This window comes from Oceanobacillus picturae (genome assembly GCF_000612865.1).
GTDB classification, from domain to species: Bacteria; Bacillota; Bacilli; order Bacillales; family Amphibacillaceae; genus Oceanobacillus_B; species Oceanobacillus_B jordanicus.
On the sequence record NZ_CCAX010000003.1, the window covers coordinates 288,193 to 480,759 of the forward strand.

Annotated in this window: 191 protein-coding genes, 3 tRNA genes, 1 rRNA gene, 1 other RNA gene, 1 pseudogene, 2 riboswitches and 1 other annotated feature (1 of these 200 only partly in view); of the genes and pseudogenes, 124 read left to right on the forward strand and 73 right to left on the reverse strand. The window is 39.9% G+C overall.

Translation table 11 applies throughout. The features are described 5' to 3' along the window. The 4 genes from BN988_RS15880 to BN988_RS15900 all read right to left on the reverse strand — a co-directional run. Positions 1-362, reverse strand: partial view of an LURP-one-related/scramblase family protein gene (locus tag BN988_RS15880; protein WP_036577994.1) — the 5' portion only. It extends 133 nt beyond the left edge of the window; the window shows 362 of its 495 coding nt (coding positions 1-362); its start codon is at positions 360-362; its stop codon lies beyond the left edge, outside the window. Positions 363-530: 168 nt separating this feature from the next. Continuing rightward, positions 531-1,010, reverse strand: coding sequence for a 23S rRNA (pseudouridine(1915)-N(3))-methyltransferase RlmH (gene rlmH, locus BN988_RS15885; protein ID WP_036577996.1), 480 nt, complete (start codon positions 1,008-1,010; stop codon positions 531-533). Between the two features lie 610 nt (positions 1,011-1,620). Beyond that, positions 1,621-1,788, reverse strand: coding sequence for a hypothetical protein (locus BN988_RS18975; protein WP_155988319.1), 168 nt, complete (start codon positions 1,786-1,788; stop codon positions 1,621-1,623). Between the two features lie 496 nt (positions 1,789-2,284). After that, complete coding sequence (locus BN988_RS15900) at positions 2,285-2,719, reverse strand: MarR family winged helix-turn-helix transcriptional regulator (RefSeq protein WP_036578004.1); 435 nt, start codon at positions 2,717-2,719, stop codon at positions 2,285-2,287. Positions 2,720-2,840: 121 nt separating this feature from the next. On the opposite strand from BN988_RS15900, the gene BN988_RS15905 reads away from it, so the two are divergent. After that, positions 2,841-3,263, forward strand: coding sequence for an organic hydroperoxide resistance protein (locus tag BN988_RS15905; protein ID WP_036578005.1), 423 nt, complete (start codon positions 2,841-2,843; stop codon positions 3,261-3,263). A gap of 208 nt (positions 3,264-3,471) precedes the next feature. Beyond that, complete coding sequence (locus tag BN988_RS15910) at positions 3,472-3,675, forward strand: hypothetical protein (protein WP_036578006.1); 204 nt, start codon at positions 3,472-3,474, stop codon at positions 3,673-3,675. An 87-nt stretch (positions 3,676-3,762) separates the two neighbouring features. Here BN988_RS15910 and BN988_RS15915 read toward each other — a convergent pair whose 3' ends face one another. Together BN988_RS15915 and BN988_RS15920 are read right to left on the reverse strand one after the other, a co-directional pair. Beyond that, positions 3,763-4,557 carry a hypothetical protein gene (locus tag BN988_RS15915; RefSeq protein ID WP_036578008.1) on the reverse strand — a complete coding sequence of 265 codons (795 nt, stop codon included), beginning with the start codon at positions 4,555-4,557 and terminating at the stop codon, positions 3,763-3,765. Between the two features lie 124 nt (positions 4,558-4,681). After that, positions 4,682-4,861, reverse strand: coding sequence for a helix-turn-helix domain-containing protein (locus BN988_RS15920; RefSeq protein ID WP_036578010.1), 180 nt, complete (start codon positions 4,859-4,861; stop codon positions 4,682-4,684). A 194-nt stretch (positions 4,862-5,055) separates the two neighbouring features. Here BN988_RS15920 and BN988_RS15925 point away from each other — a divergent pair, with 194 nt between their 5' ends. Then, positions 5,056-5,688, forward strand: coding sequence for a pentapeptide repeat-containing protein (locus BN988_RS15925; protein ID WP_036578011.1), 633 nt, complete (start codon positions 5,056-5,058; stop codon positions 5,686-5,688). 368 nt (positions 5,689-6,056) lie between these two features. On the opposite strand, the gene BN988_RS18980 is transcribed toward BN988_RS15925, so the two are convergent. Continuing rightward, a complete protein-coding gene (locus BN988_RS18980) occupies positions 6,057-6,254 on the reverse strand; it encodes a hypothetical protein (protein WP_147629735.1) in 198 nt (65 codons plus the stop codon). 244 nt (positions 6,255-6,498) lie between these two features. Here BN988_RS18980 and BN988_RS15935 point away from each other — a divergent pair, with 244 nt between their 5' ends. The 3 genes from BN988_RS15935 to BN988_RS15945 all read left to right on the forward strand — a co-directional run bounded on the left by BN988_RS15935 (position 6,499) and on the right by BN988_RS15945 (position 10,215). Further along, complete coding sequence (locus BN988_RS15935; protein WP_036578012.1) at positions 6,499-7,107, forward strand: TetR/AcrR family transcriptional regulator; 609 nt, start codon at positions 6,499-6,501, stop codon at positions 7,105-7,107. Positions 7,108-7,132: 25 nt separating this feature from the next. Continuing rightward, positions 7,133-9,430 (forward strand): MMPL family transporter, encoded by a 2,298-nt coding sequence (locus BN988_RS15940; RefSeq protein WP_036578013.1) that lies wholly within the window; start codon positions 7,133-7,135, stop codon positions 9,428-9,430. 224 nt (positions 9,431-9,654) lie between these two features. Beyond that, the gene (locus BN988_RS15945) at positions 9,655-10,215 is read left to right on the forward strand and encodes a hypothetical protein (protein ID WP_036578015.1); all 561 of its coding nucleotides are present in this window, start codon (positions 9,655-9,657) and stop codon (positions 10,213-10,215) included. 84 nt (positions 10,216-10,299) lie between these two features. Here the strand turns inward: BN988_RS15945 and BN988_RS15950 are convergent, their stop codons facing one another. From BN988_RS15950 to BN988_RS15955, 3 genes are all read right to left on the reverse strand, one after another. Further along, positions 10,300-11,712, reverse strand: a complete 1,413-nt coding sequence (locus BN988_RS15950; RefSeq protein ID WP_036578017.1) for an NAD(P)H-binding protein — start codon at positions 11,710-11,712, stop codon at positions 10,300-10,302. 92 nt (positions 11,713-11,804) lie between these two features. Further along, positions 11,805-11,945, reverse strand: coding sequence for a hypothetical protein (locus BN988_RS18985; RefSeq protein WP_155988321.1), 141 nt, complete (start codon positions 11,943-11,945; stop codon positions 11,805-11,807). 709 nt (positions 11,946-12,654) lie between these two features. Continuing rightward, entirely contained in the window at positions 12,655-13,575 is a 921-nt protein-coding gene (locus tag BN988_RS15955; RefSeq protein WP_036578019.1) for a retropepsin-like aspartic protease, read from the reverse strand. A 135-nt stretch (positions 13,576-13,710) separates the two neighbouring features. Between BN988_RS15955 and BN988_RS15960 the strand changes: the two genes are divergently transcribed. The 4 genes from BN988_RS15960 (at position 13,711) to BN988_RS15975 (ending at position 16,973) form a co-directional block, all read left to right on the forward strand. Continuing rightward, complete coding sequence (locus BN988_RS15960) at positions 13,711-14,586, forward strand: hypothetical protein (protein ID WP_036578021.1); 876 nt, start codon at positions 13,711-13,713, stop codon at positions 14,584-14,586. Positions 14,587-14,593: 7 nt separating this feature from the next. After that, positions 14,594-15,493 carry an ABC transporter ATP-binding protein gene (locus BN988_RS15965; protein WP_051558045.1) on the forward strand — a complete coding sequence of 300 codons (900 nt, stop codon included), beginning with the start codon at positions 14,594-14,596 and terminating at the stop codon, positions 15,491-15,493. A 17-nt stretch (positions 15,494-15,510) separates the two neighbouring features. Next, positions 15,511-16,281, forward strand: a complete 771-nt coding sequence (locus BN988_RS15970) for an ABC transporter permease (protein WP_036578024.1) — start codon at positions 15,511-15,513, stop codon at positions 16,279-16,281. A 344-nt stretch (positions 16,282-16,625) separates the two neighbouring features. Next, positions 16,626-16,973, forward strand: a complete 348-nt coding sequence (locus tag BN988_RS15975; protein WP_081779484.1) for a DUF4188 domain-containing protein — start codon at positions 16,626-16,628, stop codon at positions 16,971-16,973. Positions 16,974-16,995: 22 nt separating this feature from the next. Here the strand turns inward: BN988_RS15975 and BN988_RS18990 are convergent, their stop codons facing one another. Continuing rightward, positions 16,996-17,142 carry a hypothetical protein gene (locus tag BN988_RS18990; protein ID WP_155988323.1) on the reverse strand — a complete coding sequence of 49 codons (147 nt, stop codon included), beginning with the start codon at positions 17,140-17,142 and terminating at the stop codon, positions 16,996-16,998. Between the two features lie 288 nt (positions 17,143-17,430). Here BN988_RS18990 and BN988_RS15980 point away from each other — a divergent pair, with 288 nt between their 5' ends. Genes BN988_RS15980 through BN988_RS15990 form a run of 3 tightly spaced genes read left to right on the forward strand, consistent with a single transcriptional unit; the run spans position 17,431 to position 19,440 of the window. Next, complete coding sequence (locus tag BN988_RS15980; RefSeq protein ID WP_036578026.1) at positions 17,431-17,814, forward strand: GntR family transcriptional regulator; 384 nt, start codon at positions 17,431-17,433, stop codon at positions 17,812-17,814. Further along, complete coding sequence (locus BN988_RS15985) at positions 17,804-18,673, forward strand: ATP-binding cassette domain-containing protein (protein ID WP_187120260.1); 870 nt, start codon at positions 17,804-17,806, stop codon at positions 18,671-18,673. The genes BN988_RS15980 and BN988_RS15985 overlap by 11 nt, the downstream gene beginning before the upstream one ends. Next, a complete protein-coding gene (locus BN988_RS15990; protein ID WP_036578027.1) occupies positions 18,670-19,440 on the forward strand; it encodes a hypothetical protein in 771 nt (256 codons plus the stop codon). The genes BN988_RS15985 and BN988_RS15990 overlap by 4 nt, the downstream gene beginning before the upstream one ends. Positions 19,441-19,528: 88 nt before the next feature. On the opposite strand, the gene BN988_RS15995 is transcribed toward BN988_RS15990, so the two are convergent. Beyond that, complete coding sequence (locus tag BN988_RS15995) at positions 19,529-19,813, reverse strand: hypothetical protein (RefSeq protein ID WP_036578028.1); 285 nt, start codon at positions 19,811-19,813, stop codon at positions 19,529-19,531. 93 nt (positions 19,814-19,906) lie between these two features. Beyond that, a complete protein-coding gene (locus BN988_RS16000; protein WP_036578030.1) occupies positions 19,907-20,260 on the reverse strand; it encodes a DUF2200 domain-containing protein in 354 nt (117 codons plus the stop codon). Between the two features lie 173 nt (positions 20,261-20,433). Here BN988_RS16000 and BN988_RS16005 point away from each other — a divergent pair, with 173 nt between their 5' ends. Next, positions 20,434-20,871 (forward strand): GNAT family N-acetyltransferase, encoded by a 438-nt coding sequence (locus BN988_RS16005; RefSeq protein WP_036578032.1) that lies wholly within the window; start codon positions 20,434-20,436, stop codon positions 20,869-20,871. 47 nt (positions 20,872-20,918) lie between these two features. Here BN988_RS16005 and BN988_RS18995 read toward each other — a convergent pair whose 3' ends face one another. Then, complete coding sequence (locus BN988_RS18995; RefSeq protein WP_155988325.1) at positions 20,919-21,074, reverse strand: hypothetical protein; 156 nt, start codon at positions 21,072-21,074, stop codon at positions 20,919-20,921. A 130-nt stretch (positions 21,075-21,204) separates the two neighbouring features. Here BN988_RS18995 and BN988_RS16010 point away from each other — a divergent pair, with 130 nt between their 5' ends. Together BN988_RS16010 and BN988_RS16015 are read left to right on the forward strand one after the other, a co-directional pair. Then, positions 21,205-21,918 carry a DUF421 domain-containing protein gene (locus BN988_RS16010; protein ID WP_231495262.1) on the forward strand — a complete coding sequence of 238 codons (714 nt, stop codon included), beginning with the start codon at positions 21,205-21,207 and terminating at the stop codon, positions 21,916-21,918. Between the two features lie 312 nt (positions 21,919-22,230). After that, positions 22,231-23,433 carry a S8 family peptidase gene (locus BN988_RS16015; RefSeq protein ID WP_036578033.1) on the forward strand — a complete coding sequence of 401 codons (1,203 nt, stop codon included), beginning with the start codon at positions 22,231-22,233 and terminating at the stop codon, positions 23,431-23,433. Between the two features lie 351 nt (positions 23,434-23,784). On the opposite strand, the gene BN988_RS19250 is transcribed toward BN988_RS16015, so the two are convergent. Next, a complete protein-coding gene (locus BN988_RS19250) occupies positions 23,785-24,087 on the reverse strand; it encodes a hypothetical protein (protein ID WP_231495263.1) in 303 nt (100 codons plus the stop codon). A 302-nt stretch (positions 24,088-24,389) separates the two neighbouring features. Between BN988_RS19250 and BN988_RS16025 the strand changes: the two genes are divergently transcribed. Then, the gene (locus BN988_RS16025) at positions 24,390-25,292 is read left to right on the forward strand and encodes a LysM peptidoglycan-binding domain-containing protein (protein ID WP_081779485.1); all 903 of its coding nucleotides are present in this window, start codon (positions 24,390-24,392) and stop codon (positions 25,290-25,292) included. Between the two features lie 67 nt (positions 25,293-25,359). On the opposite strand, the gene BN988_RS16030 is transcribed toward BN988_RS16025, so the two are convergent. Together BN988_RS16030 and BN988_RS16035 are read right to left on the reverse strand one after the other, a co-directional pair. Beyond that, positions 25,360-26,046 carry a hypothetical protein gene (locus BN988_RS16030; protein ID WP_036578034.1) on the reverse strand — a complete coding sequence of 229 codons (687 nt, stop codon included), beginning with the start codon at positions 26,044-26,046 and terminating at the stop codon, positions 25,360-25,362. Positions 26,047-26,311: 265 nt separating this feature from the next. Then, positions 26,312-26,758: a hypothetical protein gene (locus BN988_RS16035; protein ID WP_036578035.1), complete on the reverse strand. Its 447-nt coding sequence runs from the start codon at positions 26,756-26,758 to the stop codon at positions 26,312-26,314. A 230-nt stretch (positions 26,759-26,988) separates the two neighbouring features. Here BN988_RS16035 and BN988_RS16040 point away from each other — a divergent pair, with 230 nt between their 5' ends. Then, positions 26,989-27,399 carry a hypothetical protein gene (locus tag BN988_RS16040; protein WP_036578037.1) on the forward strand — a complete coding sequence of 137 codons (411 nt, stop codon included), beginning with the start codon at positions 26,989-26,991 and terminating at the stop codon, positions 27,397-27,399. 343 nt (positions 27,400-27,742) lie between these two features. Here BN988_RS16040 and BN988_RS16045 read toward each other — a convergent pair whose 3' ends face one another. From BN988_RS16045 to dacB, 5 genes are all read right to left on the reverse strand, one after another. Further along, positions 27,743-29,596, reverse strand: a complete 1,854-nt coding sequence (locus tag BN988_RS16045; RefSeq protein ID WP_231495264.1) for an LTA synthase family protein — start codon at positions 29,594-29,596, stop codon at positions 27,743-27,745. Beyond that, complete coding sequence (locus tag BN988_RS16050; protein WP_036578038.1) at positions 29,596-31,197, reverse strand: aminotransferase class V-fold PLP-dependent enzyme; 1,602 nt, start codon at positions 31,195-31,197, stop codon at positions 29,596-29,598. The genes BN988_RS16045 and BN988_RS16050 overlap by 1 nt, the downstream gene beginning before the upstream one ends. A gap of 28 nt (positions 31,198-31,225) precedes the next feature. Beyond that, a complete protein-coding gene (locus tag BN988_RS16055; protein WP_036578039.1) occupies positions 31,226-31,777 on the reverse strand; it encodes a glycerol-3-phosphate acyltransferase in 552 nt (183 codons plus the stop codon). A gap of 125 nt (positions 31,778-31,902) precedes the next feature. Beyond that, positions 31,903-32,658, reverse strand: coding sequence for an AAA family ATPase (locus BN988_RS16060; RefSeq protein WP_036578040.1), 756 nt, complete (start codon positions 32,656-32,658; stop codon positions 31,903-31,905). A gap of 286 nt (positions 32,659-32,944) precedes the next feature. After that, the gene (dacB, locus tag BN988_RS16065; protein ID WP_036578041.1) at positions 32,945-34,474 is read right to left on the reverse strand and encodes a D-alanyl-D-alanine carboxypeptidase/D-alanyl-D-alanine endopeptidase; all 1,530 of its coding nucleotides are present in this window, start codon (positions 34,472-34,474) and stop codon (positions 32,945-32,947) included. Between the two features lie 279 nt (positions 34,475-34,753). Between dacB and BN988_RS16070 the strand changes: the two genes are divergently transcribed. Continuing rightward, complete coding sequence (locus BN988_RS16070; protein WP_036578042.1) at positions 34,754-35,113, forward strand: Lin0512 family protein; 360 nt, start codon at positions 34,754-34,756, stop codon at positions 35,111-35,113. 262 nt (positions 35,114-35,375) lie between these two features. Here BN988_RS16070 and BN988_RS16075 read toward each other — a convergent pair whose 3' ends face one another. Both BN988_RS16075 and BN988_RS16080 read right to left on the reverse strand, forming a co-directional pair. Next, positions 35,376-35,942 carry an NADPH-dependent FMN reductase gene (locus tag BN988_RS16075; protein WP_036578044.1) on the reverse strand — a complete coding sequence of 189 codons (567 nt, stop codon included), beginning with the start codon at positions 35,940-35,942 and terminating at the stop codon, positions 35,376-35,378. Between the two features lie 12 nt (positions 35,943-35,954). Beyond that, positions 35,955-37,013 carry an LLM class flavin-dependent oxidoreductase gene (locus BN988_RS16080; RefSeq protein WP_036578046.1) on the reverse strand — a complete coding sequence of 353 codons (1,059 nt, stop codon included), beginning with the start codon at positions 37,011-37,013 and terminating at the stop codon, positions 35,955-35,957. Positions 37,014-37,163: 150 nt separating this feature from the next. On the opposite strand from BN988_RS16080, the gene BN988_RS16085 reads away from it, so the two are divergent. Further along, positions 37,164-37,511, forward strand: a complete 348-nt coding sequence (locus BN988_RS16085) for a winged helix-turn-helix transcriptional regulator (RefSeq protein ID WP_036578047.1) — start codon at positions 37,164-37,166, stop codon at positions 37,509-37,511. A gap of 48 nt (positions 37,512-37,559) precedes the next feature. Here BN988_RS16085 and BN988_RS16090 read toward each other — a convergent pair whose 3' ends face one another. Further along, positions 37,560-39,029, reverse strand: a complete 1,470-nt coding sequence (locus BN988_RS16090; protein WP_036578048.1) for an MDR family MFS transporter — start codon at positions 39,027-39,029, stop codon at positions 37,560-37,562. A gap of 357 nt (positions 39,030-39,386) precedes the next feature. Here BN988_RS16090 and BN988_RS16095 point away from each other — a divergent pair, with 357 nt between their 5' ends. Next, complete coding sequence (locus BN988_RS16095) at positions 39,387-39,755, forward strand: hypothetical protein (RefSeq protein ID WP_036578050.1); 369 nt, start codon at positions 39,387-39,389, stop codon at positions 39,753-39,755. Positions 39,756-40,282: 527 nt separating this feature from the next. Further along, positions 40,283-41,149 (forward strand): SDR family oxidoreductase, encoded by an 867-nt coding sequence (locus tag BN988_RS16100; RefSeq protein WP_036578051.1) that lies wholly within the window; start codon positions 40,283-40,285, stop codon positions 41,147-41,149. A 61-nt stretch (positions 41,150-41,210) separates the two neighbouring features. On the opposite strand, the gene BN988_RS16105 is transcribed toward BN988_RS16100, so the two are convergent. After that, the gene (locus BN988_RS16105; RefSeq protein ID WP_036578053.1) at positions 41,211-41,624 is read right to left on the reverse strand and encodes a GNAT family N-acetyltransferase; all 414 of its coding nucleotides are present in this window, start codon (positions 41,622-41,624) and stop codon (positions 41,211-41,213) included. Positions 41,625-41,870: 246 nt separating this feature from the next. Between BN988_RS16105 and BN988_RS16110 the strand changes: the two genes are divergently transcribed. Further along, a complete protein-coding gene (locus tag BN988_RS16110; protein WP_051558047.1) occupies positions 41,871-44,051 on the forward strand; it encodes a Xaa-Pro dipeptidyl-peptidase in 2,181 nt (726 codons plus the stop codon). 178 nt (positions 44,052-44,229) lie between these two features. On the opposite strand, the gene BN988_RS16115 is transcribed toward BN988_RS16110, so the two are convergent. The 4 genes from BN988_RS16115 to BN988_RS16130 all read right to left on the reverse strand — a co-directional run bounded on the left by BN988_RS16115 (position 44,230) and on the right by BN988_RS16130 (position 49,698). Beyond that, complete coding sequence (locus tag BN988_RS16115) at positions 44,230-46,452, reverse strand: M6 family metalloprotease domain-containing protein (protein WP_036578055.1); 2,223 nt, start codon at positions 46,450-46,452, stop codon at positions 44,230-44,232. Positions 46,453-46,531: 79 nt separating this feature from the next. Next, positions 46,532-48,127, reverse strand: a complete 1,596-nt coding sequence (locus BN988_RS16120; protein WP_036578056.1) for a M4 family metallopeptidase — start codon at positions 48,125-48,127, stop codon at positions 46,532-46,534. 30 nt (positions 48,128-48,157) lie between these two features. Further along, positions 48,158-48,748: a CalY family protein gene (locus BN988_RS16125; RefSeq protein ID WP_036578058.1), complete on the reverse strand. Its 591-nt coding sequence runs from the start codon at positions 48,746-48,748 to the stop codon at positions 48,158-48,160. Between the two features lie 611 nt (positions 48,749-49,359). After that, positions 49,360-49,698, reverse strand: a complete 339-nt coding sequence (locus BN988_RS16130) for a DUF3889 domain-containing protein (RefSeq protein WP_036578060.1) — start codon at positions 49,696-49,698, stop codon at positions 49,360-49,362. Between the two features lie 130 nt (positions 49,699-49,828). On the opposite strand from BN988_RS16130, the gene BN988_RS16135 reads away from it, so the two are divergent. Together BN988_RS16135 and BN988_RS16140 are read left to right on the forward strand one after the other, a co-directional pair. Next, positions 49,829-50,407 (forward strand): histidine phosphatase family protein, encoded by a 579-nt coding sequence (locus tag BN988_RS16135; RefSeq protein WP_036578062.1) that lies wholly within the window; start codon positions 49,829-49,831, stop codon positions 50,405-50,407. 57 nt (positions 50,408-50,464) lie between these two features. Further along, complete coding sequence (locus BN988_RS16140; protein ID WP_036578063.1) at positions 50,465-50,959, forward strand: GNAT family N-acetyltransferase; 495 nt, start codon at positions 50,465-50,467, stop codon at positions 50,957-50,959. 123 nt (positions 50,960-51,082) lie between these two features. On the opposite strand, the gene BN988_RS16145 is transcribed toward BN988_RS16140, so the two are convergent. Further along, positions 51,083-51,487: a MerR family transcriptional regulator gene (locus BN988_RS16145; protein ID WP_051558050.1), complete on the reverse strand. Its 405-nt coding sequence runs from the start codon at positions 51,485-51,487 to the stop codon at positions 51,083-51,085. An 88-nt stretch (positions 51,488-51,575) separates the two neighbouring features. On the opposite strand from BN988_RS16145, the gene BN988_RS16150 reads away from it, so the two are divergent. The 3 genes from BN988_RS16150 to BN988_RS16160 are packed head-to-tail and all read left to right on the forward strand — an operon-like array spanning position 51,576 to position 53,586. Then, positions 51,576-51,902 (forward strand): hypothetical protein, encoded by a 327-nt coding sequence (locus BN988_RS16150; protein ID WP_036578064.1) that lies wholly within the window; start codon positions 51,576-51,578, stop codon positions 51,900-51,902. A 54-nt stretch (positions 51,903-51,956) separates the two neighbouring features. Continuing rightward, positions 51,957-52,721, forward strand: a complete 765-nt coding sequence (locus BN988_RS16155; RefSeq protein ID WP_187120261.1) for a class I SAM-dependent methyltransferase — start codon at positions 51,957-51,959, stop codon at positions 52,719-52,721. Between the two features lie 25 nt (positions 52,722-52,746). Beyond that, entirely contained in the window at positions 52,747-53,586 is an 840-nt protein-coding gene (locus BN988_RS16160) for an alpha/beta fold hydrolase (protein WP_036578066.1), read from the forward strand. 137 nt (positions 53,587-53,723) lie between these two features. Here the strand turns inward: BN988_RS16160 and BN988_RS16165 are convergent, their stop codons facing one another. Continuing rightward, a complete protein-coding gene (locus tag BN988_RS16165; protein WP_036578067.1) occupies positions 53,724-55,439 on the reverse strand; it encodes an ABC transporter ATP-binding protein in 1,716 nt (571 codons plus the stop codon). Positions 55,440-55,773: 334 nt separating this feature from the next. Here BN988_RS16165 and BN988_RS16170 point away from each other — a divergent pair, with 334 nt between their 5' ends. After that, entirely contained in the window at positions 55,774-56,160 is a 387-nt protein-coding gene (locus BN988_RS16170) for a DoxX family protein (RefSeq protein WP_231495265.1), read from the forward strand. A 261-nt stretch (positions 56,161-56,421) separates the two neighbouring features. On the opposite strand, the gene BN988_RS16175 is transcribed toward BN988_RS16170, so the two are convergent. The 11 genes from BN988_RS16175 to BN988_RS16225 form a co-directional block, all read right to left on the reverse strand. After that, positions 56,422-57,639, reverse strand: a complete 1,218-nt coding sequence (locus tag BN988_RS16175; protein WP_036578068.1) for a S1C family serine protease — start codon at positions 57,637-57,639, stop codon at positions 56,422-56,424. Between the two features lie 86 nt (positions 57,640-57,725). After that, the gene (locus tag BN988_RS16180) at positions 57,726-58,511 is read right to left on the reverse strand and encodes an MBL fold metallo-hydrolase (protein ID WP_036578069.1); all 786 of its coding nucleotides are present in this window, start codon (positions 58,509-58,511) and stop codon (positions 57,726-57,728) included. A 2-nt stretch (positions 58,512-58,513) separates the two neighbouring features. Next, positions 58,514-59,458, reverse strand: coding sequence for a two-component system regulatory protein YycI (locus BN988_RS16185; protein ID WP_036578070.1), 945 nt, complete (start codon positions 59,456-59,458; stop codon positions 58,514-58,516). Beyond that, a complete protein-coding gene (locus BN988_RS16190; RefSeq protein ID WP_036578071.1) occupies positions 59,439-60,755 on the reverse strand; it encodes a YycH family regulatory protein in 1,317 nt (438 codons plus the stop codon). Before BN988_RS16190 ends, BN988_RS16185 begins: the two co-directional genes overlap by 20 nt. Further along, on the reverse strand, positions 60,752-62,593 hold the full coding sequence (gene walK / locus BN988_RS16195) for a cell wall metabolism sensor histidine kinase WalK (protein ID WP_036578072.1): 1,842 nt from the start codon (positions 62,591-62,593) through the stop codon (positions 60,752-60,754). The genes BN988_RS16190 and walK overlap by 4 nt, the downstream gene beginning before the upstream one ends. 6 nt (positions 62,594-62,599) lie before the next feature. Then, complete coding sequence (gene yycF / locus BN988_RS16200; RefSeq protein ID WP_036578073.1) at positions 62,600-63,304, reverse strand: response regulator YycF; 705 nt, start codon at positions 63,302-63,304, stop codon at positions 62,600-62,602. Positions 63,305-63,624: 320 nt separating this feature from the next. Next, complete coding sequence (locus tag BN988_RS16205; RefSeq protein WP_036578075.1) at positions 63,625-64,911, reverse strand: adenylosuccinate synthase; 1,287 nt, start codon at positions 64,909-64,911, stop codon at positions 63,625-63,627. A 407-nt stretch (positions 64,912-65,318) separates the two neighbouring features. After that, a complete protein-coding gene (gene dnaB / locus BN988_RS16210) occupies positions 65,319-66,686 on the reverse strand; it encodes a replicative DNA helicase (protein ID WP_036578076.1) in 1,368 nt (455 codons plus the stop codon). A 189-nt stretch (positions 66,687-66,875) separates the two neighbouring features. Further along, the gene (gene rplI, locus BN988_RS16215; RefSeq protein WP_036578077.1) at positions 66,876-67,322 is read right to left on the reverse strand and encodes a 50S ribosomal protein L9; all 447 of its coding nucleotides are present in this window, start codon (positions 67,320-67,322) and stop codon (positions 66,876-66,878) included. Then, positions 67,319-69,289: a DHH family phosphoesterase gene (locus tag BN988_RS16220; RefSeq protein ID WP_036578078.1), complete on the reverse strand. Its 1,971-nt coding sequence runs from the start codon at positions 69,287-69,289 to the stop codon at positions 67,319-67,321. Before BN988_RS16220 ends, rplI begins: the two co-directional genes overlap by 4 nt. A gap of 39 nt (positions 69,290-69,328) precedes the next feature. Then, positions 69,329-70,273 (reverse strand): YybS family protein, encoded by a 945-nt coding sequence (locus tag BN988_RS16225; protein ID WP_036578079.1) that lies wholly within the window; start codon positions 70,271-70,273, stop codon positions 69,329-69,331. 352 nt (positions 70,274-70,625) lie between these two features. Here BN988_RS16225 and BN988_RS16230 point away from each other — a divergent pair, with 352 nt between their 5' ends. Both BN988_RS16230 and modA read left to right on the forward strand, forming a co-directional pair. Next, entirely contained in the window at positions 70,626-71,108 is a 483-nt protein-coding gene (locus tag BN988_RS16230) for a DUF1189 family protein (protein WP_036578081.1), read from the forward strand. Between the two features lie 42 nt (positions 71,109-71,150). Then, a complete protein-coding gene (modA, locus tag BN988_RS16235) occupies positions 71,151-71,921 on the forward strand; it encodes a molybdate ABC transporter substrate-binding protein (protein ID WP_036578082.1) in 771 nt (256 codons plus the stop codon). Positions 71,922-72,197: 276 nt separating this feature from the next. Here modA and rpsR read toward each other — a convergent pair whose 3' ends face one another. The 7 genes from rpsR to BN988_RS16270 all read right to left on the reverse strand — a co-directional run bounded on the left by rpsR (position 72,198) and on the right by BN988_RS16270 (position 76,946). Continuing rightward, positions 72,198-72,428 (reverse strand): 30S ribosomal protein S18, encoded by a 231-nt coding sequence (rpsR, locus tag BN988_RS16240; RefSeq protein WP_036578084.1) that lies wholly within the window; start codon positions 72,426-72,428, stop codon positions 72,198-72,200. A 20-nt stretch (positions 72,429-72,448) separates the two neighbouring features. Further along, complete coding sequence (gene ssb, locus BN988_RS16245; RefSeq protein ID WP_036578086.1) at positions 72,449-72,937, reverse strand: single-stranded DNA-binding protein; 489 nt, start codon at positions 72,935-72,937, stop codon at positions 72,449-72,451. Positions 72,938-72,952: 15 nt separating this feature from the next. Beyond that, complete coding sequence (gene rpsF, locus BN988_RS16250) at positions 72,953-73,243, reverse strand: 30S ribosomal protein S6 (RefSeq protein WP_036578087.1); 291 nt, start codon at positions 73,241-73,243, stop codon at positions 72,953-72,955. Positions 73,244-73,414: 171 nt separating this feature from the next. After that, positions 73,415-74,515 carry a redox-regulated ATPase YchF gene (ychF, locus tag BN988_RS16255; RefSeq protein ID WP_036578089.1) on the reverse strand — a complete coding sequence of 367 codons (1,101 nt, stop codon included), beginning with the start codon at positions 74,513-74,515 and terminating at the stop codon, positions 73,415-73,417. A 250-nt stretch (positions 74,516-74,765) separates the two neighbouring features. Then, positions 74,766-74,963 (reverse strand): DUF951 domain-containing protein, encoded by a 198-nt coding sequence (locus BN988_RS16260; RefSeq protein ID WP_036578096.1) that lies wholly within the window; start codon positions 74,961-74,963, stop codon positions 74,766-74,768. A gap of 48 nt (positions 74,964-75,011) precedes the next feature. After that, positions 75,012-75,902, reverse strand: a complete 891-nt coding sequence (locus BN988_RS16265) for a mechanosensitive ion channel family protein (protein ID WP_036578097.1) — start codon at positions 75,900-75,902, stop codon at positions 75,012-75,014. A gap of 33 nt (positions 75,903-75,935) precedes the next feature. Continuing rightward, positions 75,936-76,946 (reverse strand): YkvI family membrane protein, encoded by a 1,011-nt coding sequence (locus tag BN988_RS16270; protein WP_036578098.1) that lies wholly within the window; start codon positions 76,944-76,946, stop codon positions 75,936-75,938. An 86-nt stretch (positions 76,947-77,032) separates the two neighbouring features. On the opposite strand from BN988_RS16270, the gene yyaC reads away from it, so the two are divergent. After that, positions 77,033-77,635, forward strand: coding sequence for a spore protease YyaC (gene yyaC / locus BN988_RS16275; RefSeq protein ID WP_036578100.1), 603 nt, complete (start codon positions 77,033-77,035; stop codon positions 77,633-77,635). Positions 77,636-77,729: 94 nt separating this feature from the next. Here the strand turns inward: yyaC and BN988_RS16280 are convergent, their stop codons facing one another. The 11 genes from BN988_RS16280 to rpmH form a co-directional block, all read right to left on the reverse strand. Further along, positions 77,730-78,434, reverse strand: coding sequence for a DUF554 domain-containing protein (locus tag BN988_RS16280; protein WP_036578101.1), 705 nt, complete (start codon positions 78,432-78,434; stop codon positions 77,730-77,732). 142 nt (positions 78,435-78,576) lie between these two features. After that, positions 78,577-79,416 (reverse strand): ParB/RepB/Spo0J family partition protein, encoded by an 840-nt coding sequence (locus tag BN988_RS16285; protein WP_036578102.1) that lies wholly within the window; start codon positions 79,414-79,416, stop codon positions 78,577-78,579. Next, on the reverse strand, positions 79,397-80,170 hold the full coding sequence (locus tag BN988_RS16290; protein WP_036578103.1) for a ParA family protein: 774 nt from the start codon (positions 80,168-80,170) through the stop codon (positions 79,397-79,399). The genes BN988_RS16285 and BN988_RS16290 overlap by 20 nt, the downstream gene beginning before the upstream one ends. A gap of 352 nt (positions 80,171-80,522) precedes the next feature. Continuing rightward, positions 80,523-81,404 (reverse strand): nucleoid occlusion protein, encoded by an 882-nt coding sequence (gene noc, locus BN988_RS16295; protein ID WP_036578321.1) that lies wholly within the window; start codon positions 81,402-81,404, stop codon positions 80,523-80,525. Positions 81,405-81,845: 441 nt separating this feature from the next. After that, positions 81,846-82,562, reverse strand: a complete 717-nt coding sequence (gene rsmG / locus BN988_RS16300; RefSeq protein ID WP_036578105.1) for a 16S rRNA (guanine(527)-N(7))-methyltransferase RsmG — start codon at positions 82,560-82,562, stop codon at positions 81,846-81,848. Between the two features lie 111 nt (positions 82,563-82,673). Further along, a complete protein-coding gene (mnmG, locus tag BN988_RS16305; protein ID WP_036578107.1) occupies positions 82,674-84,560 on the reverse strand; it encodes a tRNA uridine-5-carboxymethylaminomethyl(34) synthesis enzyme MnmG in 1,887 nt (628 codons plus the stop codon). A gap of 53 nt (positions 84,561-84,613) precedes the next feature. Further along, a complete protein-coding gene (mnmE, locus tag BN988_RS16310; RefSeq protein ID WP_036578108.1) occupies positions 84,614-85,990 on the reverse strand; it encodes a tRNA uridine-5-carboxymethylaminomethyl(34) synthesis GTPase MnmE in 1,377 nt (458 codons plus the stop codon). Positions 85,991-86,406: 416 nt separating this feature from the next. Next, complete coding sequence (gene jag / locus BN988_RS16315) at positions 86,407-87,021, reverse strand: RNA-binding cell elongation regulator Jag/EloR (RefSeq protein ID WP_036578109.1); 615 nt, start codon at positions 87,019-87,021, stop codon at positions 86,407-86,409. Beyond that, entirely contained in the window at positions 87,018-87,785 is a 768-nt protein-coding gene (gene spoIIIJ / locus BN988_RS16320; protein WP_036578111.1) for a YidC family membrane integrase SpoIIIJ, read from the reverse strand. The genes jag and spoIIIJ overlap by 4 nt, the downstream gene beginning before the upstream one ends. 109 nt (positions 87,786-87,894) lie before the next feature. Beyond that, on the reverse strand, positions 87,895-88,236 hold the full coding sequence (gene rnpA, locus BN988_RS16325) for a ribonuclease P protein component (RefSeq protein ID WP_036578112.1): 342 nt from the start codon (positions 88,234-88,236) through the stop codon (positions 87,895-87,897). Between the two features lie 222 nt (positions 88,237-88,458). Further along, the gene (rpmH, locus tag BN988_RS16330; RefSeq protein ID WP_019377820.1) at positions 88,459-88,593 is read right to left on the reverse strand and encodes a 50S ribosomal protein L34; all 135 of its coding nucleotides are present in this window, start codon (positions 88,591-88,593) and stop codon (positions 88,459-88,461) included. An 883-nt stretch (positions 88,594-89,476) separates the two neighbouring features. On the opposite strand from rpmH, the gene dnaA reads away from it, so the two are divergent. The 8 genes from dnaA (at position 89,477) to BN988_RS16375 (ending at position 100,241) form a co-directional block, all read left to right on the forward strand. Continuing rightward, positions 89,477-90,823: a chromosomal replication initiator protein DnaA gene (dnaA, locus tag BN988_RS16340; RefSeq protein ID WP_036578117.1), complete on the forward strand. Its 1,347-nt coding sequence runs from the start codon at positions 89,477-89,479 to the stop codon at positions 90,821-90,823. 241 nt (positions 90,824-91,064) lie between these two features. After that, positions 91,065-92,201: a DNA polymerase III subunit beta gene (gene dnaN, locus BN988_RS16345; protein ID WP_036578119.1), complete on the forward strand. Its 1,137-nt coding sequence runs from the start codon at positions 91,065-91,067 to the stop codon at positions 92,199-92,201. 337 nt (positions 92,202-92,538) lie between these two features. Continuing rightward, the gene (gene yaaA / locus BN988_RS16350; RefSeq protein WP_036578120.1) at positions 92,539-92,757 is read left to right on the forward strand and encodes a S4 domain-containing protein YaaA; all 219 of its coding nucleotides are present in this window, start codon (positions 92,539-92,541) and stop codon (positions 92,755-92,757) included. A gap of 61 nt (positions 92,758-92,818) precedes the next feature. Next, positions 92,819-93,931, forward strand: coding sequence for a DNA replication/repair protein RecF (recF, locus tag BN988_RS16355; protein ID WP_036578121.1), 1,113 nt, complete (start codon positions 92,819-92,821; stop codon positions 93,929-93,931). Between the two features lie 17 nt (positions 93,932-93,948). After that, a complete protein-coding gene (gene remB, locus BN988_RS16360) occupies positions 93,949-94,254 on the forward strand; it encodes an extracellular matrix regulator RemB (protein ID WP_036578123.1) in 306 nt (101 codons plus the stop codon). 53 nt (positions 94,255-94,307) lie between these two features. Further along, on the forward strand, positions 94,308-96,233 hold the full coding sequence (gene gyrB, locus BN988_RS16365) for a DNA topoisomerase (ATP-hydrolyzing) subunit B (protein WP_036578124.1): 1,926 nt from the start codon (positions 94,308-94,310) through the stop codon (positions 96,231-96,233). Positions 96,234-96,304: 71 nt separating this feature from the next. Further along, complete coding sequence (gyrA, locus tag BN988_RS16370) at positions 96,305-98,812, forward strand: DNA gyrase subunit A (protein WP_036578125.1); 2,508 nt, start codon at positions 96,305-96,307, stop codon at positions 98,810-98,812. Positions 98,813-99,140: 328 nt separating this feature from the next. Then, positions 99,141-100,241: an HD-GYP domain-containing protein gene (locus BN988_RS16375; RefSeq protein WP_036578126.1), complete on the forward strand. Its 1,101-nt coding sequence runs from the start codon at positions 99,141-99,143 to the stop codon at positions 100,239-100,241. A 123-nt stretch (positions 100,242-100,364) separates the two neighbouring features. Here the strand turns inward: BN988_RS16375 and BN988_RS16380 are convergent, their stop codons facing one another. After that, a complete protein-coding gene (locus BN988_RS16380) occupies positions 100,365-101,312 on the reverse strand; it encodes a YaaC family protein (RefSeq protein ID WP_051558052.1) in 948 nt (315 codons plus the stop codon). A gap of 177 nt (positions 101,313-101,489) precedes the next feature. Between BN988_RS16380 and guaB the strand changes: the two genes are divergently transcribed. From guaB to proC, 13 genes are all read left to right on the forward strand, one after another. Further along, positions 101,490-102,962, forward strand: a complete 1,473-nt coding sequence (gene guaB / locus BN988_RS16385; protein ID WP_036578127.1) for an IMP dehydrogenase — start codon at positions 101,490-101,492, stop codon at positions 102,960-102,962. 136 nt (positions 102,963-103,098) lie between these two features. Further along, the gene (locus BN988_RS16390; protein WP_036578128.1) at positions 103,099-104,436 is read left to right on the forward strand and encodes a serine hydrolase; all 1,338 of its coding nucleotides are present in this window, start codon (positions 103,099-103,101) and stop codon (positions 104,434-104,436) included. An 81-nt stretch (positions 104,437-104,517) separates the two neighbouring features. Beyond that, the gene (gene pdxS / locus BN988_RS16395) at positions 104,518-105,402 is read left to right on the forward strand and encodes a pyridoxal 5'-phosphate synthase lyase subunit PdxS (RefSeq protein ID WP_036578130.1); all 885 of its coding nucleotides are present in this window, start codon (positions 104,518-104,520) and stop codon (positions 105,400-105,402) included. A 17-nt stretch (positions 105,403-105,419) separates the two neighbouring features. Then, on the forward strand, positions 105,420-106,007 hold the full coding sequence (pdxT, locus tag BN988_RS16400; protein WP_036578132.1) for a pyridoxal 5'-phosphate synthase glutaminase subunit PdxT: 588 nt from the start codon (positions 105,420-105,422) through the stop codon (positions 106,005-106,007). 270 nt (positions 106,008-106,277) lie between these two features. After that, positions 106,278-106,503: a binding site (T-box leader), on the forward strand. 183 nt (positions 106,504-106,686) lie between these two features. Continuing rightward, positions 106,687-107,961, forward strand: a complete 1,275-nt coding sequence (gene serS / locus BN988_RS16405) for a serine--tRNA ligase (protein WP_036578134.1) — start codon at positions 106,687-106,689, stop codon at positions 107,959-107,961. A 386-nt stretch (positions 107,962-108,347) separates the two neighbouring features. Beyond that, a complete protein-coding gene (locus tag BN988_RS16410) occupies positions 108,348-109,250 on the forward strand; it encodes a glycine betaine ABC transporter substrate-binding protein (protein WP_051558055.1) in 903 nt (300 codons plus the stop codon). Between the two features lie 186 nt (positions 109,251-109,436). Continuing rightward, positions 109,437-109,544, forward strand: a riboswitch (SAM riboswitch). Between the two features lie 104 nt (positions 109,545-109,648). Further along, a riboswitch (SAM riboswitch) is annotated at positions 109,649-109,751 on the forward strand. Between the two features lie 81 nt (positions 109,752-109,832). Then, a complete protein-coding gene (locus BN988_RS16415; RefSeq protein ID WP_036578135.1) occupies positions 109,833-110,864 on the forward strand; it encodes a methionine ABC transporter ATP-binding protein in 1,032 nt (343 codons plus the stop codon). Beyond that, a complete protein-coding gene (locus BN988_RS16420) occupies positions 110,854-111,504 on the forward strand; it encodes a methionine ABC transporter permease (RefSeq protein WP_036578136.1) in 651 nt (216 codons plus the stop codon). Before BN988_RS16415 ends, BN988_RS16420 begins: the two co-directional genes overlap by 11 nt. A 27-nt stretch (positions 111,505-111,531) precedes the next feature. After that, positions 111,532-112,350, forward strand: a complete 819-nt coding sequence (locus BN988_RS16425; protein ID WP_036578138.1) for a MetQ/NlpA family ABC transporter substrate-binding protein — start codon at positions 111,532-111,534, stop codon at positions 112,348-112,350. A gap of 50 nt (positions 112,351-112,400) precedes the next feature. After that, positions 112,401-113,606, forward strand: coding sequence for a M20 family metallopeptidase (locus BN988_RS16430; protein ID WP_036578139.1), 1,206 nt, complete (start codon positions 112,401-112,403; stop codon positions 113,604-113,606). A gap of 143 nt (positions 113,607-113,749) precedes the next feature. Beyond that, positions 113,750-114,349: a GNAT family N-acetyltransferase gene (locus tag BN988_RS16435; RefSeq protein WP_036578141.1), complete on the forward strand. Its 600-nt coding sequence runs from the start codon at positions 113,750-113,752 to the stop codon at positions 114,347-114,349. 460 nt (positions 114,350-114,809) lie between these two features. Next, positions 114,810-114,902 (forward strand) — tRNA-Ser (locus BN988_RS16440). Between the two features lie 513 nt (positions 114,903-115,415). After that, positions 115,416-116,231, forward strand: coding sequence for a pyrroline-5-carboxylate reductase (gene proC / locus BN988_RS16445; RefSeq protein WP_036578142.1), 816 nt, complete (start codon positions 115,416-115,418; stop codon positions 116,229-116,231). 194 nt (positions 116,232-116,425) lie between these two features. On the opposite strand, the gene BN988_RS16450 is transcribed toward proC, so the two are convergent. Both BN988_RS16450 and BN988_RS16455 read right to left on the reverse strand, forming a co-directional pair. After that, positions 116,426-117,109, reverse strand: a complete 684-nt coding sequence (locus BN988_RS16450) for a deoxynucleoside kinase (protein WP_036578143.1) — start codon at positions 117,107-117,109, stop codon at positions 116,426-116,428. A 36-nt stretch (positions 117,110-117,145) separates the two neighbouring features. Beyond that, positions 117,146-117,790, reverse strand: a complete 645-nt coding sequence (locus BN988_RS16455; protein ID WP_036578145.1) for a deoxynucleoside kinase — start codon at positions 117,788-117,790, stop codon at positions 117,146-117,148. A 215-nt stretch (positions 117,791-118,005) separates the two neighbouring features. Between BN988_RS16455 and BN988_RS16460 the strand changes: the two genes are divergently transcribed. Together BN988_RS16460 and BN988_RS16465 are read left to right on the forward strand one after the other, a co-directional pair. Next, positions 118,006-118,078, forward strand: a tRNA-Arg gene (locus tag BN988_RS16460). A gap of 244 nt (positions 118,079-118,322) precedes the next feature. Beyond that, positions 118,323-119,090, forward strand: a complete 768-nt coding sequence (locus BN988_RS16465; protein WP_036578147.1) for a PAS domain S-box protein — start codon at positions 118,323-118,325, stop codon at positions 119,088-119,090. Positions 119,091-119,282: 192 nt separating this feature from the next. Here the strand turns inward: BN988_RS16465 and BN988_RS16470 are convergent, their stop codons facing one another. Continuing rightward, positions 119,283-119,474 (reverse strand): DUF6366 family protein, encoded by a 192-nt coding sequence (locus tag BN988_RS16470; RefSeq protein ID WP_036578327.1) that lies wholly within the window; start codon positions 119,472-119,474, stop codon positions 119,283-119,285. Between the two features lie 311 nt (positions 119,475-119,785). Between BN988_RS16470 and BN988_RS16475 the strand changes: the two genes are divergently transcribed. The 3 genes from BN988_RS16475 to BN988_RS16485 all read left to right on the forward strand — a co-directional run bounded on the left by BN988_RS16475 (position 119,786) and on the right by BN988_RS16485 (position 123,640). Continuing rightward, positions 119,786-121,015 (forward strand): dicarboxylate/amino acid:cation symporter, encoded by a 1,230-nt coding sequence (locus BN988_RS16475; protein WP_036578149.1) that lies wholly within the window; start codon positions 119,786-119,788, stop codon positions 121,013-121,015. A gap of 236 nt (positions 121,016-121,251) precedes the next feature. Continuing rightward, positions 121,252-122,967 carry an acetate--CoA ligase gene (gene acsA / locus BN988_RS16480; protein ID WP_036578151.1) on the forward strand — a complete coding sequence of 572 codons (1,716 nt, stop codon included), beginning with the start codon at positions 121,252-121,254 and terminating at the stop codon, positions 122,965-122,967. 157 nt (positions 122,968-123,124) lie between these two features. After that, positions 123,125-123,640: a type 1 glutamine amidotransferase domain-containing protein gene (locus BN988_RS16485; RefSeq protein WP_036578153.1), complete on the forward strand. Its 516-nt coding sequence runs from the start codon at positions 123,125-123,127 to the stop codon at positions 123,638-123,640. A gap of 188 nt (positions 123,641-123,828) precedes the next feature. Here BN988_RS16485 and BN988_RS16490 read toward each other — a convergent pair whose 3' ends face one another. After that, on the reverse strand, positions 123,829-125,118 hold the full coding sequence (locus tag BN988_RS16490; RefSeq protein WP_036578154.1) for a glycosyl hydrolase family 18 protein: 1,290 nt from the start codon (positions 125,116-125,118) through the stop codon (positions 123,829-123,831). Between the two features lie 64 nt (positions 125,119-125,182). Beyond that, a complete protein-coding gene (locus BN988_RS16495) occupies positions 125,183-125,716 on the reverse strand; it encodes an isochorismatase family cysteine hydrolase (RefSeq protein ID WP_036578155.1) in 534 nt (177 codons plus the stop codon). 76 nt (positions 125,717-125,792) lie between these two features. Between BN988_RS16495 and tadA the strand changes: the two genes are divergently transcribed. Both tadA and ffs read left to right on the forward strand, forming a co-directional pair. Continuing rightward, positions 125,793-126,278 carry a tRNA adenosine(34) deaminase TadA gene (gene tadA / locus BN988_RS16500; protein ID WP_036578156.1) on the forward strand — a complete coding sequence of 162 codons (486 nt, stop codon included), beginning with the start codon at positions 125,793-125,795 and terminating at the stop codon, positions 126,276-126,278. Positions 126,279-126,360: 82 nt separating this feature from the next. Beyond that, positions 126,361-126,626, forward strand: an RNA gene (gene ffs, locus BN988_RS18750) — signal recognition particle sRNA large type. A 51-nt stretch (positions 126,627-126,677) separates the two neighbouring features. On the opposite strand, the gene BN988_RS16505 is transcribed toward ffs, so the two are convergent. Further along, positions 126,678-127,244 carry a beta-class carbonic anhydrase gene (locus BN988_RS16505; protein WP_036578157.1) on the reverse strand — a complete coding sequence of 189 codons (567 nt, stop codon included), beginning with the start codon at positions 127,242-127,244 and terminating at the stop codon, positions 126,678-126,680. A 288-nt stretch (positions 127,245-127,532) separates the two neighbouring features. Here BN988_RS16505 and dnaX point away from each other — a divergent pair, with 288 nt between their 5' ends. The 23 genes and pseudogenes from dnaX (at position 127,533) to rsmI (ending at position 144,446) form a co-directional block, all read left to right on the forward strand. Continuing rightward, positions 127,533-129,230, forward strand: a complete 1,698-nt coding sequence (gene dnaX, locus BN988_RS16510) for a DNA polymerase III subunit gamma/tau (RefSeq protein ID WP_036578158.1) — start codon at positions 127,533-127,535, stop codon at positions 129,228-129,230. A gap of 55 nt (positions 129,231-129,285) precedes the next feature. Then, positions 129,286-129,606 carry a YbaB/EbfC family nucleoid-associated protein gene (locus BN988_RS16515; RefSeq protein ID WP_036578159.1) on the forward strand — a complete coding sequence of 107 codons (321 nt, stop codon included), beginning with the start codon at positions 129,286-129,288 and terminating at the stop codon, positions 129,604-129,606. A gap of 118 nt (positions 129,607-129,724) precedes the next feature. Further along, on the forward strand, positions 129,725-130,321 hold the full coding sequence (recR, locus tag BN988_RS16520) for a recombination mediator RecR (protein ID WP_036578160.1): 597 nt from the start codon (positions 129,725-129,727) through the stop codon (positions 130,319-130,321). 16 nt (positions 130,322-130,337) lie between these two features. Next, a complete protein-coding gene (locus BN988_RS16525; protein WP_036578162.1) occupies positions 130,338-130,553 on the forward strand; it encodes a YaaL family protein in 216 nt (71 codons plus the stop codon). A gap of 211 nt (positions 130,554-130,764) precedes the next feature. Beyond that, positions 130,765-130,926 (forward strand): hypothetical protein, encoded by a 162-nt coding sequence (locus tag BN988_RS19000; RefSeq protein ID WP_155988327.1) that lies wholly within the window; start codon positions 130,765-130,767, stop codon positions 130,924-130,926. A gap of 449 nt (positions 130,927-131,375) precedes the next feature. After that, positions 131,376-132,740, forward strand: a complete 1,365-nt coding sequence (gene glpT / locus BN988_RS16530; protein WP_036578163.1) for a glycerol-3-phosphate transporter — start codon at positions 131,376-131,378, stop codon at positions 132,738-132,740. 139 nt (positions 132,741-132,879) lie between these two features. Further along, positions 132,880-133,032 (forward strand): annotated as a pseudogene (locus tag BN988_RS16535) (transposase); the annotation flags it as partial. Positions 133,033-133,354: 322 nt separating this feature from the next. Continuing rightward, the gene (locus BN988_RS16540) at positions 133,355-133,621 is read left to right on the forward strand and encodes a pro-sigmaK processing inhibitor BofA family protein (protein WP_036578164.1); all 267 of its coding nucleotides are present in this window, start codon (positions 133,355-133,357) and stop codon (positions 133,619-133,621) included. Between the two features lie 225 nt (positions 133,622-133,846). Beyond that, positions 133,847-134,452 carry a TetR/AcrR family transcriptional regulator gene (locus BN988_RS16545; RefSeq protein ID WP_036578165.1) on the forward strand — a complete coding sequence of 202 codons (606 nt, stop codon included), beginning with the start codon at positions 133,847-133,849 and terminating at the stop codon, positions 134,450-134,452. Further along, positions 134,453-135,310 carry an ABC transporter ATP-binding protein gene (locus tag BN988_RS16550; protein WP_036578167.1) on the forward strand — a complete coding sequence of 286 codons (858 nt, stop codon included), beginning with the start codon at positions 134,453-134,455 and terminating at the stop codon, positions 135,308-135,310. It begins immediately after the preceding gene. Next, positions 135,307-135,990 carry a hypothetical protein gene (locus tag BN988_RS16555; RefSeq protein WP_051558060.1) on the forward strand — a complete coding sequence of 228 codons (684 nt, stop codon included), beginning with the start codon at positions 135,307-135,309 and terminating at the stop codon, positions 135,988-135,990. Before BN988_RS16550 ends, BN988_RS16555 begins: the two co-directional genes overlap by 4 nt. A 21-nt stretch (positions 135,991-136,011) precedes the next feature. After that, complete coding sequence (locus BN988_RS16560; RefSeq protein WP_036578169.1) at positions 136,012-136,719, forward strand: hypothetical protein; 708 nt, start codon at positions 136,012-136,014, stop codon at positions 136,717-136,719. Between the two features lie 79 nt (positions 136,720-136,798). Then, entirely contained in the window at positions 136,799-136,990 is a 192-nt protein-coding gene (locus BN988_RS16565) for a sigma factor G inhibitor Gin (protein ID WP_036578170.1), read from the forward strand. A gap of 174 nt (positions 136,991-137,164) precedes the next feature. Continuing rightward, positions 137,165-138,595, forward strand: coding sequence for an aminotransferase class I/II-fold pyridoxal phosphate-dependent enzyme (locus BN988_RS16570; RefSeq protein WP_036578172.1), 1,431 nt, complete (start codon positions 137,165-137,167; stop codon positions 138,593-138,595). A gap of 1 nt (position 138,596) precedes the next feature. Further along, positions 138,597-139,232 carry a dTMP kinase gene (gene tmk, locus BN988_RS16575; protein ID WP_036578174.1) on the forward strand — a complete coding sequence of 212 codons (636 nt, stop codon included), beginning with the start codon at positions 138,597-138,599 and terminating at the stop codon, positions 139,230-139,232. Positions 139,233-139,247: 15 nt separating this feature from the next. Then, positions 139,248-139,577, forward strand: coding sequence for a cyclic-di-AMP receptor (locus tag BN988_RS16580; protein ID WP_036578175.1), 330 nt, complete (start codon positions 139,248-139,250; stop codon positions 139,575-139,577). 129 nt (positions 139,578-139,706) lie between these two features. Beyond that, on the forward strand, positions 139,707-140,141 hold the full coding sequence (locus BN988_RS16585) for a YaaR family protein (protein ID WP_036578176.1): 435 nt from the start codon (positions 139,707-139,709) through the stop codon (positions 140,139-140,141). Positions 140,142-140,173: 32 nt separating this feature from the next. Then, positions 140,174-141,163: a DNA polymerase III subunit delta' gene (gene holB / locus BN988_RS16590; protein ID WP_036578177.1), complete on the forward strand. Its 990-nt coding sequence runs from the start codon at positions 140,174-140,176 to the stop codon at positions 141,161-141,163. Positions 141,164-141,167: 4 nt separating this feature from the next. Beyond that, entirely contained in the window at positions 141,168-141,992 is an 825-nt protein-coding gene (locus BN988_RS16595; RefSeq protein WP_036578178.1) for a PSP1 domain-containing protein, read from the forward strand. 15 nt (positions 141,993-142,007) lie between these two features. Then, a complete protein-coding gene (gene yabA / locus BN988_RS16600; protein WP_036578179.1) occupies positions 142,008-142,355 on the forward strand; it encodes a DNA replication initiation control protein YabA in 348 nt (115 codons plus the stop codon). Positions 142,356-142,569: 214 nt separating this feature from the next. Next, on the forward strand, positions 142,570-143,310 hold the full coding sequence (locus BN988_RS16605) for a tRNA1(Val) (adenine(37)-N6)-methyltransferase (protein WP_036578180.1): 741 nt from the start codon (positions 142,570-142,572) through the stop codon (positions 143,308-143,310). Then, positions 143,303-143,596 carry a GIY-YIG nuclease family protein gene (locus BN988_RS16610; protein WP_036578182.1) on the forward strand — a complete coding sequence of 98 codons (294 nt, stop codon included), beginning with the start codon at positions 143,303-143,305 and terminating at the stop codon, positions 143,594-143,596. Before BN988_RS16605 ends, BN988_RS16610 begins: the two co-directional genes overlap by 8 nt. Further along, on the forward strand, positions 143,574-144,446 hold the full coding sequence (rsmI, locus tag BN988_RS16615) for a 16S rRNA (cytidine(1402)-2'-O)-methyltransferase (protein WP_036578183.1): 873 nt from the start codon (positions 143,574-143,576) through the stop codon (positions 144,444-144,446). Before BN988_RS16610 ends, rsmI begins: the two co-directional genes overlap by 23 nt. A gap of 110 nt (positions 144,447-144,556) precedes the next feature. Here the strand turns inward: rsmI and BN988_RS16620 are convergent, their stop codons facing one another. Next, positions 144,557-144,835, reverse strand: coding sequence for an AbrB/MazE/SpoVT family DNA-binding domain-containing protein (locus tag BN988_RS16620; protein ID WP_036578185.1), 279 nt, complete (start codon positions 144,833-144,835; stop codon positions 144,557-144,559). A 552-nt stretch (positions 144,836-145,387) separates the two neighbouring features. On the opposite strand from BN988_RS16620, the gene metG reads away from it, so the two are divergent. From metG to rsmA, 5 genes are all read left to right on the forward strand, one after another. Further along, complete coding sequence (metG, locus tag BN988_RS16625; RefSeq protein ID WP_036578187.1) at positions 145,388-147,349, forward strand: methionine--tRNA ligase; 1,962 nt, start codon at positions 145,388-145,390, stop codon at positions 147,347-147,349. A 119-nt stretch (positions 147,350-147,468) separates the two neighbouring features. Further along, positions 147,469-148,239 (forward strand): TatD family hydrolase, encoded by a 771-nt coding sequence (locus BN988_RS16630; protein ID WP_036578331.1) that lies wholly within the window; start codon positions 147,469-147,471, stop codon positions 148,237-148,239. Between the two features lie 270 nt (positions 148,240-148,509). Continuing rightward, a complete protein-coding gene (locus tag BN988_RS16635; protein ID WP_036578189.1) occupies positions 148,510-149,766 on the forward strand; it encodes a G5 and 3D domain-containing protein in 1,257 nt (418 codons plus the stop codon). 361 nt (positions 149,767-150,127) lie between these two features. Further along, positions 150,128-150,697, forward strand: a complete 570-nt coding sequence (rnmV, locus tag BN988_RS16640) for a ribonuclease M5 (protein ID WP_036578191.1) — start codon at positions 150,128-150,130, stop codon at positions 150,695-150,697. Then, positions 150,687-151,565 carry a 16S rRNA (adenine(1518)-N(6)/adenine(1519)-N(6))-dimethyltransferase RsmA gene (gene rsmA, locus BN988_RS16645; RefSeq protein WP_036578192.1) on the forward strand — a complete coding sequence of 293 codons (879 nt, stop codon included), beginning with the start codon at positions 150,687-150,689 and terminating at the stop codon, positions 151,563-151,565. The genes rnmV and rsmA overlap by 11 nt, the downstream gene beginning before the upstream one ends. 435 nt (positions 151,566-152,000) lie before the next feature. Here the strand turns inward: rsmA and BN988_RS16650 are convergent, their stop codons facing one another. Continuing rightward, positions 152,001-152,228 carry a DUF3953 domain-containing protein gene (locus BN988_RS16650; protein WP_036578193.1) on the reverse strand — a complete coding sequence of 76 codons (228 nt, stop codon included), beginning with the start codon at positions 152,226-152,228 and terminating at the stop codon, positions 152,001-152,003. Positions 152,229-152,461: 233 nt separating this feature from the next. Here BN988_RS16650 and yabG point away from each other — a divergent pair, with 233 nt between their 5' ends. From yabG to BN988_RS16750, 20 genes are all read left to right on the forward strand, one after another. After that, positions 152,462-153,328: a sporulation peptidase YabG gene (yabG, locus tag BN988_RS16655; protein WP_036578195.1), complete on the forward strand. Its 867-nt coding sequence runs from the start codon at positions 152,462-152,464 to the stop codon at positions 153,326-153,328. 228 nt (positions 153,329-153,556) lie between these two features. After that, the gene (gene veg, locus BN988_RS16660; protein WP_036578197.1) at positions 153,557-153,826 is read left to right on the forward strand and encodes a biofilm formation stimulator Veg; all 270 of its coding nucleotides are present in this window, start codon (positions 153,557-153,559) and stop codon (positions 153,824-153,826) included. A gap of 164 nt (positions 153,827-153,990) precedes the next feature. Next, the gene (locus tag BN988_RS16665) at positions 153,991-154,173 is read left to right on the forward strand and encodes a small, acid-soluble spore protein, alpha/beta type (RefSeq protein WP_036578199.1); all 183 of its coding nucleotides are present in this window, start codon (positions 153,991-153,993) and stop codon (positions 154,171-154,173) included. 162 nt (positions 154,174-154,335) lie between these two features. Next, the gene (gene ispE / locus BN988_RS16670) at positions 154,336-155,187 is read left to right on the forward strand and encodes a 4-(cytidine 5'-diphospho)-2-C-methyl-D-erythritol kinase (RefSeq protein ID WP_036578201.1); all 852 of its coding nucleotides are present in this window, start codon (positions 154,336-154,338) and stop codon (positions 155,185-155,187) included. A gap of 63 nt (positions 155,188-155,250) precedes the next feature. Then, positions 155,251-156,075, forward strand: coding sequence for a pur operon repressor (gene purR, locus BN988_RS16675; protein WP_036578203.1), 825 nt, complete (start codon positions 155,251-155,253; stop codon positions 156,073-156,075). 137 nt (positions 156,076-156,212) lie between these two features. Further along, entirely contained in the window at positions 156,213-156,503 is a 291-nt protein-coding gene (gene spoVG, locus BN988_RS16680) for a septation regulator SpoVG (protein WP_036578205.1), read from the forward strand. A gap of 281 nt (positions 156,504-156,784) precedes the next feature. Beyond that, entirely contained in the window at positions 156,785-158,164 is a 1,380-nt protein-coding gene (gene glmU / locus BN988_RS16685; RefSeq protein ID WP_036578206.1) for a bifunctional UDP-N-acetylglucosamine diphosphorylase/glucosamine-1-phosphate N-acetyltransferase GlmU, read from the forward strand. A gap of 16 nt (positions 158,165-158,180) precedes the next feature. Next, positions 158,181-159,134, forward strand: coding sequence for a ribose-phosphate diphosphokinase (locus BN988_RS16690; RefSeq protein ID WP_036578208.1), 954 nt, complete (start codon positions 158,181-158,183; stop codon positions 159,132-159,134). 177 nt (positions 159,135-159,311) lie between these two features. Continuing rightward, positions 159,312-159,953: a 50S ribosomal protein L25/general stress protein Ctc gene (locus BN988_RS16695; RefSeq protein ID WP_036578210.1), complete on the forward strand. Its 642-nt coding sequence runs from the start codon at positions 159,312-159,314 to the stop codon at positions 159,951-159,953. 567 nt (positions 159,954-160,520) lie between these two features. Next, a complete protein-coding gene (gene pth / locus BN988_RS16700; RefSeq protein ID WP_036578213.1) occupies positions 160,521-161,081 on the forward strand; it encodes an aminoacyl-tRNA hydrolase in 561 nt (186 codons plus the stop codon). 171 nt (positions 161,082-161,252) lie between these two features. Then, on the forward strand, positions 161,253-161,483 hold the full coding sequence (locus BN988_RS16705; RefSeq protein WP_036578214.1) for an anti-sigma-F factor Fin family protein: 231 nt from the start codon (positions 161,253-161,255) through the stop codon (positions 161,481-161,483). Positions 161,484-161,550: 67 nt separating this feature from the next. Next, entirely contained in the window at positions 161,551-165,072 is a 3,522-nt protein-coding gene (gene mfd, locus BN988_RS16710) for a transcription-repair coupling factor (protein ID WP_036578215.1), read from the forward strand. 246 nt (positions 165,073-165,318) lie between these two features. After that, positions 165,319-165,852: a stage V sporulation protein T gene (gene spoVT, locus BN988_RS16715; protein WP_036578217.1), complete on the forward strand. Its 534-nt coding sequence runs from the start codon at positions 165,319-165,321 to the stop codon at positions 165,850-165,852. Positions 165,853-166,057: 205 nt separating this feature from the next. Further along, positions 166,058-167,662 (forward strand): putative polysaccharide biosynthesis protein, encoded by a 1,605-nt coding sequence (locus BN988_RS16720; RefSeq protein ID WP_036578219.1) that lies wholly within the window; start codon positions 166,058-166,060, stop codon positions 167,660-167,662. Next, complete coding sequence (yabN, locus tag BN988_RS16725) at positions 167,649-169,103, forward strand: bifunctional methyltransferase/pyrophosphohydrolase YabN (protein WP_036578220.1); 1,455 nt, start codon at positions 167,649-167,651, stop codon at positions 169,101-169,103. The genes BN988_RS16720 and yabN overlap by 14 nt, the downstream gene beginning before the upstream one ends. Further along, complete coding sequence (locus BN988_RS16730) at positions 169,100-169,360, forward strand: RNA-binding S4 domain-containing protein (protein WP_036578221.1); 261 nt, start codon at positions 169,100-169,102, stop codon at positions 169,358-169,360. The genes yabN and BN988_RS16730 overlap by 4 nt, the downstream gene beginning before the upstream one ends. Positions 169,361-169,413: 53 nt before the next feature. After that, the gene (yabP, locus tag BN988_RS16735; RefSeq protein ID WP_036578223.1) at positions 169,414-169,716 is read left to right on the forward strand and encodes a sporulation protein YabP; all 303 of its coding nucleotides are present in this window, start codon (positions 169,414-169,416) and stop codon (positions 169,714-169,716) included. Then, positions 169,713-170,306, forward strand: coding sequence for a spore cortex biosynthesis protein YabQ (gene yabQ / locus BN988_RS16740; RefSeq protein WP_036578224.1), 594 nt, complete (start codon positions 169,713-169,715; stop codon positions 170,304-170,306). The genes yabP and yabQ overlap by 4 nt, the downstream gene beginning before the upstream one ends. Before the next feature lie 5 nt (positions 170,307-170,311). Next, the gene (locus BN988_RS16745; RefSeq protein WP_036578225.1) at positions 170,312-170,692 is read left to right on the forward strand and encodes an FtsB family cell division protein; all 381 of its coding nucleotides are present in this window, start codon (positions 170,312-170,314) and stop codon (positions 170,690-170,692) included. Between the two features lie 119 nt (positions 170,693-170,811). Then, a complete protein-coding gene (locus BN988_RS16750) occupies positions 170,812-171,198 on the forward strand; it encodes a S1 domain-containing RNA-binding protein (RefSeq protein ID WP_036578227.1) in 387 nt (128 codons plus the stop codon). A gap of 136 nt (positions 171,199-171,334) precedes the next feature. Here the strand turns inward: BN988_RS16750 and BN988_RS16755 are convergent. The 3 genes from BN988_RS16755 to BN988_RS16765 all read right to left on the reverse strand — a co-directional run bounded on the left by BN988_RS16755 (position 171,335) and on the right by BN988_RS16765 (position 173,923). Beyond that, positions 171,335-171,408 (reverse strand) — tRNA-Met (locus tag BN988_RS16755). A gap of 536 nt (positions 171,409-171,944) precedes the next feature. After that, a complete protein-coding gene (locus tag BN988_RS16760) occupies positions 171,945-173,480 on the reverse strand; it encodes a DHA2 family efflux MFS transporter permease subunit (RefSeq protein WP_051558062.1) in 1,536 nt (511 codons plus the stop codon). Then, positions 173,477-173,923 (reverse strand): MarR family winged helix-turn-helix transcriptional regulator, encoded by a 447-nt coding sequence (locus BN988_RS16765; protein ID WP_036578228.1) that lies wholly within the window; start codon positions 173,921-173,923, stop codon positions 173,477-173,479. The genes BN988_RS16760 and BN988_RS16765 overlap by 4 nt, the downstream gene beginning before the upstream one ends. A 425-nt stretch (positions 173,924-174,348) precedes the next feature. Between BN988_RS16765 and spoIIE the strand changes: the two genes are divergently transcribed. The 16 genes from spoIIE to BN988_RS16845 all read left to right on the forward strand — a co-directional run bounded on the left by spoIIE (position 174,349) and on the right by BN988_RS16845 (position 192,344). Further along, the gene (gene spoIIE / locus BN988_RS16770; RefSeq protein ID WP_036578229.1) at positions 174,349-176,799 is read left to right on the forward strand and encodes a stage II sporulation protein E; all 2,451 of its coding nucleotides are present in this window, start codon (positions 174,349-174,351) and stop codon (positions 176,797-176,799) included. Between the two features lie 83 nt (positions 176,800-176,882). After that, positions 176,883-177,614 carry a VWA domain-containing protein gene (locus BN988_RS16775; protein WP_036578230.1) on the forward strand — a complete coding sequence of 244 codons (732 nt, stop codon included), beginning with the start codon at positions 176,883-176,885 and terminating at the stop codon, positions 177,612-177,614. Further along, the gene (locus BN988_RS16780) at positions 177,589-178,527 is read left to right on the forward strand and encodes a protein kinase domain-containing protein (protein WP_036578334.1); all 939 of its coding nucleotides are present in this window, start codon (positions 177,589-177,591) and stop codon (positions 178,525-178,527) included. The genes BN988_RS16775 and BN988_RS16780 overlap by 26 nt, the downstream gene beginning before the upstream one ends. Positions 178,528-178,610: 83 nt before the next feature. Continuing rightward, positions 178,611-180,005 carry a tRNA lysidine(34) synthetase TilS gene (gene tilS, locus BN988_RS16785; RefSeq protein WP_036578232.1) on the forward strand — a complete coding sequence of 465 codons (1,395 nt, stop codon included), beginning with the start codon at positions 178,611-178,613 and terminating at the stop codon, positions 180,003-180,005. 11 nt (positions 180,006-180,016) lie between these two features. Continuing rightward, complete coding sequence (gene hpt / locus BN988_RS16790) at positions 180,017-180,562, forward strand: hypoxanthine phosphoribosyltransferase (RefSeq protein WP_036578234.1); 546 nt, start codon at positions 180,017-180,019, stop codon at positions 180,560-180,562. A 142-nt stretch (positions 180,563-180,704) separates the two neighbouring features. Beyond that, positions 180,705-182,726, forward strand: coding sequence for an ATP-dependent zinc metalloprotease FtsH (gene ftsH, locus BN988_RS16795; RefSeq protein ID WP_036578235.1), 2,022 nt, complete (start codon positions 180,705-180,707; stop codon positions 182,724-182,726). 295 nt (positions 182,727-183,021) lie between these two features. Beyond that, positions 183,022-183,795 (forward strand): type III pantothenate kinase, encoded by a 774-nt coding sequence (locus BN988_RS16800; RefSeq protein ID WP_036578236.1) that lies wholly within the window; start codon positions 183,022-183,024, stop codon positions 183,793-183,795. A 22-nt stretch (positions 183,796-183,817) separates the two neighbouring features. Further along, positions 183,818-184,687, forward strand: coding sequence for an Hsp33 family molecular chaperone HslO (hslO, locus tag BN988_RS16805; protein ID WP_036578238.1), 870 nt, complete (start codon positions 183,818-183,820; stop codon positions 184,685-184,687). 31 nt (positions 184,688-184,718) lie between these two features. After that, positions 184,719-185,627 carry a peptidylprolyl isomerase gene (locus BN988_RS16810; RefSeq protein WP_036578240.1) on the forward strand — a complete coding sequence of 303 codons (909 nt, stop codon included), beginning with the start codon at positions 184,719-184,721 and terminating at the stop codon, positions 185,625-185,627. A gap of 84 nt (positions 185,628-185,711) precedes the next feature. Continuing rightward, positions 185,712-186,644, forward strand: coding sequence for a cysteine synthase A (cysK, locus tag BN988_RS16815; RefSeq protein WP_036578241.1), 933 nt, complete (start codon positions 185,712-185,714; stop codon positions 186,642-186,644). Between the two features lie 235 nt (positions 186,645-186,879). Next, positions 186,880-187,656, forward strand: coding sequence for a dihydropteroate synthase (gene folP / locus BN988_RS16820; RefSeq protein WP_081779489.1), 777 nt, complete (start codon positions 186,880-186,882; stop codon positions 187,654-187,656). Then, on the forward strand, positions 187,649-188,008 hold the full coding sequence (folB, locus tag BN988_RS16825; protein WP_036578244.1) for a dihydroneopterin aldolase: 360 nt from the start codon (positions 187,649-187,651) through the stop codon (positions 188,006-188,008). Before folP ends, folB begins: the two co-directional genes overlap by 8 nt. A gap of 1 nt (position 188,009) precedes the next feature. Beyond that, positions 188,010-188,522, forward strand: a complete 513-nt coding sequence (folK, locus tag BN988_RS16830; RefSeq protein WP_036578247.1) for a 2-amino-4-hydroxy-6-hydroxymethyldihydropteridine diphosphokinase — start codon at positions 188,010-188,012, stop codon at positions 188,520-188,522. Further along, on the forward strand, positions 188,492-188,719 hold the full coding sequence (locus BN988_RS16835) for a helix-turn-helix domain-containing protein (protein ID WP_036578250.1): 228 nt from the start codon (positions 188,492-188,494) through the stop codon (positions 188,717-188,719). Before folK ends, BN988_RS16835 begins: the two co-directional genes overlap by 31 nt. Before the next feature lie 70 nt (positions 188,720-188,789). After that, complete coding sequence (gene lysS / locus BN988_RS16840) at positions 188,790-190,289, forward strand: lysine--tRNA ligase (protein WP_147629736.1); 1,500 nt, start codon at positions 188,790-188,792, stop codon at positions 190,287-190,289. 491 nt (positions 190,290-190,780) lie between these two features. Then, a 16S ribosomal RNA gene (locus BN988_RS16845) occupies positions 190,781-192,344 on the forward strand. Positions 192,345-192,567 lie beyond the last annotated feature (223 nt).

Below are 192,567 nucleotides of genomic sequence, written 5' to 3' on the forward strand. Positions count from 1 at the left end.
TCTTTATTCACTTTCCCTACGGCTTCCCCATACTGAAATACTTCAAAGTTCATATCCCACCAGTTACCATGCACTTCTATCCCCGCAGCATCAATAGAATAACGTGCTTTAAGGAGAGAAAACGCTTTATTAATCGTTAATACCTCTTGGCCGTTTACCTCAACATAAAATTTCGGTAAGAAGCTCATCACCTTTTTCGTTATAAGTGCTACCTCTGTTCCAGCTGTATTTAATATGGAGAACGTTTTTGGGATTTTCATAAAACTTCCTTCCACATAATAAGCATCATTCTCCTGCTGGTCCTTTATCGTGAATTTGTCTTTAAAACTCATCACTTTTTGTTTTATATACAATTGTTTCAATATAAGAACACCCTTCCATTTATGGGTTACTTATCTATAAAGTTACTGAAGTATTTCCTATTGTACGATATTAGCCGCTAGGAGGTTTCGTATTATCGATACGATAAGGATACGAATTAAATGAAATTTATTTCGATAGATAAAGGATTTTCATTAAAAATACGGCACCTATTTATGGTACGGTTCCCCCCGATTTATCCGAAAAGCCCGATAAACCTGCTCCAACAAAATTAACCTCATAACCTGATGCGGGAACGTCATCTTAGAAAAAGACAATGCCAAATTACTCCGCTTCTGAACCTCTTCACTAATCCCCAAAGATCCACCAATCACAAAAGCAATCTTACTCTTGCCATAAGTCGCAAGCTCGTCCATTTTTGCTGCAAGCTGTTCAGAGCTTAGCATCTTTCCATTGATCTCAAGGGTGATGACATATGTATCCTGGTTAATATGGGAAAGGATGCGCTCGCCTTCTTTGCGTTTTACTTCAAGCATTTCTGCGTCACTCATATTCTCTGGGGCTTTTTCATCAGCGACTTCCACAATATCTACCTTGGCATATGCACTCAGTCGCTTCATATACTCTTGTATGCCTTGCTTGAGGTACTTTTCTTTTAATTTACCAACTGATACGAGGGTTATTTTCATTGTCGTTACATCCTTTTCCATCTTTTATCCCTATAGTTTATCACAGTTATTCCATAGCTAACGCCGAATCGTGTTCACGAATAGCCTAGCTAATATAGAAGCCAAAGGAACCAGGAGAAACAAAATCAACAGTAAATTCCATAGATCCGATACAAGGGGCCACGGCATAAGGCTCTCCCAGTAAGTTACAAAGATTTTTAATATAATCCAAAACAAGATAAAAAAAGCAATAACTGAAATAAGTTTATCTTTCATAACGCTTCCTCCCATTCTAAGGAAATGGACCTATTTCTAGTTTAGAATACTTTCCATAATTTTCCTATTAAAAATTCCATGATTCTGAATTTACTATGGTATAAAACAAAACATTGCTGTCCTTATACTCCACCCCTCATCGTAACTTGTATTACGTTTCATAACTTATTCGTACACAAAAAACTCCATTTAGTGAGAATTGTTGATCCCTCCAACCAAATAGAGTCTTTTTACGATTTATTTAAACATCAGTCACTAGAGTAACAGTTTTTTCATTGTAAGATGTGAACCATAATAAGCGCTACATCCCCGTCGATCACTGCTTCAAAGTGAAATAAAAATCTCTCGAGTCCATTTATTGTTCTTGATTTGTCACATCCTTTAGGTTCTCAAACAGCCTCTTAAGGATTTGTTTATCAACACTTTCTGGGTCGACAGTAGAGATTTTATTCAACACATACGCTATAACATCTTGAACAATAAAGCCATTTGAATTATCTACCACAATATTCGCCTGTGACATCAACCAGTTCACATCACATTCAACCATAGAGAAATATAAAAAACTATCTGTAATCAGAAAGGCATCGTCACCTTTTTGAACCTCTTTTTCTAATTGCAAAGGTGTATAACTATTCTTAGCATGTAATCTAGTCGATTTATTGGCATGAGCTTTGCGGGGCTGACCTTTATTTTTTTCGCTTAAAATAGGGCTTCACCTTCTTTCGATTAATTTAAAAGCTGTATGGAATTGTTGTTAAGAATGGAACTATTGGAAGTAAATTGTAGAACGATTGCTGAAATAATGAGTATGATGACGGATAGAGGGACAAGGAGCGTTACAATCAGTAATAAACACCACGAGAAAGTCGGTATCAAAAATGACTTTTCCTTCGCTCCATTCGCTCCTTCCAGTGTATATGACTTAGCAGGCTATTCATAGGTGAAATTACAAATCGTTTTGTTTTATGTTACATAAAGAGCCGAGACATCCGATATTGATGCCTGGGCTCCATTTTCTACGTCTCATCCAACTGAGCAAGCATTTTAGACAGGGTTTGTTTTAGCTGGATCACTTCTTCTTCGTTTAGATTGGTCTGTTCAATAAATTGTAGTGGGATCTGTTCTGCTTGTTTCTCTGCTTGCTTCCCTTGTTCTGTTAAGACGACTTCCACGACTCGTTCATCTTCTTTGGAACGCGTCCGCTGTATGAGGCCATGTTCTTCCATCCGCTTCAACATTGGTGTCAGTGTTCCAGAATCTAAGAAGAGTCGTTTACCTAATGCTTTTACCGAGATGCGATCTGTTTCCCAGAGGACAAGTAACACTAGGTATTGTGGATAGGTGACGTTCAATTCCTCTAATAATGGACGATACCGCTTCGTCATTTCGCGTGTTGTTGCATATAGTTGAAAACAGATTTGATTATCTAACTTTAATATCTCATTTGCCATTGTTGATCACTCCTGGGCTTATTATAGCAAGTTCAGAAATAAAATTATAATAATTGACGTTACGCTATTTAATTGTGTACAATCTAATTGTGCACAATATAAAAAAGAGGAGTGTTTAATTATGGGATTAGCATTATACACAGCGTCTTCAACTGCAGCGGGTGGCCGTCAAGGAACGGTTAAATCATCTGATGGCACTTTGGATCTAGCTTTATCTTTACCAAAAGGATTGGGTGGAAATGAAAAAGAAGGCACCACAAACCCAGAACAGCTCTTCTCAGCTGGCTATGCTGCCTGCTTTGACAGTGCATTGCAAATGGTTGCCGGGAATGCGAAGAAAAAAATCACCTCAGAAGTAACAGCAGAAGTAAGCATTGAAAAACAACTGAAAGGCTTTGGCTTGAGTGTAAAGCTAAAAGCTGAGATGGAAGGCGTCACACAAGAAGAAGCAGAGGAACTAATGGATAAAGCACATGAAGCTTGCCCATACTCTCGCGCCATTGAAGGAAATGTGAAAGTGAAGAAAACAGCAATCGCAAAATAAAGAAGAGGAAGTTAAAGCGTTTCAGTTTGTATCTCCCTTATTACCGCAATGGCCCCTTTTATGGGGCTTTTTGCGTTAAATTTTTATTGAGTAGTCTAATGGAAACAACTATTTCCCACTACCATAATATTTTTCTCCTTTATAAATTGGCAAAATATTCGTTTCCTTGTACTATAAATATATACTTGTGTGAAGGAGGTCGAAAACCATGCAAAGAGTAAGAAAACATAATGTAGTGAAAGCATTAGTCATTTCTTTCGTTATTACGATAGCTGCTTTTTTCTCCGTCGATATGCCATTGATAAATAAGGCATTATATTTACCTCTTGTAGCAGCTGTATCATTTGCAAGCCTTCTCTATATTTCAACCATCACGTCAAGAGCGTATGAGAGATTTACAAAACAGACGTAATGCAAATTGAAAAATAGTAAAGAGGAATATGCGGCAACCTTTCTTCTTGCTAGGTGTACTAATCTTTAGCATTCGACACCTAATGATTTAAACACCATGATCCACAAACATTTCTTTCACAACCCGTTTATACTCCGCATATTCCTCGGAATTTTTGTAGTCATGATGTTCGGCTATTTTCTTCAATGACCCGTATACGTATGCCTTTAGCTTACTATCAGGAACGTTTCGATCATTGTCCACGAACTCCCTTGCGTATTTTTCAATAATTTGATGCCACTTTTCCTTTGCCCAACGTCCAGCAGCGAAGTCTGCATAAAATTCATTGGCAATCTCAATAATTTCTTCCATTTTGTTGGTTGGCTTGTTAACAGTTGCTAATGAATGTTTTTTTGTATGTATTTCTTTTGTCTTTGTTTCATTTGTAGTAGCACTTTTTGCACTGTCCGCTTTGCATTGTACATTTTGCAAATCAGAAAAAAAATCAGGTACAACAAGGGGCGAGTCCTTAATCGCTTTCATATTAAACACGGCTAGACCTTTTTCTTCAAGCTCTTTTTTTTGTTCCCCAATAAATGTTTCAAAATCGCTTTGTGAAAAAGGATGATCAGCTGCCTTATAGAAATACTCATGGTGTCCATCCACATGACAGAAAAAACCCATGATGTAGCGATGCTCAAGCAACACCTTCCAAGAACTATCCACCTTTCGGCGAGTGAATTGTTTATGTAGCTCTGATTTACGTATTCTCCAAGTTGGAGAATGACTTAGAATGTGTGTGAGTAATCCAATTGCCGCCAAGTCATTTAAGTCTTTTTGAACTGTTTGGTTATCAATCTTAACAAATCCAGATTCTTTACGGTTTTTTTCAATATAATTCATACTTGTCCATCCCTTTTATTCGCAGGCGAAAAGGCTATCCTCCCAATAACGCTGAGACAGTCACCTTGCGTGCGGTATTTTATTTTCGAATTTTAGTTATATACTTTAGGTTATAGTTGGACGCTCATGCACCATTACATCCGCTATCCCCAGCCCAAACGTCCAGCGATTCCTTAGTGAATATGATTGTATTAAGAATGACCAAATGTGGTATTTTGTTTCGCTTCACCAATAAGTACACCATGTCTCTATGTATGCCAAGATACGCAGCAACTTCTCTTACACATAATGTCGTTCGGTTCATCATGCTCCCTCCTCCCTATGCTATAATCCTTCTATTTTTCCTACTCACTTCTATAATCGAAAAAAGAGACGCTTTGGGGGCATCTCTTTGAAAAAAACTTTTTATAGGCAGTGTTTTTTATTGAAATGGTATAATATCGGTAGAAATGACATGCACCGTTTTTTACTACTACTTTAAAATTGAAGGTGGAACATATGAAATTAACTAAACCGAACATATTAGAAGCACTGCCGAAGGGGAATTTTCAAGATATTTTATTTGAGGAAGATCCGCATCTAAGTAATATGGAAATTGAAGGCTCTTTTTTTGATAACGAGGTACTGGATCGTGTCCATTTAAATGGCATGGTGATTAAGCATTCGACGTTTCACAATACATCTTTTGAGAATATCGATATGACGGACGTGCACTTTGAGAATTGTGACTTTTCCAATGCAAATTTAAGCACAGCAAGCATTCATCGCGTTACGTTCAAGAACTGTAAGCTTTTAGGTGTGCAGTTTGTCGAGGGACGATTTGGCAATGTGACTTTTGACAATTGCTTGCTATCCATGTGCAATTTCGGTGATTCCAAATTTGAAAAAACCCAGTTTACCGAATCAAACCTGCAGAGTGCTGACTTCTTCAATTGCAAACTGAAACAAACGTTATATTCTTATTGTGATTTAAATGGAGTTAGCTTTGACAGCACCAAGTTAAAAGGAATTGATATTAGTACATCTCACTTCGAATCCCTCGTGGTTAAGGTGGAGGATTTGAAAGATTGCATCGTTTCCCAGCATCAGGCAATTTACTTTGCGTCTATGTTGGGGTTGGATATTAGATAGTCTACCTTTGAGAACAGCGACACCTCTGGAGGGCCGCTGTTCTTTAGATGTCTGAGATTCGTGTTGGTCATAAGTACTTGAGGGTTTATAAAAAAAGTTTGAAACTATCTTATTTAGACTTATGGAGGCTGACTATAAATGTTTGATTTTATTATAGATCTGTTCGTGGAGTTTGTTGTACCAAACAAGAAAAAGAAAAAAAGTAGAAGAGCTAAAGGAAACAAATGATTCATTAAAAAAATAAAACTCCTAAAACGGAAATAGCTTGAAGATTTGAGACTAGGAAATGAAAATTATAAAACATAAAGAGCTACACCACAAGCTGTATGGTGCTTAAGGTGATAGCTTCTTTTTATTTTCATCACAAGTCAGAATGGATTTTCACCTTTCACAAAAGGGATAAACACAACATAATTGGCTGCTACAAAAGCAAGCCAAAATAAGATCGACTTAAGCCGTTGTTTAAACAAAATACTATTTTTAAATAAGAATAGAGCAACAACCAACGTGTACAAGACAAATAGCATATAAGACACACCAAACCAATTCACCCATACATTTCCCATAAACTTAATTCCAAAGCTCTCGTAAATGGGTTCTCAAAAGGACTATCTTAATGCTTTATATGTTAGATATAGATGTTTTCTCATTACATAATATAAAATAAATTTAATTGCACAAAGGGAAATATTGCCCTTTGTGCAATTTTTGTGTTATAACTAAATGTGGACTACATAAAGTGAAACTTCAATCAGTGTGGGTTTTCTTCCTTCCCCACTGATTTTTAGTTGAACGAATCGGGGTGAAAAAATGTCTGAAGAGAGTCTCAGGATAAAAAAGAAGAACGCCACCAAAAGGGCCCTTGCTGAAGCAGCTTTTGAACTAGCGATGGAACGTGGCTTGGAAACTTTTGTGGTAGAGGATATTGTGACAAAAGCAGGCTATTCAAGGAGAACTTTCGCGAATCATTTTTCCTGTAAGGAAGAAGCCATCGCGAGTGCTCTCACCATGAATGATTTTCGTGAACATGATGAGGCCCATTCCTTAGAAGGACTTACACCATTAAGCACTATCGAAATGTACATTAAGCGTAGTTTTACGATTGATAAGTTAAAAAGATTGCATGAGTTGATTTCTTTATCTAGAGATCATCCAACTTTAAAGTTGTATGTGACGGGTGTCTTAAAGGAAACGCAGGACTTTGCTCGACTTGGCATTAAGGAAGGATTTGGTGATGCTTATTCTGAAGAGTATTACCATCTATTAATTGGTGCAGTATTTGGCGCTCTAATGCCTGTCCTTGATGGAAGCATGAATGTTCATTTACCAGTTGGTGACACAGCACAAGACCAACCTAATAATGAGTTTCAGGAATACATGGAAATCGTCTTCTCAAAATTAAGAGAAGGCTTTAAATAAATATAAACGAGTAGGAGTTTAAAGAATGTCGAAGTTATTTTACAGAATTGGTAAGACAGCATATAACAAGCCGTGGGCATTTATTGCCAGCTGGGTAATCATTTTAGGAATTATTATCGCAGCAATTGTATCAAATGGCGTGAGCATGACCAGTGAGACAAGAATCGATGGGACAGAAGCACAGGAGGTTCTTGACCAGCTAGCAGAAGACTTCCCAGTCGCCTCAGGTGGGCAAGGAAGCTTTATATTTGAATCCCCTGAAGGAGAACAAGTTGATGCTCAAGCGAATGTAGCGTCACTTGCAAGCGTGATTAACAGTATTTATGAGTTAGACTTTGTCGTCAATCCACTTGATATAGTAGGAGATAGTGAAGACATGGCTCAGCTGCAAGAGCTACAAAGTCAGCTTGGGCAAATGCAAGAGAGTGAAACCTCTTATAGACCATTCGTCGTGAATGAGACGCCTATACCAGGAGTGAAGATCTCGGAAGAAGGGAACATCGCGCTTTTCTCATTCCAAATGACAGAAAAAGCGGAGGACCTTTCTGCTGATCAATTAGATCAATTAAAGGATCTAGCAAATAACGTAGAAGAGGATACATCGATTAATGCCCTTTCAACTGGTACGCTTCAAAGCACGGATATTCCAATTGGAGGTACGCATGAAATTATTGGTCTGATTGTTGCTGGGATTGTCCTTGTGGTGACATTAGGTTCCCTTATAGCAGCAGGATTGCCATTAATCGTTGCCTTTGTTGGAGTAGGGGTTGGAGTCGGCGGTACTTTTGCCATGTCTAGTCTGTTTGAAATGAACAGTCTTACACCAGTACTTGCTTTAATGGTTGGGTTAGCAGTAGGAATTGATTATGCGTTATTTATTGTGAATAGACAAAGGAAGATAATGTTTGAAGAAAACCTGCCAGCTAAGGAAGCTGCCCCACGTGCGGTAGGAACAGCAGGAAGTGCCGTATTCTTTGCAGGCTTAACTGTAATCATCGCGCTATGCGGATTATTAGTTATTGGGATTTCCTTTTTAAGCAGTATGGCCCTTGTCGCTTCACTGACAGTATTTATCGATGTGCTTGTAGCACTCACATTATTGCCAGCCATTTTAGGATTAGTTGGAGAGAGAATTGTTTCCGCTAAAGCGAGAAAGAAACATAATGCGAAAGACAAGGACAAGCCGACCTTTGCGAACAAATGGATTAATGGAATTATCAAGCTTAGATGGCCTATCGTTGCACTTATCATTGTGATTTTAGGAACGCTAACAATTCCAGTTGCTGATATGAACCTAGGAATGCCTTCAGGTGCAAGTGCGAATAAAGATACAGCCGAACGACAAAGCTATGACATTGTTTCAGAAAGCTTTGGAGAGGGCTATAATGGCACCTTGTTACTTGTAGCAGAAGATAAGGATGGCAATGCAATTGATACACAAGAGTATCTACAGTTGCTTTCCAATATTAATGAACTTGATAGTACAGTAGAGGTATCACCAGGTGGGTTTAATGACGACGGAACGATAGGGATTGTGAGCATTACCCCAACTGCTGGCCCTACAGATGAAGAAACCCATGATTTAGTAGAGTATTTAAGAAATAACGATTCTGTGGCCGAAAATACAAATCTGGAAATTGGCGTAACGGGACTCACAGCGATCAATATTGATATTTCACAGAACCTATCTGATGTATTTCCAATTTATATTGGTATTATCGTTCTGTTATCCTTAGTTATCTTGCTCGTTGTATTCAGATCGGTTATTGTACCAATCAAAGCAACAGCTGGTTTCTTATTAAGTATTATGGCTACATTCGGTGTTACAACAGCCGTCTTCCAATGGAACTGGTTCGGGGTAGGTTCTTTATTCGGAATTGATACAGGCGGACCGCTCCTAAGTTTTATCCCGATTATGGTAACAGGTATCTTATATGGTCTAGCGATGGATTATCAAGTATTCCTTGTATCTTCCATGCGGGAAGCTTATATCCACGGAAATAAAGGTAATAAAGCTGTAGTGAACGGCTATACCATTGCAAGTAGAGTTGTCGTTGCGGCAGCGTTAATCATGGTTTCTGTATTCTCAGGCTTTATTTTCACAGATGATATTATGATTAAACAAATAGGGTTCGCCCTCGCCTTTGGTATTTTAATTGATGCATTCTTAATCAGAATGATCTTCGTACCGGCAGTTATGTCTATATTTGGTGACAAAGTTTGGTGGTTACCAAAATGGTTAGATAAAATCTTACCTAATTTGGATATTGAGGGAGAAAAATTGACGAAAGAACTAGAGAAAGAAAAAGCGAAGAATAAATAGTCGTGTAATGAAAACGGAGGCTGTCCTAAGTGACAAGCCTTCGTTTTCAATTCTTCATGATGGGTATCTATAAGACTGCTTAACGCATTTATATTTAATCCAAGGAGTTTTCTGTATTGCAAACTGCCCATTTAAATTATCCTTTTTACTTCTCACTATAGAAAGTATAATAAAATTACAGCTTACATAATTCACAGGATTTATTTGGGGAGACGGTGGGTTAAATGAAACGTTCAAATGAAAGTAGAATTTTTAGGGGATCTCTGATCTCACTATGTTTGAGTTTAGTTCTTCTGCCTCTTATGATTTATTTAAGGGAAATTGGGATTTATATTCAATTTGGAACACCACCGCCCTTTATAGGTCATAAACTTATTGAGTATATATTAATTGTCAATGTGGTTATATCACTCTGTTTCATAATAAAAAGCCGCTCCTTGAAAAGTATTATGGTTTTGGCTGGAGTGTTTGTTTTATTAGCAAGATCCATTTTTTATTCTTTCCCTAATCCTTTATGGGAGACTGAAGTCACGACACTTGTTTCTCCTGATAATTCATTTAAATATATAGTCGTCGAAACAGGGGTTGGCCACCTTTACAAATTATCTGAATCAGGATTATATATGACCTTTATTACAACTCTCCGAACGGATGACGGATATCAACCCTTTGCTAATGACGCTTATAAAATAGATTGGTTGTCATCTGAACAATTTGTAATACTCTATGCCTTTGATGTTAGTAGTGAAGAAATGGATAAAGAAGTAACTATTTCAATAGAGTAGAAAAAGCACATAAATTAGCTAACCCTTTATAGATTAGCAATTTATGTGCTTTATTTGGTTTGTATATGTTCTATACCCTAAATACTATATTGCCAGTTGCTCTTTCATTTGCTGTTCATTGAGCCGCTTCATATGGTGACGGAAGCAAGTCATGATAAATAGATGAGCGTGAGCCTGGGTGTATTGATAGACAAACCATGGCAGGGACGGTAGGTAATCGTGGATAGCTATAATCGCTTCGTTCGATTCTGGTATTTTTCTAAATTCCATGCGGCCTCGTTCATTACGGCTGGAATCTGACAGAAAGCCGCCACTTATATAATAAAGTGCGCGATCCTCTGTACTTCGTTCAGGTGCATACGCAAGCTCCAGCAGAGGCTTCTTGTTACCAATCCATCCGATCTGGCAATTTAGATCCTCATCAACCGTTGTACGAACCCATGGATTTAGGAATCGTTCCAGCCATTGCACGTAATACCTTGCCACCTCATCGGCACGATAGCCTTCTGGTAGTGGAATCCGCTGTACGGAGCGCACATCTCTTTTCAGTGGTCCGATTTCAGGTTTTGGAAATAGCTTGCGCTTATTTTCCTCCTCCCTTAGTGAATATGCTGCCGCTTCTTTAAAGGAAATCGTTCCATGGCTGACTCCAGCTTTATCTTTTTTGGCAGTTAAGGGATGCTTTAGACTCGCCAATAGCGGATACACCGTTTCCTTTGGCGTTTGCGTGATTAGTCGTAGCCATAAACGGGACAGGTACAAGGAGAAGAAGGGAACATTATACAGGACCCGCTTTTTCCCCATTACTTCAGCCGTTTGCTCCATCATCTGGCGGTATGTCATAACCTCAGGACCACCAAGATCATAGGAATCATTCACTGCCTTCTCTTCCGAAACCGTTGTGTCCAAGGAGTTCAGCACATCCGGTAGCGCAATGGGCTGTGTCTTGGTGCGCGTCCATTTCGGTAGAATCATAATCGGCAGACGCTTAACCAACTTAGCTAGAATTGGAAAGGAAGATCCCTTTGGCCCAACAATCAGCCCTGCACGTAAAGCAGTCACCGGCGTACCATATGCCCGGAGAATGCGCTCCACTTCCAATCTACTTTTCAGATGGGCGGAAAGCTTTTCTACCCCTTCAGGTACAATGCCACCAAGATAGATAATTTTCTTAACGCCTTGCTTCTTTGCAGCCTGAGCGAAGTTGTCAGCAAGGATCACATCCATATCCGCAAAATGACCCTGTGTAAGCTTAGCTGATGGCATCATGGAATGCACGAGGTATACTGCAATGTCTGCTCCCTCTAGTCCTTTTTCCGCATCCTTTAAGGAGAACAAGTCACAGGAACGCCACGTGATATCTTCTGTATCTTCACGCTTATCTCCGTTTCGAGAAAGCCCAATAATATTCATGCGTCCACGTAGCTTGGCAAGTAAGTTCTGTCCAATATAACCACTCGCTCCGGCTACAGCGACGACGGGTTTGTTTTCTGACATAGGTACACATCCTTTTAATCTCTTCTACTAGGTTGTACCCTCTAAAGGGCGGCTGTAACCAATGGGGCAATAACTTTCATTTAAAAGGAATGCTACTTAAAATAATTAATTACTATACTGCCTATAATCACCAATAAAGTAAGGATAATCATAAAACCAGGCTTTCCTACAAATGCTCTGTCAAACGTGTCTTGTTTATCTTCTCTTTCTCGATCGTTTCTATTTCGACTCATAAAAGCCCCTCCTTCGTATTAAAAATACATATAAGCACGCTCGTAATTGGAAATTTATAATAAAAGAAATTAGCAATTGCAATTAAAAGGTAAAAATAAACGACAGAAATTTAAAAAGTTTTATGTAGCTTCTTGCATTAGTTTATTTATTTAAATAAAACAAAGTTCGAAATGACACATAACACCAATACCCAAAAGATATCTTGGCGTTCAGGATTAATTAAAAAGTAGCTAGAGAAAAAATGTTGAAGTGGTCTTACTTTTGACAGTTTTGGGGGTATTACCAAAGCTATAAAAGTTAGTTGCTTGGCATTGGGATATTTTTCTAAAGTGGAGAGCCCAATGTCATCAGATAAAACTTACTATTTATATTCCTTAGAATTATATGTTTCTCATTTTTTAGTAGGTAGTAAGAGCATTTATTTCTAAAAACTATAACTTCCTTTCATATAAAAACTTCCTTAATCCAAATTTTTTTAATAGGAATTAGAAAAAGGACTGAGTACCAGTCCTTTTTCTTAAGTATTATAAGCCAAAAATAATTATAAGCCTATGTTACCAAGAGATTGTAATACGCGGATTAGAGGAAAGTTCCACATTGGACTCTTCAACAACTTCTACAAGCTTTGCATCATTTTTCATCTTATTTCACCCCCTTTCAAGCTAATATAACAGAACATTAGCACTTATCCCATAATTTGTAAATACATTATTTTGAATAAATGACAAATTTATTTCTACTATTAAAAAAGACTATTTCTTTTCCTTTACATATCTCTGTACCAACCATTAAATCTATATTCGTATTTGGTACAAACTCTGTACTTGAGATCGATAGTTTTTTAAAGTTTTGTTTTATATTTGGTAATTTAAGCTCATATTCCTTTAGAAGTCCCTTTTTATCCACATTAATACCATTTACACCAATAGAGTATACTTTTTTTTCTGTTAAAAACGGATTTCCAACTAAGATAGGAGATTTTTCGGATATCCATGTTTTGTTTGCGCCCAAATCAATCCCTACAATTCTCTTTTTATTAGAATCAAAGATAATAGGAATCATTGAGGGAAACAAGTAACTGCTTGGTATTTTTTGAAACTTTTTTGCCATCTCTTCGTCAAAAATTGTAAACTTATTTCCTGCCTCTTGAATCGAAAAATCTATTTTACTTAATAGATCCCAGCCCAATATTCCATCAATTTGTAACAAGTTGAACAGCATATTATTTTCCTCTTTTATGAATAGAAGAACATTTTTAGCTTGGTTTGTTCCAAAACTAAAGTCATCAACGAGCACTGCTTTTGATAAGTTCGTTACTTTCCCAAACCCATTCAATTTTACTCTTTTATCCAACTGTAACTCCTGAAGGTTTACATTTTTTTTCATCTTGATCAAGGAAAGTTGAGACGCTGTATCTACTAGAAATCTATGTTTTACGTTATTAATCTTAATTGTCATTATGTAAAGATTCCAAAAATTCCTTTTGAGTCTGATTGTTTCTGGCTTAATATGGCTTAGATCGACGTTTTCCAAGCCCATCATTTGGTATATTTTTTTATGCAAGTCAACCTCATAGACGCTTTTCTTTTCTTGTGGAGTTAAAATTTGTTTTATAGGACTATTTGTCACGTACTATTTTACCCCCTTTTTTATACATTATTAGGTAATATCGTTCAAAAATCAACCAATTTGACACAATTCTAATAAATTTATACAATTAGAATATAACTATTTTTCAAAATATATTTGGAGGTTTGTTATGTTATGGAACAAGAAAAAATTCAATCTTATCTAGGAATGACAACACCTGCTTTTAAAATGTATACAGATATCCTAATGTCAGAAAATGAGAGGTTTGCAAGTAGTCGTTTTAGACGTTTTTATAAAGATGGTGAACATTTCTTAGGTTTGAGTATGTATTCTTACTACCCTTTATTTTTTAGAGAAGTTATTCAGTTGGAAGAAGCACACATAAAAAATCTACTTAAATTCTCCCACTTTCATTTTCTGAGCCTTTTTTTGTTAGATCAAATTTACGACTCTAACAAGATTCGTAACCCATATGAAATGGTTGTATTGGTTCGCTTGTATCAGGAAGCAGCATATTCTTTGAAAGACTTAATTGGTAAGAATGAAGACATAATGGACATTGTAGAAATTAATCAAATACATAATGATGTGAGCATGCTCAACGAAAAGTATGTACTTAATTATAGCCAGTCTTATAAGGAGTCTATTATTAAGGAGTACTGTATTAACAAATACATTTATGCGAAATCCGCTCTTCAGGTGTATAGTTTATTCGATCAAACAGTAAAAGAAGAAACCCTTGATAAATTAAATCTTTCGCATGATTACTTTGCTATCGGCAGACAGTATCTAGATGATTTACTGGATTATGAAGAAGACTTTAATGAGGGTGGATTTAATATATATTCATACCATTTTTATCAAAAACATCCAACTGAATCTCAATTAGAAGAGGATGATGAGGTGGTTACTTATATGATAAGTGAAGCAGAAAAACATTTAAAAAATGCAGTTGACGCACTTGACAACTTGCCAGTAACAGGTTGGAAAAGATATCTGGAGTCTTACGCTAAGCGTATATCTAGTTATAAAGTTAAACAGATAGGATGAAGATAAAATGGAGCAGATTGTAAAGTTTAACCATGTCACAAAAAAATATAAAAACATTACAGCAATAAATGACTTGAGCTTTAGTATAGATTCAAATGATATTGTTGGTTTGCTTGGGCCTAATGGTGCTGGTAAAACTACTATCATTAAATTAATAGCGACTTTAACTTATCCAACCAATGGAGAAATTTACATAAATGGAAAAGTTAATAAGAAAAAGAACCCAATTATCTCCTGTATTATGGAAGGGAATAGAAGTCTTTATTGGAAACTAACAGTTAAAGAAAATATTGAATTTCTCTTGACATTAAAAGGAACTGACTACAAAGCAAAAAGAGAAAAAATTGAAGAATTATTACAAGAATTTAATTTAATCTCTAAGGTAAATGAGTTAGTTCAAAACCTCTCTAGAGGTATGCAACAGAAATTATCTATTCTAATAGCTCTACTTGAGGATTCCCAAATTATTCTTTTAGACGAGCCGACATTAGGATTAGATGTTTCCACTTTGAGAGATTTAGAAGTTTTACTTCCAAAAATACCTAGCAAAATGAACAAATCCTTGCTCATCACCTCCCACGACATGAGATTTGTGGAGAAGGTTTGTAATAAAATCATGGTGATTCAGAAGGGACAATTAATTACAGAGAAGGACACGGATGAATTTAAGAATATAATTGATACAAAATCAGGAACGATTAAGGTGAAAGATTTTGGTGGACTCGATAAGGAACTAAATGAACACAAACTTTCTTACGAATATGAGAAAGAAACAATTAATATTTCCTTCGAAAGTCTTTCCCAGTTTATGGATGTATTGAATATATGCAAGGATCGAGGAGAAATAATAGAATTTAATTATGGGCAACTTAAATTTGAAGACTTGTTTTTAGAAATGATTAAATAACAGGGGATGGTTTAACGATGTTAATGTTGTTAAAAGCATACATAAAGAAAGAAGCTATTATAGCTAAAAGGTATTTGGCTAATACAATTGGCGGGGGAATAACTATTTTTCTCGTATTTCTACTTATATTTTATGGATATTCTGGCGTGGTTGGCTTTAATTTGGGTGATGACTCAAAGGAAAGCCTCATTCTTAGTTTTACTATCTGGATTTTAGCCTTATCTATATATCAAAACATTACAGATTCAATTGAAGAAGAAACTCGAATTGGTACAATCGAACAACTCTACTTATCACGATACTCTTTTCTCTCAGTAATCACATTTAAATCGTTTGCTATGCTTCTGATTGATTTAATTCAAATTATTTTATTATTATTATTGATGATGTTGGTAACTCAAACATTTCTTGATTTCCAAAGTCTCTTTTCCATTCTCTTTCTAACTATATTTATATCTTTAAATTTTTGGGGATTAGGATACGCTTTAGCTGGAGGAGTATTACTTTACAAAAAGATGGGGACCTATTTACAAATATTTCAATTTATACTTCTTGGTTTGATGTTCGTCCCGGCTGAAGCCAATCCTTTATTTAAACTCATACCGCCTGTATGGGGATTAAACCTTTTACAGGATGTTATGGTAAATAAATCAAGTATAGCGGCATTCTCTTTAAGCGACTATCTTTACTTAATCATTCCTGGCCTAATTTCTCTGCTTTTAGGTGTAATCATTTTCAAACGTTCGTTGTCTAAAGCAACTGAAAAGTCTATCTTAGGATTCCATTAGTCACCTTATTTTTAAAAGCACTAAAAAAGAAGATATTGGTCTACAGACTAATATCTTCTCATTATATTGGTTTAATTATCGTCAGCATTAATGCTCATACCTTTGTCATACCTTTGAACAAGTAAAACAATTTGCATTAGTTTTTTTATAGTACTACCTATTCTGGGTATAATGGCCAGCCGTAAACGTAAATAATTAAAATCGAATTACAAATCCTCTATTGAACTAACCGTTTTAATTTGTTAAAAACAACTGATTTTAAACTAATATCTATGACTGAATGCTCATAAACCAACAACAGGCCTTTCACAATTTCCCTCCTAATTTTTAACGTTATTCCACCTATGGTTAGAGAACTATACTCGAACAGGGAAGAGCTTGGTTTCATGTCCATGGAAAGTTTCTTCGGTCTTCGCACAACCGTCATGATCCAATACTGGCGCTCAACGGAAGACTTGCTTGCCTATGCGAAGGGGAGTAACCATTTAAAGGCTTGGAAGAACTTTAACCAAAAGGTTGGCGACAATCCCGCAGTAGGTATTTACCATGAAACCTATGTAGTGAAGCAAGGGAACTATGAATCTGTTTATGGCAACATGCCAGAGTATGGGTTGGCACAGGCCATGCCTCGTATTCCAATTAATCCGGAGAAAAGATCAGCTAGGAAACGCCTAACATCGTCGACTAAATAATGCCCCACACTCGTTGCTTGCTTTATGCTTTCGGTCCCTTTCTATAATCCGTTTGCCCGCTATTAAATTTCTTCACTTCTTTTTCCAAATGGTCAAGCCGTTTATGAATTCGATAGAACATAGGAAGGTATGCCACGATAATAATAATGATAATCCATGCTATTTCCAAAACCTTCACCTCCATTGATATATTTATCTTCTTTATTGTAACAACATATGGGTAAGCAAACTAGGATTCTCTAGTAAACCTTTACAATTAAGGATCCTTGCAGTCTACATCCTAAGCCACACGTCGCGCTTAATAGGCTATGTGTGGTTTTTGGCATGCCTATAAAATCTCCAACGCACCCAATTTTCACAGTTAATATTGACTTCAAAAAAGTTATCTGTTATGGTTATACACATAAGTATATAACCATATAAGTGTATAACACAAAAAAGGATTGTGGGAGATAACATGAGAGGTGCATTTACGCAAGACAAACCAATATATGTCCAGGTGCGTGAAAGATTGGAAGATCAGATATTAAATAATCAATTAAAAGAAGAGGAAAAGGCACCTTCCACCAATCAGTTGGTTGATTTTTATAAGATTAACCATGCCACGGTGACCAAGGGGATTAATCCGCTAGTGGAGGAAGGAATCCTTTATAAGAAGAGAGGGATTGGAATGTTCGTTGCCGTTGGGGGAAAGGAAAAGCTGAAGGAAAAGCGTAAGCTCTCCTTCATGGAGGACTATGTTGTCAAATTAGTTCAGGAAGCTGACAAGCTGGAAATTGAAGAGAATGAGATCATTCAATTAATAAAAAAAGTAAAAGGCCGTGATCAAAATGACCATTAAAGTGAAGAACTTGAGTCTGCATTATAGGAATCATACTGCCCTGCATGATATAAACTTTGCGTTAACAGAAAAGAAAATCTATGGTCTGCTTGGCAGAAATGGTGCTGGGAAAACAAGTCTGCTATCCATCCTCGCATCCTTTAATGAGCAGTCTAGTGGCTCGCTTACCATTAACGAGAAAGCCCCCTTTGAAAATGCAGAGGTTATGCAGCAGGTCGCCTTTTTATATGATAAAGACTATAAGGACGAATCAGATAAAATAGTGTCCTTACTTCAAGATGTTCAGCACTATCGTCCTAATTTTGATATGGATTATGCAGAAGAGCTTGTAGCAAAATTTAAACTGCCCAAAGATAAAGCAGTTAAACACTTTTCAAAAGGAATGCAGTCCGCTCTCAATGTAATCATTGGTCTCGCGGGCAGAACACCTATCACAATTTTTGATGAGGTATACCTTGGAATGGATGCCCCATCACGGGATATCTTTTATAAAGAAGTTTTAGCAGATCAGCAAGAGCATCCAAGAATGATTATTCTTTCCACACATCTCGTTTCCGAAATGGATTATCTATTCGATGACGTGTTGTTATTAAACAACGGAAAGCTTTTGCTTCACGAGGAATACGATACACTTCTTGCAAAGGGTGCATCTATTACAGGGAGCAAGGAGATCGTGGAGGAGTTCGTTAAAGACATGGAACAGATACATGAAACGCAATTAGGTGGGACCAAATCGGTCATGGTTTATGGCACATTACGCGAAGAGGAAAAACAGGCTGCACTCGCTAAAGGGTTGGAAATCGCACCACTATCGCTCCATGAACTATTTGTCCACTTAACCGAGGAGGAAGCCGAATGAAACAAACAAATAACTATCTTAAAGTAATGAAAGATATGTTCACTGTACAAATGATGTGGGCATTTGGCGTAATGGGCGTCATGCTAATCATCGGCATTGTAAGACTCGTCCTTCAATTTCAGGAAAATGGGCAGGATAATTTCTATAATTCTTTCTTTGTCGTAGCTACTTTCTTCTTTTTTGTTATTGGAATCATGGCCACGTACTTTCTGCCACACTATGTAGGGCATGGTGTAACGAGAAAGGATTACTATAAGGGGGCCTCTCTTGCCTTGATTGGTATGGCAATTACGCTTCCGTTTATCGTGTGGGGCATTTCCGTTTTAACAGAGTTTATTGTTGAAAATGTTACGAGCTTTTCATTTAAAGAACCCAATATGGATGTATCTACAGAAGATAGTAATTTCATAGGGGATATTGTTGAGTTTCTTATTGTAACGCCCTTTGTGGAGCCTGAGAGTAATTGGGTTTTGGCGATTGGTATCTTTAGTTTAAAGATTTTGACCTATTATTTGGCTGGTTGGTTAATTAGCGCCGCCTTCTATAAATTTTCGGTTATTGCCGGCTTAGGATTTATTGCCATGTCAATCGTTCTTCTAACAGTGGAAAATGTACTCCTTAGATCAATATTAAGCCTGCCAATCCCTAATCGATTTGCATTCCTTGAAATGCCAGAAGGAATCGCTATTGCAGCCCTACTCCTTATTCCTCTTGGCATGTTTTGCTTAATCCGTGTCATGACAAAACGTGTTTCGGTTAAGATGTAGAAGTTCACATTTAGAATATATTTGATCAGAAGTTGGATAATGAAAACAGCCACCTCCGAAATGGAAGTGGCTGTTTCCATTGCTTGTTTTATGGTTGTTGGAAACCATAAACAGCTACAAAAGTAGCAACTAGACTTACTAGAAGCATACTAATACTAATAATAAACAATATTACTCTGTACTTGTTTTTCTCAGCAACGCAAGCAAACAATAAGCCTAGAAAATTATAAAGGTTTAGCATAACTATAGACCATGCACCTTTTGTTCCGAATGTTAGGGTTTCAAAAAGTTTTCCATCCTGTGTCAGGGAAACAATGATAGTAAACCCTAATAGTGTAGAAATTAGTGATAGAACTGAAAAAGTCTTCCTCATTTTTCTCCCCCTTTTTATATGGAGAAAACATCTCATTCCCTAATCTTATTCTGTAAATTGGTAAATAACCCTTTTTAAAATTTCATTATTTCACTATTGTTTCCACAAAATCTTCTCCATCTTTTTTCCTTTTGCTAATTCATCGACCAATTTATCCAAATAACGAATTTCCTTCATCGTTGGTTCTTCGATATCTTCCACTCTAACACCGCAGATCACACCTTTAATAAGCTCACGTGAAGGATTCATTTTAGGTGCTTCCGCAAAGAAGGTCTCAAAGTCTGTCTTTTTTTCCAATTGATCTTCTAATTCTTTCTGGCTATAACCTGTCAACCAACGGATAATTTCATCGACTTCTGATTTTGTACGTTCTTTTTTCTCCGCTTTGGTAACATAATGTGGATAGACACTTGCGACACTCGTTGTAAAGATCCTGTGTTTCGTCATGCTACATCCTCCTTAGCGTATATATACTATCCTAACTCGCGATCATAGATATCGGCGTTAACTTATGTAATATTCTAACACAATAGCCTCCATTACCTTAATGAAATAAGGTAAAATGAATATATAGAAACCTATACCTGGCTAGGGAAGGTTATGAAGAAAAGGAGCTTAATATGGACTCTTTAGAAATCAAAGAACTGCAATCTCTACATGAAATTATGGACGCATTTCCGGTCATGAATCAATTACGAACTCACCTCGACGCAGAAACATACCTTGAATTAGTTTTAGAAGCAAAAGAGAAAGATAGCTACAAACTAGTTGCATTAATGGATCAAGAAGAAATAGTAGCAGTTATCGGATTCAAACCGATGATTACCCTCTATTACGGGCGGTTTGTTTGGATTTGCGATCTTGTTACACATACAAATAAGCGTTCAAAGGGATATGGAGAAAAGCTGCTAACATACGTTCATAAATGGGCAAAGGACAACAACTATGAGAGTGTAGCCTTATCTTCTGGACTACAGCGAACCGACGCACATCGTTTTTATGAAGAAAAAATGGATTATGACAAAGTTAGTTTTGTATTTAAATCATCGTTAATATAAGTGAAGGCCACACTTTCAATTTGTGGCCTTTTTTAGATTACAGCTATTTATAGTTCTCTCCCTGAAGCACCTGGGTGTTGGTTTGAGGTTTTACTATTATTGGTTTTCGGATCCGTATTCTTTGCACGTTCCCCGTGACCTGGGTAGATGGATCTGTCTTTCCCTTGCGCTTTAATAAACTTTCCAAAGTCTGTATTAACCATTATGAAACGCCTCCTTTCCCCATTACAATGCCCCACTGTTTTTAGTTTAATCAACTGTTTTGGCTAGCTAAACATCCCTCAATGGTTGGTTACTCTTTAAACTTTTGCACATAATAAGTGGGAAAACGAGATGGGTGGTGCATTACATATGGATATTAATGAGCTAATTTTAAGAGTCGTGATCGGCTTTTTTGTGCTATTTGCGATGACGAGATGGCTTGGAAGGAAAGAAATTAGTCAAATGACCTTTTTAAATTTTACTTCGGCCATCGCCATTGGATCCATTACAGCAAACCTTGTCGTCAACCAGAATTTAAGCATTCTAAATGGCGTGTTGGCAATTGTCGGTTGGGCAATTATTACGTACATTTTAGGGGTCGTAGAATTAAAATCAAAAAAGGCACGAAAAGTTATTTCCGGAACCCCTGTGGTAGTCATCAAGGAAGGGAAGCTCGTCAACAGAACGCTTCAATCAACCAGGTTAGACTTGGATTCATTAAATGCTTTGCTTAGACAAAAGAATATCTTTTCCATAGCTGACGTCGACTATGCTATTTTAGAAACCAATGGGAAATTAACCGTTCTCCCTTTAGATCCTAAAAAACCTGTAACTAAGTTGGATATGAATGTACCGATCACACCAAAAACATTCCCTATTCCTACAGAGGTGATATCGGATGGCAGAATTCTAACAAAGAACTTGAAAAAGTTAAAGCTAGATACGAATTGGGTTCAACAACAATTACAACAGCACAATATAACCTCCGCATCAGACGTATTATTCGGGCAAGTCCAGACAGATGGGACATTGTTCGTGCATGTAAGAGGAGAAAACTCCGAATAAACCTTTTCATTATTATGGTCTTTAACCTAATTGCTTGTTTCCATTAAAGCAAGAGGGCTTAAAGGCCTTTTTTTTGTACTTCTTTTTCACTTCTCCTTCCACGATATTTCCTCCATGTATAGCGGTAAACTCTGTCCTTTCATTACTTTTGGCTGAAATATTCCATTTTTAGGAAAAAATAGGTCTAAAGGGAAAGCAATTTATTTGTCCCTCTCTTCGATTTTTCCCAACATGGCAACAGCTTGGATATACACATGAAGGTAGCCTCCTAGCCATATAGTTTTTTGTAGTCAAAAAAAGGGAGGAAAGTAGATGAAAATGAAGGGCTTTAGTTTTTTGGTGTTTTTGCTTTTGGTGGTGGCTTTTCCTTTAGTGGGTTTTGCCGAGGAGAATCAGCCATTAGATGGGGAGAAGGTTTCTGTTAATGTAGGTGTTGAAAAGAATGCTTATATTAAAGGAGAAGTTATCGTTAAATTTAAGGATAGCGTTTCATTAAACAGTCAAGAACAGATTTTAAACGAATTGAATGCAAAGGTTCAACCAAGTCCCACTGTCGTGAAGTCCCCGTTTGTCGTGTTAGAAGTGGGGGATGTGGAGAGTGTTGTAAAAACATTAAGTAAGAATTCGAATGTGGAATACGCCGAACCGAATTATGTATTAAAAGCAACCTGGAATCCCAATGATACGTACTTCAGCACATCGTATCAATATGGGTTATTTAATACATCTGCAAATCAAGGCTGGGATTATGCAAGAGGAAGTTCCTCCCAAGAAGTTGCTGTTCTTGATACTGGGGTAGATTATAACCATCCCGATTTAGACGGAAAGACAAACTTGGGATATGACTTTGTGGACCGTGACTATACTCCTTTTGATGCGAATGGTCATGGCACCCATGTTGCAGGAATTGCCGCAGCAGAAACAAATAATGGTACCGGAATTGCTGGCATGGCACCGAATACCAAAATATTAGCCGTTCGTGTCTTAGATGCAAGCGGGAATGGCTCACTTGCCAACATAGCCAATGGTATACGTTATGCAGCAGACAATGGTGCCGAGGTAATAAACCTCTCTTTAGGCTGTGCGTGTAACACGCAAACGTTAGAATCCGCTGTTAACTATGCATGGAATAATGGCTCTGTTGTGGTAGCAGCTGCAGGAAATGACGGTACATCCCAACAATTCCAGCCAGCATCCTACGCAAATGCAATTGCTGTTGGTGCTGTTGATCGGAATAATAATAAAGCAAGCTTCTCTAACTATGGAACTTGGGTAGATGTGTCTGCTCCAGGAGTTGATATTGCTTCCACCTATCCAGGGAATAGCTATACCTATATGTCAGGAACTTCCATGGCCTCTCCTTATGTTGCTGGTCAAGCGGCCTTATTAACTGGTCAAGGTAAGAGCAATGCACAGGTGCGCGCTGCTATACAAAATACGGCTGATAGTGTAAGTGGAACAGGGTATTATGTACGTTATGGAATGATTAATGTGTTAGATTCCGTACGATACTAAGAAGTCTTTGTAAGTAGCATCCACCTCGGGTGCTACTTTTTTCCTTGAGTTACCTAACCCTTCAGTAAAAAAAGGAAGTCTTACACTTTAGACCCTTTTTCAAAGTATACAAACAGATTTGTAATCCATTTTGACAAACACATAATAACTAAATAACCTATTAGAATATGGAAATAGTTAGCCCCATTATCTAAAATAAACAAATCAAGCATGCTCATTAAAGGCTTAAAAATAAATGAAATAAACAAGCCCAAGCCTGTAAAATACAAATAATAATTATTGTCATGGTTTATTACCCACTGATAAAGGAGCTTAAAAATCACAGGGATAAAGGATACATCTAACCCCAAACTAATTGTGATTGTTGGCATAAGTTTGAAAAGGGTAACTCCAAAAACCTAACTTTGCACCGAAGGTATCTATGTAAGTAAACCATACATGAACATTAAAACCGTAAAAGCCAAGCAGTAGGGCTTTTTTTCTATCTATTTTAAAGTAAAGTATTACGAGTGGTACCAATAAAAACATAACATGTAACCAAAATTGCCACGTATCAAACGAAGAATGATTATGCCAATAGTCTGTAAATCCTTTTGTAATATTTGTCTGTTTATTTTCCAGGTCTGTTAATAACTGTTGTTGTTCGTCATTCATTATCCTTCATCTCCACTAAATAGAAATATTGTTTTTATTACCTCTAGTATTGGTGAATATATAGCTTTTATCCATTAATTTACAAATTAGTGGTAGATCCTCCTTTTACGAGCCGTTTACCCCTCTTCGGTAAAAGTCTTCTTATTTATCCTATAGTTTTACAATACATTTACCTTACTTAATGGGCAGTTTTAAAACGCTATTCAGATTTATGATAAGTACATAGTCTTCATGAAGGTTAGAACAATCCTCTACGTGCACGTAGACAAGGAAGATAAAAATAAGAAAAAGGAGTTAGTAGAATGACAACAACTATTGCAAGTACTACGGTTTACATTGTCCAACCAGGAGACGTATTGGGAAGGATTGCAGAACAATTTGGAATGACGTTATCTGAGATCATGTCGCTTAACAACATTAGTAATCCTGATCTCATTCAAGTGGGACAAGAGTTACTTGTTTATAGTGATGGGAATGACGATGGTGGTTCTTCTCCTGACACGATCATTTATATCGTCCAGCCAGGCGATGTGTTGGGAAGGATTGCAGAGCGCTTTGGGATGACGTTGGATGAAATCATGGCATTAAACAACATTAGTAACCCGGACCTTATTCAGGTGGGACAAGAGCTGCTCGTTTATGATAACGGGGATAGTGGTTTGCCACCAGGTGATGGTGATCTCTATGTAACGGAAAGCCAACTAAATCAAATTGGGTGGTCTAGCACCTATCTTTCAAACGCCATTTTAGAAGACTTAAATAGATGCTTAGAAAGATATAATATTACAACAACATCGCGACTATGCCATTTTATTAGCCAATGTAGCCACGAGTCGGGAGCTGGTCGATGGACAAAAGAACTAGCATCCGGTTGGGATTACGAAGGACGAACAGATTTAGGGAACACCCAACCTGGTGATGGCCCTAAATTCAAAGGTGGAGGTTATATTCAATTGACAGGTCGCTATAATTACACACGATTTTCCAATGACATTGGTGATCCAGAAATTGTAAACCAAGGTGTTGATTACGTTGCTGCTAATTATCCATGGACAAGTGCCGGCTTCTGGTGGGACTTAAACAATATGAATGCACTTTGTGATACGAATCCATCAGTCGAGGCTGTCACGTTAAGAGTTAATGGTGGTTACAATGGATTAGAGGATCGAAGAATGTATTATAACCGATGCCTTCAAGTCTTCTAATCGAAAAGAAACAGATCCGAAATAACAGCAAGGGGCGGCTCACAAATTAGTGACCCGCCCCTTACTGCTAGTGAATTTTCATGATGTCTATGAGCTTTATAATTTCTTCGTCATTGCCCGGATCAATTTTCACTAGCTCTGTTTCTTTGATTAAACGCTCTGTGTACTCTTTCATGAAGTCTTCATCTACCTCCGCATCACTGCTATCCCAACGTAAAGGAACATTGTAAACATTAATGGTGCCATCTCCATTTCCACTATATGTAACGGAACCATCAACCAAGCGTGAACCCGCTAGCTGGATGACATCTTCTGGATAATTCGCACTGGTTTCATCGTTAGGATTAATTGGCTCTCCCGCAGCAATATGCCGAACATTTAATTCATCAATCTCCTGGTTAGGACCAAGCTCTAGCCAAACTCGCGCATATTCAATTTCCTCTGAAGAATAATCCTCAAGTGACTTATCCTTATCTTCTTTGTCTTCAGAATTACTTTCTTCGTCCTGGTTTCCTGTTTCCTCTGAAGAAGTGTTATTAGAATCATCGTCCGCTTCAGTAGTAGCCGTTTCTGTCTCTTCCTCAACGTCAGATTCATTTTCATCTGACTCGTTCGTTTGCTCTTCAGATTGTGAAGCATTGTCACTTTCTGTTGTATTCGCTTCTTCATCTGAACCTTCGCCACATCCAGCAAGCAATAGAACAAGCAAAAGTAATAGGAAACTACCATAAAGTTTCTTTGTATGCCTTTTCATCACAACATCCCTTTCTTCAATCAAAAGATACCACACTACACGTTAGAGTCAAGTTAACTTTGGCAAGTAGATGTGGCAATGAGAAAAACGCAAATCGCATTGAATCTACCTGCATGATTAGTCGCCCCATAACAGATAAAGTTACATTTTTTGTTAAAATTTGCATTGATCAATATAGATAGTTCACGGCAAAACAGTAAAAAGCCTTCATCATAAATTGAGATCTAATATGACCAAGGCTTTTATAGTGGCTTTCTTTAATTCTCTATAAATAAATAAGACACCTAAGGGAGATTAGTAATTTTTTTAGCGTTATTTTTCTAATGTTAAAAACATATTTTTCACTATACCCCAAGTCAAAAGAGGTCTGCACGATTGTCTTCCCTTTTAGATAGCGAGATGTTACAAATTGAGATTCTGTTTCGTCCAATTCAGCGATCGCTTCATCAATAGATGTAACGATTATATGGTAATGTAACCATTCTTCGTATAGCTTAAGAACTTTTACACTTGATAATCTATCCAATTCTTCACCTAAAGATTCTATCGTAACCCTACCATCCACTTCATAGCGTGAAACAAAGCCCGGGACCAGGTGATTTAATTGCTTTTTTATAATGCTTATTGCCACTTTATACGTCGTATAATTTTTCAAATGGGTTTCTAGCTTCTTTATCTCATCCTTTTCTGCCTTTCTTAAACTCCCATTCATTAGCAAACCTCCCTGTAGTTCTTCTTATTCCTTTTAATGCTAAGGGATTATATGCAGTAAGAAGTCTTAATCTAATTAAAAGTTGCTACAAGAAAGCTCAACCTATTCTACGGATAAAGTATAGTATTTTTCTAAATCATCCAAATTGGAAATATTATCCTTTTAATTAACGAAAGGCAGTGGTACAATAAAAACAGAATGTATGTTCTATTTTTTAGGAGGGGTACAGTTTGCAGATGGAACTCACCAAGAAAGAAAAAAAGGATAAAATAAAATTAATAGAGTACTATTTAAAGCATTACACAACATTTAAAGTTGCGAATGATAATCTCCAAAGACAGCTTCAGTACCTTACACCAGATGAAAACCAAAGCCACCTCTCTATGAACTCAGATGAAAAAGAAAAGATCATCATCATTCGCAAAAAATTAAACGAAACGCTCCTAATAGAAAATTCCATTGAAAATGCCATTTCAAACTTAGACTTGATTGAACAAAAATTTATTAACTTAAGATACTTTCGGAACTATTCCATTGAAAAGACAGCTCAAACTATCGGCTATAGCAAAGCCTCCCTATATGTACTCAGAAGTCGTATCATGGATAAACTACTCATCAGTTTCGGAGTTATGATAAAGTGAAGTATTTAATGAAGCAAAAAACAGACAATCCTCGTAACATAATAAATAAGTTTCGAATTCGTCCCGGAATTTTTATAGTACTATAAATGCAAAACATAATACTTAGCGGAGAAAAATGCGTAGACTCCAGTGGGAATAGCACGGGTCCGAAGACCCCATCAGAAGCGTTCTTTGCTTCTGAGGAGGCTGAGGCCGTGCCCACGGAAAGCGTAGTATTTTCCGTAGCGATAAGTTAGCAGTACTCTACACTCTTTCATTAAGTTATGTCCCATCGTCAGTATTTTAATTGTCAATCTCCCCAATATCATCACTCTACTTCAGCTTCACCTAACTGCCATAAATATTACTCAACAAGGAACCTTAATAAATCACCAAAAATGATGTTATCTGATAACTCCAACTCTTGTCTCACTATTTCTGAATCTGGTTCACAATACTGATTGTCTACTTCCTGTCCGTTTTCTTTCCCATAACAAACATTATCCTTATAAATGTAATCCTCTGATATAAAACTACCATCTCGGAAAATGACAGGATGATCATTATCTCTTGTGAAGAGATTACGCCCGAAAGAATAGAGGCCATCTGTTTCTATGCCTAGAAGGTGAAGAAGCGTTGGCCGAATATCAATTTGTCCACCTTGTGTCTCAATTGTTTGCCCCTCTTGCCCTGGGACATGAATGATTAATGGAACTTGTTGATAGTTCATATGGTTAACAATATTAGGCTGTTCCTCTAATAATTCACTCAAACCTTGTTCATATTTTTTAGAAATACCATAATGATCCCCAACTAGGATGAAGACGGTATCCTCGTACATACCTTTCTCCTTTAGCTTTTCAAAAAATGTTTCAATAGATTTATCTAAATAACGCACTGTCGTAACATAACGATTTACGACACCCACTTCGGTATCCGCTTCATCAATCAATGTATCCTCTTCCTCTAACAAGAAAGGGAAGTGATTCGTTAACGTAAGGAATTTAGCATAATAAGGCTCTGATAGCTCCTCTAAATGATCAACGGATTGATTAAAAAACGGAATATCTTTAATCCCATAATTAATGGAGTTTTCCTCTGTTACGTTATAATCTTTTTTTGAAAAATACGTATCATAACCGAGTGCTTCATACATTTGATCCCGATTCCAAAATGTCCGATCATTCCCGTGAAATGTGGCAGCATAATAGTCATTGTTCTGTTTTAATATATGCTGGAGACTCAAATACGTATTTTCTGGCCTTCTTACAAATGCAGAGCCACTTGCTAAGGGATAGAGGCCCGTATCCACGATAAATTCAGCATCAGATGTTTTTCCTTGTGCTGTTTGATCATAGATTTGGTTAAAATAGAAACTATCTTTAATTAAATCATTTAGAAATGGGGTCACTTCTTCTCCGTTTACTTTTTGATTTATAACAAAGCCTTGGGTCGATTCCAATGTGATGAAGACAACATTTTTTCCTTCTGCTATGCCGAATAGATCCGTTGGTTTGGAATCAATTTGCTGTAAATACTTTTGTGATGTAACTGCATCTGTCTCATTAGCAACTACCCGCTGTAGAGGAGCTTTTACCCCTAAAGCTATATCGTATACATGATAGTTCAGTGGTCCCAATGTCTTCACCATCTGCTCCCTGTCATACGATTCGGAGAAGAGATGGACTGATTTAATCAATCCTAAACAAATTGTCATCACGACAAGTGTTGAGCCAACTAGAATATAGCGTCTTTTCCTTTGTTTTGACACAGTAAGGTTCAACTTGGTTTTAAAAAGAAGCCATCCTACTATAAATAGATCGATAAACATAAAAATATCCCATGGACTCATTAATTCAACTGTACTGGCACTCAAGCCACCAACATTATCAAACTGAAAAAGAATTGGTATCGTAACAAAATCTGTATAAAAACGATAGTATAGCAGATCCCCATAGAGGATACCTGTCCCGATTACGAGGAGGCCAAACAATATAAATCTATTTACCGTTTTACCAAAATAGAAACTAAAACCCATAATGAGTAAGAGGGAACCTATCGAACTGGTTAAGGTTAAGATAATATCAAAAAAAGAATGCATACTTAGATTAAAGCCGACAAAGCATGTGACAACTGTCTTTAACCAAAGAATGCCTGTTACCAATAAGGTAAATTGTGTTCCTGACGTGGTTGCTAACCTTTTATATCGTGACATCATTAAACGAACGCAACCTTACTGTTTATAATTTGCTTTAAAATAGCAAGTGCTTCCGCAAACTCCGCCAACGAATGATCTCCCATTAAGGCAAATTGGATCCAATTCCGTTTCAACAAGTAATCACTTTCATAGCTGACGATAACCCCATTTTCCTTCAACCGATCTCCTATGGTTCTAGATGAAACAACACTTGGAAGCGGAAGGGTTATAATGCCAGGTGAGTAATCCTCCATACCTAAATAGTCAAAGCCTCCTTCTGTTAGCATGCTCCTTACATCCTTTGCTAACGTTTGCTTTCCCTCTAAACTTACCCTTTTTACGGCTTCACTTAATGCCAAAATGAGGTTTGATGAATGCGTATATGGAACACTATCCGTTTTTGTGTACTGCCCTAAATCCAAATATCTTGGTATATCATTACTAGGTACAATTGGCTCTTGGTGAAAAACAATTCCTAAACCTGGATAAGCACCCAGCCCTTTGCCACTTACCGTACTAGCTAAATAAACATTTTGTAAATTCACTGGGACAACTCCAACAGAACTGCATGCATCCACACATAATTTCACATCGTAATCTATTGCGAATCGAGAAATTTTATCCAGATCATAAAGATAGCCTGTTGATGTCTCACAATGTACTGTCCAGATCCAACTTATTTCACGATCTGTTTTTAGGTAACACTCTAACTCTTTTATTGTTACTTTCTCGTTCCACTGTTTTTCCAATTTAACGTAATGTAAACCGAGCCTTTCTGCATGGTCGATTAACCGATACCCAAACTCTCCATTGGCAATGATTAGGCCTTTTCCAGGTAGTTTCTTCATTTGCGCAGCCACTAAATCATTAGCAAGTGTACCTGTCCCAACAACGATTTGAGTATTTTGGGCATTAACCAGTTCGCAAAGCTTTGATTGAACGGTCTTCATCTCATCAATAAACGCTTTTGAACGATGAGAAATAGCTGTATTCTTGAATGCTCGTTCCACCTCTTTATTTATTGCTACGGGACCAGGCAGAAAGTTGATTTGCTTGGTTGGTTTCTTCTTTTTCAGCATCATTTTAGTAAAGGCTCTTGAAGTGGTGGCAAATTTCTCTTTGGTTAAGTACATAGGTTGGTACATTGCACCTTCCGTTCCTACCATTGGACCGAACGATTCAAAGCCGATTCTTTTATACAGTTTGATTTGTCGATCAGTACCCGAAATAAGCGCCATATTATAATTCTTTTCCAAGCAATAACTAACAAGCAAGTCTACCAATTGATAAAACACCATGCTTTTTCGATATGCTTTTTTTACAGAAAGCAGTCGCACTTCACACGGTGTTGCGTGTTTCGGGAGATAATCATCTAGATTTTCTAACTTATGATCTAAGGAAAATGGACGATTAGCACAAACAGCAATCATCCCAACTACTTCCTCTTCATCCTTTGCAATAATATATGTATTTTCCCTATCAAATTTGTCGATTAAGCGACGCCTTTGATTCTGTTGATGTTGCGGAATTTCTTCTACAAAGGTCTCATAGTTTAGCTGATAGATTTGCTCCATTTCTTCTAGTTCTGATGCTATTTTATATGTTAAGGTATGGTGTTCCATGTCCAACCCCCTCAATTCATGTAGGATATTATTTCTTTATAATATGTGGGATGATAACCACAATTAATAATAGTAATAGACCAATAGCTAAATCAGTTTCTTCCAATATCCAAGCTGTAATAGGAATGGAAGTCATCGAGACCAATCCAATGATTTGAAAGTTGCGGATAAGGAGATAACCTATGCCTACACATATTCCTAACACGGCAATTGCAAGTGGCAGGCAATACAATGTGGCGGCCAAAAATACAACGACTCCTTTTCCACCTTTAAAGCCAAGCTGTACCGGCCAAATGTGCCCAATCAACAAGAAGAAAGTGCTAACCATTAACATGATGTCATCTTCCGGGAATAGATCCGTTGTTATAGAAAGGGCGATCATCACCTTTACAACATCAATAAGAAGGGTATACATAAATCCTTTCTTCCCGAGCTGCCTTCCTGCATTTCTTGCGCCAACATTCCCGCTCCCAAGCTTGCGAATATCTTTTCCGATCATCCATTTCGCTATATAAAAAGCGCCCGTTAAGCTTCCAAGGCTATAAGACAGCAGAACGGTTAACATAACCTTCCAATCCATATGCTCCCCCCAAACGAGTCACTCTTTCTTTAGAAAAAGGGTTCTTGTACTTTATCCAGAAAATGGCACACGTTTAACTCCATTATATCGCTATACATTGTAAGAAATAAGGGTATTCTTTATTGTTATTCAAACAAATGATGCAGCAACCTATCCTTATTCTCAAAAAACTGCTTCATCGTGCGGTAGTGGCCCGTGTCCTCTAATGCTGTTTCTTGCATGCCATCCTCTGTCAGTTCAATTAGTTTTGCACCCGGATAAGCCATCAGAATGGGGGAATGGGTCGAAATAATAAATTGTGAGCCTTCATTAACAAGTTCATGAATTCGTGCAAGCATGGACATTTGCCTTAATGGTGAGAGTGCAGCTTCAGGCTCGTCCAATATGTAAATCCCTTCGCCAGAGAATCGGTGGAGGAAAGCCGCAAAGAAGGACTCACCGTGTGATTGCTCATGGAGCGACTGGCCACCAAAGGAATCAATTATACGTCTGCCACCACCTATCTCCTTGTCCATTTCCTCAATATTTGTGGCAACATTGTAAAACGACTCCGCTCGAAAAAAGAAGCCATCCCTTGGACGTAATGGACCCTTTGCCACTCGCAAATAATTGTCGAGCTCAGAATGGGAATCATAGCTGGAAAAATTGAAATTACGTGTGCCACCCTCTGGATTAAAGCCCGATGCAACAGCAATCCCCTCTAACAGGGTTGACTTGCCCATCCCATTCTCTCCTACAATATAGGTCACATTTGGGTGGAAAGCTAGCTTATCCAAATGTCGAATAACTGGAAGATCAAAGGGAAATCGATTATAGCTTGGGATATGATCTCTTTTTAATTCCATGCTTTTTATAAAAGCCGTTGATTCATCAAGTCGCATCGTTCCACCTCTTTTTTCTTTATTTTAACAGAATTGTTTGCCTTTTGGGAGAGTTTGCGTGGGTGGGCTTAAGTGTTAGCTCGATTCATTTTTGAGGGGCTGATGATTCACTTTTGGGGGCTCTCGATTCACTTCTCGGTGATGACGATTCACTTTCATCTGATGGCGATTCTCCTTGACCAATTTCGATTCATTTTCCCTGCTTTGGTGCAGCTCGCTCTTATTTGCAAGCCTAAATACTAAAAAGCTACCCTTCATACGGAAGGGCAGCTTTCGATACCTTTACTTATTCGGAAAATTGATGCTCTGCTAGGGTAGTTGCAATGTCATCCTCTATGGCGCGAGCGCCGGAGCTTGATCCGAGATAGTTGTTAATTAGAATGGAGAAAATGAGTTCCTCTCCGTCTGCTGACGTTACATAGCCAGAAAGTGTGGATACGCCGGTTAGCGATCCTGTTTTGGCCGTGACATTCCCTTTTGCAGGCTCTTCTGTCATCCGGTTACGCAACGTTCCACCGACAAACCGATCTGATTCACCAGCAATAGGGAGCGCATATTGAAATTCTGAGAACCAATCCGTTGCTTGAATTTCATATAAAAACTGGGCAAGATCACTTGGTGGTATCATCGTCTTATGCGACATGCCAGATCCATCGCGTAATTGTATCGTATCTTTATCCATTCCAAACTGGGCTGCCACGTCTTCGATTACGTCTAGACCTTCATCCCAGCTTCCTTCATCAGCGACGACTTTCCCCATTTCTTTGGTAAGCACCTCACCATGGCCGTTATTGCTTAGTTTCATAAATGGAATTAACAGCTCATGAAGTGGCATTGACTGCTTGGATGTAAGCAGCTGAGCATCTGCAGGTGTGGCACCAGTCTTTTCTTCAGATCTACCTATAAATTGAATGTTCTCTTCTTCCAATGCTTTCTTAAACACATCTAGAGCATAACCTGTGGGTTCCCAGACAGATGCCCACGAACGAGAATTGGATCCATCCACCGGCATCGTTCCCTCTACGACAATCGTATTGGTACCGTGCTCGCGTTCGATGGAGATATCCTTACTCTCACCTGCAGGAACCATCTTGGTTTTGTTTTCTATTGTGACATAATCTGTTTCAGGGCTTAGGGTTATCTCCGCCTTTCCATCGGTCTCATCGGCAGGGCTTACTTGGACAATAACTGTACCTGCATCATAATCTTCATTTGGAGAGAGCGTTAGTGCAGAGACTTGGGCTCCTGTATAGAAAGGCTCGTCCGACCAATTTAAGTCCTGGGAAAGCCGCACATCGTCATACCATGTGTCATCACCAATTAGATCTCCTTTTACCTTTTGAATGCCTTGTGTTTTCAGTTCTTTAGCAAATTGATCAAGATCCTCTTTTAAGAGCGTAGGATCTCCCTTCCCTTTAAGATAGAGGTCTCCATGTAGAACTTTTCCACGTTTTTCTCCGTTTGTCAGTACTTCAGTCGAAAACTGATAATCTTTTCCCAATGTTTCCAGAGCAGCTGCAGCTGTAAGAATTTTCATATTGGAGGCTGGATGTAAACGAATATCTCCATCCTGTGAAAAGAGTTGTTCTCCTGTCTCAGCTTGCATGATGTTTACACCTGTTATTGCTCCGTCCAACTGTTCATTATCTAAGATGTGGCGCAACTTTTCTTCCAAGTTCGCTTCGGCAAATTCTATGTCGGTTATCTCATCGGTTGCTTGAACTGATTGTCCACCTTGATCAAGAAATGGAAAAACGGCGAGGACAGCAATGATCAATAAAAATAGCACTTGTTTCAAACGCATCTTTGACATCATACCCTTGTACACCCCTTTAATTTTTGAATATTTAAATTATACAGTAAAGGATCTGTGCTTAGTAGAGTTCTAGTAGAAAAGGGTTACATGGGCCTAGGTATCATGCAAAGATCCAACCATTGAAGGGCTTCCTCTATCCTAGTTATTTCTTCTATGAAATGCGGCTAGATGAGCTGTCGACTCTATTTGATTTGTCTTCAAGATCCCGTGTTTGATTCCGCTCCACCTCGGGAACCGATTTATATGAACGATACATCCTTCAAAGAGAGGAGTTTTATAATGAATCAAGTTCTTTTTATTCAAACAGGAACTGGTATCGACGTTCATGGACAGAATATAACGAAGGCAGCTGTCCGTGCAGTAGAAAATGCGATCTGGTTTAACTCCATGCCAGGCATTGAGAAAAGCCTTCCTGAACAGCAATTAGAAAATATGAAAGTACAGGTGAAGTTGGCTGTACCGCTTGATCGAGAGCAGCTGGATACGGAAAGCGTTAAAAAGGCAATCCCGTACGGCACCGTTTCAGTAGATGTTACAGATGGGGGAATGGCCACATCCAGTGGGATCACCCTGAAAGACAAAGGCGATGAGAATGACTTAATGTATATTGTGAATGCAGCAGTTGAAGTAGGCTATTAAGGGGATTTTGATCTTAAATTTTTTCTGGTTTTCTCCCACCCAAAGCAGGACAAGGCTGGCATACGCCCCTTGTCCTGCTTTTCTGGTGTATTTAAATTGGTTTCGCTTTTAAGTGGTCACACGGGACTTCTACTCTTCCCGCGCCACTTTCTGCTCTTCTCGCGCGACTTTCTACTCTTCCCGCGCTACTTTCTGCTCTTCTCGCGCGACTTTCTACTCTTCCCGCGCCACTTTCTACTCTTCCCGCGCGACTTTCTATAACTTAAAAATCATACTCCGCTTCTTTAGCTTCACGAATTTTCGTATAGGTCTCGGTTAATACGACGGTGTCTTCGACGAGTCTTTCAATGCGAAAATGGACATCATCATTGGTAATTTCTTTGCGATAAAAGTCACTTTCTTCGATGAATACATAGGTTTGCACGATTTGGGCTTTCATGTAACCAAGAATTGGCTTTAATTGCTGTTCTACAATTAAGAAATGCTTTGCAGATCCAGCCGTCACAAGCATACTGACTACCTTATCTTGAAAAGCGTTTATTGGCAGTAGATCAAAGATATTTTTTAAAGTAGCCGGGATGGAAGCCTGGAATATTGGGGTTCCTATAATCACAGCATCTGCTTCCATGATCGTTTTCGTCACATAGCCGGTATCTCCCTCATAATCAAGGTAGTTGCGCCCATCACTAAATTGGATATCATAATCGGCTAGGTCGATTAGTTCTGTCTCCATTTCTGGATACTTTTCTTGTAATTTCGTTATCGTATAATTCATAGCGGTTCTTGTTTTGGAGCCAACTTTTGAGCCGGATAGTCCCACAACCTTCATCTGTATTCACCTCTATTTTTTTGCTGTATGTTTTTTGATTGCCGGAAGAATTTCTGTTCCGATGATTTCGATGTTTTTACGTAGCTTATCGAACGGCATACCACCAAAATCTATTTGGGCAATATAGCGCTGATGGCCAAACATTTCATGCTGGTAAAGCATTTTTTCGATGATTTGCTCTGGGCTCCCTATATTCATAATACTATGCGGGTCTGCACCTTGTGCAAAAGCTTGTTTTGGAAAACCTTGTCCATTTGTACGCTTCATACCTTCGTTAATATGTGGATACATATCCCTAAGCGCCGTTTGCATGTCTTCCGCCGCGTAAAAGAATCCAGCAGTTGCAACAGGTAGCTGGTCCGTATCAAACCCACGACTTTGAGCTGCTTGGCGATACGCATCAATTGATCGTTTAAAGCTACTTGCTGGCCCGCCTAAATGGGCAAGGAACATTGGCACACCTGCATAGCCTGCTTTAATTGCACTGCCAGGTGAACCACCGACAGCACGCCAGATTGGCAATGAGCCGTTAAGTGGTCGTGGAAGTACTTTCGCGTTGTTTAACGGAGCGCGGAACTCGCCTTCCCAGTTTACAACCTCTTCTTCATTAATTTGTCTTAATAAATCAAATTTCTCTTCAAATAACTCCTCATAATTGCGAACATTATAGCCAAGTAAATCAAACAAGCCAATTCTTGATGCTCGCCCGGCAACAATCTCCGCACGTCCACCAGAAATTAGATCAATTGTAGCAAAATTCTCATAAACACGCACGGGATCTGATGTGCTAATAATAGTCGAGGAACTGGCAATTTTTATATTCTTTGTAGCCTGGGCGATTGCTGACAAAACAACGGCATGTGCCTGGGTAGCGAAGAAGTCCTGATGACTCTCGCCAACACTAAAGAAATCAATTCCCGCCTGATCGGCCAGTTTTGCTAATTCAATAATTTCCTGTATGCGTTGCTGTGCAGGAATTCGTTTTCCTGTATGTGGGTCAGGCAAATGATCGCCAAGTGTGTAAAGTCCGAATTCCATTCCTTTGCTGGGATCTATACGATATTTTTTCATTCATTCTCAACCTTTCTATCTTACATAATCTATATCTTCATTCTTTCTATTTTTCCATTATAATGCTATTGTAAGGTATAATGAATTTTTTATGAAGTACGCACTATAAAGTGGTATAGTATACAAAAGGATACTAAAGGAGCGAAAAGCATGGATAAGGTACCAGAGTTATGTCGCGTTGAGGATGCACTTAGTATTTTGGTCGGAAAATGGAAGCCCATCATTCTTCTTCATTTACTGCAAAAGGGGACACAACGATTCAGTGAGCTTAAACGCAGTATGCCCGGAATAACACAGAAAATGTTAACAAAACAATTACGTGAGCTGGAGGAAGAGGACATTATTGAGCGGGTTGTTTACCCACAGGTCCCTCCAAAAGTAGAATATTCTATGACGGAATATGGGAGAAGTCTAGAGCCGATCCTAGAAGCAATGCATGAATGGGGAACAAAGCATACCATCCATAAACAAGCGAAGCTCGACCAGCAAACTTCCTAATTATATATAGACGAAAAAGCTCTCCCTTTATGGAAGAGCTTTTTTCGCTTACTCTGACATGCTTTTTTCATTAATCTTACGTGTCATTTCTTTTTCTTCCTTTGGTGAGCTTAGGAAAAATGCGAGTACTAGACCAACGAATGCTAGTACGGTGCTTCCCATAAACGCCCATTCAAATCCTTGAATTTGGGCAAGCTGACCAATCGCATCTGCTGATTCATTTTCTTCTGGTGTAAACTGCTTCGCCCCAACTGTCGTCAAGGTGACAAGAATAGCTGTACCGATTGAGGCTGAGATTTGCTGCAATGTATTAGCCATTGCCGATCCATGTGCATACCATTTTGGTGGTAACTGATTTAATGCCGATGTCATAACTGGCATTAAAGCGAAAGATAAACCAAACATCCGAATGGCATATATTGTGGACAGGTAAGCAAATGACGTTTCCATTGATAAGTTTGTGAAGAAGAAGGTCGTTACGGTAACTATGGTAAGACCCGTGATTGCTAGATACTTACCACCAAACCGATCAAACAGAATTCCTGTGATCGGAGACATAATTCCAATTACGATGGCTCCTGGTAATAGCATCAGCCCTGATTCAAGTGGGCTAAATCCAAGTGTGTTTTGCATAAATAGTGGTAGTAGTGTCTCTGCACCAATGAGAGAAATCATCACTGCCATTGTGATTACAATCGCCAGGCTAAAGATACGAAATTTAAAGATACGGAACTCGAGAATCGGTTGTCGAAGCTTCAATTGTCTCAGTATGAACAACGTAATTAAAATTGCTCCGCCGATAATCGCAATGAGGACAGTAGCGCTTCCCCAGCCATGCTCTGAGCCAATACTAAATCCGTAAAGAAATCCTCCAAACCCTAGTGAAGAAAGAATAACCGATAGGACATCTAACTTTGGTTTGCCAAGATCCGTCACATTTTTTAGGAAAAGTGCTGCCAAGATTATGGTAACCACCACTATTGGTAGTACAGTGAGGAAAAGCGCCCGCCACTCGAAGTGTTCAAGTAGCCAACCCGATAAGGTAGGTCCGATTGCAGGTCCGAACGCAATGACAATACCAATCAATCCCATTGTTGTTCCACGTTTCTCTACTGGAATAATCGCCAGCAATACTGTCATTAAGAGTGGTAGCATTATCCCAGAGCCAGATGCTTGAATAACCCTTCCTAACAGTAGTACAGGGAAAACAGGAGCAAGCGCTGCAGTCAATGTTCCTATTCCGAATAGACTGATTGCTGTTAAGAACAGCCCGCGGGTCGTAAATCGTTCAATAAAGTAAGCTGAAATCGGGATCATAATCCCATTCACCATAAGAAATGCTGTTGTCAGCCATTGAACTTGAGCTTGTGATATTTGAAACGCATGCTGGATCGTTGGAAGTGCTGTCGCTAAAAGCGTTTCATTAATAATCCCCATAAATGCGCCAACTAGCAATGCTATAATCATTGCAATTTTTTGGCCTTTAGGCAGATTAAATGAATTCGCAGATGTAGCCATATATATCCTCTCCTTCTTTCTATCTTTGTTAATCGTGGGTTTTTTATGTAAAAACCTAAGACATCTCTTTACTATATCGGATACTTTCGCTTTCAAACAATTAATGTGCCTGTGATTTTTATTAATTTTTGTTTATAATTGAATATTTTGACATAGTGGTATAATAAAGGTGCTTACCATTAAGTGAAACTTCAATCAGTGGGCGTTTCCGTTCTTCCCCCACTGATTGTTAGTTGAACGAATCGGGGTGTTAGCGTCCGTTTACTCCCACTAAAAACTTTTTGGCTTCACTTCATGTTTTGAGGTGGGAGTCTTACGGACGGTTTCTCCGGGGTAAAAAGAAGAAGGAGATACAGGATGAAATATTATATTGCATCAAGCTTTCAAAACAAAGAAAATGTCCAAGCTGTCAGTCAGTATCTTTTCTCTAAAGGACATGTGAATACATACGATTGGACTTTAAATGAACGTGCAAACACTGTTGACCAACTCGAAAGGATTGGCACATTAGAAAAACAGGCAGTGGCAGACTGTGACCTATTTATTCTGTATTTACCGGGTGGGAAGGGTAGCCATGTTGAACTTGGCTTGGCATTAGCCTATGGTAAAAAAGTTTTGATCTACAGGGAAAAGGCGTTTTCACCAGAAGAAGCATCGAGTTTTTATTACGTTGAGGGTGTGAACCATGTTTTTGGGGACTTGGAGAAGCTATTTAAGTTATTTTGACTTTCTAAGAAACTATATTAAGCAGGCATTGGAAGAAAATTGCCACCTGCTAGTCGGAGAGGCAGCCTACCTGAGCACAAGCCAGCGGAATATGGAAAGGGCTGGGATGAGACTTGCCTACACAAAGGCGATTTGGCGGAAAAGGTAAGATAGAAAAGGTCATAAAAAATAACCACCCCAGCCTAGCAAGCTAATTAAGTGGTGGTTATTTTATCATCTTATTAGTGAGCTGCCCCCTTGAAGGGCTACTGCACTTAACCGTTTGGTGTTACAGCACCAAGCGGTATTTTTTTATATTAAGTATATCCTACTTTACCACTTTTACAAGACTATCATTATAACTTGAAATAATCTCATTCTTTTCGGGGATTACGCAAATTCAATTTGGCAGTAGATAAAGGTGTTTTTAAGGGAATCTTTTTAATATTAATCGTAAGCGCTATCTCATGTTTTCTTCTCACCATAGGGTGGAATAGACTATTGTGACGCAAAAAGTAACGTATTTAATCAAGGAGGTAATGTCACTTATGGATCCGAAAGAGATGCAAAAGGGTAGTACCCCTAGACAAAAACAAGAGAGACAACCAGGTATTGAGTCAAAAATGAACCCATTACCGGCACAGCCAACAGAATATAAAGGTTCAGAAAAACTGAAAGGAAAAAGCGCCTTAATTACAGGTGGCGACAGCGGGATCGGACGTGCTGTAGCAATGCTTTACGCGAAAGAAGGGGCAAATGTTGCCATTTCTTATCTTGATGAGCATGAGGATGCAGAAGTAACGAAAAAAGCAGTTGAAGCAGAAGGTGTAAAATGCCTGCTACTTCCTGGCGATATTAAAAATGCCGCGCATTGTAGAGATCTCGTACAAAAGACAGTCGATGAGTTTGGCAAATTGAACATTCTTGTAAATAATGCAGCCATCCAATTTGTTCGGGAAGATCTTGAGGATATCTCAGATGAACAGTTTGAAGAGACATTCCAAGTCAATTTCTTCTCCCAATTCTATTTAACAAAAGCGGCAGTACCTCATATGCAGGAAGGTGATTCTATTATCAGTACTTCTTCCATTAACGCATATCGTGGGAACCCAATCTTTATGGACTATTCCGCAACTAAAGGTGCTATCACGGCATTTACTCGAAGCATTGCCCAAAGCCTTGCGAAGAGAGGAATCCGTGCCAATGCAGTAGCACCAGGCCCTGTATGGACACCACTTATTCCATCTTCCTTTGATGAAGATGGCGTAGAAGGATTCGGACAAGATACGTTAATGGGCCGACCTGGACAACCATCTGAACACGCAATGCCATATGTACTACTGGCTTCAGATGAAGGTTCTTATATCACAGGACAGGCCATCCATGTAAATGGTGGCGCTTGGACCTCTTCTTAAGACACAGTTTTAAAAAATGAAGAAAAGTGCAGGGATCCTTTAAGGCGCCCTGCACTTTTTATTATCCTTCTAGTTTTGCAAAAGCCACCAATGAACCCTTGTCACAGGACGCGAAGCCATTTTTCTCATAAAAATGCCTCACATCTGATGCCTCTTCTGTTAACAAGACCTTCTGCCGCACATGCTCATACTTCTGCATCACTTGCTCCATTAATTGTGTAGCAACCCCTTGATTTTGATAAGCATTCAATACCAAAATATCTTGGATATAGAGGATCGTTAACCCATCGCCTACGACACGAATTAGGCCGACTAACTCCTCACCATCCCATGCAGAGATTACATCAAGCGATGCCCGCAGTGCATTGTTCAATGTGCTTGCATCCTTCGTATACGCATACCATCCCACATCATTATATAATTTCATTACCTGTTCTTTGTCTATGTCTTTACTATCTTGAAATGCTATGTTCATTTCTTCTCCTCCTCAAAATTTATTTATTTTGAAGAGTTACGTCGCAATTTATCCACTGTCTAATCTCTCCTTCCTTTATAATTATTCCACAAATATACTTGAAAACCTTCTCTAAAGACGTTCCTTTTTATCAGAACCAATTATCTATTTTAAAATCTAAATTATCTGAAAAATAGTGCTTCTCCCTCTTCTAGCTTACCTTCTTACATGCTATTTTTATACTAGATTAATAGAGGAGGGAATGTATTGTTTAGCAAAACGAATAAAAAAGTAGTACATGCTGTCCTGTCACTTGCTGTTTTGTCTGCACTAGCCACTCCTGAAATCGTACATGGCGCGGCTGATACCGCGCAGGAAAAGGAAGGATACGAGCTGGAAAATGGGGTGACAGAACCGATTTATTCTTATCAAGATGCAATTACGGAAACGATCTATGTAGAATCCACCATGGATAGTGATCGAGATGGGGAACTTGATAAAATCGCTGTAGACATTATTCGTCCGTTGGAAACAGAAGATGACTTAAGCGTCCCTATCATTATGGATGCGAGTCCATATTATGAAGGCCTTGGGCGTGGAAATGAATCGGAAATCAAGGACCCAGATAACGATGGAGTAAATGAAATGTTTCCACTATTCTACGACAACTACTTTGTACCACGAGGTTATGCGGTTGTACAAGTAGATATGGTAGGAACCAATAACTCTGATGGCTGTCCGCCAACTGGAGGGGAAGAAGAGACCGAAAGTGTGAATGTCGTGATAAACTGGCTAAACGGTAAAGGAAAAGCGTGGAATGAAGCTGGTGAAGAAATTGAAGCTGATTGGTCAACAGGGAAAGTAGGTATGATTGGGAAGTCCTATGACGGAACCTTAGCAAACGCTGCTGCTGCATCTGGTGTGGAAGGTTTAGAGACAATTGTGCCAATCGGTGCTATCAGCAGCTGGTATGACTATTACCGCTATGGAGGTACACCTTTTTATACAAATGGTCCGGGTAATCTATCACGCCTTGTAACAAGCAGCGAGCGTGTAGAAGATTGTGCTGTTGTCCGAGAAGAGATGCGCTTGGCAGCCGATGACGAAACCGGTGATTATAATGCGTTTTGGGACGAGCGTAACTTTGTGAAAAATGCCGATCAGGTGGAGGCAAGTGTGTTTGCCATTCATGGCATAAATGATTATAACGTTAAAGCGAATCATTTTTCTAATTGGTGGGAAGCTCTAGCAGAGAACGATGTACCGAGAAAGCTTTGGCTAACACAGACTGGCCATGTTGATCCGTTTGATTTTCGTAGAGCGGAATGGGTAGACACCCTCCATCAATGGTTTGATTATTGGTTACTTGATATTGATAATGGCATCATGGATGATCCAGCAGTGGACATCGAGCGGGCAGCTGACGAGTGGGAAACTCAATCTGCTTGGCCTAACGAAAAGGCTTCTGCCGTCAATGTGCGCTTTGCACCAGCTTCGGAAACCCTCCCAGGCACATGGCTAACAAGCCCATTATTAGATGCTAGCACCCAGTCCTTTACAGATGATCCTTATCAAACCGAACAGCAAATGGTTGAGGATGCCTTTCAATCAAAGGAAAACAGGCTCCTATTTGTCTCTCCGGAATTAGGGGATGAGGTGCACTTAAGTGGGGTCCCCGAGCTAAAACTCGACGCTATTGTAGATAAAGAAAATACACACTTAACTGCACTAGTCGTCGATTATGGTGTGGATGAGAGGGTGGATCATCGTGACCGTGGAGAGGGGATTCGTACACTAGAATCTGAATCCTGCTGGGGAGAGAGCTCTGAATCCGATGATGCCTGCTACAAGGAAACAGAAAAGACGACTGTGGAAGCCCCATACGAGATCGTAACACACGGTTGGATGGATGCCCAAAATTGGGAGTCGTTATCAACGTCTAATCCGCTAATTCCCGGCGATTCATATTCATTCGAATGGGAGGCATTGCCAGAGGATTATATTTTTAAAGAAGGGCATCGAATTGGTATTGTGATTGCAGCGAGTGATGACAGATGGTTAATCCCTGACAACAACCGGGCAACATTTGACGTGTCCCTTGGCGAAAGTACCATTTCCTTTCCTGTTGTTGGTGGTAAAAAGGCGCTAGATAGCGCACTAGGTTACGAAGGGGGGACATCCCCTGAAAATGCTGGGGACATGAAAGAGATTGTGGACTATTACTTGGATAATGGGGCATTCTCAAATCCAGGTGTATCCCGAGCAGTACAAGCTCACATCCGATCAGTCGAACAGTTTGAGAAAAAAGAGCGCGGCGATAAAGTAATCAAGCATCTGGAAAATCTTAAAAAACTACTCGATAATCAAAAGAACAACAACTTTCTTACAGACGAGGCGTACCTTGTTCTAACTGCTGATGCCAATACAATCATAGACAAATGGAAATAAAGTAGATAGATAGTCTTTTAAATAAGTTGCGAAAAAATAACCATGCTTATTTGCCATCTGATATAGGTGGTTATTTTTTTGAGGAAGAGAGAAAGACGGGTTCTATCTCTACACGACTTTCAGTATTATAAAAAAAGATCTGGGACAGTCTACCTCTACCCCAGATCAATCATTGTTTTTACTTCCACTCCTCGATCACGTAATCACTATAATCCAGTAGTGCACCTGCAGATATCTCGGTGATATTTCCCTGATCACGCTGATGGGTGACAAGCTGCATAAAGCCTTCCATATGTTTGATGACTTTTTCAGATTCCTTCTTTTTCTCAAATCGCTCTACAACAGTTAAATGGGTTTGTAATGCTCGCAAAGTCTCCTCATTGGAGATATCCTCTAACACTTCATAGCGGTTAAGAAGTTCTTTTAACCCTGTAGCGCTGAGATTACTCAATAGAAGCGTCACATCCTGTTCGACCTGACTCGCGTCCGTTTCCGATGTTGCTGTAAAGCTCAGTGCTACAGCCTCCTTCTTATTTTCCGGTACTTCAACATATACTGGCACCTTTACCGTTTCTCCTGATTCTACTTCAATTACTTCTTGTTCCAGCATTGTTTCCCAGCCGCCATCTATATCTGCTCGCAAACGGAAAAGGTCGGTTGCTTCGCCTGTATTGGTAACCTGGAAATAATGTTTGGCTACTTTTCCCGGGATCGCTTGTTCTTGCTCGCCACTTTCCGTTTTGACTCCGCGAGCAAAGTCGCCCCCACCATCCAGATGTCTTACCGCGACCCTATACGATAATGGGTCTTCTGTATCCCGATTATGATTAAGAATATAGAAGTGTAGTCTGTTATATTCATCTACATATTCACTAACGACATCATTTCCTGTTCCTGCTTTAAACAAGGCATCCGATAGTTGACGATAATCACCCTTCGAATACATTGCATCTGTCCCATCAGGTCTGGTAAAATCCTTTTGATTAATGTCTTCCTCATGGGAATCAATCACCCAAATATTTGGTGCAGATTCACTATCCTTCGTCTTCGCCAGCAGTACACCAGAATCTGGTGTAAATGAATCCATTCCAACACGGTCGACTACTTCCACAGTGTAATTGTCATACCATTTCTCTCCGCGTTGCATATCAGCCCGCCAATCATCTTCCAGGGAATTGGCCGGTGTAAGGTCCTCCATCATAATATTAATGCCATGTATTGCGGACTCGTCACTTGTACTGTCTTCTGGTACAGCACGTGCGAGAATATCAGCGAATACCGGCCCAGTCTCTGCCAATGCATCTCGATCGACATTTAGATAATCCTCTTCTGATAGAAATCCTTGTTTGATCTTATTTCGAAGCATATGATGAGACGGTGCAGAACCGCCTAGTGTTGGCATGACCATCCAACGTGTATGCGGCCCTCCTGGCCCGTTGAAACTCCCTCTGCTCATTAATTCCCATGGACCAGAATACGTACGAGAAACCGGATTGGCATACGGATTGTTATAATTATCCAGCAGATTCATAATATGACCGAATTCATGAGCGAACGTACCCATGCCGTCATTTTCCCCTTGAACAGATATGCCATTCCGAATATCGGCACTAGACCAAATACTTTTTCCCGCGACCCACGAAGTCCAGTCCACATACCTTGTCAGTGCCCAATTTGGCATATCGTAGTCTAAAGGTGGGCCGAATTCGTCTGTCACTGCCTCTTCATTTAAAAACATCATTTCACCAAATTCTTGCCATACGCCTGATTCATCGTACCCTGCGTGCAAAATAAAAGTGAAATCAAATTCCTCCCCAAATGCTTCCATATCTGCCTCTGCTTTGCTCATCGCCTCTGGACGGAGACTTTTTGCTTCATAACCCGGTGGCATATTTTCCTGCTGTCCGAATTCGTTCAACCCATACTGGAACTCATTTCCATCCATTCGGTAAGGGCCAAAAGCCTCCAGCTCTACTGCCCACTTTCCATAAGAATTTTCCCTCCAGTATTCATTGATCGTTCGATAGTTATTCAGTGTCTGCGGTTTATTGAGAAAGTCCACCCAATATTCCCCAACATCCTCTCTAGGAATATTTCCATTTCCAACCGGATTCCCAGCTTCCATAGAGCCCTCCTCTTGACTTATGATAAAATCGCGGTCTTGAAAGTCAACAACGATGAGGGCTCCCTTCAGCACTCTTTCCGGCTCCACCTCCGAATTCCGCCAATCTACCCCAGGAACCGGTTCATAGTCTTCCCACGTCATATCTTCTGGCAGCGTCCAATTCTGAGAATCTATCGGACTAGGAAAGGCTGGTAACCCTTCCGATGCAGCTTGTGCCGTGGTTGATAAAAGCATCATGATAAGAACGGCCAGTACGAGCGACTTTGCCACCTTCATGCATAACCCCTCCCTATTTAATGGACCAACCAACAACAATTCCAGCTATATTCTCTATATAGCTGGAATTGCCATTTTATTAGTAAACGCCTACTGCACTATACGCCTGCTCAACTGCTGCCACTGCATCCGAGTCGCTACCATAAAGGTCGCCAGCTGCCTGTATTGCCGCTTCTCGCATCATGCTGAAATCAGAGCTGCGAGTTAAATAGAGTGATAGTGCCCGGTAGTAGATTTGCTCGGTTTTATCTCTACCAATGCCATTCACTGCTACATCAAAGTGTTCTCCACCTTCAGAAATTAGGTAGGCTGCCTTGTTATTAATACTCGAATTAATATGAACCCCACCATTATCAAGTGTGCCTGTATATCTTTTGCTCCAGTGATCTGGATACGGTGCTTCCGTTCTCCGTTCAATTAGGTCCGTCGGGTCCTCCATCGATCTTAGTGCAAGCGTGCCATCTGCCATAATATTTTCTCCAATAAGCCAGTCATCTCGGTCCACCATTGCGCCAAAAATATCAGCAAAGGACTCATTCAGTGCTCCTGATTCACCTCGATAAATTAAATTGGCAGTATGTTGGACAACGCCGTGGCTCATCTCGTGTGCTGCTACATCAAGCCCTGCAGCAAGTGGGTGAAATCTAAGGCCATCCCCATCGCCATATGACATTTGTCTACCATTCCAGGAGGCGTTATTCCAATTATTACCCACATGGACTGCTGAAATGAGAATTTGCCCATTATCATCAACGGAATCTCTACCAAATGTGTCCTGGTAATAGTCATATGTTTTTTGGGCATTGGCATGGGCATCTACTGCCGACCCATCTTTAAACATTTTATTTATGCTAAACACATCAAGGTTTGTTCCTGTTGTATTGTCATATGTCACCACACCATCTCCTCTGGTCACATCAAACAGACGAAACTTCCCTTCATAGGCTTGTGCCTCAAACATTTTCCTATCTCCAAAAACCCCTGTACCAAAGGCTGTTACATCATGTGCAGTATTATAGGAGTCAACAACATTTCCATTCGTTGCGTCGATAAAATAATGCCAAAATCCTACTGCGGGCTCGGTGGTCGATGCTGTTACGAGATACGTATAATAATAGGCATCGTCATATTCATAAATATAAGGATCTACCTCTAGCGGACCGTCATAGTCTTTCACTTTGCCAATCTTTTTCTCAATTTCCTTTTTTGCAAGCTTAATCGCATCAGATTTTGATAGGTTTGCTTGCATGTTTATCTTTTTCTTATCAAGCTCCGGAATCACCTCTCCAAAGTATGCGGTTACATTATTATTTTCATCTAACTTTATAGTTTGATCTGCTCCATAAACAGGAATCCCTTTGTACGTTTGCTGGACTTTAAAATGGGAGTTATCTGTTTGGTCATCCTTCAATTCCTCTACAATATCAAAGTCTACATCTTTATTATTTTGTAGTTGGAAGTCTCCTTTATTCTGGGAAAAGTAAGCTCGGACAATCTCCTGCTTGGTCATTCCTCCTGGCGCATCCCACTTTTCCACAATATAAGATGGTGTATTGTAGGTGTCGTTTAATTTTATGTTGTCCTCCTCTGCAGAAACGGTTGTTCCATGTGTAACAATCCCTATTGATAGCGACAGTACTATGGTAGAAAAGCCAATTTTTTGGCGTAATTTCATTCCCCTCATTCCTTCCTTTGGATTTATTCGTTATTTTTCCTCTCCATCTCCCTGTGTCGCGTTAAAGGTCCATTCCAATGAGAGTGCGTCTCCCTGGTACATGTTCTGGTCTGCGTCATTATCAACAAATTCAAATTCAACCCAGAAATCATGCGATTCCTCTGAATCCAACCCACCTTTTTGCTCCCACAATGGATCCCATATATCCCGCTTCACGACATCTGGGTCCATTTGCTGTAAATCATATAAGGTTGTTTCAAACACAGGCTCACTTTCCTGATCCCAATTCCAAAGGAAATTAACTTTTATATGCTTGCCATAATCCTCTGTATTGTTGTTCTCTATGTCATTTACAGAGTAGGCGGTTTCTAAAAAGACATTTTCAATCTTTAAGCTTCCGTCATTTTCTAAGTTGAATTCTCGCATCATCGTATCACCAGGCTTAAGATTCTCCAATTCTATTAACGCCGTTTCATTCATGGATAAATCCAATGTGCCTGCAGCAAACGAATTACTCGACACCTCCTGATCACTAAAATAGGCATAGGTGCCTCCACTAATCAGTGCCACCCCTAATACACTTGATGCTAGTGCCAAACTCAACTGCTTTTTCAGTTTCATACCCGTTCCTCCCCTTCGTTTTTTGTCTACCGCATCCCTGCATGACCGCTTACAGTGATCCTTCACCTCCATTATCTCTTGGAATCACCTTGATGCCTGCCTGCTATTCTTGTAACTCTATTATAGGTACGCCCATCTACTAGATGTGTCGAAGCTTGTTGACGATTTTATGCTTTTACAAAAATGAACAGGAAGTACTAGTGACCATTTAAAAGCTTATAGGTATTCAGCATGGATAAATTTTACAACCAGCATTGGAAAAACCCTTTTACTCATACATAGGATTCATTTAGATGAAATTGCTAGTTTAATAGAATTGAAAAATAAATAGAAATGCCCAATAACAAATTTTGCAAAGCAGCTGATTCAATGAAAAAGGGGAGATGAGCATACAATACAAGCGGAATTTCCTAGAAATGGGAGCAAGGCAAAGAGCGGATTGTGGCTTTTGGCTTATGTATATATGGAGCTAATTTATTCCTCATCTACCAACGGGGCAATTATTGTCGATTAAGAAAAAAGGAAGAGGGCGAATGTGGCTCTTCCTTTGTGTGGCGCTCTAGGGTGGAGTTTGCACGCGACCTTGAGCATCTTCCACGCGATACCTGTTGCTATCGATCTGTTTCTTTAAATGTAACGGAGATAACTTCTTCCGTTTCTGGATGAAATTCAATATTTACATAGACACCAAATTCTTTTTGATCTTGCTTTAACCATAATTTAAAAATTTCAACCTCAGAGTTGGCGTTTTCTTTGCTGCCTTCATGTAGATAATCGATAATGTCTGCTTGAGGGTATTTGGCCTTCGTTTCTTTCATGGCAAGCTTTCCCCACTTAGCATAGGAAGGGACTTGCTCTCGTTCTTGTTGAGGTTCCGTATCCGCTGTTGGTAAAGCTTGTCCGATAAAGGTGGATAAACCTAGGCTTATTGCTATAAGTAAATTTTGCATAACGCACACTCCTTTTAGCTCTAGGTTGTGACATTGGGACAGATTTATTCAGCTGACCGCCCGCAGATAGAGCGAAATCTGTTATTATTTTATTAATATACATAATGCAAACAAACAGGGGGTTATGGGAATGACGACAATTTGCCTTATACGACACGGTGAAACAGACTGGAATTTAAAAGGAAAGCTACAAGGGAGTACAGATATCCCGCTAAACGAAACAGGGATTCGTCAGGCTGAAAAAAGCGCAGCCTATCTTAATGCAGAGGATTATGATGTTATGGTAGCAAGCCCTATGAAACGGGCCAAACGCACAGCTGAAATTATTAATGCTTCTCTACAGCTCCCATACGAGGAAATGAGCAATTTTGCAGAATGCTCTTTTGGTGACGCGGAAGGACTGACAATGGAGGAAAGAACGACTCAATATCCTGATAAAGCCTATCCAAATCGTGAAGAACCAGAAGACTTCATCAAACGTGTGATGAGCGGAGTGGATGATGTTCTGAAGAAATATCCCGATAAGCGCGTTCTTATTGTTGCCCACGGTGCGGTAATAAATGCTATTTTAGCAACTGTCTCTGGTGGAGAAATCGGTGCTGGGAAAACAAGGCTAATGAACGCTTGTATTAATAACATCCACTATAAACAAGAGAAGTGGGAAGTGCTGAACTACAATCAGGTCGAGCATTTAAGTGAAGACCTTTAAGGTAACGCAGCAGATTTTGTACTGTTAGTTTTAAATCAAATTTTAAAGGGGGATGACATGCTAACATTTGAGGCGATTGATGTAATGAAGCACCAAGCCAAAGTCATTGCATTTCGTAAAGACTCCTTTAGAGTTAGTTTTGGTGATACTTCAGGCTTTGGTGATGAAGAGGATTACTTGCGTTGGTTAGAAGAAAAGAAGCATGCATTCCCCGCTGGGTTTATGTTGGTTCGTGAAAATGATGCGTATATTGGACAACTTGAATTATCCATTAAAGAATACAACGGGGAGTCCATTGGGTATATCCATTTACTTTACCTTGTGCCTGAAAAACGCGGTCAAGGGAAGGGCTTGGAATTGTACCAATATGCAAAACAGTTTTTTCTTCAATACAATGTGGCTAGCTATGAACTAAGAGTTTCTCCCTCGAATACTGCTGCCATAAACTTTTACCGCAAAAGTGGTATGGAGGCTATAAAAATAGAATTTGATGGAAAAATAATTCGGATGAGAGGTATGCTTTCCCATGATAGAGATACCGACCTCGTGTAAAGGCGTAAACTTAAGTTTATTTATCGCAGTGCAACCGTCCGTAAGACTCGCACTTCAAAACATAAATTAAAACGGTAAGTTTTTAGTGGGAGTAAACGGACGCTAACAACCCGATTCGTTCAACTAACAATCAGTGGGGGAAGAATGGAAAACCCCCACTGATTGAAGTTTCACTTTATCAAAAGATAACCCTTTATATAATGCGGTTATCTTTTCTCTTTTAATGCGGAGTTTCTTCTCTTCCTCCAATAGAATTTTCTCTTTATCCTGCAACGATTTTAGAACTTCAGTAACTAATTCAGGGGATCCGCACCCCATGTTCTTTTTCACTTGAAAGATAGCTTGTATTTCCTTCAAAGATAAACCCAATTCCTGCAATTCTTTGATTGCCATAAAATCTTCTAGCTCTTTTTTTCCGTAATCTCTCCGGCTATTCATAATGCTTGGTTTTAATAAGTGGAGATCTTCATAGTGTCTTACCGTATGCTTGGTCGTGCTTGCCTCTTTTATAAATTGGCCAATTCTCATCCTTCTCTTCCTTTCTCTTTAAATCCCTCTTTACATGGGGTCGACCCCACCTTGTATGCTTTATCAAACAGTTCAAGGGGGAATCAACATGTTACACGGAATCATAATGACGCTATTTGGTCTTATTAGCTTAATTGGAGTAGTAGGCTACCTGCTTAAAAATCAGTCTCTGATAAGAGGTAAAAAGCTTTCTCTATTTTTCTTCACCTTTAGCCATGTTTGCTTCCTTATTACAGGGATTATGTCATGGCTTACGTCCGTTTCACCTATAGTTTTTATTTCAACTGTTGTACTTGTTTTCATCTCACGGATTATTAATGGTTTGATTCTCTATGGGAAAAACAATCCTAGGCATTATCTCGTGACTGGTGCCATCTTAATGTTGGCATTTCTATTATACTTGTACTGCTTATAATGATAAACTTTAACTATCTCATTAAACAGAAAATTTAAAACTAGGGGAACACCGATGACCATAGAAAATTTAGAAGAATATCAGGATCCCATTCAATATGATAAGGAACACGTTGCCTATGATGAGGATATTTCCTATTTAACAAAATCGGCAGACAAGGCTACAGGTCCAATTGTAGATTTAGCCTGTGGTACAGGAAGGGCGACCATACCCTTAGCAAAAGCAGGAAACAGCATAGTAGGAGTGGATTTACATCGTGGTATGCTAAGACGAGCAAGAGAAAAGGCAGTGGCTGAAAAGCTTGATATAGGCTTTATTGAACAGGATTGCACAAAATTGGAGCTTGGTTTAAAAAGCGACTTTATTTTCATGGTTGGAAATTCCTTTCAACATTTCCTTACCAATGAAGCGCAGGATAAACTATTAGAATCAATCCAACGCCATCTTGTTAAGGGAGGTCGCTTTCTTTTTAACACTCGTTTTCCAGGTGAAGAGGAACTAGTCTCCACGAATGATGAAGAGCCAGGGTTTTCTTATAAAGATGGAAAGCTTTCTGTCCACGTCTCCTACATCAGTGAATACGATGCACTCAATCAGGTCCAACATAATATCACCATAAGAAGATTTTTTGATGCGAATGGGAAACTACAAGATGAGAAACGCTCTGTAATTGATCTACGCTTCGTCTTTCCGTTAGAGATGGAACGACTACTTGAAAAGCACGGCTTTACCATTGAAGGGGTATACCAGGACTGGAATGAATCACCTTTGACATCTAATGCTTCGAAAATGGTTTATCTCTGTAAGAAAATAAATTAATGAGTTAAAGAAGTGGGGGATATTAATGTGGAAAAAAGAACTACTTCATACAAAGCGCGGCACCTTTGAATACTTTGTTAAGGGAAAGGGGGAACCGATCTGTATTACCCATCTGTACAGCCAATTTAATGAAAAAGGCTATTATTTTGCTGACCCATTCACTGAACACTTTCAAGTATATTTGGTAAATCTAAAAAATGCAGGTAATTCTAGCACAGTAAGCAGTGACGAAGAATTAAGCATGTTGGAGAGCGTAAAAGATTTAGAGGCCATCCGCGAAGAGCTGGGATTTCAGAGATGGGCTTTTGGAGGTCACTCTACAGGCGGAATGCTGGCTTTAAAGTATGCGATTCATTTTCCTAATTCCTTAACCAAGGTAATAGCAGGAGGCGCTACAGCATCTTATGAATATATGAACCACGAAGGAAGTATTTACTCTAGGAAAAACCCCCATAACAAAAGATTAAAAGAGATCTTTTCTGTATTAAACACTTCTAATAATATACAAGAGCGAAGGGCTGTAGCCAGAGAATGGTTAGAAATGTCCTTATACCGACCGCAGAATTATGATAGTTACTTTTCGAAACCAAGTAGTGGGAGTGTGGTACAAAAACGGCTTGATTATTACTCTTATGAAGAATTACCAGATTATGATATCAGAGAAGAATTGAAAAACGTAAAGGTCCCTGCCATAATCTATTGCGGAAAGCATGACGCACAATGTCCTTTTGTCTTTTCAGAAGAAATCCACAAGCAATTACAACATTCTTCTTTTTATTGTTTTCATGAAAGCAATCATAATCCCTTTCTTGAGGAAGCAGAAGCCTTTGAAGAAATGGTGCAGGCATTTAAAAAACTCTCCTAAAAAATATAAAGTGCAGTTTTATTATAAAAGATGTTTCATGTGAAACGTTGCGCGTATGCTAGTTCACTTATCGCCATTTTTTACAAACTACATACCAAAAAAGGCGTCTAAACTCTTTAGCTTAAACGCCTTTCTTTTTACCTCATCTGCACTTTATGCAAATGGGCGAAAATACCATCTCGTTTTAATAGTTCTTCATGGCTTCCTTCTTCTTCAATTCCTTCTTTTGTTACAACCATAATTCGGTCGGCATTTTTGATCGTTGCCAGTCTATGCGCAATGATCAACGTGGTGCGATCCTTCGCAAGCTCTGTTAATGCCTTTTGAATAATGGTTTCGGTTTCTGTATCCAATGCAGAGGTTGCTTCATCAAGAATTAGGATTGGCGGATTTTTCAGGAACATTCTGGCGATGGCAATCCGTTGCTTTTGACCACCTGATAATTTCAATCCACGCTCGCCTACCTGTGTTTCATAACCATCAGGTAATTCCTTAATAAATTCCTCCATATGTGCTTGGCGGGCAGCTTTTTCTATTTCTTCATTTGTAGCATCAAGTTTTCCGTAAGCGATGTTTTCTCTTAACGTTCCTGTGAAGAGGAAGACATCCTGCTGCACAATACCAATCTGTGCACGTAGCGACTCCTTCGTCATGTCACGAAGGTCTAACCCATCAATGGTAATACCACCTTGGTCCACATCGTAGAAACGCGGAATAAGCGAACAAATTGTTGTCTTACCAGCACCAGATGGCCCGACAAAAGCAATGGTTTCCCCTGCGTTAATGGAAAAACTCAATTCATTTAAAACAGGACGCTGTGTCTTTTCATAAGCGAACGTAACGTCATGAAAAGCGATATTCCCTTTTAGGTCTTCTACTTTTTTCGCATCTGGCTTGTTATCCACATCCGGCTCAACATCCATCAGGTCCATAAACCGTTTAAAGCCGGCCATTCCTTTTGGATATAGTTCCAGTAATGCCGTGATTTTTTGGATTGGATTAAACAGCACATTTACAAACAATACAAAGCTGACAAGTTCCCCGTACTGCAGTTCATTTTGATAAGTTAACCAAGCACCGACCACAAGAACAAGCAAAGTAATCAGGCGCATCATCATATAAATATTGGAATGCACAAATGCCATTACTTTATAGGCACCAATTTTGGCAATACGGAAGTTGTTATTATCCTTAGAGAAACGCTCCATTTCAAACTTTTCATTTGTAAATGATTGTACGACACGCACACCTGATACGGCATCTTCTACGCGTGCATTTACTCCAGCGATTTCCTCGTACATTCGCTTCCATGCCTTATTCATTTTAATATTGCTTAACGTAATCAAGAAAATAAGAATAGGCACAGCGATTAGAATGATGAGTGCTAGCTTCACATTAATTGTAAACATGATGAGAAACGCACCAATAAAGGTCATGATGGAAATAAAGAAATCCTCTGGTCCATGATGGGCAAGTTCCCCGATATCAAAGAGGTCATTGGTTATTCTACTCATAATATGCCCTGTTTTCGTATTATCAAAAAAGCGGAATGATTGCCTTTGCACGTGGTGGAATAGGTCACGACGCATATCTGTTTCAATATTAATACCGAGCTTATGCCCCAAATAAACCACTACAAATTGCATGAGGGTACTAATGATGTATACCAATAAGAGCAAGATACTCACGGTTACAATTACATTCCAATCTCCCTTTGGTAATAATACATCTATAAATCGTTGCACCGCAACCGGAAACGCTAACTCCAGAATGGCAACGAAAAAAGCAGAGGCAAAATCAATTATAAATAACCGTCGATGCGGTTTATAGTAAGAGAAAAATCGCTTTAGCATTGCTTCACTTCCTTTTTTACAGTCTAAAAGAAATTATAAGGTTAATTACAAGGCTTGGCAAGGGAAGGAGCTAAGGCATGACCGTTTTTAAAGGGACTCTCCCAACTTTTCTTATTTATCCTCCGTAAGACTCCCACTTCAAAACATGAAAAGAAACAGTGAGTTTTTAGTGATAGTAAACGGACGCTAACACCCCGATTCGTTCAACTAACAATTAGTCGAAGAGCGAAAACTCCCACTGATTGAAGTTTCACTTTATTAATTGCTTGGCAAGGTTGTCCAGTTACTTGCATATAGTTACATATGGGATGTAGAAATATTGGGGGTGAATTAAATGAAGTTGAAATTATCTATGCCAACGTATACGTGGATCTGTTATGCAATTGGCTTTGTCTTTATTATTTCAGGAATGATGAAGCTTGTGGATAGTGATTTTAGAGGGATGTTTGCCAGCATGGGTTTACCTTTTCCTGAGGCAACACTATTTTTAGTAGCAGTCGTTGAGCTTGGTTGTGGCATTCTTATTGCAGGGAGGCTCTATATTCATCTTGCTGTCCCACCATTACTGCTCATCATGCTTGGTGCACTATATTTCTCAAAGCTACCCACCCTTTTTAATGAAGGGGTACTCTCCTTTGCCTTTGCGGCGAGACTCGATATTGTCATGCTTATTCTTTTACTCCTAGTTTGGCAACATGTTAGAGGGAAAATAGTACTCTGATAATAGTTATAAACAAGCGTATGAACCTTTTCTGTTGAAAAGTGGTGGATAACCTGTCTAATCTATGTGGAAAAACTAACTTTATCCACAAAGTTATGCACATATGCACAAATGTTCGTAGTTATTTTGTTGCCGAACATTCTTTCTATACCATATATTGATTTTGGCAAAATAATTATCCACTAACTGTGTATAACCCACTTATTTCTGTGGATAAATTGGAAAAGCTATCCTCTTTTTGGTGCAGGATAGCTTTTCTCATTACTGTTGGGTTCCTAATACTAAGGTAGTTTCCTTTTTTTCGCCTTCACGGTAATAGGTGACAGTGATTTCATCTCCTATTTCTTTTTCCTGATAAAGAATTTTACGAAGGTCGATCATATTCATCACAGGATTGCCATCCAATTCTGTAATGACATCTAACCGTTTTAAGCCTGCTTGGTCAGCCGGAGATAACGGCTCTACACTCCAAACATACACCCCACCCTCGACTTCATTAGGCAGATTAAGGGTACCTTTCCATTCAGCCTGTGGTACCTCATCCAAAGAGTAGATTTCTACACCTAAAAATGGTCTGGTAACTTCGCCCGTTGTTTCCAGCTCTTCCACAATTGGTAGGGCTGAATCAATTGGAATGGCAAAGCCTATTCCTTCTACGGCAGTCTGGTTAATTTTCATGGAGTTAATTCCAATCAATTGCCCATTAATATTGATTAACGCTCCACCACTATTTCCAGGATTGATGGCCGCATCTGTTTGAATTACTTCAGCTTGCCAGTCTGCACGACCGTCCTGATTGAAATCTTGAGGAATCGTACGCTCTGTCCCGCTAATAACACCTTGGGTTACAGAGCTTGAAAACATGAGGCCGAGCGGGTTTCCGATTGCAATGGCAGGCTCGCCTACTTTTACATTTGCAGAAGAACCTAGTTCAATTGTCTGCTCAACCTGTTCTCCATCCATTCTTAAAACAGCTAAATCAGAGAACACATCACTGCCTATAATCTCAGCTTCTAAATGTGTCTCATCATATAGTACCACTTCAACGCTATCTGCACCTTCGATAACGTGATGGTTTGTCACGACATAGGCGGTACCATCTTCGTTTTTGTAAATAACACCTGATCCTTCTCCAGCTTCATTTGACTCCTGTTGTTGCCAAAAGTCACCCTGCTGTTGAATATTAATTACGCCTACTACTGCAGGGGTTACTTGTTCTACTACATCTGTAACCTGGGTAGAGACATCTACGTTTACTGCGTTACTTGACCCTTGGGAGCCCTCATTCATACTGGAGCTTTCTAGTTGGTTCTGTTCTGATGTATTACCTGGGAGCACATTATTCTCTTGCAATGCCGGCAATGCGACAACTACTAATAAAATACCAATTATGACACCAAGTAATGCCGGAACAAGCCAACCTCTATTTTTCCGGCGGCGATGAGGGTTTGGTGGGTAGTTCTGATCGTAATATCCCATAACTAACTTTATCCCCTTCTATCCGAAATAAGTCTAAACACTCTAGTATAGTATTCCTTAACCGCTAATATTATAAACAAAAAATGTTATACAACTTCGTATAAAGGTGTCGGTGCTTTAGGGTCTGTATCATGCAGATCAAGCGTAATGCCTCTTTCCTGTAAAACACTGTCTACTGACATGCGAGCAAGGTCTTTCATATTATTATCAAGACTTAGATGGGCAAGATATATTCGCTTCGTTCGGTTACTTATAATATCGGTAAGGGCCAATCCACAATCCTCATTGGAGACGTGGCCTGAGTCCCCGAGTATTCTCCTTTTTACATTCCAAGGGTAGCGCCCCATTCGTAGCATCCCTACATCATGATTTGCTTCAAAAATATAGGCATCTGCATCCTCTACTGTCTTTTTAATCCGTTCAGATACATAGCCCAGGTCTGTGACTAGTGCCACCTTTTTCCCCTCATGATGGAAGGTATAAAACATTGGTTCCGCCGCATCGTGTGAGACGCCAAAGGATTCTACATCCAAATCCTGAAACGTCTTCACTTGCTCCATATTAAAGTAAAACTTCTGATCTAATCCAATCTTGCCAATACTGCGCTCCATCGCATTCCACGTTTTTTCATTAGCAAAAATAGGTAGGTTGTACTTTCTGGCCATGATGCCGAGCCCTTTAATATGGTCACTATGCTCATGTGTGACAAGAATGCCTGTAAGTGTGGAAGGATCGATGTTAATCTCACTAAAAAGATGATCCATCTGTTTTCCGCTCAATCCTGCATCCACAAGTAGTCTTTCCTTGTCGGATTCTATATAAAACGCATTTCCTGTGCTTCCGGATGCAAGCACACTAAAACGTAATGTCATGGTTATTCACTCCGATTTGTTTCTGTTTCCGTTTCTGTTTGTGTCAAAGTTCTAAGTTTGTTAATCATATCCTCTTTCCAGTCAACATCCTGTGGGATAAGCTGAATATCACCTAAATTCTCCCTTACCATATCCCGCGTAAAGCTTTCATCAGAGTTGGAAAATACTTGTCCCTCAATGGCGTTTACAAAGTAATCCCGCTCATCGTTCACAGATACCTTATAAGTCGGCGCGAAAACCTGCTTTCCATTCTCAAGAGACGAAATCCATGTATGGTAGCCATAATCAACATCTACCGTGTCTTTAGAAACTAATTCGTTATTATTATACAACGTGCCAATTGCTTGAATTGGCTGGATGAGCGTTCGCTTACTATCGTCGTTTTTACTTTCTGCCACTCCAAGCATGGATTGGGTATAATACTCCATCTCATTGTCTTCATTTAAATAGACAAGTAAAAGGGCGCTCTGGTTGTAATAGATGGGCTGGTTTTCTTTCTCCTGGAAGAAAATGAGAACATTCAAGTCTTTATCCCATTTCCAAAACTGATAACTATCGAATTGGTATATAAAATTACTAATTATATTACTAATTTCCTCACCGCCTGCGTCCTCGGCTATGGGTACTGGCTCATCCATATGGCCAACGATAAGATCTTCTGTGTTTAATACTGCTTCCTGGTTTTCCAAGCTTTCGATTTCTCCTACTTGCTTATCGGTATATTCCATTGGTAAAACAGAGATAGAAGAATCTTTCTCTACACCTACATCAATATCTCCGAGAGTGATCTCCTCTCTCTCCAATTCTTCTTGAAGTGTGAGGTCTTCTCCTCCTGGATACTGCTCTTGAGCTGCTCTGTCCTGCTTATCGATAAATTGTACAAGTAAATAAATATCCAACACGAGAAAACAGAGGATAAATAGGGTTTTAATTTGACTCCATTGCATCCTTGTTCTCCTCCCTTACCGGCTTCCAGGAACCTTTATAGTTCATGTACCATTTAGCTTCTAGACTTAGGAAGTTAGCATTATCGTCATCATTGTAAGTAAGTTGATAACCAAGGCGAATAGCTTCAATATTTTCTAAAGAAATTTCTTTGTCGTTCCGTAAATAGGTCAATATTTCCTCTCCTGTGTCGAGGTTTGCAGGCTCTGGATCTGGAGCAATTTCAGAAGTTACTCGAAACAGTGGGCGCTGATAACCGACAAGGGTTCCATTTTTGAATTCCTGTTCGATCCTTGTAAGTTGCGTAGTTACCGATGGCTTATCAAAGACAGGATAATCTGCATAGAACATTTGATAACGAACGATTCCAGCACGTCTATCTATCGAAAGCAGCTTGTAGTCATCTGTCCAACCACCATGGTCGGAAATGCTACCCATACTACTTTGAAGCAGTTCATGCCTTTGGGCTGGTATCCCTTCCGCCGAGTTTGGGTTAATAAAACTGACAGCCCGTCCATTATCTACAACTTTTAATTCTCGTACAGCATCACTGAAATAGGGTTGTCCTAATGGAGTCAGGGAACGACTCACCATGGTTGGATCCCGGAATAAAGAGTTAACTAGCATTTGTTCATTAAGAGGTACAACGGAAAGCGAATAGTTGGTCATATCTTCCGCTTGACTAGGCAAATAAACGTTACCTGCTCCTTCTGATAAATGGATATATTGTATTAAATCCTCTTTATCAATAAGCTTAGATTGAAATAATTCAAAACTGCTTGCATCATTAATAACCGCACTTGCTTGGCGTTGTTGATCTACCGAAACAAAGGTCACCTCTAATAATGAACTATTCTCTTCGTAATCGATCAGAACACGATTAAATGACCAGTTCGGCAGGCTTTCCGCAGGTTGATCTAAATTAAATAGAATGTTTGCAAGCGTCATAGGCAAGGCATCGGAGAACTCCATTTCCATTTCAGGTTCCAACCCACTTATATTTTGTTTCTCCCGAAAATTACTCATCTTCCACCTTTGGACCTCTTCATAGAATTCTCGCTCCAACTGAGGGGAGGGAAATCCGTAGTGTTCCCCTTGTGAATGAAAAACGAGGGACTGCGGCTCAACAATGGTTTTAATTGTTTCCTCTGTTCCCCCAAGGTCACCGGTAACGGTATCTTCATCGCCCAAAGAAGCATCGCCTTCTGAGGGCTGGTAGGTCCATAGGCCAAAGGTCAGCAATAAGCTCACACCAATTAGTATAATTAATAAAAACGATTTAGTCGTCTCCATTCTCATCGCTCACCCCTCCACTTCTTGTTCATAAGTGGTAGTGTAAAGAAAATAGTCGTTCCTTTCCCTTCTACACTTTTCGCCCAAATTTTCCCGTGGTGTACTTCAACTAGCTCCTTGGCTATAGCTAATCCTAAGCCTGTTCCACCAAGTTTTCGTGTGCGCGCCTTATCCGCTCTGTAAAAACGTTCGAAGATTTTTTCTAGCTTATCATACGCGATTCCCATCCCCTGATCTTGAATGCTAACCAGGATGTGATGACGGTTGTTTTCAACCTTAAGCTGAATGGTTCCACCTTCAGGAGAATACTTAATGGCATTAGAAATGATATTATCAAGTACCTGCGTCATTTTATCCTTATCAAGCCAAACAAGATACTTACCTCGAGGCAAGTCACGATGTAACGTAATATGTTCTGGCGTATTCATCTCAAAGCGGTCAATAATGTGATGGAAATAGCTGACAAATTCCGTCCGTTCCTTTTGAAGTGGATACTCTTTTGCATCCATTTTAGATAACTGCAGTAGATCATTAACCATACGGATCATACGGTCTGTTTCATTTTGCGCTACATCAAGGAACTTAGGCGCAATCTCCTTATCCTTCCAAGCTCCATCCGTTAATGCTTCTAAATAGCTCCGCATTGTCGTTAATGGGGTTCTAAGCTCATGTGATACATTGGAAACAAAATCCCTACGTTCTTGTTCTACCTTCTCCTGTTCGGTGACATCGCTTATAACGGTGATAAAACCAGTTATCTCCTCTTCGTCATCCGCAACAGTGGAGAAATTCGCCTTAACAAGAAACTCTTCTTCTTCACTACTAAAATCAATGATCATCGAGCCACTTTCCTGTAACTCCGTTATATCGACGATCTTATCTTCAAGCTGTAATACATCAATGAGTAGCTCCCCGATAATATCGTCTGGATCATGACCGATTAACCTGCCAGCTGCCTCATTCATCAACGTAACTGCTCCAGCATTATCTGTTGCAATGACACCATCGGACATGTTCGAGAGTACCGAACTAAGCTTTCTTCGTTCCTCTTCAATGGTGGCGTAGGAATGTTTTAACCTACTGTTCAAATCATTAAAGGTATCGGCAAGATGCCCAATTTCATCTCTTCCATATACATTTACCTTTTGGGTAAAATCTCCCCGTGCCATTAACTGTGCTTGACGACGCATTTCTTTAATCGGTTTAGTAATAGTCCGAGCTACTAAAATACCAATAAAAGCCGATACCGCGATAGCAAGAAGGGAACCCTTAAGGAAAATATCGTTAATGTTATCGAGCTGGTCATAAACCCTTTGTATATTCGCTACAACATAGAGCCATCCGACCGTCACGTTTTCCTCCCCTTCTTTATAAAGAGGTTTTACAATCACGTATAACTGGTCTTTCGTCTCTCTATCCTGCATCTCCTTTATTTCCGTGGTTCCGCCTTGCGTAAGTACACTCTGAACGAGTTCGTTTGATATTTTCTTTCCTACATCGCTTTGACTCTGATAATCGTTCGTTGCCATAATTCTGCTTTGGTTGGTAATAACCTGAAGCTTTATATTATCCTCTGAGGCTACTTCGGAAATAATACCGCGAACTTCCTCCTCAGGTGTTACCTCATCCTCAGCTCCGGACGGCACCCTGTTTAATGCCTGTTCAAGATTATGAGAGATCAGATTAACACGGTCATTAATGGAGTCTTTATACGTTTTAACCAGCTGATTCTCCAACTCCGTTGTAAAAAAAGAGCCAATCACCTGGATCGCTATTAAAAGCAACAGAATATAGATGATAATGAACTTTATCTGTATCGAACGAAAGAAACCAACTTTATTCATTCCACATTACTCCTGCTCAGGACTGCGTAAATAATATCCAACACCTCTTCGGGTTACAATCCAGATCGGATTGCTTGGATTCTCCTCAATTTTTTCACGAAGTCGACGCACCGTAACATCTACTGTTCGCACGTCACCAAAATAATCATATCCCCATACCGTCTCCAGTAAATGCTCTCTTGTCATCACCTGCCCGATATGGCGGGCCAGATAATGAAGCAGCTCAAATTCACGATGGGTAAGCTCAATTTGTTCCCCATCTCTTGATACAACATAGGCATCTGGATGTATCACCAGTTTACCGATCACAATATCCTTCGTTGCTTTCACTGTATCGTCAGGTGCCGCTTGTTGTCTACGCAGATTTGCCTTTACTCGGGCAATTACTTCCCTGTTACTAAATGGCTTCGTAACATAATCATCTGCTCCTAGTTCCAATCCAAGGACTTTATCGATCTCGGAGTCTTTTGCTGTTAGCATAATGATTGGCATCATCTGTGTTTTTCGGATTTCTCGGCACACTTCATTCCCATCTTTATTTGGTAGCATAATATCCAATAATATTAAATCAGGCTTTTCCGCTTCTGCTACTTGTATGGCTTCATCGCCATCATGTGCAAGTACGACATCATAGCCTTCTTTTTCAAGGTTGAACTTTAATATATCTGCAATTGGCTGTTCATCATCAACTACTAAAATCTTTTGACTCATCTTTGCCACATCCTTTTTTTTCACATACTTACTTGAGGTTGTTCAAAAAGTTCGGTTTTAAACCAGCGCCATATTAATGCAATGGCGGCTGGTGGCGACATCACGAAATTACACTTTCCGCTCGCCATCTTTATTAAAACACTTACTTCTATTCTACCGTACTTTGGGGCAAATGTCTTTACCCGCCTATTAGTGAACTGGTTGATTTCCTTCTTCTAAACACAAAGTGCTTATTATAAAAATGAAATGCAAAAAGACAGCCATAAAGGAAGGACCTATTAAGGTACTTCTTCCTTCATGGCTGACTCTCCATTCCTTACTTAGCTATATACACTCCGTACCACATTTGTCTGACTGCGGTCAGGCCCAACAGAGAACACAGAAAGCGGAATTTCTGTTAGTTGGGAGATACGCTCTAGATAATGACGTGCATTTTCTGGTAGTTCATGTAAGCTTTTAACGCCCGTAATATCTTCAGACCAGCCTGGCATTTCTTCATAGACTGGTTCACATTCGGCAAGTGCCACAAGACTTGCAGGGAATTCGTTAATAACTTCCCCTTTATAGCGGTATGCTACACAAATCTTCAATGTTTCGATTCCTGTCAGGACATCAAGTGAATTTAGCGATAAATCTGTGATACCACTGACACGACGCGCATGGCGAACAACGACACTATCAAACCAGCCAACACGACGTGGTCTGCCTGTTGTTGTACCATATTCACGACCAACTTCCCTGATTTGGTTACCAACTTCGTCATGTAGCTCTGTAGGGAATGGGCCATCACCAACACGCGTTGTATAGGCTTTGGATACGCCGACAACATGGTTAATTTTAGTTGGACCAACACCAGAACCAATTGTTACTCCACCAGCAATTGGATTGGAGGAAGTTACAAATGGATAGGTTCCTTGGTCAATATCCAGCATGACACCTTGTGCACCTTCAAATAATACTCTGCGACCTTCATCAAGTGCGTCATTAAGTACTACGGATGTATCACAAACGTACTTAGCCATTTGCTGTCCATACTCGTAATATTCTTCAAGAATTTCTTCCACTTGGATTGGATCTACTTCATATACTTTTTCAAATAAACGGTTCTTCTCTTTAAGGTTTTGTTCTAGCTTTTCACGGAAGGCATCCTTGTCCATCAAGTCGGCAATTCGAATTCCCATACGTGCCGCTTTATCCATGTAAGCAGGACCAATTCCTTTCTTCGTTGTCCCGATTTTGTTTATTCCTTTTTCTTCTTCTTGTAAAATATCTAGTTTTAAATGATATGGTAGGATAACGTGTGCACGGTTACTGATACGCAGGTTATCTGTTGATACATTGCGTTCATGTAAATATGCAACCTCTTCTACGAATGCTTTTGGATCAATTACCATTCCATTACCAAGCACGCAAATTTTATCATCGAAAAAAATTCCGGATGGAATCAAATGTAATTTATACGTAACGTCATCAAACTTAATTGTATGTCCAGCGTTGTTACCACCTTGATATCTGGCAACTACCTCTGCATTTTGCGATAGAAAGTCAGTAATTTTTCCTTTCCCTTCATCGCCCCATTGTGTTCCAACTACTACTACTGAGGACATAGTGCACCTCCACAAATATTTATATTATATGTTTTCTTTAATCACCATTGTAAGTTTACCAATTTTACTCATGCCAGTCAATGCAAAATACGAACAATGTTATATGAATAAATTTTATTGTTCGTGATAGAGGACTTTTGTTTGATATATACATAACCCTTAAAGAGCATGATTGAAAAATTTCTAAATCGGCGCTGTGGGAAATATTCCCCTTTGCTGGGGGCGCTGTACTCTGCAAGCCGGGGATCTTACCTATGCCACTACCTAGATTTTTACTCATTTGATATATTGTCCTAATTTATTAGAAAAACTCGTATTCGCCCTTCTTTTCCTATACTTGGGACGTTAAATTATACCCCTTAACGAATAAAAAACAGTCTCTCCTACAGGAAAGACTGCTCAAATTATTACACTGGGACTGGTGGAACATCACTTTCTGAGTAGCGATGATCTAAGTCCACAAATTTATTGTATTCTTTAACGAAGGCCAATTCTACGTTACCAACTGGACCGTTACGTTGTTTGGAAATTATGATTTCGATAATGTTTTGTTTCTCTGATTCTGTATCATAGTAATCATCACGATATAGGAAGCCAACAATATCAGCATCCTGCTCAATACTACCTGATTCACGAAGGTCGGACATCATTGGGCGTTTATCTTGTCTTTGTTCCACACCACGAGAAAGCTGAGATAGCGCGATAAGCGGTACGTTCAGTTCACGGGCAAGTCCTTTTAATGAACGGGATATTTCTGAAACTTCCTGCTGTCGGTTTTCTTTAGAATTAACACTACCTTGGATCAACTGCAGGTAATCAATTAGAATCATCCCAAGCCCATGCTCTTGTTTTAATCGACGGCATTTGGAGCGGATATCAGCAACCCGAATACCAGGTGTGTCATCAATATAAATACCGGCATTGGAGAGGCTTCCCATTGCCATCGTTAGCTTACTCCAGTCATCTGCTTGCAACTGTCCATTCCGCATGCGCTGGGCATCAATATTCCCCTCAGCACAGAGCATACGCTGTACAAGCTGATCTGCTCCCATCTCCAGACTAAATATCGCTACATTTTCATCTGTATTAACGGCCACGTTTTGCGCTACGTTTAAGGCAAAGGCCGTTTTACCAACAGATGGACGGGCAGCTACAATAATCAAATCATTTCGTTGGAAGCCTGAGGTGATACGATCTAAATCACGAAAGCCTGTCGGTATCCCAGTAACATCCGCGCTTTGGTGATGAAGTTGCTCAATATTATCATAGACATCGATTAATACATCTTTTATTGCTTTAAAAGCACCAGAGTTTTTTCGTCCGGAAACCTCTAGAATTGTTTTCTCAGCCTCGTTTAATACATCTTCTACTTCATCTTCCCGTTCAAATCCAGCTGTAACAATGTCTGTAGCGGATCGAATCAGACGGCGTAACAACGCTTTTTCATCAACTATTTTACAATAGTATGCTATATTCGCAGAGGTTGGGACACTTTCAGCCACCTCGGAAAGATACGTTACACCTCCAGCTTCCTCAAGCTGCTTTGCATTATGCAAATACGTGGTAACCGTAACGACATCAATCGGCTCACCTCTGTCAGCAAGCTTCATCATCGCACCAAAGATACGTTGATGTGCTGCCCGGTAAAAATCCTCTGCTACGAGCAGTTCTGATGCTGTCGAAAACGCCTCTGGATCTAGAAATATAGCACCGATAATGGATTGCTCTGCCTCTATATTATGTGGTGGTCTACGATCGCTCCATGTGTCGCTCATGTACCCCGCCCCCTTTCTTTTGTGATTTCATGATAGAAGGCTCACCTTTTAAAAGTGAGCCCTCCTTCAAAATTTTAACTACGTCGGCATTACTCCCCAGCTAAAATTTGATACTTGCCTAACGTGTAAAGATAACATGTTCCCATCAGCGTGCCATCGTTCATAAAAAAACATGGTACGGTGGAATGCTTATTTTTCTGCTACATGTACTTTGATCGAGCCAGATACCTCTTGGTGGAGTTTAACTGGTACTGTTGTATACCCAAGTGCACGGATTGGCTCATCTAGCTCAATTTTACGTTTATCTATTTTATAGCCATGCTCTTTTTGCAAGGCTTCTGCAATTTGCTTGCTTGTAATAGAACCAAAAAGTCGACCACTATCACCGGATTTTGCTTTTAGTTCAACTGTAAGCTCCGCAAGTGTGTCTTTTAAGTCCATTGCTTCTTCTTTTTCTTGTTGCTCTAGTTGTTCACTCTTTTTCTTTTGTGCCTCTAAAGCTTTCATATTAGCATTGGTTGCTTCCTCTGCCAAGTTATTTTTTAAAAGGTAATTACGTGCATAACCATCAGAAACATTTTTCACATCACCTTTTTTGCCTTTTCCTTTAACGTCTTGTAATAAAATTACTTTCATTCAGCTTCTCTCCCCTCATAGTACTCTTCTAAAATATCTTTGAGCAGTTTCTCTGCATCATCGATTGTAGTATCTTCTATTTGAGTTGCGGCATTGGTTAAATGGCCGCCACCATTCATTTTTTCCATGATTACCTGAACATTTACTTCACCCAATGAACGGGCGCTTATTCCTATTCTACCATCTTTTCGCTCGGAAATGACAAATGATGCGCTAATTCCACTCATTGTCAATAATGTGTCAGCCGCCTGGGCAATTAATACCGGCCCATAGGCAGTGCCTTCATCCGCTTTTGATATGGCAATATGGTCGCGGTACACGTCTGCCCGCTCAATAAGCTTACTTCTTTCAATATATAAATCGAGATCTTCTTTTAAAAACTGCTGAACAAGTACGGTATCTGCACCTTTAGCTCTTAAGTAAGAGGCTGCATCAAAGGTTCTCGATCCTGTACGTAATGTAAAGCTTTTTGTATCGACAATAATCCCTGCAAGTAGTGCAGTAGCTTCCAGCATCTTCAGCTTCAGTTTTTTCGGCTGGTATTCTAAAAGCTCTGTCACCAGTTCAGCAGTGGAAGACGCATATGGTTCCATATAAACAAGGGTTGGGTTATCGATGAACTCTTCCCCTCTACGATGGTGGTCAATAACAACCTTGTATTCTGTTTGGTGTAGCAGACTCTCACTCGCTACCATGGACGGTTTATGCGTATCAACAACAACGACCAGGCTTCTGTTGCCTGTAATAGACTCTGCTTCACCTGGTTCAATAAAGTGCTGCCACACACTCTCTTCTTCTTTAATGGCATCCACTAATCGATAGACACCTGTATCGACATCATCTGGATCAAACACAATATAGCCTTCAACATCGTTGGCTTTCGCGATATTTAAAATTCCGATCGCCGCACCAAGTGAATCCATATCAGGGGATTTATGCCCCATAATGATAACATTGTCGCTTGCACGTACCAATTCTTTTAAAGCATGGGAGATGACGCGCGCTCTAACTCTTGTTCTTTTTTCCATCGGGTTTGTTTTACCGCCATAAAATCTTACTTTCCCTGATTCATCTTTAATTGCTACCTGATCGCCTCCGCGTCCAAGCGCTAAATCGAGACTCGACTGCGCAAGCTCGCCTAAAGTTGGTAAATCAACATCTCCCTGACCAACACCGATACTTAGTGTTACAGGGTTATTCTGCTCTCCACTTAACTCACGAACCTCATCAAGAATATCAAACTTCACTTTTTCAAGCTTTTGTAAAATATCTTTTGTACCAACAGCCAAGAACCTTTCCTGGGAAGTACGCTTTAAGTAAAGCCCATAGGAGGTAGACCATTTATTTAGAACTTCCGTTACCCTGGAATTGAGTTGACTCTTACTAGTGTCATCCATGTTCTGGGTAATCTCTTCATAGTTATCTAAGAAAATAAAGGCTAATACTGTCTGGTCATCATGATACAGTTGTTGTAACTCAGCCTGCTTTGTCCGATCAAAAAGATAAAGCAATCGCTCTTGCTTCTTCACCGTTGTCTGAAATTCATAGCCTTCTAAGTGAAACCATATGCTATCTTTATTCTCTTTAATCATTGGAATAAGATCTTCGGATAATTGCTGGAGTGAGCTCCCAACCAAACTATCGTCTGCAAACTGATTCATATAAGGATTTGCCCACTCAATGGTGTAATCCTCATTATATAAGATAATTCCAAACGGCATTTCAAGCAGGGCCTCTTCACCGACCCGCTTTATTCTATAAGATAATGTTGAAATATATTGTTCTGCTTCATCCTGCAAAGTTCTTTCCGTACGAATGCTGTAAAAAAAGGATGCCCCAAGTAACAATGTCATGATAAGACCAAGCACCCACTGGAAATACCATATTACAACGAGCAATACGATAGATAGTAAATAAATGATCCATAAGTGACTACTTAGCATAGGGTTCTTCTTTCCATCTGGCATTTTCATCAGCTCCTACTGCGTAAAACCAATTTTTGAGGACTATTCATCTTTTTTATCAAGACGGTCTCTCATCCCAAATCCCAAATCTATAATTCCGATGAATCGTACAAGAAACAGTAAGAGTGTTGGGAATAGAAGGGTGAGTACCACACTGAATATAGGAATTGCTTTTGACATTTTCTTATGGTGTGCATAAAAGAAAATAAATGAAAATCCCTGTAGGGTCATCAGTAGCCCTGTTAAAGCAAGTATGTTTTGTGCTCCAGTATAAAAGAAGCTTGTCGTGTCACTTACCAAAAATGATACGATTAAAGCAAAGAAATATACCCAAATTAATGATGCCGGAAACCGAAGTGTTCGGAACGGCGGAAACCGCAATTCTTTTTTATCTAGTCTATTTAGCACCTTATAGCTAAGCCATTGACTGATAAATGCCATTACAATGGCGCCTCCAACAAGGAAAACTGGCAATAGGTTTACAAGGAGATCGATTGTTTGGCTAACCATTTCCTCTCCCTGTTCTTGTTCTGAAAATCCGAATTCACCAAGTGTCTCAAAGGTCAAGTCCATTGACGTATTCATTTGCTGTTCTATTTCTTCTGTCCAATTTACTTGAAAGACAACCTGTGTAAAAACAAATACAAAGAGAAGTCCAACAATAAATCCAAACGTTCCTCTGGCCCATGTTTCATGAGCTGAGAGCTTACGATATATCGCGCCCCCGATCATTATCCCTCCAGCACCCATTAAAACGGCAATAGGTAAGGAGAAAGTAGTAACGATAAGCACCGAGATAATTGTTGCTGCTAGCCACATCAACAAAGCAGGCTTCCCACCGTGCCTTGATGTATAAATCACGAACGGTATTGGTAATAGTACCACCGCTAGAATTGATATTACAGGAACAAATACACTGACAAGCAGAAGAACTGCATATACTGCAGTCAGGATAGCTCCGTCTACTAATTTTTTAGATTGATTCATTTCGCACCTCATCTAACTTTCAACAAATATTATTCCACTTTAACATTTATCCCCCCACTTTATTGCTCGGCAAGATGTAAGCAGTAAAGTAGGGGGAAGCTTCATTCGCCTAATACTAATTTAAAGCGGACAAAAAGATTACCTTCTATTATGATAACATGTTTTTTATTGAAAGGCTTGTCGAAAACAGTAGAAAATATTATTTCCCGGGGAATATCCTGTTATAACTTGTAACGGTTTTTTCTTACAAAAAGGCTACATGTCCCGTTAATAAAAATGTCATGTTTTTTCCATCATGTGAGTTGGTTTTCCTTTATAATAGAAGGTAGACTATTAAATAAGGATGAATAATATGAAATTTCGTCAAGTATTTCTACAAAGCCTTAAACTCCCAAGTAAGAAAGCTACCTTCTCGCTAAACCGTGTTAGCATGGATATTGCGATTATCTATATGTTTATTCTACTTATACTTGTCTCCATTCCAGCTTTTATTGATCGCATTGTAGAAAATAGCGGCGTGTCAGCAGAACTTAACATAGCCTTCCTAATTATATATTTCTTTATCTTTTACTATTTGCCAATGGCTATTTTTGTTTGTATCGGTATCTCCCTCATCGCTTACATTGGTCTCGGTTTAGCAAAACTGATGGAACGCAAGCTACAGTTCCCACTACTTTGGAAAATGAGCGTATTTATTGCAACGATTCCGTTTATTATATATACGATCATTGCATTACTTTTTCCTGTAGATGATATGTTGTTAGGCGCCTTTTTTGTTTATATTTTAATTATGCTGTTCTTTATTATCTCTATCTATCCAAAGCGAAGAAAGTAAAAAATAACCGAATCCATATAGTTAGGAGCAGGATTATTTCCTATGAAGTATCTAGTATTCGTATTAATTGGTTTAGTAAGCCTTACCGGTTGTTCAAATGAACCATTTGTAAAATCTACTGAGGAAACCCATTTACTATTGGCTACAACATCCAGTATGTCCGGCGTTTTGCCCGATTTAGTGGAAGCATTTGAAGAGGAGAATCCGTATATTAACATTAACGTAGATTACGGTCCCTCCGGAGAGCTCGCCCAACAAATACAGCAAGGAGCTCCTGTTGATCTATTTATCTCTGGAAATCAGGAGTGGATGGACATGCTTGCAGATCAATCCATGATTACACAAGACTCTAGAACAAACTTTGCAACAAATCAACTAGTGCTTGCCGAAACAGCTGGAGAAGATTCTGATGTGTCGTCATTTGAGGAATTAAGGCAGAGTTCGTTTGATAAAATTATATTGGGGCAACCTGAGACTTCACCAGTTGGCACCTATGCAAAGCAAGCACTGCAAGCCGCAGATGCCTGGGATGGCTTATCCCATTCTTTCTTCTATGCAAAGGATGTTTCCCAAGTGGTAACTTTTATTGAATCAGGAAAAGTGGACGCTGGGTTTGTTTATTATTCCGATATTATTGAATCAGATCGACTGGAAATGCTCTTTCCTGTTGATTCAGAACTCCATGATCCCATAGAGTTTCCAGTAGCAGTTACTACCTATAGCACCAACCATGCCGACTCAGAGAAATTTATTGATTTTCTACAAAGCGAGACAGCAAAAGAAATTTTTGATGAGCATGGGTTTAACAGATAAAGTGAAACTTTAGTAAGTCGGGTTCTTTCTTCCCCCACTTATTGTTAGTTGAACGAATCGGGGTGTTAGCGCCCGTTTACTCCCACTAAAAACTTAACGGTTTCACTTCATGGTTTGAATTGGGGTCTTACGAACGGTTGCTCCAGGATAAACAGATCGAAGGCATGCCTCGTCGCTGAGTAGTTTTTCTGCTATGTTTTTAAATAAGTTCATCAATTTCCCAACCAATTAAAAAACCTCCAGATCCATATAAGGATCTGGAGGTTTTATTTACAATTACTCTGCTACGAATGGTAACAATGCCATTGTACGAGCACGTTTAATTGCTACAGTCAATTTACGTTGGTATTTTGCAGAAGTTCCAGTTACACGACGAGGAAGAATTTTTCCGCGTTCAGAAATGAAACGTCTTAGCAAATCTACATCTTTGTAATCGATGTGTGTAATTCCGTTTGCTGTGAAATAACACACTTTACGACGCTTTGCGCGTCCGCGACGAGCTGCCATTGATAACCCTCCTTTTTATATTAGAATGGTAAATCATCGTCTGATATATCAATAGGCTCCCCATTATTTCGGAATGGGTCGTCCTGATTTTGGTTCTGGTTTTGGTTCTGATTCTGATTAGGCTGATACTGATTTTGGTTTCTATCTTGTTGGAAACCTCCTGAGTTGTCCTGTCCTCTACCCTGGGCTCCTTTAGATTCAAGGAATTGGACGCTGTCTGCAACAATTTCTGTTACAAATACCGTTTTTCCATCCTGGCCTTCGAACGTACGTGTTTGAACACGACCATCCACACCAATCAGGCTTCCTTTTTTCATAAAGTTTGCAAGGTTTTCAGCAGGTCTTCTCCAGACCACACAGTTAATGAAATCAGCTTCACGGTTTCCCTGCTGATTAGAAAAAGGACGATTAACTGCAATAGTAAAATTAGCTACGGCCACTCCGTTGGGTGTATAACGTAAATCGGGATCCTTCGTTAACCTGCCAACTAGTACGACACGATTTAACATCAGAACCACTCCCTATTATTTATCTTCTTCTCGAATTGCAATATGACGAATAATGTCATCAGAGAATTTAGCAAGGCGATCAAATTCATTTACTGCATTTTCATCACCGCTGAAATTAATGATTACATAATATCCATCACGATAGTCTTTGATTTCATAAGCAAGACGTTTCTTGCCTTTTTCATCAACTTTTTCAATCTCCGCGCCATTATCAGTTAGAATACCATTAAAGCGCTCAATTAGAGCTGTTTGAGCATCCTCTTCAATATCTGGGCGGATGATGTACATGATTTCGTATTTTCTCATCCGTTACACCTCCTTTTGGTCTTAGCGGCCCTTATTTTTTGTCAGGCAAGATGCCTTTCTCACCAAGGGCAAGGAGTAATCGTAATAATAATTACTCACAATAGTGTATTATACCAAATCTTTATTGAAATAACAAGGTTTCGAGAGATCCTTTTTTCGTTATACTTTTAATTACACATTGAAACGGAAATGAATGACATCGCCGTCCTTAACGATGTATTCCTTACCTTCCAAACGCACTTTACCATTTTCTCTTGCTTGTCCCATCGTTCCTGCAGCTACCAAATCCTCGTAAGACACCGTTTCTGCACGAATAAAGCCTCTTTCAAAGTCTGTATGAATGATACCTGCTGCCTGTGGTGCTTTCATGCCTTCACGGAATGTCCAAGCTCGAACTTCCTGCTCTCCAGCAGTAAAATACGTAGCTAGTCCTAATAGATGGTAGGATGCTTTAATAAGCTTATCCAATCCAGACTCCGTAATGTTGAGATCTTCGAGAAACATTTCCTTCTCTTCCTGATCAAGCTCCGAAATTTCTTCTTCTATCTTCGCACAAATGACAATAACCTCTGCATTTTCTGCAGCTGCAAATTCTCTTACCTTTTGTACGTTTTCATTGCCATCAGGATCTGCAACCTCTTCTTCACTAACATTTGCCACATATAATGTCGGCTTTGCTGTTAGTAAGTGAAGGCCTTTTACTATTTTCCATTGATCTTCCGAGAAGTCTAATGCTCGAGCAGGCTTTTCTTCTTCTAGTCCAGCCTTTAGCTTCACAAGTATTTCCTGCTCGGCCACCGCTTCTTTATCCTTTTGTCTTGCCAGTTTTTCTACACGTTGAGACCGCTTGTTGACGGTTTCTAAGTCAGCCAAAATTAGCTCCAAATTAATGATTTCGATATCATCAAGTGGATCTATTTTTCCGGAAACATGTGTAATATTTTCGTCTTGGAAACAGCGGACGACCTGACAAATCGCATCCACCTGGCGGATATGGGATAAGAATTGGTTTCCTAGCCCCTCTCCTTTACTTGCACCTTTTACAATTCCTGCGATATCAGTGAATTCAAATGCAGTGGGTACGGTTTTCTTCGGTTTTACTAATTCTGTTAATTTATCTAAGCGCTCGTCGGGTACTTCCACAATACCTACATTGGGATCAATCGTTGCAAACGGATAGTTCGCAGCTTCTGCTCCCGCTTGCGTTATTGCATTAAATAATGTTGATTTTCCGACATTCGGAAGACCGACGATTCCTGCTGTTAAAGCCATACAACCTTCACTCCTTAAGGATTTCCATTCACATGAACGTGGTAGTCCTCCTAATTATAGATAGTAGACAATCAATTGACAAGCTAGCAAAAAACAAAAATAGGCATTTTAAAATGCCTATTTTCGTATTTAACCTTATTTTTTTATCTAACACTATCTTTTTCTACTCTCATGATACCATTTTTCCAGGAGAATCGTCCATTTTACACGTATTAAAACTTTTCGTTTCCTCCGCAAGCATCGCTTGAGACTACGCTTCTGCTTTTTCCAAAACCTTTTTCATTTTCTTTGAAAAATCTCTTCGTGGAATCATCACACTATGATCACATCCAAGGCACTTAATTCGAATGTCCATTCCCATCCGAATTATTTTCCAGCGATTCTCTCCACACGGATGAGGCTTCTTCATTTGCACAACATCATGTAAGTTAAAATCTTTCTCCGCCATTCCCTTTTCTCCTTTATTTAAAGTTAATAGCTCTATTATATAGGGAAATTACTCGCCGCGCTCGCGATTTTTATCTAGTAATTTTTCTTTATCATTTCCAGAGTACATTACAATACGTGGTGCAGGGATTTCGATTCCTGCATTGTACAATTGGTTTTGAATTTCTTTTCGAATATTTCGTTCACCGGCCCATTGGAAACCAGGAAGTGTATCAGCAATGATGCGGATCGTAAAGTGTGATACATCTAAATTTTGTACGCCAATGATTTCTGGAACCCCAACAATAAAGTCGTACTTATCTGGTAGTGTAGCGACAATATTGTTGATTGCATTTTCAGCATCATTTACATTGCTTTCATAAGGGATATTAACGTCTACTATAGAAAGACCATTATGAACAGAATAGTTAATAACTTGTGTTACATTGCCGTTTGGCAGCACGTTTAACTCGCCAGTCCAGCTCAGTACTTTCGTAGTACGAAGTCCTATTTCTTCTACCGTTCCTTCAATTCCCGCGACTCCAACATAGTCGCCTACGGAGAATTGATCCTCAAAAATAATAAAGAACCCGGATATGATATCACGCACAAGGTTTTGCGCACCAAACCCGATAGCCAGTCCAGCTACACCAGCTCCTGCTAGTAGCGCTCCGACTTGAAAGCCAAAAACATTATCCAAAATCATAATGATAGCAACAAAATAGACAATGTAGGCTACTACATTTTTAATTAATTTCTTTAGCGTGTTCTCTCTTCTTTCTGTTATACGAATTGGCCCTTTTTCTCTTTTCTTAAAGAGACGGTCTACTACTTTCCTTGTAACCCGGACAACTATTAATGCCAATACTATAATTAAAATGACTTTAAAAACTCTCTCCCCGATTAACAACCATAAATCTGGGCCTTTTAGATAATCCCAAGTATCTTCAAAATTTAACACTACTTCTCCTCCTCGTCATGTTGCTATTTTTTTCTACGTTTGTTTATACCATAAAGGAAATAGCAGCAGTCTAGTTAACACATATAAATTCAATATCCCATAGATCGGATACAAATAACTAACCAGTGTACTAAATCCTAATGCCGTTAATGGAATCATTGTAACCAAGGTAACCACGACAATCAACCATAATGGTTTGTTTACATAACTTTGAATTCTAGTCACAATGCCAAGAATACCAGAAGCTGCAGTTGTAAAAATCGCAAACCATAATAAGATACTTATGAAAATAATCATTTGCACGGGGTAATGCTGTAGAATGGCAAATAACGGAATCTCGTAAAGGAGTAGCTCGTCTGCAATTTGGATAAGACTATTATTATAGATATAGGAAATGATTCCTAACAGTACACCACTCCCAATACAGGCTACCCATATTTCTTTTTTTGATTTCACTTTATTCCCAACTGCTCCAAGTACGGCGATTAACGGTAAAATGTTTAATGCTGTGAATGGAAAAGCTGCTGTCCAATTACGTTGTTCACGCCAATGGGAGAATAGCTCGAGTTCTTGATCAATCGTAAATAATAGTAAAACGTACACCAAACCACCTAACAGGGGTGGGAGAATGAATTGATTTATAGAAAGCAGTCCATTTATATCCTTCATAAACAGTGCTATCAACGCCATTAACATAATACCTATACCCCACCAATAGGGGAAATTAAACGCTTGTCCTGTAGCACCGCTTCCAGCAATCATAACGACCGTTGTAGTAAATAGATATAGAAATATCATGACATCGTAAATCCCCGTCATCCTCTTGCCAACGATAATACGTAACACTGGCAAATAATGAACCGATTGCTTTTTAAAACTCAGACTCATGATCACCCCACATGAAAGGGAAAAAAACATAGCAAACAATAGAATAGCAAGTCCACTTTCATGGCCAAAAAATTGCCATAGCTCTCTCCCTGAGGCATATCCTGCCCCAATTGTCGTCCCAATAATTAAAAACATCCACTTTATCCCTGCTCGCATCTTTTGTCCCCCATATATCCATATTGTATGTATAGATTTCTGAAATTTTCCGTATACTATACCAATATGTATTTGGAGGATAAGCTATGAATCTAAAAAGTCGTATCACCCCTACTAAAGAAAACTTTCGTATGCACCACACAGACCCCGAGCTATTTCATGTCATGAGCGAAAAGATAATTTCATGGCTGCCGGCTATACCAAGAGATTATGTCCTCGTATGTATTGGTACCGACCGCTCAACAGGTGATTCCCTAGGTCCATTAATTGGTACCCTCTTTACTGAAACTAAACCAAAGCATATGTCTGTATATGGAACCCTTCATGAACCAGTACATGCTACAAATCTCCACGATTATATTGAACTTATAAACAAGCGACATATTAACCCTTTTATTATTGCCATAGATGCCTGTCTCGGGAAAAACTCTTCCATAGGTCACATTATATCTGGGACTGGTCCTATTAAGCCAGGAGCGGCCTTAAACAAACCCTTACCAGATATCGGGGATGTGCATCTTACTGGAGTGGTAAATATAAGTGGATTCATGGAGCATTCCGTCCTTCAAAACACGAGACTGTCGATTGTAATGGATATGGCAACCAAAATCGCGGGTGTATTGGACCAAATTGATCAACGCATGACATATAATCAGCCTAAGCCCTCTGTCGTACTGCGATTTAGTTGAAGAAATGAAAACATCAGCACCGCCATCCTAGGTGTTGAATAAAATTTAAGATCAAATAGAAAAACAACGAGTATGCACCCGTTGTTTTTCATATTTATATAAGATAATAAATAGAGTAGATGATACCCACTGTTAGAATGGAAGGAAGTAAGTTCCCGATTCTGATTTGAGTTAACTTCAATAGATTTAAACCAATTGCTACGATTAGTAGTCCACCGACTGCCGTTAATTCAACAATAAGTCCATTAAGGAAGGCTTCTGGAAGCCAGTTTTCTATTTGTGTTGCGAGTAAGGCGATTGCACCTTGATAAATAACTACAGGGATTGCAGATAGGATCACACCAAATCCCAGTGTTGTCGTGAGCACCAGTGCAACAAACCCATCCAGTATACCCTTTGTTATAAGCACTTCATGATCTCCACGTATGCCGCTATCTAATGCACCGAGTATGGACATAGCACCAATCACAAAAATCAAAGAAGCCGTAACAAAGCCTTGTGCCACACTAAAATTGTCGTTCTTTGTCGTAAATTTGCTTCCTATCCAATTACCTAGGCGGTTGAGGCCTTCTTCTAACCTTAGAAGTTCACCAATAATTGCCCCGGTTAACAGGCTTAATAACACGATAATAATGACTTCTGTTGTGAATGCCATTTGTAAACCAATGAGCAAAACTGCCAATCCAATCCCATGCATGACTGTCTCTTTATAACGCTCTGGGATTTTGGTAAAGAATAAACCTAATATGCTTCCAATAATAATAAGTCCGCCATTTACTAGTGTCCCGTATAATACCATTGTTACCTCTCCAGTATGTAAAATGTCTCTCTTTTAGAATTGTTCCACGTGAAACAATATGTTCAAGAAAAGCTAAGAAATGCTTGTGACTAGTGGACTTAATAGCAAAAGACTGACGATATACACCGCCAGTCTTTTCCGATCAATCTTCTAACACTTCAATGATTCGCTGTAAGTCATCGTCTGTATAAAACTCAATTTCGATTTTACCTTTTTTCTTCCCGCGCTGGATTGTTACTGCTGTACCAAACCGATCACGTAAAAAGGATTCTCTCTCCTGGAGAAATACGTCCTTTTTAGGTTTTTCCACATCTTTTTTAACTGGGTTTTCGTTCAGCTGTATAATTAGCTGTTCGACTTGCCTCACGTTTAATTTTTCTTTACGAACTTTATTCACGAGTGGGATTACCTTTGTTTTATCCTTTAAACCTAATAACGCTCTCCCATGACCCATGGAAACTTCCCCATTATTAATATAAGCGATGATTTGCTCTGGTAAGGAAAGAAGTCGAACAATGTTTGCAATATGAGATCTACTCTTCCCAAGTCTTTTTGCCAACTCTTCCTGGGTGATTTTTAGCTCAGTCATCAAATTTGTGTAGGCGTGCGCTTCCTCTATCGGTGTTAGATCTTCCCTTTGGAGATTTTCCAAAAGAGCTAGTTCCATCATCCTATCATCAGATAGTTCTTTGATGACAACAGGAACAGTTTCCAGACCAGCCTCTTTTGCAGCACGGAATCTTCTCTCTCCTACTACAATTTCATATCCTTTAATACTTTTTCGAACTATGAGCGGCTGGATAATGCCATATTCTAAAATTGACTCTTTAAGTTCTTCAATTGCATCAGCATGAAATGTCTTTCTTGGCTGATAAGGATTTGGCCTACATTCTGAAATAGAAACTTCCTCTATTTTTTCATCTGGCTTTTCCTCAATTTCAGGAAAAAAAGCATTTATACCTTTACCTAACCCTCTCGCCATTGGCCACCACTTCCTTCGCTAATTCAAGATATACTTCTGCACCTCGAGACTTAGGATCATACGTTATAATGGGTTGTCCATGACTTGGCGCCTCTCCCAACCTTACATTTCTCGGTATGATAGATTGATAGACTTTGTCCTGGAAGTATTTTTTCACTTCGTCGATTACTTGGATTCCTAGATTTGTACGAGCATCCAGCATAGTCAGAAGAACCCCTTCAATCATAAGATGTTTATTCAAATGCTTCTGAACAAGACGAATTGTATTTAATAGTTGGCTTAGGCCTTCCAAAGCGTAATATTCACATTGTACTGGGATTAACACGGAATCAGATGATGTTAGTGCATTTAGTGTTAATAGACCTAATGAAGGCGGACAGTCGATAAGAATGTAATCATACTCTTCTTTAAGACTCTCCAAGGATTTTTTCAACCTAATTTCCCGCGAAATAGTCGGAACAAGCTCAATTTCTGCTCCGGCAAGCTGGATGGTTGCAGGTATTATATCTAAGTTGTTTACGTTTGTGGGAATGCAAACTTCTTCAGCCGGCATATCTTCTACTAGCACATTATAAATACAATGCTTAACATCTGCCTTATTCACACCTACCCCACTAGTTGCGTTCCCTTGTGGATCTGTATCGACAAGTAACACTTTATTACCTAAATGGGCGAGGCAAGCACTCAAATTAACGGATGAAGTTGTTTTCCCTACGCCACCTTTTTGATTTGCGATGGAGATTATTTTTCCCATGTTGACACCTACCTAACGATATACATTTTATTTTATCACTAATTGCAATAAAAGGACGAGATTATTTTCACTTTTGTTAAGAATTTGTAATTAGAAGGAGAATTAAAGGGGAGAAATGTCGATGAAATAGCCTAATAGTAGGCCATTTAGCAAAGGGATGGAATGTGTTATTAGAAAAATGCGCTCTAGCTTGTCTATTAGCGAATGTATACCTTTTTCTTGTATTCGGAACATAAAATTTCATTGCAACGTAATTGCTTCCTAGCTAAAACTTTTTACTTTCCTAATGTGTGAGAAAAATACCCATCTCCTTTTAAGATGGGTATGGATTATTTTAAAAAAGATAGGAGAATTATTTCTGTTTCGGTATTTTAATTGTTATTTGATAATAGTCATCCATTTCCTGCTCGTCCGACTCCACTTCGACCCCAGTATCTGAAACCATGCTTAAGGACTGCCGAATAGTATTCATTGCAATTCGAATATCTTTGCTGAAGCCTTTTAAGGTTGCCTTCTTTTTAGGCGGTGCTTCTTTAGGTTCATTAATCTTTGTAATCCGCTCTTCTGTCTGTTTTACATTTAATTCATTCTCAAGTATATTCTTAAGAATTTCAAGCTGCTTTACTGGATCTTTTAATTTAATTAAAGCACGTGCATGACGTTCTGTAATCATTTTGTTCAGCAACGCCTCTTGAACCTCTTCTGGGAGCTTTAATAATCGCAATTTATTAGCAATGGTTGATTGGTTTTTCCCCAACCGTTGGGCCAATGCTTCCTGCGTTAAAGAATGGAGCTCCAATAATTGAGCATATGCTTTTGCTTCCTCAATGACTGTTAATTCCTCACGCTGCAGGTTCTCTATTAATGCAACAGAAGCCGTTTCTGTATTCGTCATTTCTCGAACAATCGCAGAGACTTTCTCCCAGCCTAAAAACTGTACAGCACGCCAGCGTCTCTCTCCTGCGATCAGTTCATACTTACCTTCTACATCTTCCATTTTACGCACAACAATCGGCTGGATCATACCATGTGTATTAATGGTTTGTGCGAGTTCTTTTATTTTCTCTTCCTTAAAAATAGTTCTTGGTTGATAACGATTGGGCTCAATATCACTTACTAGAAGCTGAATCACTTCATCCGGATGATAGGCTTCTACTTCTACCTCTACTTCTGTTTCAGAATCGGAAGCAGGTTTCTCTCCCAAACCAAAAATTTTATTAAAAGGCTTTACCATCATCAGACACCACCTTTTGATTTACTAGTTTTAAAGAAACGTATTAGCCCTGGTAAGCGACTGCGTTCCTTAAATAATGATGATCTATGTATAAATGTTTCACGTGAAACATTATTATTTTCATGGCATATATTTCTACTAAAACTAAATGCTAGCAAAAGAAAACACTTTATTCGACATGCCAAAATAAAGGATCTCTAGTACAATAAAGCGAAACTTCAATCAGTGGCGGTTTTTGTTCCTCCCCCACTAATGTTAGTTGAACGAATCGAGGTGTTAGTGTCCGTTACTCCCACTTTAACATGACGCTTGCACCAGGATAAATTTTAAATACATAAAAATTAACGTCATGCAGGCTCTACTTCTATTTTACCATAATAAAGCCTGAGAAAGTAATTAATTGTAACTATATCACCCATATTAAATAGAATTTTTTAAAACTTATTCGATAGGTTCCTTATTTGGTGTACCAGGCTTTCTCGGATATTTTTTTGGTGTCTTTCGTACTTTATCTATTACAACTATTGAGCGCTCACTGTCTTCTTTGGGTAATGTAAATGAGAAAGTGTCAGCTGTCTTTCCACCCATCAACTCTACCGCAGCTTTGCCTATAGAGAGTTCTTCCTTAACCTGGGATCCTTTCATCGCAATGAAGACGCCCCCTTTTTTAACTAACGGCAAGCATAATTCACTGAGAACAGACATCCTTGCCACCGCTCTAGCCGTTACAACATCAAAACTCTCCCTGAATTTGATATTTTTACCAAAAGTTTCCGCTCTGTCATGATAGAAGGCTACATCGTTAAGCCCGAGTTGTGCTGCTAAATGGTTTAGAAAACCTATTCGCTTTTGCAATGAATCTACGATTGTTACCTTTAACTCTGGGAAGCAAATTTTCAACGGAATACTAGGAAATCCCGCGCCTGCTCCTATATCACATATATGCAAAGGACCACTGAAGTCAAAATGAAACGCAGCGGAAATAGAATCATAAAAATGCTTCAAATAAACGTCCTCTTCAGCTGTCAACGCTGTCAAATTTATTTTTTCATTCCATTCTGTTAAGGTTTGAAAGTAAGTGGCGAACTGCTCAAGCTGATATGCTGTAAGCTCTATCCCCTTTTCTTTCAAAGCAGCAGCAAATTCTTCTGGATTCATAGTATGGAATCTCCTTTACGTTTTACACTTTTAATATGTATTATGATGCGGGGTAAAATTGCTTCTCTCCCGCATCATATAACCATTACTACATTATTTTTCCACTTTAAACTAGTTTGCCATCCTCGCAATATTACCTTGTTCGATATAAACAAGCAGGATTGAAACATCTGCCGGATTAACACCAGAGATCCGTGACGCTTGGCCAACAGATAATGGACGAACCTTTTTAAGCTTCTCTTTCGCTTCTGTGGCAATTCCGCCTATTTCATCATAATCGATATCGTCGGGGATTTTTTTATCTTCCATTTTAAGCATTCTGGCAACTTGCTCATAGGCTTTTTTAATATAACCTTCATATTTAATTTGAATTCCAACCTGTTCCTTCATTTCCTCTGAAAGTTCCGGATTAGGTTCTATCATTTGTTCAATAATGTCATAAGAAAGCTCAGGTCGCTTTAATAAATCGTACGCCTTTACTGCTTCTTTTAATGGGGTTGCTCCTGCTTCCTCCATCACCTGATTAATGGCTTCACTTGGTTTAATAATAAGCTTATTCAACCGTTTCTTGTCTTCCTCTACCAGTCGTTTCTTCTCCACGAATTTTTGGTAACGAGCTTCTGTAATCAAGCCAAGATCATTTGCTGTTTCTGACAAACGTAGATCAGCATTATCATGACGAAGCAGCAGACGATATTCCGCACGTGAGGTAAGCAGTCGATATGGCTCATTGGTCCCTTTTGTAACAAGGTCATCAATGAGAACACCAATATAGGCTTGTGAACGATCTAAAATAACCGGATCTTTTCCAAGCACTTTTGCTGCTGCATTAATCCCTGCCATAATCCCTTGGGCAGCTGCTTCTTCATAACCAGAGGTACCATTAATTTGACCAGCTGTATAAAGTCCAGCAATTTTTTTCGTTTCTAATGTTGGCCATAACTGTGTTGGAACAACTGCATCATACTCAATGGCATAACCAGCACGCATAATTTCTGCGTTCTCCAACCCTTCTACACTTCGCACCATGTCATGCTGAATCGATTCAGGAAGGGATGTTGATAATCCTTGAACATAAACCTCTTCTGTATCTCTTCCTTCTGGTTCCAAAAAGATTTGGTGCCGTGGTTTATCATTAAAACGCACAATTTTATCTTCAATAGATGGGCAATATCTCGGCCCTGTACCACGTTTCATTCCTGAATACATGGCAGATAAGGAAAGATTCTCATTAATAATTTCATGTGTGAATTCATTTGTATAGGTCAACCAGCATGGAATTTGATCTGTAATATATTCAGTCGTTTCGTATGAAAAGCTTTGCGGCTTCTCATCCCCTGGTTGAATTTCCGTCTTCGAATAGTCAATGGTATGACTGTTCACCCGTGGTGGAGTTCCAGTCTTAAAACGAGTAAGCTCAAAGCCTAGCTCCTCAAGATGCTCTGAAAGTTTTACAGATACTCTTTGGTTGTTTGGACCACTTTCGTATTCTAAATCTCCCATTAGCACTTTCCCACGCATAAACGTACCTGTCGTAATAATAACTGTCTCGGCGCTATATGCAGCCTTTGATTCTGTTATTACTCCTTTACATACCCCATTCTCAACAATTAACTCATTTACCATACCTTGTCTGATTGTTAGGTTTTCCTCGTTTTCAATAATATTTTTCATTTCTTTTATATATAAAGGCTTATCAGCTTGTGCTCTTAACGCTTGAACAGCTGGACCTTTCCCTGTGTTCAGCATACGCATTTGGATATGCGTCTTATCAATTACCTTTGCCATTGCGCCACCAAGCGCATCTATTTCTCGGACAACAATTCCCTTAGCCGGCCCGCCGATGGAGGGGTTACATGGCATAAAGGCAATCATATCCAAATTGAGTGTCAGCATTAAGGTTTTTGCACCCATCCGTGCTGAAGCTAATCCTGCTTCTACACCAGCATGCCCTGCACCAATCACGATTACATCATAATGCCCAGCATCATATGTCATTGTTTTTCATCCTTCCTATTATTTAAAGTACATGTTTTTCTAACATGCAACGATTATTTTCCTAAACAAAATTGGGAGAACAATTGATCAATCAAGCTGTCACTAGCAGTATCGCCAATAATCTCACCTAAAAATTCCCACGTTCGCGTTACATCAATTTGTACGATATCTAGTGGCATTTCCATTTCCAAGCCTTGCATCGCATCTTCCAATGCTTCTTTCGCCTGTTTCAATAACTGGATATGACGAATGTTTGATACATAGGTTAAATCACCAGTATCAATCTCACCAGAGAAGAATGTATCAGCAATGGCTTGTTCTAGCTTATCGATCCCTGCTTCTACCAGTAAAGAGGTTGTCACAATCGGGTTTCCTTCGGCTAGCTCTTTTACTCTATTTAGATCTAAGTTTTGTTCTAAATCTGTTTTATTAATAATTACGATATATTCAAGTCCTTGAATTGCTTCAAAGAGCTTTTCATCTTCTTCGGAAAGTTCTTCGTTATGGTTTAAAACAAATAAGATAAGGTCAGATTCCTTTAAAACCTTGCGTGAACGCTCTACCCCTATCTTCTCTACTATATCTTCGGTTTCTCTTATCCCTGCAGTATCTACAAGACGCAAGGGAACGCCACGAACATTAACATACTCTTCAATGATATCTCTAGTCGTGCCAGGTATTTCGGTTACAATGGCTTTATTTTCTTGAACTAGTGCGTTCATCAAGGAAGACTTGCCGACATTTGGCCGGCCAATAATCGCTGTAGCAAGCCCTTCACGTAATATCTTTCCTTGTTTGGCAACCTGCAAAAGATTATCAATTTCACGATGCACTTCTTTTGTTTTGTCACGCATCACTTCATTGGACATTTCCTCTACATCATCGTACTCCGGGTAGTCAATGTTTACCTCAACATGCGCTACTGTTTCGAGTAGATCCTGCCGTAGTGTTTGAATCAGCCCGGATAATCTTCCATCCATCTGCTTTAAGGCAACGGACATCGCTTTGTCTGTCTTTGCTCTGATTAAGTCCATTACTGCCTCTGCCTGCGATAGGTCAATCCTTCCATGCAAAAAGGCGCGCTTTGTAAACTCTCCTGGTTCTGCCAGTCTTGCACCCTTACTCAAAATAATTTCCAACACACGGTTTACAGCGACCATCCCACCATGGCAGTTGATTTCAACGACATCTTCCCGTGTAAATGTCTTTGGCCCACGCATTAAGGTAACCATAACTTCCTCGGCAACCTCCTGCGTTTGTGGATCAAGGATTTTTCCATAGTGAATCGTATGAGAATCAGCTTCGCTTAAGCTTTTCCCTTTAAAAAGTTGTTCGGTAATGGAGATTGCCTCAGGACCGCTTAGCCTGACGATGGCAATCGCTCCTTCGCCAATAGGTGTGGATATTGCTGTAATTGTATCTGTCTCCACTACATTTCACCTCCAGAAACGTGTTCTTTATCTATATTAATAACGAATTATATTTTTATCGCCACTAACTTAATAGAATACCACACCTTTACCCAAAAATAAAGTTATCCACAACAGTTTTTCACTTCTCTTTATTGTGCTTTTATCCACATGTGGATAGTGGTTGTATTATTAATACGCTTACCAGAGATTGAATTTGCTAGACTGGTACAGTTTTATACTTTTATAACGCAAAAAATCCGTTTGGTTTCACTTGAAAACCAAACGGATTTTAGTTTCATTCCACGTTATAGTTATGTCGTTCTGAGAAAACATTTCGCTTTCCCGCTGGAGTCTCGATGTATCTCTAAACCTAGATTAAAAACATAGAAATTTAAATTTAAATAGCATCATTAAGTTGCAAATTGTTTTTCAATTTATGGCTTGATGACGATGTGTCGGTGTGGTTCGACTCCGTCTGAATAGGTGTTGATGTTTTTATTGGATTGCAGAGCACTATGAATAATTTTGCGTTCGAATGAAGGCATTGGTTCAAGTGCAACTTTTTTGTTTAACCGCACAGCTTTATCAGCCATTTTTCCAGCAAGAGACTCTAGCGTGTCTTTCCTGCGTTGGCGATACCCTTCTGCGTCAAGGGATACGGTGTAAAACTGCTTTCCATCTTTATTTATTGCAAGGTGTAGCAAATATTGTAGCGCATTTAGTGTTTGACCACGTTTGCCGATCAATACAGCAATATTATCACCGCTCAGCTCAAAATTAACATGGTTCCCCACCACGTCCATCTTGATTTCTGCTTCTACATTCATATTTGCAATCACTTGGCTAAGATACACTTGTGTTTCTTCCACTTTGTTCTTTGCTAACGTCACTTTAACAAAAGCACGTTTGGAACCAAATAGACCGAGCAAACCCTTCTTACCCTCGTCTATTATATCAATTTCGACCTGATCCTTTGTGGTGTTCAACTGCTCTAATGCTGACTGGACCGCTTCCTCAACTGTTTGTCCACTCGCAGTTATTTCTCTCACTTTTTGTCTCCTCCAACTACGTCTTTCATCATAGGTTTACGGATAAAAATAGTTTGTATAACCATAAAGATATTCCCTACAACCCAGTATAGTGCTAGTGCTGCTGGGAAGAAAATAGCAAATACAGCAATCATGATCGGCATAACATATAGCATAACTGCCATTTGCGGATTGTTTGCTGCCGGACTACCAGCCATCATAAGCTTTTGTTGAATAAAGGTTGCGCCACCTGCAATTAACGGTAATAAGAAAATTGGATCTGGTGAACCTAGTTCAAACCATAAAAAGCTATGTGTACTAATCTCTTCAGTTCGCATGATAGCATGATACATCGCAATTAAAATTGGCATTTGAATAAAAATAGGTAAACAACCAGCTAGCGGGTTTACGCCATGCTTTTGGAACAACGCCATTGTTTCCTGTTGCAGTTTTTGCTGCGTATTTGCATCCTTAGAACTGTACTTTTTCTGGATTTCTTTTAATTCCGGTTGAACATCCTGCATCGCTTTCGAACTTTTTAATTGCTTAACGTTTAACGGCACGAGGATTAACCGGGCTAAAATGGTCACAATTACAATGGAAAGACCATAGTTTTCGTTGAATAACTCGGCAAAATAAATAATAACCTTGGATAATGGATACACGAAGTAACTATTCCAAAATCCTTCACTTTCTGGTGTGATTGGTTCGTTAACCTGAGTACAACCAGAAAGGATTGCCAGCAACAAAATCAGTGTTACAAGCAGAAAATACTTTTTACGCAAATTGTTTCCTCCTAACTATATGAAAAGCGCAAACGCTTAACATAAGCCTTATACAGATTGTCCTATATAAATTTTACCTTAAAACCATATAGCTTTCTATATAATAACGTTATTTTTTTAGTAGTCGCTCTTTATAAAGTAAATGATTGAGACTTTTTTTTATTTCTTCATACGACATTTTTTTCGTTTGTTGTCTTGCAATGATCACAATATCATGGGGATATTTTATCCGGTCATCCATCTCCTGGAAGGCCTGTCTTAAATAGCGTTTAATGCGATTTCTAGTAACCGCATTTCCAATTTTCTTTCCTACTGAAAGACCTACACGATAATGCTCTTGGCCCTTTTTCTCTATATAATAGATGACAAGCTGTCTATTTGCAAAAGACTTTCCATGCTTAAATGTTTGTTGAAATTCTTCGTTCTTTTTGATGCGATACTCTTTTTTCATCATGATCACCTTTACTACTCTACATATACAGCTTGTCCTTCGTGTTCTATGTAATGGTACCGGGAAAAACCCGAGGTACCAGATTGTTGCTATCGCCTAAAGTCAGTTAGAAATACTCAAATTCGCCATCATCTAGCGAATTTGTACGTACCCCCTCTACTAGGAATTTAAACAATTCATAAATTCCTAAGTGTGAAAAAAGACCACTGACTTTTCAGTGGCCTATGCAGACAATACTTTTCTTCCTTTACGACGACGACGAGCTAAAACTTTACGTCCGTTTTTAGTACTCATACGCGTACGAAAGCCATGTACTTTTTTGCGTTTACGGTTATTTGGTTGAAACGTTCTTTTCATTTATCATGCACCTCCCCAAGGGATGAAATATCCTGTTTAAAAGTCATATTCATAGACAGTCTTTGTAATTATAAATAATAACCAGCCCTTCTGTCAACTTCCTTTTTGTTATTGGCTGTTTTTTACAGAATTATACCCCTGGTCTACTCACGTGTGGATAGATTATCACCTTTTTCTCTACCTACTTAGGTGGCTAGCAGCCAACCATACCTCTACTACTAAAAAAATTCCCTTCTACGAAAAACTATCACATTCTAAAATTCGGTTGATCAACTCCAAGTCGACCTTCCTCTACTTCAACAAGACAATTCCAACTAAATGATCCCTTATGCTCAAGTAATAAATAAGTGAACACCTTCTAGCGCGGCTCATTAAAAAAAGAGTTTACCTTATATTCGACTATCCACAGTCTATTGTTCACTCTTTTATTACAAAAAAATACTATCCACAACACATATCGACAGGAAAATCACAAAATATAGTGGTGTGGATATTTATTATCTACAAGCAATGGACCTTGTGGATAATTGTCGAAAGAACATTGCACACCGCGCCTTTTTTTGGTATTATAATTGTGTTTAACTTGTGTAAATCGATTTGAGGGTTTTTAGTTATTCACAGATTGTGGATAACATGTGGATATTTATTAACACCATCGTTTACAACGTTATCCACAGAAATGTTAATAACGTTTATAAGCATTCCAGATGCATTATTGCACTGTACGCAACTATCCACAAGACCTATTTTGATATCGTTCATTACAGCATGCCTACTCAAGGCCAAATAAACCGCCTTTTTATGAATGAATGCCTGTCCATCGTTATGATTGAGAGAGGCTTTTTCTGTCATGATATAAACCCAGGAAGGAGTGAATAACCGCTTGGAAAACATTGAAGAACTTTGGGTCGCAACCCTTGAAAAAATTGAAGAAAAAATTAGTAAGCCTAGTTTCGATACCTGGTTGAAAAACACAAAAGCTGAATTTCTTGAAGAAAATACACTCGTCATTTCAGCACCCAACGAATTTGCCAGAGACTGGCTTGAGAACCAATATACCGCACTCATATCTGATATTTTGCTAGACATCACCGGTTCTCGTTTGGCTACTAAATTCATTATTCCAGATTCTACTCCACCAATAGAAGAGTCAGAGGTAGCACCCAAGCAAACAGCAGGAAACGAAGCAAATCACGAATCGCCAAGATCGATGCTAAATTCGAAATATACCTTTGATACATTTGTCATTGGTGCAGGTAACAGATTCGCTCATGCTGCATCACTTGCTGTAGCAGAAGCTCCTGCAAAGGCCTATAACCCACTATTCATTTATGGTGGCGTAGGATTGGGTAAAACCCATTTAATGCATGCGATCGGCCATTATGTTCGTGAACACGATCCAAATGCAAAGGTTGTTTACTTATCTTCAGAGAAGTTTACGAATGAATTTATTAACGCGATTATGGATAATAAAACCGTGAACTTTCGCAATAAATATCGAAATGTCGATGTCCTATTAATAGATGATATTCAGTTTATTGCTGGAAAAGAATCAACACAGGAAGAATTTTTCCATACTTTTAATACGTTACATGAAGAAAGTAAGCAAATTATCATTTCTAGTGATCGGCCACCTAAAGAAATTCCAACACTGGAAGACCGTTTACGTTCCCGTTTTGAGTGGGGCTTAATTACCGATATTACGCCACCAGATCTGGAAACTCGTATTGCAATATTAACGAAAAAGGCAAAGGCTGAGGGACTTGATATTCCGAATGAGGTGATGCTATACATTGCAAACCAAATCGACACCAACATTCGAGAATTAGAAGGCGCCTTAATTCGCGTTGTCGCCTATTCTTCATTAGTGAACAAGGATATAGACGCTTCGCTAGCTGCTGACGCATTAAAGGATATTATCCCAAGCAGTAAACCGAAAATCATTAGTATACCGAGGATTCAAGAAGCAGTTGGCGAGAAATACAATATTCGCCTGGAGGATTTTATTGCAAAAAAGCGGACCAAGTCTATTGCATTCCCGCGACAAATTGCCATGTATCTATCTAGAGAAATGACGGACTCCTCTCTACCAAAAATCGGCGAGGAATTTGGGGGACGTGATCACACAACTGTTATTCATGCTCATGAAAAAATAGCACGTCTTATGGAAAACGATACGCAATTAACACGTGAAATAGAAGAAATAAAAGAGAACTTAAAATCATTCTAAAGCCATCTTTTTTTAGAATGTTGGACGCGATTTTGTCTTTTTTAAGACGTTTGTCTAAATATGACCTGTGCACAGTGTGAATAGTCGTGCAAACTTGCAAACAGTTTATCCACATGTGAATAACTTTTGTAAATCTGGCTTTTCTTCGCTTATCCACATACTCACAGGCCTTATTACTATTAATACTGTATTTTTATAAAAAAAATAAATATAAAAGAACTTCCCTTAGGAGGATTTATTTATGAAATTTGTTATTCAACGGGATCAATTAATATCCAGTGTGCAGGATGTCATGAAGGCTATCTCATCCCGAACCGTTATTCCGATATTGACTGGAATGAAAATTGAAGCAAAAGAAAGTGGTATTACCTTGACTGGTAGTGATTCAGATATTTCGATTGAATCCTTTATCCCAGCTGAGGAGAATGGCAATGTAAATGTAGAACAAATTGAAGCAGGAAGTATTGTACTACAAGCTAAATATTTCCCTGATATTGTCCGTAAGCTCCCTGAAAAAACAGTGGAAATTGAATCAGATGAAAACTTAAAAGTAACGATTCGTTCTGGAAAAGCCGAATTTAATTTAAATGGTCAGGATGCAGAAGAATATCCACAGCTACCTAAATTACAAACGGATGACAGCTTTGAGTTGCCAATCGATCTCTTAAAAAGCTTAATAAAACAAACAGTATTTGCTGTTTCAACAATGGAAACCCGACCAATTTTAACTGGGGTAAATATTAAACTGGAGAATGGCAATTTGACTTTTACAGCAACAGACAGCCATCGCTTAGCTTCTAGAGAAATTCCTGTCACTGAGGCACCAGGTCAACTGCCAACTGTGGTGGTTCCTGGTAAGAGTCTGAACGAGTTAAATAAAATATTAGATGATACAGAAGAAACAGTAGAAATAAGTGTGACAAATAATCAGATTCTGTTCCGTACAAAAAATCTTAACTTCCTTTCAAGATTGCTTGATGGAAATTATCCGGAGACCTCCCGATTAATTCCAGAACAAAGCAAAACCGTTCTTCATGTGAAAACGAAGGAACTCTTAAGCACAATTGACCGAGCTTCACTTCTAGCAAAAGAAGAACGGAATAATGTTGTTAGATTGAGCACGAAAGGGAATGGATTGATCGAAATCACAAGTAATTCTCCTGAAGTAGGAACAGTAGCAGAGGAAATTACGGTTCCTTCTATAAGCGGAGAAGAATTGAAGATTTCTTTCAGCTCCAAGTATATGATTGATGCATTAAAGGCAATTGAATACGAAGAAGTGAAAGTAGAATTCACTGGGGCAATGCGACCATTTATTATCCGTCCTGCCAACGATGACCCGATCTTACAATTAATTCTACCTGTTAGAACGTATTAATAAGCAGAATGTGATCTTAGGTCCTTATCTTAAAAAAGATAGGGACCTTTATTTTGTTTTGGACAGCACCTATATAACAGGTTAACGGCTTTTTAAAAGCAATTTTAAGCCTATACAGGCATTTATTATGCAAATATGGGGTCATACCTTTCCATAATGACAAATCTTTAGTAAAATAGGTATACATGACGTTTACAGGTTTAAACTAATGATATCCACACGAAGAAACTGCATTTGCTCATTTTTAGTGAATGTATGTGTTTCTATGTTTTATACTGTCCTGAAATCTTTTGGCAGTCTTAACGTTTTTCTAAAAAGTAGGAAACTTGGTGATAACATGCATGAAGAAATTGAAATAAGTACGGAATATATTGCACTAGGCCAATTTATTAAGCTTGCCAATATATTGGAATCTGGTGGGATGGTAAAGGCTTTTCTGCAAGACGAGGGCGTATTAGTAAATAACGAACGGGAGCATCGTCGTGGTCGCAAGCTATATGCAGGGGATATTGTTGAATTAGAAGGCATTGGATCCTACAAAGTGATAAAAGCTTGAGATACATGAACTGCCTCCTAGCAAACGCTCCTGATCTGAATCGAAAAAAAGAGGATTGGTCATGCACATAGAACAGCTAAAATTACGTAATTTCCGCAATTATGATGGACTGGAAATGGAGTTTAATAATAAAATAAATGTCATCATCGGGGAAAATGCACAGGGTAAAACCAACCTGATGGAGGCAATCTATTTACTTGCCTTTACTAAATCACACCGAACTCCCAGAGAGAAAGAATTGATTCAATGGGAAAAAGAGTATGCTAAAATAGAAGGCAGGATAACAAAAAGAAATCAAACCTTTCCGTTGGAAATCGTTCTTTCGGCAAAAGGTAAAAAAGCGAAGCTGAACCGGCTGGAACAAAAACGGCTAAGTGACTATATCGGGGCGCTTAATGTTGTGATGTTTGCACCAGAGGATCTCACGTTGGTTAAAGGTGCACCACAAATACGCAGGCGTTTTATTGATATGGAGCTTGGACAGATCCAGCCACGTTATATCTATCATCTAGGGCAATATCAAAAAATATTAAAACAACGAAATCATCTGTTGAAACAATTGCAGCGTGGCAAAAGCCAAGATCATACCATGTTGCAAGTTATCACAGATCAGCTCGTAGAACATGCCGCGACCTTATTGGAAAGACGGTTTGTTTTTTTGGAATTATTAAGGAAATGGGCTAGTCCGATCCATCATGGTATCAGCCGTGAGCTGGAAAGGCTTGAAATAAAGTATTCTCCCACTATTGAGGTATCAGAAGATGATAATAAGGAGAAAATAGAGAGTATCTACTTAAATAAATTTCAACAAATACAAGAAAAAGAGATTGAACGTGGCACAAGTTTAATTGGTCCGCATCGTGATGATCTCCTCTTTTATGTGAACGGTAAGGACGTCCAGACCTATGGATCACAAGGGCAGCAACGTACAACTGCCCTGTCGGTGAAACTGGCAGAAATTGAACTCATTTACAATGAAGTTGGGGAATATCCAATTCTTCTGCTTGATGATGTGTTGAGTGAACTGGATGATTACCGACAATCACATCTACTTCATACCATCCAAGGAAAGGTGCAAACCTTTGTATCTACTACGAGTGTTGATGGAATAAATCATGAGACCCTGAATAAAGCGGAATTATTCCGTGTCCGTAATGGTGAAGTGGAAAAATAGAATGAGGGGGAGATAGCATGTTTATTCATATCGGAAATGATAATGTCATCCGTTCTCAGGATGTGGTTGCAATCATTGACTATAATTTAATCTCATCATCTACCATCATGGAGGAAATGATGGAGAACGCTGGCAAAGAAAAGAAAGTAGTAGGTCCAACGGTTGATGCAAAATCAGTCATGATCACAAAGGAAATCATCTACTACAGCACGCTTTCTGTCTCAACATTGAAGAAACGCGCTAGTATGATCTCCACCATCAGTAAGCTAGATGATTTCTCAGATGAGATTAAGGAAGAAGAAACAGAAGCAGAAGAAGCATAGCATACTGTTTTTAATTCGAAACATTTTAAGTAACAGGAAATGGAAGTGAGAGCATGACAATGGAAGACAATATGACGAATACCCAGCCCGAATATGGTGCAGATCAGATTCAAGTACTAGAAGGACTTGAAGCAGTAAGAAAAAGACCTGGTATGTATATTGGATCAACGAGTGAGAAAGGCTTACACCATCTTGTATGGGAAATTGTCGATAACAGTATCGATGAAGCATTAGCTGGGTACTGTGACAGAATCGATGTAACAATTGAAAAAGATAACAGTATTACCGTAAGCGATAATGGCCGTGGTATTCCAGTAGGCATACAAAAGAAAACAGGTCGTCCAGCATTAGAAGTCATCATGACCGTACTCCACGCTGGAGGAAAATTTGGCGGTGGCGGCTACAAGGTTTCTGGTGGACTGCATGGTGTAGGTGCTTCTGTAGTTAACGCCCTGTCAACAAACTTGGAAGTCCATGTTCACTTGGATAATAAAATTCATTATTTAGGCTTTAAAAAAGGAGTTCCACAGGGAGATATTGAGGTCGTTGGCGAAACGGACGTAACAGGAACGACTACCCATTTTGTTCCAGATCCTGAAATCTTTGATACAACCGAATACGATTATGATACGTTAACACAGCGCTTGCGTGAGTTGGCATTCTTAAATAAAGGGATTACCATCACCGTAGAAGATAAACGTACGGACGAAGAACCTGTCAGCTATTTCTACGAGGGTGGGATAAAGTCCTATGTGGAATTTATCAACCGCACGAAAGAAGTCTTGCATGAGCCATTCTATGCAGAGGGAGAAGATCAAGGAATCTCTGTAGAAGTTGCAATTCAGTATAACGAAGGATTTGCAAGCAGCTTATACTCGTTTGCCAACAACATTCACACCTATGAAGGTGGTAGTCACGAATCTGGTTTCCGAACAGGTCTTACTAGAGTGATTAATGATTATGCTAGAAAAAACAATTTATACCGAGAAAACGATCCTAACCTATCTGGTGATGATGTACGGGAAGGAATGACCGCCATCGTCTCCGTTAAACACCCTGATCCACAGTTTGAGGGACAGACAAAAACAAAGCTTGGTAACAGTGAAGCACGTACCATTACAGACTCAGTTTTCAGTGAAATGTTCTCCAAGTTTCTATATGAAAACCCGTCTGTCGCGAAAATTATTGTTGATAAAGGGCTAATGGCTTCGCGTGCCCGTTTAGCTGCGAAAAAGGCTAGAGAGCTGACTAGAAGAAAAAGTGCGCTCGAGATTTCGAATCTACCAGGTAAGCTTGCCGATTGTTCCTCTAAGGATGCAAAAATAAGTGAGCTTTATATCGTAGAGGGTGACTCTGCTGGTGGTTCAGCCAAGTCTGGTCGTGACCGTCATTTTCAGGCGATCTTGCCACTACGTGGTAAGATTCTCAATGTTGAGAAAGCCCGACTTGATAAAATTTTGTCCAATAATGAAGTTCGTGCCATGATTACTGCCCTTGGTACAGGTATCGGAGAAGATTTCGATATTACGAAGGCCCGCTATCATAAAGTCGTTATCATGACAGATGCCGATGTCGATGGTGCACATATACGTACATTACTATTAACCTTTTTCTATCGTTATATGCGTCCATTAATCGAATATGGCTATATTTATATCGCACAGCCGCCTTTGTATCAGATCAAGCAAGGGAAAGCTGTTCATTATGTTTATAACGAAAAAGCATTAGATAAATTGCTTCAAGAACTTCCACAATTACCTAAGCCAGGGATTCAGCGTTATAAAGGGCTAGGAGAAATGAATGCTACCCAGCTTTGGGATACGACGATGGATCCAGATACACGTACACTTCTTCAGGTTGATCTAGCAGATGCCATCGAGGCAGACCAAGTATTTGATATGCTGATGGGAGACAAAGTGGAACCAAGAAGGAACTTTATTGAAGAGAATGCACAATATGTAAAAAATCTTGATATTTAAATCATATCAATACATGTAATATTTGAGGCAAATCACTATTTCGTTGAAAAATAGTGATAGGAGGTATAAGAATGGCAGAGGAAAAACGTCCAAACGTTCAGGAAATAAATATTAGTAATGAGATGCGCACATCCTTCCTTGATTACGCAATGAGTGTTATCGTATCACGTGCATTGCCAGATGTACGGGATGGCATGAAACCAGTGCACAGAAGAATTTTATATGCGATGAATGACTTGGGGATGCACTCCGATAAAGCATACAAAAAATCAGCCCGTATTGTTGGGGAAGTTATTGGTAAGTACCATCCACATGGTGACTCAGCGGTTTATGAAACAATGGTCCGGATGGCACAAGACTTCAGCTATCGCTATATGCTAGTGGATGGCCACGGGAACTTCGGTTCAGTTGATGGTGATTCAGCGGCAGCAATGCGTTATACAGAGGCAAGAATGTCCAAAATATCAATGGAGCTCCTCCGTGATATAAACAAAGACACAATTGATTACACAGATAACTATGATGGCTCTGAGCGAGAACCAGTCGTTTTCCCAGCTCGATTCCCTAATTTACTTGTGAATGGCACATCGGGGATTGCAGTAGGAATGGCCACAAATATCCCTCCACATAATCTAGGAGAAACGATTGACGCCGTGCTTGCGATTAGTAAAAATCCAGATATCACGATTAATGAATTGATGGAAGATTATATCCATGGCCCTGATTTCCCAACAGCTGGTCAGATTCTAGGAAAAAGTGGGATACGAAAAGCCTACGAAACAGGAAAAGGGTCAATTACCGTCAGGGCAAAAGCAAACATTGAAGAGCATGCTAACGGTAAGGCAACGATCATCGTCACAGAGCTTCCGTATCAAGTCAATAAAGCAAAATTAATAGAGCGGATTGCAGAGCATGTGCGTGATAAGCGAATTGAAGGAATTACCGATTTGCGTGATGAATCAGATCGTAACGGAATGCGCATTGTGATGGAGCTACGTCGTGATGTTAATGCAAATGTCGTGTTAAACAACTTGTACAAACATACGGCTCTGCAAACAACATTTGGTATTAATACATTGGCTCTTGTTGATGGTCAGCCTAAAGTGTTGACGATTAAACAATGCCTTGAGTATTACCTTGAGCACCAGAAGGTAATTATTAAACGCCGGACTGCATTTGAATTACGTAAAGCAGAAGCTAGAGCACATATTTTAGAAGGATTGAGAATTGCGTTAGATCACTTGGATGAAGTGATCGCGCTTATCCGTAATTCCAAAACAGCCGATATTGCTAGAGACGGTTTGATGGAACGCTTTAAACTTTCGGAAAAGCAATCACAGGCAATACTAGATATGCGTTTGCAGCGGTTAACTGGTCTGGAACGTGAAAAAATAGAAAATGAATACAAAGAACTTCTAGACTTAATTGAAGAATTAAAAGCTATTTTAGCAGACGAGGAAAAAGTTCTTGAGATTATTCGCGAAGAGCTAACAGAGGTAAAGGAACGCTTTAATGACGAACGCCGGACAGAGCTTGTTCTAGGTGGCGTTGACTTCTTTGAGGATGAGGACTTAATTCCAGAAGAAAATATCGTCATTACCTTAACCCATCAAGGTTATATTAAACGTTTGCCATCCTCTACTTACCGAACTCAAAAACGTGGAGGCCGTGGTATTCAGGGTATGGGTACGAATGAAGATGACTTTGTAGAACATCTTGTTTCAACCTCTACGCATGATACCGTGCTATTCTTTACGAATAAAGGGAAGGTCTATAAGGCTAAAGGCTATGAGATACCTGAGTTCAGCAGAACAGCGAAGGGTATCCCAATCATTAATCTCTTACAGATAGAAAAAGGCGAGTGGGTTAACGCTGTTATTTCTGTAAACGAATTTACTGACACAGATTACTTGTTCTTTACAACCAAGTACGGGATCTCCAAGCGCACAACGCTTTCGCAATTTGCTAACATCCGTAAAGGTGGATTAATTGCTGTAGGGCTTCGGGATGAAGATGAATTGATTTCAGTGCGTCTAACCGATGGTGCGAAAGATATGATGATCGCTACGAAAAACGGTTATCTCATTCGTTTCCCTGAAGATCAGATCCGATCTATGGGTAGAACAGCTGCCGGTGTGAAGGGTATTTCACTACGGGAAGATGATGAGGTTGTATCCATGGAAATCCTTCAGGAGGATTCTAAAATCTTGCATGTTACAAGCAAAGGTTATGGAAAACAGACTCCTGAGATGGAGTATCGCGTAACAAACCGAGGCGGAAAAGGGATCTTTACATGTAACTTAACAGATAAAACGGGACATGTAGTAGCTGTAAAAGCTGTTTCTGGAGAAGAAGACCTCATGCTTATTACCGTAGCCGGCGTACTTATTCGAATTCCAGTCCAGGATATTTCAGAAACTGGCCGGAATACAATGGGCGTGCGTTTAATTAGGCTACAAGAAGAAGAGGAAGTAGCAACGGTAGCACGTGTTGACCAGGATGAAGATGAAGAAGAAATCGAGGATGAAACAGAAGTTTCTGAAACAGAAGAGTCAACAGAAGAGAATACAGAGGAATAAAAAAATACAGAGGACGGGGCATAACAAAAAGTTTTAGTCAAAAGACGGGTGATAGCTAGAATAAGCGTAAGAAATATACGGAGACTCCTTGAAAATCAAAAAACGATTTTCTGCGTGCGATGCAATGCTGTCGAAGTCTTCCTTGTCCTATGGGAGGAAGGCCTAGGCGAGACCCCGGAATGCGGAGCATCCGGAGGCTCACCAGCCGCCCATGGAAAGCGAAGTATATTTCTGAAGCGGTTTTCAAACATCATTCTTTCAGATTTATCTTTTGCGTAAATAATTTTGTCCCGTCCTCTAATTAATATGGCAAAGGGGGAAGAATGATATGAGGGTAAAAGCCTCGCAGCTTGTCCCAGGATGTGTGTTGCTTCGAGAAATAAAAGGGAAAACAAATAGAGACATTATCCCCAAAAACACGGTGTTAACAGAGGAACATATTATGGTCATAAAAAAGTTTCTTGTTGATAGTGTAGAAGTTTCTTCTAAGCTGGTTGAAGGGGATTCCTATACTCCAGAAAAGGTAGAGGAAGTGGAACAGGTTCAACAAAAGGCTGAAAAGAAAGTTACGGAAGAGCTCCCACCTTTCCAAGAACATTATGAACAAACAGTACAAGCATACAAAAAAATGTTTGAAAACTGGAAAAACGGTGCGCCGTTAGATATGCCATACGTTCGCAAACTCATCATTCCTTTATTAAAAAGAATGGACGATATTTCCTCTGCTGTTTACACCATGCACCATTATGCAAACAAGCGGGATTATATTTTCTATCATAGCGTCGCAGTCAGCATCCTATCCGCATTCCTTGCAAAAAAAATGGGCTATCCCTCTGGTGATTGGCTACAAATTGGTCTCGCCGGGTTTCTAAGTGATGCAGGAATGGCAAAGGTCGACCATAACCTTCTTCATAAAGCAGGTACCCTAAACACAGCACAAATGAACGATTTAAAAAAACATCCAACTTATTCTTATCGCATGGTTGAACAAATCCCAACCATTAAACAATCCGTGAAGCTGGCGATTTTGCAACACCATGAAAGAATGGATGGCAGTGGGTATCCACTTGGCCTTTCTAGTGGAAAAATACATAAAGTTGCAAGAATAATAGCGGTTTGTGATATGTACCATGCTATGACATGTGAAAGGGCATATAAGGAAAAGCAATCTCCATTTTTGGTTATAGAGGAATTGCAAAAGGAGCAGTTTTCCACCCTTGATCCAGATGTTGTTGCTAGCTTTGTTGAAAGTATGACGCATTTTTCTATTGGAACGAAAATTCGTCTTTCCAATAACCAGCTTGGTGAAATTGTGTTTATTGATGCAAAGCATCCAACAAGACCTATGGTACGAATGGAAGGTAAAAAAGATATCATATCCTTACAGCAAACAGAAGTGTTCATTGAAGAAATAGTCGGTATCCAGTAACGAGGATTACCGGCTATTTTTATGGATTGAAAGTTAGTACGTTACCCCTTTGATGACGATCAAAACCACCCAAACATCTCCCCCAAAATGCCCATCACATCTTGCCTGACGATATAAACGTCATCAAACCTTTCTTTTATAAAGCTCTAATCCCAATAAGATCGGTACTTTTTCGGCTGATTCTTTGAGAAACTGTGTAATAAAGGGATAGTCTGCATCTAACTTTGATGTAAATAGATCCCCCCACCAATCGGTTTCATAGCGACAAAGCATACTAAGATTATATAAGAGTAAGTAATGGACCATAATCTCGGAAAGTGGCAAGAACAGTTCTCTTTTTGCAGGAAAAAAAATGGGGCTTTGCGTTTTATCTGAATAGAACGGACCTTTGAGCTCATTCAAAGGCTTGGCAAGCTCTACTTGTATATGATGGGAATCTGATTCCATATGTCTTATTTCTGGGAGAAAGGGGGAAATTTTATTAAGAAATCCATCCTTTGTTGTATGGTAATCATCCAGTATTTTAAGTGGAAATTCTAGCCATGTCCCCTGCATTTTTCCTACCTGATAGAGTCCTTTCTCCTGGTGGAAACCAAGCATCATCCCCATTTCTGGAATGAGGGCAAGGAGCTGTTGCATATTAATTTTTTCAAATGGTAGTCTATTTATATGAAATAAGTGCTCAGAGAAGTAAGGGAATAAGCCATTGTGCTGGATCTTTACTTCATCCCGCAGAAAGGAGTAGTCCTTTTTCTTTCGTTTTCTTGCGGTAACTCCGTGGGCAAGTTGGCTTGTCGATTCTGGATAATCTGGTCTTACTGTCATCAAGCAGGCTTTAATTAGATGTGCCATGCCGTAAAAGTAGAGGACTGGCTGCAGAATGGGAGAGGAGTTACGCCCACTTTGGTAAAACATTTGCCCATGTTGTATATACGAGGTAAAAACAGTGCAGTTTTCATAGCTTTTTCGATCCGCATCTATTTCCCCTATTGCTTTATAACAGTTGTATAGATAATGCTGCGCCGTTTGCTGTGACGTCAAATAAGTATAAAACATCTCTATATCCTGCATATAACATCATCTCCCAACTGTTTAAAAATTTCGAATCTACTTTCTTTAATTTTGTTTCATTATCTAGTTGAAAAAGCAAATAGGTTGGCGTATTGTATATAAAAATAGCATTACTTGCATAGCTTGTGCAGGGATTGCACGTTGCATACATATTACGAATCAGGAGGAGGAAGTATCATGCGTGAAGACAAGTTCGCTAAAGAAGGATTAACGTTTGATGATGTGTTGTTAATGCCAGCAAAATCCGAGGTATTACCTAAGGATGTGCAGGTTAAAACAAAACTGACAGATAACCTGCAGTTGAACAATCCATTTATTAGTGCCGGAATGGATACCGTAACAGAGGCTGAGATGGCCATCGCCATGGCTCGCCAAGGTGGCTTAGGAATCATTCATAAGAATATGTCAATTGAGGATCAGGCTGAACAAGTGGATCGTGTGAAGCGTTCGGAAAGTGGCGTCATAACCAACCCATTTTTCCTTACTCCTGAGCATCAGGTGTACGATGCTGAGCATCTAATGGGTAAATTCCGTATTTCAGGTGTACCAATTGTTAACTCTATCGAGGAACAAAAGCTTGTTGGTATTTTAACGAACCGTGATTTGCGTTTTATCCAGGATTACTCCATTTCCATTTCTGAAGTTATGACAAGCGAAGACCTTGTTACAGCTCCAGTAGGAACAACATTAGAAGAAGCAGAGCAACTTCTCCAACGCTATAAAATTGAAAAGCTACCTTTAGTAGATGATCAAGGCATGCTTAAAGGATTAATTACGATTAAAGATATTGAAAAAGTAATCGAATTTCCAAATGCCGCCAAAGATAGCCAAGGAAGATTACTTGCAGGAGCGGCTGTTGGTGTTACTGGCGATGCGATGAAGCGAATTGAAAAACTCGTTGAAGCAGGTGTTGATGTTATCGTAATTGACACAGCACATGGCCACTCTAAAGGGGTACTTGACCAAGTGAAGGTTGTACGTGATACGTACCCTGAATTGGATATTATTGCAGGAAATGTGGCGACAGCTGAAGCAACTAAAGAACTGATTGAAGCAGGTGCTTCCATTGTCAAAGTTGGGATTGGTCCTGGCTCTATTTGTACAACGAGAGTAGTAGCAGGAGTTGGGGTTCCACAAATTACTGCTGTTCATGACTGTGCCCTTGCAGCAGCAGAATACAATGTCCCAGTTATCGCTGATGGCGGGATTAAATACTCTGGTGATATTGTTAAAGCATTGGCAGCAGGAGCGCATGCAGTAATGCTTGGGAGCATGTTTGCAGGTGTGAATGAAAGTCCCGGCGAAACGGAAATTTATCAAGGAAGACAATATAAGGTTTACCGTGGTATGGGTTCTGTTGGAGCAATGAAGGCTGGTTCTAAGGATCGTTACTTCCAGGAATCAAGCGAAGCTAAAAAGTTGGTGCCTGAAGGAATTGAAGGAAGAGTTGCCTATAAAGGTGCTCTCGCTGACACGGTACATCAATTAATAGGTGGCCTGCGCTCCGGTATGGGTTATTGTGGTACAGGTTCTATTGATGAATTACGTCATGATGCCCGTTTTATTAAAATAACGAATGCGGGGCTTCGCGAAAGCCATCCACACGATGTTCAAATCACGAAAGAATCACCAAATTACTCTCTACAATAGAAAAGATAATCATATTAGGAAATTTAGTAGACGGGGTTAATTCCCCGTCTATTTTTTCAGCGTTTTCTATGGTAAAATAACAAAGTGCGCATGTACATCACAAGAAGGTTAAACTACAAGTTGGAGGTAAAGGAAGTTGAAACACATAATGAAAAAGCGTTTATCAATGCTACTGGCTTTTCTGGTAGTGATAACATCAGTATTTGTCCAGCCATTTGCGGCGCAAGCCCAAGACACATTAGATATTGAAGCTGACTCGGCTATTTTAGTTGATGCAGCAACAGGGAAGATTATCTTTGCGAAAAATGCAGATGAAGCCCTGCCTCCAGCAAGTATGACAAAAATGATGACGGAATACCTTGTATGGGAAGCCATAGAGGAAGGTCAAATCAGCTGGGATACAACAACAAAGATTAGCGACTATCCATATAGCATATCTGCCAATAACTCTTTTTCAGGAGTTGGATTAAGGCAAAATCAGGATTATACTGTCGAATCTTTATACGAAGCAATGGCAATTAACTCCGATAATGCTACAACTATTGCACTTGCTGAACTGATCGCAGGTTCAGAAGGTGAATTTGTAAAAATGATGAACGAAAAGGGAGAAGAAATGGGGCTCCCTGATTATAAATTTGTAAACTCTACAGGATTGGATAATGCCTCACTCGGTGAAAACTATCCAGAAGGTACGGAACCAGATGCTACGAACATGTTATCTGCTGAGTCCTCTGCCTTACTAGCTTATCATCTCATAAAGGATTACCCTGAAGCTTTGGAAATATCCAGTATTCCAGCTACAGAATTTGATGGGCAACAAATCCGGAACTGGAACCACATGCTTGATCATGATACGACGTTTTTAAAGCAGTTTTATTATGAAGGGGTAGATGGATTAAAAACAGGTCATACCGATAGCGCTGGATATACCTTTACTGGAACAGCAAAACGCGGTGATCAACGTTTCATCTCGGTTGTAATGAAAACCGACAGTGAGGAAGAACGTTTTGCTGAAACAGCGAAACTATTTGATTATGGGTTTGATAACTTTGAAACAACAGAGTTATTCCCGGCAGGTTATCAACTTGAAGACCAAGCTACTATTCCAGTAGCTAAGGGAAAAGAAGATGCAGTGTCCGTATCTACTGGACAAGCAGTTTCCTTCCCGATCAAAAAAGATGAAGCGGATGCTTATAGCATTAAATATACAATAGACGAGGACAAGCTAAATGCTGAAGGAGAGTTGGCTGCACCTGTTAAAAAAGGGGATGTAGTAGGAACTGCCGAACTCGTTTATGAAGGCGAAAATGATTTTGGATATATTATGACTAGCTCTGATGGTCCAATTGACTTGGTTGCAGACGAGACAGTAGAGAAATCCAATTGGTTTATGCTGACACTTGGCGCAATTGGCGACTTCTTTGCAGATCTTTATACAACTGTTGTAGATTGGGTTAAAGGTTTATTTAGTTAATAAGAGCGAGATAATACCAAGAAAATTGTAACGTTTTTTTGAAACACCAATTATTCAATTTAAAAATAGGGGGAATTATTCATGTCAAATACAGGTACAGAACGTGTAAAACGTGGTATGGCGGAAATGCAAAAAGGCGGCGTCATTATGGATGTAGTGAACGCTGAACAGGCAAAAATAGCGGAAGCTGCAGGAGCAGTTGCCGTAATGGCACTTGAACGCGTACCATCAGATATTCGTGCAGCAGGTGGAGTAGCACGTATGGCAGATCCAACTATTACAGAAGAAGTTCTTAATGCAGTTTCCATTCCAGTAATGGCAAAAGCGCGTATTGGCCATATTGTGGAGGCTCGTGTACTTGAAGCAATGGGTGTAGACTACATTGATGAAAGTGAAGTACTAACACCAGCTGATGATATTTATCACTTAAATAAGTCAGATTACACTGTACCATTTGTATGTGGCTGTCGTAATCTTGGCGAAGCAGCTCGTCGTATTGGTGAAGGTGCTTCCATGTTACGTACGAAAGGCGAGCCAGGAACTGGGAACATCGTGGAGGCAGTTCGCCATATGCGTGAAGTGCAATCAGAAATTCGTAAACTTTCTGCTATGTCCAAAGATGAAGTCATGACATTTGCGAAACAAATTGGTGCACCATTTGAGTTATTGTTACAAATCCGTGAAGAAGGCCGCCTACCTGTCGTTAACTTTGCTGCAGGTGGAATTGCAACACCTTCTGATGCTGCACTTATGATGGAGCTAGGAGCAGACGGTGTATTTGTTGGATCAGGTATTTTCAAATCAGATAATCCGGAAAAATTTGCGAAGGCTATTGTGGAAGCAACAACACATTACCAAGATTATGCATTAATTAGTGAGCTATCTAAAGGACTTGGTACAGCTATGAAAGGTCTTGAAATGAGTACAATTGCTGCTCATGACCGTATGCAGGATCGCAGCGAATAGAAAGAAGGAATGATTTTATGATAACGATTGGTGTTCTTGCTCTTCAAGGGGCAGTACGTGAGCATATTCGTTCAATAGAAGCATGTGGAGCAAAAGCTGTGGAAGTAAAGCGTGTGGAACAGCTTGAGGAAATTAACGGCATTATTCTTCCTGGTGGGGAGAGTACCACCATGCGTCGTTTAATTGATAGCTATGGTTTCTTCCCTGCTCTTAAGGAATTTGGCCGCCAAGGTAAACCTGTTTTTGGCACATGTGCAGGGTTAATTTTAATGGCAAGTGAAATTGATGGCCAAGACAACGCCCATCTCGGTTTAATGAACATGAAAGTAGCGCGAAATGCATTTGGCCGTCAGGTGGCAAGCTTTGAAGCAGATCTTGAAGTAAGCCATATTGGTGATGCGTTTAATGCTGTATTCATTCGTGCACCGTATGTATTAGAAGCTGGCCCAGAAGTAGAAGTATTAGCTACGTATCAAGACAGAATAGTTGCAGCAAAGCAGGGGCATTATTTATGCACAGCATTCCATCCAGAATTAACGGATGATAACCGTGTCATCGCCCACTTTGTAACAATGGTCGAAGCATCCATGAAAGCAACTGCTTAATTGTTTTATGGTTGTCGAATTATATCATTTTAGATTCATTCGATCTTATTAGACGTACTAACAGAGGCCATTCAGCGAAGGGAAATACGAAGACTCCAGTGGGAACAGCACGAGTCCGAAGACCCCGGAAGAAGCGTTCTTTGCTTCTGAGGAGGCTGAGGCCGTGCCCACGGAAAGCGCAGTATTTCCTGAAGCGACGATTGTCAATTCGTCCCAGGGTTGCAATCGATGTATAAATTGTATATGATATGCTATAATTAGTAGTAGAATATAAAAGTTATGACAGGAATTAGTAACAGTATATCTTTCTGAAGAGAGTCGATGGTTGGTGTAAATCGATGTGAGCGTACTGTGAATCCATCCTTGAACTGGTTCATTGAAACCGGATTTTCCGGAAGTAAATAAACCCGGTAGTTACCGTTAAAAACTGTGAGCCGGAAGAGGTTATACTCTTCAACAAGGGTGGCAACGCGGGAATTATACTCTCGTCCCTATTTATTTAGGGACGGGAGTTTTTTGTACGTTAGGAAAGTATTAAATTTTAGCTAGGAGACAAGACGACGTAGTTAAAATTTTGAAGTCCTAAGTATAAGAAAAACTTACACATTCGCTAAAAAGACGAGCGAATGCGAGTTTTTCTAACGTTATGAACCCTGTCATAAAGAAGGAGGAAAAGAACATGTTGGATATGAAGTTTTTACGTAATAACTTTCCGAAAGTGAAGGAAAAATTAGCACACCGCGGTGAAGATCTGTCCGAGTTAGACAGATTTGGGGAATTAGATGAAAGACGAAGAGAACTCATTGCTGAAACAGAAACGTTGAAGGCGAAACGTAATGAAGCGTCTAAGCAGATCTCTGTGCTAAAAAAAGAAAAGAAAGATGCTGACCAAGCAATTAAAGAAATGCGTGAGGTTGGAGAACGCATCTCTGAACTGGATAAAGAATTAAAAGAAATTGAAGAAACGCTTAACATGATTATGCTTTCTATCCCAAACATCCCTCATGAAAGTGTACCTGTGGGAGAAGATGAAGAGGATAATCAAGAAGTGCGCAACTGGGGAGAACGCAAAGACTTTAGCTTTGAAGCACAACCTCATTGGGATATTGCGACAAACCTTGATATCCTTGACTTCGAACGTGCAGCAAAAGTAACAGGAAGCCGTTTTGTCTTTTATAAAGGGCTTGGAGCCAGACTAGAGCGTGCTTTATTAAACTTTATGATGGATTTACATGCAGATGAGCATGGCTATGAGGAAATGCTTCCACCATATATCGTCAACCGCACCAGCATGACAGGAACAGGTCAGCTACCTAAATTTGAAGAGGATGCCTTTAAGCTAGAAGAGTGGGATTATTTCATGGCTCCTACAGCAGAAGTACCTGTTACGAATTATCACCGTGATGAAATCTTAAATGTAGATGATCTTCCTAAAAAATACGTAGCTTTCAGTGGTTGTTTCCGTTCTGAAGCGGGTTCTGCTGGTAGGGATACACGAGGCCTTATTCGTCAGCATCAATTTAATAAAGTGGAGCTCGTTCACTTTGCTAAGCCAGAGGATTCTTATGAGACATTGGAGAACCTGACAGGTCATGCTGAAAAGGTATTGCAACTATTACAGTTACCATATCGTGTCATGAGCATGTGTACAGGGGATCTTGGATTTACAGCAGCGAAGAAATACGATATTGAAGTATGGATTCCAAGCCAAAACACGTACCGGGAAATTTCTTCTTGCTCTAACTTTGAAGACTTTCAAGCAAGACGTGCCGGCATCCGTTTCCGCAGAGAAGCAAATGCGAAGCCAGAGTTTGTCCACACATTAAATGGTAGTGGATTGGCACTTGGTCGTACTGTAGCAGCTATTCTGGAAAATTATCAGCAAGAGGATGGCTCTGTCATCGTCCCTCCTGTACTACGTGCATATATGGGTGGAAAAGAATCCATTAAATAATTGGATAAGATAAAGAGTAAGGCTGTTTTTCGGTTATCGAAAACAGCCTTTTCTAGTTGTTTCGGAAAGTAAGTCAAGCTCATCGCGAAGTTAGTAGATAGATTTTTTCCCTCGTATCTCTATGATCAATACTCCTTTTATAGCAAAATTGTACAAAAAAGACGTAAGTCGGAGTAAATCGACGTAATAGAAGCATGTATCAAAGAAATCTCTGTTAAATTAAAATTTTACAAACTTTTTATACAGAAATAACTGAATATGGACTTTGAATCAAGCCTCCAATAGGTATAACATTAAACTTGCATGCTTGCGATCTAACATGCTGGGGATCGTACCATCAAATATATTGAAATTATAGTAGATAAAATGGAGGTTATTTTTACAACATGATGAATTTCAAACGTAAAATACTAGGAATATTTATTGTTTTAATCTTATCTCTTATGATAGCAGGTTGTGGATCAAGTAATGAGGATGCACAAGCAGAAGGAAGTGTTAGTGAAGAATTAGATTATACTATTACTGGTACAGAGCCTGGTGCTGGACAAACTAAGAAGAATGAAGAAGTTTTAGAATCGTACGATAATCTTGCCGGTTGGGAACAGGAATTATCTTCGGCAGGAGCAATGTTATCCCAATTAAGTAAGGCTATTGATAATAAAGAACCAATTATTTTTAGTGCATGGTCTCCACATTATAAATTTGCCAAGTGGGATTTAAAATATTTAAAGGATCCCAAAGGTATTCATGGTGATGAAGAAAAGATAACAACGATTGCAAGAAAAGGCCTAAAGGATGAAATGCCTGAAGCTTACACAATTATTGATCGCATACAATTGGAGCTTCCAGATGTAGAAGAAGCATTATTAGAGGCTCAGGAAAAGGAATATGCTGAAGTAGTAAAGGATTGGGCTAAGGAAAATCAAGAAACAGTTGCAGAATGGACGGAAGGTGTAGACTCTGTGGATGGGACTTCTATTGAAATCGCTCTTTTACCTTGGGATGATGCAATTTTTACAGCAAATGTTGCTAAATTCGCGTTAGAGCAAAAAGGTTATGATGTGACACTTACACAAGTTGATCCAGCTATTATGTTTGAAGCCATAGCAACTGGGAGTGCTGATGCATCATTAGCAGTATGGATGCCAGTAACACATGCCGAATTATATAAACAATATGAAGATGATTTTGATGACTTGGGGCCAAACTTAGAGGGTGCTAAAACTGGGTTAGCAGTACCAGCTTATATGGATATTGACTCTCTAGAAGATCTAGAACCAAAGGAATAACGCTTGCATTGAAAGAACCCTATCTGTTTGCGGTAATTCAAAGGATAGGGTTCTTTATCTTTTAGTAATCCTTTACTTATGCTAAAAATTAAAAGAATGAATTGAATAATTTATTAGAAAAAACTGTTGACAGATTGAAAGGCGGGTAGTAATGTAAGTAGCAACAACAAATTAAATATGCATTACTTCTTATTCAGAGAGATGGAGGGACTTGGCCCATTGATATCTCGGCAGCGGACTTTTAATAGTACTGTGCTAAATCCAACAGGCGAATGCGAGCCTGAAAAATAAGAAGAGGATGATCGTACATAGCTGATCCCTTCTTATTTTTATAAGAAGGGATTTTTTAGTTTTACACGAAACAACTCTTCTTCACGACAAAATTAAATATGCATTACTTCTTATCCAGAGAGGTGGAGGGACTGGCCCATTGATACCTCGGCAACGTGCTTTTAAAGCAACGTGCCAATTCCAACAGACGAAGGTCTGTAAAGATAAGAGGAGGATACTAGTTCATTGCCTCTTCTTATCTTATAAGAAGAGGCTTTTTAATTTGAAACTACAACGAGCAGGAGGAAGTAGATGATTACATTTGATCAAGTTTCAAAAGTATACGGCGAAAAGGCAGAAGGTGTAAAAGCACTGGATAATGTGGATCTCCACATAGAAGAGGGAGAGATATATGGTGTGATTGGGTTTAGTGGTGCTGGAAAAAGCTCGCTCATTCGATGTGTTAATTTACTCGAACAGCCAACATCCGGAACAGTAACCGTGAATGGGCAAAACTTACAAGCACTTTCACCTAAGGAACTACGGGAGGCAAAGCGAAACATAGGGATGATTTTTCAGCATTTTAATTTACTTAATTCGAAAACCGTGTTTACCAATGTCGCAATGCCCTTACTGTTAAGCAAAACTCCAAAAAAGGAAATAACCAAGCGTGTTTATGAACTACTTGATTTTGTCGGCTTGCGTGACAAGGCTGACAGTTATCCAGATCAACTTTCTGGGGGACAGAAACAGCGAGTTGGGATTGCCCGTTCTCTTGCAACCCAGCCATCCATTCTTTTATGTGATGAGGCAACATCAGCCCTTGACCCAGATACAACAAATGCTATTTTAAAACTTTTAAAGAAAATTAATCAGGAATACAATATCACCATTTTAATTATCACGCACGAAATGGGCGTAATTAGAGAAATTTGCGATAAAGTTGCTGTGCTTGAAGATGGAAAAGTAGTTGAATCTGGTTCTGTATTTGATGTCTTTTCTCAGCCGCAAACGACCACAGCTCATAACTTTGTCAGTACGGTGATGCATGATCAAATCCCAGATTCCGTATATGAGTTAGTAAGAAAACAAGACGCACATAACCAAATTTATCGGATTGTCTTTGTTGGTGAGTCTACTGGAACACCGTTGTTGTCGCAAATCGCAAAGCAATACGAGGTAGAGGTAAATGTTCTGTTTGGTAGTATCACAGAATTACAGGGCGTACCATTTGGAAATCTTATCGTGCAATTTGAAGGGGAAGAAAAAGAGATTAACCGTGTCATTATGCATATTCATCAGCAAAAAGTAAGTGTAAAGGAAGTGTTAGCAGATGTTGGTTGATTGGCAACAAATTACAGAGGCATTATGGCAAACCATTGTAATGGTAGCAGTCGCCCTATTTTTCTCTATGATTATAGGGTTGGTATTAGGAATTGTCCTTGTTGTAACACGTAAAGGGCACTTATGGGAAAACAAGTATATTTTTACGGTCTTAAATGCAATAGTAAACATATTTCGTTCTATTCCGTTTATCATCCTAATGGTCGCAGTCATTCCATTCACGAGATTAGTTGTTGGAACCTCAATAGGCACGGCCGCAGCTATTGTACCAATGGTGTTATTTGCAGGACCATACATTGCAAGATTAATAGAGAATTCTCTTTTAGAAGTAGATCCAGGTGTGATGGAAGCTGCCCAGTCAATGGGAGCAACACCTTGGCAAATAATCATTCGCTTTCTTATACCAGAAGCTCTTAGCTCCCTCGTGTTAGGGGCAACCATTGCCACAATTGGATTGGTTGGAGCCTCAGCCATGGCAGGAGCTGTTGGTGGTGGCGGATTAGGAGACCTGGCCATTACCTTTGGTTATCAGCGGTTCGACACAATGGTGATGCTAATAACAGTAGGAATACTCGTCGTCATGGTTCAGGGATTACAATCCACCGGAAATATTTTATCCAAAAAAATAAGAAGAAGATAAAATCAAAACAAAAGGAGAAGATACAGCATGAAAAAGTTAAGTCTATTATTGTTATTAGTTAGTTTAAGTTTGGTGATTAGTGCTTGTTCTAATGGGGAGGCTGCAACGAAGGTCAAAGTAGGAATTAGTGGCTCTGACACAACGATTTGGGATTATGTAGCAGAAAAGGCCAAAGAAGAAGGAATAGAGGTTGAGATTGTTCGCTTTTCTGACTATGTGCAGCCGAATCTAGCATTAGCTGAGGGAGAAATCGATGTGAATGCTTTCCAGACTGTTTCATATTTTGACGCCTTTATCGAGGAGCATGACCTTGACCTGACTCCAATTGCAACAACAGTTATCGCGCCAATGGGTCTTTATTCTGAAAAGCATGATTCTGTAGAAGATATCCCTGAAGGTGGAACAATTGCCTTAGCTAAAGAAGCAACGAACATGGGCCGGGGACTTTTACTTCTTGAAGAAGCAGGACTAATTAAATTGGAAGAAGGCTTTGACGGAAATGGCTCTGTCGATAAAATCGTAGAAAACCCGAAGAACCTTAAATTTGAACAGCTTGTAGCGGGTCAGACTCCAAGGGTGTTGCCAGATGTAGACGCCTCACTCATCAATAACGGTATTGCAGTGGATGCAGGATTCAGCCCATTGGATGATTCCATTTACCATGAGGATGAAACAGCTACCCCGTATATTAATATTATCGCCGTACAAGAGAAAGACAAAGATGATGAAACCTTAAATAAACTAGCAGAAATTTACCAGTCTGATGACGTAGCAGACTTTATTATTGAAGAACGCGATGGAAACTCCATCCCAACATTTGTACCGTTAAGTGAAATTGGCCATTAAAAGAGAGAGTAAGACGTACAGCATAAAAATAAAAAAACGAGGTGGAGTAAATGAGTGTTGTAGCTAAAAGTTTAGAAGAAGTGAAGAAGATCATTGTTGATAATATAGAAGAAAATAAACAGAAATACATTCAAGCAAGTCATGATATTCATGATAACCCGGAAATTGGAAACCAAGAGTTTTATGCATCTGGTCGCTTAATTGAATTGCTTGTAGAGGAAGGGTTTTTAATAGAAAAAGGGGTAGCAGGACATGAAACAGCATTCATTGCGAAAAAGAAAAGTGAAAAAGAGGGCTTAAGAATTGGCTTTTTGGCAGAATATGATGCCTTACCAGAAATCGGCCATGCGTGTGGGCATAACTTAATTGGTACCACAAGTGCTGCAGCTGCTATTGCACTTAGTAAAGTATTGGATGAAGTAGGAGGAGAGCTTGTCGTATTAGGTACCCCAGCAGAAGAAGGGGGTCCAAACGGAAGTGCAAAAGGGAGCTTTGTAAAAGCTGGATTGCTCGAAGATATTGATGCAGCGATTATGATACACCCAGGTGCTGAGACAAATTTAACTGGTCCGAGTCTCGCGGTAGATCCACTTGATTTCGCTTTTCATGGAAAACCAGCACATGCTTCCGCTCATCCAGATAAAGGAATTAATGCTCTAGATGGCGTCATTCAACTATTTAATGGCATTAATGCATTACGACAGCATCTTCCGTCAGATGTTCGCATTCATGGAATCATTACAGATGGGGGAGATGCACCGAATGTAGTACCAGATTACGCTAAAGCAAGATTTTATATCCGAGCTAGTTCTCGAGAGCTTTTAAACGAAGTAACGAAGAAAGTGAAGGGTATTGCACAAGGGGCTGCATTAGCTACAGGCGCTGATGTGAAAGTGATTGCTTTCCAAAATGAAGTAGATAACTTTGTCGTCAACAAACGATTTGACCAAGTATTTAAAGAAATAGCTGAGGAATTGGGAGAGGTAGTAAATACGGAGGAAAGAAAGGCTTTAGGCTCAACAGACGCAGGAAATGTCAGTCAGGTGGTACCAACCATCCATCCGCACATCAAAATTGGCTCGAGCGATCTAATTGGTCATACAGTAGCATTTCGAGAAGCTGCGCGCTCTGAAAAGGGCGATGAAGCACTTATTAAAGGAGCGAAGGCGTCAGCATTCACTGCGCTACAGCTTCTGACAAATAGTACGTTGTTTGAGGAGATCAAACAAGAGTTTACAGAGCGGACAGGAAAATAAATATTTGAAAAGGTTCGTCAGCCTTTTAAACATTCAATAAAATAAAAAGTAGCATTCTTTTTCAGAAGGAATGCTACTTTTTATTTACTTTCCAAATATTTCATATATAATGAGTTTAATTTTAAAAAATAGAGGTGGTTTTAGTGGAGGTTGAAGATATATTCGGGAACCTACCAACATTAGAAACAGAACGTTTACTATTAAGAAAAGTGACGTTACATGATTTGGAAGATATTTATCATTATGGTTCAAATGAAGAAGTTTCTAGATACGTAACATGGGACACACATCATACACTATCAGATACGAAAGAATATGTTGATTTTGTACTGAATCGATACGAGAATAAACGTGTTGCACCTTGGGGTATTGAGTATAAAGGAAATGGTAAATTAATAGGGACAATCGATTTTGTTTCGTGGCAAACCGGACATCGTACAGCGGAGATAGGTTATGTGATCTCCTCCGATTATTGGGGAAAAGGGATTGCTACAGAAGTGGCGAATGAAGTGATTAAATTTGGGTTTCAACAGATGGATTTAGTTCGTATTCAGGCAAAGTGTTTTGAGAAAAACATAGGTTCAGCACGAGTTATGGAAAAAGTAGGGATGTCTTATGAAGGTACGATTAGAAAGGGAATGGTAGTAAAAGGAGAACATCAAGATTTAAAGCTACACTCTATATTAAAAGAAGAGTTCTTTTCTAATCAACATCTAAAACTAGAAAGTGGAATTAAATTATAAGCAGCTTGTAGTTAGCAAGGTACAGGTAGTAATAAGAATTGAGGTAAACATGCATAACCGTTTAAGGTTTTCTTTGTATCAATTAGTCTGTCTGTTATTTTAATTGTGAATATCATGAGGTTACGAACTAAGATTTTTTTGTCCATTCTACCTGCAATTATTTCTGTATTAGTTCTGGGATTTCTGGGAAGCCTGTTATATATATAATTAGGATTATATTTCGAACCAATAGAATGTAACTTCATTTAATGGGGGACGCCTACATTCCCTAGTTAAAACGTACTGGAAGTGGATTCTCTACGTAGAATGCTTCATCACACACACTTTCTTGAAGTAGGAGTCCCCCTGCCAGTTAGGCTAATAAATTCCAAACTTCTCGGTCATTCTTCAATCTTAAATTTTTTGTAGAAAAATAATTGACATCTTTTTTTGAGCATGATATATTATATTCTGTTGCCACGGAGGTATACCCAAGTCTGGCTGAAGGGATCGGTCTTGAAAACCGACAGGCGGGTCAAACCGCGCGGGGGTTCGAATCCCTCTACCTCCTCCATTAATATAATTAGCGCATAAAATTTGGAGATAAAAAAAACCGTTACCTAGTAGCGGTTTTTTTCTTTACACGTTAGGAAAGTATAAAATTTCAGCAAGGAAGTAAAGTCGACGCAATTGAAATTCTGAGGTTCCAAGTATAAGAAAAACGTACGTATTCGCTAAAGGGCGAGCAATTGCGAGTTTTCTAATATTATATCTTGACTTTTTTGCTTTGAAGACATATAGTAATAAAAATTAATAATAAGACATTGATCAGACTAGTAGTATATAAGCGCCTGAAAGAGATTGGAATTCACCGGCTGAAAAATTCCATTGGGGACAGCGTATATGAACCTGCCTGAGAGTAGTTAGTAAAAAGCTAACCGCAGTGGAACTGTGTTGACAACAAAAGCTGGGCATAAATATGCCAATTTAGGTGGTACCGCGGAAACTCATTCCGTCCTGAGATGATTCAGGATGGCGTGAGTTTTTTTAGTTAATTTTTGCTTAATATATAAAGGAGGAATAGAAAATGAAGAAGATTGCCTTTATCGGAGCAGGTTCTATGGCAGAATCCATTATTTCTGGCATTGTACAGGCAAATGTATTGGAAAACGATGATATTATCGTAACGAATAAGAGTAATAAAGAACGAGTAGAACGTCTTGAGGAAAAGTATCTCATTACAAGCATGCAAGATAAAGCGGATGTTGTGAGGGATGCTGATGTTGTAGTTCTAGCAACAAAGCCTTACGATCTAGAGGCAGCAGTAAACTCTATTAAGGAACATATCAAGCAAGATCAGTTGCTTGTTTCTGTGATTGCCGGAATCTCCACAGACTATATTGCCTCCCTTACTGGTCAAGACATCCCAGTCATTCGCGCCATGCCAAATACCTCTGCTTCAATTGGATACTCTGCAACAGCCATTTCGGCGGGTGCATTTGCGAAAGAAGCACATATTGTAACGGCAAAGGAGCTGTTTGACACAATTGGTACGACCATTATTGTGGAAGAAGAGGATATGCATATTGTGACAGGCATTTCTGGAAGCGGCCCTGCCTATATTTACTATTTGGTAGAAGCAATGGAAAAGGCCGCTATCGACTCTGGGCTTGATCAGGAAATAGCAAAGGCTTTAATTACTCAAACTGTACGTGGAGCAGGTGAAATGTTGAAGCAGTCAGGTGATTCTGCAGAAGTATTACGAGAGAAAATCACTAGTCCAGCAGGAACAACACAGGCAGGGATCGAAGCATTAAAAGAGAATGATTTTGACCGGATTGTAAGGAGCTGTGTCGAGAGTGCAAGAGATCGTTCGATAGAGCTTGGTAAAAAGAATGGCTAATGAGCAATAAACGATTAGGGGGGAAGGCTGAATGGGGAAAAAGAGTAAAGGATTTAACAAGCAATTTTTCTTTTGGGCTATACTCGCTATTGTTTTGGTTTCCATCTGGATTTTTATTTAACTGTATAAAACACCCTACTGTGAAGAAGCCAGGATGGCACTTTTTACAGTAGGGTGTTTTTAATATTTTGGTTTTATTTCATCAGTTCTCTGGACTTCCAGCGTCTGGATTGCTGGATAAAATGACCAACTTTTTCAAGGATAGGCTCAATGGAATCTTCTTTTTTCATTAGATCATAATCTGAGATATTAATGCGTAAAATTGGGCAGGCATTAAAGTTATCAATCCAATTGGTGTAACGGTTGTACATCTCTTCCCAATAAGAATTAGGTGTGCTTTTTTCCATTTCTCTACCACGTTCTTGGATTCGACCAACCACCTCATCAAATGAGCCCTCAAGGTAAATAAGTAAATCAGGGTGTGGGAAATAAGGTGTCATGACCATTGCTTCAAAGAGATTTGTATACGTTTCATAGTCCGTTTTTGACATCGTTCCATTTTCGTAATGCATTTTAGCAAATATACCAGTATCCTCATAGATAGAACGATCCTGAATAAAGCCACCACCGTATTCAAATATTTTCTTCTGCTCTTTGAAGCGCTCAGCTAGGAAATAGACTTGTAAATGGAAACTCCAACGCTCAAAGTCTGCATAGAAATTTTCCAAATATGGATTTGTGTCCACTTTTTCAAAGGATGTTTTAAACTGTAATGTATTCGCCAAGGCCTTTGTCATCGTCGATTTCCCGACACCAACTGTACCGGCAATCGTTATAATGCTGTCATTTGGTATAAGGTATTTTTCTCTTAAATTCATCGGTAGTTCCCCTTTTTTCTTATTTACGCTGTTCACCTATCGTCTCATTGCACGGAAGCTTTGCAGTTGTTTATCGACCTGCTCTATAATCCCATCCAAATCATGCTGATGCTTTACAAAATCAATTTTGTCTCCATCAATCCGAATCACAGGGATATCTGGATGGAGTATTTCAAATTCATTCATATAGTCTTCATAGTCCTGTGCAAGCTGTGCAAGATAGGATGCTTTGATGTTCTGTTCAATATCCCGTCCACGCATCTGGATACGTTCGAGAATGGTATCCAAACTCGCATGCAAATATATCATCATGTTAGGGACAGGCATATCGCGAGTTAAAATATGATATATTTGTTCATATTTCTCAAACTTATCTGGCTGTAAAGTACGCTTTGCAAAGATCATGTTTTTCGATATATGATAATCCGCTACAGCGGCTTTGTCCTGGTTTAAAAACTTTTTCTCGATATCCTCGAGCTGTTTAAATCGATTGCATAAAAAAAACATCTCTGTTTGAAAGCTCCACTCGTCAATATCATCATAGAATTTACCGAGAAAAGGGTTTTCCTCAACAATTTCCTTTAATAAGTGAAAGTCATAGTGAACAGAAAGTTTTTTAGCTAGGGATGTCTTTCCAATCCCGATTGGTCCTTCTATTGCGATAAAAGGAACTCCTGACATGGCTATTCCTCCAATCCATATTCCATTGAACAAGATGTATTATATTTTACCACACAACGGTTGACCACACCATGTGAAAAAAATGTTATGCTTTTCAAATTGCCCTCCATTTTGTATAATGATTTGTACCGTGTAAAACTTAGTGCCCGTTTTAAGGAACGCCGACTAAGAACGCCCCGTCATGGGGAAACATCGGCATGACCTGGGTCTACCGGGCCCTCGTAGCTCAGGGGATAGAGCATCGGTTTCCTAAACCGTGTGTCGCAGGTTCGAATCCTGCCGGGGGCATTACTAGTTTAATGGATATCTAGCACCCTCTTTCCGTATTTAATGGAAAGGGGGTTTTTTTGTGTTTTCTAAACCGAATTAAGCAATTTAAGCATAGAGAGCCTCGTGCTTAGGAATTTAATATGATTCTATTAATTCAGCTGCTCTCTAATAATGTCATTAGTAAATATACTCTGATATAATGGACAGATTCGTTATAGTAACTTGGCTAAATTTAAAAGCAGTTGTTTTGGGAGGGAATATCATGCATAACAAAATATCAAAAATCGACTATCTTGAGGTGATAGAGTACTCTTTGGATCCTCTTATCATCCATACTGATTATCAAATTATGTACATAAATCGAGCGGCAGAAGAACTTTTCGGTGCCACTAAAAATGAGATTATCGGGTCTAGTCCGTTAGACATATTCAAAGAGACTTCAAAGGACTCGATTAGAAATAGAATACAATCTGCCTATGGGCGCCCGGCAGATGTTATTGAGGAAACTGTTTATAGAATTGACGGAACGACAGTAGAGGTTGAACTATATTGTCACCCTATAGTAGTCGAGGGTAAAAGGGCTATACAAACTTATGTAAGAGACATAACAGAGCGAAAAAAAGCTGATCAGAGGCAAATAGAAATGACGGCACAAGTAAATGAATTATCTGCAACCCTTGTTCCATTACTCAATGGATTAGCAATTCTCCCATTAGCAGGCAGTTTTGATGACCAAAGAGCAAGACAGCTTGTAGATATTGTGCCATCAAAAGTTCAAGCTCAAAATATAAGTTCTTTAATTATTGATTTCTCTGGTATCTATAATCTTGATAATGTGGTGGCAGATCAACTTTTTAAAATAAACAAGGTACTATCCCTGCTTGGCGTGCAAACCATTATCACAGGGCTACGACCTGAGTTAGCCATGGTAGCAACAAATCTTAATCTAAATTTGGCCTCTATTCCAGTAATGACCACAGTAAAGGATGCACTTTCATACTTGGGTATAGAGTTTAAGAATAATAATTAATTCTCTTTGAAGAGAAATTAATTCATAAAGATATTCCTACTTAGAACACTAATTTGGTTGGATCTCCATTCCTTGCTCTCTATGAGTATTTAAAAATGGAGATTTCATTTTGTTTTGGACAGGTATGTTTATCTTCTTTTCTTTTAAAAGCACGTAATAGAACATCTCTTTTAACATAAGATAATGAAGGTATTAAATAACAAATATCGATACGACGAAAAAGCCAATTATCATCAGGATGATGAGGAGTAAAGTCCCCTTCCAGCCTAGAGCACCAACTAAATCTGAAAGAACACTTCCATGAATACTGCTAGAAGGTCTCTTTAACTCTTCCTGTCTCATTCTTTCTCTTCTTCTTTCAGGAGTTTCCTTATCATCACTCATTCCCATCACCCCCCCTTTATTATCTAATAATTCTAACATATATAGGTGCCTTCTTTGCATAAAGTTATTCCGAGTATTTTAATTCTCCAATTCGTTACATTTACGTTACGAAATATGGGGTTATATTACCATTTTCGATTGAATAAAATTATGGTAAAATAACATATACTGGTAGTCTATGCTTTATACAATAGGTTCAATCCGCACATGTATTCCAAATCTATTTTTATCATTTCTAGCAATCTCCCACACAGACCTAAACATTCCAAGTTATACAACAAAAGAATAAAACATAGAAAGGAATTAAGGCTATGAGTCTAACAAAAAAAATTATTATTGCGCTTATTCTCGGGGTTATTACGGGAATTGGTCTAAGCTTTGCACCATCATCTCTATATGGTCCACTAGATACTTACTTATTAGGCCCTGTAGGTCAAATATTTTTAAACTTAATTATGATGATTGTCGTTCCCATTGTATTTGTGTCCATTGTACTAGGTACTGCTGGTCTTGGTGATCCGGCAAAGTTAGGAAAAATTGGTGTACAGACAATTCTTTTCTATATGGTTACAACAGCTATCGCCTTAATTATTGGACTTGGTATCGCCTATATTCTGGAGCCGGGAAAAGCTGGGACGTTCGATACGAGTAATGTAGAGTACGAGTCTCAGGAAGCACCGCCAATTATGGATACATTAGTTAACATTATCCCTCAGAACCCAATAGAAGCGATGACCTCAGGGAATATGCTGCAGATTATCGCATTTGCTATCTTCATCGGGGTGGCACTTGCAGTATTGGGTGAGAAAACAATTGGAATTTATCGTCTGTTTGAACAGGCTAACGATCTATTAATCTTTCTGGTTAATGCGATTATGAAACTAGCTCCATATGGGGCGTTTGCTCTTATCGCTTCTGCCATAGGAGATGCAGGACTGAATGCTCTTGGGCCAATGGTCATGTATATGGTCGCTGTTATTCTCGCGCTCATTCTGCATGGCGCAATTACCTACAGTCTTGCTATTTGGGGAATTGGAAAGGGGAGTCCGTTGAAATTTTATAAAGGATTTTTCCCTGCGATGTCTCTCGGTTTTAGTACATCCAGCTCCAGTGCAACCCTACCTGTTGCCATGAAGACTGCTCAGGAAAACTTAGGTGTTAGAAAATCTGTCAGTAGCTTTGTCCAGCCATTAGGCGCAACGATAAACATGGATGGTACGGCGATTATGCAGGCAGTAGCTACAGTGTTTATCGCACAGGTTTACGCAACATCGCTTGGTGTAAGTGATATTGTAATGATCATCTTAACAGCAACACTGGCAAGCATCGGTACAGCTGGTGTTCCGGGCGTTGGGCTTGTCATGTTAGCGATGGTTTTAAACCAAGTCAACCTTCCTGTAGAAGGGATTGCTCTCATAATTGGAGTTGATCGTCTACTTGATATGTTACGGACATCGCTTAATATTACAGGTGACGCAGCGTGTGCCTACATTATTTCCGAGAATGAACGAAGAAAAGAAGAAAAGGCTAATCTTACCTGACGAAAGAGTATCTATCGCATTCGCGATAGGTGCTTTTTTTACAGGCAGTGCTGCTATATTAACTTGCTTATACACAAGTTTCTCCTTCTTCTGGACTAATTCTCGTATTCTTATATCTAATCACTTTAAAATTTTTTCCATATAGTCTAAAATAGGATTAGTTACCTAAATCTTTAAATAATTCGGATCGTTAAAATGCAATCGTTTACAAAAAAACAGAATGCTGAGGTGATTGGATGGATATGCAGAAAGTACCGTCAAGAGAAGGGGATCACAATTTAAAAGATTACAAGCAGGTGAAAGAAAATTTTTCTTGGGATAAGGTAAAAGAGAACTTTTCTTGGAATGAAACGGGTAAGATCAATGCAGCTTATGAAGCCATTGATCGCCATGCGGAGAACCCAGAAAAGAAAAACAAGACAGCCCTTTTATATTCTGCTCCGGGCAGGGAGGAGAAGTTAACCTTTCAAGATTTACGTAATCAAAGTAACCGTTTTGCTAATGTCCTGAAAAAACATGATATTAATAAAGGAGACCGCGTCTTTCTCTTTATGCCGCGTAGTCCTGAATTTTATGCCGCTTTCTTCGGTATTTTGAAAGTTGGTGCAATAGCAGGGCCTTTATTCGAAGCATTTATGGAGCAAGCTGTTCGGGATAGACTACAAGATAGTGAAGCGAGGGTATTGATTACAACGCCTGATTTATTGGAACGTGTTCCACAGGATGATTTACCGAGCTTGGAAAAAATTGTGCTTGTAGGCAATGGTCTAGAAAGCTCTTCTGTATTTGTTGATTACGAAGCAGAAATGAAGCAAGCATCTGACGAATTTTCAATTGAGTGGGTAGATTTAGAGGATGGCATGCTATTGCATTACACCTCCGGATCAACTGGTAAGCCAAAAGGGGTCTACCATGTGCATAATGCCATGATTCAACATTACGCTACGGCAGAATGGGTGCTTGATCTGAAGCAGGATGATATATACTGGTGTACGGCTGACCCTGGTTGGGTTACAGGCACAAGCTATGGCATCTTTGCACCATGGCTACATGGCGTTACCAATGTTATTAGGGGAGGGAGATTTTCCCCAGAGGATTGGTATGGAACAATTCAAAATCATGAAGTGAGTGTCTGGTATACTGCCCCAACAGCTCTGCGCATGCTTGTGAGTGCAGGAGCAGAGGTAGCCAATAAGTTTGCTTTATCCTCGCTGCGTCATATTTTAAGTGTGGGTGAACCGCTAAACCCTGAAGTTGTTACATGGGGGCTCAAGGCATTTGACCTGCGGATTCACGACACATGGTGGATGACAGAGACGGGTGCCATGTTGATTGCCAATATTCCATCAGAGGAAATCCGACCAGGGTCGATGGGGAAACCTGTACCAGGAATTGAAGCTTCCATTGTCGATAACGAAGGGAATGAGCTCCCACCAAAACAAATGGGCAACCTTGCGATTAAACAAGGATGGCCATCTATGATGCGGGCAATTTGGAATAACCAAAGCAAGTATGAAAGCTATTTTATAAATGGGTGGTATGTTTCCGGGGATAGTGCGTATAAGGATGAGGACGGCTATTTCTGGTTCCAAGGTCGCTTGGATGATGTTATTAATACCTCGGGTGAACGCGTTGGACCATTCGAAGTAGAAAGCAAGCTCATTGAACATGAGGCGATTGCGGAAGCAGGCGTAATAGGGAAACCAGATCCTGAACGTGGAGAGATAATTAAAGCCTTTATCACGTTGAACAATGGCTATACGGAGTCGGAAGAATTGCTTGAAGACATTCGTAAATTTGTAAAAAATGGGCTAAGTGCCCATGCTGCACCAAGAGAAATAGAAGTGAAGGATGCTATCCCTAAAACAAGAAGCGGTAAAATTATGCGTAGACTTCTGAAGTCTTGGGAGCTGGGACTTCCAACAGGGGACACATCAACCCTAGAAGAATAATACATTAGATCGCTTTTAATAGATATCTTCACAGAATAGGCCACGGAGCAACAATGTTTCGTGGTTTTTCGAATTTTTTAGTAGGACTAGAATGTTTTATTTTCTCCAGAGTGGGAACAACTATTTATGTAATACTACTAAAAGGAGCGGATAATTCATGGGTAAAAAAATCGCAACAGTGCTTACAAACATGTTTGAGGATGTAGAATATACAGATCCAGCTAAAGCATTTAAAGATGCTGGACATGAAGTGGTTACCATCGAAAAAGAAAAAGGCGCAAAAGTAACAGGAAAGAATAATAAAGAAAGCTTAAGCGTTGATTATGGTATTGATGATGTAAACCCAAGTGATTTCGATGCGTTATTCATTCCAGGTGGTTTTTCACCAGACCAATTACGTGCAGATGATCGCTTTGTGAAGTTTGCGAAGCATTTTATGGATGAAAAGAAACCAGTATTTGCAATCTGCCATGGTCCGCAGTTGCTTATTACAGCGAAGACTTTAGAGGGACGTAAAGCGACAGGCTTTAAATCCATTCAAGTTGATATGGAATATGCTGGCGCAACAGTAGTTGATGAAGAAGTAGTAGTTTGCCAAAATCAGCTTGTAACAAGCCGTCAGCCTGATGATATCCCGGCATTTAACCGTGAATCCCTAAATCTTTTAAAATAAGGTAATGGGATATTAGAAGCGACGTACTAATTTAGCGTTACAGAAAAGACGCTGAATTGGGTTTAAAAACTTCTAAATATAAGGAAAAGCCGAATGAGGCATTCGATATCTATCCAAAATTCGAATGACCATTCGGCTTTTTAATGTAAAAAAGTCTTTGCTTAGTTGGCACATTTTCATTACTATACCTAAACGAGCTTTTCTACTTCGAATTGGTCGTTTAGTAACAACCAATTTTGCGGGAATGCTAGCCCTAGTTTCCAATATGCGATTCCTCGTAGGTTTAGTTCTTTAATTAAGTTGAATTTTGCTTGAATGGATCGAGCGTCCTCAAACCACACCTCATGCTGATTCCCCTCGCCGTCGGTGTATATGAAAAATGGAGCCTGGGAACCCGGATCAAATTGAATCTCAGCATTATTTTCCCGTGCGATGGTTATAGCTTGTTGCGGGCTTACTGCGCGAGCTGCTTCTCCCCCTTCTTCATAAGGAAGTGTCCAGTCATATCCATATAAATTTTGACCAAGCATAATTTTTTCAGAGGGCATTTCAGTTAGGGCATATTCTACCACACGTCTTACTTCGTTGAGTGGTGAAACTGCTAGTGGAGGGCCGTAGCTGTATCCCCATTCATAAGTCATGAGCACAACAAAATCAGCAATTTCTCCATGGGCAGCGTAATCATGGGCTTCATACCATTGCCCTGACTGAGTTCCACTAGTTTTGGGAGCAAGAGCCGTAGATAGCATTAAGCCAGCCTGGGAAAAGCGCTCCTTTGCCTTTCTTAAAAAGGCGTTATATGCCTCCCTGTCATCTGCTCGGAGAAATTCAAAATCAAAATGAATATCCGTATAGCCGCCTTCTTCAGCAACATTCAAAACACTATCTAGTAGGGTGTTTTGCACTGCTTGCACAGTTAAAATAATATGACCAAGCTCCGCGCTGAATGATCCCTCTTCTAGGTTGGTTAAAACAAGCATGAGTGCGGTATTATTTTCCTCCGCAATCGCTGCTAACCCATTAACTGGTGGGGGTGTTAGCGTCCCATCTCGATTCACGTTATAACTAAAAATAGAAAGGTATGTTAGATATGGAGAATTTCTAGTTGCGGCATTTATTAATGTCTGTGAAACCGTGTCACCCATTGGCTCAATGTATGCAGCGGATTGAATGGATCTTCGAGGTTGCTGGGGGATGTACAGTCGATACCCCACAGGGAGAATGTTTCCAATTGGGAATTGGTTAATTCGTGCTAGCTCCTCTGGTGACATATTGAATTGCTGTGCGATCGAGTACAAGCTGTCACCTTGCTGTACAAAATAAAATCGACCTATAATAGGAATGACTAATGCCTGACCTACTACAAGGCTATCTGGGGCGTGTAATTCATTCGCTTGTGAAATTGCAGTTACAGAAGTACTATATGTATTTGCTATTTCATATAAAGTCTGCCCTTGTTCGACCACGTGAATTTGCATAAAAAATCCCTCCTTCATAGATGTCCTACTTACAAATTATGAAGGAAGGGTTCGTTTTATGTCATTAGAAAGTATCAATATCTGCTTTCATAACAGACTCCATGAGGTACAGAGCATAGTCGTTTGTTTGTTTACTCTCTGAGGCCATGCAATTTTTGGGTATTTTTAACTCGAATTTATACATATAGGCATCTTTAGCTGTAAACAAAATACAAATGTCACCAGCAATACCGGAAATAATTAACTTGGTTTTCCCGAGCTCTGTTAAAAGCGATTGAAGAGGGGTTTGGAAAAAGGCCGAATGCTGTGGTTTAATAAGAAAATAGTCGTCATCATCTGGACCAATCGCATCAATCACCTCTTGGCTTTTCTCATTCTTACAGTAGTCTGTTACTTTTTTAAAGTCAGCCTGCCATAAGCCATAGTGATCATTTATATAAATAAGAGGCAATTCATGATCTTTCGCATATTGACGAAGCCTTTTCATGTTCGGTAGAATTTCTTTAGTATTGGCGAGTAAGTCATCTCCACCATCAAAATCAAAATGATTTATAATATCTACAAACAATACAGCAGTATCGTTTTGTGGCGTTTCCATGCTAGCAGCTCCTTTTTAACGTCATATTCTATTTATTACCTATTTGAACTAATTCAAACTTAAGAAGGTGTCATGTATGAAGATGGACGATCATTTTATGGAACAGGCAATTATACAAGCGAAAAAAGCAGGTGCGAAAAAAGAAGTTCCGATCGGCGCTGTGATTGTTTTTCGAGATGAAGTCATTGGCACTGGTTATAATGAACGGGAGGCTTCCCAAACTACGCTATCGCATGCAGAATTATTTGCGATTGAGGAAGCGAATAAAAAGATAGGGAGCTGGCGCCTGGAGGACTGCACACTCTATGTCACATTAGAACCATGTCCGATGTGTGCTGGGGCAATTGTGCAATCAAGAATAAAGCGAGTGGTATATGGGGCGCCAGATCCAAAGGCTGGATGTGCTGGAACCCTTATGAATTTATTAGATGAAAAACGATTTAACCACCAAGTCGAGGTGACAGGTGGTATTTTGGAAGAGGAATGTGGCTCCCTTTTACGTGATTTCTTTCGTGATTTACGGAGGCAAAGGAAAACTGGGGATGGGTTGTTGCCCGATTAAAACCGCCTCCAGCTTTTATTCCCATATTTTTGTATGGGACAATCATTGCATTCTACTAAAAAAGTCGTTATAATAGTTAATGTCGTGCTAAGCGGGGAGGTAGCGGTGCCCTGTACTCGCAATCCGCTATAGCGAGGCCGAATTCCCACCCAAGGTTTGGCGACTTTATGGCCTGCCCTAAGGGAGTGGTGTTGACGTCCAGGTCCTGCGCAACAGAGACCCATGAATTCTGTCAGGTCCGGAAGGAAGCAGCAGTAAGTGGTTATCTCCGTGTGCCGCGGGGAAGCCTGGACCGAGCCATGAACTTAGGTAACGCATAGGGCCGTCAAATCGACGGTGGGTGCACGGCATACATATAAAGAAAGCCTTCAGTCCATTAAGGGCTGAAGGCTTTTCTTTTTATTTAGTTGCATATCCATCGACGACAAGATCAAGCTTTCCTGTATCTGGATTGATCACAAGTCCGTGTACGGGTACATCAGTTGGTAGCAGTGGATGGTTATGTACAGTGGAAACACTGTGTTTAACACTGTCCTCTACATTATCAAACCCTTGTAGGAATTGTTCAAAGTCAATACCGGAAAACGCAAGTGTGTCCAGTTTCTCTTCTGTCACACCACGCTCTTTCATTTTCTTTAGTGTATCGTCTACTTTAATCCCGGACATCCCGCAATCATGGTGTCCTACTACACATATTTCGTCAATGCCAAGTTCATAAACGCCAACTAAAATACTCCGCATAATACTGCCGAAAGGGTGGGAGACAAGCGCGCCTGCTGTTTTTAAGATTTTCACATCCCCATTCCCAACATTCATTGCCTTTGGTAAGAGTTCGACTAATCGTGTATCCATACATGACAAGATTAGTAAGCGTTTATTGGGAACCTTGCCTTTCTGGTATGCTTCATATTCCTTTTTTTCTACAAATTCTTCATTATAGGATAAGATATCATTTAATAGACTCATATCAATTCTCCTTCATACTTGTTTCTTATTTATTATAAAGGAAAATAGCAAGCAGGCAAAACAGAATAGATTTTATAGAAAGAATTTACGTATGCACTAATCTTTTTTTTCCTAATATTTGGTTGCAGAAGACCTTCAATCATGCAGATACCGGAAGGCTTGAGGCTAGAGAGTATAAACTTTTGTCTTGCACACATTATTTTTGTTAAAACTGTAACAAGCTACGGTTCACATTCACCCTGTAAATAGAGTATAATTAGAAAGAGATCATAGAGGGGATTTTGTATTATGAGCTATCAGGCATTATATCGCGTTTGGCGTCCTAGAAAATTTCAGGACGTAGTCGGACAAACACATATTACACGTACATTGCAAAATGCGATTGTCCAGGAGAAGTTTTCGCATGCTTATGTATTCTCGGGCCCACGTGGAACGGGGAAAACGAGTGCTGCAAAAATTTTCGCCAAAACGATAAACTGTGAACAGGCGCCCGCAAAGGAACCTTGTAATGAATGTGCGGCATGCCGCGGAATTCAGGATGGGTCGATTTCGGATGTAATTGAAATTGACGCGGCCTCCAACACAAGTGTGGAGGATATTCGTGACATACGGGATAAGGTGAAGTACGCTTCCAGCTCTGTTCCCTATAAAGTATATATTATTGATGAAGTGCATATGATCTCTACGAATGCTTTTAATGCCTTATTGAAAACATTGGAAGAACCACCAAAGCACGTTGTCTTTATTCTTGCGACAACAGAGCCACATAAGATTCCATTAACGATTCTCTCAAGGTGCCAACGGTTCGACTTTAAGCCAATTTCCAATGCAGCGATTGTAGAGCGTATGCAGTCGATTATCGATGCAGAAGGTATTTCGGTTTCTCAGGAAGCAATGGAAACAGTGGCACTTGCAGCAGAAGGCGGAATGCGTGATGCGCTAAGTATACTAGATCAGGCAATATCCTATAGTGAAGAAAAGGTTGAACTGGAGGATGTCCTCGCAGTTACTGGCGGTGTTTCGCAACAGATTTTAACGGATATGGTACAATCCATGCACGAAAAAAACGTCCAACATGCATTAAAACAATTGGATGAATTGATAAGTCGTGGAAAAGATCCAGGTCGTTTTGTCTATGACATGATTTACTTCTTGCGTGATCTCCTGTTATTTAAGAGTGCTCCATCGCTTGAGGGGTTACTGGAGAGGGCAAGAACAGATGAAAGCTTCACTTCTTTGGCAGAAGCTGTGTCGATCCAATGGGTACAACAGGCAATCATGGAACTAAATCAATGCCAGCAAGAGATGAAGTGGACGAACAGCCCCAAGGTGTTTATTGAAATAGCCGTCTTGTCTCTTACAAACGGACAACAGCAAACTGATGCAGCACCGGTAGCGGAAAGAAACGAGGATTCCGATGCCGTCATGAAACTGACCAGTAAGCTATCAGCGCTAGAAAAAGAAGTAGCTGCATTAAAACAAAACCCACAAGCAGCTGTGCAAACTGCCGCTCCAAGAGAGCAGCGCAGACCACAGACAAGGGCAACGAAAAACAGCTATAAAATTCCGAATGAGCGCATTCGTGACGTGTTAAAGCAGGCAGAAAAAGCCGCATTGAAAAATGTGCACGGCCAGTGGGCAAACTTTCTATCAAAGCTTAAGTCATCAAATGCTCCTGCACATGCTACTATACAGGATAGTAAGCCTGTAGCAGCATCAGATCAGGCGATAATTGTGGCATTTAAGTATGAAATTCACTGTTCCTTATTTCTTGATAACCGGGAGACGGTCGAATCAGTTCTTGCAAGTGTACTGAACAAGCAGCTGACTATTATCCCTATTCCCGAATTGAATTGGTCGGAAATTAGAACAGATTATATAAATAACCAGGAAAAAAGCAACGAATCTGAGGAACAACAGGTTGATCCACTGGTGGAAGAGGCACGAAAGCTTGTTGGTGATGATCTGATTGAAATACATGATTAGCTTTACTAAAGTTTGGTAAAATAATGCTAAGTTTAATTTAAAGGAGGCGTTTTCCATGAAAGGTATGGGAAATATGGGCGGAATGATGAAACAAATGCAAAAAATGCAGAAAAAAATGATGCAGGCACAGGATGAACTCCATGAAATGACGTTTGAAGCATCAGCAGGTGGGGGAATGGTTACTGTTACTGCAAACGGTAAAAAAGAAATTACGGATGTACAGATTAAGGAAGAAGTTGTAGATCCAGATGATATTGATATGCTACAAGATCTCATCCTTGCAGCAACAAACGATGTAATTAAGCAAATTGAAGATAAAACGAATGACACGATGGGGCAATTCACCAAAGGGTTGAATATGCCAGGAATGTTCTAGTTTCACATCAGCGCTGCCACCTGTGAAGCGGGGAGGCAGCATGCTGGGTTTAATAGCAAGTGGGTGGATAGCAATGTTAGTCTAGGCCCTTGCTTGTGTCGCTTCTAGGAGGAAAATGATGTACTATCCAGAACCAATATCTAAACTTATTGACAGTTTTACAAAATTGCCGGGGATTGGACCTAAGACTGCTGTCCGACTGGCATTTTTTGTTTTGAATATGAAAGAGGACGACGTAATGGACTTTGCCAAGGCTCTCGTAAATGCCAAGCGTGAACTAACGCATTGTTCTGTGTGTGGGCATATTACGGATCAAGATCCGTGCTCCATCTGTCAGGATACATCAAGGGACGCGTCCATCATCTGTGTAGTTCAAGATCCTAAAGATGTGATAGCAATGGAAAAGATGAAGGAGTTCCACGGTAAATACCATGTCCTTCATGGAGCTATTTCTCCAATGGACGGAATTGGCCCAGAGGATATTAACGTACCAGATTTAATTAATCGCCTTAAAGACGAAGAAGTAAAAGAACTGATTCTCGCCACTAACCCAAATATCGAGGGAGAGGCAACGGCGATGTATATCTCCCGTCTAGTAAAGCCATCAGGGGTACGAACAACTCGTATCGCGCACGGTCTTCCAGTCGGTGGGGATTTGGAATATGCAGATGAAGTAACACTATCAAAAGCGTTGGAAGGTAGAAGAGATTTGTAGGGATTAGGTGGGACACATGGCCAAAAAAATTAAAAAAAGCGATATGGATGAGCAATTATTAGATTCAATATTCAAATTGGAAAACGAATGGAAGCACATCTCTTCTTTGCTAGAACAAAGCATCGAACGACCGGTACACGCGGTAAGTAGAGAAGCACTTGCTCAAGCGAATTATTTATTTTTACTCCGTGAGGCAAGGCATCGTAAAGTAAGTGCCATGAGTTTCCGCTAACCACAGAGAATTTCTGAGAGCAAAATTTTCTTTACATTTCTATTCCGAAAAGGCAAGGGAACCTATTGTGTTCCCTTGTCTTTTTTTGGTTCTAAAATATTTGTTGGAGTGAGGATAATCTTCTGAATATAAATAAAAAGCACGCAAGCTCCTTATTTGTTACACTGGGTGCAGCAGTTCAAACAACCAAACAAAAAGGAGAAACATGTAATTGAATTCTACCGTTAAATTACCAGGATTTGAAGGGTTTACGGTTCAGCATACAGAAGAAATAGATGGAGTTTATCGCTTATTTGTGGTGAAAGAAATAGTTCGAGCAGCCTGTATAGCTCTTTCCCCCATTTGTTCCTCTACTTCCTTAGACTCAAGATAGCTATTTATGGCTGTATCTTTGTTTGTAAAGAGATTTTTCTCATTCTACAAAACCTTTCTATAACCTAGTTGATTTATTGCTCTATATACATTAAAGTGCATGCTTTTATAGATTTATAGACTGATTTTTTAGTGTAGACAATGAATCTATGTCTATCAAGAAGAAATTCTATTTCTATTTATAATATTTCAATGTATGCGTTGACAATTTTAAAAAAATCATTTACTCTTAATTCTACAAGTTAAGAGGTAGCGGAGACGAGGAGACCATTCTATTTATATACCTCCCTTTTGGGATGTATATGTTTTAGTATGGCTTTTTTGTGTGAAATCCAATCTACTTACCTAGCGACTTCAGCTTTACTAACGAAGGAGGGGCAGCTAACCATTATATTAATGGGTTTTTGGGAGTTTGTTTTCTATTTTTATATACAACAAGGAGGAGCTTTTATGTTGAAATTTTTTAAACCTGCTCCAGCCAAAGAAAGATTACCAGAAGATAAGATAGATGCTGAGTATAAAAAACTTAGATTTCAAGTCTTTATGGGAATATTTATTGGTTATGCAGCTTATTATTTAATTCGGAAGAACTTTTCACTTGCTATGCCTTATCTTACAGAAGAAGGTTTCTCAAAGGGTGAATTAGGTCTAGCTTTATCTGCTATTTCCATCGCCTATGGAATAAGTAAATTTGTTATGGCAACGATCTCAGATCGAAGTAATGCTAGAGTTTTTCTAGTCACTGGTTTAATTTTGTCGGCAATTATAAATTTATTAATGGGATTTATTCCTTTTTTCACATCAACCATCACCATTATGTTTATTATGTTATTCCTTAACGGTTGGGTTCAAGGGATGGGCTGGCCGCCTTCTGGACGTGTTCTTGTACATTGGTTTAGTGTGAGTGAACGTGGTGGTAAGACCGCTATTTGGAATGTGGCACACAATGTGGGTGGAGGACTTATGGCTCCATTGGCTATTGGTGGTGTATCGCTTGCCACAACCTATTTTGGTGCAACCTTTATAGGCTATGAAGGGGTATTTATTTTACCAGCGTTAGTCGCTGTCGTAGTTGCAATTATTGCTTTTGCATTGATTCGAGATACTCCACAATCAGAAGGTTTGCCTCCAATTGAAGAACATCGAGATGATTATCCAAGTAAATCCAAAAAAATATTTGAAACAGAACTAACTACAAAAGAAATTCTATTCAAATATGTACTAAATAATAAATGGGTTTGGGCTATTGCTATTGCTAATATTTTTGTTTATTTTGTACGTTATGGCGTGTTGGATTGGGCTCCAACCTATTTAAGTGAAGAAAAAGGTTTTAATATGAGTGAGTCTGGAATTGCTTACTTCCTATATGAGTGGGCAGGAATTCCTGGTACGCTGTTATGTGGTTATATTTCCGATAAAGTCTTTAAAGGCCGTCGCGGACCGGCTGGTGTTGTGTTTATGCTCGGCGTGCTAGTCGCAGTTCTTGTGTACTGGTTCAATCCTGCTGGTAACCCACTTGTAGACAATATTGCATTAATCGCCATTGGTTTCTTGATTTATGGTCCTGTTATGCTAATTGGCTTACAAGCTCTTGATTTTGTACCTAAAAAAGCTGCTGGTACTGCTGCTGGATTAACAGGCTTCTTTGGTTATATCGGTGGTGCTGTATCAGCAAATGCAATTATGGGCTTTGTAGTTCAGCACTTCAGCTGGGATGCTGGTTTCATGTTATTAACAGTTTCTTGTGTGCTTGCAGTAATATTGTTTGCAATCACTTGGAATGTCCGAGGTCATGAAGTTGTAAAAAATCATTAATTCATGCTAGGAAACCTTTGAAATTATTTAAAGACGAAATACCTGCCATTCCACAATGGCAGGTATTTTTATTGTGGTCTATGAAAACCCCTGGCTATGCCGGGGGTTTCATAGAGCTTCTAGCGTAGAGGCATGTCCAATGCAGGATAAGAATAATCTAGCAAATACACAGTGGAGATGTAAGTTCCCCATAGTTTTTGCACCAAAATATAGAAGACAAATTATTTACGGGAAATATAAAAAAAGCATCGGAGAAATAGTAAGAGAGCTTTGTGAAAGAAAAGGGGTTGAATCCCGAAGTATAGAAAAACATACATATTCGTTAGAAGACAAGCAATCATGAGTTTTTCTAACTAATGTTCTTTTTCCCCTCTTTTCTTCATAAAAATAAGATAAGCGCAGAGTCCAAGTGAGAGGAAAAGAAGTGATGGTGACTTTCGCCTTCCAGACAAGGCATAAGGGCGACGGAGACTCTGGCGAATGCCAGTCGGTAAATCTTCTTTATCGTAGGCAATTAGGCGGCGCCGAGTATTTGGTGTTCGTAGCGAGCTAGACAACGGCGCTTATTTTATACTTTCTTGCATTTCAAGAAAGGGGACAAGGAGGGGATTTGGATGAGTTCTACAGTGGTCATAACAGTAATGGTTGCACTTATCATTGTTTTGTTACTGGTAGGGGCCCCCATTAAGCCAATGCGTTTTTTGGCGCAGGGGACAGTAAAATTAGGAATTGGGATTTTATTTTTGTTTTTTTTCAATGTGTTTGGTGGAGCAATGGGATTACACATTCCAATTAACGTATTCACAGTAGTTGTATCCGGATTTTTAGGATTGTTTGGAATGGCCTCCCTAGCAGCTATTCACTTATTTATTCTTCCATAATGTCTACCATATAAAAAAACTGCCACTGGGACGAGTTCCCCGCCAGTGGCAGTTTTTAATTTAGAAAAGAGTCCCAAGTATAAGAAGGACGTACCCATTCCATTCTCTAAAAGACAAGCAATGTGAGTCTAATGCTTTAAACAGCTTGACCAACGTAACGGTTTTGATTAATATATGAATATAAAATAAATTTATTCATATATTCAAAAACAAGGAGATGTTGGGATGCCAAAGTTTGGGCAAAGGGAAAAGGAATGGATTCAACAAGAGCTTCTTACAAAAGGAAGGGACTTGTTTGTGAAACGAGGACTGAAGAAAACGAGTATTTCGGATATCACGAAATCAGTCGGGATAGCGCAAGGTTCTTTCTACAATTTTTATGAAAGCAAAGAAGTGCTTTATTTAGAGATCTTGGAGCAGGAAGAAGAAAAGATTAGAGAACAACTTGTGCTACCATTTTTCAAGTCGGGTAACGTCACGAGAGAAAGCTTTAAATCCTTTTTAATGGAGGCTTTTTCTGTAATGGAGACTAATGCTTTTATTCGCCAGTTATTTGACGAGGGAATCATGGAATCGCTATTTAGAAAATTACCAGAGGAGAAAGTAGCCCACCTTGCTAATAGTGATGTGGATTTCTTCACACCACTAGTTGAAAAATTGCAAAGGGAAAATGTCATAGTAGAGGAAAAATCTGAGCTTGTTATCCAACTACTGCGCATGGTTTTCTTATTATTTCTCCAAAAGCAACAGATTGGTGAGAAGCATTTTACAGAATCCATGGACTTACTCCTTACCTTTATATCTAATGGCTTAATTAAGAAGGTGGATTAGATGATAAAAGTAGATAAGTTGTTTTTTACTTATCCTGGTCGTAAAGAGCCTACCCTAAAAGGGATGGATTTTACAATAAAGAAAGGGGAGATTTTTGGGTTTCTTGGTCCATCTGGTGCGGGAAAAAGTACGGCCCAAAAAATCCTAATTGGAATGCTGAAAAACTATCAGGGCGGGGTTCGCATTTTTGACCAGGAAGTAAGCCAGGTAAGGCGTTCCTATTATGAAAGCATTGGGGTAGCTTTTGAATTTCCTAATTTCTATCAGCGGCTTACGGCAATAGAAAACCTCTCCTTATTCCGCAATCTCTATGCAGGGGATACTGCTGAAGCAGCGCAGTTGCTTACAGAAATGGGATTAATGGAGTCCGCTCATATGAAAGTGGCCGCTTACTCTAAAGGAATGAAAATGAGGTTGAATTTATGTCGCGCATTATTAAATAATCCGGATATCCTCTTCCTAGATGAGCCGACTTCAGGATTGGATCCACTTAACGCTAAGAAAGTAAAAGATAAAATTATAAGCTTAAAAGAAGAAGGAAAAACGATTTTAATTACCACACACAATATGAGTACTGCTGATGAGATTTGTGATCGGGTTGCTTTTATAGTAGATGGAAAGATCGAATTGATTGATTCCCCCAGAAATTTACGGGTGCTTCATAATAAAAGAAAAGTCCGCTTGGAGTATCGTAAAAAGGATCATCAGTTAGTAACAAGTGAATTTGACTTGCAAGGAATCGGGACAAATCATGATTTTTTAGGTATTCTCCAAACACGTAATGTGGAAACGATCCATACTCAGGAGGCAACACTCGAAGACATCTTTATTAATGTTACAGGGAGAGGGTTGAAATGAGATTTCCTGCAGCCTTTCTCTATGATATAAAAATTCAATTTCGTCACGGACTGTATGCAGTCTATACGTTAGTCAGTCTGTTTTACATTATTGCGCTCCATCAGATCCCGGAACAGTATAGAGAAATTGCTGGGATCTTCATTACATTTTCTGATCCTGGTGTATTAGGATTTTTCTTTATCGGTGGGCTCGTCCTTTTAGAACGGAACCAGAATATTTTAGACAATCTATTCATTACGCCGTACAAAGTGGAAGAATACATCTTCTCCAAAGCACTTTCACTAACGGTGTTATCTATTCTAACAAGTTATATCATTCAATATCAGTGTTTTTGGTATGTCTCATTATCTGGTGCTGTTTCTGGTCGGTGTGTTTTTAACATCCATGTTTTTTACCATTTTTGGTTTAGGGGTAGCGGTGCGCTGCCATACGCTAAATGGATTCTTTCTCCTGTCCTCTATCTACAGCCTGATCTTTTTACTTCCGTTACTAGAAATAACAGGGATGGACCATTTTCTTTTTATGCTTTTGCCAACAAAAGGTGCTCTTCTTTTGATCAGCTCAGGATTTCATTCAATTACTACGTGGGAGGCAATATATTCTGTGGTAATGCTATTAATTTGGGGTGTCATCGCATTTATTTGGGCAAGGAAATCTTTTTATACCATGATTATACGTAAAGCAAGTGAGGGGAAAACATTATGAAGTCCGTCTTCCATTTAATAAAAGGGGACATGAAGCAAATATACAGGGATCCAATGCTTTTGATTTCTTTGATTGGCCCACTCTTGCTCATCTTGCTTGTTCGCTTTATATTGCCGTTTGCTACTGCACAGTTTGCGTTAGGAGCCTATAATGGACTCTTGGCAAGCTTCTTTATTCTATTAATACCATTATTACTAGGCATCATGGCAGGCTTTATTATGCTTGATGAACGAGATGACAAAATGATAGACTACTTTGCTGTGACGCCGTTGAGTAAACAGGGCTACCTGTTGTATCGCTTGTTATTACCAGGAGTGTTAACCGTGTTGTATGGATATATTTATCTGGAGTGGGCGAGTCCTGTTTCCTTACCCATTTTAGATAAACTGTTGGTAACAGTAATGCTAGCAATGGAGGCTCCGATTATCTGTTTGTTTCTTGTTACCATTGCAGCCAATAAGATAGAAGGGTTAGCTCTTTCTAAAGGTGTCGGTCTTGTTGTATTTGTCCCATTCATCGTTTACTTTGTTTCAGAGTCATGGAACTGGGCTGGTGGTATCTTGCCAACCTTTTGGCCGGCAAAGCTATTTCTTATAGAGGGCGTCCATTTGATGAATAGCCTCTTTATTGGGGTTTTGGGAGCAGGTATTCACATCTTCTATATCATTCAATTGTCCAAACGGTTCCTTAGAAAAACAGATTAATAGCTTCGCATTTTTTCAAAGATTTTTCGTATATATTTCGTTAGATTGGGAGATACTAGTTTCTAACGGAGGTGGGGAGATGGAACAAACAACATATTCGCAACGATGTGGGATCTGTGAGGAAGAAAAGGCTAGAGGGATCCATTTGTACACGACATTCATTTGTACAGAGTGCGAGCATAATATGATTCATACAGAGCCACGAGAAGAAAAGTACAATTATTATGTGAGAAAATTAAAGAATGCAACCAAACCAAAACTATATTCATAGATACCTAAGTCTTTGCTTTTTGCAGAGACTTTTTTTATTTCCTACTGGTTTAACTAGAGGGGTAATCGTCGTTCCATAAAAACAGGCGCTTGCCATTTTGTTATAGTAAAATAGCATGAACAAATAGAAATCATTACCGGCCTACATAAACAATAAAAGAAGGAGCGTCTCATCATGGATCAGCAATTGACCCCTTTATTCCAAGCATTAAAACAATTCACTAAGAACAGCCCTGTCTCCTTTCATGTGCCAGGGCATAAAAATGGAACCATTTTTCCCGAGAAGGCAAGTGACTTTTATAATGAAATATTAAAATTGGATATGACAGAACTGACTGGACTAGATGACTTGCATGCCCCGGAAGGTCCTATCGCAGAAGCAGAACGTCTTGCTGCCGACTATTTTCAGGCGGAACATACCTACTTCCTTGTTGGAGGGAGTACAGCGGGGAATTTGGCCATGATTATGGCAGCTTGTTCACGTGGGGATAAGGTTATTGTTCAGCGAAACAGCCATAAATCCATTATGAATGGTTTAGAGTTAAGGGGAGCTAATCCGATTTTTATTTCTCCCGCATATGAGGAAAGTGTCGGTCGCTTCACCAACCCCGAGCAAGATTCATTACTAGAAGCTTTGAAAAGACATCCAGATGCGAAGGCAGTGGTGCTGACATACCCGGATTATTTCGGAGGAACGTACCCCTTAAAAGAGATGATTGAACTTGCACATGATTATCAAATCCCTGTACTCGTAGATGAGGCGCATGGCGTGCATTTTTCTCTAGGCAACCCTTTTCCTGCTTCTGCTATTAGCTTAGGAGCAGATGTTGTTGTTCAATCGGCACACAAAATGGCACCAGCCATGACGATGGCATCCTTCCTGCATCACAACTCTTCTTTGGTGTCGCGAAGGAGATTATCTCATTACTTGCAACTCTTGCAATCAAGCAGCCCATCCTACCCGTTGATGGCATCACTAGATATTGCAAGGGCTTTTCTAGCAACTATGCCCAGACAAGATGTGGATGCTGTTATGAAAAGTGTCGAAGAAGTAAAGAGACTATTTGAGGATTCGGAAAACTGGTCCATTGTCCCTGCAGAGGATCCATTAAAAATAACGTTACACGTGAAACATTCTGCCAATGAAGTAGCAAAACTGTTTGAAGAACAAAATATTTATCCAGAGCTTCAAACAGACAATCAAATTTTATTTATTCACGGGCTGTCTCCTTTTAGTCAAACAGGAACATTGAAAAAAGCAGTAAAAACAGTGAATGAGCAATTAAAAAATAGTCGAATGCATGATACAATAGATATAGTACCGTTTTTAACGGGGCTTGAATCCATAACAGAGCTGGCAATTCCTTATGCAAAAATGGATCAGTTGGAAACAAGGCATGTGCCTATCACCGAGGCAGCGGGACATATAGCGGCAGAAGCCGTTATCCCATATCCGCCGGGAATACCGCTTATACTTAAGGGAGAGCGTATTAAAGAGAAACAGCTTGAACATATAACGCAACTCCAAGGTAATGGAGTGCGGTTGCAGCAAAGGGACCCTGAAAGAGTAGCTGTCTTTATAGGGTCAACAGAAGGAGAAGAATGACGTGGACGGAATCTTTATAACATTTGAAGGCGGTGAGGGTGCTGGTAAAACCTCTCTTCTTCATCGTATAAGCAAGCATTTACGTGACCAGGGTTATGATGTTCTAGCAACAAGAGAGCCCGGAGGCATTGAGATTGCGGAACAGATCAGGAAAGTAATACTCGATCCTGCCAATACGGAAATGGAAGAGCGCACCGAGGCTTTATTATATGCAGCCTCTAGACGGCAACATTTAATTGAAAAAGTATTACCTGCTCTCAAAGCGGGGAAAGTAGTACTATGTGATCGTTTTATTGACAGCAGCCTCGCATACCAGGGACATGCTAGAGGACTGGGCATCGATGAAGTGTTCTCTATCAATCAATTTGCCATTGGTGACTGTATGCCTGATTTAACTTTATTTTTTGATATAGAGCCAAACAAGGGATTGGCAAGGATCGCGGCGAATAAAGATAGAGAACGAAATCGTCTGGATTTGGAAAATCTCCATTTTCATGAACAGGTTTATGATGCCTATCATATTCTAGTGAAAAGATTTCCTCGCCGAATCCAGGCGATCAATGCGGACCAGCCTATGGAAGCTGTTGAGAATGAGGCGATGGATCGCATTGTCACGTTACTAAAAAATAAAGCGTAAAGGGGGTTACGTATAATGAAATTGCTTATCGCTGTCGTTCAGGATAAAGATTCCAATCGTCTAGTAGATGCATTGGGAGAAGAGAACTTTAAAACAACCAAGCTCGCTACTACAGGTGGGTTCCTTAAAGAAGGGAATACGACGCTTATGATTGGTTGTCAGGACGAGTATATAGACGAAGCATTACAAATTATTAAAGACAATTGCTCTCACCGTGAGCAAATGGTAGCACCCATTTCCCCAATGGGAGGGAATGCTGATTCGTATATTCCGAAGCCAGTTAAAGTTGAAGTTGGTGGCGCAACCGTCTTTATTCTGCCAATCGAGTCGTTTTATCAATTTTAGAAAGCTCTCGGCTTAGATATACAATGAGGAAAGGCGGCCAGCAGATATGAAATGTTGATGCTGGTCGTCCCTATTCTTAAGAGATTGTTCAAACACGCATTCCAAGGAAAATATTAAGGGACTGATTTTATGAAAATTGGCCAGGAAATACGGACACAAACAGAGCCGAATTATACTAGGACGAATGTGGTCGAATCTAATTCGTTTCAACAAAGCCTGCGGTCCCAAACCCAAAGCTTGAAACAGCAGGAATTACAGCAATTAATGAAAAATATAACGCTACAGGGAAATAAGCTAGCGCGGTTTCGGTCCTTTCGTGATCTTGCAAAGTTTAAGCGAATGGTGAAAAGCTTTTTGCAAGAGACCGTGTCAAACGGACTTGACCTTGAACATTCTCACAGCTTCAGTCTAGATGGTCAAAGCCGTAAATTGGCTATTGTGAAGCAAGTAGATGAGAAATTATTAGAGCTAACAGAAGAAATAATGAATCGAGAAAAAAAGACAGTAGATATCCTTGGCTTAATCGGAGAAATTAAAGGACTATTGATTAATATATATACGTAACAAGGTATGCCGTAAATGAGGGAGTGAATACAATGATGAACTGGTCTGAAATTGCTGAAGTACAGCCATTGGCTAGCAGAATTATTACCAACAGCATAAAAAAAGACCGTATTTCTCATGCGTATTTGCTTCACGGGGCACGTGGGACAGGTAAAGAAGCAATTGCACAATTGATTGCCAAAAATTTATTTTGTGAAAAGCTGGCAGGGGTAGAACCTTGTAATCAGTGTAATGCATGTAGAAGAATTGCCTCTGGGAACCATCCTGATGTTCATTGGGTAGAACCAGAAGGGAAGTCCATTAAAATAGAGCAGATCCGTAATTTACAGAAGGAATTCAGTTATTCTGGTATGGAATCAACTCGTAAAGTATATGTCATAAAGGGTGCTGAGACGCTTACCGTTAATGCAGCCAACCGTATTTTAAAGTTTTTAGAGGAACCAAGTAAACAAACAACGGCCATCATGCTGACAGAGAATAGCCATGCTATTTTGCCAACCATTCGTTCTAGGTGCCAAATTATTGACTTACAGCCCCTGAATATTGTTCAATTTGAGCGGAAATTAGTGGAGAATGGCTTGAGTAAAAGTACGGCCAAATTGATGGGGGCCCTAACGAATAATTTGGACGATGCGATCGCTCGTAGCAATGATGAGTGGTTTGCCACTGCTAGAAAGATAGTGGTACAATTGATAGAAATGTTTGCCGATAACCCACAGGACGTTTACTTATTTATTCATAACCATTGGGTGGTACATTTTAAAGAACGAACCGAGCAAGAAGAAGGACTTGATTTACTGCTATTAGCGTTTAAAGATGTACTTTATTACCATATTGGAAACGAGTCTGAAATGGTCTTTTTTACGAATCAGGAGCAGTTGCTCGAAAAAGCAGCCCTTTCCTTTTCGCAGGAAGAACTACTAACAAATTTAAATGCGATTATGCAGGCAAAAAGAAAATTGAAGCAAAATGTTAATCCCACATTAGTGATGGAACAACTTACACTTCATATTCAGAGGTGATTATGTGATAGATGTTATTGGAGTCCGTTTTAAAAAAGCGGGTAAAATATATTATTTTGATCCTGGAGAACATACCGTTTCCTTGGACAGTTATGTCATTGTCGAGACAGTGAGAGGAATAGAGTTCGGGAAAGTGGTTATTGCCAAGAAACAAGTGGATGAGGAAGATGTTGTGCTTCCACTGAAACAGGTAATTCGTGTGGCGAACGAAAAGGACAAATTAACTGTAGTGGAAAATCAGGATCATGCTGAAAAAGCATTTCAAACCTGTTCAGATAAAATAATTCAACATAAGCTTGATATGAATCTAGTAGAGGTAGAATATACATTTGATCGAAATAAAATTATTTTTTATTTTACAGCAGATGGCAGGGTTGATTTCCGTAATCTTGTAAAAGATTTAGCAGCTATGTTTAAAACACGTATTGAACTTAGACAAATAGGTGTACGTGATGAGGCAAAAATGCTTGGTGGAATTGGTCCATGTGGCAGAATGCTCTGCTGCTCTACTTTTTTAGGTGACTTTGAACCAGTTTCCATTAAGATGGCGAAGGATCAGAACTTATCCCTTAACCCGGCAAAGATCTCTGGGCTATGCGGAAGGCTTATGTGCTGTTTGAAATATGAGAACGACGATTATGAAACGGCCAAGCGTGAACTTCCTGATATTGGGCAATCTATAAAGACACCACATGGCAAAGGGAAAGTAGTTGGGTTAAACATTCTGGAACGACTTATCCAGATCGAAATTCCAGAAAAAGAACGTGTCATTGAATATACTCTAGACGAACTAATTGATGAAGGTATATTAGCGCAAGCCACAGAATAATGGGGTGAGTTAGGCGTGAAGAAGAGACAGATTTTTGATCAGGTATCGGATATGGAACAGCAGATTGGGGAATTATATGAGCAGCTTGGCGATTTAAAGGGTCGCTTACGTGATTTGCTAGAAGAGAATCACAGGCTTGCTGCAGAGAACCATAATTTACGCAATCATTTGGAACAAACGGATAAGCAGAAGGATACAGAATCAGGTGAGGACAAGCCTTCCAAGAGTTTTCCTGGAGAAGGTTATGATAACCTGGCGAGGCTGTATGAAGAAGGATTTCATATATGTAACCTCGAATTTGGTAGTCCGCGGCAAAATGAAGACTGCATCTTTTGCCTCGACTTCCTAAATAAGAAAAAATAACACACAAGAGCGGCTGTCCCAATCACGGGGCAGCCTTTCTTACACGTTAGGGAAGGATAAAATTTGAGCAAGGAAGCAAAGTTGACGCTGTGAAATTTTAAAGTTCCAAGTATAAGAAAAACGTAACATTCCCTGCTTTTTAGTAATAATTTAACTTAGCGTAGAAAATACACGAAGACTCCTGCGGGATTTTTTACATAGAAAGGGTAAGACAATGGTAGCGTTATTTGATGATGAACGAATCGATTATTTACTGGCAGATGAGAGTATGAAAATTATCCAGAGCCCAACAGCATTTTCCTTCTCCCTTGATGCCGTACTACTTGCACAATTTGCCTATGTTCCCATTAAACGAGGAGCGATCTTGGATTTGTGCACAGGAAATGGGGTAATTCCTCTACTTTTATCGAGGAGGTCACAGGCAAAAATTACAGGGGTGGAGATACAAGAACGTATTTTCCAAATGGCACAACGAAATATTGAGCTGAACGAACTGGGTGAAAAGTTAGAGATGCTTCATGCTGATTTAAAGAATGTAGGACCAACTTTGCAACAGAGCAGTTTTGATGTTGTGACATGTAATCCACCTTATTTTAAAACCCCCTCTAAAAACGAACATAATCATAATGAATACCTCACAATTGCTAGACATGAGGTCTATTGTACGTTAGAGGATGTTGTCAAAGCATGTAAGCTATATGTTCGTCCTGGCGGTAAAGTGGCGATGGTTCACCGTCCTGATAGGCTTGTCGACATTATTGAATTATTCCGGAAGTATAGGCTGGAGCCGAAACGGATACAACTGGTTTATCCTAAAAAAGGTAAGGAAGCGAACATGCTGCTAATAGAAGGAACGCGGGATGGGAAGCCAGGCTTAAAATTTCTACCACCTTTATATATATATAATGAAGACGGTATGTATACGGAAGAAGCGGCGGAGATTATTTATGGATGATGCCAAGCACACGGTTTATATACTAAAATGCAAAGATGGTTCCTTGTATACGGGATATACCAACAATCTAACAAAACGTCTTCAAATGCATCGAGAAGGCAAAGGTGCTAAATACACACGTGGCAGAGGGCCGCTTGAAGTCGTTTATGTGGAACACTTTCCGTCAAAGGAACAGGCAATGCAACGAGAGTATCGGATAAAACAACTACCCCGTAAGGAAAAGGATATCTTAATACGGGACAGAATGGAAGAAGGGATGCAAGGTGAAAGTACAAAAGAGCTATGAGGAAGGGTCGGGCGGAACGCTTTACGTGGTACCTACCCCAATCGGTAATCTGGAAGATATCACATTTCGCGCTCTTAGAACATTAAAAGAGGTTGCTGTGATAGCAGCAGAAGATACGAGAAACACGAAAAAGCTAATGAACCATTTTGAAATAAACACACCATTGATTAGTTATCATGAACATAATAAGCTGGGACGGGAGGAGCAACTCCTTCCAAGAATGATTGATGGGGAATCCATTGCAGTAGTCAGTGATGCTGGAATGCCGGCCATTTCCGATCCTGGCTATGAGCTCGTACAGGCTGCCATTGAAAATGACCTACCAGTTGTCGTCCTTCCTGGTGCCAATGCAGCGCTTTGTGCGCTAGTAGGTTCGGGCCTATCTGCCAAAACGTTTCATTTTTACGGCTTTCTGCCAAGGAAAAAGAAGGATAAGGAAGCAGAGCTTGAGCGGTTAAAGGGTCTACAAGACACCCTGCTGTTTTACGAATCTCCTCATAGACTAAAGGACACCTTAAAAGCATTGCGAGACCAGTTGGGGAAAAGACAAGCTGTGATTGCCAGAGAACTGACAAAGCGTTTCGAAGAATATAGTCGTGGTACAACAGAAGAATTGCTGACATATGTATCCGAAAATCAGCTAAAGGGAGAATGCTGTATTGTGGTGGAAGGTAGTAGTAGTGATATAGAAGAAAACACTGTACTATGGTGGAGCCATCTTCCAGTAAGAGAGCATGTCACCTATTATATAGAAGAAGAAAATTTACCGAGTAAAGAGGCGATAAAAAAGGTAGCTTCGGAAAGGCAGATGCCAAAGCGCGACGTTTATCAGACCTATCACATTGATTAAGAGAAAAACGGAAAGCAACACAAGGAAAAAGGGCTGACGTGCATATGCAAGCGTCAGCCCTTTTTAAAACGTATAATTACCAAGCTTTATAACACTTCGTAAAGAAGCGATTACTTATTAAAACGTGATTGTATTTCGTTCACAAGTTCTTTAGCGCCTTCTTGGCTTAGAACTAGTTTTCCGTTAGCTAAAGAAAGGTTGTCATCCGATACTTCCCCAGTTAGGTGACAAGTCATGTTTGGTTTATACTTTTTAAGGACAATTTTATCGTTGTCCACGTAGATCTCCATTGCATCTTTTTCATGAATATCAAGTGTGCGACGGAGTTCAATAGGGATTACAACACGACCAAGCTCATCGACTTTACGTACAATTCCAGTAGACTTCATTTTTCTCCCCCTCATAGGTTGGAAAGTATCTTCAATCATAATGGGATGTATTGTATTGAACAAACTTTCCGTAAAATAAATCGCCATATTTCGACATGTTTCTAAGCAATAGAATACCAACGATTCTCACGCCTGTCAATATATATTTACCTAAAAATAAAATTAGTGGGAAAATTTGATAAACCGCCTATAAACTAGCCACTAGGCAAAGTCGTCAACTACTTTACCTTAACCTAATAAGCAAGTGACTCCATGTATCGAAGGAAAATCAACTTAAAATTATTCGACATAATTCGACAAAATAAACTTTTTTACACGTTCGGGATGTAAAATTTTAGCCAGGGAGCATTTACGACACATTTAAATTTTTGAAGTACCAAGTATAAGAAATACTTACACATTTGGTAAAAGACGAGCGAATGCTAGTATTTCTAATGAAGAATTGAGAACATGGCTATACTGAATCTTGCAAGGGGTTTGGCAAAATACGTAAGAAAAGCTACAATAGGAATAGTTTAATAATAGATGTTAGCAATTGAAGGAGGTAACATAATGCCATCAAATAAAAAGACTTTTTATATAACAACGCCAATCTATTATCCAAGTGGTAATTTGCATATTGGGCATGCATATTCGACAGTAGCTGGGGATGCAATTGCCCGTTATAAAAGAATGCGCGGTTATGATGTAATGTATCTAACAGGTGCGGATGAGCACGGGCAAAAAATCCAAAAAAAGGCTGAGGAAAATGGACAGACTCCTCAGGAATATGTCGATGAAATTGTTGGAGGAATTCAAGAACTTTGGAAAAAGTTGAAGATCTCAAATGATGACTTTATTCGAACTACAGAGGAACGACATAAAAAAGTACTAGCTAAGCTATTTGATCAGCTTGTAAAGCAGGGAGATATCTATCTTGATCAATATGAAGGCTGGTATTGTACATCGTGTGAATCCTTTTTCACAGAAAGACAGCTAGACCATGGACATTGTCCTGATTGTGGCGGTTCTGTAGAAAAAGTTAAGGAAGAATCTTATTTCTTTAAAATGAGTAAATACGTTGATCGACTTGTCCAATTCTATGATGAGAATCCGGAGTTTATTCAGCCTGAGAGTCGTAAGAATGAAATGCTGAATAACTTCATTAAACCGGGCCTTGAAGATCTTGCTGTATCAAGAACAACATTTGATTGGGGAGTTAAGGTTCCAGGAGACCCTAAACATGTTATCTACGTATGGGTTGATGCATTGTTTAATTACATTACAGCACTCGGTTATGGTACAGATGATGAAGGGAAGTACCAAAAATACTGGCCCGCAGATGTACATCTAATGAGTAAAGAGATTGTCAGATTCCATACGATATACTGGCCAATTCTACTGATGGCACTTGATTTGCCATTACCGAAAAAAGTTTTTGCACATGGATGGATCCTGATGAAGGACGGCAAGATGTCAAAATCTAAAGGGAATGTAGTAGACCCAGTAAGTTTGACAGATCGCTATGGTCTTGATGCGTTACGTTATTACTTGCTTCGTGAAGTTCCGTTTGGTTCAGATGGTGTCTTTACACCAGAAGGGTTTGTAGAAAGAACAAACTATGACTTAGCAAACGATTTAGGGAATTTATTAAACCGTACAATTGCTATGATTACCAAATACTTTGATGGTGAAATTCCTGCATACAAGGCAAGCGAGACGGAAGTAGATGCATCGCTGGAAGCATTCGGAAAAGAAACGATTAAAAAAGTGGAGAATGCACTAGAAGACATGCAGTTCTCTGTGGCATTATCTTCCTTGTGGCAGATGATTAGCCGCACAAACAAATATATTGATGAAACAGCGCCATGGGTGTTGGCGAAGGATGAGTCTCAAAAAGAACGGCTGGGCAATGTGATGGCACATCTAGCAGAGTATCTACGTAAGGCTGCTGTTATGCTTCAACCATTCTTAACAGAAGCGCCGACTGAAATTTTCCGTCAGTTGAATGTAACGAACGATTCCTTGCATGAATGGGAAAGTGTCTATGAAGAAGGCAATATCCCTGCAGGAACCAAGGTACAAAAAGGGGAGCCTATCTTCCCTAGACTTGACGTAGAAAAAGAAGTAGCTTCTATTAAAGCGATGATGCAAGGTCCAGCACAGGAAGAAGAGAAAAAGCCTGCCAAACAAGAAGAAGAAGCAAAAGAGCAAATTGCTTTTGATGATTTTATGAAGCTAGATATGCGTGTAGCAGAAGTAGTGAAGGCAGAGCCAGTTAAAAAAGCAGACAAGCTGTTGAAATTGCAACTGGATCTAGGATCAGAAAAGCGCCAAGTCGTTTCTGGTATTGCGCAGCATTATAGCCCAGAGGGATTACAAGGTAAAAAAGTAATTTGTGTCACTAATTTAAAACCGGTAAAACTTCGGGGGGAAATGTCTGAAGGTATGATTCTATGTGGGGAAGACGAAGAAGGAAAACTAGTCCTTGCTTCTGTAGAACAAGATTTACCGAATGGCTCCGTTGTAAAATAATAAACAAAAGAGGAAAGGTCAGGTCCCGTTATTGGGAGGTGGCCTTTTCTGTTATCGTAGCATAGCTAATACGATAGCAATGCCAGAAAACTGTAACGTTGTTAAGGAGGATGAAAGAATTGTTATTTGATACACATGTCCATTTAAATGCCCGACAATTTATGGAGGACCGTGAAGAAACGATCCAACGAGCTTTTGATGCCGGAGTAAAATACATGGTTGTAGTCGGGTTTGACAGTGAAACAATCCCGCTTGCAATCGAAATCGCTGAACAATATGACACGATTTATGCAGCGGTAGGCTGGCACCCTGTTGACGCCATTGACATGACGGAGGACCATTTAAAATGGATTGAGGAATTATCTGCACATCCCAAAGTTGTCGCTATTGGCGAAATGGGCTTGGACTATCACTGGGACAAGTCTCCTAAGGACATTCAGAAAGAAGTATTCCGTAAACAAATCCAACTCGCGAAAAGAGTACAGCTGCCCATTATCATTCATAACAGGGAAGCCACGGAGGATATTATTGAGATATTACAGGAAGAAGATGCTCAATCCGTTGGCGGTATTATGCACTGCTACAACGATTCAGTGGAATATGTCCAAGCATGCTTAGATATGAATTTTTATATCTCGCTTGGAGGTCCTGTAACATTCAAAAATGCGCCCCTTCCCAAGGAAGTGGCAGTACAGGTGCCAGGGGATAGATTACTTGTAGAAACAGATGCCCCATTTCTTGCTCCACACCCGAACCGAGGAAAGCGAAATGAGCCTGCCTATGTAAAATTGGTTGCAGAGGAAATTGCAGATTTAAGAGGAGTAAGTTTAGAGGAACTTAGCAAACTTACGACACAAAACGCCTTTTCTCTCTTCAAACTCGAATTATGAGGGTTGTAAAACAAATAACATAATATGTTAAAATATAGGAAAAGTATGGAATTATTATGAGAGCCTGGCCACAAGAGCCAGGCTTTTTTTTATGAAAAGGATAAACAGGATAAGCCTTTATATACCAAGGTTTGTGGCTGCTTGTAAGCTTCGTACATCCCATGCCAGATATAGTTGTAATCTAATTGTAACTTAACCGTAATCGGATTTACTTTGACTTTGCATATAACTGTATCTATAATCAAAAATGCATTGAGAGGGGGCAGAAGCATGCGAATTATTTCAAAGCTAATGCCGGCATCGAAAATGAAGCTGGTTATTTCAAGCATTGGTGTTTTAGCACTTGTAGTATTTTCAGGTTTAGTGCTATTTGATGCCACAAAGGCAGAAGTTGTACTAAATGATAATGGGGAAAAACAGAAAGTGAGAACACATGCAACAACGATTGACCAACTGTTAGAAGAGGCAGGGATTACCGTTGGGGAACATGATCTGTTGTCACATAAAACAGATACGGCTATTGAAAACGGTATGGAAATCAACTACAAAACAGCTAAACAGATAATCGTTACAATAGATGGAGCAGAGCAGGAGTATTATACAACTGCGGACACAATAGATGAATTTCTAGAGGAGAACGATCTCTCCTTTGCCGATCGTGATGATGTATCACATGATTTGCAGACAGCATTAGAAGATGGACTACATATTGATGTAACGCAAGCATACCAAGTTACTATTCATGACGGCGAGAAAGAAGTAAAAGCATGGACTACTGGCGGAAATGTAAAAGATTTGCTTAATGAAGCTGGCATTGCATTCGATCCAGAAAGCGATGATCGAATTGAACCAAAGCTAGACGAAGCGCTTTCTGCAGAAACGTCCATATCCATCGTTCGTGTTGAAAAAGATAAAGAAGAAGTAAACGAGACCGTTGCCTTTGATACGGAGAAACAAGAGGATAGCAGCCTTCCAAAAGGGGAGGAGCGTGTTGTTTCTGAAGGTGAAGAAGGAACGATTAAAAAGGTATACGAGATTGTCAAAGAGAACGGAAAAGAAGCAAGTCGCGAGTTGCTCAGTGAAGAAGTAACGAAAGAATCAAAAAATCGTGTTGTTGCGATCGGTACAAAAGAGCAACAGCCACAAGTAGCGAAAAAGCAGGAATCAAAGAGCGAAGGCAACCTAGTTACCTTAGCGAAAGAAGAGCCAAAAGAGAGCAAGAAACCAAGCTCTAATGGCAAAGTGTTCACAATGACTGCAAGTGCGTATACAGCAGGGTGTAGCGGTTGTTCTGGCCATACATCTACTGGAATTGACCTAAATGCAAATCCGAACATGAAAGTAATTGCTGTAGATCCAAGCGTTATTCCATTAGGCACGAGGGTTTGGGTTGAAGGATATGGAGAAGCCATAGCAGGTGACACAGGTGGCCACATCGTCGGAAATCGGATTGATGTCCACGTTCCAAGCAAAAGCGCAGCATATAGCTGGGGAAGAAAAACAGTAACAGTAAAAGTTCTTGATTAATATTTATGCTCTTACCATGGTATAGTGGTAAGAGCATTATTTATATAGAGCGATAATTAAAAGCATATCCTGCCTGAACTTGCAGTAAACCCTACTAAATGAAGCAAAATAGCAAAATGGAATGGGTATGGCAGAATAGAAAGAAGTAAATCCTTTGTAGGATTGCGTCATTCTAGCCTGATATTACATTAATCGAAGTGGAGGGCCGTCGACTCCTGCGGGAGAAAAGGCATAGGTGAGACCCCGGAGTGCGGAGCACACGGTGGCTCACCAGCCGCCCGCGGAAAGCGACTGTCCGGAGCGGAGATGACGCTGTACCTCCATTCCGTAAAGAGATACTGTTAGAAGAAAGAGGAATATAATGAAAATAAAAGAAGTCATTGTTGTGGAAGGTAGAGATGATACAGCCAAGATTTCGCAGGCTGTCAATGCCGATACAATTGAAACAAATGGATCTGCCATTAATAGTGCGACCATTGAGCAGATCAGACATGCACAAGAAAAACGTGGCATCATCATTTTTACAGACCCGGATTATCCCGGTGAACGAATCCGCCACATCGTTAACCAGGCTGTACCTGGCTGTAAGCATGCTTTCTTAACTCCTGATCAAGCTAGAGCCAATTCTATTCGGAGACGCAGTTTAGGGATTGAACATGCTTCCCTAGACGCAATTCAAAAAGCATTAGCAGATGTGTATGAATTAAAGGAAGTAGAACAAAGTGACATAACGAAGGAAGATCTTGTGCAAGAAGGACTTATCGGAGGCGCGGGTGCAAGTAATAGGCGAAAGCGACTTGGTGAGCTTTTACAAATAGGGCATACTAATGGAAAACAACTCTTAAAACGCCTGACCATGTTTCAAATCACAAAAGCACAGTTTGAGGAAGCTATGAAGCAACTGCAACAGGAGGATCGTCATGACAAATAATAAATATATCGCAACACCCACCCGCACAAAAGAGATTCTAAATAAATATAAATTTACGTTTAAAAAAAGCCTTGGACAGAACTTTCTTATTGATAGCAATGTCCTTGAAAATATTATTGCCCATGCTGGAATTGATAAACAAGCAGGAGCGATTGAAATTGGGCCGGGAATTGGCGCCTTAACGGAACAACTAGCAATCCATGCAGACAAAGTCGTTGCCTTTGAAATTGATCAAAGGTTGATACCAGTTCTTCAAGACACACTTGGTGACTATGACAATGTACAAATTGTAAATGAAGACATATTAGAGGCGGATGTGGCAGAAACCATTGCCGCTAACTTCCCGAAAACGCAACCCGTCCATGTTGTAGCTAATTTACCATATTATATTACGACTCCTATATTGTTAAAGCTGCTTCATGAAGATCTTCCTGTAACAAGTCTAACCGTAATGATCCAAAAAGAGGTTGCAGAGAGAATGGCAGCAGGACCGAATAATAAAAGCTACGGATCTCTAACGATCGCTGTTCAATATTACACAGAAGCTGCTGTCGTGATGGATGTTCCAAAGCAGGTCTTTATGCCACAGCCGAATGTTGACTCAAGCATCCTGCGATTAGTAAAAAGGGACAAGCCCCCAGTAGAAGTGGATAATGAGAAATACTTCTTTGCATTAATTAAGGCAAGTTTTGCTCAACGTCGTAAAACGCTACGTAATAACCTAACGAGCTATTTCAAAGGTACAATAGATAAAGACGCAATTAATCAGACATTAGAAAGCGTCGGCATAGATGGAACAAGACGTGGTGAATCTCTAGATATGCAGGAATTCGCTACATTAGCTAATGCCTTCTATAGATTAGGATAGAGAAGACACACCCTGAAGTTAGGTGAGGTAAATTCTAAACATAGGGTGAGAGAAAAGAAAATTAAACAAAAAGTCGGATGCTCAAACGAATTATTGTAAAAAATCCAAATAAATCCGGATAGTCCCTAATCTCTTTGTATCTAATTACAATTTAGCGAAGGAAAATGCGGAAACTCCAGCGGGAACAGCACGAGTCCGAAGGCCCCGCAAGAAGCGATTTTTGCTTCTGAGGAGACTAAGGCCGTGCCCACGGAAAGTGGAGTATTTTCAGTAGCGGTAATTGAGCAGTCTTTTTTCATATTTATTTTTGCTTGTCTTAAAGAGGGCTGAGACGTTATGTCTCAGCCCTTTGTTATATTTAATGCATTAAAACAAGGGGCAATTTTTAGTAAAAAGCTACATACTTCTTATCCCCTCTAATTCGAAAATCTTAAATTAATAATGCCCTTTTACTGAAACAAATAGTAATAATAAAAAAACAATAACGAGTAACACACCATATGATTTTCGTTCATTCTTGAATTCTTCTAATCCCATTACCATCATCATTAAACCTAGAAAGAACACCATATAAGGCTGAAACATAAAATCCCCTGTTGTTAATCCATAAACTGCAAAGAACATAGCCACTGCAGCAAATATAAAACGTAGTATTTTTAGCAAAGAAAGCCCCCTCATATATGATCATCGCTCAATAATAAAACTAAGTCAGCACCTGGATAAAGGTGCAAGAATTAAAAACCATGGCAACCCTTTTAAAACGGGTATTTGCCAACTTTCTTTTTTGTTCCAGTGTAACACATTGTCCGTCAGTCCACTTTGCCTCCGCACGGTTCTCGGTATTGCTTCATAGTCTATAGAAGCAATGCTTTGGATAATGGAAGGCTGTGAAGGAAATGGATGTAAGGAAAGGCGGACTAGTAACAAGGAAGTCATATAACCATGATCTTCTCTTTCGGGTCGACAAGGTGGAAAAAGGGGTGGCGGCTTTGTTCGGCGAAGATATCCGACTCGAGGCAGACGCCCCAGTCAATGATCTTACTATTGTGGCAGAGAGAGAACTGGAAAAGCACCGAAAAAAGGGTAAAGAGCAAGAGGAGTTTTCCTATCGTTTGTTTCGCCAGGACTATCAACTTTTGAAAGAAAAACGAGAATATCAATCAACGGATGGCTACCAATATGAAGCGAAAATCTTCCAACTGCCCGCAAAAGTACTTCATTTAGATGGGGATCAAATGTATTTACAAAAATGTATAGAGCTTTATCAACGAATGGGGCTTCAAGTGCATGGCATTCATTTAAATGAAAAAGACATGCCACATGAAATCGGGCAGCTCATTGATAAAATACAGCCTGATATCCTCGTGATCACGGGACACGATTCATTCTCGAAAAATAAAGGGATAAAAAATGACCTACGAGCCTACAGACATTCAAAGTATTTTGTGGAGACAGTAAGAGAGGCGAGGAGAAGTAACCCTAATTTAGACCAACTCGTTATCTTTGCTGGCGCATGTCAGTCACACTTTGAATCCTTAATAAGAGCTGGAGCCAACTTTGCGAGCTCTCCACGGAGAGTTAACATTCATGCCTTAGATCCTGTCTATATCGCTGCAAGAATCGCTTACACGCCCTTTATGGATAAGGTAAGCGTATGGGAAGCTTTGCGGAACACGTTAAGTGGAGAAAAAGGGATGGGCGGTGTGGAAACAAGAGGTTTGCTCAGAACAGGGATGCCATATATGGAGGATGATGAAATATAAGGAGCTCCTTACCTAAGGGTAAGTCTGCTCCTCTTGGTAGTAGGACATGCACCTATAAAAGTAATATATTTCAAAAAAACAGTACATAAATTGTTAAGTTTTACAAATAATATTGAAAATCGACAAAATAAATTGTTGACATTAAAAATGATATCTTGTTATAATAAAAAGTTTTATTTGACTATTAAACAAGCTTATGTTATGATGTTAACAGTGAGGTGGAGTATAGTGGCTAAAACATTAATCGAAATTAAGCAAGGTCTTGAAGGTCACGTTGGAAAGCGATTAAAGCTTAAAGCCAACGGTGGTAGAAGGAAAACGATTGAACGGTCCGGAGTACTAGCAGAGACGTATCCTTCAGTTTTTATTGTGGAGCTGGACCAAGAAGAAAATGCATTCGAACGTGTTTCATACAGCTATGCGGACGTGTTAACAGAGACAGTAGAATTAAGTTTTGCAGAAGAACGAGCAGCGATAGCATCAATCATGGAGCAGTAGACATTCGTTTACTGCTTTTATTTTTTTACAAGCAACCCTAGTAATGGAAGGAAAACCCAGCGTATTATTTTCCTTTTTTACATACTTCTGCTTGGTGTTGAGTTGACCTTTTGGCATAAACTATAGATGTCGTAAAAACTCATGCAGAAGGGGGTTGTTCTTTCATGGCTAGACGTAGAGGAATGATGTCAGACCAATTGAAAGAAGAAATTGCAAAAGAGTTAGGATTTTACGACACAGTTAAGCAAGAGGGCTGGGGCGGTATCAAGGCAAGGGATGCCGGTAATATGGTGAAACGTGCAATTGAAATGGCCGAACAGAATATGCAAACCAAAGGCAGACCCTAATAGGGTTTGCCTTTTGGCTTTTTTGCACAATATATAATATTACATTCGTTGCCGAATCAATTTGCTGGTTTCTTTTCACTTAATAGGTGCTTGGCCCATAGGTCGCCACTGGTTTTTGAATATGTTACAATTTGTTTATCTATGTACAAGAAGGTGACGGTGTTGGTACTTTTTGAGAAAGCTCCCGCCAAAATAAACTTATCACTAGATGTGTTAAGTAAACGAGATGATGGCTACCATAATGTTGAAATGATTATGACCACCATCGACCTTTCTGATCGGATTGAGTTTCATGAATTGAAAAAGGATCGGATAACCATTTCCCTTGAAAGCAGGTTTGTCCCAAGTGACGAAAGGAACTTGGCATATAAAGCCGCGGCTTTGTTTAAGGAACGTTATGGCATTAAAGCTGGGGTGCATATAAAAATTGAAAAGAATATACCAGTTTCTGCAGGACTTGGTGGTGGCAGTTCAGATGCTGCTGCAGTATTGCGGGGATTGAATAGGCTTTGGTCAATGAATTTATCCTTAAAGGAATTAGCTTGTCTTGGAGCTGAACTTGGTACGGATGTCCCTTTTTGTGTGTACGGAGGTACTGGGATTGCAACAGGACGTGGAGAAAATGTGGAACTGCTTAAATCAGCCCCGGCTTGTTGGGTTGTGCTTGCTAAGCCAAATATTGGCGTCTCTTCAGGTGGGGTATTCCAACAAATCAAGTTGCATGAAATTGAACATCCAAATACCGAGAAGCTAATGAAAGCATTGGGTGAAAATGACTTTTCCATGATTTGTACCCATTTGGGGAACGCATTAGAAAGTATAACGATGGCGTTACATCCAGAAGTTCGTCATATTAAAGAGACGATGATGCAAGCAGGCGCTACCGGGACCTTGATGAGCGGAAGTGGGCCGACTGTTTATGGACTTGCGATGCAAGAAAGTAAAGCGCAACGTATATATAACGGGATGCGTGGATTTTGTGAAGAGGTCTTTTTAGTACGACTTTTAGGATGATCTTTCTAAATGCATATATTAATGTTATAATATGTATCAAATATTCGGTTTTGAGGTGTGGAAATGAAAAGAAGCAATCGCTTGGTTACATTGACTAACTTTTTTTTGGAAAACCCTAGAGAGCATGTACAATTGCCATACTTTGTCCGGCTTCTGCAAACAACGAAGGCCTCTGTCAGTGAGGATATGGATATCATTGACGCAGTATTTCAGCAAGAAGGGTTGGGCTATTTAAATCGTACTACTGGTGCTTCTGGCGGAGTAAAGTTTATACCTGAATTTTCCCAAAAGAAAAGCTTTCAGTTTATTGAGAAGCTAAGACAAAAACTTGAGGACCCAAGTAGAATTCTCCCTGGTGGATATTTATATATGAGCGACCTATTAGGAAACCCTAAAACAGTAAAGGAAATTGGACGTGTCTTTGCTTCGGTATTTTCCAAATCTGACATTGATGTGGTCGTAACGGTAGCGACAAAAGGGATACCTCTAGCATATGCGGTAGCGTCGTTTCTTGATGTCCCTGTTGTTATTGTAAGAAGAGACCCAAAAGTAACAGAAGGATCTTCTGTAAGTATTAATTATGTTTCTGGATCCTCACGGAAGATCCAAACGATGGTTCTACCAAAAAGAAGTCTTCAAGAAGGTGCCAATGTTTGTATTATTGATGATTTCATGAAAGCTGGCGGAACAATTACCGGTATGGTAAGCCTGCTTGAAGAGTTTAATGCCAATGTAAAAGCTATTGGAGTACTAGCAGAAGCGGATGATGACGAAGAAGAACGGGTTGTAGACAACTACACTTCCTTAATTAAAATTTCCCATGTAGATATTAAGGGTAAAAAGATCGAAGTGCAGTCTGGAAACATAGGAGAAAAGTCCTCTGAGTAAAGATTTTTGTAGCAATCAAAGCCTCTTTTCCCACTTTTTTTGAAAATAATAAATTTTTTTCTAAGAAAAAGAAGGATTTTCCTTTTATTTGTTGAACTTGTTAATTAAGTTCTAATGGGAAAAGGTGGTGAAACATCATGGAAGTAACAGACGTTAGATTACGCCGCGTTAATACAGAAGGAAGAATGCGTGCTATTGCGTCGATTACACTGGATCAAGAATTTGTCGTTCATGATATCCGTGTCATCGATGGAAACAACGGTTTATTTGTAGCAATGCCTTCCAAGCGGACTCCGGATGGAGAGTTCAGAGATATTGCACACCCAATTAACTCCGGGACGCGTGGAAAGATTCAGGATGCTGTATTAGAAGAATATCGTCGTGCAGGGGAAGAAGATGTAGAGTATGAAGAAGCGGGCGCTTCCTAAATCGTTAATCCTGCGTGATCACAACTAGAGGTCTAATCTTACAACAGGTTAGCCTTCTTTTTTTTGCAAAAAAGGCGTTAAAATTAGGAGTTCTATATAAATGTTTACCACCCCTCCACCCTCCAGTATCAATTCCCCCTTTATATGCAGGTAGAAGAGCAATTAGTGTTGAAATCCATGGCTATTTAGGATATATTCATTATGGATTAAATTATAAACGTACAATATTTATTCTTAATATAGTGATAATAGAGCTTAATACAAACATGGAGGTCTCCTTAATGACAAATCGGTATGCGGTAATCCTAGCAGCGGGTCAGGGAACTAGAATGAAATCAAAGTTATATAAAGTACTTCATCCTGTAATGGGTCGCCCTATGGTTCAGCATGTATTAGAACAAGTGAAGGCGGTCAACCTAGAAAGTGTCGTTACTGTCGTTGGCTTTGGGGCAGACAAAGTTGCGGAATACATAGGACATGAAAGTGAATTAGTTGTACAGGAAGAACAATTAGGAACGGGACATGCCGTTATTCAGGCAAAGGAACGCCTAAGGGATAAAGAGGGGACTACTATTGTTGTGTGTGGTGACACACCTTTAATTAAAGGTGAAACGTACATGGAGTTATTTGCACACCATGAGCGCACAGGAGCAAAGGCAACGATTCTCACAGCCAAGGCACCAAACCCGTCTGGATATGGAAGGGTCATTCGAAATGAAGATAACGAAGTAGAAAGAATTGTTGAGCATAAAGATGCAAGTGAACAGGAGCTTATGGTCGATGAAATAAATACAGGTACTTATTGCTTTGATAATCAGGCCTTGTTTGCAGCGCTTGAGCATGTTTCAAACGATAACGCACAAGGAGAGTACTATTTGCCTGACGTCATTGAAATCCTACGCAAACAGTCTGACGTAGTAAGTGGATTTTTAACGCCAGATTTTGAAGAAACACTTGGTATTAATGACAGAGTTGCCTTAGCTCAGGCGGAGGGAATTCTGAAACAACGAATTAATGAAAAGCACTTACGTAATGGAGTAGGAATTATTGATCCAAGCCATACGTACATTCATCCAGACGTTGTGATTGAACCGGATGCTATCATCCACCCAGGATCGGTAATTAAAGGAAATACTACCATTAAAAGCGATGCTGAGATTGGCCCCTTCACCGAAATAACGAATTGTTATATTGGAGAGAATACGGTTATTAAACAAAGCGTTGCGTCTGACAGCCATATAGGCGACCGCGTTAAGGTTGGACCATTTGCCCATATTCGTCCTGAATCTTCCATTGGAGATGAAGCAAAAATCGGTAACTTTGTTGAAATAAAGAAAACCACCCTTGAGAACAGTAGCAAGGTTTCCCATCTTAGTTATATTGGCGATGCGCATGTTGGAAGCAATGTTAATGTTGGTTGTGGTACAATTACAGTGAACTATGATGGAAAGAATAAATTTTTGACAACAATAGAGGACGATGCATTTATTGGATGTAACTCCAACTTAATTGCACCTGTCACAATTGGCAAAGGTTCTTACGTCGCTGCTGGCTCTACTATAACCAAAAATGTCCCTGAAGATTCGCTGTCTGTTGCGCGTGCTAGACAAACGAATAAAGAAGGGTACGCATCAAAAATCAAAAACAGACAAAAAGATTAACGGAGGGTTCTAACTCATGGCATCTACTTACAAAGATTCATCTTTGAAAGTATTCTCTTTAAACTCAAATCTTAAATTGGCGGAAGATATCGCTGATCACATTGGCACTACATTAGGAAAATGTTCAGTTACACGATTCAGTGATGGTGAAATTCAAATTAACCTAGAAGAAAGTATCCGTGGTTGTGATGTTTATGTTGTTCAGTCAACATGCTCGCCTGTAAACGAACATTTAATGGAGTTACTAATTATGATTGATGCACTTAAACGTGCTTCAGCAAGATCTATCAATATCGTGATGCCTTACTATGGTTATGCCCGTCAGGACCGTAAAGCAAGATCCCGTGAACCAATCGCTGCGAAGTTAGTCGCAGACCTCGTGGAAACGGCTGGAGCTACAAGGGTGATCACACTTGATCTCCATGCACCACAAATTCAAGGTTTCTTTGATATTCCTATTGACCACTTGCAAGGTGTACCAATTCTTTCAGATTACTTTGAAGCAAAAAATCTAGATGATATTATTGTGGTTTCTCCGGATCACGGAGGCGTTACACGTGCCCGTAAGATGGCTGATCGCTTAAAAGCACCAATCGGGATTATTGATAAGCGTAGACCGCGACCAAACGTTGCGGAAGTAATGAATATTGTAGGTAACATTGAAGGCAAGACGGCGATATTAATTGATGATATCATTGATACAGCTGGTACCATTACACTTGCTGCAAATGCATTAATAGAAAATGGAGCGAAAGAAGTGTATGCATGCTGTACACATCCTGTTCTTTCCGGTCCGGCAATTGAACGGATTGATAACTCAAAGATTAAGGAATTAGTTATTACAAACTCCATTCCTTTAACCGATGATAAAAAGAGTGATAAAATCACGCCACTATCTGTTGCACCGTTAATCGGGGAAGCAATTATTCGAGTTCACGAGTTACAGTCCGTAAGTATTTTATTTGATTAAATGTTTAACAAACTGATTTAATGGGTAATATCTAAATGGAGCGTATTTTAGAAACACTAGTAAAGTGTCGCATGAAACTGATGAGAGGACTTTGCTAGACACTGCGTAGAATATACACACGAAACATAAAAGAGAGAAAACGGCTAAGTTTTTTAACTAATTTGGAGGGTGATGAATATGGCAGTAAAGCTAAAATCAACAAACCGAGAAGATCTTACAAAATCAGCTACAAAACAAGTAAGAAACAGTGGGAGAGTCCCAGCTGTTGTATATGGTCAAGGTAAGGAACCGAAGTCTATATCTGTTGACAGCATTGAACTTGTGAAGACAGTTCGCGACGAAGGTAGAAATGCTATCATTTCACTCGACTTAGACAACAGTGAATCAGTAGATGTGATGTTGCATGATTATCAGATTGATCCGATTAAGGACGAGCTCATCCATGCTGACTTCTATGTTGTAAATATGTCTGAAGAGATGGATGTAGAGGTTTCACTACGCTTTGAAGGAGAGGCACAAGGTGCTAAAGACGGTGGCGTGCTACAACAGCCATTATACACACTACAGGTTCGTGCTAAGCCTAGCAGTATTCCAGAAGAGATTACAGTTGATGTAAGCTCCCTTGAAATTGGCGACAGCTTAACAGTTGCAGACCTTTCAACATCTGGTAGCTACAAAATTCTAGATGAGCAAGATACTACGGTTGCAACGATCGTTGCTCCAGATACGCTTGACGATGTAGAAGAAGCACCAGAAGAAGGCGACAAGCCTGAACTAGTCGATCCTGAAGCAGAGACTCTAAACGAAGAGAATAAGTAGTACGTCTATCATTAGGCGTTGCTAAACTAAATTGTAATAGTTAATAGAAAATATATAGACCCTCCCTCTCCAAAGAGGGAGGTTTGTTGTATTGTATAACAAAAGCGAAGAGCACACGTTAAAGGAAGGCCGACTAAAAACGCCCCGTCCTGGGGCAACGTCGGCATGACCCGGATCCTCCGGGCCCACGTACGAACTGGGACTGCGGTTACTCGTCCCACCGAAGAACTTTTGCGCCTGGCCATGCCAGGTGGCTCCGTGTTGCCACGCAAAGTGGCGATTTTAATGGAGCATTCCTACGTAGGAGATAAAGGAATCATGCCCCTGCAAAAGGGGTATGTCGACGTTGGCCGGCAAGGCCGAATTAAGTCGACCTACCTTAATTTGCAATCGATGATGACTTTCACCCTCCGGGTATAAGTGCGACTAAGCCTCTGGTTAACACCAAGCGGCAAGTCTTCTTTATTGTACGGAGGTGAAGGAAGTTGCGCTAGTCGCTGTGTACTCGTAGCTAGCCGAACAAAAGCGAAGAGCACACGTATATAATTTAAAAAGGGAAGAGTGTAAATGAAGTGTATCGTTGGACTGGGAAATCCAGGTAAAAAGTATAAGGATACCAGGCATAATGCTGGTTTTATGGTGATAGATGAATTGTTACGCCGCCACGGCTGGTCTTTAAATAAATCCAAATTTAATGCTGATTATGCGATGGAGACGCTTAACGGAAATAAAATGCTTCTCGTCGAACCACAGACATATATGAATCTATCCGGTGATGCAATTAGGCCATTGCTTGATTATTATTCGATTGATGTTGAAGATGTGCTTATTATCTATGATGATCTTGATTTGCCTCCAGGTAAGATAAGGTTACGACAAAAGGGTGGGCATGGTGGCCATAATGGGATTAGATCGACTATCTCTCATTTGGGAACCAAAGAATTTAAGCGAATCAGAATTGGTGTAGGCAGACCAACTACACCTGTACCCGTAGTAGATTACGTGCTAGGACAGTTCCATAAAGCAGAGCAAAGTGATGTACAGCAAAGTATTGAGAAAGCTGCTGATGCATGCGAACTTTGGCTGGATAAACCATTTTTAGAGGTAATGAATGACTATAATAGTTGACACTGCCTTAGTTAGGACGAGTTTGTTCCGCCATAACTTGCAATTAGGCACACCACTGATGGAAGTTTTACTTTATTGTGCTAGTTACTGTTTTTATTACATAGGTATAAGGAAACAGCCTCGGGGTTAAACTAAACAAGACATCTTGTTGGTTTCCAAGGAGGTTAAAAGGTGCCTATTATTTATAAGTGCAGACATTGCACGAAAGAGATTGGAAGGTTAGATCATCAAATCGTCGAGTCAACCATGCTTGGTTTTGATCAATTAACCACAAAGGAAAAAGAAGATATGATAAAATACAAGACGAACGGTGACGTCGAGATAACGTCCATATGTGAAAGCTGTGAAGATACATTAGGTCACAATCCTCATTATCATGAGCTAGACTTTTTTATACAGTAGAAGCAATAAAGCTTTGGTGCTCAAGCCAAGGCATTTTTGCGTTTATTCAGCAGGCGGAGGTTTAGGAATGAAAGGTATTAATAAGTATTTAAAATCTAAAGAAGATATCCAATCTATTATTAGTGGGATAGAAAGTGGCATGAAGGAACAGCTCGTCGCAGGGCTCTCTGGCTCTGCACGGAGTATCCTTGTGTCCATTTTAAACGAATCGACAAAACGGCCTGTTTTATTAGTAACCCATCAGCTTGTTCAGGCCCAGCAATTATATGATGATTTATCCGAAATCATGGAAGAAGATACTGTCCATCTATACCCTGTTAACGAGTTAATAGCCTCCGAGATAGCGATTGCCAGTCCAGAGCTGAGGAGTCAGCGAATTGAATCTTTAACTGCTTGGGCAAACAGAGAGACAGGAGTTTTGATTGCGCCAGTTGCGGCACTGAAGCGCTTACTCCCGCCCACACATTACTGGAAAAACTACCAACTCGAATTTAAGCTTGGTGAAGAGATAAAGATCGATAACTATTTGTCTTCCTTAATTGATATGGGCTATGAGCATGCGTCCATGGTTGCATCGCCTGGAGAGTTTAGTAGACGTGGCGGTATTATTGATATTTATCCTATAACAGAAGAACACCCGATTCGTATTGAGTTATTTGATGAGGAAATTGACTCGATACGCTATTTTGATGCAGAGACCCAGCGTTCGTTGGATACATTAGAAGACGTTACGGTTGGCCCAGCAACAGAGTTATTGCTTACACAAGAGGATATTCTATCAGGTGGGGAACGCCTTGAGGAAGCCTTGGCAGTTAGCATGAAGAGTCTGAAGTCTACTGAAGCAAAGGAAACACTCAATGAATCTCTATCTCATGATATTGATCGATTAAAAAATCTTGAACGCTTTCAGGAAATGTACAAATATATTGGGTATCTTTATCAAGAACCTGCTAGTTTATTAGATTACTTACCAGATAATGGTTTGATTATCATGGATGAAATGAGCCGTATTCAGGAAACAGCAGTAAACCTCGATACAGAAGAAGGAGAATGGTATAGCAGCCTCCTGGAGACGAACAGAATGGTGAAAAACAGTAAGTTCTCTTTTGACTGGAACCAGGTTTGGGACCATCTAGAGCACCAACGTCTCTACATGTCTGTTTTCCTGCGACATATACCAAACACGCAACCTCAAAACATTATAAATCTGTCATCACGGGCGATGCAGGAATTTCATGGACAAATGCATTTATTTAAGAATGAATTGCTTCGCTGGGAAAAAGGGGAATTTTCGGTTGTCATTCTGGCACCAAATGAAAAACGGGCAGAGAAAATTCATTCCATCCTTACAGACTATGACATTGAGGCATCTGTAACCAAGAACCTTGAACTACCTGCTGAAAAGCCCGTGATAACGGTAGGAAATATGAATGGCGGTATTGAACTGCCTATGCATAAACTTGTTTTAATTACCGAGAAGGAATTATTTAAAAAACAGACGAAGCGAAAAAGAAGACAGCAGAAGATATCTAATGCCGAGCGGATCAAAAACTATCAAGAGTTAAAGGTAGGCGATTACGTTGTGCACGCCAATCACGGAATTGGCCGCTATCTAGGTATTGAGACATTGGAATTAAACAATATGCATAAGGATTATATGCTTATTAAGTATTCCGGTGATGACAAGCTGTTTGTACCAATAGATCAGATTGATCAGGTCCAGAAATTCGTTGGTTCAGAAGGTAAGGAACCTAAATTATATAAGCTTGGTGGGAGTGAATGGACCAAGGTTAAACGAAAGGTACAGTCTTCTGTTGAGGATATTGCCGATGATTTAATTAAACTCTATGCTGAGCGTGAGGCACAAAGAGGTTATGCGTTCTCAGAGGATACGGAGATGCAGCGTGAGTTCGAAGCATCCTTCGCTTATCAGGAAACAGAGGATCAATTAAGGTGTATTGAAGAAATTAAAAGTGATATGGAACGAGAAAGACCAATGGATCGCTTGCTTTGTGGGGATGTTGGCTATGGTAAAACAGAGGTGGCAATCCGTGCTGCCTTTAAAGCGGTGGCTGACGGCAAACAAGTTGCTATCCTTGTACCAACAACGATTCTTGCCCAGCAGCACTACGAAACAATTCGGGAAAGATTCCAGGATCATGCCATTAACATTGAATTAATGAGTAGATTCCGCACACGAAAACAACAAACCGAAACAACAAAAGGATTAAAAAAAGGTACGGTTGACGTTGTGATTGGGACACATCGAATTCTTTCCAAGGATTTAGAATACCGTGATCTTGGACTATTAATAGTCGATGAGGAACAGCGCTTTGGAGTGAAGCATAAGGAAAAAATAAAACAAATGAAAACAAATGTGGATGTCTTAACGCTTACTGCTACTCCAATTCCGCGTACGCTTCATATGTCGATGCTTGGTGTTAGAGATCTCTCTGTTATTGAAACACCACCAGAGAACCGCTTTCCGATCCAGACCTATGTTATGGAATACAATCCAATCTTTATGAGAGAAGCTATTGAGCGAGAAATGGCCAGGGGGGGACAGGTTTTCTTCCTATACAATCGTGTGGAAAATATCGATAAGGTAGCAAGAGATTTAGGTACACTTGTGGGGGATGCACGTATTGCGGTGGCACATGGTCAAATGAATGAGTCAGAGCTGGAGAACGTTATTTTTGCCTTTTTAGAAGGAGAATATGATGTATTAGTAAGCACAACCATCATTGAGACTGGTGTGGACATACCGAATGTGAATACCTTAATTGTAAACGATGCGGATCGTATGGGGCTAAGTCAGCTGTACCAACTTCGTGGTCGTGTCGGACGTTCTAATCGTGTTGCCTATGCGTACTTTACCTATAAAAAAGATAAGGTACTTACTGAGGTAGCTGAAAAAAGGCTTCAGGCAATTAAAGAGTTTACCGAGCTTGGATCCGGCTTTAAAATTGCTATGCGCGACCTATCCATTCGTGGGGCTGGTAATTTGCTAGGCTCTCAGCAGCATGGTTTCATTGATTCTGTTGGTTTTGATATGTATTCACAAATGTTAAAAGATGCAATTGATGCAAGAAAAGCCGGTAAGGAGCTTGAGGATATCACGCCATTTGAGCCGGAGCTTGCCTTGAATCTTGATGCTTACATTCCAGAAACGTACATCCCTGATGAAAAGCAAAAAATTGATATTTATAAGCAATTCCAAACAATTGAAGAATCAGAGGATATTACAGAGTTAACAGATGAATTAATGGATCGCTTTGGCGATTACCCGGAAGAAGTAGAGAATTTATTTACTGTAACGAAGCTCAAAATGAGTGCGAAGCGGGAAAGAGTCGAATCGATAAGCGAAAAAAATACCAAAATTGAATTGCTTGTTGAAGAGAACCGCAGTCAACAAATTGACGGTGCCAAATTATTTGAGCTTGCAAATAATTATGGTAGGAATGTCCAATTAGGAACAGAAAGTAATAAACTGAAAATCGTCTTTAAAAGCACACAGGATTCCAAACATCAACGGTATGAGATCGTTTCGAAATTTATTCAAGAGTTAAATAAGCTTGATCGGGAATAATGGAATACGATTGGCTACGAAATGCTTTTATGCATGCGCCGTAAAGTTAAAAACACACAAAATGAGGAAATTCCTATACTTTTTTTCCTGTAGCTGTGAAAAATTGGTTCATCATGTATAGTCTTCCTAAGTTGATTCATACTAAGTTCACAGTTGGTGAATGATAACCCCGTGAGAAAAGGATTAACAGAAAAAAGAAATTTACTATCACCAATTTTTCACCATAGGAAAGTGAGGCTACTGAGAATGAAAGCAACAGGTATCGTTCGTCGTATTGATGATCTTGGAAGAGTAGTTATTCCCAAAGAAATCAGAAGAACTCTAAGGATTCGGGAAGGCGACCCACTTGAAATTTTTGTGGATCGAGAAGGCGAAGTTATTTTAAAGAAATATTCTCCTATTAATGAACTTGGACAATTTGCCAAAGAATATGCTGAAGCGCTATTTGATTCCCTACATTCACCAGTTATAATTTGTGACAGGGATGAAGTTATCGCGGTAGCAGGAGAATCGAAAAAAGATTATCTTAACAAAAATATTAGCCCTGATATTACAAAAATTATTGAAAATCGCTCCCCGGTCTTTGAAACAGAAAAAGGAAACATGGAAGTTATTGATGGAAAAGAATTTGAACTACATTCCTATTGTATAAGCCCTATTATTGCAAATGGGGACCCAATCGGTTGTGTGATGATCTTTTCCAAGGAAGAGAAAATAAGTAAAGTAGAACAAAAATCCATTGAAACGGCTGCAAGCTTTCTGGCCAGGCAAATGGAGTAACAGTGAGCAGAGGCACCAGATACAGGTGACGAAAACTATCTCGGAAAAGGCCCTATAGAGTGGACAGGTTACAATGTCACCTATAGGGTGCTTTTGTGTGTGCGAGTTGATCTGACAGGTTAAGACTTTAGTAGAGGCGGTTATTATCAACCTGACAGGTATGCTATAATAGAGAAAAATTTTACGGAATTAAAGGGCGTTAGTCATGAGCAGGAACGAAACGAATCAGCTGTTAAAGGGTGCTCTTCTGCTAACGGCGGCTGGCATATTCAGCAAGCTGTTAAGTGCGGGGTATCGAATCCCATTGCAAAATCTCACGGGAGATATAGGCTATTATGTGTATCAACAGGTTTACCCGATACTTGGAATAGTCATGGTCCTATCCTTGTATGGCTTCCCTGCCGCTATCTCAAAAATACGGTCCGAAACTGCTGGCAAGGCAGGCGGGCAAACAATACGGAGTTTTTATTTTCCGTTATTCCTTATATTGGTAGTTTTGAATGGTTCTTTGTTCCTTTTCTTATATATTAATGCACCGAATCTGGCAAGATGGATTGGGGATCCTGAACTTATAAGTACATACCGCGTCACGGCAATTATTTTCCTTTTTGTCCCTTTTTTAGCGCTTTTGCGGGGGAGCTTTCAAGGGGAGCAAAGAATGGCCCCAACGGCCATTTCACAAGTAACCGAGCAATTAGTACGCGTCACGCTACTTATTACAGCCGCTATCGTAATAAGTGTAAAACAACTTGATATTTATGAAATAGGACATGCCGCGGCAATTGCTTCCATTGTTGGAGCTTTAGCCGGCGCAGCTGTATTGTTTGTGCTCTTTCTGAAAGACATGCCACGGAGTAGGGAAAAGGAGATAATAGAAATCCCCTGGAACTATTATGTGCGGACAATGTTGTTGTTCGGAGCTGTCGCGGCGTTAAACCATATGGTCCTTCTCGTGATACAGTTTGCTGATACCTTTACATTGCTCCCAGGGTTAATCGAATCTGGTCTTGCTAAACAGGAGGCGATGGAGGCAAAGGGGGTATTTGATCGAGGGCAGCCCTTAATTCAATTAGGAACGGTTCTCGGCTCATCTTTTGCTTTAGCCCTCCTGCCCACTATTTCTCAGGATCGGCTAAGACAACAGCCGGCTTTATTTTACCAATACATGAGAGGGGCACTTCTTTTTAGCTTTTATTTGGCATTGGGAGCTACCATCGGCTTGGTTCTAATTTTTAGAGAAGCTAATGTATTATTGTTCCAAAATGAACAAGGGACTGCTGATTTGCGACTGTTGGTTGTTTCGATTCTTCTTTGTTCATTATCGGTTACGGCAGCGTCTATTCTGCAAGGTCTTGGGCATGTGAAAAGGACAGCTGGCTTTATCCTAGGCGCATTTTTTATCAAGTGGATTGCCAATCAACTGTTGGTTCCTTTCCTTGGTATTACGGGGAGTGCGTTGGCTACCATCCTAAGTCTGCTCCTACTGTGTGCTGTTACCCTATATGAATTAAAGCGCAAGCTTCCAAAGTTGAACTTGATGAAGGTCGTGAATTTACGGGCAATGCTGATTGCCATCGGAGCGATGGTTCTATATGTGCTCGGCATGCATGCGTTGCTAGCAGACCTATTTCAATCAAGTAGAGGACTTTTGCTGCTTTATGTTATATTTATCGCCATTACTGGGGGAGGATTGTACTTATTTTGTTTGTTACGCTTTCGGGCATTTAACAAAAATGAACTAAGTATGCTGCCATTTTCCACCTATTTATTACGTTTTTATAAAGGAAGGGAAAAAAATGAACAGAATTGATGTTATTGGTCTAGGTGCTGGAGATATTGATCAACTCCAGCTTGGACTCTACAAAAAGTTACTAAAGGAAAAGCAAACAATTTTTACCCGTACAATAGACCATCCCGTGATACGTTCACTAAAAGAAGATGGTGTGTCTTTCGAAGCCTTTGATCAGCTCTATGAGGCAGAGGATGGATTTCAACAGGTTTATCAAAATATAGTGGATACCCTACTTGAGCATGCAAAGCATCGATCACTTACTTATACGGTCCCAGGCCACCCGATGTTAGCAGAGAAAACTGTCCAGCTTCTCCTCGAACAAGGGGAGGTAGAAGTGAATGTACTAGGAGGGCAAAGCTATCTTGATGATCTATTCACAGCACTACGCATAGACCCGATAGAAGGGTTCCAGTTTGTTGATGGGACGGCTTTTTTGAGAAGCGATTTAAACTATCGGCAACATCTGCTATTCTGTCAGGTGTATGATCGGTTCATTGCTTCAGAAGTAAAGTTAAGTCTATTAGAGGATTTACCTGCCGACTATATGGTAACCATTGTGGAAGCAGCAGGCAGCGAGGCAGAGCAGATTCGCCAAGTTCCATTAGAAGAACTCGATCATGCGATTGAAATTAGTAACCTAACAAGTGTGTATGTACCGCCAGTGTCAGAAACGTTATTAAATCATACCTTCAATAGACTTCGTGAGGTTATTGCTGTATTAAGAAGCCCTGAAGGCTGTCCATGGGATCGGAAGCAAACCCATGAAAGCTTACGGGAATATGCCATAGAAGAAGTGTATGAGCTAATTGATGCCATCGACAATCAAGATGATGAAAATATGATTGAGGAGCTTGGGGACATTCTTCTTCAAGTGATGCTTCATAGCCAGATTGGGGAAGATGATGGATACTTTACAGTAGATGATGTAATTCGAGCTGTTACGGATAAAATGATACACCGCCATCCGCATGTATTTGCTGATCGTCACGTTGACTCTGTTGAAGAGGTTTATAAAAACTGGGAAGAGCTTAAAAAAGAAGAAAAACCAGGGGAGCGTACTTCCGTTCTAGATGGCGTTCCAAAGAATCTACCTTCACTAGCAAAAGCCGTAAAGCTGCAGAAAAAGGCTGCCAAAACAGGATTTGACTGGGATGAAGCAGAAGACATCTGGGCGAAGCTGACGGAAGAGCTAGATGAGGTAAAAGAAGCAATATCGAGTGATAATAAAGAAGAAATCGAAAAGGAATTTGGCGATATTCTATTTGTCATTGCCAACCTGTCAAGGTATTATAAAATAAACCCAGAAGTTGCACTAAATCGCACAAATGAGAAGTTTACTAGCAGGTTTGCATTTATTGAAGAACAGCTTGGGGAGCAACAAAAAGATATTCAAAAAGCAACCTTGCAGGAAATGGATGAACTGTGGGATAAAGCAAAGGAAAGAGAGGGATTGAATTGAGACTAGATAAATTTTTAAAGGTTTCCCGATTGATTAAGCGAAGGACGCTGGCAAAGGAAGTTGCTGATCAGGGACGTATTACAATAAATGGCGTTACGGCAAAAGCATCCTCAACCTTATCAAAAGGTGATGAACTTGTTATTAAGTTTGGCCAGAAACTTGTGACCGTAAAAGTCAATGAGTTAAAGGAAACCGTAAGAAAAGATGAAGCTGATATGTTATACAGCGTAATTAAAGAAGAGAAAGTAAACAGCTAGTTCTAACCTTGTCCCTCCTGTCATAAAGTAATAATGATAAGGAGGGTTTTACAATGAACTATTATGAAAATAAAGAAACTACTACGCGTGTACAAGCAGATCATGCGGTGAAAATTAATAATCGGAAGAACCTTGAGATCAGTGGTGTAAAAGAAGTGGACAGCTTTGATAATGAGGAATTTCTTCTAGAGACAGTGATGGGTTATTTAATTGTAAGAGGGCAGAACCTGCAGCTGAAAAACCTTGATGTAGGGGAAGGCCTGATTACCATTAAGGGTAAAATTTATGAGCTTTCCTATGTCGATGAGCAACAGCAGGAGAAAGCTAAAGGGTTCTTTAGCAAGCTATTCAAATGACCCTTAGCACGCAGTTCTTGACAATGCTTACAATGGTTTCAAGCGGTTTCTATCTGGGTATAGTACAGGACACCTTTCGTCGGTTTACACCATATTGGAAAAAGAGGGTTGTCCTCACCTATACCATGGAAATCAGTTTTTGGTTAACCCAGACGCTTATAGTGTTTTATGTCTTATTCCGAGTAAACGGGGGAGAGTTGCGTTTTTATATATTTGCAGCTTGTTTGCTAGGTTTTGCTGCCTATCAAGCCTTGGCAGCAGACTCTTATAAAAAGCTTCTTGAGCATATTATTCGTATCATGACAGCTGTCTATCGCTTTGTTGAACGATGTGTCATAGCGTTGATTTTTACCCCCATTAAATGGATCATAAAACTCCTCTGGACGATGACCTTTCATGTGTTTAAATTAATAGGGACGGTACTTTTATTTTTACTAACCGTTATCATAACGCCGTTTGGCTGGATATTCGGATTTATCTATCGGCTACTTCCGGAAGGTTTTAAAAAAAACATTCGCAAACTTGCAGGATTTTATAGTAAAATGAAGAATATATGTATAAAGCTAATGAAACGCCTGAAAAGGAGGTAGAAGCTTTGTCTTCTAACAAAGAATCGGTAGCAAAATTAAATTCAAATTATACGCAGCAATATGATGTTTACATACAAAGACAGAAGAGAAAGAAGCAACGTTTGGTCCGTAGGCTGGTATTATTCTCTATTGTTGTCGCCATTGTAATAGGAGGCATTGCTGCATACCATGTGAAACAACGAACGGTTTATGCGGAGAAGCTTGACCAATATGAGGAGCTTGAAAAGGAACTCTCAGTATTGGAAAAGAAAGAAGTGAACCTGAAAGAAGAAATATCCCTGTTAAATGACGAGGATTACGTGTTAGAAATAGCCCGTACGAATTACTTCTTCTCAAAAGAGGGAGAGCTTATTTTTAAGATTCCTGAGGAAGACCCCTCTTATTGACACACTTTTGAAAGCTTCGCTATAATATAATACAAAGCGATTGTGTTTTATGTAGCACATTAAAAACGAGGATGAAAGATTGCTCGTTTTTTTAAAATTTTAAGGAGGAGCATTTTTTTATGTCAATCGAAGTAGGCAGCAAGCTGCAGGGAAAGGTAACAGGGATCACTAATTTTGGGGCTTTTGTGGAGCTGAAAGAAGGCACTACTGGTCTCGTACACATTAGTGAGGTTGCCGATAACTATGTCAAAGACATTAACGAACACCTGAGTGTGGGTGATGAAGTTACGGTCAAAGTAATTAATGTCGGGAAGGATGGCAAGATTGGACTGTCGATCAAGAAAGCGAAAGACAAACCAAAGCGTCCGCAACGTGATACGAGGGAGCGTACAGAGTCATTTGAATCTAAAATGAATCGTTTCCTTAAAGACTCTGAAGACCGTTTATCCTCTTTGAAGAAACACACGGAATCCAAACGCGGAGGACGGGGTGCTAAGAGAGGATAGCAGTTGCTGTCTATAGACAATGCTCTATGAAGATATAAAACAGGAATCACCAGCTGTGGTGATTCCTGTTTTTTTAATTTATAACTTAGAAATGGCAAAATAAAAACCCCTCTGCATCATGCAGAGGGGTAAGTGATAGCGGCGGAGGGGATCGAACCCACGACCTCACGGGTATGAACCGTACGCTCTCGCCAGCTGAGCTACGCCGCCAAAATAAGTCAACAAAAAATATAATACAGCAGGACAGCCCATGTGTCAATAGATTTTGAGAAAAAATGATAGGATGCCTCCCATTTGAAGGAGGCATCCTACAATGTCGCACACATCACCCTTTCCTGATAAGGGTTTTGCTCTTTAACACGTATGGCCCATCATTGCGGGGTCATGACGTGCAAAACGCAAGGAAATCCCCGGCATAATGCTCATCAATGCGGTTATGATGTGCAAAACGCAAGGGAATCCCAGCGAAAAGCTTATCATCGATTCGCCCCATCAAGGTAGCTCGACTATAAATGGTCTTGCCGGCTAATGCCGACATACCCCTTTGCGGGGGCATGATTCCTTTATTTACAATGGGGATGCCCCATTAAAACCGCCACTTTGCGTGGCAACATGGAGCCACCTGGCATGGCCAGGCGCAGTCACTACGTGGGCCCGGAGGAACCGGGTTATGCCAACGGTGGCCCAGGACGGGCCGGATTTAGTTGGCGTTCCCTTGTTATGGCGCTCTACGCTTTTCTTCTTACTTACTTGTCTGTTTGTAGATTCGTACGGGCTTGCACTTTAGCTGTAGCTTTAGTTGCCATTTGCTTATTGTAGGCTTCGTCTTCTTCGACTGGTTTTGTCTTTTTGATAAAGAAGGAGAGAACGAACCCAATTAATGCAAAGACAGTTGCGACGGTAAAGGCATCGTTAATTCCTTCGATTGTAGCAAGGTTTTCGATAACCCCCATCTGTTTTTCTGTAGGCATCCCAGTAGCCGGCATAAATTCTGGTATATGCTTGGCTGTTTGGGCACTCATTACTGTAACTAAAAATGCTGTACCAATTGAACCAGACATTTGGCGTAGGGTATTGGCCATTGCGGTACCGTGAGAATAAAGTCGTCTAGGAAGCTGATTTAATCCAGCGGTCATAATGGGCATCATAATCATGGAAATACCAATCATTCGTGCAGTATATAATGCCATCATGGAGTAATATCCTGTGCTGTCAGTCAAGTTTGCAAAGAAATAGGTTGTCACAGCTGTAAGGAATAATCCAACTAGTGCTAATGGACGGGCGCCAATTTTATCAAACAGTTTACCAGTAATAGGTGACATGATTGCTGAAATTAGAGCGCCAGGCAATAGTAATAGACCAGACTCTAATGGGCTGAAACCACGGATGTTTTGTAAATAGATTGGAATAAGGATCATAGCTGCAAACATAGCCATGGTTACTACTACGCTGATAACCGTAGTTAGAGAGAACATATTGTATTTAAAAACGCGAAATTCAAGCATTGGTGTTTTCATGCGAAGCTGTCTTCGAACAAAGAAAAACATAATTGCCGCACCAATGGCGAGTGTCAAGATAACAGTAAGACTTCCCCATCCCTTTTCACCCGCACTACTAAACCCATAAAGCAGACCGCCAAAGGCGAACGTGGAAAGGATGATGGACTTAACATCCACTTTTGGATTAGATAGTTTGGTTACGTTTCGTAGTAAGAAATAGGCAAGGATAATATCGATTACGACAATTGGGAACACAATAAAGAATAGGACACGCCAAGAATAATTCTGCACAATGATCCCTGATAGTGTTGGACCAATAGCAGGAGCAAACATCATTGCTAGACCAATATATCCCATGGCTGCACCACGTTTTTCGATACTAAATAGGCTTAGGATGACGTTCATTAGTAGTGGCATCATAATTCCAGCACCAGATGCTTGTACGACACGTCCGGCCAGAAGCGTTGGGAATGAAAATGATAAACCACAAATTAGTGTACCAAGAGCAAATAAGGACATTGCTGTAAGGAACAAATGCCTTGTTGAAAACTTCTCCATAAGAAAAGCAGTTATGGGAATAAGAATCCCGTTAACCAGCATGAAAATTGTCGTTAGGGATTGTGCAGCGTTTGCCGACATATCCATATCTACAATCATGACTGGTAATGCTATATTCAAAAGTGTTTGGTTTAATATAGCAACAAATGCACCCATGACCATAACGAATATTATGGGAATTTTAGGTACCTCTGAAGCCTCTACATATGCTGAACGATCTTTCATTTTATATCATCTCCGATTAATTTCATTTTTTCTTGAACTAACTGATGCAAACGCAACAGTTCTTCTAAGTCTTGTTCACTAATTTCTCCTAAGGGGTCCAGCCGTTTAAAATATAGTGCATGCGTTTCCTCTTTTTTTTCTTTTCCGAGCGGGGTTAAACTCAGAACAATGGCTCTTCTGTCAGCTTTAGAATGTTCTCGCTGGATGTAATTTGCCTTTACTAATCGATCAACGGTAGTGGAAACAGCGCTCTTTCCACTATTCATTCGTTCGCATAATTGAGCCAAACTAAGGTTTGGTTCATCATCCAATATTTTAAGGATTTGTAACTGCACTACTGTAACACCAAGCTCATTGGCATGATGCCACATCTGTTTATGGAAGATATTGTGCATCTTGCGAAAGGAATACGTAATGTGCTTGATCTTTTCTTCGTTATCCATGCAATTCAACTCCTGGTTGTAAATTAGTTCATGCACGAACATTTCGGCATAAGAAGTATTATATGAAATAGTGAACACTTTGGCAAGGGGTTTTTACTAGAAATATAAAAGTAATTATTTTCTGTGAAAGGGAATTACGCATCTTACGTAACAAGTGAAGTTATAAATACCTCGTTTCGCCATAACCTCAGGTGATTCGGCAATGGAATTTCCTAAAAGCGAAATCATAATTAGGTGGTTTATGGACTACATTGCGCTATGTAATGGAATTACTGCCTGCAGACAAAAAACTTCTTACCTTGTAGAACTCTGCTGAAGTACTAAAAAGACGTCGAACGATTTATGGGACCTGCTCTGTTGTTTTGACAAAAAAAGAAGTCATAATGTGGTTTAATTAACCTCACTAATGACGGGAGTGGTTTTATATGAGTTCAATTTCTGGGGTAGAGCCTGGTGTATATGGAGTAGAGAATGGTAATAAGGTAAAAGTGCTTCGAAGGAAGGTCCATGCTAAAGTTTCAACGCTGTTTTTGGATAAAGGGCTACTCTACTACATTGTTGGATTTCTGTTGGGACGAGCTGTTATCCTTTCTGCAGTATCGCCTTTTGCAGTAGCATTTCTCGCAACGATGTGGTTCGTTCATCGAGAAAAAACAGCCAGATCGCTTCTCGCTGTTTTAGCGGGTGCGTTAACTTATTCAATCCCGCAAAGTATTTTTCTTTCTATTGCTATATTGTTATTTATTTTAATGGCCGGGTTTTTTAAGAAAGTCAAAAGGCAACAGATCCTTATTCCTCTATTTGTCTTTTCTTCCACAGTCGCAACCCGTCTATTTCTATATTCTCTTAATGGGCAGCTAAGCTCTTATGAATGGTTGCTACTCTTTGTCGAGGGGATTCTGGGAACGGTCCTTGTATTAATCTTTATGCAGAGTATCCCACTTTTATCCCCAAAACGTTATAAACCGAGTTTGAAAAATGAAGAAATTGTCTGTGTAATCATCCTTATCGCATCTATTCTCACAGGTACAATTGGATGGGAGTTATATGGTGCCTCGGCTGAACAAGTTTTGTCTAGATACTTTGTATTGCTATTGTCGTTTGTTGGAGGGGCGGCGATTGGTTCTACCGTTGGGGTAGTAGCGGGGCTAATTCTATCCCTTGCGAATGTAGCCAATCTTTATCAGATGAGTTTGCTAGCATTTTCGGGTTTACTTGGTGGCTTACTTAAGGAAGGGAAGAAGCCAGGGGTGGCTGCTGGTCTGCTTGTCGGTACTTTTCTAATTGGCATTTATGGTGATGCAGCTAATGTCTTACCATCCATCATAGAGTCATCTATGGCGATCGTCTTATTCCTACTAACGCCGGCAAGTATTTTTAAACGAATTGCCCGTTATATCCCTGGAACAGAAGAATACACGAAAGAGCAAGAACAGTATTTACAAAAAGTCCGCAATGTAACGGCAAAGCGTGTCGAGCAGTTTTCCGATGTGTTTGAAGCCCTATCGAAAAGCTTTAACACCATGGATCCACCCGATTTGGATGAAGAGGATTCAAAGCGTGAGACAGATTATTTTCTAAGCCAAGTGACAGAGAAAACATGTCAGACCTGTTTTATGAAGGAACGCTGCTGGCAAAAGCAATTTGATAAGACCTATGCTTATATGGAAGAAATGAAAGAGGATATGGCCGAAGGAAATGAGCCAAACCGAAAAGTAGCCAGGGAATTTGAAAATTATTGTGTGAAATCTAAGAAGGTAGTAGAAGCGATGAAGGAAGAAACGTCCTTCTTGGAAGCAAATAGAAGGTTGAAACAACAAGTAATGGAAAGCAAGCGGTTGGTGGCTGATCAATTACAAGGTGTTTCGGAGGTAATGGATGACTTTGCCAAAGAGATTTTAAAAGAAAGGCAGCAACATGAGCAGCAGGAGCTACAAATTATTAATGCACTGAAGCATATGGGAATCGATCTTGAAAAGCTCGACATCTACCGTCTTGAAAAAGGCAGTGTAGATATCGATATGACAGTTAGTTTTTATAGTTATAACGGAGAGGGATCTAAGCTGATTGCGCCTGTTCTCTCAGATATATTAAACGAAATGATTATCGTGAAGGAAGAGGAGATTTCTCCATTCCCAAATGGGTATAGTTACATTTCCTTTGGATCAGCAAAAGCTTTTGTAGTGGAAACAGGTGCCTCCAATGCAGCGAAGGGTGGAGGACTTGTATCAGGTGATAGCTTTACAACAATAGAGCTTGGTGCAGGGAAATACGCCATGGCGATTAGCGATGGAATGGGGAACGGAAAACGTGCCAGAGAGGAAAGCATGGAAACATTAAGACTCTTGCAACAAATTTTGCAGACTGGTATTCCAGAGAAAGTAGCCATTAAGTCGATTAATTCTATTCTTTCCTTAAGAACGACGGATGAGATGTTCGCCACATTAGACCTAGCAGTGATCGATTTGCACAATGCGTTTGTTCGCTTTTTAAAAATTGGTTCCTCACCGAGTTTCATTAAACGAGGAGACAAGCTTATTCGCGTTGAGGCAAGCAATCTACCAATGGGAATTATTCAGGAGTTCGATGTAGACATTGTGAATGATCAGCTTATGGCGGGGGATGTCCTTATTATGATGAGTGACGGAATATTTGATGGTCCAAAGCATGTGGAAAACACAGATATGTGGTTGAAACGAAAAATCCGTGAAATGAAGACAGAGGATCCGCAAGAAATTGCTGATTTATTACTAGAGGAGGTTGTTCGGACACGCGCTGGCGAAATTGAAGATGATATGACCGTGCTTGTGGCTAAGATTACCGAGAACAAACCAGAGTGGGCAGCAGTCCCTGTTTATCGTGACAAAGCGCAATAGAGTAGGAATACGGCTTATAAAAATGTATAAACCTTCCTTTTTCTGGCGATGATGTTACTGGAATAAACGGGAGGTAGATGGTTTTGAAAAAAGGTACGATAAAGCAAATATTACTCATAACAGACGGATGTTCTAATAAGGGAGAAGACCCAGCTGCTACTGCCGCGCTTGCAAACCAGCAAGGTATCACCGTAAATGTAATTGGGATTATGGAAGATACACACACAGAGGAGACAGAAGGGTTACAAGAAGTCGAGGAGATCGCGCAATCTGGTGGCGGGGTAAGTCAGCTAGTCTATAAGCAATCCCTATCCCAAACTGTACAGATGGTTACAAAACAGGCTATGACTCAAACATTGCAAGGCTTTGTAAACAAGGAACTAAAGCAAATTCTCGGCTCAGAGCAATCCATGGAAGACCTTGATCCGGAAAAACGAGGAGAGATTATGGAAGTTGTGGAGGATATGGGGGAGACATGTGACCTGGAAGTACTTGTACTCGTTGATACAAGCGCCAGTATGCATGATAAACTCGAGACAGTGAAGGAAGCTTTAATCGATCTTTCTCTCAGCTTAAATGCAAGAATCGGACGGAATCGGTTCAGCATTTTTAGTTTCCCTGGTAAACGCAAGGATATGGAAAAAGTATTTGACTGGTCTCCGAGACTTGATTCCATTTCCACTATCTTTCCAAAACTAACGAGTGGTGGTATTACACCAACAGGCCCAGCGATTAGGGAAGCGATGTATCAGTTTGGAAAGAAAACCTTACTAAGGAGCTTCAGGGATGATGAAGCAGGATTGGAAGAAGCATGATTCGGAAGTTAAACCAGGGATGTTCATTGAAGGTAAATGGCACAAAAAGAAATATCTAATTAAGAAAAAGCTTGGAGCAGGTGCAATCGGCTCCGTATACTTATGTGATGTCAATGGTCGCCCTGCCGCACTAAAAATTAGTGATAACAGCACATCAATGACGGTAGAAGTCAATGTACTAAAATCACTTGAAAAGGTCCAGGGTACTCGTCTTGGGCCTTATTTATTGGATGTCGATGATTGGGTATCCCCACTTGGGGCAAAGTATTCCTTTTATGTCATGGAATACTTAAAGGGAGAACCTCTGGGTACCTTTATTCAACAGCAAGGGAAAGAATGGCTTGGCGTTTTCATGCTCCAGCTTTTGGAGGATCTAAACAAACTCCATCAGTCTGGATGGGTTTTCGGTGATTTAAAGACGGAGAATCTGATGGTTATTCAGACACCGCCAAGGCTCAGGTGGGTGGATGTGGGAGGAACCACACAAATTGGTCGAGCAATTAAGGAGTACACAGAGTTTTATGATCGGGGCTATTGGGGAATGGGTACAAGAAGAGCGGAACCCAGCTATGATTTATTTGCCTTTGTCATGGTGTTCTTACATGTATATTACCCAAAGCGGTTTGAAAAAGGGGCCAACCCAGAAGCAACCTTAATGCGAAAACTGAATGAGGTAAAAGCACTAACACCATATCGTCATGTATTGAAAAAAGCGTTAATGGGCAAATACACTTCAAGTGCTGATATGAAAAGAGAACTAATACAGCTATTACAAAGGGTGCAGCAACATAAACAAACCCAAACTCGTTCCCAGAGTAGGAAAAAGATGAACTCGGGTAAACCGGTTGCAATCGAAATAGGCGGCTTAACCTTTTTAGCTGTTGGCTACTATTTGTTATCCCTGCTTTTATAGTCTATTCAACAGAGGGGCTTGCTTTATTCCCGACTAATTGTGTGATAGGATGAACAAAAATGGGTTAGTTGGAGATGCACATAATGAAAAACACAATCCTTTCTTTTATAAAGGGAAAACAGTTACTTACAATGAATGCTACCGTTCTGGTAGGGGTGTCCGGGGGTCCTGACTCCATGGCACTTTTACACTTTTTTAAAAGTTTGCGAAAGGAGTGGCAGCTTAAACTCATTGCAATTTCTGTGGACCATCAATTACGGGGAGAGGAGTCCTTGGAGGACCTTCACTATGTAAAGGAAATGTGCAAACAGTGGGATATTCAATTTGTTGGAACTTCTTTGGACGTTCCTGCGTATAAAGAAACATACCACCTTGGAACCCAAATTGCTGCAAGGGAGCTTCGTTATCAGTTTTTTGCTGAACAAATGCAGCGGTTTAATGCATCCTATCTAGCATTGGGGCATCACGGAGATGACCAAGTCGAGACAATGTTAATGGAATTTGTCCGTTCAGCAAGCTCAAACACATTATCAGGGATTCCTGTTAAAAGAACTTTTGCGACAGGTAGAATCATTAGGCCATTTCTCTGTGTCACTAAGAAAGAAATTGAAGCCTATTGTGTTGCAGAACAAATCGTTCCGAGAATAGATCCTTCTAACAATGAGATAAATTACACACGGAATTATTTTAGAAAACAAGTTCTACCATTAATAAAAGAAAAAAACAGTAATATACATACAACAATGCAGCACTTAAGTGAAACCCTTCAAGAGGATGAAAACTTCCTCCAAGTGGAAGCTAAAAATATGGTTAAAGAGGTGGTTGAGACTAATCTCTCCAATTGTGAAGCCATGTTTGAAATTAATAGCTTCAAGCAGTACCCCCGCGCTTTACAAAGACGTGCCTTTCATCTAATATTAAATTATCTGTATGAAGATTTGCCAAAGAACCTATCTTATGTACACGAAGCGCATTTTTTCTCATTATTACAAAGTGAAAAAAGCAATGTCCAAATTGATTTTCCCCACCATTTAAAGTTGGAAAAGTCCTATGCAAACGTACGGTTTTATTTTGAAACGCAACAGGAGCAAGGCGACACATTTCATAACATAATGGAGGTACCAGGGAAGGTTTCCTTACCAGACGGATCGACCGTTACGGCTGCGTCCGTTAACAAGTGTACAGAGGAGGACGAGCTTACATATTTTTGTAGTATGGATCAGGTAGCTTTACCATTACATATTAGAACACGGCAATTTGGTGATAAAATGCGTTGGAAAGGTTTGAATGGAAGTAAAAAAGTAAAAGACATCTTTATCGATGCAAAAATCCCAAGAAATGAGAGGGATACCTGGCCAATTGTAACAGATAATAATGGGGAAATTCTCTGGCTTATCGGCCTGAAAAAGGGACACCCCAAAAGAAAGTCGAACACTGCTTCGTATATTCAATTACACTATGAAAATGGCAACATGTAGGAGGAGCAAACATGCACGACGATATTAAGGAAATTTTAATCTCCCAGGAAGAGATCACTAATAAGTGTAAAGAACTTGGGGAACAACTGACTAAGGAATATGATGGGAAATTCCCATTGGCAATTGGTGTCCTAAAAGGGGCAATGCCATTTATGTCTGACATCCTTCGATACACGGAGGTTCATTTAGAAATGGACTTCATGGATGTTTCCAGCTACGGGGGTGAAATGAGATCCTCTGGTGAAGTCAAAATAGTTAAAGACCTTGATACAAAGGTAGAAGGCCGGGACCTGCTGATAATTGAAGATATTATCGATAGTGGTTTAACCTTAAGTTATTTAGTGGATCTGTTCAAATACCGTAAAGCCAAGTCCATTAAAATTGTAACACTGCTTGATAAACCATCTGGCAGAACGGCAGCAGTTAAAGCAGATATAGTTGGGTTTGAAGTACCAAATGAGTTTGTTGTTGGTTATGGCTTAGACTATCAAGAAAAGTACCGCAACCTTCCATATATCGGTGTACTTAAACCGAAAATTTATGGCGGAGAAGAGTAGTTTTTCTCCTTTAAATAGGGATCTAAAAGCGGTAAGAGCAATTCATGGATTAAACTGGTTGAATAAGGGAAATTAGTTGTATTCCAACTTTTTCTTATGGTACGATGTTATATAGTTTTTCCCGCTTGGGAGGAGGTAGGCAATGAATCGGATATTTCGCAATGTATTCTTCTGGGTACTCATATTTTTTGTCGTTGTCGGCGTTATAGGAGTATTTAACGGACAGAATGAAGAAGCAGAAGAATTTAACGTAAAACAATTTATGGATGCTTTAAACAATGGTGAAATCGAAGAAATGACGATGCAGCCATCAAATGGTATTATGCGTTTTTCCGGAACGCTTACGGATGATGACAAACAGTTCGTAGCACAAGTTCCAGATAATACAGATATAATTGCTTCGATCACCGATCAAGCAAATGAACAAAGTGAACTTCTAGTAGATGAAGAGGAACAACCAAGTGCTTGGGTAACTTTTCTAACTACGATGATCCCGTTTCTAATAATCGGACTGTTCTTCTTATTTATACTTAGCCAGGCCCAAGGTGGAGGCGGCGGTGGCCGTGTCATGAACTTTGGTAAAAGCAAAGCTAAAATGTACAGTGAAGAAAAGAAAAAGGTACGTTTTAAAGACGTGGCAGGCGCTGATGAAGAGAAACAAGAGCTCGTTGAAGTAGTGGACTTCTTGAAGGATCCACGTAAGTTCTCCGCTGTTGGTGCGAGAATTCCTAAAGGGGTACTGCTTGTAGGACCTCCAGGAACAGGTAAAACATTGTTAGCACGTGCAGTTGCCGGAGAAGCTGGAACACCGTTCTTCTCTATCAGTGGTTCTGACTTTGTTGAGATGTTTGTTGGTGTCGGTGCATCCCGTGTACGTGATTTATTTGAAAATGCGAAGAAGAATGCACCATGTATCATTTTCATTGATGAAATTGATGCTGTTGGTAGACAGCGTGGTGCTGGACTCGGCGGCGGTCATGATGAACGTGAGCAAACATTGAACCAATTACTTGTCGAAATGGACGGGTTTGGTGTAAATGAAGGTATCATTATCATTGCTGCAACAAACCGTGCAGATATCCTTGACCCAGCCCTATTACGCCCAGGACGTTTTGACCGTCAAATTACGGTAGATCGCCCTGATGTAAAAGGTCGTCAGGAAGTATTGCAAGTTCACGCAAGAAATAAACCATTAGATAGCACAGTGGATCTAAAAATTATTGCGATGCGTACACCAGGATTCTCTGGTGCGGATCTGGAAAACCTTCTTAACGAAGCAGCACTTGTGGCGGCTCGTTCAGATCGAACCGAGATTAATATGCTTGATGTCGATGAAGCGATTGACAGAGTAATCGCAGGACCTGCGAAGAAGAGTAGAGTTATCTCACAGAAAGAACGTAATATTGTTGCATACCATGAAAGTGGTCACACCATTATCGGCATGGTTCTGGATGATGCAGATATGGTGCATAAGGTAACCATTGTTCCTCGTGGTCAGGCTGGCGGGTATGCTGTCATGCTACCGAGAGAAGACCGTTACTTCATGACGAAACCAGAGTTGTTTGATAAAATTACCGGACTACTTGGTGGACGTGTCGCCGAAGAATTAATCTTTGGAGAAGTAAGTACTGGAGCACATAATGACTTCCAACGTGCAACAGGAATTGCTCGTAAGATGATTACCGAGTACGGTATGAGTGATAAAATAGGTCCGCTCCAATTTACGAGTGGCGGCGGTGGCGACGTATTCCTTGGTAGAGATATCGGCAATGAGCAGAATTATAGTGATGCCATTGCACGTGATATTGACCAAGAAATGCAGAATTTCATCAATTACTGTTATGAGCGCGCGAAAACCATTCTTACGGAAAACCGCGATAAGCTTGAATTAGTTGCCAAAACGCTTCTTGATGTAGAAACACTTGATGCGAAACAAATCAAAGCACTCTTTGAAGATGGCACGCTTCCTGAGCCAGAAGATTACGGTACGGATTCTCAAGATGTGAAAGTAAACATTCAATCTAAAGACGAAGAGCCGGAATCTTACACGGAAGCAAAAGAAGAGGTAGAACGTAAAGAAGAAAAAGATCGTTATATTAATGATCCGATCATGCGGGATAACAAACCTGCTTCCGGTGATGATGACGATAAAGAGAATAAATAAGATTAACTGATAAATGAAAGGCAGTCTTCCAATTTGGATGGCTGCCTTTTTGCTTATCTAGGTTACCTTTCTTTTACTGGTCCCTTTATGGTTTTAGGAAAGGAGGGAAATTAGTTTAGTGAGCCTATAAGAAAGCCTTCTCCATTCGAGTTAGCGAATCTAGACATTGCACATTTCATGTTGAATTATGTTATATTATAAGGTGAAATTGGGATTTTAGAGGTTTATCCCGCCTAAACTGGCAGTAACCCAACCAAAAAAAGTTTCACTTAATATAGAAGGGTCTGGATACGCTATGCTATTTGTACTGGATGTAGGAAACACGAATACGGTTCTGGGAGTGTTTGAACAGGACCAGCTTAAACACGAATGGCGGATTAAGACAGACCGTTATAAAACAGAAGATGAATTTGGGATGCTAATTAAGTCTTTACTTGATCATAAAGGGATAGCCTTTTCAGATATACATGGGGTTATCATTTCATCTGTTGTTCCGCCGATAATGTTTGCATTGGAGAAAATGTGCAAGCTTTATTTTAATATAGAACCACTAGTTATCGGGAAGGCAGATGTTCAATCCCACCTTAAAATGCAGTACCCGAATCCACACGAGATTGGAGCGGATCGTATTGTAAATGCGGTGGGCGCCATCACAGAATACAAGGGACCATTAATCATTATTGATTTTGGTACAGCTACAACGTATTGCTATGTGAATGAAAACGAGGAATATGTGGGCGGTGTTATTTCCCCGGGCATAAATGTTTCGATGGAAGCACTCTATAGCAAAGCATCTAAGTTGCCCAAAATAGAAATTGTACCACCAGAGCGTGTAGTAGGAACTTCAACAGTGGAGGCAATGCAGTCTGGTGTGTTTTATGGATATGTAGGACAAGTCGATGGAATAGTAAAACGTATTGAGAAACAACACAGTGTAAAAGCAACAGTTATTGCTACTGGGGGGTTGGCATCATTAATTTCCCATGAATCAGAAACGATAGATCATGTAGACCCTCATTTAACATTAAAAGGACTTTACCTGATCTATCAAAAGAATTACAGAGCTTAACGTACAAAAGGAGGAAAACAACATGAAGGATTATTTAATAAAAGCAACGGCTTACCAGGGGAAAGTAAGGGCATATGCTGCAACATCTACAGAAACAGTGGAAGAAGCTCGTGGAAGACATGATACCTGGGCAACTGCATCTGCTGCTATGGGGAGAACGTTGACCATTACAGCTATGATGGGGGCTATGTTAAAAGGTGAAGATTCACTTACTGTAAAAGTAGAAGGTGGAGGACCAATCGGCGCTATTATTGCAGATGCTAACGCGTTTGGCCACGTCCGTGGTTATGTATCGAACCCGCATGTGGATTTTGATTTAAATGATAAAGGAAAACTCGATGTAGCAAGAGCGGTAGGAACAGAAGGAAACCTAAGTGTTATTAAAGACTTAGGGCTTAAAGATTTCTTTACAGGAGAGGTACCGGTTATTTCCGGGGAAATTAGTGAAGACTTCACGTACTATTTTGCTAACTCGGAGCAGGTCCCTTCTGCAGTAGGGGCGGGCGTTCTCGTGAACCCTGATCACACTATTTTGGCTGCTGGTGGTTTTATTGTCCAAATTATGCCAGGTGCGGATGATGACATTATTACACGCTTGGAAAAGCAAATTGAATCTATCCCACCTATTTCCTCGTTAATTAGAGAGGGGAATAGTCCAGAAGAAATCCTGGAACGGTTACTTGGTCAAGAAGAGCTTAAAATTCATGAAAAGCTACCAATCGAATTCCGCTGTAGATGTTCGAGAGAAAGACTTGAACAGGCTATCATTGGATTGGGAAATGAAGAGATAGAAAACATGATTCAGGAGGACCATGGTGCTGAAGCAAGTTGCCACTTCTGCAATGAGAAATACGTTTTTACTGAGGAAGAGTTAAAGACATTAAAGCAGTAAAGCGAGCAAGGTACACAGGGGGAATTGAGGAATGTCCAAAAAATTATTGCTTAGCATCATCGTAATCTTACTCATCACCAATATCGCCTCCTTAACTTTTTGGAATAACGGGGAGCAAACATCTGTAAGCGAAGAGGATGAAGGTGTTCCTGCTATTGATGCGAAAAAACCAGTTGCAACCGTTGGTGATGTGGAAATCACTTACGAAAATTGGATGAGCAGTTTGCGTTCCAACCATGGAGAAAAACAATTGAAAACGTTAATTGACCACCAGGTGGTAAGTCAATTGGCGGAAGAAAAGGGAATTGAGATAGACGAGAAAGTAATAGACCGAGAAGTAGCAATGCTGACCGCTATGCAAGGTGTCATGACCAAGGAAGAACTTGATAAGGCAGAAGAAGGGTGGCGTAAGGATATCCGTTACCGTTACCAATTAGAAATGCTGTTAACGGAAGGAACCGAAATCCCTGAGGGAGATATGGAGAGCCATTATCAAACCTACGGAAACCAGTATAATGTTACACCATCTATGCAGCTTTCCCATATCGTAGTTGAAGATGAAGAAACGGCTAATAAAGTTGTAGAAGAGTTGGATAATGGAGCATCTTTTAACATGCTTGCAAAAGAGTACTCTACTGATGAAGAAACAAGGGATGACGGCGGCTATATGGGATACATTTTTACTACTAGTCAATTCTTCCCTACAGGCTATGAAGATGTAGTTGCGGATATGGAAGAACATTCTTATAGCAAACCTTTCGAAGTGGGAAGCGGTTATGCCATTGTTTACCTGCACAAAAGGTTATCAGCAATCGATTTTACTTATGAAGAAATGAAACCATATATTAGAAGTGAGCTAGCTATGCATGAACTCGACCAAACCCTAAATGCGAACCCTTTATGGGAGGAACTGGACGTTGAATGGGTGTATGATGAATAAACTACTATAGGTTGACATTTACCGTGATAAACCGTACATTAGAATTAAATCATACAAAATGACTAGGAATTAGGAGGGGTTTTAATGAGAGTAGCTGATAATATTTCTGGACTGATTGGTCAGACTCCTATTGTGAAACTAAATGGGATTGCGGAAGAAAACAGTGCTGACATTTATGTAAAGCTTGAATTTATGAATCCTGGAAGTTCAGTCAAGGACCGAATTGCATTAGCAATGATAGAGGCAGCTGAAAAAGAGGGTGCTTTAAAAGCGGGCGATACGATTATAGAGCCAACAAGTGGAAACACAGGAATTGGCCTCGCGATGGTAGCAGCTGCTAAAGGGTACCGTGCGGTTCTAGTCATGCCAGACACAATGAGTAAAGAGCGAAGAAATCTACTGCGTGCATATGGAGCGAAGCTTGTCCTGACGCCAGGAGCCGAAGGAATGAAAGGCGCTATTAGTAAAGCAGCAGAATTACAGAAAGAAAATGGCTATTTTATGCCACAACAATTTAACAATGAAGCGAACCCTGAGATACATGCCCGGACAACAGGGAAAGAAATTGTCGAGCAAATGGGAGAAGAACTTGATGCGTTTGTTTCTGGAATTGGAACAGGTGGGACAATTACAGGAGCTGGAAAAGTATTAAAAGAACATTTTAAAGGAATTAAAGTATATGCAGTCGAGCCAGAGGATTCTGCAGTACTATCTGGAGATAAGCCTGGACCTCATAAGATTCAGGGTATCGGAGCAGGTTTTGTTCCACAAATACTCGATACAAAAATTTATGATGAAGTTCTTTGTATTTCAAATGAGGAAGCCTTTGCTACCTCTCGTGAAGTAGCTACTACAAATGGAATACTTGGTGGGATTTCAGCTGGAGCCGCGATAGCAGCAGCCAAAAAGGTTGCCAAACAGCTTGGCAAAGGGAAAAAAGTTCTAGCTGTATTCCCTGACAATGGAGAGCGTTATTTATCTACACCGCTTTACCAATTTGAAGAGGATAATAATTAAGAACTCTTTGATGTAAGGCCAGCACCTGCGGAGGTGCTGGCCTTTTGTCTGGGAGAATAGTTTCATACCGGTTAGCTTACGTTTGATTCGCGTTTCGTTCACGGGCAAAACAGGTCGCCTGCCATGCTGGTTTATGGTACGATAGTAGTGACTTAAAGGTGCGAAGGAAGGGCCGATTTAGTTGAAAATTAAAACAAAACATACTATATACGATCTAACCGAACGAACACATATTATGGGGATCCTGAACGTAACACCAGACTCCTTTTCAGATGGGGGTAGCTATGACTCTGTTCATAAGGCGGTACAGCAAGCAATCCTTATGGAAGGTGAAGGGGCGGACATCCTTGATATTGGCGGGGAATCCACTCGGCCGGACCATGATCCCGTAGCACTCGATGAGGAGTTAAATCGGGTCATTCCTGCTATCAAAGCGATCAAGGAAAAGGTATCGCTACCAATTTCAATCGATACCTATAAGGCTGAAACTGCAAGAAGAGCAATAGAGGCCGGAGCCGATATAATTAACGACGTTTGGGGAGCTAAAAAAGAACCGGCCATCGCACAAGTTGCGGCAGAATTTGATGTGCCGATTATTTTGATGCACAACCGCGATAATATGGATTATGAAGACCTCATTGAGGATATGAAGCAGGACCTTAAAGAAAGCATTGATATTGCCCGCTCAGCAGGGGTAAAGGAAGAGAATATAATATTGGATCCGGGTGTTGGCTTTGCGAAAACAGGAGCCCATAACCTTATGGTGATGAATAACCTTGAGGCTTTCCGTGAATTAGGTTTTCCGATGTTACTAGGTACCTCCAGAAAACGATTTATTGGAAATGTACTAGATAATGAGCCGAAGCAACGTGATGTGGGGACAGGTGCAACGACCTGCCTTGGCATAACGAAAGGTATAAAGATTGTACGGGTCCACAATGTAAGAATGAACAAAGAATTGGCCACAATGATGGATGCAATGCTTAAGTCAGGGAGTGAAGAAATTGGATAAAATAGTTCTGCAAAACCTCCAGTTTTATGGGTATCACGGATTACTCCCTGAGGAAAACAAGCTCGGGCAGCGGTTTAATGTAGATGTCGAGTTATACGTTAGTTTGCAGAAAGCTGGGCAATCAGATAACATGCATGACTCCATCCATTATGGACAAGCTTATGAGAAGATCAAAGCAGTTGTTGAGGGAGAAGCGAAAAACCTAATTGAATCCGTTGCAGAGGGCATTGCTGAAACGTTGCTTCATTCCTTTTCCATGCTTACGGCCTGTAGGGTGAAGGTGATAAAGCCTGATCCGCCGATACCAGGGCATTATCATTCTGTTGCCGTGGAAATATATAGGGAGAGATAGGATGAACACAGGATATATTGCATTAGGGACAAATATTGAACCGAGAGAAAACCATCTCAAAGAGGCGCTACGGTTGCTAAAGGCTCATTCTGAGATAACAATAGAGAAGGTTTCTTCTATTTATGAAACAGCGCCTGTTGGTTATACAGATCAGGCAGACTTCCTAAATATGGTGGTGCATGTCCATACCTCGGATTCTCCAGTAGAGCTGTTGGACAAGTGCCAGGAAATTGAGCAACAACTTGGTAGAAAGAGGGGAGTTCGCTTTGGCCCTCGCACGATAGACCTTGACATTTTGCTTTATAATCATGAAAATAGTAAAACGGAACGATTAATAATTCCTCACCCAAGAATGCATCAACGAGCTTTTGTTCTTATACCATTACATGAAATTGCACCAACGATATTGATACAGGCGCTTGGGAAAAATGTGAAGGAATTAGTTAGAGAACTTCCAGAAACAGACATAAAGGATGTACGAATATGGATGAAAAGCGAATCGGTAGAAGAATAAAGGCCTTTCGCAAGTTAAAAGGGTACACACAAATAACGTTTGCTGAAAAGGCAGATGTTCCTATTGCTGTAATAGGGGCTGTGGAAAGAGGAACGAAGAAGGCAGACGATGAATTACTTAAAAGAATTACGGATTTCCTTGAAATTACAAGAGAAGAATTAGTGCTGGATCAAGAGACAGAAGATGTCCAGCCATAAAAATGGATTGAAATAGACTGTTAGCTTAATGCGTGCAGGCTTTTATAAATTAGATTATAGATTTAAATTAATGACAGGAGTGATAGTGGTGTCAGAAGAATTAAATGAACATATGCGGGTAAGACGTGACAAGTTGAATAATTACAGAGAGCAAGGACTTGACCCATTCGGCAGTAAGTTTGAGCGGACGCATCTAGCGCAGGAATTACTCGATTCATACGACCAATTTACGAAAGAAGAACTTGAAGAGAAGACAGATCAAGTGACTATAGCAGGGAGAATGATGACCAAAAGAGGAAAGGGAAAAGCAGGTTTTGCCCATATCCAAGATTTAAGTGGTCAAATTCAGTTATACATTCGAAAAGATGCTGTTGGAGAAGAGGCATATGAATTATTCCAATCCACTGATCTAGGAGACATCGTAGGTATCACTGGTGTTATGTTTAAAACAAAGGTTGGGGAGCTTTCTGTTAAAGCTACTGAATTCCAACTGCTGACGAAATCACTTCGTCCATTACCTGAAAAATATCATGGCCTTAAAGATATTGAACAACGCTACCGTCAGCGTTATCTTGATCTTATAACGAATCTGGATAGCAGAGAGACATTTGTATTGCGAAGTAAAATCATTCAATCAATGAGACGTTATTTAGATGGACAAGGGTTTCTTGAGGTGGAGACACCTATGATGCATGGTATTCCTGGAGGGGCATCTGCTCGTCCGTTTGAGACACATCATAATGCGCTTGATATCCCTTTATATATGCGTATCGCGATTGAACTACATCTAAAACGCCTTATTGTAGGTGGATTAGAAAAAGTTTATGAAATTGGACGCGTCTTCCGTAATGAAGGTGTATCAACAAGACATAACCCAGAATTTACGATGATAGAGCTGTACGAAGCTTATGCTGATTATAAGGATGTTATGGCCTTAACAGAGAACTTAGTTGCACATATTGCCAAAGAAGTTCTTGGTACAACAAAAGTGACCTATGGGGAAGAAGAAGTGGATCTTGAGCCAGCCTGGAGAAGGGTGCACATGGTAGATGCTGTTAAAGAGGCAACTGGAGTAGACTTCTGGAAGGAAATGTCTGACGAAGAAGCGAGAGAGCTTGCGAAGGAAAATGGCATTGAGATAAAAGAGACCATGTCATTTGGCCATGTCGTAAACGAATTTTTTGAGCAGAAGGTAGAAGAAACACTCATCCAGCCTACATTCGTTTATGGACATCCAGTTGCAATTTCACCACTTGCTAAGAAAAATCCAGAAGATGAGCGGTTTACAGACCGCTTCGAGCTATTTATTGTAGGACGCGAACATGCAAATGCATTTAGTGAGTTGAATGATCCAATTGATCAACGTGATCGTTTTGAAGCCCAAGTGAAAGAAAGAGCAGAGGGTAACGACGAAGCCCATCTTATGGACGACGATTTCTTGGAGGCTCTTGAATATGGCATGCCACCAACAGGTGGCCTAGGTATTGGAATCGACAGGTTAGTTATGCTCTTAACTAATGCGCCGTCTATCCGCGACGTACTATTGTTTCCACAAATGCGTAATAGATAATATAAGTATATGTAAAGCCCGCTGGAGGTTACACTCCGGCGGGCTTTTATATACACTTCTATAGTTGGGTATACTATAGAAGAAGAGGTAAAATTCCATTGTAAAAAGGACTTAATACCAAGTTAGAAAGTTGGCTAAATAATATGAATATACTTTCCTTTAATTTCTTTTTAAAATGTACTTGCATTCAAAAGTGAATCATGGTAAATTAATTAACGTTGCTTTAACAAACAGCAACAAGATAAACATTTTGAGAGATAAACAGTTAAATTAATTTCAAAAAAACATTGACTTAATCTTCTCGGTATGATATATTAATAAAGTCGCCAAATTGATAAGCGACTTACAAAATTGCTCTTTGAAAACTGAACAAAACAACTAGTATGTCAAGGGAAAACAGACTTTCTGTTTTTCGAAGAAATACAAGCAGAAGCCAGTTTTCTGCGAAGCTAAGACGGATCATGTTGATTGGTGTCGACATGATACAAACTTTTTTGGAGAGTTTGATCTTGGCTCAGGACGAACGCTGGCGGCGTGCCTAATACATGCAAGTCGAGCGCAGGAAGCAAGTTGATCCCCTTCGGGGGTGACGCTTGTGGAATGAGCGGCGGACGGGTGAGTAACACGTGGGCAACCTGCCTGTAAGACTGGGATAACCCCGGGAAACCGGGGCTAATACCGGATAATACTTTCTTTTGCATAAAGGAAAGTTGAAAGGCGGCTTCGGCTGTCACTTACAGATGGGCCCGCGGCGCATTAGCTAGTTGGTGAGGTAACGGCTCACCAAGGCGACGATGCGTAGCCGACCTGAGAGGGTGATCGGCCACACTGGGACTGAGACACGGCCCAGACTCCTACGGGAGGCAGCAGTAGGGAATCTTCCGCAATGGACGAAAGTCTGACGGAGCAACGCCGCGTGAGTGATGAAGGTTTTCGGATCGTAAAACTCTGTTGTTAGGGAAGAACAAGTTGGGTAGTAACTGACCCAACCTTGACGGTACCTAACCAGAAAGCCACGGCTAACTACGTGCCAGCAGCCGCGGTAATACGTAGGTGGCAAGCGTTGTCCGGAATTATTGGGCGTAAAGCGCTCGCAGGCGGTCCTTTAAGTCTGATGTGAAATCTCGCGGCTCAACCGCGAACGGTCATTGGAAACTGGAGGACTTGAGTACAGAAGAGGAGAGTGGAATTCCACGTGTAGCGGTGAAATGCGTAGAGATGTGGAGGAACACCAGTGGCGAAGGCGACTCTCTGGTCTGTAACTGACGCTGAGGAGCGAAAGCGTGGGGAGCGAACAGGATTAGATACCCTGGTAGTCCACGCCGTAAACGATGAGTGCTAGGTGTTAGGGGGTTTCCGCCCCTTAGTGCTGAAGTTAACGCATTAAGCACTCCGCCTGGGGAGTACGGCCGCAAGGCTGAAACTCAAAAGAATTGACGGGGGCCCGCACAAGCGGTGGAGCATGTGGTTTAATTCGAAGCAACGCGAAGAACCTTACCAGGTCTTGACATCCTCTGCTATTCCTAGAGATAGGAAGTTCCCTTCGGGGACAGAGTGACAGGTGGTGCATGGTTGTCGTCAGCTCGTGTCGTGAGATGTTGGGTTAAGTCCCGCAACGAGCGCAACCCTTGATCTTAGTTGCCAGCATTTAGTTGGGCACTCTAAGGTGACTGCCGGTGACAAACCGGAGGAAGGTGGGGATGACGTCAAATCATCATGCCCCTTATGACCTGGGCTACACACGTGCTACAATGGATGGAACAAAGGGAAGCAAAACCGCGAGGTCAAGCAAATCCCATAAAACCATTCTCAGTTCGGATTGCAGGCTGCAACTCGCCTGCATGAAGCCGGAATCGCTAGTAATCGCGGATCAGCATGCCGCGGTGAATACGTTCCCGGGCCTTGTACACACCGCCCGTCACACCACGAGAGTTGGTAACACCCGAAGTCGGTGAGGTAACCTTTTGGAGCCAGCCGCCGAAGGTGGGACCAATGATTGGGGTGAAGTCGTAACAAGGTAGCCGTATCGGAAGGTGCGGCTGGATCACCTCCTTTCTAAGGATAGAATCGGAACGCCGAGGATTCTCTTCGGAGAATCTTCCGGTAAGGACATACTAGTTGTTTGGTTCAGTTTTGAGGGAGCAATTCTCTCATCTTGTACCTTGAAAACTAAATAAGAGTAACAACGACATCATTTTTTAAAGCTGCAACAATTTGTTCAGCTTGAAATAAAGCAAGGCTAAGAAATTAGCACGCTTATTTACTGTAACTTAGTTAC

Excerpts from the sequence above, each read along its gene's own strand:
- rlmH (WP_036577996.1), bottom strand. The coding sequence starts at position 1,010 with ATGAAAATAACCCTCGTATCAGTTGGTAAATTAAAAGAAAAGTACCTC.
- BN988_RS18975 (WP_155988319.1), bottom strand. The coding sequence starts at position 1,788 with ATGTCACAGGCGAATATTGTGGTAGATAATTCAAATGGCTTTATTGTT.
- BN988_RS15900 (WP_036578004.1), bottom strand. The coding sequence starts at position 2,719 with ATGGCAAATGAGATATTAAAGTTAGATAATCAAATCTGTTTTCAACTA.
- BN988_RS15905 (WP_036578005.1), top strand. The coding sequence starts at position 2,841 with ATGGGATTAGCATTATACACAGCGTCTTCAACTGCAGCGGGTGGCCGT.
- BN988_RS15910 (WP_036578006.1), top strand. The coding sequence starts at position 3,472 with ATGCAAAGAGTAAGAAAACATAATGTAGTGAAAGCATTAGTCATTTCT.
- BN988_RS15915 (WP_036578008.1), bottom strand. The coding sequence starts at position 4,557 with ATGAATTATATTGAAAAAAACCGTAAAGAATCTGGATTTGTTAAGATT.
- BN988_RS15920 (WP_036578010.1), bottom strand. The coding sequence starts at position 4,861 with ATGAACCGAACGACATTATGTGTAAGAGAAGTTGCTGCGTATCTTGGC.
- BN988_RS15925 (WP_036578011.1), top strand. The coding sequence starts at position 5,056 with ATGAAATTAACTAAACCGAACATATTAGAAGCACTGCCGAAGGGGAAT.
- BN988_RS18980 (WP_147629735.1), bottom strand. The coding sequence starts at position 6,254 with ATGGGAAATGTATGGGTGAATTGGTTTGGTGTGTCTTATATGCTATTT.
- BN988_RS15935 (WP_036578012.1), top strand. The coding sequence starts at position 6,499 with ATGTCTGAAGAGAGTCTCAGGATAAAAAAGAAGAACGCCACCAAAAGG.
- BN988_RS15940 (WP_036578013.1), top strand. The coding sequence starts at position 7,133 with ATGTCGAAGTTATTTTACAGAATTGGTAAGACAGCATATAACAAGCCG.
- BN988_RS15945 (WP_036578015.1), top strand. The coding sequence starts at position 9,655 with ATGAAACGTTCAAATGAAAGTAGAATTTTTAGGGGATCTCTGATCTCA.
- BN988_RS15950 (WP_036578017.1), bottom strand. The coding sequence starts at position 11,712 with ATGTCAGAAAACAAACCCGTCGTCGCTGTAGCCGGAGCGAGTGGTTAT.
- BN988_RS18985 (WP_155988321.1), bottom strand. The coding sequence starts at position 11,945 with ATGAGTCGAAATAGAAACGATCGAGAAAGAGAAGATAAACAAGACACG.
- BN988_RS15960 (WP_036578021.1), top strand. The coding sequence starts at position 13,711 with ATGGAACAAGAAAAAATTCAATCTTATCTAGGAATGACAACACCTGCT.
- BN988_RS15965 (WP_051558045.1), top strand. The coding sequence starts at position 14,594 with ATGGAGCAGATTGTAAAGTTTAACCATGTCACAAAAAAATATAAAAAC.
- BN988_RS15970 (WP_036578024.1), top strand. The coding sequence starts at position 15,511 with ATGTTAATGTTGTTAAAAGCATACATAAAGAAAGAAGCTATTATAGCT.
- BN988_RS15975 (WP_081779484.1), top strand. The coding sequence starts at position 16,626 with ATGGTTAGAGAACTATACTCGAACAGGGAAGAGCTTGGTTTCATGTCC.
- BN988_RS15980 (WP_036578026.1), top strand. The coding sequence starts at position 17,431 with ATGAGAGGTGCATTTACGCAAGACAAACCAATATATGTCCAGGTGCGT.
- BN988_RS15985 (WP_187120260.1), top strand. The coding sequence starts at position 17,804 with ATGACCATTAAAGTGAAGAACTTGAGTCTGCATTATAGGAATCATACT.
- BN988_RS15990 (WP_036578027.1), top strand. The coding sequence starts at position 18,670 with ATGAAACAAACAAATAACTATCTTAAAGTAATGAAAGATATGTTCACT.
- BN988_RS15995 (WP_036578028.1), bottom strand. The coding sequence starts at position 19,813 with ATGAGGAAGACTTTTTCAGTTCTATCACTAATTTCTACACTATTAGGG.
- BN988_RS16000 (WP_036578030.1), bottom strand. The coding sequence starts at position 20,260 with ATGACGAAACACAGGATCTTTACAACGAGTGTCGCAAGTGTCTATCCA.
- BN988_RS16005 (WP_036578032.1), top strand. The coding sequence starts at position 20,434 with ATGGACTCTTTAGAAATCAAAGAACTGCAATCTCTACATGAAATTATG.
- BN988_RS18995 (WP_155988325.1), bottom strand. The coding sequence starts at position 21,074 with ATGGTTAATACAGACTTTGGAAAGTTTATTAAAGCGCAAGGGAAAGAC.
- BN988_RS16010 (WP_231495262.1), top strand. The coding sequence starts at position 21,205 with ATGGGTGGTGCATTACATATGGATATTAATGAGCTAATTTTAAGAGTC.
- BN988_RS16015 (WP_036578033.1), top strand. The coding sequence starts at position 22,231 with ATGAAAATGAAGGGCTTTAGTTTTTTGGTGTTTTTGCTTTTGGTGGTG.
- BN988_RS19250 (WP_231495263.1), bottom strand. The coding sequence starts at position 24,087 with ATGAATGACGAACAACAACAGTTATTAACAGACCTGGAAAATAAACAG.
- BN988_RS16025 (WP_081779485.1), top strand. The coding sequence starts at position 24,390 with ATGACAACAACTATTGCAAGTACTACGGTTTACATTGTCCAACCAGGA.
- BN988_RS16030 (WP_036578034.1), bottom strand. The coding sequence starts at position 26,046 with ATGAAAAGGCATACAAAGAAACTTTATGGTAGTTTCCTATTACTTTTG.
- BN988_RS16035 (WP_036578035.1), bottom strand. The coding sequence starts at position 26,758 with ATGAATGGGAGTTTAAGAAAGGCAGAAAAGGATGAGATAAAGAAGCTA.
- BN988_RS16045 (WP_231495264.1), bottom strand. The coding sequence starts at position 29,596 with ATGATGTCACGATATAAAAGGTTAGCAACCACGTCAGGAACACAATTT.
- BN988_RS16050 (WP_036578038.1), bottom strand. The coding sequence starts at position 31,197 with ATGGAACACCATACCTTAACATATAAAATAGCATCAGAACTAGAAGAA.
- BN988_RS16055 (WP_036578039.1), bottom strand. The coding sequence starts at position 31,777 with ATGGATTGGAAGGTTATGTTAACCGTTCTGCTGTCTTATAGCCTTGGA.
- BN988_RS16060 (WP_036578040.1), bottom strand. The coding sequence starts at position 32,658 with ATGCGACTTGATGAATCAACGGCTTTTATAAAAAGCATGGAATTAAAA.
- dacB (WP_036578041.1), bottom strand. The coding sequence starts at position 34,474 with ATGATGTCAAAGATGCGTTTGAAACAAGTGCTATTTTTATTGATCATT.
- BN988_RS16070 (WP_036578042.1), top strand. The coding sequence starts at position 34,754 with ATGAATCAAGTTCTTTTTATTCAAACAGGAACTGGTATCGACGTTCAT.
- BN988_RS16075 (WP_036578044.1), bottom strand. The coding sequence starts at position 35,942 with ATGAAGGTTGTGGGACTATCCGGCTCAAAAGTTGGCTCCAAAACAAGA.
- BN988_RS16080 (WP_036578046.1), bottom strand. The coding sequence starts at position 37,013 with ATGAAAAAATATCGTATAGATCCCAGCAAAGGAATGGAATTCGGACTT.
- BN988_RS16085 (WP_036578047.1), top strand. The coding sequence starts at position 37,164 with ATGGATAAGGTACCAGAGTTATGTCGCGTTGAGGATGCACTTAGTATT.
- BN988_RS16090 (WP_036578048.1), bottom strand. The coding sequence starts at position 39,029 with ATGGCTACATCTGCGAATTCATTTAATCTGCCTAAAGGCCAAAAAATT.
- BN988_RS16095 (WP_036578050.1), top strand. The coding sequence starts at position 39,387 with ATGAAATATTATATTGCATCAAGCTTTCAAAACAAAGAAAATGTCCAA.
- BN988_RS16100 (WP_036578051.1), top strand. The coding sequence starts at position 40,283 with ATGGATCCGAAAGAGATGCAAAAGGGTAGTACCCCTAGACAAAAACAA.
- BN988_RS16105 (WP_036578053.1), bottom strand. The coding sequence starts at position 41,624 with ATGAACATAGCATTTCAAGATAGTAAAGACATAGACAAAGAACAGGTA.
- BN988_RS16115 (WP_036578055.1), bottom strand. The coding sequence starts at position 46,452 with ATGAAGGTGGCAAAGTCGCTCGTACTGGCCGTTCTTATCATGATGCTT.
- BN988_RS16120 (WP_036578056.1), bottom strand. The coding sequence starts at position 48,127 with ATGAAATTACGCCAAAAAATTGGCTTTTCTACCATAGTACTGTCGCTA.
- BN988_RS16125 (WP_036578058.1), bottom strand. The coding sequence starts at position 48,748 with ATGAAACTGAAAAAGCAGTTGAGTTTGGCACTAGCATCAAGTGTATTA.
- BN988_RS16130 (WP_036578060.1), bottom strand. The coding sequence starts at position 49,698 with ATGCAAAATTTACTTATAGCAATAAGCCTAGGTTTATCCACCTTTATC.
- BN988_RS16135 (WP_036578062.1), top strand. The coding sequence starts at position 49,829 with ATGACGACAATTTGCCTTATACGACACGGTGAAACAGACTGGAATTTA.
- BN988_RS16140 (WP_036578063.1), top strand. The coding sequence starts at position 50,465 with ATGCTAACATTTGAGGCGATTGATGTAATGAAGCACCAAGCCAAAGTC.
- BN988_RS16145 (WP_051558050.1), bottom strand. The coding sequence starts at position 51,487 with ATGAGAATTGGCCAATTTATAAAAGAGGCAAGCACGACCAAGCATACG.
- BN988_RS16150 (WP_036578064.1), top strand. The coding sequence starts at position 51,576 with ATGTTACACGGAATCATAATGACGCTATTTGGTCTTATTAGCTTAATT.
- BN988_RS16155 (WP_187120261.1), top strand. The coding sequence starts at position 51,957 with ATGACCATAGAAAATTTAGAAGAATATCAGGATCCCATTCAATATGAT.
- BN988_RS16160 (WP_036578066.1), top strand. The coding sequence starts at position 52,747 with ATGTGGAAAAAAGAACTACTTCATACAAAGCGCGGCACCTTTGAATAC.
- BN988_RS16165 (WP_036578067.1), bottom strand. The coding sequence starts at position 55,439 with ATGCTAAAGCGATTTTTCTCTTACTATAAACCGCATCGACGGTTATTT.
- BN988_RS16170 (WP_231495265.1), top strand. The coding sequence starts at position 55,774 with ATGAAGTTGAAATTATCTATGCCAACGTATACGTGGATCTGTTATGCA.
- BN988_RS16175 (WP_036578068.1), bottom strand. The coding sequence starts at position 57,639 with ATGGGATATTACGATCAGAACTACCCACCAAACCCTCATCGCCGCCGG.
- BN988_RS16180 (WP_036578069.1), bottom strand. The coding sequence starts at position 58,511 with ATGACATTACGTTTTAGTGTGCTTGCATCCGGAAGCACAGGAAATGCG.
- BN988_RS16185 (WP_036578070.1), bottom strand. The coding sequence starts at position 59,458 with ATGCAATGGAGTCAAATTAAAACCCTATTTATCCTCTGTTTTCTCGTG.
- BN988_RS16190 (WP_036578071.1), bottom strand. The coding sequence starts at position 60,755 with ATGAGAATGGAGACGACTAAATCGTTTTTATTAATTATACTAATTGGT.
- walK (WP_036578072.1), bottom strand. The coding sequence starts at position 62,593 with ATGAATAAAGTTGGTTTCTTTCGTTCGATACAGATAAAGTTCATTATC.
- yycF (WP_036578073.1), bottom strand. The coding sequence starts at position 63,304 with ATGAGTCAAAAGATTTTAGTAGTTGATGATGAACAGCCAATTGCAGAT.
- BN988_RS16205 (WP_036578075.1), bottom strand. The coding sequence starts at position 64,911 with ATGTCCTCAGTAGTAGTAGTTGGAACACAATGGGGCGATGAAGGGAAA.
- dnaB (WP_036578076.1), bottom strand. The coding sequence starts at position 66,686 with ATGAGCGACACATGGAGCGATCGTAGACCACCACATAATATAGAGGCA.
- rplI (WP_036578077.1), bottom strand. The coding sequence starts at position 67,322 with ATGAAAGTAATTTTATTACAAGACGTTAAAGGAAAAGGCAAAAAAGGT.
- BN988_RS16220 (WP_036578078.1), bottom strand. The coding sequence starts at position 69,289 with ATGCCAGATGGAAAGAAGAACCCTATGCTAAGTAGTCACTTATGGATC.
- BN988_RS16225 (WP_036578079.1), bottom strand. The coding sequence starts at position 70,273 with ATGAATCAATCTAAAAAATTAGTAGACGGAGCTATCCTGACTGCAGTA.
- BN988_RS16230 (WP_036578081.1), top strand. The coding sequence starts at position 70,626 with ATGAAATTTCGTCAAGTATTTCTACAAAGCCTTAAACTCCCAAGTAAG.
- modA (WP_036578082.1), top strand. The coding sequence starts at position 71,151 with ATGAAGTATCTAGTATTCGTATTAATTGGTTTAGTAAGCCTTACCGGT.
- rpsR (WP_036578084.1), bottom strand. The coding sequence starts at position 72,428 with ATGGCAGCTCGTCGCGGACGCGCAAAGCGTCGTAAAGTGTGTTATTTC.
- ssb (WP_036578086.1), bottom strand. The coding sequence starts at position 72,937 with ATGTTAAATCGTGTCGTACTAGTTGGCAGGTTAACGAAGGATCCCGAT.
- rpsF (WP_036578087.1), bottom strand. The coding sequence starts at position 73,243 with ATGAGAAAATACGAAATCATGTACATCATCCGCCCAGATATTGAAGAG.
- ychF (WP_036578089.1), bottom strand. The coding sequence starts at position 74,515 with ATGGCTTTAACAGCAGGAATCGTCGGTCTTCCGAATGTCGGAAAATCA.
- BN988_RS16260 (WP_036578096.1), bottom strand. The coding sequence starts at position 74,963 with ATGGCGGAGAAAGATTTTAACTTACATGATGTTGTGCAAATGAAGAAG.
- BN988_RS16270 (WP_036578098.1), bottom strand. The coding sequence starts at position 76,946 with ATGCGAGCAGGGATAAAGTGGATGTTTTTAATTATTGGGACGACAATT.
- yyaC (WP_036578100.1), top strand. The coding sequence starts at position 77,033 with ATGAATCTAAAAAGTCGTATCACCCCTACTAAAGAAAACTTTCGTATG.
- BN988_RS16280 (WP_036578101.1), bottom strand. The coding sequence starts at position 78,434 with ATGGTATTATACGGGACACTAGTAAATGGCGGACTTATTATTATTGGA.
- BN988_RS16285 (WP_036578102.1), bottom strand. The coding sequence starts at position 79,416 with ATGGCGAGAGGGTTAGGTAAAGGTATAAATGCTTTTTTTCCTGAAATT.
- BN988_RS16290 (WP_036578103.1), bottom strand. The coding sequence starts at position 80,170 with ATGGGAAAAATAATCTCCATCGCAAATCAAAAAGGTGGCGTAGGGAAA.
- noc (WP_036578321.1), bottom strand. The coding sequence starts at position 81,404 with ATGGTAAAGCCTTTTAATAAAATTTTTGGTTTGGGAGAGAAACCTGCT.
- rsmG (WP_036578105.1), bottom strand. The coding sequence starts at position 82,562 with ATGAATCCAGAAGAATTTGCTGCTGCTTTGAAAGAAAAGGGGATAGAG.
- mnmG (WP_036578107.1), bottom strand. The coding sequence starts at position 84,560 with ATGACATATGATGCTGGGCATTATGATGTAATCGTGATTGGTGCAGGG.
- rnpA (WP_036578112.1), bottom strand. The coding sequence starts at position 88,236 with ATGAAAAAAGAGTATCGCATCAAAAAGAACGAAGAATTTCAACAAACA.
- rpmH (WP_019377820.1), bottom strand. The coding sequence starts at position 88,593 with ATGAAAAGAACGTTTCAACCAAATAACCGTAAACGCAAAAAAGTACAT.
- dnaN (WP_036578119.1), top strand. The coding sequence starts at position 91,065 with ATGAAATTTGTTATTCAACGGGATCAATTAATATCCAGTGTGCAGGAT.
- yaaA (WP_036578120.1), top strand. The coding sequence starts at position 92,539 with ATGCATGAAGAAATTGAAATAAGTACGGAATATATTGCACTAGGCCAA.
- recF (WP_036578121.1), top strand. The coding sequence starts at position 92,819 with ATGCACATAGAACAGCTAAAATTACGTAATTTCCGCAATTATGATGGA.
- remB (WP_036578123.1), top strand. The coding sequence starts at position 93,949 with ATGTTTATTCATATCGGAAATGATAATGTCATCCGTTCTCAGGATGTG.
- gyrB (WP_036578124.1), top strand. The coding sequence starts at position 94,308 with ATGACAATGGAAGACAATATGACGAATACCCAGCCCGAATATGGTGCA.
- gyrA (WP_036578125.1), top strand. The coding sequence starts at position 96,305 with ATGGCAGAGGAAAAACGTCCAAACGTTCAGGAAATAAATATTAGTAAT.
- BN988_RS16375 (WP_036578126.1), top strand. The coding sequence starts at position 99,141 with ATGAGGGTAAAAGCCTCGCAGCTTGTCCCAGGATGTGTGTTGCTTCGA.
- BN988_RS16380 (WP_051558052.1), bottom strand. The coding sequence starts at position 101,312 with ATGCAGGATATAGAGATGTTTTATACTTATTTGACGTCACAGCAAACG.
- guaB (WP_036578127.1), top strand. The coding sequence starts at position 101,490 with ATGCGTGAAGACAAGTTCGCTAAAGAAGGATTAACGTTTGATGATGTG.
- pdxS (WP_036578130.1), top strand. The coding sequence starts at position 104,518 with ATGTCAAATACAGGTACAGAACGTGTAAAACGTGGTATGGCGGAAATG.
- pdxT (WP_036578132.1), top strand. The coding sequence starts at position 105,420 with ATGATAACGATTGGTGTTCTTGCTCTTCAAGGGGCAGTACGTGAGCAT.
- serS (WP_036578134.1), top strand. The coding sequence starts at position 106,687 with ATGTTGGATATGAAGTTTTTACGTAATAACTTTCCGAAAGTGAAGGAA.
- BN988_RS16410 (WP_051558055.1), top strand. The coding sequence starts at position 108,348 with ATGATGAATTTCAAACGTAAAATACTAGGAATATTTATTGTTTTAATC.
- BN988_RS16415 (WP_036578135.1), top strand. The coding sequence starts at position 109,833 with ATGATTACATTTGATCAAGTTTCAAAAGTATACGGCGAAAAGGCAGAA.
- BN988_RS16420 (WP_036578136.1), top strand. The coding sequence starts at position 110,854 with ATGTTGGTTGATTGGCAACAAATTACAGAGGCATTATGGCAAACCATT.
- BN988_RS16425 (WP_036578138.1), top strand. The coding sequence starts at position 111,532 with ATGAAAAAGTTAAGTCTATTATTGTTATTAGTTAGTTTAAGTTTGGTG.
- BN988_RS16430 (WP_036578139.1), top strand. The coding sequence starts at position 112,401 with ATGAGTGTTGTAGCTAAAAGTTTAGAAGAAGTGAAGAAGATCATTGTT.
- proC (WP_036578142.1), top strand. The coding sequence starts at position 115,416 with ATGAAGAAGATTGCCTTTATCGGAGCAGGTTCTATGGCAGAATCCATT.
- BN988_RS16450 (WP_036578143.1), bottom strand. The coding sequence starts at position 117,109 with ATGAATTTAAGAGAAAAATACCTTATACCAAATGACAGCATTATAACG.
- BN988_RS16455 (WP_036578145.1), bottom strand. The coding sequence starts at position 117,790 with ATGTCAGGAGTTCCTTTTATCGCAATAGAAGGACCAATCGGGATTGGA.
- BN988_RS16465 (WP_036578147.1), top strand. The coding sequence starts at position 118,323 with ATGCATAACAAAATATCAAAAATCGACTATCTTGAGGTGATAGAGTAC.
- BN988_RS16470 (WP_036578327.1), bottom strand. The coding sequence starts at position 119,474 with ATGAGTGATGATAAGGAAACTCCTGAAAGAAGAAGAGAAAGAATGAGA.
- BN988_RS16475 (WP_036578149.1), top strand. The coding sequence starts at position 119,786 with ATGAGTCTAACAAAAAAAATTATTATTGCGCTTATTCTCGGGGTTATT.
- acsA (WP_036578151.1), top strand. The coding sequence starts at position 121,252 with ATGGATATGCAGAAAGTACCGTCAAGAGAAGGGGATCACAATTTAAAA.
- BN988_RS16485 (WP_036578153.1), top strand. The coding sequence starts at position 123,125 with ATGGGTAAAAAAATCGCAACAGTGCTTACAAACATGTTTGAGGATGTA.
- BN988_RS16490 (WP_036578154.1), bottom strand. The coding sequence starts at position 125,118 with ATGCAAATTCACGTGGTCGAACAAGGGCAGACTTTATATGAAATAGCA.
- BN988_RS16495 (WP_036578155.1), bottom strand. The coding sequence starts at position 125,716 with ATGGAAACGCCACAAAACGATACTGCTGTATTGTTTGTAGATATTATA.
- tadA (WP_036578156.1), top strand. The coding sequence starts at position 125,793 with ATGAAGATGGACGATCATTTTATGGAACAGGCAATTATACAAGCGAAA.
- BN988_RS16505 (WP_036578157.1), bottom strand. The coding sequence starts at position 127,244 with ATGAGTCTATTAAATGATATCTTATCCTATAATGAAGAATTTGTAGAA.
- dnaX (WP_036578158.1), top strand. The coding sequence starts at position 127,533 with ATGAGCTATCAGGCATTATATCGCGTTTGGCGTCCTAGAAAATTTCAG.
- BN988_RS16515 (WP_036578159.1), top strand. The coding sequence starts at position 129,286 with ATGAAAGGTATGGGAAATATGGGCGGAATGATGAAACAAATGCAAAAA.
- recR (WP_036578160.1), top strand. The coding sequence starts at position 129,725 with ATGTACTATCCAGAACCAATATCTAAACTTATTGACAGTTTTACAAAA.
- BN988_RS16525 (WP_036578162.1), top strand. The coding sequence starts at position 130,338 with ATGGCCAAAAAAATTAAAAAAAGCGATATGGATGAGCAATTATTAGAT.
- glpT (WP_036578163.1), top strand. The coding sequence starts at position 131,376 with ATGTTGAAATTTTTTAAACCTGCTCCAGCCAAAGAAAGATTACCAGAA.
- BN988_RS16540 (WP_036578164.1), top strand. The coding sequence starts at position 133,355 with ATGAGTTCTACAGTGGTCATAACAGTAATGGTTGCACTTATCATTGTT.
- BN988_RS16545 (WP_036578165.1), top strand. The coding sequence starts at position 133,847 with ATGCCAAAGTTTGGGCAAAGGGAAAAGGAATGGATTCAACAAGAGCTT.
- BN988_RS16550 (WP_036578167.1), top strand. The coding sequence starts at position 134,453 with ATGATAAAAGTAGATAAGTTGTTTTTTACTTATCCTGGTCGTAAAGAG.
- BN988_RS16555 (WP_051558060.1), top strand. The coding sequence starts at position 135,307 with ATGAGATTTCCTGCAGCCTTTCTCTATGATATAAAAATTCAATTTCGT.
- BN988_RS16560 (WP_036578169.1), top strand. The coding sequence starts at position 136,012 with ATGAAGTCCGTCTTCCATTTAATAAAAGGGGACATGAAGCAAATATAC.
- BN988_RS16565 (WP_036578170.1), top strand. The coding sequence starts at position 136,799 with ATGGAACAAACAACATATTCGCAACGATGTGGGATCTGTGAGGAAGAA.
- BN988_RS16570 (WP_036578172.1), top strand. The coding sequence starts at position 137,165 with ATGGATCAGCAATTGACCCCTTTATTCCAAGCATTAAAACAATTCACT.
- BN988_RS16580 (WP_036578175.1), top strand. The coding sequence starts at position 139,248 with ATGAAATTGCTTATCGCTGTCGTTCAGGATAAAGATTCCAATCGTCTA.
- BN988_RS16585 (WP_036578176.1), top strand. The coding sequence starts at position 139,707 with ATGAAAATTGGCCAGGAAATACGGACACAAACAGAGCCGAATTATACT.
- holB (WP_036578177.1), top strand. The coding sequence starts at position 140,174 with ATGATGAACTGGTCTGAAATTGCTGAAGTACAGCCATTGGCTAGCAGA.
- BN988_RS16605 (WP_036578180.1), top strand. The coding sequence starts at position 142,570 with ATGGTAGCGTTATTTGATGATGAACGAATCGATTATTTACTGGCAGAT.
- BN988_RS16610 (WP_036578182.1), top strand. The coding sequence starts at position 143,303 with ATGGATGATGCCAAGCACACGGTTTATATACTAAAATGCAAAGATGGT.
- BN988_RS16620 (WP_036578185.1), bottom strand. The coding sequence starts at position 144,835 with ATGAAGTCTACTGGAATTGTACGTAAAGTCGATGAGCTTGGTCGTGTT.
- metG (WP_036578187.1), top strand. The coding sequence starts at position 145,388 with ATGCCATCAAATAAAAAGACTTTTTATATAACAACGCCAATCTATTAT.
- BN988_RS16635 (WP_036578189.1), top strand. The coding sequence starts at position 148,510 with ATGCGAATTATTTCAAAGCTAATGCCGGCATCGAAAATGAAGCTGGTT.
- rnmV (WP_036578191.1), top strand. The coding sequence starts at position 150,128 with ATGAAAATAAAAGAAGTCATTGTTGTGGAAGGTAGAGATGATACAGCC.
- rsmA (WP_036578192.1), top strand. The coding sequence starts at position 150,687 with ATGACAAATAATAAATATATCGCAACACCCACCCGCACAAAAGAGATT.
- yabG (WP_036578195.1), top strand. The coding sequence starts at position 152,462 with ATGGATGTAAGGAAAGGCGGACTAGTAACAAGGAAGTCATATAACCAT.
- BN988_RS16665 (WP_036578199.1), top strand. The coding sequence starts at position 153,991 with ATGGCTAGACGTAGAGGAATGATGTCAGACCAATTGAAAGAAGAAATT.
- purR (WP_036578203.1), top strand. The coding sequence starts at position 155,251 with ATGAAAAGAAGCAATCGCTTGGTTACATTGACTAACTTTTTTTTGGAA.
- spoVG (WP_036578205.1), top strand. The coding sequence starts at position 156,213 with ATGGAAGTAACAGACGTTAGATTACGCCGCGTTAATACAGAAGGAAGA.
- glmU (WP_036578206.1), top strand. The coding sequence starts at position 156,785 with ATGACAAATCGGTATGCGGTAATCCTAGCAGCGGGTCAGGGAACTAGA.
- BN988_RS16690 (WP_036578208.1), top strand. The coding sequence starts at position 158,181 with ATGGCATCTACTTACAAAGATTCATCTTTGAAAGTATTCTCTTTAAAC.
- BN988_RS16695 (WP_036578210.1), top strand. The coding sequence starts at position 159,312 with ATGGCAGTAAAGCTAAAATCAACAAACCGAGAAGATCTTACAAAATCA.
- pth (WP_036578213.1), top strand. The coding sequence starts at position 160,521 with ATGAAGTGTATCGTTGGACTGGGAAATCCAGGTAAAAAGTATAAGGAT.
- mfd (WP_036578215.1), top strand. The coding sequence starts at position 161,551 with ATGAAAGGTATTAATAAGTATTTAAAATCTAAAGAAGATATCCAATCT.
- spoVT (WP_036578217.1), top strand. The coding sequence starts at position 165,319 with ATGAAAGCAACAGGTATCGTTCGTCGTATTGATGATCTTGGAAGAGTA.
- BN988_RS16720 (WP_036578219.1), top strand. The coding sequence starts at position 166,058 with ATGAGCAGGAACGAAACGAATCAGCTGTTAAAGGGTGCTCTTCTGCTA.
- yabN (WP_036578220.1), top strand. The coding sequence starts at position 167,649 with ATGAACAGAATTGATGTTATTGGTCTAGGTGCTGGAGATATTGATCAA.
- yabP (WP_036578223.1), top strand. The coding sequence starts at position 169,414 with ATGAACTATTATGAAAATAAAGAAACTACTACGCGTGTACAAGCAGAT.
- yabQ (WP_036578224.1), top strand. The coding sequence starts at position 169,713 with ATGACCCTTAGCACGCAGTTCTTGACAATGCTTACAATGGTTTCAAGC.
- BN988_RS16750 (WP_036578227.1), top strand. The coding sequence starts at position 170,812 with ATGTCAATCGAAGTAGGCAGCAAGCTGCAGGGAAAGGTAACAGGGATC.
- BN988_RS16760 (WP_051558062.1), bottom strand. The coding sequence starts at position 173,480 with ATGAAAGATCGTTCAGCATATGTAGAGGCTTCAGAGGTACCTAAAATT.
- BN988_RS16765 (WP_036578228.1), bottom strand. The coding sequence starts at position 173,923 with ATGGATAACGAAGAAAAGATCAAGCACATTACGTATTCCTTTCGCAAG.
- spoIIE (WP_036578229.1), top strand. The coding sequence starts at position 174,349 with ATGAGTTCAATTTCTGGGGTAGAGCCTGGTGTATATGGAGTAGAGAAT.
- BN988_RS16780 (WP_036578334.1), top strand. The coding sequence starts at position 177,589 with ATGAAGCAGGATTGGAAGAAGCATGATTCGGAAGTTAAACCAGGGATG.
- tilS (WP_036578232.1), top strand. The coding sequence starts at position 178,611 with ATGAAAAACACAATCCTTTCTTTTATAAAGGGAAAACAGTTACTTACA.
- hpt (WP_036578234.1), top strand. The coding sequence starts at position 180,017 with ATGCACGACGATATTAAGGAAATTTTAATCTCCCAGGAAGAGATCACT.
- ftsH (WP_036578235.1), top strand. The coding sequence starts at position 180,705 with ATGAATCGGATATTTCGCAATGTATTCTTCTGGGTACTCATATTTTTT.
- BN988_RS16800 (WP_036578236.1), top strand. The coding sequence starts at position 183,022 with ATGCTATTTGTACTGGATGTAGGAAACACGAATACGGTTCTGGGAGTG.
- hslO (WP_036578238.1), top strand. The coding sequence starts at position 183,818 with ATGAAGGATTATTTAATAAAAGCAACGGCTTACCAGGGGAAAGTAAGG.
- BN988_RS16810 (WP_036578240.1), top strand. The coding sequence starts at position 184,719 with ATGTCCAAAAAATTATTGCTTAGCATCATCGTAATCTTACTCATCACC.
- cysK (WP_036578241.1), top strand. The coding sequence starts at position 185,712 with ATGAGAGTAGCTGATAATATTTCTGGACTGATTGGTCAGACTCCTATT.
- folP (WP_081779489.1), top strand. The coding sequence starts at position 186,880 with ATGGGGATCCTGAACGTAACACCAGACTCCTTTTCAGATGGGGGTAGC.
- folK (WP_036578247.1), top strand. The coding sequence starts at position 188,010 with ATGAACACAGGATATATTGCATTAGGGACAAATATTGAACCGAGAGAA.
- BN988_RS16835 (WP_036578250.1), top strand. The coding sequence starts at position 188,492 with ATGGATGAAAAGCGAATCGGTAGAAGAATAAAGGCCTTTCGCAAGTTA.
- lysS (WP_147629736.1), top strand. The coding sequence starts at position 188,790 with ATGACAGGAGTGATAGTGGTGTCAGAAGAATTAAATGAACATATGCGG.